Raw genomic sequence first — 230,686 nt, 5'->3', positions numbered from 1 at the left:
ATTAACCGGAGCCGGCGGATTTATAGTGCTCATTACTCTTTCAAGCTTATATATTGCCAGAAAGACAACAAAACCAATAAAATATCTTTTAGGCGCAACCGAAAAATTCTCAAAACAACAGTTTGAACCGGTTAAATTAAACCGGAAAGATGAACTGGGAATGCTTGCGGAGGGACTGAATCAGATGGGTATAAAATTAAACAGCTATATCCAGTATCAAAAACAGTTTGTCTCCAATGTATCCCATGAACTGAAAACTCCCTTAGCTGCTATCCGGGGCTTTTCCCAATATTTGAATGAAGGGGATAATGAAGACAAGGAATTAAAAAAGATATATTCCCATTTGCTGCATGAATCAGACCGTCTTACAAAGCTTATAGATGAGTTGTTAATTCTGTCAAGATTTGATAAAGCCTCCGATTTAAAAACGGAAAAGGAAGATTTATCGGAATTAACTTATAAGGTTGTTAGGTCCTTGCAGCCCAAGGCAGATATGGGAGAGCTTATAATAGAAACAGATTTAAGAAGCGGGGTAATGGCAGAGGTAAATCCTGTATTGATGACACATGCTGTTTCGAATATTTTAGATAATGCTATAAAATACTCGAATACCGGGGGACATATCCGTGTAGAGGCATATATCAAAGAAGAGATTGACCACAGTTTAAATATGGCTGTTATAAAAATAAGGGATCAAGGAATTGGAATTCATCAAGATGAACTTGCCTTGGTACAGGAGCGCTTTTACAGGGCAGGGAATTCGATTACTACGAAGGGGTCAGGTCTTGGGTTATCCCTTTGCAAAGAAATTATAGAAAAATTTAATGGCAGATTAAACCTAGAAAGCGAATTTGGAGTTGGAACTACGGTGACGATTCTGCTCCCTCTCGCATAATGTTACAAGAATGATACCAGTTTGTTATTACTCTAATAAAAGATATAGTTATAATGACATTGTAACTTAAATAAACCAAATTAAATATTAATGGAGGAATAGCAATGAAAATAGTTAAAAAGATAGTAACAGTAAGTATGCTTTTAATCGTAAGCGGAATGGTTTTAACAGGCTGTGGAAAGAACAGTGTTAAATCCCCGGATAACACAACAACCGAGACAACTGACAATAAGCCTGGTAATACATCCGACAATACATCAGACAATACGTCTGACGATACAGCTGATAATACGTCTGAGGAGACAAAGACCGATACCACGACTGATACATCAAATGATAATTCGAAAGAGGATACAGCGGAGGATTCAGAAGAGGTTATAAAAGAAGGTACAGTTGTAAAGGACGGGAATGTTGTTTTAAAACAACTGGCATTTTTGTATAAGGAAAATACCATAGCCATATCAGATATTGTGGATGATAAAAAACTCGAGAGTTTGCTTGGAAAACCAGAGAAAATAAAGACTCATACCTATTCTCCCGATGATGGATTAAATATGGATCCCTTAAATGGTAAGACAGAAAAAGAATATCAGTATAAAGGGCTTGTTATTAAAACCATTGATGGGGCAGAGGATAATCAATCTTTTATCTTTAGTATTGAAATTACAGACAAAAATTACCCTACAGTAAGAAATATAAAAGTCGGAGACAGCTATGATAAGCTGAAAGAAGCATATCCGGAAGGAAATTTAACCGGCGGTGAATTGACTAACGAAGAGGATGATTTCCGATATGAACCGGTTAATTATGTGGATGCAATGAGCTTTCATATCAAAGATAAAAAAGTCGAAAGCATTAACATATTTACATTGTTAGATTAAATTGAGTGGTTAGAGTAAATTATGTGTTACTTGAAGAATAAGTATCAGGTTATACAAAGATAAAGACTTATGTTCTTTAAAAGGATAAGAGCTGGAAGCTGCTGCAAAGTATTATTAAATGCAGCAGCTTTTTCCATGAAGTATGCAAACTATTAACATTAAGGAAGCACGGCAGTGTTAAGGCAGTAAGACAGTGTTAAGGCAGAATGACAGTGTTTAAGGCAGAATGACAGTGTTAAGGCAGCAGACAGTGTTAAGGCAGAATGACAGTGTTTAAGGCAGAATGACAGTGTTTAAGGCAGAATGACAGTGTTAAGGCAGCATGATAGTGTTAGGGCAGTATGGCGGTGCTAGGGCAGTATGGCTTATGAAAGAATAATAGTGTCGAACTATCACATGTTTAAGTAAGTACGACTTGGGTTAGGGGTATGATTATGCTATAGTAATATTCCTGCGGTGAGAATATCACTTGCTTCAATTTTACATTAGGTGTAAAAATATCAGGAATGAAGATGGAACAACTTAGAATTTATTGTAATGAATCTTCTGATATTGCAATTCACTTTCTTTATAAGGCTTTTTGTCTTCAGCAGGATAACCTATGGCTAGTATGCATTCCACGCTGTACTGCTCAGGGATTTCAAGGATTTTACTAATAAATTCTTCTGCTTTTTCCTGTTCGGTATGAAATCTTTCTCTTACCTGTATCCAGCAGGAACCAAGACCCAGATCCTGTGCTGTCAATTGGATAAAAGCGGCTGCTATGGACGCATCCTCAACCCAAACATCACTTAAAGCCCGGTCTGCTATTACTACAATTGCCAAAGGAGCATCTGCCAGAAACTTTGGTCCTGGTTCTCTGCATAATGAGAGCTGTTTCAGCAGTTCTAAATCCGTAACTGCAATAAACTGCCAGGGTCTTATTGCCCTTGAGGATGGGGATAATAGAGCGCTTTTTAAAAGTATATCCAATTTCTCTTTTTCCACTTCCTGGTTTTTAAATCTTCTGATGCTTCTTCTGGATTTTATAGTATGAAATAACATAAATATCCCTCCTGGAATTAGATTATTATTTTAATGGAATTATGTACTGAGTATATTACTGGTCAACAATCATTACATTTAATAAAGTTTCAAAAGACTGGACACTTAATAGACAACGCTTTTTTTATGTATTCCAATGACTCGATTAAATGTTATCCGATACACCAGTCTATTGCATTACAAAGCAGTTTTTGAAATGCTTCGTGTTGCCATACATCAAGGGTATGACCGGGAGTTAAAACACATAAGCGTCCCTTGCCTATATTTCTTGTGTATCCACCTATTTGTTCACCGCCGGTTTCAGAATAAGTCCTGCAAAACACATCGGCATCCGAAGCGATCACTTGAATATTATAATGTTCATCCCGTATGCTGAAATCTTCAATGCACGCTGTAATTGAATGGGCAGAGGTCATTTTGACATCAACCTTGCAGCGAGGCGGATGACCTACAAAATAATTGCCTGTAAAATTACAGTAAGGCTCCCCCTCTTTTGCTGTATTACCAGAATGCAGGGAAAGGAAACCACCGCCGTTTCTTACATAATCTTCAAACTCCTTCGGGCAGACCTCCGTAACATTTTCTTCAAACCAGGGGGCAGTGTTAGAAGCGTTTACCACATTACTCTTACTGCAGATGATGACCGGGAATTTTGCAATGCTCTCCGGGGTAAGAATATCTTTGGCGGTTTTAATAACCGTAAAGTTATAACGTGATTCCAACGGCTTTATGCCAAGCTCAATTACTTCGGCCGGGTGCCAGTGGTCGTCGCAAAGTAATAATACATCAATCATTTCAAATCTCCTTTCATCCGTATTCTTTTATAACCAGTATTTATTTAACCATTTGTATTATATTAAGTTATAGGCTCAGAACTGATAAAGGAGGACCGCCCTTTAAAAGCCGTCTTTAAAATCAATTCAGCGATTTCTTTTGCTGTTTTTTTCATTCCGTTTTTCAGCCACATCTGAATGACGCCAACCGCGCCGCTTGCCAGAAAATAAAATACATATTCGGCATCTTCTTCATTTAAAGATTCATTACCCAGTATGGGGATGAAATGCTTCCAACCGATAATTCGTATGACTTCCTGATAAAACTTGATATCTCCGTTGGAATTTAATAAAAGGTCAAAGAGCTCGGCGTTTTCTTCAATATAGATAAGGATTTTCTCCGTTATTTCAATTGGAATAATTGTCTCGTCTTTAAAATCGCAGCCTTCCAAACAATGTATTACATCGTTGATTACTTCATCTTCAATTTGCTGCAGTAAATCATACTGATCCAAATAATGAGCATAAAAAGTAGCGCGATTAATATCCGCATCGTCACAAAGTTCTTTTACTGAAATTTTAGTAATCGGTTTCTGTTTAAGAAATTTAATTAAACTGTTACGAATGACCATCTTGGTATACTTCACACGTCTGTCGACCTTCTTTGGTTCCATATCTCGTTCCCTTCTGGAATATATAAAATTTTCGTAAATTCGCAACACTTTATTAAAATCTGTTGAGAAGCTGACATTTTTTAAATATCTGTTTGTTGTATTTATTCTACATTGTCAATATAATATACCCGTGTATAATTGTCAACACAATGTTTAATAAAACTGTAAATGGCAGAATTAAACACGAATTAGAATTGCAATTAAAACAGTAATTATAGCAGTAATTATAACACGAATTAGAATTGCAATTAAAACAGCAATTAAAACAGCAATTAAAACAGCAATTAAAACAGCAATTAAAACAGCAATTAAAACAGTAATTAAAACAGTAATTAAAACAGTAATTAAGGAGTAATTAAGGAGTAATTAGAGCAGCAAGTAAAGCAGCGGTAAATTAAATTGGTATTAAACAGTAACGGAACAAGGCATAAACAAGGATTACTAAAATGGAGGCATAAGAGATGGAACAAATAGTATTTGAAAACATTAGGAAAGAATATAAAATAGGCGATGTAAAGATTACAGCGGTTGACGGCTGTTCTTTTACGATAGAGAAAGGGGAACTGGTGGTCATACTCGGTCCGTCAGGAGCTGGGAAGACTACCGTATTAAATCTTCTTGGAGGAATGGACAGTCCAACCAGTGGGAATATATTAGTAGACGGAAAAGCTGTCCATAAATACAGTAAAAAGGAACTTGTTAATTACAGGCGTAAGGATATCGGTTTCGTATTCCAGTTTTATAACCTTATGGCGAATTTATCCGCCCTGGAAAATGTGGAGCTTGCCTGCCAGATCTGTCCCGACTCGCTTGACCCAAAAGTTATCTTAAACCAGGTTGGGTTATCAGAGCGTATGGGAAACTTTCCCTCCCAGTTATCTGGTGGAGAACAGCAGCGTGTAGCGATAGCCAGAGCAATTGCTAAAAATCCCAAGCTGCTATTATGTGATGAACCAACTGGTGCTCTGGACAGTGTAACCGGACAACGCATCATTGAACTGTTACAAAAGAATTGCAGAGAAATGGGGATGACGACCATCTTAATTACACATAATGCCGTAATTGCAGATATCGCCGATAAAGTCATCAAAATCAAAAACGGCACAGTAAGCGATATTATTGTAAATGACAGTCCTAAAAAAGCAGAAGAGATTGTGTGGTGATTCCTATGTTATATAAAAATACGTTAATTAAAATAAAGAGATCCTTTGGCAGATATCTGTCCCTGTTTATTATGGTATTGGTAGGTGTCGGATTTTTTGCAGGGATACAAGAAAGTGCGCCGGATATGTCGGCGGTTGCAGATAAATATTATAAAGAACATAATTTATTGGATTTTAAAATCGTTAGTTCCATGGGTTTAACCGAGGAGGATGTTACTGCCCTTAAGGGACTTAGTAATGTAAGTGAAGTCATTCCAAGTTATTCCCTGAATGTGTTAGCCAAGGATAAAACGATCCGTGTCCATGCTTTAGAAGATAAGGTCAATACCCTTAAACTGGTGGATGGCAGGATGCCGGAAGCAGAGAATGAGTGTATTGCAGATAGTAAATCCTACAAGCCAGGGGACAAAATTACAATCACAGATGATGTAAGTGATAAACTTAAATTAAAGGAATACACCGTGGTCGGAACAGCAGAATCCGTATTATATCTGGCCGATGACTATGGCAGCACCACCAATGGAGACGGAAAACTTTCCTCCTTTATTTTTATTAATAAGAATAACTTTATTATAGATGCCTATACCGAAATCTATTTAATTGCAAAAGGAACCAAAGATACCGTAACCTATTCCTCGGCTTATGATACAGCGGCAGCAAGGCTTAAAGATGAACTGATTCCTCTAAAATCAGACAGAGAAACTGCAAGATATCAGGAAATTTACGATAAAGCGGATAAGGAAATCAGTAAAAATCAGACAAAGCTAAATGAGGAAAAGGCAAAGGGAGAGAAAAAGTTAAGCGATGCAAAAAAAGAACTGGATACCAATGCAAAGAAATTAGAAGACGGAAAAGCAGAACTTACTGAAAATGAAGAAAAATTACAGAAAAGCACGGATAAGCAAAACAAAGAATTTGACACTGCAAAAGCTCAGATAAAGGATGGATGGGATCAAATTAATTCAGCCCTGACCCAAAACGGAATAAAAAGAGCAGAACTGGACTCAAAAATAAGTGAATTGAAAGCTGCCCTGGATGGAATGAAGCTACAGCTTTTGCAGCTCCCAAAAGACAGCACAGAATACGTAAAGTTATCCGAAACCATAAAGCAATATACAGTATCTTACCAGGGACTGGTAAAACTGAAAACTTCGATAGATACTTTATCAGCCCAAGAAGCCAAATTGAACCAGGGAATTGATACCTTTCAAGCAGAAATACAAAAAGCAAAGCAGGAGATTGAAAAAGGTAAAAAGGATATAGCAAAAAATGAAAAGAAATTAAAGGACGGATATGACGAATATAATGAAAACCTGGAAAAATTCAATAAAGAGATAACAGATGGTCAGAAAAAAATTGATGATGCCAGAAAAGATCTTTCAGAAATTGAAAAACCTCAGTGGTATATTCTTGACCGGGATGCTGCCGTAGGTTACAGTTCTTTAAAATCTGATATTAATGTAGTCACTTCGGTAGCCGCAGTCTTTCCCTTCTTTTTTATACTGCTTGGAATGCTTATGACCTCTAATTCCATGACCAGGTTAATCGCAGAAGAACGTGGTGAACTAGGTACCTTAACCTCCCTGGGTTATAAAGACCATAGTATTGTAGCCACTTATTTGTTTTATATTCTGTCTGCCACGGTACTTGGAACCGCAGCCGGATTTTATCTAGGATGCCGGGTAATTCCTCCGCTTATTTATTCCACCTTCCAATATATACTGCCGCCTATAATCATCAGGTATAATCTGGTTACCTTTGCCTTAATTCTTATTGTAACTGCAGTTCTTATGATTGGATTGACGGTATTTACCTGTAATAAGGAATTAAAACAAAAGCCTGCGGTTTTAATGCGCCCGGTTCCCCTGCCAAGTGGACAAACCATATTATTGGAAAGAATCCGCCCCTTGTGGAACCACCTTTCTTTCACCTGGAAGGTTACTATAAGAAATATGTTCCGTTACAAAAAAAGAGCATTCATGACCATTGTCGGAGTGGCTGGCTGTACCGCCCTTTTGCTGGTAGGCTTTGGTTTGAGGGATAGTATGCGGGGCATTGCACAAAAGCAGTACGGTGATATACTCCGTTACAGCAATATGATTATCTTAAAAGATGAAGTGAAGACCATAGACGGCGAGTTTAAGAATGTCTTAACAAAAGAAAACATAAAAGAACCCTTATTATTAAGACAGTCTGCCTTTAAAAGCAGCGGAAGGAATAAATCCTTAGACACCTATTTAATAGTACCTGAGAATAAAGATGTATTTTATAAGTATTTTAATTTAACAAGTGATACGGATGGAGCAACTTTATCCTTAGAAGATAATGGTGTGATAGTCACCGAAAAACTTGCAGAGATCTTAAAAGCCGGAAAAGGGGATACCATTACCATAAAAGATACGGATAATAATGAATATTCTTTGACCGTAAGCAGTGTGGCTAAAAACTATACCTCTAATTATATTTACCTGAGCAATGAGCTGTACCGTAAGATTTTTAATGAGGCTCCAGCCTATAATGCCATTGCAGCAAATCATGATTCAACGGATAATAATACCCTTGCAAAGCACCTTATTGACAGCGGTTATGTGATGAATGTAATATTTACCAGTGATGTCCTTAAGAAAGTCCTTGACAGTAATGACAGCTTAAACAGTATCATTATCCTGATTGTGGTGGTGGCATCCCTTTTGGCAATTATCGTTTTATATAACCTGACCTCCATTAATATAAGCGAGCGGACCAGGGAAATTGCCACACTTAAAGTCCTGGGATTTACAGATAAAGAAGCAAACGGTTATATTTACCGGGAAGCCTTGATCCTGACTTTGATCAGCATCGGAATCGGTCTGATTTTAGGAATGATTCTTCACCGCTTTGTTTTGGGGGTTCTGGAAGGCGATGAAATGGTGCTGTCCAAAAAGATCGAAGTATTAAGCTTTATTCTGGCTTGCGGGCTGACGATGGCATTTTCGGTAATTATGCAGTTTGTTACTTATGTTAAATTAAAAACCATTGATATGATTGAATCACTTAAGTCAGTGGAATAAGATACCAAAATTTACGAAAACCAGGAAAGAAAATTAATATCTGCTTATACTTTAACTTCCTTACTGCATATATTGTTATTGCATAAGTCAAAGAGGTGAGGTTACTATGTATAAAATACTGGTGTGTGTATTTTTCCCCGACTTGTATAATGAGATGCAGCAAGGGTTCAGGGAAGCAGGATGTGAAGTAAGGGAACTATTAATAGGAGAAGAGTATATTAAAAAATATGATTTAGTTAAGTTAAAATTATTAAGTACAATTGATGAATTCAGACCGGATTTTGTGTGTTCCTTTGGTTGGTGGAAGGATCTGATTGACATAAATGATTTTATTGATGTCATAAAAAGTAAAGGCCTTTTCCACATATGGTGGTCGTCTGATGATCCTGTTTGCTGTGGTCAGGTTTCCCTTCCTGCCGCAAAGAAATCGGATTTGGTATTTACGCCGGTAGATTATCTGGTACCAGAGTATGCGAAATTCGGAGTGAAGGCATTTTTGCTGCCAAATGCCTGTTCTTCAAGGTATACGAAAGTATCTCCTAAAGCAGAGTACAAAAATGATCTGGTATTAGTGGGAAATAACTACAGTTTCAGACATGTCGACGAGGAATCAAAAAATAGTATCTTATATAAGTTTAGAGTAGACGGTACTTATCAGATGTTGCAGCCCCTGGTAGATAATCAGAAGAATCTTAAGGTATGGGGAAAATGGTGGACGGACTTTGACCGGGCATTTTTACTTCCGGTTCCTTTATACGGCGGTGAACTAAAGAAAGAAGAAATCCCATACGTATATGCTTCTTCAAAGATTGCCTTAGGTATCCAGCAGGTGGCAACCTCTAAAACATATGTATCTACCAGAACTTATGAAGTATTAGGCTGTGGAGCATTCCATCTTACCCAGTTCTCCTGCGGTATTGATTATTACTTTAAAAAAGGTGTGCATCTGGATTGGTCCAATTCAAAGGAAGAGACTCTGGAGCTTGTGGATTACTATTTGGCACACGATGATATCAGAGAGAAGATAGCTCTTAACGGTAAACGGGAAGTAGATGAAAAACACAGACTTGTACATCGGGCAAAGTCGGTACTAGATACCATTGCACAGTATATCTAGGAGAAAAAAAGCAGGTTCTAGTAGATGGTAACCCTTTGGGTTCCAATACCGAAGGTTATGTAGTGTTACGACACAATGAAGCGTTACGACACCTGAAGCTTAGCTAGGAAACGATAATAGGAGTTGTTGCATAATTAGCAGCGAGTGAAACCAGGGTAATATACTACCAGGTCATTATCTCTGCAAATATGTAACAGCTCCAAATTATGTAACAGAAAAAACTTTTTCTTCCTGCCTGCTTCGAAACGGCAGATAATCCAAAAACCGTTTGACAGCAAGGGAAGCAGATTTCTGATCTTTCATTGCAAGACCTATGTTGCGGTAAGCAGGTACATCCAGTTCTTTTACCACAATGTGGTAGGGAATACGCTGCAAAATAAGTTCCGGTAAGATGCTGATACCTAAACCACTTTCTACCATAGACATAATGGCATAATCATCCCAGGTCGTAAAACGTATTTTTGGTATAACCTTATAATCCTTAAATATCTCAGAAACTTCTGTCCTTGATCCCTTTTCTAAAAGGATAAAAGGATCCTCGCATAAGGCGTTGACAGGAAAACGGTCATAAGCAGCCAGAGGATGGTCTGTCGGAAGAATCACAAGTAATTTATCTTTCTTAAGTGAAATTGTTTCTAATTCAGGCAAGGTAGGAAGAATAAGGAAGCCACAGTCTACCCGGCCTTCTAAAATCCAGTTTTCAATCTCTGTGTAATCTCCAAGCAATAGCTCATAGTTGATACCTGGATAACTTTTCTGAAACTCTTTGATAATACCTGGTAGCCAGTGGGTTGCTACACTGGAAAAGGTACCGATTCGTATTAATCCCGATTTAAGTCCGTGCAAGTCATCAATCTGCATCTGTAAATGCTGATATTCTGCACATACATTCTTTATGACCGGCAGCAGATTAAGCCCGTCAGAAGTCAGACGTACCCCCATACGGTTTCGTTCTAAAAGAGGGATGCCCCATTCAGCCTCTAAATCACTTATCATTCTGCTGATACCTGACTGGGAATAGTTCAGGTTTTCAGCAGCTTTTGTGAAACTGCCGTACTCAACAGTCTTTAAAAAAGCCAGGTACTTTTGGATATTCATATCCATAGGAAAGTCGTCTCCTTGCATCTGAAAATGTCATGCGATTCATGATAATTATTCGCTTTTGTAATAACAAGTGTAATGATATACTAATCCTGCACAAAAATCAAGTATGCAAAAAGTCCGACAGGAGAGTTCAAAACAAATAAAATGAAAAAAGCATATATTAAGTACATAGCATCCTTGCTGCTCTTTGGTTCCAATGGGATTGTTGCCAGTTATATCCCTCTTGACAGTCAGAGCATCGTATTATTAAGGACATTAATCGGCAGTTTATTCCTGATTACAATTTTCATTCTTTCGGGGCGAAAGTTTAAATGTTATAAAAGCAAAAAAGAATTCGGATACCTGGCTGCCTCCGGTGCTGCCTTAGGTGCAGGCTGGATTTTCTTATATGAAGCTTATAACCGCATCGGTGTCAGCCTTGCAACTCTGGCCTACTATTGCGGACCGGTTATTGTAATGGTTCTTGCTCCTGTTATATTCCATGAAAAGCTTTCAAAGGTTAAATTATATGGTTTACTTTCCGTTTTGTTTGGGATGTTTTTGGTTAACAGCAGGGTACTGCTAGAAGGTGCTTTATCCTGGGGGCTGATATGTGGCATTTTAGCCGCTGTTATGTATGCTTTTATGGTGATTTTCAGTAAAAAAGCATCGGGCATTGAAGGAATGGTAAATCCAATGTGCCAGCTTACTGCCAGCTTTCTCACGGTAGGTCTTTATATTATAATAAAGCAAAAACCAGATATTGCTATAACTGACGGAAGTTTGGTGCCAATCTTGATTTTAGGGATTGTTAATACCGGAATTGGCTGCTATTTGTACTTTTCGGCAATCCAGCAGCTGCCCGCTCAGTCAGTGGTAATCTGCGGGTATTTAGAGCCGTTTTCAGCCTTGTTTTTTTCCGCTCTTTTGTTAAAGGAAAGGATGTCTGTGTTACAATTAATCGGAGCTGCATTGATTCTTTTTGGGGCAGCATTTGGTGAATGTTATAACCCCAATCTGTTCAGACAGCTGTTAAAGCATAAAAATGCGTTACTGGCTAACATCATTCATAATACACGGAACAAATTAAAGAATGGAACTGTATAACTGGATAAAGGTTATTTTATATAAAAAATAAAGCCCAGGGTAACTGAACTATTAATTTCCGTTACCCTGGGTATTTTTAAGCAAATGGTAAGCATGAATAAGACTGTTGCAAAATTCAAAGTACAATTATCATGCTAAATTAAGATTCTGTAAACTTACAATTTTGCAACAGTCCCATTGACTATGGTCCATTCTATTGATTTGGAATACTATTTTATTTTTTTCTTTGAAAAAATCTTGGTCTGCTGTGTTTTGCAACCATATACTGGTAAAAGTTCTCGCAGTTTTCATATCTTTCAGAAGTTACCCAGCTTACAGGTGCTTTTGTATTATATTTTATTAAATCTAAGTATAAATTTGTGCTGCCAATATACATAATAATCGCCTCCTTATTAATCGTTCTAATCCGTTTTCTGTTCTTTTGTTTGATTTAATTATACGTAAAATTTGACAATTTGTATATGATCTGATAATCTGAATATAAAGGTAAAATCTGTATTAAAAATACAAAACATATGTTCCTGCTAAGCTTTGATAATTTAGAGTAGGCAGTTAAAAACAATAGAATATATATGAAAATCAGTTCAAAATATAGATGGAAAACATAATCAATATTTACCTAGATGTTGAAGACAGAGCAGATACATTATAGAGAAAAGGAGATGGCAGTATGGCAGTACGTTTTTGGGAATTGTATGAAGAGACAAAAGACCAGTTCCGACTAAAAATTATTGCGGGCAAAGCCGGTATGGATACGGTGGTAAGCTGGGTACATATGCTGGAAGATGAAATGATTGTATCCAGATTCCATGGAGAAGAATTGGCGATAACCACAGGTATGAAAGCGGTTAAGCCCGGCTGGCTGCTAAAACTGGTTCAGAAAATGGCGGAAGATGATTGTGCAGGGATAATCCTTAATACCGGTATGTATTTGGAAAGCATTCCGGAGGAAGTGGTTGTCTGGTGCGAGACCCATAACTTTCCCCTTCTTGAAATGCCCTGGGAATTCTCCATCACCGAACTGATACAGGCTTATTGTATGAGGATTATTGATCAGCAGCAGTTTGAAAAAAAGATCGGAAATGCTTTTCGGGATGTGATACAAGGACGAGTCTCGGAAGAGAATATTAAGCAGGTTTTAGGAGAGCGGTATGATATAGAAGGATCCTTCAAAGTCTTTTGCATATGTGTTAAAAAGACTATGGAGGATGAACTTAACTATAACCAGGCTGTAATAAAACTTGAAAACTTATTCGGTTTATGGAAAGGAAATGACAAAATCAATGCTTCCTACGGGCTTATCCGAATGGAGGACTTTCTGGTATTGATTCTGAATAACAGAAAGGAAAAACAGTATAGGGAACTGCCAAACCAGATCGTACAAAGCTTTTCTTATTTTGCCAGGGAGAAGCGGTTTTATTTAGGCATCGGACCGGATATAAGCTATATAGAAAATCTTTCTGCCAGTTATAAAAAAGCCAGGACGGCTATGAAGATGTCTATGGGAACAGGGAGAGCAATTATTGATTTTGAGGAAATGGGTTTCTTTAAAATACTATTTTCAGTAGAAGACACGGATATTCTTACAAGTTATGCAGAGGAAATGATAGGACCTTTGGAGGCCTACGATGCAGCCCATGGTTCCAGTTATATGAATACCTTAAGGAGCTATATCAAGAATGATCGCAGTCTGATACGTGTTGCTGAGGATACCTATACCCATAGAAATACAGTGAATTACCGCATTCAAAACATTAAAAAGATATTGAACTGTGAGTTAAGTGATGTAGAGGAATTATTTCCCTTTCAGGTCGCTTTTTATATACGGGATATGTCTAAAAAGAACGTTTAGAAACCGGTTTTCTGAAAAAATACACCTAAAAACCTTAACGGATACGGCAATACCAGTAGATCTGCCATTGATTTTATGTTCTGAAGTATTTATAATAGAATTGTAGATAAAAAGCAATTGACTATCGAGTAGATAAAATTTAATATAAAAGAAAATATAAGAAAAAAGCAATTGTTAAAAAGCAGCTGTATAAGGTAAAAGCATTGTTATAAATAGTTGCCTAAGATAAAAGCATTGTTATAAAATAGCTGCATAAGATAAAACATAGTTATAAAATAAAAGCATTGTAAAAAGCAGTAGCATAAGATAAAAAGATAGTTATAAAATAGCAGCATAAAATAAAAGCAATTGCTATAAAACAGATGTAAGACAAAAGTATTCTATATGAATATATACTGCGTTAAATTAAAATATAAGTAACAACAATTGATTTATTGCCCATGATTATAATAACAGACAGGAGGATTATTATGAAAATCACTATGTATGGTACCCCCATTTGCACGGAATGTGTTGCAGCAAAAGCTAAATTGGAAACCTGTAAGGAGGTAGAACTGGATTACAGGGAAATTACGAAAAGTACGGCGATTTTAAAAGAGTTTTTGTCATATCGGGATCATGATGAAATATTTGCTCCGATAATGGAAGAAGGCAAAATTGGCATACCTTTTTTCATTCTGGAGAACAATACGAAAACATTTGATATATATGAATTCCTTAATGAGGAAAAACCGGTGCAAACTGCAGATTCCTGTTCCATAGACGGCAAGGGACAGTGCTGAGGTTAAGGCTGGTCCTGCTAAATGGTAAATACAGTGAATCTATTAAATGAGATGTGAGAGTGAAAACTTTTACATCTCATTTTTGCAAAATAATTGGAATCTATAGCTTTTTACTGAAATAAGCATGGTAATTTTGTTAAATTTGCATAAAAACTTTGAAAACCCTCTTGCTGTGGTATATAATGGAAACAGCAACCCTCAGACATAAATGTAAAGGTAATACTTTTTAGAGATGGAGATATAAGGTTGATAGAAAATTAATAAACTGAAAGGATGCCACAATACGATTCTTTCAACCTTTTATTCGTGGCAGTATTGCAAGGAATCTTGCGATAGGCAGTGAAAATAAAAGTGAAAAAAATGCCAAGAACAATTCCAGGTATCATTAAAATAATAAACGAATCGAATGATATGGATACGATTGAAACCATGGAAAATTATATTGGGTGTTATTATGGGGTACTCATTCTGCTTATAGGAGCAATCGTAAATTTTATGTTGCATCACGAACTGAAAAGTTCTGTCCTGGACAGTGTATTTATGTTACTATTATGTAGTTGTTTTGTCATTACCCCTTACTTAAAACTTAAGACCAGAATAATCACCCATTGGATATCCGTACTATTTTCCGTAGTGCTGATATTTGTTACAGTCAGAATTTATGACTATATGGGACCGGCTATATGGACGGTTGCATTTCTTAATATAATTATATCTTCAATAAGAACAACAAGGGTAATGCTAAACTATGTTACTGTTTCAATTCTCTTTGTGAGTATATATTATTCCCTGGTACTATCCCGAATACCCTTTGAATATGGGACGGAGTATTATGCTACACAGATATTTTTAATTGCCTTCATCGTTGTAATTACCCCCTTTCTTCATTTAATAAACAGAACCCACTATAACAGGGTTAACCATATGTATATGACAGAAGTAAAACAAAGAGTAGAACTGGAGAAAATGTATCATGACATTGCCGCCACCCATGCAGAACTTCGTTTAAAATATGATGAGTTAAATGAGAAAAACAAGGAACTAAAACGGAATGAAGAGAAGCTATATCACATGGCTCATTATGATCTGATTACCGAATTGCCAAACCGGAAGACTATTATGGATAGAATCCATGAGCTTATAGAAGAATCCAAAACAAAAGCTGTTTATTTCTATATGGTTTTTATCGATATTGATTCCTTTAAAAAAATAAATGATACCATGGGACATCATGTAGGGGATTTATTTATTAAACAGGCCGCGGACCGATTTAAAAAGAACATTGATAAAGAAGATCTGATTGGCAGAATTGGTGGGGATGAGTTTGCTTTAGTCATTCAGAGAAATCTAAGAAGGGAAGAGGCATTATTTTATCTTGATAGAATTCGAATGGAATTTATAAAGCCCTTTATAATAGGCGATAATAAAATCAATACCAGTGCGAGTTTTGGGGTAGCAGCTTTTCCGGCTGATGGGGTGAATCATTCGGAACTGGTGAAAAATGCTGATGCTGCAATGTATAAGGCGAAAGAACTGGGTAAAAATAATATACAGTTTTTTACGGATTCCATGGAGAAATAATGAATAAGGGTTTTACTAATACTATGTTACAAAACCTCAATGGCAGTTGAACTAAGAAATGGCGGATATAAAAGGAATAAGAATAGCGTTGGATTTTAAATACCGACGCCTTTTTTATTTTAAAGAAAAGGTTTTCTGAGCTAATCTGTAAAATAAAAGCACTCCATGCAGGACTCGCAGGACTCTTACGAGGAAGGTGTCACTGATGTGACAGTGCGTCAGTGCTGCGCTAGAGTCTGGCGAGCCAGACTCTATGTCTTAAGGAATATTTGATTTAATTGACTTTACCTCCGGTGGAGGTAGAGAAGCTCCTGGGGTTTTTAGCTGAAAAAATATATTGTGAGTTAAAATTGCCAAATACCAATATTGTTGGTATTATTAAAGATAGAATTGATTTATAAAGTATATGACGACACATTATAAAACCAGACAATCATAAAAGGATTTGATATAGATTATGAAAAAATTAGTCATCGGAATATTAGCCCATGTGGATGCAGGCAAGACCACTTTATCGGAGGGAATGCTGTATTTAAGCGGCAAAATAGGTAAGCTTGGGAGAGTAGACAAGGGTGATGCCTACCTGGATACCTTTGAACTTGAACGGGCGAGAGGAATTACCATATTCTCTAAACAAGCTGTATTTGAGATAGAGGATACCCAGATCACCTTACTGGATACCCCGGGACATGTGGATTTTTCAGCGGAGATGGAGAGGACTCTAAAGATCCTGGATTATGCTATCTTAGTGGTAAGCGGAAGCGACGGAATTCAGGGACATACGAAAACCTTATGGCGGCTGCTTACTATATACCAGATACCGGTCTTTCTATTTATTAATAAGATGGATCAGAACGGGACAAATCGGGATAAGCTGATGAGTGAATTAAAAACCCAGCTAGACGACGGATGCATTGATTTCGGACAGGCTGGGATAGAGACGTTTTTGGAACAGTTAGCTACGTGTGAGGAAGGACTGTTAGAAACTTATCTGGAAACAGGCCAGATTGATAAGGAGCAGATTAAAAAAGCGGTAAGAGAACGAAGCGTTTTTCCCTGCTTTTTTGGTGCTGCCTTAAAATTAGAGGGGATTCTTCCGTTTATGCAGAGCCTGGTTGAGTATGCTGTTATACCAGCTTATAAGGAAGAATTTGGAGCGAAAATATTTAAAATTGCAAGAGATGAACAGGGAAACCGGCTTACCTATATGAAACTTACAGGCGGGAAGCTGAAAGTAAAAGATATACTTAAGAATCATGACTGGGAAGAGAAAGTCAATCAGATCAGGGTTTATTCTGGACAGAAATTTGAAGCAGTGAATGAACTGGAAGCGGGTTCCGTATGTGCAGTAATCGGATTAAGTAATACCAAGCCAGGAGAAGGCTTAGGTACGGAGAAAGCGTCGGAAGCGCCGATATTAGAACCTGTACTATATTATCAGTTGATATTGCCCGAGGGGTGTGATGTAAGAGCAATGCTTCCTAAACTGCGGCAGATTGAAGAAGAAGAGCCGGAGCTCCACCTTGTATGGGAGGAGCAGTTACAGGAAATCCAGGCTCAGATTATGGGAGAGGTGCAAATTGAAATTCTTCAAAGTCTCATACAAAGCCGTTTTGGTGTCTGGATAGAATTTGGACCGGGAAAGATTGTATATAAAGAGACCATTGGGGACAAGGTAGAAGGGGTAGGACATTTTGAACCCCTGCGGCATTATGCGGAGGTGCATTTGTTATTAGAGCCTGGTGAACCAGGGAGCGGGCTGGTATTTGGGACAGATTGCAGTGAGGATGTACTGGGAAAAAGCTATCAAAGGCTTATTCTTACCCATCTGGAAGAAAAGGTTCATAAAGGGGTATTAACGGGTTCAGCCATCACCGATATGAGAATTACTTTAATAGCAGGCAGGGCACATATAAAACATACAGAAGGCGGAGATTTCAGGGAAGCTACCTACCGGGCCGTGCGTCAGGGGTTAAAAGAGGCTGTCTCTGTTTTATTAGAGCCATATTATGCCTTTCAACTGGAACTGCCGGAGAATATGGTAGGACGTGCTATGACTGATATTGAAAAAATGTTTGGCACTTGTGAAATTTCCCATACAGGAGGTGGATTTACTGTACTTACCGGAAGTGCTCCGGTTGTTGCTATGAGAAATTATCAAAAAGAAGTAACTGCCTATACAAAAGGACAGGGGAAACTTTTTTGCAGTCTAAAAGGATATGAACCCTGCCATAATACACAAGAAGTAATAGAAAGTATCGGATATGACTCGGAAAGAGACCTTGCTAATCCCACCGGTTCCGTATTTTGTGCCCATGGAGCCGGATTTTTGGTGGAATGGGATAAAGTAAAGGATTATATGCATTTGGAAGGGTATTATCAGAAAAAGTCAGTATCCTTAACCACCCCGCAAAACCAGTCTTCCTATACGGAAGAGAGAACGATTAGTCTGGATGAAATTGACCAGATTATTAACAGTACCTATAATGCTAACCAGGGTAAGAAAGTAATCTGGAAGAATCGCAGACCAGCCAGGGAAAGTTATCAGGAACCGGTCACATATGTAAGACAGCAGAAAGAAAGCAAAGAGGAATATCTGCTTGTAGACGGATATAATGTTATCCATGCCTGGACAGAATTAAGTGAACTTGCCGTTGATAATATGGACGGGGCCAGAATGAAACTGCTTGATATCCTGAGTAATTATCAGGGAATCAAAAAAAGCCAGATTATCGTTGTATTTGATGCTTACCGCTTAGAGGGACATCAGGAAGAAACCCTCGATTACTTTAATATCCATGTGGTATATACAAAAGAAGCACAGACAGCGGACCAGTATATTGAAAAGTTTGCTCATGACAATCAGCATAAGTATAATATAACCGTTGCGACCTCAGACGGCTTGCAGCAGATTATCATCAGAGGAGCCGGCAGTGCCATATTATCGGCAAGGGAACTAAAAGAAGAAATTGACAGGGTCAATGAAAGAACAATGGAAGAGTTTCAGGAAAAGCGGGGAAGGGACCGAAGTTATCTAATCGATGCGCTTACAGAAGGGGCAAAGCAGAAGGTGGAAGAAATAAGGAATCAGAATAAGGAATCAGAATAAGGAATCAAGAGATTGCGAAAATGAGAAACCATAATGCAGGGGGGTAACATACTGGAAGGTTTCAAATATTTTTCTATTTGCTGTGAAGCGATTTCATGATATAATAAACCTAAATATTAGATTGAAAGGTGATTCATAATGAATAGTCCCATTTAAGCATAAGCAATTAAATAAGTTACTTGTTTTACGTTTTATTTTTATGCTTAAATTTAATCAGAAAGGACTTTTTTATTATGAAGCCATATAGAAATATTTGGCTCATGTATGCTATTGCCCTTTTACAGGGAATGGTATTCTATGGGCCAATTGCTGCTTTATACCGTCAATCCGCCGGTGTAACTATTTTTCAGATCACTATAATAGAGAGTATATCCCTTGGTCTTTGTCTTCTTTTAGAACTTCCCTGGGGGGTGATAGCGGACAGAATCGGTTATAAAAAGACCATGCTTTTTTGCTGCTGTTTATATTTTCTTTCTAAAATTGTATTTTGGAAAGCGGAAGGGTTTTTGGCTTTCCTTGCGGAGAGGATTATGCTAAGTATAGTTATTTCCGGTTTATCTGGAGTGGAGAACAGTATTTTGTATTTGTCGGATAACTATAGAACAGACTATGTGAAATCAGGCGATAAAAAAACAACGGAAACCGCCTTGCCTGGTAAAGTCCATACCCAGAAAATCTTTGGAATCTATAATAATATGCAGACTCTTGGTCTTCTTATTGCCTCTTTCGTTTATGCAGTATTTGTTAAAGACAATTACAGGTTATCAGGTCTTTTGACCGTCTGGAGTTATGGCTTTTCAGCAGTATTAGCTTTTTTCCTTACAGAAGTTAAAGATAAGACAAAAGAAAAAGCAGGAGTAAAAGAATTTACAGCACTTTTAAAGCAAACGCTTCAAAATAAATACCTAATCTTTTTTTTGATTGGTGTCGCCTTACTAAATGAAACCCACCAGACCATAACGGTATTTTTAAACCAGCTTCAGTATGTAAGATGCGGTTTATCAGGCACAGCAATCGGATATATTTATATCGGTATTACTATTGTGGGTATGGCTGGTGTATTTTCAGAAAGACTAACACGGAAACTTGGTATCACCTTGTTATCAGTTATCTTGTATGGGGCTGCTTTCTTTGCTTGTATTATTCTGGGGGTTACGGTAAATGCTGTGCTTTCTGTTGGAGCAATTGTTATTCTGAGGGTAAGTTTTAGCTTATTTGGACCCTTGCAGACAGAACTGCAAAACAAACTGGTCAGGACAGAAAACCGCGCCACAGAACTTAGTATTAATGCTGTAATCATAGATTGTACCGGTATTGGAACCAATGTGATATTTGGCAGATTGGCAGATGCGAAGCTTTTATATGCCATGCTTGCGGGGGCAGTATTATGTTTTGCCGGTTTTTGGCTGTTTATGGTTGGAATAAAAAATGCTAAGAAACAGATAATCCAGCAGACAAGGAAAATAAGCGTATAACATAAAAAAGAGAGGACTTATAGTATGCGGGCAGAAAAATTAAATAGAGATGAAAAAGGAGATTTTATTACCTATTGTAAAAAACATCGAAGCGAGATAGATGATTCATTTTTGTACGATAATGACTTAGAAAAGTTTGAACCAGATGAGGACAATCCAACTTTCGTTATAAAAGAAAACGGAGTAATCGTTGCAGTGGTCTCACTTGTCATGGATGATTATCATAGAAGTGGGAAAAATGGACGTTTTCGTATCTTTCATTCGGAAAAACAGGATATTAACTTATATTCTATCTTGTTGGAAGAAATTTTAAAATATACAAAAGGGCTTAATAAAGTATTTTCCTTTGTCCCTTTTGTTAATAAAGAGCTTTCCGGTATTATGGAGAACCTTCAATTTAAAGCAGAAAGATATGTGTTTTTATTGATGAAGGAAATCAAAGAGAGACCTCAGATTACGTTTCCAGAGGGGTTTTATGTAAGAACCTTTGAGTCTGGAAAAGATGAAATAGAATGGTGCAAGATTAGAAATACAGCATTTTTAAGTTTAAAAGGCAACTCAACCCCCATTACACCTGATATGATTACGAAACAGTTATCAAAGCCAGATTATCTAGAAGGTGGTTTTATGTTTCTTATGCATGAGGACAAACCAGTCGGAATCATAAGAGGGGCAAAAGATGAATATGAGGGTGAACCAGCTATATATATCGGTCCCATTGCAATTCTGCCGGAGTATCAGGGAAAAGGTCTTGGAAGACAGCTGCTTCGTACCATGCTTGAATATGCAGATAAGCTTAAGTATAAAAAAACAGTGCTTTGTGTAAATGCCGAAAATGATAAGGCAAAGGAACTATATCTAAAAGAAGGATTTGTACAGGTTGAAGGGGTAGCCTCCTATGAGTATCACCTTATTTGATTATAAAAAAGTATAATATGTTAAAGCGAGTTTACTTCATGCCCTTGATTTGTTGATATATGGTAGGAGAACCCTACAGATCGCGCCTATCCCTGGGGTATTGATATCACAGAAACAAGATTTATTTTAATGGGATAACTGCCAAAAAATCAGGGGAACGTAAATACTTGAAGTTATTCTTTCATTTATTCCAATATTTGTTATAATAAATGTAGCGCATTAAAAGGCATAATAAGAACAGGAAATCAGGCTGTTATGCCTGAGAAAGGCAGGAATTATAATGGGTATTAAAAAATATGAGTTTACTGGTGAAAAGAAATTTGATATTAGGGATTTTGATACTTCGGATACAGGAGAATTAAGCAAAGAGGAACTTCATAGTCTGGTTAGTGATAATATGGCTCTTATGAGGGAATATCAGGACAAGCTCTATGCGGAGGGGAAAAACGGCATATTAATCATTTTTCAGGCGATGGACGCTGCCGGTAAGGACGGAGCAGTAAATCATGTATTTTCCGGACTTAATCCTCAGGGAGTAGATGTCTTAAGTTTTAAACAGCCTACCAGTGAGGAACTGGCTCATGATTATCTTTGGCGCATACATAAGCATGTGCCCCAAAGAGGAAAAATCGCTATTTTTAACCGTTCCTATTACGAAGACGTACTCGTTGCCAAAGTCCATAAATTGTATGAGGTACAGAATCTGCCGGACCGTTGCAAGGAAGAGGATGTGATTCATAAAAGATACGGCCACATCAGAGATTTTGAGGAATATCTGTGGGATAATGGAATTACGGTAGTGAAATTCTTCTTACACATCTCAAAAGATGAGCAAAAAAAGCAGTTTCTGGAACGGATTGACGACAAATCAAAGAACTGGAAGTTTTCAAAAAGTGATTTGTCAGAACGAGAATATTGGGAGGATTATCAAAAGGCTTACGAAAAAGCCATAAATAAAACTGCCACCAAACAATGTCCCTGGTACGTTATTCCTTCTGATAACAGATGGTTTGCAAGGTCATTAGTTTCCGAGGTAATTGTTAAGGTAATGAAAGAGATTGATCCGAACTATCCAAAGATTTCAAAGGAAGCCGAAGCAGACCTTCAAAAGTGCAGGCAGCTCCTTGAAAAGGAGGAGTAAAGGAGCTTTCGAGGAGAATAGAGAGGAGATAGCAATTATATGTTAGAACAGGTGTTAATAGGCAATGTTATTCTGGATTGTATCGATCCGAAATCCCTGTCCGATTTTTATATTCGGATGCTGAACTGGGAGAAGACTTATGAGGATGAAGGAGTTATTATACTTGCTTCCTCCTCCTGTAGTGTCAAAATTGGTTTTCAAAGGAATCTGGATTATATCCCGCCTGTATGGCCTGAATTACCGGGGATGCAGCAGATGCAGGTCCATATGGATTTTAAGGTAAGAGATAAAGCCCACATGGAATCCATGATAGAACATGCCATTGCCTGCGGAGCTGTCAAAGCAAAGGAGCAATATTCTGAGCTTTGGACCGTAATGATTGATCCGGCAGGTCATCCGTTTTGTTTTGATACTTTATAGGATTGTGGCACATTCTTTTATGAATTCAAGCTTTACAATCGTTATACCAGATTTACAGGGCGGGTTCTGAATTTTCTATATTCCGTAGGGCTTAAGTTGAAATTCTGATAAAAAACCCGGGAGAAAGTTTTATAGGATTTAAAACCCGCCTCAAAACAGATATCAATTACCGAGCTGTCGGTAGACAGTAACAGGTCACAGGCCTGGGCAAGCCTGATTTTTTCAAGATACCGATGGAAGTTCTCGCCCAGGAGCTGATGAAAGGAAGCACTGATATTAGAGGTACTCATATGAAACCGTTCCGAAAGGGTTTTCAGCGAAATATCCTCTTGATAATTCAGGGAAACATAGGTGATGATATCCCATACACCGCTGTTACGGCTTAACATGTGTTTTCCTTTTAAACGGCTGTCTCCATTTATCCGATTTCTGTCAAAGGTTATTAAAAGTTCGGCGAGCTTGCTTTTAAACATCAGTTCACTCCACTTTTGTCCTTTGGTCAGTTCAGACAGCATGGATTTAAGTATATTAGTCATATCGGTGGTTATTTCTTCATTAAAGTAATGATATGGTGTATTATCAAGGGCAGCATTGCTTAAGAGTTCAGCCAATGCCAAGAAAGCTCCGTTCCGGTCGTAAAAGCTCTCAATTCTTATACTCCCAACATACATACTCACAGATTCTCCCTGAATTAGTTGGATTTCATGAATATGGTGAGGAAATAAAAGAGTAAAATTGCCGGGTTTTAGAATATGTTCTTTTCCATTGATTTTCTCGGTGGCAGTCCCGTTAATCGTAAAATTAAACTCAATATAGTTATGGCAGTGGGGCAGGACATGCCCTTTTAAATTATCTATTCTTAAGGCAAAGGGAAGATCTTTACTAATCCATTCCTTATGGGAAACAAAAATTGGCATCATAGGGACTCCTTTTATATCCGGTAATCTATAATTGAAGACAGACCGCGGAAGGTGCTGCGTTCATTGGTTTTAAAGGGAAAGGAACTATTACTAATTATAATTTACCGACTTTCTGATGTCAAATAAATCATAGTGAATCTTTTCTTGTAAAAAGGATAACAATAAATTTTGAGATATAATTTGTAAATATGGCATGCATCTGAAAACCAATTTGTTTATTATAAATTATATATGGGGGCTGTAGAAAATTCAGACAGTCCTAACAAACTCAAACCTATTTACAAGGAGGTAACTATGCCATATTATTTGCAAAACATGAAAGAACGGCTGCCTGGGGTATTAGAGAGTATTAAAAGTTCTGTCTACCAAAAAGTATCCCCTCTTGATATGACAGTCTATGTAACCACAGAACCGGTTCCCTTTAAAGACAGGACCACCGGAGAAGAAAAGAAGATAAAGCTCTTTAATAGCTGGGGCGGTTTATTCGAATGCGGCTGGTTTCATTTTACAGGGACAGTTCCTGATCTGGAGGAAGTTAAAAAGAAACAGAACGCTGATACCGAGATAGTACTCCTAATTGATATTAACGGTGAGCTGTGTGTTGTAGATGAGAAAGGAAAGCCCGTCAGAGGACTCACCAATGTATCCTCAGAATTCGACTATTCACTTGGCAGACCCGGTAAGACAGTTTACCGCTTTGATATACAACCGGGAGCAGGGGATAAAATCGATCTGTGGGCAGATGCAGGCTGCAATGATTTATTTGGTAAATACCAGGACAGCGGTACGGTCAAAGAGGCACATATCGCTCTATGTAACAAAGATATGGAACAGCTTTATTACGACTTTGAGGTATTGCTTGAATTAATACAACAACTGCCGGAAGATAAGGCTAGAACTCACAGTATACTTAGGGTTTTAAATCAGGCTTCCAATCTTCTGACCAAATATGACGGGGAAGAAGCCAGGAAAGCCAGAGAGATTTTAGCACTAGAACTTAATAAAAAAGGGGGAGACCCTTCCCTTAAAATAAATGCCATCGGTCATGCCCACATTGATCTTGCCTGGCTATGGCCCATAAGGGAAACCATCCGTAAAGGAGCCAGAACTTTTTCCACTGCATTAAGGAATATGGAACGTTATCCGGACTATGTATTTGGTGCCAGCCAGGCACAGTTATATAGTTGGGTAAAAGAATATTATCCCGGTATTTATGAAGAAATCAAGCAGCGTATTAAAGAAGGACGCTGGGAAGTCCAGGGTGCGATGTGGGTAGAGTCAGACACCAACCTTGCAGGCGGTGAGGCTTTAATCCGCCAGGTGCTTCACGGCAAACGCTTCTTTAAAGAGGAATTCGGACAGGACGTCAGAAACCTTTGGCTGCCCGATGTATTCGGCTATACGGCAGCGCTGCCCCAGATACTGAAAAAATCCGGTGTAGACTACTTTATGACAATCAAACTCTCCTGGAGCAGATTCAATAAGCATCCCCATCATACCTTTTGGTGGGAAGGACTGGACGGCAGCCGGATTTTGGCCCACATGCCTCCGGAAGGGACTTATAACAGTTCCGCAGCACCAAGAGCAATTATGGCTTCGGAACGTGAATTTTTAGATAAGGGAGTTTCCGAGGAGTGTCTTTTACTATTTGGAATAGGAGACGGTGGCGGTGGTCCCGGAGAAGAACATCTGGAACGGCTGAAACGGGAAAAAGACCTTAACGGTCTGGTTCCGGTAACCCAGGGAAAAGCACAGGACTTCTTTGACAGAATTGAAAAGAATTCTTTCCTTTATAAAACCTGGCATGGTGAACTGTATCTGGAATATCACCAGGGAACTTATACCACCCAGGGCAGAAATAAGCGATTTAACAGAAAGTTAGAACTTGCCCTTCGAGAACTGGAATTTGCTTCTGTACTCGGAATGATTCAAGGTATTAACCACGAAAGTTCAGAAGAAAAATACCCCGTCCAGCTTTTAGACAAGGTATGGAAAGAAATGCTGCTATACCAGTTCCACGATATTCTCCCAGGTTCCTCCATAACCAGAGTGTATGAGGAATCTTTAGAACGGTATAAAATCATGCTTGATCAGGTGGAAGATGAAATTAGTAAGCGGTATACTACCTTAGTTAGTGGCAAAAAAGACCTGCAGACAGGTGATGAAAAAGCTTCACAAACAGGTTCAGATTTACAAACCACAGATGGTTATAAGTACCTGAAAGTATTCAATTCTCTTTCCTGGGACCGTACGGAATGGATGAAGCAGGAGGATACCTGGGTAAAGGTAAGAGTACCGGCTATGGGTTATACGGTGGTTCCGGTTAAAGCTAATAATGGGGATTTAAACTTTGATCAGGAACTTAAGTGCTCCGATAGGATACTTGAAAACGATATCTATACCATTACCTTTACCGACAATGGTTTCATTGGTTCTATTTACGATAAGAAGGAGAAACGCCAGGTGGTACCAGAAGGTTCTTTGGCCAATCTGCTGATTACTTATGAAGATAAGGGAGATGCCTGGGATTTCCCGATTTATTATGATGAAAAACCAGGTGATCCTCTTATTTTAGCAGAGTATTCTGTATATATAGATGGTCCAGCCGTAGTAAGGCAGAATAAATTCCGTACAATAACCGGGCTTTCAGAGCTTAACCAAAGAATTATCCTTACCATGGGCAGCAGACGAATTGATTTTGTTACCGATGTGGATTGGAGGGAAAAACAAAAGATGCTGCGTACCTCCTTCCCGGTAAAGGTTTCTGCCACAGAGGCAGTATGTGAGATACAATTTGGTAATATAAAACGTCCGACCCATAGAAATACCTCCTGGGATATGGCAAAATTCGAAGTATGCGCTCATAAGTGGGTGGATTTATCCCAGGGAGATTATGGCGTTGCCCTTATGAATGACTGCAAGTACGGATATAAACTTATGGACAATATATTGGACTTAAATTTATTAAGAAGCAGTAATTATCCCGGTATAGAAGCAGACCACGGAACACATGAATTTACCTATTCCCTGTTCCCTCACCTAGGGGATTATGTGGACGGAGGTGTCGTAAAAGCCGGTTACGAATTGAATGTACCGCTTAAAACCGTAATAGCAGCAGAGGGAGAGTTAACGGTAGAACCGAAATCCTTTATTAGGGTAGATGCAGACAACATTATGATTGAATCTGTGAAAAAATGTGAAGACAGTAATGACTTGATTGTAAGATTTTATGAATGCCATGGCAGAGGAGGCCGTACGAAGGTTGATTTCGGCTTTAACTATAAAGATATAAGTCTGGTAGATCTTATGGAACTTAACACCAGCCAGGAGGGCTTTGAGAAAGAATCCTGTACACTGGTATTTAAGCCATTTGAAATCCATACACTGAAAGTTTGTATCTAATGTTTTTTAATAACCTGTTATTGTTTGCAGTTGAGTTTTTGGATTTTAAAGGTTAAGGAGTAGCCGAGGCTGTTGCAAAATTGTAAGGTTTTGAACTTGGGCTTAGAATGGGGATCATGTTTTTTAGAAATTTTGTGTAAAGATTGCGCGAATAGGCGGCTGCATTCTCTTTCTTGCAGCCATTCGCGCATACTTTACACAAAATTTCTAAAAAACATGATCCTCATTCTCTCCCAAGCAATTTACTCTTTGAATTTTGCAACAACCCGAAACAGCTTGTTGTTGACAAGGAAAGCGCTAGACAATGTGTGCCGGATATTCCAACTTTTATTGGAGGGTTAAGGTACCGCTCAGATTGCCCAGCTTCAAAATAAACTAATGATTATCCCTATACCACCGTATTAGTTTACCTGCCACGCTGTCCGTTGACGGAATATCGGGTAAGCTATCGGCATTAAACCAGGCAGCATCGGTTATTTCGGTCTGATCAACGGTTATGTCGCCGCTGTCATATTCGGCTGTAAAAGCTAACATCAAGGATTCGGGAAAAGGCCAGGGCTGGCTGGTGAAATACGTTATATTCTTTACTTTAATACCTACTTCTTCCTGTATTTCTCGCTCCACGCAGTGCTCTAAGGTTTCACCCGGCTCTACAAAGCCTGCAATAAGACTGTAAAGCCCGGATTTAAAATTCTTATTATGAGCAAGTAATATTTTATCATCTTTTTTAACCAGAGTTATGGTTGCCGGAGAGATTCTGGGATATATGATATTACCGCAGTCAGGGCAGACTTTTGCCCGCTCATCATCTTTTTCATAGGTTTTATGCCCGCAGCGGCCGCAGAACTGATTCATGCTATACCAATGGAGTATGTGATTTGCAGTACCGGCTATCATAAACCATTCTGGATTACCGGTTAAATAAGTTATTTCACGTATTTCAATAAGTTCAAAATTCTCCCCGGGAACAAAGGATTCTTTTAAGCGCTCCCCATAACAGGTATGTCCTTCATACATCGTGATATACTTTAGACCAGGCTCGGTCAAAATTCCTTTTAAATCTTTGTATTTTGGTATATAAAACTTATTACCTTTCTTTTTTACCAGTAATTTAGTCGCTGCCAATGCAAGTATCCATGAATCTTCCTCAATTATTACTGATAATGGACTATTTGATATAGGTTCCGGCTCATTCGTAATACTCATGTTGTATGCCTCTTTTCATTCTAATCTAAATGTTATAAAAATTAATAAATAGTTTTAGGAATTAATATTTTATTATATTAACATGATATCAGGTGATGTGCAATCCTTAGTGGATGGGAATGTAAGGTGTTTCTTAGTGGATGGGAATGTACGGTGTTTTATGCAGGAGGGGTGAATAGGGGCGGTTGCATACCGGGATACGGCCTTGGTCTTTGAAAGTATGTTCCTTTATGTCTTTGTTAGACAGGGTGGGAAGAGTGCAGAAAAAGGATATATACACTGGAAGAACTTCTTTCTATATTATGTGAAATGCCGCTTTTACGGCATCATACCGGGAAGTGGGAACGAGTTCGGTCATTTTTAGCTTCGGAGAAACTAGGGACTAAGTATATTGTAATAATTTTCGTAAAGTGATACTATATATGAGAAATAAAAATATTTTTACAGCAAAAGAAAGACATAAGAGGATAGTATGGCAAGATATTTTAATAAAAAACAGGTGGAACTTTTAGCCCCTGCCGGAAATTTTGAAATTTTTAAGGAAGTAATTAAGCTTGGGTGTGATGCAGTATATTTTGGCGGCAAGAATCTGAATATGCGTCTGCACCGAAAGGATTATAATTTTACAGATACAGAACTTAAAGAAGCTGTTGAGATAGCTCATTCCCTTGGGAAAAAGGCTTATATAACGGTTAATAATTTATATGCTGACCAGGAAATTAGTGAGTTAAGAGAATTTCTCTTAACGTTAGAGAATATAAAACCAGATGCATTAATTGTACAGGATTTAAGTACCATTGCACTTATTCATGCTATGGGACTTAGCCTTCCGGTACATTCTTCTGTTATGATGAATGTGCACAATCTGGAAAGTATATATGCTTTACAAGAGCTTGGAGTCACAAGAGTGGTTCTTTCAAGAGAAGCCTCCCTTGCCTACAGCAGGTATTTAAATGCGAAAACGGATATGGAACTTGAATATTTTGTTCATGGGGATATGTGCATCGCCCATGGCGGACAGTGCCTTTACAGCGGCATGTTGTTTGGACAAAGTTCTAACCGGGGCAGATGTTTAAAACCTTGCCGTTGGGAGTATACCATCGAACAAGCTGGAAAGAATTATCAAACCACGTTCCCTATGGCGGTAAAAGACATGTTTATGTATGAGAATATTCCGGAATTAATAGACGGAGGCATAACCTCCTTTAAAATAGAAGGACGTATGCGGGATATCGATTACCTTACCATGATTATTAATGCTTATGGTGACAGCATAGACCGTTATATTTTAGATCCGCTGAATTATGATAGAAAAAAAGATTCCGATATGCTTAACGATAACCGTAAACGGGATACCTCCACAGCATATGCCTTTGGCAGACCGGGACTTAGCAATATTAACGAGCGCTTCGAAGGCACCGGCAAACTTTTCAGCAGCGGCAAAGTGTTCAGTACCGCTACCCAGGAAAGGGAAACCACGGAGGAGGAGATAGAGCAGGTTAATCAGTACCTCAAAGAACACAAAGCCAGTCAGACTGAAAAACCGGTTCTGAATGTTAAGGTCAATAATATGGAGCAGGCTAAAATGTGTTTTGACTTACAGGTAGATGCCATCTATTTATCCGGGGATGTATTTAAACCAGACAAGCCCTTTTCCAGAAAAGAAATGGAAGAGCTGGCAGCAAGAAAAGGCAATACAAAAGTTTACCTAGGTATGCCTCATATGACCTTTGATACTCAGTTTGAGGAATACAGCCAGCTTATGAGTTTTGGAATTCCAATTGACGGACTGGCAGTTACAAACCTTGGAGGAATCCACAGGTTTAAATCGACCCCTACCGAAGGGAATTTTTCTCATGAAGGAAAATACTCTCTTGAAGGAAGATACTCTTATGAAGGGAATTACTCTCTTATTGGGGATTACCCGCTTAATATACTGAATCAGACAACCGCTGGATTTTACATGGACAGGGGTATTAATTACTTTACCATTACTCCCGAAGCGACACTTCCTGAGACCGTTTCCCTGTTAAATGGAATGGGAGAGAGGGCAGAGCTGATCGTGCATGGCTCACCCACGGTTATGTATTTAGAGCATGATCTGTATGATAATGTAGAAGAGAAAACGGAAGAACCTTTATATCTGGTGGATGGAGAAAATTTTAAACACCCCGTATATAAGGATCAGTATGGCAGAAATCATGTACTGTTATATAAGGATATCTGCTATCTGCCCATTATTGACGGACTTTTGGCAGCTGGTCTTAAGAATTTTAGAATTGAGGCTCCTTATCTTAGTACGGAAGAGTTGAAAAATGTGATAGCAGTGTATCAAAAGGCTTTAAAAGAACCGGATAAGTGCAGGGAGATTTATGAAAATTTAAAACCTGCTCGTAAAGGATGGACGCTTGGGACCTTCGCATTGGTATAAACAATGTACCCATGTGATGTATTTCGGAAAGTAAATATAAAAAGAAAGGACTGCCAAAACGTCTTTCCAAATACCTCATAAATTCATAAAACACAAAGAAATAAAGGATATAAGGCAGTATCACAGTAAACTGTGGTAGTATATGTAACTATGTATACATCAGAAGAAGTATTAGAGCTGCGCAGGGAATATCTGATGCCCTGCCTGGGCTATTTTTATCAGGAGCCTCCTGTTTTTGTAAGAGGTGAAATGCAGTATTTGTATGACAATAACGGGAAAAAATATCTGGATTTTTTTGCAGGCGTATCCGTAATGAACTGCGGGCACAGCAATCCTGAAATCATAGACCGGATCACTGTACAGCTGAAAACCTTACAGCATGTAACCAACGTATATCTAACGGAACCGGTCGTAGAACTTGCTAAAAAACTTTCCGAAATCTTACCGGGAGATTTGAATAACTCCTTCTTTTGTATGTCCGGTTCGGAGGCCAACGAAGGGGCCATGCTCTTAGCCAGGATTTATACGGGCAAGAAGAAATTCATTGGTCTGAAAAACAGTCTTCACGGCAGGACCAATCTGACTATGGCAGCAACCAACATACCTATGTGGAGAGCCGATCCCTTCTTATCCGAGGATTTTTATTTTGTTTCCCATAAGCCCGAAGAGACCTTAGGGGAAATTGAGGAGATATTAAAGGAGGATTCTGATATTGCAGCATTTATCTGCGAGCCTATTTTAGGTAACGGAGGAATCATTACACCTCCGGATTGGTACTTTAAAGAAATCAGTACCCTATTAAAGAAATATGGTGTCCTGTTAATCTGTGATGAAGTGCAGACTGGCTTTGCACGTACCGGTAAATTATTTGCCATCGAGCATTTTGGAGTAGTTCCGGATATTATGACAATGTCAAAAGCCCTTGGCAATGGTATTCCGGTTGCGGCTTTTTCTACAACGAAAGAAATTGCAGCTAAATTTACTTCACCGTCTGCCTCAACCCTTGGAGGAAATCCAGTAGCCTGCAGTTCTGCTTTGGCAGTACTTGACTATATTAAAAATCATGATTTAGCAAAACGGGCAAAAGAGCTTGGGGAAGTTTTATATGAAAAATTGTTACGATTAAAGGAGAAATACCCTATCATAAAGGAAGTCAGAGGAAAAGGTCTTATGTTGGGAATGGAACTGGTGGATGCAGAGGATAAACCGCTCCCTGAGAAAACAGACCAGATACTTGAGTTTTTAAAAGAAGAGGGAATCATACTTGGTAAAAACGGATTGTACCGGAATGTACTCGCTTTTCAGCCGCCTTTGGTAATTAACGAAGAAGATATTGAGTTTTTAGTAGATAAATTAGATATAGCTCTGGCAAAGTGATATGGGTTGCAAGAAAGCAGACATTGAAGGAAAATAATGGCATTGCTACGGATTGAGAATGAATTTAATTTCATGATGGGTGGATAAGATTAACCTAGGGTGACAGAAGTAAGATTTCAAATTAAAACAGCTATCCTTATGAATAACAGGATAGCTGTTTTACACGCCATTTCATATATCTTTATCATTGAGCTAATAAATCTAAAAGATAATTATACATATCCTTATGTTTAATTTTATAAGGATAAAAGGTATAGCGAATCAAATTTATCCCGCCTTGGTCTGTAAGAGGGAATACTACATCAAAATTATTAGCCTCATTTTTTATGTGAAGATCTATATGATTATTATCTTGTTTCGCTATAAAAGTTCTTCTAAAAAATGGCTTGAATATTTTATAAGAACCAAATTGCTTAAGATAATTATCTATTTCACCTTTCATAAGTTCTTTGCTTTTCAATGTTTTACCATCATTATTAGTTAAAAAAATCTCCATTTGGGATATATTATGTTTAGAAAAATAGTGATTTAATGTTATTGGTCTTCCTATAAATATATTATATCCCCAACCTAATAATAGAAATCCTAACACCGCCGCAAATAAATTAAAAACTAATTTTTTGATGTACTTCATTTTCTAGCTCCTAATATCTTTGATTTTATGATTGTAAATTTGAAGAATTTCATATACTACTTCTCCAGCATTATCTGTTCTTTGATCTATAATAATATAATTGTAGAGAATACAATTAGTATCTTTTATTTGCAATTTGTGGTTTCCGTTGAATTAAATTTAACATAATTTCCAAATGTTATCAATGAGGTTTGTCTATTCTACATGTATTAATTATAAAATACTATTGCTGCAACCAACATACCCATGTGGAAAGCCGGTCCCTTCTTATCCAAGGATTTTTATTTCGTTTTCCATAAGCCCGAAGAGACCTTAGGAGAAATTGAGGAGATATTAAAGCAGGATTTCGATATCGCAACATTTATCTGCGAACCTATTTTAGATAACGGAGGATTCATTACGCCTCCGGACGGGTACTTTAAAGAAATCAGTACCCTATTAAAGAAATATGGAGTCCTGTTAATCTGTGAGAGGAAATCCAATAGCCTGCAGTTCTGCACTATGATTATAAAATTAATTAATTTTTGTTAATTTGTAATGGAAAAAATATGGTATAATCATCATACGAACAAAATTCAGGTAAGCAGCGAACCTAATGAGACTTAAAGCTGTTAAACCAATAATAATAAATACAAGAAAAGGAGTAATTATATGCCTATACATGTAGTAAACGAAGCCAAACGATGTCTGAACTGCAAAAAGCCCCAATGCCAAATCGGCTGCCCTATTGCAACACCGATTCCACATATGATTGAACTTTTCCTGAATGGAGAGATGATGGAATCCGGAAAAGAGATTTTTAAAAATAATCCGTTATCTTTAGTCTGTTCCCTCATCTGCGATCATGAAAAACAATGTGAAGGACATTGTATTCTGAATAAAAAAAGTTCACCGGTACATATCAGCAGTATAGAAAATTATATATCAGATGCTTATTTTGACCGAATGGAAATCCAGGCACCAAAGAAAAATGGAATAAGAGCTGCAATTATTGGTTCCGGCCCTGCCGGAATAACCATTGCAATTTTATTAGCTGAAAGAGGATATGACGTTACCATATTTGAAGGCAAAGATAAAATAGGAGGAGTACTTCGTTATGGTATCCCGGATTTCCGCCTGCCAAAAACCATATTAGAGCGATATCGGAATAAATTAAAAGAGATGGGGATAAAAATCCGCCCGAATACAGTAATCGGTTTAACTATTACTGTTGATGATCTGATTAACGACGGCTATAAATCAATTTTCATAGGAACGGGGGTGTGGAAACCCTATAATTTAAGAATTAAAGGGGAAACCTTAGGACATGTACATTTTGCCATTAATTATCTTACCAATCCGGATGTTTATGACCTGGGCCAAAATGTTATCATCATCGGCGCAGGCAATTCCGCCATGGATGTGGCAAGAACGGTTATTAGAAAAGGAACTGCTAATGTTACGGTATTCTCAAGAACGGAAACAGCATCTGCCAGTCCCAGAGAGGTTGAGTATGCCCAGATAGACGGTGTAAAGTTTGAATATGAAATCGCTCCGGTTGAAATTACCGGCGAAGGTGTGATTTTCCGCAAGGTAAAAGTAGATGAAAATGAAAGAGTAATCTGGGAAGATGAAGAAACATTTTTCAGAGCGGCGGATTCTGTCATCATATCCGTTAGCCAGGGTCCAAGAAACCGCATAATCTCCACGACATCCGGAATTGAAGTAAATGAGAAGGGGCTCGTGGTAACGGACCGCAAAGGCGAAACTACCAGAGCAGGCATTTTTGCTTCCGGTGATGTGGTTCAGGGAGCTAAGACGGTAGTTGAAGCAGTTAAGTATTCCAAGATGGTGGCAGATGAAATGGATATGTATATGAAAATGGTAATGGAAGAGGAAGGGCAGAGCTCTGCAGCAAAAGATTAAATATTGAGATCCTTAAAGCCTCCAACAGGCACGTTAAGTTTATAATGAGTGGAGAGTATATGGATACAATTGATAGAAAAGAATTGGTGTAGTATAAAGCTGTAACCGTCTTAATAAGAGAGTGGTCTGTACTATTTGGTATAACTCTCATTAATGCGGTTATTCTTAATTTTAAAGGCAGTTTCATTAAAAAGCAGGAAAAATTACATAAGAAATCCCTGTAATTCGCACAAGGAAATCGTTGATTTGGATATGTGATAAATAAAATATAGAAGGTATAATATGAGATGTATAATAAGCGATACATAAAAATCTGTCGTTTAAAGCTACAGGATAAGAAAGAAATAAACAGGCGGTTTATAAATTGGACAGAATGCAAGGCTAGTTCAATCAATGAATCAGGGAAAAAGGAGTGTAAATAATATGAATTACCGGGTTAATCCAAAAAATAATGATAAACTCTCAGCCTTGGGTTTTGGCTGTATGAGATTTGCCAGAGATGAAAAAGAGGCAGAAAAACAGATAATATACGCAATAGAGCAAGGAGTTAATTACTTTGATACAGCATATCTGTATCCGGGCAGTGAGGCTGCTTTAGGACGGGTTCTCAAAAAGGGATATCGGTACCGGGTTAAAATCGCAACGAAAATGCCGCCCCATACCATAAAGAAATATGAAGATTTTGATCGTATTTTCAATACGGAATTAGAAAGGCTGCAAACAGACCACATTGATTATTATCTCATACATATGCTTCCGGATATCACTACCTGGAACCGGCTATTAAAAATCGGAGTGGATAAATGGATAAAAGATAAAAAGCAAAAAGGCCAGATTATAAACATCGGCTTCTCTTACCACGGCGGCAGGGATGAATTTATCACCCTGGTAGATGCCTATGACTGGGAATTCTGTCTTCTTCAATATAATTACCTGGATGAAAATAACCAGGCCGGAGTAAGCGGCATTCAATATGCAGCAGCAAAAGGTCTTCCGGTTATGGTAATGGAACCTCTTCGGGGAGGAAAGTTAGTAACAAATCTTCCCAAGGAAGTTTATGATATCTGGGATAAAGCCTATGTTAAAAGATCACCGGCAGAATGGGCTTTCCGCTGGTTATGGAACCAGCCGGAGGTTACTGTGGTATTGTCCGGAATGAATTCAATGGAAATGATAAAAGAGAACATAAGAGTAGCTTCCGATACAGAAGTGGGTGCTTTTACGGATGCTGATTTTGAGTTGTTTAAAAAAGTAAGGCAGATACTCAGTGAAAAGATAAAAATACCCTGCACCGGCTGCAATTACTGCATGCCATGTCCAAAAGGGGTAGATATACCGACTTGCTTTTCCTGTTACAATGACCGGGAAATTGAAGGCAGGTTTATGGCTGTTGCAAAATATGTTATGCAGACCAGCATCAAGAATCAGACTCATAATGCATCACTTTGTGTAAAATGCGGTAAATGTGAAAGTCATTGCCCTCAGCATATTAAAATCAGAGAGGAACTGACGCAGGTTACAAAATCAATGGAAGGCATATACTATAAACCACTTCGTTTCTTCATAAAAAGGTTTATGAAGCTTGAGGGCTGACCTGAGTTTAAGTTCAGATAATAAAATATGATAGAGATATCTTGAATCCGATGAGACAGACTGCTTTGGACAAGATTGATGAGATCAAAGGTTGAAAGAAAATATAAATAAAAAAAGGATGCCACAAATCGATTCTTTCAGCCTGCTTATTTGTGGCAGTATCGCAAGCAGGCTTACGATATGCAATGGGTATAATTATGATAAATGTTGATTCTATTTCAATTTTACATGAACTACTGGGATGTGAAAAGCCAAAGCATCCTTTGATTTCTTTAATTGGTGCAGATAATGTAAAACCAGATATTGAATATAGCAACATGTCTTTTATGCTGAATTATTACATGATTTCCTTAAAGAATGACTTTGACTGTGACCTTATGTATGGAAGAAAGTACTTTGATTTTCATGAAGGCAGTCTGATTTTCACCGCCCCGGGACAGGTGCTTGTTCCGAGCGGAACGTATGATAAAGGAAAAGCAAGCGGTTGGATGCTTTGTTTTCATCCTGACTTAATAAGGGGAACTTCTCTTTGGAATAAAATGTCCGAATACAGCTTTTTTGAATACGATGCAATCGAAGCACTTCATCTGTCAGATACTGAAAAAGAAATCGTTGAGCAAATCGTTGCAAATATACAAGCCGAGTACAGCCAGAATCTGGATGTCTACAGTAATGACTTAATTGTATCCAATCTGGAAGTCCTTTTAAACTACTCCAGGCGCTTTTACGGCAGGCAGTTTATTACAAGAAATGTTGTATGTAAAGAAACCGTCTCCAAGTTTGAGATGCTATTGAAAGAACAATGTACGGAAGAGGCAATCGAACACTTGGGAATGCCAAGCGTAAAAGGTCTTGCCGGAGCCATGGGATATTCTCCGAATTATCTTTCCGATCTGCTAAAAAAGGAAACCGGAAAAACGGCACAGGAGTATATAAAGCTTCAGGTTTTAGAACTTGCCAGGAAATTATTGCTGACGACAAAAGAGCCAATCTATTGTATCGCCGATAAACTTGGATTTGAACAGCCATCCAGTTTTACAAAATTTTTCAAGGTACAGACTGGTGTGAGTCCTGTTGATTTTAGAAACCGCCACATCGGGTGAAATGATTTTTTTCTGGTTTCTGTCCTTATTTGAGAGTGTTTTAAAAGTGAATTTTAATACTGAAAAACAGTTATCATAACGACTGTTTACTTCCTTTCTAATATAAATATAAAGCTCTTCGGTAAACTTGTTGCCGGAGGGCTTAATTTTTTTTACTATTTTTTCTATTCTTTTTCTTTCATTTTCTATTGTTGATACAGAGTGTAGCATTAGAGAATATCTTCAAAAAATTACAAAATAAGGGTAAAAATAACAAAAAATGGTTGACATATTATGTAAATAAAAGTAAAATTGGGTAAAAAGAAAATATGCCAGTTTGATATTGGAGGGTGAATAATGATCTATGACTTATTAGATGACGCGGTAAAAAAGTGGAATAATAAGACAGCGGTTATTTGCAATGGTAACGTAAAGACGTATTCTGAACTAAGCAATATGGTTGATTACATAGCGAAAGAATTAAAAAAATACAAAGGATGCGCAGGCAATAATATACTCCTAGCAATGGACAACAGCATGGAGTTTGTGGAGAGTTTTTTTGCAATTAACAAAGCTGGGGGAACTATCATTCCAGTATATATGAATATGGGAGAAAGCAAGTTAAAAAGCATAATTGAGCATTATGAAATCACCTGCATTCTGACCTTGAAGAAGTATAAGAAAAAAATAGATGCTGCCTTAGAAGGGTCAGTAAATTATTTAGAAAAGGTACTTTATATAGAAGACAATGGCAGCACAGTTACAATAGATTCCATTGATTATAAACCTGGATTCAGACCTGCACCATATTATAAAGGGAAAAATCCCGGTATGATTCTGTTTTCTTCCGGTACTACGAATCTTCCAAAAGGTATTATGCTTTCCGACAGTAATATATTAAGTAATGTAACAGCCATTTCCGAATATTTGTCATTAACCTGTGAGGATAAGGTATTACTAATGAAAAATATCAATCACTCCTCAAGTATTACCGGAGAGATGCTGGTATCGATACATAACGGCTGTTTACTTCATATACAGGTAGGCTTTATTACCGCAGCCAGTATTATGGATACCATTTCAAGGCATAAGATAAGCGTCCTGTTTGGTGTTCCCACTATTTTAACTGCTATGATAACGCATAGTGAATTTAATAAATTCGATATGAATTCCTTACGGATCATTAATTTTTATGGCGCAAGTATGGCGATCAGTAAAATAAGGGAATTAGCTGATAAATTCCCTAAGGTAAACTTAATCTATTCCTATGGACTTACGGAAGCTTCACCAAGAGTGACTTATATTAAGAGAGAGGACTTATTATCCAAAGAGGGTTCCAGCGGCATTCCGCTAAAAGGAATAGAAGTCAAAATTATGGTTGATAAACAAGAAGCAAGGGCCTATGAACAAGGGGAGATTTATGTAAAAGGGCCCAATGTCATGATGGGATACTATAAAAACGAAGAAAAGACGAAGCAGACATTAGTGGATGGATATCTATTAACAGGGGATTTGGGATGGTTAGATTCGGATGGATATTTATATGTAAAAGGAAGAAAGGATAATATGATTATCAAGAGCGGTAAGAACATATATCCGGAAGAAATCGAAGCCGTACTAATGGGATATCCGGGAATGAAAGAAGTGCTTGTCAGAGGAGAAGCAGATGATCTTGTTGGTGAGGAGATCGTTGCATACGTTGTTTCTGATGGGGAAGAATTAAAGCTCTTTCAAGTCCTTAAGCATTGTAATAAAGCGCTGGAAGATTATAAGGTTCCGGGAAGAATATATCAGGTAAAGGAACTTGAGAAAACAGTGAGTAACAAGATTATGCGAAAACAGGTATTTGAGGGAATATAAAAATAATACAGAAAGGGTGCCGCATTGGATTCCATAAACCTATCATTGCGGCGGTATTGCAGCAGGTTTGCAATAGGAAATGGTTAAGAATGAATACAGTAGATAAAAGATTAAAATCTATTATTTTAAATACTATGAGAATTGGAATTGATCTGGAGGACATAGAAGAGGATACCGATTTAATTAATGATTTATTATTTGATTCGATTCAAGTGTTACGCTTAATCAGCAGCATTGAAGATGAGTTCGCTATTGTGATTGAAAATGAAGATTCTTTGGTTGAACTTGTGCAAAACTATGGATTACTAAGAGAATTTATTGAAAAAACGGTAGCAGTAGCAGGTGGCACTGTATGTTAATCCAAAAGGAAAAAGAAATACGTAAGTTATTAAAATTCTTGGATGAGAAGAATGACTTTTATCATGATATTATTCAAAAAAACCAGATAGACTTAGACAGTAACATCGAATCCATATTTTATAAATTACCGGTTATCACGAAACAGGACATAAGAGAACATTACAGTGAATATCTGTCAAAGATTACCTTACCCCAATTCAGCGAATTTACCAGCGGTTCAACCGGAAAACCGGTTAATTGTGTAAAAACAAGTGCCGAACGGACGACAGCCGGGATTAACGTTTGGAAAAGAAGACATCAATGGGACAAAGAAGCAGATATCAATAATTATATTTATCTTTACGATAAAAACACTTACCGTAAAGTTGGAAATCTGCTGAATTTTGAGAAAAACAATATGATTAAATGCTTTAAGCGGTTAATGGATCTAAACCCCAGATGGCTGTCTGGTCCTATCTCCAGTTTTGTAAGATATGCAAAACTGATTGAAGAGGGTGAAGTCCCGTATACCTATGGAAGCATAAAATTCCTCGAATTAGCTGGGGAATATGCAACAAAAGAGCAGAGGCAACTGGTAGAAAAAGTATTTGGAGCAAAGACAATTAATCATTATGGAATTATGGAAAGCTGGTGCATTGCCTATGAATGTACCTGCGGGAAACTTCATGTCCAGAATAATTTATTTTATGCAGAGACCAGAAGACCTAAGCAGCAATTCGAGGATAAAGACATCGGTGAAATAACAATAACAAGTTTTTATAATAAATTAATGCCCTTAGTAAGATATAATATCCAGGATTATGGAAAGGTAACCATAGAGCAGTGCGAATGTGGGGAGACCTCCCAGGTCCTAACCTTGTTAGGCGGAAGAACAGCGGATATTATTGTTGGAACAGAAGATATCTTAGGTGAGTTATTCTTTAAGAGAGGAATCTATAAACTAATTGACCGTTATGGAGACTGTGTGGATGGATTCCGTGCGGAACAGATCGCTTTAAGAGAATTTCTAATACGAATACAAAAAGGAAAAGGGTTTCGGGAAGAGATGTCGGAGATCATGACCAAACATATTAAAAGCGGCCTTGGGAATGATGTAATCGTTCATTATGAGTATGTTGATGTGATAGCCCCTTTACCATCCGGAAAAATGAAAATATTTTATTCACACGTCCAAATATGATGCCGCGTTACGGCATCCCTAATAAAAAAGGAAGAAGTTTGAAATGAGCATCCTTCGTGTTCATTTTAAGAGTTCTTCCAGTGTGAAGATTCTTTTTTCTTCACACTTCCTGGCATGGCTGCCCCGGCAGCCGCATATGACGCATGAAAATACAGAGAAATATGATAATTAAGCGCGCCCGTTTATTATCATTATTATTATTATCATTATTATTATTATTATTATTATATTTCCAAAGAAACTCCTTAGTAGTTTCATTTTCACATAAAAGAATTGGAAGGAACGATGTATGAATACTTTTATACCGAAGCATACGGATACCTATAACTGCCTTGAGGATGTACTTGAATGCTTAGCGACAAGCTATCATCGTGAACATATGTTAATGTTTGCCGATGCCTGGGATTTTTCTTATTATTCCGGTGATAAAACAGCAAAGATCGGGAATCGGGTCGAAGCAGGAGAATATAATGCCTGGAGGAATCTGGAATTCAATCATGGCATTAAGACGAAATATCATTTTACCTCTGACATGGAGAAACAGTACGCTATATTAAAAGCCAGTCTGCAAAAGGATAGTCCGGTAGTCTTATGGCTGGATGGATATTATGTACCCTGGACCAATGTATATCAGAAGCTTCATTTGAAGCATTTTGTCATTGCAATGCAGGATGAGGGTGAGGATAAAATTGGTGTGGTAGATCCCTACTGGAATCGAAAAATTAATATTTTTAATAAAGAACTTTTCTTTCTGTCAAAAGCAAAATGTATCACTTCCCACCTTGTGGAGGAACCGGTTATAGTTCCGGAAGTGCTGGTGGGTAATGCAGTACAGAAACTGATAAAAAATAAGCATCATGCCTTTAACGATATGCGCGAATTTGCAAAGGAAGTCTCTGACAGCTTAGACCTCTCAAAGGAACTTGAGAATTTTGAAGTGCTGATCTATAACTGCCCGCTCTTCATGCAATTAGCAGAGGTATTTTTCAGAAGAAAAAATTACGCAAAGCTTTTGCATTATCTTGCAGTAACCTATCATAAACCCTTTCTGGAGGATTGGTCCAGGGAAATGAACCTAATCGGAGAACAGTGGGAAATAACCCGTGAAATACTGGTTTCTATTGCCAAAGGTGAACATAATAGGGAAGCGGTGCCGGAATTTGTTACAGGTGTATTGCAGCTGGCGGACAGAGAAGAAGCACTGGCAATTGCCATGAATCAAAAACTGAATTAAAGGAGGGGTTATGGGGCTATGGTTAACCTGGAATTTAAATTTATCAGTAAGGAAAACTATAATTGTATCGAGAATGTATTAGCCACCTTGATGTTAACCTGGGAAAGAGAATACGCGTTGATGTTTTCAAGAAACTGGGGATTTACCCTGCTCCCGGAAGAACAGAAATCAAATCTTCTTGGATCCCGTATTGGTGGCGGAATTTATAATACCTGGGATTGTCTTTATGAGTATGAAAGTGTCTCTACCAAAGAGATATCCGGTGATTCCAAGGTGCAAAAAGAGGTATTGCAGACTTCCCTGGCAGAAGGTAATCCGGTCATTATTAAAATGGATGGTTATTATGCACCCTGGAAAGATGTATTTAGAAAATACCATTTACAGCACTACTGTCTGGTAGTCAGTCTGACAGAAGAAGGGTATGGATGTCTGGACCCTTATGTGAATAGTAATGTGAATGTATTTCCCTATGAATACTTTGAAATAGCAGACACACAGTGTATCTTGCTAGAAGCGGGAGAAGAGAAAAAGGAGGTTAACCTGAAGAAACTATTAAAAGAAGCAGCAGATATTATTTTGATGCAGGAGGGTACCATCAGCGGAATTCATGGTATCCGGGCATTTGCAGATACCTTCGAGGGTGAGGTGGATCTAAAGGCAGAAATGGCAGGATACGAAGATATGATCTGGCTTGCACCTATTATATATCAAATTACGGATATCGGTTCCAGAAGACTAAATTTTTCAGAAACGTTAACTGCGTTACATAACCGATATGGGTTTCAGGAATTAGAAGCGATGAGCGCCAGAATAGGGAAAATCGGATGGGAGTGGAGGCGTATCCGAAGAACAATCGTTGCGGCAATGGACAACACAGAACGCGATCAGAAAGCCAGAATCGCAGATATGATTCGAAAGGCAGCGGATGCGGAGGAAATAGTGGCAAAGGATATAGTCAGATTTCTGGAAAAAGTGAATTAATTGAGAAAAGATATGTTTGGAAAAGGTGAAATTAATTGAGAAAAGATGTTTTTTATAGAAAAATAAAACACAGATTATTTCAAATCTGTGTTAAAAAAGTTTCCTTTTTATTGATTCTTTTTGTGTTGGGAATACTATGCACGTTTGTGATAGCAAGTAATACGTACACGGGAAAATATCTAATGGCTGATGGAGTGGTAACCACGGATGCCCACAATAATTTCTTCATACATATAACGGTAGAGGCAGATCTGGTGTCTGACATAGTGAAGGAAAATAATATAAAGTGGTATGTAAATGCTGATAATGTCCATCGCACAGCGGTTATTAAAGAGATGGATTATAAGGAGGAGGGAGCCTGCAAGCTCGTATTACAGCCAAAGGATAATGACAACTATAAAATCGGACAAGGTAATAAAGTGTATGTAATCATAAGATATGGCAGGAACTATGTATTTTGAAGAGGGACTGATAATGAATTGAAAGAGGTTGTAAGTTGAATAAGAAAGCTTTGGTTAAAATTATAGTTGCATTTGCAAAAGAATTTAAAATGCCGTTTATCAATACGTTCATTTCTATGATTGTATTAAATGTTTCTTATATGGTATTTCCTTTATTGTTTTCTGTTATGGTAGACGAAGTATTTGTTTATCAGAATAAAGACTTTTATGTAATGATTATTATAGCTAATCTTGCAATCTATGTGTTCCAAATGGGAATCGTTCTGGTTCAGGTACTGGCAGTTGCCTACTTATCTAACCGTTTTTTATTTGATATCAGACGGAAGGTTTTTCAAAAAATGCAGCATATAAAAGCGGCAAACTACCAAAGCAGATTAATCGGTGATCTGGCAGCGGTAATCAACAAGGATGTAGATGATATTATGACAGTAATTAATGTGAATTATTTTAATATTGTCATTAATTATGTACAAATCATAGCCTGCATAATCTTTGTATTCCTGATTCATTATAAAATCGCGATATTAATGTTTATTATTGTGCCGGTTACCACCTTTATTGCTGTCCGGTTTGGCCGGTTAGTCAGCAAGAGGATGGAAGACTATCGAAGAGAGTATGGAACTCATATCAGCTGGGTTTATGAAATTCTTTCAGGCATAAGAGAAATCCATATGTTAAATGCAACCAAAGAAATAAATAAAGGGTTTCTGAAAGGAAGAGCCGTATTATTAAGAGAAAAGGCACAAATGAGCTGGTTAGAGCTATTATCGGAACGGGCTAATTCCGGAGTCTGCATGTTAGCGAATCTTTGTATCTATGTGTATGGCGGCTATCTGGTAACCCAGGGAGAGATTACATTAGGTAATATGATGGCCATCCTATGGTTCTTTGCCTTACTTAAGATGAGCTTAACGGCGGCTGCCCAGAAATCGGTTGCGGCACAAGGAAATCTGGTGGGTGTATCCAATGTGGTGAAGCTTTTAGCAGAAGAAGAGGAGAAGGACAGCTATAGACGAAATTCTTTGAAGCTTACAGAAGGTACGATCCGATTTGAAAATGTTTCTTTCTCTTACAATAGTGAAAAAGAAGTGCTGAGAGGCATTAATCTAACCGTATCCCGGGGACAAAAAATCGCTATAGTCGGAGCCAGCGGTTCCGGCAAGACAACACTGGTTAACCTGCTGCTTCGATTCTATGACTCTTACTCCGGTAAGATATCCTTAGATAATCAGGATATTAACGAAATATCCTTAAAATCACTAAGAAATTCCATCGGTTATGTACAGCAGGAAACACTTATCTTTGATGAAAGTATCAGGTACAACCTTAAGCTGGGCAACAAAAAGGCTACCGAGCAGCAGATGTATCGTGTTTTGGAGGAAGTGAATCTGGGGGAGGTTATTGCAATGCTTCCCAAAGGGCTGGATACGGTAATTGGTGAGGAGGGTTTTAATCTGTCAGGAGGTCAGCGTCAACGCTTGGCAATCGCAAGGATTCTGCTGAAAGACCCTAAGATATTAATTTTTGATGAAGCCACTTCTGCATTAGATACGAAGACTGAAAAGGAAGTCTTAAATACCTGGAATCAACTGAGAAGGAATCGTACTACTTTAATTATTGCACACCGATTATCCACCATATTGGATACGGATAAAGTCGCAGTCATTAAAGCTGGAAATCTGGTAGGCTTTGATCATAATTCCGTATTGCTTCATAACTGTGAGGAGTATAAGCGGTTATTTGAAAAACAATATTTTTCACGAGAGAATGGGCAAATCATATGAAATCCAATAAAAAGCTGATTGAAATAATAAGTTCCATAAAAGATTTACTGTCTGCCAGAAAGAAAGATTTTGTGTTTTTAGGAATTGGAAAGACACTGATTATTCTTTTTAGTTTAGCCGAGCCGGTTTTTAAAAAGTATCTAATCGATGATGTTATCTTGAACAGAAAGCTTGAGGTTTTATGGTTTATCTGTATCGGGATGGTGATAGTATACCTTTTAGATACCCTGACCCAGATTGCCATTAAGAAAAAAGAAAACAGTTTTTATTACAAGATAACCTATCAGGTAATCGCAAAACTATGGAACTACATAACGAGGCAGAAAACAGAATATTACGAGGAGAACGATATCGGCGAATTAAAAAACCGTGTAGATAATGATGTTATTGTCTTTGAGGATTTTATCAAGCAGCAGATTGTCGGACGCCTTGTGGAAATGGGAACAATCGCAGTCATTGTAATCATTCTTACCTTTATGAATTGGATCTTAACGTTATTTGGAATCCTGATCCTGCCCCTGGTATTTAAAATAACCGTAATCATGGGAAATAAAGTCGGAGCTGCTACGGAAGAGTACCGCCAGGCCTGGAGCGGTTATGAAAAATGGCTTGTGAATGATTTGCGCGGGTGGAAAGAAGTAAGAGCACTAAATATTCAGAAGAATGACCAAATCTATTTCGTAAAACATTGGAAAACTTTATGCAAGAGCAATTTTACAAAATGGATGTACTGGTTTGGAAACGAATGCTTTATTGCATTTAAAGATACCTTTCTGGTGAATTTAAGCATTTATTTTGTAGGAGCAATTTTTATTTTTAAGGGTTTTATGACAGTAGGAGAATTGCTGGTCTTCAAGGTTTATTACGAACAGTTGATGGTGAGCATAAACAGACTGAACAATTATAATATGATATTTTCCAGAGATTATCCCCTGTTAAAACGAGTGGTAGATATGCTTCATTGCGCACATATAAAGAAAGAGAAGAAAGAACCCTTATTATGCAGCGATTACAACATTTCTTTTCAAAATATGTCGTTTCGGTATAAAAACCAGGAGAACAATGCCCTGTCAAATATTAATTTAGAGATAAAAGGGGGAGAGCGCCTTGCGGTTATTGGGAAAAGCGGGTGTGGGAAAAGTACTTTGGTCAAATTACTATCCTGTCTCTATTACCCAAGCGAGGGCAGACTTTGTATTGACGGACAGGAGACGGAACTTGTAAATGAGAAAGAAATCCATGACCTCATCGGCGTTGTGATGCAGGATAATACGATTTTTAATTTGTCTATATTAGATAATTTAAAACTGGCAAAACCCGAGGCTGATATGGAAGAAATTGAACAAGCTTGTGAATATGCAGGCTTTAAAGAAGTAGTTGATCAGATGGAACAAGGTTTTAATATGGTTGTGGGTGAAAAAGGTTCGATTTTATCCGGAGGTCAGAGACAACGGTTAAATATAGCACGAATTATGCTAAAGAACCCTAAAATAATCATATTTGATGAAGCTACTTCTGCACTAGATTATCAATCGGAACAAATAATCAATGAAACCATTGAACGAATATCGAAAGGCAGGACGATTATTGTAATTGCACATAGATTATCCTCCATTCTGAAATTAGATCGGGGAATTGTATTAAAAGACGGAAGAATTGTCGGCGATGATACCCTGGAGGCCTTATGGGGAAACAACGAGGAATACAGGGATATTTTTCAAAGCCAATACGAAAATTAAATCTTAAAAACGAGGGGCAGTAAAAAGAGATGGAACGTAAATTGAAATGGGAAGATTATTTTAAATTAGCAGACAAGAAAACCTTAAATGAAGTGACAGAGACAAACATATTGCTAGACCATGCCAGAAACAGAGAACTGGAACCAGATATTGGAGAACGAAATATTCTATTTGACTTACCGGATCTTTGGACAGGTTTTGCGGCTTTTATGATTTTGTTGTATAAGTATACCAGAGCGGATCGTATTACCTGCGGTTTGTATATGGACCTTGTAAGTGACGTCATTCACTTTTCAATCGAGGATGGTGACTGGGCCTGGGAGGTGCAGGGATTAGCAGAGAAGCTGATTCATAATGCAGAAAAGGTTACGGCTATCCTTTATCATCCTTTTTATGGAGAGGTATGGGTGGACTTTGCTTTTATGTTTAACGGTAATAAGATAACTTTGCTGTATGATAAAAATATTATGGATGAGAGTTCCCTATTACGATTAGAAAAACACTACTGCAATATTGTCGGTTTCCTATCAGAAGAAGGCAATTGCAGGGTTATGGATATTGATTTTATTACGAGGGAAGAAAAGAATCTGATCCTGCAGGAATTTAATTCGTGTGATGCAGAGTATCCGAAGAAGAAAACCGTTGCAGAACTGTTCGAAGAACAGGTAGAAAAGACTCCGGATAATATAGCAGTTGTATATGGAAATGAGAGTATCACCTATCGGGAACTCAATAATCGGGCGAATGCTGTGGCAGAAAAATTACGGGCAATGGGTGTGGAGCCTGGTGATTTTGTGGCAATATTGGCTGAACGAAGTATTGAAATGATAGCAGGCATCTATGGAATTGTAAAATCGGGAGGAGCCTATGTTCCAATCAATACAGAATATCCCCCTGATCGAATTGATTACATAATTAAGGATTGTAAACCTAAGGCTATCTTGGTTTTTCAGGCAGAAGCTGGCAAGGTTGATGTTCCTGTGGTGAATTTGGGGGATGAAGAATTTGTAGTAGGAGAGCTTAATAATCCTATACCGGTGAATCATCCAGAGGATATTTTATATGTTATCTATACTTCCGGAACAACCGGCAATCCCAAGGGAGTTATGATTGAACATAGAAACCTGGTTCGCTTATTATTTAATAGTAAATTCCAGTTTGATTTTAACAGCTTTGACGTTTGGACCATGTTTCACTCCTTCTGTTTTGACTTCTCTGTCTGGGAAATGTACGGGGCAACGTTATATGGCGGGAAATTAATCGTAGTTCCCAAGGAAACAGCAAAGGACGGACAGCAGTTTCTTGATTTAATTATAAAGGAAAAGGTTACGGTATTGAATCAGGTTCCCTCTTCTTTCTACAATTTAATCAGTTTAAACCGATGGAATCAAAAAGACAGCATAAGGTATCTGATTTTTGGCGGAGAAGCCCTGTCACCGAAACGGCTGAAGCAATGGAAAGAAACTCACCCTGGTGTAAAGATAGTAAATATGTATGGAATAACGGAAACCACAGTACATGTAACCTATAAAGAGATTGGCGACACAGAAATTGAAAGAGGAATCAGTGATATCGGTTCTGCAATTCCTACCTTAGGTGTTTACATTATGGACCAGATGCATTTATGCGGCATTGGCGTCCCGGGAGAATTATGCGTATCAGGAGAAGGAGTGGCAAGAGGATATCTAAATCTTCCTGAAATGACAAAGGAGAAATTTATTAAAAACCCTTATGGCGAAGGCAGATTATATCGGTCCGGTGATCTTGCAAGATGGATGCCAAACGGTAATCTTGAATATTTAGGCCGTATTGACCAGCAGGTTAAAATCAGAGGTTTTCGTATTGAATTGGGAGAAATTGAAACTCAGTTATGTAAGCACGAAGATATTAGACAGGTAGCAGTTGTCTTAAAAGAATTGGACGGTAAAAATGCAATCACGGCATATATAACCGCCCGGAGAGAACTATCTATCGGGGAATTAAGAACCTTTCTGAAAGATAAGCTGCCCGATTATATGATACCTGCCTTTTATGTACAATTAGACAGTATTCCTACAAATCATAATGGAAAGCTTGATAAAAAAGCACTTCCGGATCCGGTTGGCAAAATGTCTACCGGAGCAGAATATCAGGCGCCTTCCACAAAAGAAGAGGAAACCCTGGCAGGAATATGGGAGGAGTTATTACATGTTAACCAGGTAAGCCTATATGATGATTTCTTTGAATTAGGAGGGGATTCCCTGCTGGCAGCAATTGCGTGTACTTTGGCAAAGGAGAATGGAATTGATCTGGAAGTGACGGAAATATTCCAGGGAGGAAGTATAAAAAAGATATTGGATTCCAGAGGAGAAGCTGTATATAATCAATTTGAACTGGTTGAGAATATGTACAATATGAAAGAACTGGATAATCTCAAAGAAATAAAGGGTAAGAATGTCATAACGGCATACAATACCACAGAGTATAAATCAAAAGCAGAATTACCCGCAGCAGCTCAGAATGAAATTACTACCTACCTGCACAGGAGTTTGCCTTTATGTGCAATTCTGGCTAATAATAATTATATGGGCTGGTATTATTCCAACTATATACAGATATTTTCCTATCGGGATGCGAAAGGCTTCTTAGAAATCAACTATTTAGAACCCAGGGACTCTTTTGTGGATATCGCTGACGTCATTTGCCTGGGATATCATTTACTGCGGGAGGTCGACAGTATTGTTGATTTTATTAAGGAAAAAATACAGTTAGGATATTATCTTATCATTCATTTAGATGAATATGAGTTAAGTAATAAACACGATTATAAGAAAAATCATTATGTACATGCTTCTATTGTTTATGGGTATGATGATGAGACAAGACAGGTAAAAGGTGTTGGCTTTGATAAAGACAGACTATTTACCGGCTTACTATTTGATTATGATGAACTGAATACATCCTATACAAGCAGTAAGGTGCATTATTTAAATTATGCGCCGTGGTGTGCCTGGTCAGCCGTGCAATTAATTAAATTAAAATCACCAGAGCGGCAGTTTCCATTTTCCAAACGTAAATTCATGCTGGATTTATATGACTATATACATAGCGAAGCAGACGAATACCGGTTATACAATTTTGAATATGATATGAACCGGGTAACGTTTGGTATGGAAGTCTATGATGACCTGATCAGAGAACTTAATACTATGTTACGGGGTGAATTTAATGTGGATTACCGGGCGCTGCATTTACTGGCAGAACATAAGAAAAGCTTATATGTAAGGCTGTCTTATGTGATAGAAAAATTCAAATTAAGCTCTGAATTAGAAAGCAAGAAGGACGAATTTTATCAGTTGGTTTTAAAGTTTGAGGAAATACGAAAGCAATTTCTTGGTCAGGTTTTTAAGGAGTTTAATCTGCAGGAATTAACCAAGGAACAAAAAATGGCAATTGAAAAAGTTTCAAGTGAACTATTGCTGTTAAAAGAGTTGGAATATAAACTTCTGGATGAAATTTATGAACTGCTTAATAGAGAGTTTGGAGGGTGAGGATTTGAGAAAGTATAGTTTTGTAATTCCGGTCTATCAAAATAGAAAATTGGTGATCAATACCTTAAAAGCGCTGGATTATTTAGAAACAACCGAAGCGATATCCTATGAAGTAATTATTGTTGATGATGGCTCCTTAGACGATACCTTTCAATCCGTAATATTCGTACCTAAGAAATATCCGTTCATCTATACCTATTTGCCAAGAACTGAGAATTCTTCAAGAGCAAGAGCAAGGAATTACGGGCTTAAAAATGTAACCGGTGATATTGTAGTATTTATTGATGGAGATATTATTGTCAGACCTGATTATTTGTTAAAGCTGGACCGCTTTTTCGAACAAAGCACTGATATGGCGGTAGTTGGTATGCGGCTGCTGCTGAATCAATCCATCGATGAGCAAATCGTAAGGAATAAATCCATATTTGATAAAAACATCTTAAGTTCTTTTTATACCGGAGTTGATTTTAGACATCAGATTTTTGAGAACCTTTCCTATAATGCAGGAAGTATGAATGTTCCCTTTCTATTTGCATTAACCTGTAACCTGGCAGTACCAAAGAAATGGATTGACTTAACAGACGGCTTTGATGAAGAACTTAAAAAATGGGGGATAGAGGATATAGAGTTTGTATACCGCCTGTGCCAAAAAGGTATGAAAATTGCACTCAATACCAAAGGAACCGTCATACACCAATTTCATGGCTCTAAGGAGGAAGAAACCGTTGCAAAAGGTAAAATTAAGGAAGTAGACTATAATACTTCTGTCTTAATAAAAAAATATCCTGGATTTCTTGGATTATCAGACCAAGAGATTTATGAACTATTCCGGAGTATTGCCCATAATTACAAACAGTTGGAAATGGATCATACTACGAGGTCAATAGAGATCTGCTATGATGATATTAATAAGTATGAAGATATAAAAACAGAAATCAGAAATTATGCGGAGGACGAGGCAGTCAGGTTATCTGTATTTGACTATGTTGAGGATTCAGATTTGGATATTTTTATTCAATTAATGACCAATGTAAAAGCCAAAATACTGTACTTTCCCAAAACGATTGATTTTTTTAGATAGATAAGGTTCACTTGGGTTGGTGGATAGAAATCCACTTGAGGTTGTTTTTGTATAAATAATAAGCTATTAAACAGAGAAAGTTATTTCGTAGGGCAAAAGTGATAATCACAATAAATGCATGCTAACTTAAACTAATTACAAAATAAAAATAAAGAGCATAATATGTAGTTTCTGTTAAGTCATTATTCCGTATAAGTCAAAGGACGGGGCTGTCGCACTAAGAAATTAGTGCGCAGCTCCATTTTTGTACCCCAAAATGCGAATGCCGGGCTTTAAAAAGCCCGGCAAAAGGTGATGATTTGATTAACGGTGGATATAAGTCGATTTACATTGGAACCGGAGGATGGAAACCATATAGCGTCAGAATCAAAGGAGAAACCTTAGGAAATGTTATTGCACGTACACTCCGTTACTACAAAGACCTTGGATAAACTTGTGGTAACTATTACTTTATAAAAGTAAAAATAATGATATAATAGTAATAGATTAAAATGGAAGTTGGTGCATATATGAGCAACTCAGAGACAATAATTGAAAATGTAAACGCTACTATGAGCATGGAAGATATGCCACTTTTAGATTCAGATAAAGAACATATAAGAGAATGCCTGGAGGGTAAAGTCGATTTTCAGGATGCTATTAATGCTTTGATTAATAAATATATGCATAAATAGACAGACGGTATAATGTATGGGAGAAGCGTATTACCATGAGTATAAACAGGATAGCTATTATTGCCAAAAATAATGAGATATTAAAAAATATATATTAGCGCAAATTAGTCAAGATTGGAGAGGATTTTATGGAATATTTAGCTGGGAGCAAAATTTATGAAAATATAAAGCTTACGTTGAAAGAAGCACAGCAGAAAGTATATTCTACTGTTAATTTTGTAATGGTAGAGACATATTGGAATATAGGTAAGCAGATATATGAAGCACAAGGCGAAAATGAACGTGCGGAGTATGGCAAAGGGTTATTGAAGTTTTTATCTGAAAAATTAACAGAAGAATTTGGGAAAGGATATACTGTGACGAGTTTAAAATATATGCGTCAATTTTATATGGCTTTTCCAAATCGCCACGCACTGCGTGACCAATTGAGCTGGACTCATTATAGAATGCTTTTAAAGGTTGAAAGTGATGCAGCTCGCACATTTTATTTAGATGAATGTGCAAAATCAAATTGGAGTACAAGACAGCTTGAACGACAAATAAATAGTTTTTATTATCAGAGATTGTTATCTAGTCAGGACAAAGATAGTGTACGGAATGAAATACGAACATTAGAAAAGGGTATTGATGCCAAAGACATCATTCGAGATCCATATGTACTTGAATTTCTAGGACTAGAGCAGGCACCTAATCTTTATGAAAAAGATATTGAGCAAGGATTGATTGACCATTTGCAAAAATTTTTATTGGAGCTTGGACGAGGCTTTTCATTTGTGTCAAGGCAACAACATATTACCTTTGATGGAGAGCATTATTATATTGATCTTGTATTTTACAATTATATTTTAAAATGCTTTGTTATTATTGATTTGAAAATTGGTAAGTTAACTCATCAGGATATCGGTCAAATGCAGATGTATGTAAATTATTATACAAGAGAATTAATGAATGAGGGTGATAACCTACCTATTGGTATTGTTCTCTGTGCCGACAAAAGTGACTCAGTTGTTAAATACACTTTACCTGAAGATAACAATCAAATATTTGCTTCGAAATATAAGTTATATATGCCGACGGAGGAAGAACTTAAGCGAGAACTTGCAAAAGAGCAGGAGTTTTTGGAAACAGAAAAACATCTTCAATAAGAGGAGTAAAGTGTACAAAAGAAAGGTATTAATATGAAATCATTGGAATTTGATTGCGTACATTTTTTATGTATGAATCTTAGGTACGAATAAGAGTTTTGCTAAAGCATATAGCTTAGATCAAAAGAATCACTCGATAAAGGAAGATTTTTATTTTATTATGATGAAGGTTTTATTATCAATCTTAAAAAATGTTACAAAAAAATTTGCATGACAATACTTGACAATATTTTACCTTATATTTATAATTAACAAAAAATAGAAAAATTATAAGGGGAAGCTAACAATGAATAAGGGATTTAGTAAAGCATTAATATGTACATTATTAATTTTTGTAGTATCAGTAACTTTTTTTACGACCAATACATTAGCAATGTCAGATTTTAGCACTGCAGATATACTAACGTTAGGAACAATGTATACAGGAACACTAGCTAATGAAGACGATGTAAATTACTATAAATTTACTACTACTGGAAATGATTCTTATTACAAAGTAGAACTTCGAAATACAGAAGCAACTGATTCTATTGGTCTATTCCTATATTCGGAAGCTGACTTAACAACTGAAGTTTATGATTTATATGCTAGTAAAGCAAATCTCGATCAAGATACTAGAAAATTAGAAGCTAATCATACTTACTATGTTGTAGCAAAGAATCCTGGTTATGGAAGACCAACAGGTAATTATAAATTGAGTGTTACAGAAATTAAAGATGATGTGCCAGATAATTTTAAAGGTAGTAAAACTCTATCCTTAAACAAAAAAGTAGCTTATAATCTTAATGCTGATGGGGATGTCGATTATTTTAAATTTACAACAACATCTAGGGATTCATATTATAATATAGAATTATCTAATTCGGAAGCTACAGATACAATTAGTGCGGTTCTATATTCAGAAGATGATTCAACAACAGAAATTAATTCGTTTTCAGCCTACAAAGCAGAGAAGAAAGCATATGAAGGTAAACTTAAACCAAATCATACATACTATTTGATCGTTAAAAATAACTATTATGATGAACCTATAGGTACCTATAAGTTATGTGTTAAAGAAATTAAAGATGATGCTTCTGATACGTTTAAAAATTGTGTTAAACTTTCTCTTAATAAGAAGAGTACTTATAATCTTAATGTATATAATGATATTGATTATTTTAAAATAAAAACCTCTAAAAAAGCTTCTTATACAATAACTCTTGCTAATAAAAGTTGTGACAATAGTATTGCTGCAACAATTTATAGAGAAGATGATGTTACACAGGGGGTAGGTACTATTACTGCTTATCAAGCTAAGAAAGACTCAAAAAGCATTACATTGAAAGGAAATCATACCTATTACATAGCCGTATATAGTTATTCTGATTATTTTCCTGCTAAAGGAGCATATTCATTAACTGTTCAAATGAAAAAGTAAATTTATAACAATATCTAAAATCCTTACTCCACCGTAATGTTGGTAAGGATTTTTTACTTAAAGGTATAATTAAGTAAAAAACTATAATAAAATATTACAATTTTAATTGATGTAGTTATTACACATTATTGTATAATTTAGATTTTTTTATGGAAATATTTGATATTAATCTAACATCTTTTATACTGATTATAACAAAATAGGTCAAAGTCTTATATTTGTATATTTGCTTATCATAATTTAAGCAGTGGAGAAAATATGTACGATGAGTTAATTAAAGGAGTAACAACAGCCTTTATAGATATGACAGTAAATTCAAAGCTAGTATTAGTATTAAATGATTATAAAGAAGGAAAAAGGTATTCACCTCTATAGAAGAAGAGTTAAGAAACAGTACTGAGTTTATGATAAGTGTTGCATTTATAACCAATAGTGTTTAACACCCCTTCTTCAAATGCTGAAAGACTTAGAAGTAAAGGTATCCCAGTTAGTAAGCCCAAAGGTTATATCTTTAAACAAGAGAATAATGACAAAGAAACCTTAAAAGAATTTTATAAGATTATCATTGGTGGTAGCTCTAATATGACTGGAAGCGCACTAACAGTTAATAAGGAATGGCTTGTTAAAAGAATCAATGTCGATAATATAATAAATATCTATAATGTTGCTGAAGAGAAAATTGAATTTGATGAATAAACAGTATGTCTAGTAGAAAGGATTAGTATGAGAATTGTAAACATAAGCTTAAAGTACATTAAAAAATTTGATAATGAACAAGAGTATATTTTTGATGATACGGCTTCGATAAATACTATTAGTGGAAAAAATGGTTCTGGTAAAAGCACTATTTTTGAAAGTATGGTATTGTGTCAAAAAGCATATTTTGTTAATGAAATAGAACATAAAGCGAATGCGTTAAATAGTAGATTCAGTATAGAAAACTTGAAGAAAGAAGTTAGCAAAGAACTATACAATATAGCTTTAAAAAATGGCGCATCAATCAAAATGTGCATTAGGTTTTCAAAAACTGATTTTCAGTGGAATATGAATGTAGAAAAATTTACTGCAAGTCAGAAAGAGAATGATATTGATGTTTTCGATGTTCATATATCCTTAGCTGTAACAGATATTCAGGAGGGAATTGCGGAATGGAAAATATCTATTGATGAAGGAACAAATGAGGGGTTATTAGGATGTTTTTGGAATCTTCAAAATCCTTCTAATATTATTGTATATTTAGATGCTGATAAAAATGTTTATGAAGATGATTTCACTTACCAAAAAATAAGTATGATATCCGAAGAAACAATAAGTCCAATCATTAATTTTGTTCTTGAGTCAAAGCAGATTTATCAGAATATGTATAATATTATGATGAATGCATATTTATATCAACGAATAAATCCCCAGACACCTAAAAAGGATTTATTTTTTTCAGATAGCAAAGAAATGTTTCAACAGTTGATAGATAATGTTACTATTTCAAATTTTTCTGGAAAAGAGCGGAAAGACCAATTTATACTAATTTCGAAAAATTCAGAAAAGTATGATACACGTAATATGAGTTCGGGTGAAAAGTTAACGTGGTATACATTATTGATTTTGAACTATATTAAGAAGATAGGAATATTAATAATAGATGAACCAGAAAATCATTTGCATGAACAATTAGCGTGGAAATTTATTGGGTTCTTGAAATATATTATAAGAAAATCAGTAAATAACTTAACTATTGGTCAAGTTTTTTTAGTTACACATGCAAAAAATATTATTTATAACAATTTTTCAGATGGGAAAAATTACGTTCTGGATAATGATGGAAATATGTTACTTATTGAAAAAGATAAGTGCGAAGACATATTGAGAGAATGTGGTATAAGCTATGTGGATGATAGAATATTATTTATAGAAGGAAGAACAGAGTCAGATAATTTAAAGACATTGTGTGATAATAATAATATTAGAATTCGTGAGTTAGCAAACTGTGCAGAAATCATACAAGTATATAAAAGTTTAGTGAAGGTGAAGGAACTAGTATATGCTCCCAAATTTGTTTTTATGATTGATAAAGATACCAGAGATGATGATGATATTGAAGCAATAAGAAAAATGGATAACGATTTTTTTGATAAACACTTTGTGGTTTTACCAGTGCATGAATTTGAAAACTTTTTTTTAGATGAAAAAGTAATAATTCAAAAGGTAAATGAATTTTTGGCCTTAACAAAAAAAGAAGAAAAAGAAGAGGATAGCATTTTGAAGGTTATGAAAAAATATGCTGACGATAGTCTAAATGATACAAAGAAAAAATATCTTAATAATGCAATTCGTGATGAAATGAAAGCAATGGCAGATTTAATAAAACAAAAGGATATAGTTATTAGTAGCCAAGCTGATTACAATGCATACATTAATATGATTATTGAGGGAGCAGAATACGAAAAAAGATTACAGAAGATACGGGAAAAGTATTCAACCATGACGGATCGTTACGGAGTTTTAAATTGGACTGGACAGTGGAAAATAGTTTGCGATGGAAAAAGAGTTTATAGACAGTCTATTAGTGAGATAGCAAAAGAAATCGGAATATCTGATCAAAATTTAAACAATATGGTATTTGATGCACAGCTTACAGATAACGAAAGTACTATATGTATATTCTGGAAAGAAATATGTGAAAAATTAAAATAATAAATAGAAACATAATGGAATATTTAACTACGGTTAATTATGACTATTCTGATTTTCATTTGAAATGCACTGCGAAGTGTTAGTGGTGAAATGAAACTTTTAGAACATTCTTCAGCAAAATGGCTTATTAAAAGTGAATTGAATTCGGTGAACTGGCTTCCGGCTGATTTGGATGTAGTTGATAGTTTAAAATTATTTTTAGAAAAAGAGGTATGAGTCAGTTATATTATTAATTCGATAAAAAGAAATTAATGATCTTTAGAACTATGTAAACCCAATTCTAATCTTATCGATTTAATAAGTTTAGATATACATAATTTTAAGTAAGTACTAGTAGTTAAACACAACAACTAAATAATATCTTTGTAACCATCTAGTTACAATAAAACTCCTATCAAAGTGTATAATCAACTCATATTATCACATTGAAAGGAGTTATTTTTATGCAAAATCAGTCACCCCCCAAAGAAGAAGTTATCCGTTTCCTGGAATGGATTGATGAAAACCCCATGCTATGGGAAGGTATCTTGGAACAGAGGAGCATCGAATCAATCGCGCCGTTAAAAACTCTGGAAGACTGTGACATGCTGACCTTTAGCGGTTTATACAGCGTAATGATGACCATATTATTCAGTGAGACAGGCATGATCTCAAACAGGGTATTAAAGCGGATTGCAGCCAGAGCCTTGGTGAAAAGGATTGAAGAAATAGGGGAATTAGAAACCTCCAAAGAAATCATGAGGCTTTTGAACGAGGAATGGGAAAGGATAGACAAAGAAGCTAAATTAGTGAATAAATAATGTCAAAGATACTTCCTATAAATACATATAATCTAAATAACCACTTTTAATAAGCGTACGAATTATGGTATTATATTAAAAGCAGCAGGTTAGGAAGGAACAAGGAAAGCAGGATAAGTTCAAATCAGCCATATTAGTAAAGGGAGGTATTCCATGCATTATAATTGTTTAATCGTAGATGATGAAGTCGATCTGTCAAAAATGACATGTGAATATTTTGAGATGTTTGATATCTCCTGTGCTTCTGTAGAAACAGCAGCAGAATGCGAAAAATTTTTAAAAGAGAATCAGGTTGACGTATTATTAATGGATATCAATCTTAGTGATGAGAGCGGGTTTAGTATCTGTAAGAAAATCCGCCAGGAATCGGAAATTCCCATACTATTTATCAGCGCAAGGCAGAGCGATGATGATATATTAATCGCGTTAAATATCGGCGGGGACGATTATATTAAAAAACCGTATTCGTTAAGCGTACTTCTTGCAAAAGTTAAGGTAATTATTAAGCGCATGGTAAATAAAAATACTGGAGAAATCAATAAAAAGGGCGAAAGTTTTATGGATGAAAGTACCATGCGTGTGCATATAAAAGGAAAGGAAGTCCAGTTAAAAGCCAAAGAATTCAAATTATTCCAGTATCTGTTTGAAAATAAGAATATGATTGTAACAAAAGAGCAGCTGTTTAATAAAGTCTGGGGTGATTCTTATTACAGTGACGGTACGCTGAATGTACATATAAGAAGGTTAAGAGAAAAGATTGAGGAGAATCCGAACGAACCGCAGATGATAAAAACCATTTGGGGAACCGGATATATGTTAGAGCTATGAAAATAAGATACCTTACGGTTATTTTTGCAATTTTATCCGCAGTATTTATGGGAATGACAGTAAGCATAATTCATAATGAAGCCTACAATACTGTAGATATTACCGGATTAAATGCAAGCTATAAGCAGATTGTTTCAGGACTCATGGGTGGAACAGATAAAGAGGAACTGGAAGAATCCTATCATTGTGAGATTTATCTGAAGACAGATATCGACTATGAAAGCAAGGTAATTAAGGCAGTCAATGAGAATAAAATCTTATTTGATTATGAAGCCGGTGATAAACTTCTTGGCAAAATCGTATTTTCCGGTGAAAGGGATTTGTTTGATTCCCTGCGTCACGTCCTTACATATCGTATGATACAGGCCGGTGCCTGCATGTTGTTAATTGGATATCTGATGCTTGGCGTTATATATTATTTTTATATCCGACCCTTTAAAAAGTTGCAGCAGTTTGCGGTGAATGTTGCAAAAGGCAATTTGGATGCGCCTCTGTCCATATACAAAGGGAATTATTTCGGCGCATTTACGGAAAGTTTTGATCTGATGCGGGAAGAGTTAAAGACTGCAAGAGAAAATGAGTACAAAGCCAATCGAAGCAAAAAAGAACTTGTGGCGGAATTATCTCATGATATGAAAACCCCCATCGCTACGATAAAAGCCACTTGCGAAGTAATGAAAATGAAAGCACTCATGAGAGAAAATGAATCAGAGAAAAAAGATATTCTGGAAAAGGCAGGTATTATTGAGCAAAAGGCAGATATGATTGATCAGCTCATAGGAAACATGTTTCATGCAACCCTGGAAGAATTGGAAAATCTTAAAGTGGAAGCCTTGGAAGAAGCATCTATGTTAATTCTTGATATGTTTGAAGAATTACAGTATTATGAGAAGATCAGGATAATGAATACCATGCCGGAATGCCTGATTTATATGGATAAACTACGCTTAAAACAGGTGATTGATAACATCATAAATAATTCCTATAAATATGCAGGCACGGTAATAGAGGTGTCTTTTAAGGAATTAGCAGAAGGCATTGTTGTTGAAATCAGAGATTTCGGGGACGGAGTACTGGAAGAGGAATTGCCCCTTATCACAGAAAAGTATTACCGCGGTAGCAACGGTAAGGGTAAGAGTGGGGCAGGACTTGGTTTGTTTTTGGCTAACTATTTTATGGAACATATGAAAGGTACCATTGAATTCTATAATGAGAATGGTTTGGTAGTGAATCTGTTTTTACGTAAAGTATAGCAGATTTAAGGATTGGTTAAGAATTAGACTGGATTCAGGTTAAGATTTTTTTTAGAAAGCGATTTATAATTAAGTCATGGTTGAGAAAATCATGGCTTTATTTTTTCTATATGATGACCGGAGGAGTGAAAGAAATATTCGAAAGAAAGGTAGCCACTAGTTAATTCTTTCACTCATTATATTCGTGGCAATACCGCAGTCTAATCTGTGGTTACAAGAGGTAGTATTGATGGAAAGTGTACTGATAGCAAAAGATTTATGTAAAACTTTTTCAAATGACCGTGTCCAGCAGCATGTATTAAAGAATTTGAATATTTCCATCCATCCCGGAGATTTTGCGGTTATTATGGGGAATTCCGGTTCGGGTAAAAGCACCTTACTATATGCCTTATCCGGAATGGACCGTCCGACGTTAGGAAGTGTAGGTGTGAATGGCGAGGAAATATCGAGATATTCCAATGATAAGCTGGCTGTATTCCGCAGAAAGAATTGCGGCTTCGTATTCCAGCAGAATTTCTTAAATGATACCATGAGTGTTATGGATAATATTATGGTAAACGGCTTATTAGTGAGTAAAGACAGGAGGGCAATTGCAGAAAGAGCGAAGGAGCTGTTAAATAGGTCCGGCTTGACAGAAGAAGTTTATAATAAATATCCGACCCAGCTTTCCGGCGGAGAAGCTCAAAGAGTAGCACTGGTAAGGGGCATTATAAATAATCCCACGATTCTCTTTGCTGATGAACCCACAGGAGCATTAAATTCTACCAATACGGCTAATGTTCTGGATATACTTACGGGTCTTAATGAATCAGGGCAGACCATTATTATGGTTACCCATGATATGAAAGCAGCCAGACGTGGAAACCGTGTTCTGTACTTAAAAGACGGAGTTATTCTGGATGAGGCCGACCTTGGAAACTATGTTTCAGAAGATGAAAATAGGCATGAGAAATTGCGTAGTTTCTTAATTGAAATGGGGTGGTAGAATGGGACTCTTATTAATTGCTAAGGACAATATTAAGAAGAAAAAAGGCAATGCATTTATATTATTTCTTCTGATAGCATTAGCGGTCCTTCTTTTATATACCGGAATCTCTGTACTCTCCAATCTGGGAGAGGTAATAGATAATAGGAATGCAGCTACCAATGGAGCAGATTATTTCTTATTTACAACCAGTACCTCTACAAAAGAAATAAATGACATTATTAAAGGTAAGAAAGAGACTGCTTATCTGGAAAGTGAAAAAGCCATTTATGCATCCGGTACGAAATTTTATAACGGCAGGGACTCAGAAAAGGATGCAGATCAGTTGGATTATATTTTTCTTAATAAGGATACCGATAGAAAACTTGCTACCATTGAGTTAATGGATCAAGGAAAGGAGTGGAAAGAAGATTCCATAATTCTGCCTTATTATATGAAGGTGGGAATGGGATATAAAACCGGGGATATTATAAAACTGGTATATAACAACCAGACCTATTCCTTTGAGATATACGGGTTTACGGAAGATGTCATGTTTTCCACACCAACGAATATATCAATAGAAAAATGCTTCATTTCCTCGCAATATTTTAATACATTTTCCTCAGATTTCGAAAATGCCGGTAGGTTCTATCGTGCAGACTTAAAAGAAGGCAGTGATACGGAAAAATTCGAGGAAAATTTGAATCAGGAGTTGAATGAAGCAATTCCGAATTTTCAGAATTTAATTAACTGGTCTGGAAATTATAATTCCATGAAATACGGTGCTAGTATTACTGCTAATATTTTTATGGCTGTATTGACGGTATTCGCAATCTTACTGATATTAATATCAGTGGTCATTGTTCATTTTAACATCAGCAATTCCATAGAAATGAATATGAAAAACATAGGTATACTGGAAGCCTCTGGTTATACCGGACGGCAGATGATTGGGGCAACTGTAATGGAATTCATGATTATCAGTGCATTTGGAATTTGTGCCGGTTTATTAGGTGCTAGTTGTTCGTCTAAACTCATCGGCGGAATTTTATCCTCATCCATCGGATTGCGCTGGAGTATGGGGGCTGATGTTCTAAGTGGTTTCTTAAGCATTGCAATTACAGTACTTCTGATACTTATTGCGAGTTTAGTATGCTCAAGGAAGTTTAAGAAAATTACGCCTCTTGATGCGTTACGTAATGGAGTAAATACACATAATTTCAGAAAAAACCAAATGCAGCTGGAAGCAGCGGCTATACCTATTGATTTTGCACTTGGACTTAAGAGTTTATTCTATAACAAAAAGAAAAATATAGCCGTATGTTTTATTATTATCGTGCTTACATTTTGTGCCAATGAAGCGGTCAGTATTTATCAGAACCTTGCTCTTAAGGAGAATAAACTGATAGAAATAGCAGGCTTTGAAGTACCGGATATCACGGTTGATCTGGTTAATAAAGATGCAAATACCTTAGAGGATGCAGTCAAAGAAGTAAAGCAGAAGGCTGCATCGGTAAAGGGTATAAAGCAAATCCTTCAATATACGTCAGATGACATTATCTGCAAAAAAGGTGATAAGGAGGTTACTGTAAACTTTGATGTTTATGAGAATACGGATAATCTTAGAGTTGATAATGTGGTAGAGGGAAGAAGACCAAAATATGATAATGAAATCATGCTGTCGACGGTAATGTCTAATAAACTGGGTATCTCGATCGGTGATATTGTTTATCTGGAAATGAACGGAGAACGTAAAGATTATCTATTGGTTGGCCAAAGCCAAGGGATTAGTCATTTGGGCAGGAAAGCTATGCTTACAAAAGAAGGCATACAGCGGTTAAATCCACATAGTATACTATCCAGCTTATATATTTACACGGAAAACAATGCTAATATAGATTCATTAATAACAGATTTAAAAGAAAAGTTAACCGGTGAAGAGGTTATGGTAACAAATTATCAGGATTATATATCTGCTTCAATGGACTCGATTACTGCAGTAATGAATATTCTATGTGTGGTAATGCTGACGGTTGTTATTCTGGTAATTGCTCTGGTTATGTTTTTATTAATTAAAATACAACTGGTCCGTGACAGGAAGCAGCAGGGGATATATAAAGCAATGGGATTTACAACAGGACAGTTGATAATGCAGACCGTAATGAGTTATATTCCGGTGGTATTCCTTGGGACAGTCATAGGCTGTGTAGTGGCATGGTTTGGAGTGAGTCCGTCTTTTATCCTGTGTCTTAGTGCCTTTGGCATTAAAAAATGCAGTATGAATATCAGTATCGTTTATATGGTTGGAATTATAGCCGGAATTGTTATGTGGGCTTCCCTGATCACCGTATTGTGTTCGATCAGAATTCGTAAGATTGTACCTTGGGAAATGATACAGGAAATATAAAACTAAATTTAAATTTAATGCAGATATACCGGATACGGCTGTCCTAATAGGTCGTATCCGGTGTTTTTTGTTTTGTTGAAAATCATACGAATTCCCTATGAAATAAAAAGCCATATGCAACAAGAGCACATGATTGCAAGGCTGGCGCTTACTGACATAAACTATCGAAGAATGCTGCTATTTACCTGTATGCAGGGTTATATAAATCAAAACACTGAGCTAAAAACTGGATATCTATCTATGATAAAAGAAGCTCCTGATATAGTTCGTTTTCTGTTATAAATCCCTAATTGAAGGTAGTTAAAGGACGGGGCTGCCGCACTAAAAAAATTAGCGCGCAGCTTCATTTTTGCATCAATATACATATAGCTAATTGTAGTTTTTTTCTATGGGGATAAACACAATGAGATGTCTAATAATAATCTAATTAAATACAATTTGTAATACTATCCATAAAATGGTATATTAGAATTACATATTTTAGCAATAATGCGAAGTTATTAAAGCCATTTGTAGAGGAATTGAAAACTTATGATCTTTTTTCAGTAAAAGTTTGAGATTCTATTTTAAAGGTTAACGCATTTTGCAATAGCAGATTAGCTTTTTGACTTGGTTAGCTACATTAACTGAGCAAAAAATAGTATCATGCTAGAATTATAAAAATGGAGGAAGCCTTATGAAAACGATTGGAGTTATTGGTGGAATGAGTTGGGAATCGACAGCTACTTATTATCTTGAGTTAAATAGATACACAAATAAAAAGATAGGTGAATATTTCAGTGCTAAATGTATCTTATACAATGTTCAGTACCAAGAAATTAAGGAAGTACATAAAAATGGCGACTGGGAACGTGCAGGTGATATTCTAAGTGAAGCAGCGTTAACTCTTCAAAACGCAGGTGCTGATTTTATTATTCTTGCAACTAACACAATGCACATTGTAGCGCCAAGGATACAAAAAGTAATTCATATACCATTTTTGCATATTGCCGAAGTAACTGCGGATAAGTTATTGGAGGATGATATAAAATCGGTGGCCTTATTGGGGACTCGCTTTACGATGGAGAAAGATTTCTATAAAGATGTACTTATTAAACGCGGAATCAAAGTAATAATTCCCAACGCAGAAGAGATAGATAATATTCATAAAATCATCAATAAAGAATTGATCATCGGAGAAATTAAGGATTCGTCTCGTAAATATTTTAGTAAAGTCATAACTAAACTGAAACAACAGGGAGCAGAGGGGGTCATTCTTGGATGTACAGAGATCGGATTACTCGTTAAGCAAGAAGACAGCGCCTTGCCTGTGTATGATACAGCACTTATACACGCTAGAGCTGCTGCTGAATATGCCATTAGGAATGACTGAGATATCAAAGCTGTTATAATAGCACCTCTTTTTATAGACTATGGAAAATAGATTTACAAGGTTTAAATATAAATGATGAAGTGAAATCGTTAGGAGTATATCTTACGTCTAAAAATCATGGTGGTAGTATACCCGCAACTTTTTTTGTCGTAAATAATGACAGACTTATCTTGCTATTGGAGGCAACCTGCTTTGAGTTAAAAAAAGTTAATGATGAAAAGAATGAGGACTGATATGGAAAATGGCTACACCAGAAAGGAAATCTCAAGCATATTGTTGCTGAATGAACTATAACCAAATATGGGAGGAGTAGAATTATGATAGATATTCCGATATATGATACGTTTTCTAAAATAGAGCCGATTACGAAGGGTATGTCAGGAGATAAAAAATATTATATTGAAACAACGGAAGGAAAACATCTATTATTACGTATTGCTGATTCTTCGGAGTATTTAAAGAAAAAGACTGAGTATGAAGTAATGAAAGAAATGTCTGCGTGTAATGTGCCGATGCCTTCCCCCATTGATTTTGGGATTTGTGATAATGGGAAATCTGTGTACACGCTGCTGAGCTGGATCGAGGGAGTCGAAGTAGAATCTATCTTAGGTACGTTATCTGCGAAAGAACAATATCAGATGGGTTTAGAATCAGGTAAAATTCTTAAAAAGATACATGGAGTTCAGGCAAAAGATGGTATTTCTGATTGGTCTGAGTTGGGAGGAGAAAGTAAATGAGTATAGAAAATTTTACTGGCAAGGCGGAAGACTATGCCAAAGGACGTCCGGGTTACCCCAAGGCGGCTATAGACACAATCGTCGGGCTTGCGCCAAAAGATGCGGTATTCGCAGATGTTGGAGCAGGGACAGGAAAATTAACAGTAGAACTGGCAGAACACGAATACACTGTGTTTGCCGTTGAACCCAATGAAGATATGCGTAAGCAACTTACCATTACGTTAGCACCTTTTTCAAATGTAAAGATTATTAATGGCACTGCGGAAACCACAACACTCCCTGATCATAGTATTGATATTCTCACTGTTGCTCATGCACTACACTGGTTTAATCTGAATGCGTTCCGCACAGAATGTTGCCGTGTCGTTAAACCCGGTGGATTAGTCATGGCAATTTACAATCTAACCCCCGGTGGAGAGATGATACACTTAAGTAAAAAGACTACAGATGCTTTCTTCACAAATCCGACGACTTGGGAATTTCCCAACCCTATGGAGTATACAAGGGAGAAGTGGCTTGCCTACATCGCATCACAGGAAGGATATCCACTAGCTACCGACCCCAGATATGACGCACATATTGCAGCAATAAACGCAGCATTTGACCGAGATAGTGTGGACGGGCTGCTAAGTTGTAATAGAGTAACGGAAATATATTGTGAAAGAATATAATAAAATTCTATCAAACAGTGTGAAGAGTATTTAAAAGTAATTTTAACTTGCAATCGTCTACTGCGAAATAAATATACTTCCCATTATATTTATATAGCAACCATTTTCAAAATGAAATAAACCGTATCCTTATAGCTAGTTAGGCAGGAATTTGCGGCAAAGATATTATAACTGTGTATGATGGGAGTATTAAGATGAATTATAAAAATGGTGAATTAGCCCAAAAAATTATTGATCTTCAAAATGATGATGGAACCTGGGGTCAGGTATTTCATTCATTATCTCAACCCAATAAAAGATATCCATTAACCACAGAGCAGGCTTTACGCCGATTAAAGCTCTTAGGATTTACCATAAATGATACTCCGATTCGGAAAGCTGTCGACTGTATGACATTATGTTTGGGTGGTGAAAGGAATATAGATAATTATTGGGAAAAGACACATAATTGGGAGTTGTTTACTCAACTTATGTTATCTACATGGGTGAGAATATTCGAGCCTGACAATGAACTGGCATTAAAATTCTCTAAACGGTGGTCAAATGTTATTGATAAAGCATTTGAGAATGGGATGTATAATGAGGAAGCCTATCTGGACGCATATATATACGAATTTTCTTCAAAACCAAAAGGTGCAAGAGAACTTGATTTCTCGGATTTTTATCATATTCATTTACTTCAAGATGCCTTATCGGAAAAAACAGAAAATCAGTTGTTAGATTACATAATCGCAAAAGCGAATGGAATTTATTATGTTTATAATAAACCTTTAGATAAATTACCTAATGTTTTTGCATCCAAAGAGACAAGCTGGTATTTATCAGCGATTGAAATCTTAGCTGGATATAAATTTGCAAAAGAAAAACTAAGTTTTGTTGTGGACTGGCTAGAAAACAACAAAGATGAAAACGGTCAATGGGATTTAGGAGCAAAGGCAAATGATAATGTCTACTTTCCTCTCTCGGATTCCTGGAAAAAAGCCGAATACAGAAAAGTTGATTGTACAGAAAGAATAAAGGCTATTCTGCAAAAACTATATGGGTAAATAGATGTTCGCAAAATAAGTATTAATTGTCGTGAAATATTTATTAGCACTATGTAAATAGAAAGAATGGATAACTATGGAACTCTATGAACAATTTCCGCACATTTATAATGAAAAAATTATCGTTAAAAAAATGATAGAAGATGACCTGGATAATCTTTTTGAAATTACAAACAACGATAATGTTTATAAATATATTCCGCTTTTCTTATATAAAAAGAGCAAAGGGAATCTGTTAGCAGCCATTAGGAATCTTGGCAACAGAGATTTTGATAAGAAAAAATGTATTATTGCAGGTGTTTATCTGTGTAATAATCCAGATAAACTTATAGGAATGGCTGAGATGTTTAACTATAAGAAAAGGGATGAGAAGATTACGATTGGTTATAGAATAAATGAATTGTACTGGCATCAAGGAATAGCAACTAATATAGTAGACCTGCTAACAAAATATTTATCAGACGAGATTGGAATTAAAAACATTCAAGCATTTGTTATGCCCAATAATATTTATTCTTCTAAAGCTTTATTAAGAAATGGATTTCAAAAAGAAAATTATTTTATGGAGGAGAAAAATTGGGGTGGACAAGATATTGTCGATGTCGAGGTTTACACATATCGTAAGACATTGCAAACTTAGATTGAACAAAATCGCTGCACCATAGCCTAGTTCAGCCATCGCGCAGCGATTTTGTTCAATTTGAATTTGTAAAGATAGGGGAGATTTTGCACATAAGATAGGACTAATGTTAGAATCGAGGTTGATTTGGTATAAACATTATGATTTATGGTGCGAAGAAATAATAGACCAGTATAATGAACCACCATTTTGGATAATTGAACTCGCTACCACTAAGTATATTCCTGATGCCGTTCGTATTGTAAATGAATATGCATATTCTGAGCCTTTTGAACAGTTTAGCAGAAATAATGATTTATTTGTGGCGTGCTTTTTTATAAGATACGAGAGAGATGAAATTTCATGGGCGACATTTTTAGAAAATGCAGGTAAATATACTGATGGTAATGATGCTAAGGTAGATTGTAGTTACTTTTTTTCTATGTTAAATGATTATGAAGATACAGAATTTTCAAATAAGGTGGAGAAATTACAAAGCAAGAAAGTATATAAAGAATTCATTTCTGAAATCAAAGAAATGCAACACTATTATAATCCATTTATTTCATATTTTAAAAATTATGTGGAAAATAGAGGGTAAACGCTACGCATTAGTCACCAAAGGCGAACTGCCCATTATATTTATGAAGGTTAATGAAATATAAAAGAAACGAACAAATTAAAATCATGGAGGCATAGAAACTTGAATGCAGATATTCAAGATTACATAAAAAAATATTGCAGTGAAATACAAAGTCTTTTTGTTGAATTAAGAGAGCTGATTATTCTAATTGTTCCTTATGAGATTGAAGAGAAGTTATGGGCAAAATTGCCGAGTTATTATATAGGGGAAAAATATATTCGAATTATCCCATTTAAAGACCATATAAATATTGAAGCTGAGGTTATTCTGGAATATAAACACCAATTGCAACAGTTTAAGATTACACCAAAAGGCATGTTACAAATATATCTTAATCAGGATATACCAGAGAATGTTTTGAAAGAGATTTTTTATAAAACACTGATAGGGTGACTTGTATTTATGGGAAGTAAAACCTCCCATTATATTTATGAAAAGTACAAGCATAAATTACTGAAAAATTTGAACTGTAGGGAGAAAGAATATGGATGGTCGGTTAAGAAATATGTCATCTGTTTATATTTCACAAGGCAACAAAATGCTATTGCTTTATAGGCAAGGAAGTAGAGTAGTTAATGATGTTTGGGTTGGCTCAGCAGGAGGACATTTTGAAGAATATGAACTGAATGATGCTAGAGCTTGTGTTATAAGAGAATTGCTAGAAGAAATAAATATCACTGAAAATATGTTAGATGATATGAGGTTACGATATATTACATTAAGAAGGACAAAAGGAGAAATCAGACAGAATTATTATTTTTTTGCTGAGTTGAAAGCCGATATAGACATTCAATTTACTTCTAATGAAGGAATTTTAAAATGGTTTGAAAAAGCGGAACTAAATTCTTTAGATATGCCTTTTACTTCGAAGTATGTAATCGAACATTATTTACATATTGGTGTTTATGATAGTAAAGTATATGGTGGTATAGCTGATGGAGAAAAAGTAGTATTTATAGAATTACCGGAGTTTTAGTGTTACAAGTGACATTATAAAAGGAGGAGCTATACTCCATTATATTTAAGATGAATAGGTGAAGTAAACATTATTTATGTTTGGAGGTTTAGTATGCTGAAAACAAAACGGCTTGAATTGGTTGGGTTTAATGTTAAATATGCAAACGATTTCTTTGAACTATGGAGCGATTTTGAAGTAATAAAATATACATATACCCCTTTATTGACCACCATTGATGAATGTATTAACTTAATTGAACATCAGATAAATCGGACAGACAAAGACTTCATAGACCGCTTTGTTATTCTGCTAAATAATAAAGCGATTGGTATGGTTGGTTGCATTTGTATGGATAAAGCAAATTTTGTTTATGGGCTTTATTATCAAATATCTCGAGTTCACTGGGGGTGTGGTTATGCAAGCGAAGCGGCGAGTGCAATAATGCATTATGTTTTGAATGAATACCCAAATGCCATTTTTAAAGCAGAAGCAGTATCTGAAAATCCAGCAAGTGCGGCTGTATTGATGAAAATTGGATTAAAACAAACGCATATAGAAGAAAATGGATTTAAGCGAGACAATTTTGAACTTGATTTAATACATTATTCTAATGCTTAGTCCCACAAAATGAGCATAGTCCTTAATTTATATTCTTTCAAAAAGTGAATCAAATCTAAGCAAACAATTCCAATTTGCATGGGATTCTAAACTTCCCATTGTATTTATGAAGTAATGCCTTGTACAAAAGCAAATTGCGAATTTATAAAGACAGAGTAGCTAAATTACTGAATAAATAAATGTAAAAGTAGCGATCTTAGTGATGATAGCGTGTTTAGTATCTGTAAGAAAATCCGCCAGGAATCGGTAATACCTATATTATTTATCAGCGCAAGGCAGAGCGATGATGATATATTAATCGCGTTAAATATCGGCGGAGATGATTATATTATTCGTTAAGCGTACTTCTTGCAAAAGTTAAGGTAATTATTAAGTGCATGGTAAATAAAAATACTGGGACGGTACGTTGAATGTACATATAAGAAAATTAAGAGAAAAGATTGAGGAGAATCCGAATGAACCCCAGGTGATAAAAACCATTTGGGGAACCGGATATATTTTAGAGCTATGAAAAAAAGATACCTTACGGTTTTGATAATTATATGTTGCATTATATATGTAAGCTGTACAAAAAGATCACAAATTAGTGGATCATATAAAGACGGAACTACAATATCTACTGAACCAATTACAGCGAGTGATAATATAGAAAGTAATGAAAAAAATTTGGACATTGAGTCTGCAACCCCAAGCATAGATAATATTTCAATCGAATCAAGCCAAACTTGTCTACAGGATAAAAAACACAATGTTTTCTACGGTACAATTGGTGTCGAGGAGGTTTGCTTGGATATTTATCCCTATGGTAACAACATAACTGCTTTTTATGTTAATCATAACGATAAAGATGAAATTAAGTTAGTTGGTACATTAGATGGACTTAAAATTTCTTTAACGGATGATGAGAAGAATACTTTAACAGGTACAGTTGCCTTAGCAGATGAACCAAGCGAACTAAAGGGAATATTTATGCAAAGTTATGGTGAAAAGTTGCCTGTTGCTTTAAAAATAGATCATGTCTGTGGTGATAGTTTAGATAATTTCTATGACATCATGGATTCTAATAATCAGGAAGTTGATACCTTCCTAAATAAACTGAAAAAGGATATCATATCGAAAGAGAAAGGAGCAGTCGCTCAATGCATTTATTATCCATTTACTGTATCAATTGATGGTAAGTATATTACGATAAATTCGGCACAAGAATTTACTGACAATTATAACAAAATTATAAACAACAATTTCGTTAATGCAATCTCAACTGCTCATACGAAATTTGTATTCTATAATGCAAGTGGTATAATGTTTGGTGATTATCAGCGTAATCTTAATTTTTGTATCTATAAAATGGGAAGCAAATTAAAAATTATCGGTATTAATAATGAAATTATTCCTCCTGATATAGATGCTCCCAATCCACCGTTAAATACATCGGAACCATTTAATGGTGAAATGGAGCTTGATAGTGAAACGGAAAACTTTGTATACGGTACCTGGCAGGTTGAAAAGCTTTTAGGATTCGCAAATTCCTGGAATGATGCTTCGGAATATCCAACAGGGCAGAACGTGATTGGTGATAAAATAATAATCAAAAAGAATTTATTTGATACAAAAGGTCTTGAAAACTATAATGAATATCAATATAGAACAAAAGATCCACTCTATCAGATTGAAACGATATGTTATAATAGCACCTCTTTTTATAGACTATGGAAAATAGATTTACAAGGTTTAAATATAAATGATGAAGTGAAATCGTTAGGAGTATATCTTACGTCTAAAAATCATGGTGGTAGTATACCCGCAACTTTTTTTGTCGTAAATAATGACAGACTTATCTTGCTATTGGAGGCAACCTGCTTTGAGTTAAAAAAAGTTAATGATGAAAAGAATGAGGACTGATATGGAAAATGGCTACACCAGAAAGGAATTCTAAAGCATATTGTTGCTGAATGAACTATAACCAAATATGGGAGGAGTGGAATTATGATAGATATTCCGATATATGATACGTTTTCTAAAATAGAGCCGATTACGAAGGGTATGTCAGGAGATAAAAAATATTATATTGAAACAACGGAAGGAAAACATCTATTATTACGTATTGCTGATTCTTCGGAGTATTTAAAGAAAAAGACTGAGTATGAAGTAATGAAAGAAATGTCTGCGTGTAATGTGCCGATGCCTTCCCCCATTGATTTTGGGATTTGTGATAATGGGAAATCTGTGTACACGCTGCTGAGCTGGATCGAGGGAGTCGAAGTAGAATCTATCTTAGGTACGTTATCTGCGAAAGAACAATATCAGATGGGTTTAGAATCAGGTAAAATTCTTAAAAAGATACATGGAGTTCAGGCAAAAGATGGTATTTCTGATTGGTCTGAGCGATACTTCTCAGTTATAAATCCTCGTATAGCAGCGTTCCACTCAGATGGTGTCCGTTTTCCAGGGGATACTATCATTTTGGATTATCTTGAAAGGAATAGAGAATTATTAAATAATCGTCCACAGTGCCGTCATCATGGAGATTACCATATGGGCAATATGATACAAACAGTATCTGGTAATTTATCAATTATTGATTGGCACACGGTTGATTTTGATAATTATGGAGACCCATGGTATGAGTTCAATCGTATTGGTGTAGAATGCGCAGAATTTGCTTCAGGACAGATTAATGGTTATTTCGACAATGAAGTACCAGACAAGTTTTGGATGTTATTATTGTATTACCTTTCGGCAAGCGCTATAACTTCCATCGTGTGGGCAAAATATTTTGCTCCGGATGAAATGCCATCAATTTTGAAAATGAATACAGATATCATATGTTCGTTTGATGATATGAAAAATCCTGTTCCAACATGGTATATCAACAATAAATTTTATCAAACGGAGTGAAGAGCATTCAAAAATAATTTTAACTTGCAATTGTCTACTATTGCAAATTAAATGAATTACCCATTATATTTAATAAGTTATGAGAAAGAAAGACAAATTTGAACTTATATGTTTGTGTGGCAAGGAGAAAAGACTAGATGAAATCATTGTTAAAATCAACATTAAACACACGCGCATTGCCAATTGGTGGCATGCGATACATAAGAAGTGACGTACCAGTGCATATAACAGAAGAAGAGATTCAGTGGTTATTGGATAATGATATAACCACACTTGTGGATCTACGCTCTGCGCAGGAACTAGATCGTAATCCATGTTCATTACGGAAATTAGCAGGATTTACCTATCATCATCTCCCAGTAACGGGTGGTGGAGATACGCCAAAATCCAGAGCGCATCTTCATGAAGTCTATCGTAGTATGGTGGATGAACAGATGGACATTATTCTGGATACTATACTGAATGCTCCATCAAATGTAATGTATTTTTGCTCAGCAGGGAAGGACAGGACTGGGGCGGTATCTGCGCTACTACTGAAACGTCTTGGAGTCTCTGTTGATGTCATAGTGGATGATTATATGAAGTCAAAGGAAAATTTGATAGATATGCTTACTGAATATGTGAAGGCTCACCCGGAAGTGGATATAGATATAATAATCCCACAGGAAGAGAATATATGGACCATATTAGAAAAGCGGTAGATGGAATATAAATTTGAATTTGTGTGAGGGATAATATGCTTACTTTAAGTCGTTATACAAATCTAAGGGCTGTACATATGATAAAGGATGGACAGATAGCATTTGAATTTACACGGGAAAACGAAAGTGAGGTGCAGTTATTTCCAGTTGGCTGCATATTCAAATCTTTTTTGTCTGCGCTAGTTGGTATTGCTATATATGAAGGGAAAATTGGAAGTATAGAGGATTGTGTCATTGATTATATTGAGCATAACGAAATAACAGATATTAACTGGTATAAATTAAAAATCAAACATGTATTGTCTAAAACCACTGGAATTGTATGGCCAGCCCCAAAAGATCCTATTCCACCAAATATGAACGAAGTAATGGAATTGATATTTGAAAGCGAACCTGGTGTCTCTTTTAAATATAAACCTGACCCACAGATAATAGTCAATTTATTAGAAGCGGTATATGGAATTGAGATAACGCAATTGTTTAGAATAAAGATATTATCATACTTTAAAAATAGAGATTTCGAATGGGTTAGAGATGATATTCAAGGAATGAAGGTTTCTATCAAGTTATTAGATGAATTCGGACAGTTATTGTTAAATAAAGGTGTAATAGAAGGAAAACGTTTGTTTTCTGAAGAATATTATAAACTTAGTGTGTTGGAATATTCTAGTGGAGGTTTCCCGGAAAATACTCCTTATGGCTTGGGTTGGTGGTTGGGAAGTTATTCAAGCATCCTATATTTTTGCGCGTGTGGTTTTGGAGGACAAAAATTAGTCATTATCCCTGACAAAAAGACTGTTATTAGTATATTATCGGATATGGACAGACCTCATCCAGAGAATATGGAAATAATTGAAATGGCATTACATTTATAACATTGCAAGTTTTGGGAAGTCAAGCTTCCCATTTTATCTAAACAGCCTAGCCTAGCACATAAGCAAACTTGAATTTGCAGGAGGGAATCTTAATAATGCTGACAATAATAGAAGCAGAAAACTATTTAAAAATTGGAGTTGAATTATTGGAAATATAGTTCCTAATACCATACAACATGTTGAGTATAAACTGCTGGATTCCACTAAGGTGTAGGATGTATTCGACTAGTTCCTTGGATTAATAAATGCAATCTCAAAAGATACTTCCAATGATTTTAATATAAGAATTCGGAAAGGATTGAAAGAGAGGATTAATTGCTGTAAAATAGAGTAAGCGGAGCATATTGTTTTATAAGAAAGTGCAGACATTACCTTGCTTTGAAGCTACTTCGTATTACAACTCTACAAGGAAAAATACGATCGAAAGTGAGAACGAATGAATACAAATTTAAGTCTATTCCATACATTAGAAACAGATATAATCACATTTAAACCCTTAAATATAGAGGATGCCGCCAAGATACATGAATATGCCTCTGATGAAGAGGTATCCCGTTTTATTGGCTGGAAGTTAATGAAAAGCCTGGAAGAGACAAGGGAGTTTGTTGAGACTATGATAAAGCGCGAGGAAGCCGGAACGCATATGTATGCTTCTGTCGTTTTAAAGGCTGCACAGGCAGTGATAGGAACCGTCATGCTTTTTGATTTTGACAGGGAGGCAAACCAGGCGGAGGTTGGGTATGTTTTTCATAAGTCTTACTGGGGCAGAGGCTATGGTACAAAAAGCATCGCCTTATTGACGGATTTTGCATTTGATACACTAAAGCTTCATAAACTTCATGCCAGTGTGGTAGATGCTAATATCGGTTCTGCCCGTATCCTTGAGAAAAATGGATATGTCTTGGAGGGACGGTTACAAGATCACTTTTTTATTGAAGACAACTATTATGATTCCTTACTTTATGGTAAAATAAAAAGTAAATAAACCAGGTACATATCACAGGGGTAACTATGGAGAATTGTATTTATAATGGGAAAGAAATATGTACGTATGATTTAAAGGATAAGAATCATTTATACATTAGTGAATTGGTGGAAGAGTGGAAATTAGCTGCCGGTGAAGGAAAGCTGATTTGCAGTGAGTGCGGTCAAAGAGTTTATTTGGCAGCAGGACCGATTATGGAGCCGTACTTTGCCCATTACGATAAACTTGCCTGCCCCTATGGAAACCTGACTGAATCGGAAGAACTGAAAAAAGGAAAACGCTTACTGTATTCCTTGCTTAAGAGAAGTTTTCCGGAGTGTGAGATACATGCCAGATATAAGATGAAGAACGGAATGTATAGTACCTGTTATGTTACAAGTCCAGCCGGAAATGATATAGCCATCGATTACCATCTGCAGCACAGCAGCATCGGAAAATTTCAGGAAAGAGATCAGTATTATAAAAGCAGCAGGATTACTCCGATATATGTAATGGGAATCAATAAAAGCGGTAAAGATAATCAGATTTCCTGGTATGAAAATCTGCTTCAAAAGTCAATGGGTCTGTGTGTATTTCTGGATGTCTGGAACGAAAAAATGTTATTAAAAAGAAGTTTTGATTATAAAGTAGGCAGCCTAAGAAAAGTCCGCTTTTACCAGAAGTTTTATTCTCTGGAGGATATATTGGTTGACAGTAATGGAGCGTTACTCTGTGATTTTTTAGAGGAATGTGAAAAAATTGATTTATCTATAACAGAAGAAAAAAACCAATATGAACAGATGTTAAGAGCCAGAGATGATATTATTATGAATATGAATAATATACGGCCGGATGTCTTAAGCACAGCACTGGAATGTCTAAAACGGGGGGAGGAACACCTGGTTTCTAAAAGGTATATAGATTATATAGTGGCTAATAATTTACTGTAAGGTACAAGCAGACAGGAAAGCATAGGCAGTGTGATAAATAAGCAGACGGATAAAATAAGCAGACGGATAAAATAAGCAGACTAATAAAATAAGCAGGCTGTATAATAATTACCCGTGTGGATAAAACAGGTGGGTGCCTAATATTCTTAAGTCCTTGTAGTGGACAACTTAAGGAATAGCATAAACTGATATAGTAACGATTGCGATTATGATATGAAAACCCGAAAGGCAGGTAGATATATGGAAAGCAAACAAGATTTTATAAAACATACTATGGAAAAAATTGAGTTTCCCGAAGAAGCCAGAGAGGTCTTCTTACATTTATGCAGTAAGATTGAAGGAAAAAAGGAATTCCGAGGAAAGTTTACCGAATTAGCTGACCGTTTTATGGACGGGGAATCAGAGAGTGTTTTTGAAGAATTGGATGTATTGGCTGAAACCATGGAGGTTCCTACATATACGATGTCAATGATGCTGCTCCTTTGGTGCAGTGAGCCGCTCTATGAGAAGTATAATTGGGAGGATATATCCGAAGACATCTTTTGGGATACCATCTATGATCTTCACTGCAAATTGATGGAATGTTATGAGGTTTATGGTGTTTGGGGAACTTTTGTTAGAACCTGGTATCCTGGATTTTATGAGATGACACGTTTTGCTTTAGGACGTTTGCAGTATGAGTATTCCGACTTTTTGCTGGAGGAATATAAGGCAGGCGGTAATCTGGTTAAAAAAGGCGACAGAGTCATTAATATGCATATCCCGTCCAGTGGTTCCTTTTCCCTGGAAAAACGTCTGGATTCCTATAAAAGAGCCTATGAATTTTATAAAGAAGATTTTGGTGACAGACCCATACCCATGGTCTGCGATTCCTGGCTTTTATATCCTAAACATAGGGAGTTCCTGCCGGAACATCTAAATATCAGAGGCTTTATGGAGGATTTTACTTATATTGAAGGTAGGGAAGAAGAAACGTTTAGCAATGCCTGGAGGGTATTCGGCAAAGACAGTGATAAAGCACCAAGTGAGCTGCCTCAGAATACATCCCTGCAAAAAGCCTATGCGAAGTATCTCATGGCAGGCGGTAAGACCGGCAGCGGTTATGGAGTATTCTTTTTTGACGGGGAGAAAATTATACGGTAGAAGTAAGAAATCATATGAAATCTAAGAAATAATAAATTTAATTGAATCACACAATTACCTCCCTTAATGCTGATATAGATGGCGAAGGGAGGTGTTTTTGATATAATATAAAGTTAGGAACAATTTATTCATATAATCAAATCTTTTATAGCACGGAACAGTAATATATTTTATAATTGTATATCTGAAAATAAAATTTCTTCTTTGATTTATTATCCTCAATGCCTTATAATAAGATATTAGGTTCCTTTATTATTTATAAATCATTAGGGAACATGGAGGGAAAGAAATGAACAGAAAAGAAGTATTTGAGATAAAAAGCCGTCTAAAGAAAACCGGCTGTACCTTTACTAAAATGTGTGGCTGTTATGTGAATTCTGAAAAAGAAATCCTTCTAAAATTAAATGAAACCTTTCTGAATCTGGAGGAAGAGGAATTTTATAAATATCTGGAAATTGCGAAGAAAACCCTTTCTGGAACCTTAGGAAATAACCTGTTAGAACTGGCATTTCCTTTAGAGGAAGAGAAAACCGGCGGCAAACAGCAGTTTTTAATGGGACTTAGGGAAAGTAAGTTAAAGAATGAAGAACTGTTAGAGACTTTTTATCAGCTTATCATTGATAATTATGATTATCCCGGGAATTATCTGATTCTGATTTTTCATGATGCGTATGATGTCCTTACCAAAACCTCGGACAACCGCAGGTTAGATGAATCCGAGGAAGTATATGAATATATGATTGCAGCCCTATGTCCGGTGGAACTTTCAAAGCCCGGACTTGGATATTTAGAGAATGAGAATAAAATCGGACCCCGTAAACGTGACTGGGTTGTGGGAGCACCGGAGAACGGATTTATCTTCCCCGCTTTTAACGACCGCAGTACAGATATTCATGCCGTTATGTTTTATGAAAAGAATCCAATTGAACCTCATAAAGAATTAATGGAGCAAGTTCTTGGCTGTCCGGCAAAATCCACTGCCGCAGAAAAGAAAAATATTTTCCAGAACATTATTAAAAATTCTGTAGCCGATTCAGAAAAAAGCACCCGGATCTTTAGTGATATCCAGGAAAGTCTCGGACAATTAGCAGAAGAACAGGCTGCGGCTTCCGAAACTTCGGAGGAACCTGTAATTCTGACCAATGAAACGGTTCAGGAGATTTTGGTGGAAAATGAATTACCGGAAGAAATCATCTCAAAAATAGAATCTGCCTATGCCGAGAATTTCAGTGAAGAACCACCTGCAGTGGAGCATCTGATTGATAAAAAAGTACTGGCGGAAAATGAGAAACGGAAAGTGGAAAAGGCACTTGCAGAAAAAGTCCAGGAGCTTCAGGGAAAACTGGAAGAAGTGACCAAAGGAACCGGCAGTTTTTCATCTCCTGGGGATATAGACCGGCAGTCGGAAGAGATATCCGATACCTTATTGGAGAACGATGTAAATAATATAAATATAAATGAAAACTATGATATTATTCTTCAAGTAAAACCCGTAAAAATGGATCAAATCAAATCAGAAATTATTGACGGTAAGAAATATATTATGATACCTATGGAGGAAAATGAACAAATAAATGTGAATGGTGAAAGGATTTTTTAGTTCTATAGGAGTTATATAAGTTATATAAGATAGAACCCACTTTAGTGAAAGCCTTTGCTATGGGGCTGTCGTAAAATTGTATTGTAAGGTTACTGAACTTAGGTCTGGAATATGGATTATGTTTTTCAGAAATTTTGTGGAATATATGCACGAATAAGCGGCGGCTTTTTTTACTGCCCCATATACGCATGCTTTCCGCAAAATTTCCGCAAAACATAATCCATTTTTTTTAAGTAAGTTTACTTATGATTTTACAACAGCCTTTTTTGCATAATTTCTGTCTCTTATGCCCTGTTAAGCATTTTATTCCTCTTTTTTGTTGTGGAGTAATGAAGGATAAGACGAAAAGAGAAACAATGGATTCAGAAAAATGCACAATAAACAATTAAATTATTGCAAAACAATATAATAAATTAACAATAATCAAAATATAACCTCATTTAAGATAAAAAAACATACAATTATGATTGACATTACCAAATATTTACATTATAATCTAAAAGGAAGACAAGTTCTTCCAGTTTAGCGCTAACTGTATCAGAGTGTTTCACAATTATACTATTTGTAACAAAAAAACGATGATGAGTGTATAAACAATTAAGAAAGGAGTTTTATGTATGTTTAAAAGGAGAATATTTTACAGTATAACCGCTATATGCCTGTCTGTACTATTTATTTTAAGCAGTATCTTAGTGTTAAATCAGAAGGCTTCAGCTGAGGACAAGCTTAGTGATGTTTATAATAGCAGTAATTATGAGAACCCATATGCAAAAGACCGGATTATTGTAGCTTTAAAATCAGGTGCGGATAATCAATTGAATGTGGTAGATCAGGGATTGACATATCAAAACAAATTATCGGAAGAAGATAGTAATTATGATGTAGTTCTGTATACGATCAAGGACCAGTCAGCAGAGGGAGTAATTGATGCAATCAATTCATTAAAAGAGAACCCTGCGGTAGTTTATGCAGAACCGGATTATTACCTGAAAGCTGTGGATACGGTTCCGAATGATCCTAATTACTCTAATCTTTATGGCTTAAAAAAGATCAGTGCGCCAACAGCCTGGGACACCTACACAGGAGCCAAAAATGTAGTTGTTGGGGTTATTGATTCCGGAATTCAATATACACATACTGATTTAGCAAATAATATCTGGGTTAATCCCGGAGAAATTCAGGGGAACGGAATTGATGATGATAAGAATGGCTATATCGATGATATTTATGGCTGGAACTTTGTAGATAACAATAATAAGCCTCTGGATGATAATGGTCATGGTACACATGTAGCAGGCACTATAGGTGCTGTCGGTAATAATGGCATCGGCGTTGTGGGAGTTAATTGGAATACACAGCTTGCGGCATTAAAGTTCCTTGATGCAGATGGAGGAGGTTACACTTCCGATGCAATACTGGCAATTAATTATGCGAAAAATAAAGGTTTTGCTGTTACCAACAACAGCTGGGGCGGTGGTTCCTTCAGCCAGAGCCTGAAAGACGCCATTGATTCCTATAGCGGACTCTTCGTAGCAGCAGCCGGAAATGATGGAACCAATAATGACAGCAGAGCTTCCTACCCGGCAAGTTATACTTCCGCTAATATCATTGCCGTTGCGGCAACAACCAGTACCGACGCCAAAGCCAGTTATAGTAATTACGGCAGTACCAGTGTTGATTTAGGAGCCCCGGGAGATGCAATCTTTAGTACATATCTTAATAACGGTTATGCAACTGCCAGCGGAACTTCAATGGCAGCTCCCCATGTTTCAGGGGCAGTGGCCCTTTTGAAATCCTTTAATCCTTCCCTGACTTCTGCTCAGATTAAATCTGCAATTTTATCTAATGTAGATAAGATTTCAAGCTTAAATGGCAGAACGGTAACCGGAGGAAGATTAAATGTAGCAAAAAGCCTTAATGCAATAAAATAATTCACAGAAACCTTCTGATTCTTTTATTTAGATATTGATAACGTGTATATATCAAGGAATCGGTAGTATAAAATTATTTGGCTTTCATGAAAGCTTTAATTGTGAAACACTTGTAAAATTAATAATAATTCAAGCACAATATGCCAGTGGTAGTAATACACTGGCATATTGTGATGCCGAAAAGTTAGCACGGTTAAAAGGGACTCTTACCAGCCTGGTTTCAAATTTAAAATATATAAGAATTTTTAAAATCATGGATAACATTTTATTTTTTAAGGACAAAACCATTCCAAAAAAGCCATTTTATTTTTTTCCTCCTTTATTGTGGTATATTTACTTATGAATTTATGATAACCAGATAATGACTTAAATAACTTGCATAAATCGCAATTACCGAATGATTGGATAATATAGGGGGAGAAAAAATGAGATGGTATGCACTATTTGTTAAAACAGGAAAAGAAGACGAAGTATGTGATACTTTAAAGAAATTATATGAATTTTTCAGCCCAATGGAGGCCTATGAAGTGATGGTACCAAAGAGAGGTCTTTATGAATATCACGACGGGAAGAGAAATTATGTACTTCGGACACTTTTTCCAAGTTACGTACTGATTGGAACGGAGCAAATTGTAAAACTTTATGAAATTATGAAGAACCATAAAAGTTCCAATATCATCAGGATGTTAAAAAATGAGAGCTGTTTTCAGGAAATCGATATAAGGGAAATCAGTATAATCATAGATCTGATTAATAGAGAAGGGGTTATCGGAATTTCAGATGTATTGGTGGAAGAGGAAAAAGTAAATATCATTAACGGGCCTTTGATTCATTATAAGGGGATAATCAAGAAGATAAATAAAAGAAAAGGGCGTGCTAAGATACAGGTTGATTTCCTGAATAAGCAATGCTTTGTGGATATTGCTGTCCGCTGTCTTGAGAGATATGAGGAAGAGAGTATTAAAAACCAAATTACCTTTAGTTAGCTTCGGCGGTAATTATGAAAAGCGGAGGAGTCACATGGAAAGCAGCTGCAAAGTTAATACCATCAGATGTAAATGGGCTAATTACATAAACTACACCTACATAATCAGTAAAGCCGGAACCAGGGAATGCCTTATTGTGGATCCTGCCTGGGAGATAAAAAAGATTATTTCATACTTAAGTTTAAATAATTTAACCCTGCGGGCAATTTTATTAACACATTCCCACTACGACCATACTAACTTAGTAGGAGCTTTAGTAAATGCATTTGATACGGAGGTTTATATATCAGGAATTGAAGCAAAACAGTATCGGTACAAATGTAAGAATCTGCATTATGCGGAAAATCTGGAATTGTTACCGTTATCCTTTTTTAAGGTAAGAGCTTTCCTGACTCCCGGGCATACCTTAGGAAGTATGTGCTATCTGATCTCAAATCATTTATTTACGGGTGATACTTTATTTTACGAAGGCTGCGGTATATGCGATACCAGTGAGGCTGCATCCAACATGTATGACAGTTTACAGTTTTTAAAAGATACAATCAGCGAGGATACAATTATATACCCCGGACATTGTTACGGTGTATATCCGGGGGAGCCGTTCGGGTCAATAGTTAAGGACAATATTTATTTTCATATAAATGACAGACAAAAATTTATTGATTTCCGGTTAAATGTGGCAAAAAAGAATTTATTTGATTTTAAATAAGGGGGTATTGATTTTGGTCAATACGGATCAATCCAGAATATATCTGGAAGCAATTAAACTTGCGGCAGGCAGCTTGAAATATAAAGGAATTTCGATTAACAAAACATTCTTAATGGCGATTAAACATTTACAGGAATATTACTCCTTATGCAACGATTTAAAATATCTAGAAGTAGCAGCACTGCTGATACAGGCATATTTGGAGATGGGCTTTACGTATGAATCCTATAAAGAAGAATTTGATCATATTTTAAAGGATTTGGGAACAGAACGGAGTATGATGTTTCCTAAGAGGTTTTATCACTCCAAGAAAATAAAATTAACCAGACCCCAGGTGAGAAGCATGATAGGGAAATGGTCTTCTTCTAAAAAGAATAATATGATGATTATAACGGTGGTGGATGATATTATTGAAAAGGTGAATAACAAAGAAATAGGGGTTTTTTCGTATTGTAATCATAATATTTCAGGTCAAGAATTATATGAATTAGTCATAAATAAAGATGAAGTTTATTTTCATGACATTAATAAAAGTAAATTTTACACATTTTTGATTGAAAATTAGTAAAATTTTGGTATAATACCTTGTATATTAATAAATCCGAGGGGGAGGTATTGTATGATTAAAATTGCTATTGTCGATGACATGAGGGCGAATATTGACTGTATTGCACTTGAAGTGAACAAATTTTTCAAAAATAAAAGTATTTCTTTTAACGTGAGCTCCTATGAAAATTCTAAAAATTTTATTTATGATATCGAGGAAAATCAGTATTTTGACATCTGTTTTTTAGATATTGAAATGCCGGATGTAAACGGTATCGAGCTGGCAAAAGTAATTAACCGGACACTAAAGGACAGCTATGTGGTTTTCATAACCTCCCACATGGAGTATGCAATTGAGGGGTATGAGCTCAATATCAGCCGGTATATACCGAAATCTCTGATGGATAAAAAACTGCCGGCTGCTCTAAAAGATATAACGGCAGAGATCATAAACCGGGAAAAAGAAAGTTACATCATTAAAACGAACTCGCGGTTTGAAAAAATATTTTATAAAGATATCTATTACATATTTAAAGAAGGAAAAAATTCTATCTTTGTTACTTCCTCCGGCGAAAGCAGGGAGCGAAAAAGTATATCTGACGTATATAATGACTTAAATTCTGAAGAGTTTTTAATCATTGATAGAGGGTTTATTGTGAATGCCCCTCATATCATGAAAATCCATAATAATCTTGTTATTTTGCGCAACGGTATTAATCTGTCTATTAGTAGATCCCATATGAATGAAGTGAAAAAGAAAATAATTCAATTTTGGAGGGTGAATGTTTAATGCAGATATTCCAGTTTGTTGAATTTTTGTATTGTTTTTTTCGGATTGATTTATGCCTCTGCCTGTTAAGCTGCTTGTTTGAATGTAAAGGAAATCATAGAAGGCAGATGATTTTAAGAATAAGTTTATCCCTGCCCTTGGCAGTCATCAGTTTTCTAAACAGTCAGGTCGTTACTTATTCCAATATCTTAATTGGAGTGATTATAATTTATTTAGCAATTATGACTTATTTTCTTTATCATGAAACATTTATGGTTCGTTTTTTGGTAATAAGCCTTTATATCATTTTGAGTGTGTTTGGAGAACTGTTATTTACGTTTCTTATCAGCCTGTTAGAAGACAGTCTTGATTTAGGACATAAAATATCAACACTAAATAGCTTGGAACGATTTATCTACACCTTAGTCTTATTAGTACTATGGGGTTTTCTTTATCAGGTTTTAAAGAGGGCTTTAAAGGGAAAGATTACCTATATTTACCGGTACAAAAAGTTATTGCTGGCCTTCGTAATAGGCGGAGGCAGTGCAACGGTTTATTTTCAGAGGATCTATCTGCAGAATATAACCGGAAATATAATGTTACAGTGGACATGCTTTTTGATATGGTGCATTCTGTCCGTAACAGTGGCGATTGTCTATATTATCTACCGTGATAACCTGGAACGGGCAAATATAGCAGAAGTATATAAAAAAATGACAGCCCAGAACTATACTAATTTATCTACGTTATATAAAAAGAATTCCAGCATTTATCATGATTTAAAAAATCATATGAATATACTGCACCAATACTTAAAAAATGATGATTCCAGACAGGCCCTGGCCTATATAGAATCCATCGTGGAACCAATCCGGCTGCTTGATAATACCGTTAATACAGAAAACCAGATACTGGATATCATACTGAATTACAAACTTACGGAAGCCAGTAAATATGATATTCAGGTGGAGACGGATATTGAGAAGATCGGCAAGGTACAGATTAAGGATGATGATTTATGTTCCATCGTATCCAACATATTTGACAATGCAATTGAAGCGTGTTATTTGGTAAAGAGATCACAAAAATGGATCAATGTAGTTATGAAGAAGAAAAATAATATGTTAATCGTAAAAGTAAGCAATAGTTTGGCTCAAAAACCCAAGGTCTTTAATAATCTTATTGTTACTTCCAAGGAAGATAAAAATCTGCATGGGTTAGGACTCTGGAGCATTAAAACCATAGTAAATCAATATGAAGGTTTGCTGGATTATAATTATAATGACAATCTGTTTGAAATAATTGTTACATTAAACTGCTGATTAGGGACATAATACTGCCATTCACGTACAAGATAGTGAAGAGCAGTAATGAAATGATATAATAAAAAAAACAATGAGTGGAGGTAAATGAAATGACAACAAAAGTTTCAAGAGTAAAATCAGGTAACCAATTCAATCACCCGGCCGGAAATATTCCAAGAGAAATCAAAGAAATAGTATCCTTCGAGGATAGCAGGAATGCAGAGGCTATCCTTACAATTACAGTTGGGTGCAGCGGATTTTTAACTTTAGTTTGCTGCTAATAGGATCTCAAAGAAGAGAGGAGACAAGTTTTGTCTCCTCTTATTTTGGGTTTTATGGAAAAATTTTTCGGAATTTCCTGAAAAATAAAAGTCCTTTCGGGCAGAGAGACACATTCTTTTTTATTAGGGGACAGTATATGATAAAAAATATGGAAAGAAGCACTATGATAACTGAAAGAAACTATGCGGCAAGTCAGGTGTCTGTAAGGAAAGAAAGTAAAGAATACTGGGAAAATCTAATGGGGATGACTACTATGAATAAATTGTACGAAAATCCTGGAATAGTAAACCATTTAAATAATGAGGATTTTTATATCCCTGATGATATGTTTCATCATATTGACCAGTTAGCTTCTATCTTTGAACGTAATTTATTCTCTGAGGAAACACCTGTTTATTATGAAGAACAGGATGATTTTGCATATTTTTATCTGCATTTTCTTAAGTTAACCCAGTATTACTGTAAAAAGAATTTCACAGCGGATATCTGGTTTTTGAATAATAATGTTATGCGTGACTTTTTAAAGTCCTTTTATAAAAAACTTAAGGCGATAAGTATCAGGACCTTAATTAATGAGATTCATTTTCTGAAGGCAGAGGGATTTCTGCAAGGCAGTAATGCAAAAGAGGAATATGAATATTATCAGAAAAATTATTTGACGGATATTAACTATATCTATGAATTCTGTGAAAATTATCCTGTAATGTTAAGATGTATTCTGGAAACCATTGTTTCTTTTTCTGATTTTATAACAGATGTACTTAAGCATCTGCAAAAAGATAAGAAAGAGATTATAAATAAAATCTTTAACGGTGTAGCCTTCAAGCATATTTTGGCTTTCGATGCAGATATTGCGGATACGCATCAAAATTCTAAAGCGGTAATACAGTTTACCCTTGATAATGGAAAACGTGTGATTTATAAACCTCATTCACTTGGAAATGAGATCTTTTATCAGAATTTAATAAATTGGTTATCGGAAAAATGCGGCATACCGAAATATTTCAGAAAGATTTTAGAACGAAAAAGTTACGGCTGGGAAGAAGTAATTCAGCAAAAAAGCTGCTCAAATTTACAGGAATTAAAGAATTACTATACCCGGGTTGGGGTTAACTTATTTGCGGCTTATCTTTTAAAAACCAGTGATATCCATTATGAAAATATAATAGCAAACGGTGAATTCCCAGTTATTATTGACCTTGAGACCTTAGTCGGTATAAGCACAGAGGCAGAGGACAGTGCGAGAGGACATGCAAGACAAATCTTAAGGGAATCTGTTTTATATCTGGGTTTATTACCGACGTTTCATTGGGAATCGAAGAAGAAAAGCGTAAATGTCAGCGGTATCAACGGAAGGGCAGGGCAGAAATTACCCTTTTTATTGCCCTGTATTAAAAACAATAAATCCTCTGATATATCCATAGAGTATAGATACCTCAAAACCCATGGGGCAAAGAATCTGGCGAAATTAAATGGAAGATATCTGAATGGAAACCTGTTTACAGAAGATTTGCTGAAAGGTTTTAATTTGGCGTATACCTGTTCTGCCCAGAACAAAGATAAGTTAAAAGAGTTCATAAAAAAGCTGAAACTAATGAAAAGCAGGTACTTATTAAGAGATACCCAACATTATTCCTCCCTGCTTACAGCGTCCTATCACCCGGATTTTATGATGGATGGCAGTGACAGAAATATACTTTTATATCAGCTTTATGAAAACTACAGTTATAATACCGATTATAAACATAAAATAGTTGAGGCAGAAGTCAGGGAATTAATGAAAGGAGATATCCCACAGTTTTTTATGGAGATTGACAGGAAGGATTTGATTTTCTCCGACGGAATCAGAGTAAAAGATTTTTTTAGTACCACGGCTTACAAAAAGCTATGGGAGAGGCTTAATAACTTAAGCTTTAAGGATATGGAAATGCAGGATTTATTCATTAGAATTACGATGGATACAAAAAAGGCCGGCAAGAAAGTTGAGAAAAGAATAGATTCCTTCGAAGGAATGGCGGCGGATAAAAAGCTTGTATATCAGGCGGCGGATAAAAATCAGGCAGCCGATAAAAAGCTTGTATATCAGGCAGCCGAAAAGATTGGTGACAGGCTGGCGGCACAGGCTATTTTCAATCATGATTTTACAGAAGTGAACTGGATCGGAATATTTAACAGCGGAATCAGGGAAAAGGATAAGAATTTTAAACCCCTGAATCATCAGCTTTATGATGGGATAGCTGGTGTTGCAATCTTTTTCCATACGCTAACTACAATAATATGCAAGCCCTCTTATACCAGGCTGTGCGGAATACTTGATGAAACCCTCTTTGCTTATACGGATTTATGTCTGGGTAAAGCGGATCAATTGATAGAAAAAGGAATAAAAACAATAGGAGCCTTAACAGGCGAAGCCTCCCTTGTGTATACTTATCAGGTCTTATATAAAATTACAGGTAATTTGAATTATCTAGACTATGCAAAAAGACATATTCATATTGTTTCAAACTTAATCGAAACGGATAAAGACTTTGATATTTTGAATGGAAATGCAGGGGCAATTATTGTTTTATGTAATCTCTATGAATTAACAAAAGAAGAGGAGTATATAGTAACAGCAAAGAAAGCAGCGGATATTTTAATCGGTAATGCAGTTACTATGCCTGATGGAGCGGGATTTAAACTAAATTCCTGTGAGGTTCCCTTAGGAGGATTTTCTCATGGAAACAGCGGAATCAGCCTGGCTTTCGCCATTTTGTCAAAAGCAGCCAATACAAAAGAATATAATAGCTTTATAGAGGAGCTTCTTGCATATGAAGAAAGTTTATATCATTCAGGCAAGAATAACTGGGCAGATTTGCGGGAAGGAAAAAAAACAGAAAGTTCTGTTTCCTGGTGCCATGGGTCAAGCGGGATTTTATTAAGCAGGCTTAGAATGCTTGATACACTTGGCGGGGAGTTTTCAGAAAGGCTTAACCGGGATATCCACAGGGCAGTGAAAAATATGACCGACAGCGGTTTAAGGGACAGCTATTGTTTATGTCATGGCAATTGCGGGAATAGGAACATCTTAAATTCTTATGCAAGGTATGTTGGAGATAAAAAAATCTCAGAAGATTACGCCTCATTTATAACCAACTTAGCATCAGGAATATTAAATGATGAGTCTGATATTATGTTGTCCGAGTATAACCATCCGGGTTTTATGACGGGGATATCAGGTATTGGGTACTGCTTACTGGGGGTTTTAAGTGAAGAAGTACCAGATATATTAGCGTTATCTTTGGCAGCATTTCATGAAAGGGTTATCCGTTAAACGCACAATATTTGTATTGGGTTTTGGGCAGGCATCAGGTTTTACAATTAACATTTTATGCCCATAATCTGTGTGTTTAAGGACAGAACGTTTCAGTGATTTTCATTTATGCTATTATATCAATAATTAAAACAGAAAGTATATTACCGGATATCTTTGTTAATAAAAATGAATCGGAGGTAGGAAGGAATGGAAAATGCATTTCGAAAATGCAGCAGGTGCGGATATGTTCATGAAAATTCCAAGTTTAAAAAGGAACATTATATATGCAGTAAATGCGGTACATATAATACCATGACTTTTTCAGACAGGCTTGATTCGATGATTGATACAGGAACCTTTGAAGAATTAAATGAAGAGCTGGCCTTTCAGGATCCGATTCATTTTCCGGGTTATGAAGAAAAATATGAAAAGGCGGCGGACTTAACTGGTTTAAGGGAAGCAATTGTAACCGGTTATGGGGAAATTAACGGGATAGGAACCATGATAGGTATTATGGATTCCAGATTTATAATGGCCAGTATGGGGATTACCGTCGGTACTAAAATCACATGTTTATTTGAAGAAGCGCAAAAGCGTAAGCTTCCGGTCATACTATTTTCTACTTCGGGAGGAGCCAGGATGCAGGAGGGGATCTATTCTCTTATGCAGATGGCAAAGACGGCAGCTGCGGTGCAGGAATTTGGTGAGGAGGGAGGGTATTATATCAGTGTCCTTACCAATCCGACAACAGGGGGAGTCAGCGCAAGTTTTGCTTTTCTGGGAGATACCATTTTGGCGGAGCCCAATGCGTTAATCGGCTTTGCCGGAAAGCGGGTAATTGAACAGACAATTAAAGAACAATTACCGGAAGGTTTCCAAACTTCGGAGTATTTACTGGAGCATGGATTTCTTGATGCAATTGTCCCAAGGGAAAGCTTAAAAACAACACTATACAGGCTATTAAAGTATCATATGATGCCCAAAACAGATTCCTATGCTTATAAATTTAATGATTAAGGGGGAAATGCGGTGAGTAATCCAAGTTATGACTTAAATAAGGAATTGACAGGAGAGACAGAAAAACAAGAAAACAGTACCTGGAATAATATCCTCAGTATAAGAAGTGAAAAGCGGTTTAAGAGTATGGAGATTGCGGATAAAATATTTACAGACTTTTTAGAACTCCACGGAGACAGGTATTTTGGAGATGACAGGGCGATTGTGGGGGGACTGGCGTACTTAAGTAACCTGCCGGTTACCGTTATCTGCCAGTACAAAGGAAAAGACATAGCAGACAGTAAATTACGGCAATACGGCATGCCGCTGCCGGAAGGCTACAGAAAGGCTCTCAGGCTTATGAAACAGGCGGAAAAATTCAACCGGCCTATTGTATGCTTTATCGATACACCGGGTGCCTTCCCCGGCATCAATGCGGAAGAAAGGGGACAAGCGGAAGCGATTGCACGAAATTTATACGAAATGGCAGCGTTAACGGTACCGGTGATATCCGTAGTCATCAGCGAGGGAGGAAGCGGGGGAGCCCTGGCCCTTGGAGTGGCGAATAAAGTATTTATGTTTGAAAGAGCTATTTATTCGGTAGTATCACCAGAAGGCTGTGCAAGTATTTTATGGAGAGATTCCAAAAAGGCAAGTTTGGCCTCGGACTATTTAAAACTAACTGCCAGCGATATCTGTGAGGCAGGAATAATTGACCGGGTTATCAGTGAAAAGGGAACCTTTGAGCAGCTCTGTGAAAGGCTGGGGAGCATCTTGCATAAAGAAATCGTGCAATTGCAAAAACTGCCTGGGAAGGAACTTAAGGAAGATCGCAGGCGTAAATTCCGGGAAATCGGAAATATAAAAAACCTACAGGAGGATGCCCTCAAACGGTTTGATGCATAACAGTGAAAATATATGAAGGGGAAAATAATAGTAACATATTATGTGAAAAGTATGAATGGAGAAAACCTAATAAGTATTTTGGAATTATGTGAAAAGTCAGAGCTGAATTATTTTAAGTATTGCATGAATGGGGAAGAGTTAGCTTTCCAAAAAGGTATTATAAGTGAAAACGGTACAGTCAACTATGAGTATCAAAGTGTGGCAGCAAAAGAAAGTTTTGACGGAGAAAGGGTGATAAAAGAAAGCCTTGGCAGAGATAATTCGATACAGGAAAACATAGATATCATAGATTTGAATAAAAAATCAGGCGATATAGCAGAGCCGAAATGCGTCATAGTAAAATCCAATTTTGTCGGGGCATTTTCCCTATCCGAAAGTCTGAAAGAAGGCAAGAAGACAGTCAAAAAAGGCAGTGTGTTAGCTGTTATTGAGGCAATGAAAGTTTATAATGATATATTAGCGCCAGTAGACGGTATCGTTGAAGAAATCCTAGCTGTTGACGGAAGTCTGGTTGAATGTGATCAGGAATTAATTTCTATTAGGGTGAGTGGATGATGGGAAAATATAATAAGGTTTTGGTAGCCAATAGAGGAGAAATCGCGGTAAGGATTATAAAAGCATTAAGAGAACTAGGTATAAGCACGGTTGCTGTGTATTCGAATGTAGATAAGGATTCGCCCCATTTAAGAATTGCCGATGAAAAGGTCTGTATCGGGGATGCAAAGGACTCTTATCTGAATGTATATAAAATCCTGTCCGTAGCAACGAAATACAATGTGGATGCAATCCATCCGGGAATTGGATTCATGGCTGAGTCCGGTGAGTTCGCCAGGTTGTGCGAACAGTATAATATAGGCTTTATCGGTCCTTCCAGCAGCTTAATTGATGCCATCGGGAATAAGAGCAATGCAAAAATTATTGCGAAAGAGTGCCAGGTTCCTGTTATTGAGGGAGCTACCGCACCGGTTAACAGTTATGATGAGTGCGAAGAATTAGGTGAGATTATAGGGTTTCCAGTATTGTTAAAAGCAACCCACGGAGGCGGCGGAAAAGGAATCCGTATTGTTAATGAAAAGGAAAAACTAAAAGATAATTATAATCTTTGCAGGAAAGAGGCTATAGCAGCTTTTAATAACAATGAACTTCTTATTGAGAAAGCAATACAGGGTTTTAAGCATTTTGAAGTACAGATTTTAGGGGATACCTATGGTAATGTAGTGCATTTAGGTGACAGGGAATGTACGATCCAAAGAGCAAATCAGAAAGTGATCGAAGAAGCACGGTGCCAGAATATTGCGGAAGAGGTCCGTCAAAAGATATATGAGGATGCTTTAAAAATTGCCAGGCACATTAATTATGCAGGACCCGGAACAATAGAATTCTTGGTACTTCGGAGCGGAGCTTACTATTTTCTCGAGATGAATACCAGGCTTCAGGTGGAACATACCATAACGGAACTGATTACGGGAATTGATATTGTAAAAGAGCAGATCCGGATATTTGAAGGGGAAAGACTAAGCGTAACCCAAGAGGATATAACGTATGATGGATATGCATTACAATGCAGAATACTGGCTGAAGATACAAGGAAAGGCGGAATGCCTTCCATCGGGAAAATCGCAAAATGGAATATGCCCGGCGGTTTTAATGTCAGGGTCGAAAGCGGATATGGTTGCGGAACTGTAGTTTCACCCTATTATGATTCACTGATTGCGAAAATATGCTGTAAAGCTCCGGATAAAGCCCAGGCTGTCAAAAAAATGTCCGTATGCCTGGAGGAAATGGAAATAGAAGGGATAAGTACCAATGTGGACTTTTTAAAATATCTCCTTGGTAAACACGAATTTTTGGAAGGTCATTATACGGAAGAGTTTATGAGTAAAATCCTTGAGGAATATCAATTGTATCATCTGAATTCTGCAATGTAAGCTGGATTCCTTACCAATAAAGACCATTCGCTATTTCCTGTTTTAAAAATGCTTGTTATTATGGAAAAATATAAAAAAAAGATGAAAAATATTAATCTATGTTTCGGCTAGTTAATAGTTTAATCTTGGTATAGGTATGTGACGGATACTTAAAAATATCCCTGGCGAAGCTATGCCTTTGGCCAAAAGGCGGGCAAACTGCCAGAAATCTGAATATTTAAAAACGGGAAGCAATCCTTTGAGTTAAGGGTTGTTTTTATTTTGGAACGGGGGTGAAAATAATCAATGGGATGAAAGCTAATACCCAGGTAAGGGATAAAGATGTTTTTTCTGTTAATTATCTGTACGAGGGAAAAGATAATACCCGCAGATATGATATCGTTTTGAATTTTACATATATGACCGAAGCAGTAAGTGATGAACTTATTGATTGTTTAAATCCCGAGGAGCTTAATTACTTAAAAGTTATCAAAAGTGATAAAAGACTGAAAAGTTACTTATATGGAAGATATTCGTTAAAGAAAGCAGTTTCTGTGTACAGCAATGGTATGCAGTTAAATAAAATAAATATTAAGAACGGCATTTTCGGGCAGCCGGTTATTATACTGGATTCCTATAAAGCCCCAGGGGGCAGCCTTTCTCATTGTGAAACCTGTGCGGTCTCGTTAGTTTATGATGAAACGCTTATTATGGGTATTGACATTGAAGAGGCGGATCGGAATGTAAAAAAGGTTATGGAACATAACCTTACGGGTCATGAAGCTTCGCTGATAAAAAATCAGGTGGTTCCGGAAAAAATGATGTATGTTATCTTATGGACGGCTAAAGAAGCCTTAGCAAAATGTTTAAAAACAGGGCTTACACTTCCCTTAGAACTGTATGAGGTGGACAAGATAGAGAAGCAGGATACATATTTTAAGATTTCATATACACATTTTCTGCAATACACAGCTTTCACTTATATTTTTAATAATTACGTCTGCTCCATAACATATCCAAAGTTAATTGAGTTATCGTTTGATATTACACCAATAGTACAATAAAAAACCAAAAGAAAGAAGGTAAAATATGAAGGCATATGTTTTTCCAGGTCAAGGCGCGCAGTATAAGGGAATGGGAAAAGAGTTATTTGAAGAATTTCCGGAACTAGTATCCGGTGCGGATAAAATATTAGGTTATTCCATAAAGGAACTGTGTCTTAATGATCCCCAGTCAAAATTAGGGTTTACTGAATTTACACAGCCGGCTTTGTATACGGTAAATGCTTTAACCTATCTTAAAAAATGTAAGGAAACGGAGGAAAGACCTGATTTTGTGGCAGGACATAGTTTAGGTGAATACAATGCCCTTCATGCAGCAGGTGCCTTTGATTTTGAAACCGGGTTAAAGCTTGTCAAAAAAAGAGGCGAATTAATGGGTCAGGCAAGGGGCGGCAAAATGGCGGCCGTGATAGGTTTAAAGGAAAAACAGATATCTGAAATCTTACAAAGAGAAGGTTTAAACCAGATCGATATAGCAAATTATAATGGTCCGTCACAAATCGTGATTTCAGGTCTAGAAGAACATATTACCCAGGCAAAACCTGTCTTTGAGAGCAATCCGGAGGTTAAGTTATTTTCGGTTTTAAACGTCAGCGGAGCCTTCCATTCCAGGTATATGAAAGAATCCGGTGATTTGTTTGAACAGTTTATTGCAGATTTTACCTTCGGAGAGCTAAAAATACCGGTAATATCCAATGTATCCGCCAGACCGTATAAGCAAAAGGATATTAAAAACAATTTAATAAAACAGATAACCCATTCTGTCTTATGGACAGATACGATTCGCCTGCTTCTGGGGTTAGGAGAGGTAACCTTTGAAGAAATCGGAATTGGCAATACACTTACGGGACTTTTAAGACATATAAAGTCAGAGTCAGAACCGCTTACCCTTGGAATTAATGAGTACAGGGAATACTTTACACAGAATGGGACAGGTGGTTCAGGTGACGACAAAAACAAGTTTGACACAGAGCAGGAGAGGGAAAAAGATACCAGATTGGAGGCAGCAAGGACCCAGGGAGCTGGTTCGTCTGGTACTTTGGCGGTAGATATCACCTACGATTCCCTGGGCAGTGAAGAGTTTAAGAGGGATTACAATTTACGTTTTGCATATATGACAGGTGCAATGTATCGAGGCGTTTCCTCGAAAGACTTGGTAGTCAGAATGGGAAAAGCCGGTATGTTGGGATTTTTAGGTACGGGCGGGTTATCCCTAGAAGAGGTTGAGACCTCCATAAAATATATTCAGGAACAACTAAAGGAAGGCCAGGCCTATGGTATGAACTTCCTTTATGATCCGAATAATCCAGAAAAAGAAGAAAGAATAATAAATTTGTACTTTAAATATAAGGTGAAAGTAATCGAAGCCTCAGCTTTTATGGGGGTGACCCCTTCCCTGGTAAGATACAAAGCCAAGGGATTAAGAATGAATGACAAGGGAGATATCGAAAGTTCAAATAAAATTATTGCAAAGATTTCAAGACCGGAAGTGGCCGAGGCTTTTATGAGTCCGGCACCAGCCAGAATTGTTGAAAAGTTATTAAGCGAAGGAAAGATTACAGAGTCGGAAGCGGATCTGCTTAGAAGTGTACCAGTTGCCAATGACCTGTGTGTGGAAGCGGATTCAGGCGGACATACGGACTGCGGAGTAACCTACACCCTCCTTCCTGCCATAATAAAACTCAGGGACGAAATGATGGAAAAGTTCCATTATAAAAGAAAAATCCACATCGGAGCAGCCGGAGGAATCGGAACTCCTGAGGCAGCGGGAGCATCTTTTATTCTGGGAGCAGATTTTATTGTTACCGGCTCCATTAACCAATGTACGGTAGAAGCCGGTACCAGCAATGCGGTAAAAGAGTTATTGCAGCAGATGAACGTCCAGGATACGGATTATGCCCCTGCAGGAGATATGTTTGAATTTGGTGCAAAGGTGCAGGTACTAAAAAAGGGTCTGTTTTTCCCGGCAAGAGCCAATAAGCTGTACGATTTATACCGCCAGTTTAATTCCATTGATGAAATCGATAGTAAAACCAAGACCCAGATTCAGGAAAAATATTTTAAACGCAGCTTTGACAGCGTTTACGAGGAACTGAAAAACTATTATACGGCTGAAGAAATAAGTAAAGCAGAAAAAAATCCCAAGTATAAAATGGCAATGATTTTTAAATGGTATTTTTATTACAGTACTCAAAGTGCTTTGGCCGGAGATGCCGATTCCAGAGTAGATTATCAGGTGCACTGCGGACCTGCACTGGGTGCTTTTAATCAATGGATAAAGGGTACGATATATGAGCCTTGGGAGAACCGGCATGTGGATGATATAGCTTTAATGATGTTAAGAGAAACTGCTAACTTCTTGAACAACCGTTTTCGGTTATTAAAAGCCTAAATAAAAAGGAGATTTGAATGGATAAGAATGAAATTTTTTTAATTATGAAAGAAATCATTGCAGAAATATTACCGGAGGTTTATCCGGGACAAATAACGATGGAAGACAGCTTAAAGGAGCTTGGGGCTAATTCGGTGGACCGGATGGATATTATTATTGGGCTTATGGAAAGGCTGGGGTTAAAAATTCCGTTGGTGGAATTCGGCCAGCTTAAAAATATCCAGGGGATTATAGATCTGCTATATTCAAAAAAAGTGTCATGATACCAGTAGAAAAGGTAACTTTAAACCAATCAAATAAAGACCGCATCTATGTAACCGGTATGGGAGTTATTAATGCAATCGCAGACTCCATCCCAGAATTTGAACACAGTTTAAGAAATGGGTTACAGAGGTTTCGATATCTTGAAGAAAAAAAGATCAATAACTTAAATGCCATCGGGGCCGATATTAGTTATTTTTCATTAGAGAATAAGTTGAAAAAAAAAGAGCTTATTTTTAAACATCCTGATTTGAACTTGTGCCAAGGCACACAGATGGGAGTTAGAATGGATTACTATCCGGATTCGGCCCAGGTACCAGGAGATTTGATTGATAAAGCCATAAAAACTGCCCGCAGGGCTCCCCTTACCATTAAGGCAGCGGTATCCTGTGTTCTGGAAGCCTACCTCCTGGCTGAACTTTTTAAGAATCCTATTCCAAAGGATCGGATTGCTGTTATAGTTACGGGCAGCAACCTTACCAATACTGTCAGGGAAGGTTATTCTAATAAGTTTGAACATGATCCGGAATACTTAACACCACAATATGCCCTGCAGTTTATGGACACGGATCATGTGGGTACTTTAAGTGAGATTTTTGGAATCGGCGGTGAAGGGTTTACGGTTGGCGGAGCCTCAGCCAGCGGTAATGCAGGTATTATAAAAGCCCATCAGTTAATTAAACTGGGACTGGCAGATGCCTGTGTTGTTGTGGGAGCGTTAACGGAGCTTACCAATATGGAGCTTCAAGGCTTTTACAATATAGGAGCCTTAGGCGGGAGAAAGTATTACGGCGCGCCGGATAAAACCTGCCGCCCCTTTGATGAAGGACATGAAGGCTTTGTATATGGGCAGGCATCGGGCTGTTTGATTTTAGAATCCAGGGAGTCCACAGAAAAACGGAGAATAAAACCTCTTGCCGAAATGTTTGGCGGAGTCATAAATCTTGACGGCAACAGGTCAAGTAATCCGAGCCTTGACGGTGAAGTCAAAGCAATGGCAAAGACATTGGAAGCAGCAGGAGTAAAACCCGAAGAAGTGGACTATATCAATGCCCACGGAAGTTCCTCGCCACTGGGGGATGAAACGGAATTAAAGGCGATTAAAGAGGTTTATAAAGAGAATATCTCCAAAATATGGATCAATTCAACCAAGGGATTAACCGGCCACTGTCTATTTTCCGCTGGGGTGGTGGAAGCTATCGCTGTTATTATTCAAATGAATTCGGGTTTTATTCATCCTAATGCAAATTTAGAGAATCCCATAGACTGTGAATTCTTATTTGCAGGAAAAACAGCGGTTCCTGCTGCAATAAAATTAGCCATGAGTAATTCCTTTGGGTTTGGAGGAATTAATACAAGTATCCTAATAAAAAACATAAAAGGCGAAATAAAAAGCAAGAAATAAATAGCACGAAATAAAAAAGCAGATTATATCCTGCTTTTTTTAGTAATAGGAGACTACATTCAATCGTTTTAAACGCTCCGCGAGGATCACATTATATCAGATGGAGATTTTACTTAATGAACCCACCGCAGGCAGATTAGCCCGCCTGTGGATATTATATTATTTAATTTCATTATATTAAGATACCTGGTAAGGAGGAAAATCGTGATAGAAAATCAAAAAGATAGCCTGAATCCGATTGTTACACATTCAGATATTGCAATTATAGGTATGGCTTGTCGCTTTCCGGAATCCAATCATTATAATGAGTTCTGGAGTCATTTGGAAAAAGGGGACAACTTAATCAAAGAAATTGATGAAAAGCGGTGGGACACAAAGCAGTATTATTCCCCTTATATGGAGGCTGATAAAAGTATCAGTAAATGGTGCGGAAGAGTTGACCGGATGGAGTATTTTGATAATCATTTTTTTAAAATATCACCTCGTGAAGCTCTCGTTATGGATCCTCATCAGAGACAACTATTAGAAATAGCCTGGCAAAGCATAGAAGATGCCGGTTTGAATATAAAACAGCTGCAAAGGGGAAAGACCGCAGTTTATATGAATATTTCCCATAGTGATTATGGGCTCAGGGCATATGCGGTTGACAAAGATGTTGACAGCTATACAAATCTAGGGAATTACCAGTGTATTGCTGCCAACAGAATATCCTATGCATTTGGATTGACCGGGCCAAGCCTGTCGGTAGAGGCTGCCTGCGCCGCCTCTTTAGTTGCCGTTAATGAAGCAGTAAGGGTATTAAAAACCGGTGAATGTGACTATGTATTAGTGGGAAGCGCTAATTTTATACTGCACCAGGGCCGTTATATTTCTTATTCGAAAGCAAGAATGCTAAGTACAGACGGACAATGCAAAACCTTTGATGCCAATGCGGATGGTTATGTTCCGGGAGAAGGGGCAGGGGTTCTGCTTTTACAGCGTCTGGAAGATGCGGTTGCTCAAAAAAATCATATTCATGCTGTCATCAAGGCCGCCAAAGCAAGTCATATCGGAGAGCATATTTCTATAACAGCCCCCAAGGTAAGTGAACAGACAAAATTAATCTTATCCGCATATGCGGAAGCGGGATTTACCCCGGAAACGGTAAGCTATGTGGAAGCTCATGGAACCGGTACTCCCTTGGGAGACCCCATCGAGGTGGAGGGCTTAACCAGAGCTTTCAGGGGATACACGGATGCATCCGGGTATTGTAAAATCGGATCTGTTAAAACCAACATCGGGCATCTGGAAGGAACCTCAGGGCTGGCGGGTTTGATTAAAACCGTTCTTATGATGAAGAATCATAAAATACCAAAAACTTTAAATATTAAGCAATTAAATCCTATTATAGATTTTAAGTCTTCTCCTTTTACCCCAGCGGATCACTTAAGTAACTGGGATCGATTAGCGGATAATATACCTTTACGTGGGGGGATCAGTTCTTATGGCTTCGGCGGTGCCGGTTGCCATGTTCTGCTAGAAGAATATCAGGAAAGCAGACAGGAAGAACCTGCTGATGTGAACGTATTTTTATTATCTGCAAAAAGTACAAAAAGCCTTACAATGCTTTTAGAGAGCTGGAAAAGCTTTGTAACCACCCCGGATTTTCTTGACTTAAACTTTGAGGATATTCTTGGAACTGCTATGGCAAGCCGATCCGGTTTTCACTTCCGTTTTGGTATAAAGGCAGAAAATAAAGAAGAACTTATAGATAAATTAAATGGAATTGCTAAGAATCCCTATGAAGAAAATTATGACAGGTGGTTATTGAACCTGAGTGACTTAAATTTACTGGGGTATGGTGATTTTAAAAAGTTATATGAAACACAACTGATCTTTCGCACCTGCCTGGATGGCTTTAAAAAGCTCTTAAAAGATGTAGAGTGGAACGGTCTTTATAAGATGAAATGGAAAGAGGCAAATAAAAAGTTGTATTCCTTTATGGTATCCTATTCCTTCGTGATTACTTTACAAGAGCTAGGAATTCCTGTTGATTCCCTTTCTTATAAGGACGGCGTGGGATTTTGGGCTGCACTTGCAGTAAGCGGAATTTTGGAGCGGGAAGAAATTGTTAAGTATCTCATGGGAAAGATAGATTGTAATAGCTTAAGATTTCAACGGCCCAATATGACTTTTGTTGATAATACAGGGCTTGTTGATAATACAGGGCTTGTTGACAATACAGGACTTGTTGATAATACAGGACTTGTTGATAATACAGGGCTTGTTGATAATACAGGGCTTGTTGACAATACAGGACTTGTTGATAATACAGGACTTGTTAATAATCCAAGTATTATAGATAATACAGGTCTTACTAATAATACAGATCACATTGATAATGCTGCCGGACAAAAGATTTTACAATATCAAATCTCAGGAGTTAATATTGAGAATTTATTAAACGGCATACAGATAGAATTTAACGATTTTAACGAATACCTTAAGAAAGCCAGAACCTTGTATCAGAGTGTTCCGTCTTTTCGCAAATTATTAGAAGAATGGAATATTCCTTTAACACTAATTAAAAGGAAGGTAAAAGACCTTGTGTTTTTGGAGTACTCTGAATTTGCCGGGTCAAAAGATCAATTACTGACAGTAATTATCATAAGCAGTTCCCTTAGAAGATTAAATCAAAAATGGGATTTAAGGATGGAGGAGCTAAAATGCACCCGTCAATTAACGGAACTTCTTAATTTAGCAGACCATAACCTGGTCAGTAAAGAAGAGGTTGTAAAGTTATTTGGATTAGTCCGGCCGGAATTTGATACGATTGCAAAGAATATCAGCCGGAGACTTCAAAGCACAAGAGAAACCTATGAATTGATGGAGATAACCAATCGTGAACTGACGGAGATTAAAGATTATGAAAGGTGGCTGAATCTTGGGGACACGATTAACACTGACTGTGAATACGAGTTGGCAGAGAATGTGGGAAGCCTTCAAATTATCCGTGATAGTTCCAAAGGAGAAATAAAACAACTGAGTGAGGTTTTTACGGACCTGGTGCTTAAAGCCTGGCTTATGGGAGCAGATATAAATTGGGAGAAATTTTTACCAGAGGATTCTTATTGTAAAGTTCCTTTGCCGGTATATGAATTTGATCAAAGTCCATTTTTGCTACCCTTAAATAGAAAGTATCAGAATGGTGAAAAGACGGAACCATCAAGAGTAAAATCTGCGGAATTGGCAATGCGAAATGTGAAAATTTCAGAAGTGAAAGTATCAGAAGTGAAAACATCAGAAGATGAAGAATTAAAAGCGGAAGAATTAAAAGCGGAAGAATTAAAAGCAGTAGAAATAAAACTAGAAATATCAACAGATGGAACATCAATGACTGAAACGTCAATAGCTGAAACATCATTAGCTGAAACATCAATAGGAAAAACAGCAGCAGAGACATTAACGATGGAAATATCAAAAGTAGAAACATTAAAAGAAGAAACCTCAACAATAGAATTATTGGAAGCAGAAACATCAACAAATGTGAACTTATTAAAATCGAAAATTCAGAATGCAGCTATGCAAAATAATCGAATATCAATAGAACCCAGAATATTATATGAAGAGGAAAAACAAAGAAATACTCATACATATTTAACCTTACAAGACACCATAATCAGAGATCATATTATAACCGGGAAAAATCTTATCCCCGGTGCTTTTATGATCGAACTCCTTGTAGATGCCCTTAAAGAAATAAATCCGAAATCTGTAATTACTCTAAAAGACCTGTACTTTATGAAACCGGGAATTGTTATAAATAGCAAAGAAGTACACCCTAAGTTAGAGAATAACCGGTTTCAACTTATATCAGAGGACGAAGTATTGTGCAAAGGGGAACATTCTGAGAAGGAGTATGTACCCCAGATACCGGTTAATATATCAGGTATCGATTCATATCCCCAGATAAACATCAAGGAGCTTTACAACTTTTTGTTTTCTATGGGATATCAATACGGAGCGAGTTTACAAGTTATTCATAAGATTTGGAAAATTAACAATGGCTATCTTATACAGTTAATAGAAGAGAAAAGCAGGAAAAGCAGCCAGATCAGCGCAGAACTTTTAGATGGAATAATACAATCTGTATTGGCAGTGGAATATCTGGAAGGAAATCTAACCTTAAATGATACCATCTACATTCCCTTTAAAATACCAGAGATAACTCTCATGGGTGAGTTAAAGGAAAGGTGTTATGCGGCAATTGATAAAAAGAATATCCGTAAACAAGACGGGAATATCATAGCTTCCTTAGAAGTATTTAATGGAAAAGGAATTCCTGTAATCACTATGGACGGGCTTTGCTTAAAAGCATGCCCAAATGATTTTTTACAAAAAGCATTAAAACCGAATAACAGGAAGCAAACCTCTTTGTACCATTATAAGCCCGTTTGGGTTGAGAAAGAACTGGAACTTGATGAGGAAGATACTGTTACAAATCGTAACTGTGCCATTATTTTCGCTAATGATGAAATGGTTAATAGAGTAGCAGAGGTCTTAGAGAAAAGTTATGATAAGGTGTATTTCGTCTTTAAAGGAAACTATTTTAAGGTACAGGATAATAGGTTTAACATTAATCCAAAGCTAAAAGCCGACTATGTTACCTTGTTTGAATCCATAGAAAATCATTCTTTCGGTATTTTGGATTACGATATGTACTATTTATGGGCAAACCGGACAAAAAAGGAAGGTATAACGGAAGATTTAACATCTTCCAAGGAATTAGAGGAAATAGTTGAGGGAAATGTACAAGCTATATTTAACCTGCTTCAGACCTTGTTAAAAATGAAGTCCGGGAAAAATACCAGTCTTATTATCGGGCTAACCGACAGTAAAATCATGGATGGAGGAGATAAGGGAAATAATTTTATCTACGGCGGTATGGAATCCTTGATACGTACGATAAAACAGGAAAATCCAAGGCTTCCTGTTTCTGTCGTTGATTTCTGGCCGGATAAAGAATCGGATAAAACAGAGACCGATATGATATTGGCAATGATTACGGAGATGAAAAACAAAGAAAAAGATATAATGGTGGCCTACCGGAATAAAAACAGGTATATAAAAGGCATCGTATCAGAGGACATTATAAATACCTCAAACAATCCCTTGTTAGAGGACGGAGATACTTATCTGATAATCGGCGGATTGGGGGGAATAGGCAGCAATCTGGTTAAAAAGATCAGTGACCTGGTAAAAGTCAATTTACTTATAATCGGCTCATCTCCTATGGATGCGGTTAAAAAAGAACAGTTAGAGATTTTAAATCGCAATAAATCGAACTCCTGTGTTGACTATTATTCGTGTAATATAGCAAATGCGAAAGAGTCAGAGGACCTGATTAATAAAATAAAACATCAATATAAAAATATTCAGGGTGTTATCCATTGCGGCGGCATAAATGATGACAAGCTCATGATCAGCAAAAACTGGGAAGATTTTAAGAAGGTTTTACAGCCAAAAACCATAGGCACTTATATTCTGAACCAAGTTACGGCAAGGGAGCCTTTGAAATTTTTCGCGGCTTTCTCTTCAATCGTTTCCATTACCGGAAATGTGGGACAGTCTGATTATGCGTATGCAAACGGAGTCCTTGATGCTTTTATGGATTACCGCAGGCAAAATCAATATCCCGGTAAGAGTATCAGCATGAATTGGACCTTATGGGAGAATACCGGAATGGGTAAATCCAGCGCTGCTATTCATAATTTTTCAGACAAAACTGGTTTAATCCAGCCAGAAGACGGTGTAGAGGATTTTATTCATATATTACAAAGCGAAACAAATCAAGTAATCGTAGTAGCGGATGATAAGAAATTCGAGAGATTCCTGTCAAAGAATCATATCAACTATTATGAAAAAATGAAATAATGCGGATTTGATGTCGCCAGAATAAGAGGGAGGAAATATGAAAGGGAAAGGAAATACTGATATTTCAAGGGATACTCTGCAGGAGGGCGAAAGAAAAGTAGAAAAAATACTTGTTGCCATCCTTGCAGAGTTATTAAGTATAGAAGAAAAGGAAATAGATGAGAATACAGATCTGCGTGAATTCGGACTAGATTCCGTTGCACTCAATGAATTCACCGACATGATCAATAACCGGTTGGATACAGACATTGACTCCACTTTACTTTTTGAGTATTCCAATATGAGGGAAATTGGAAAATACTTAAATGAGAAATACTTATATTCTGTTACTAAGTACGAGGAACCAACCCCTGATTTTATAGATTCCTCCTTCGAAAATCAACCTGAGCATATTGAAAGTAAAACAGGTCCTGTCAGGGAACTATCCGGATTATTTACAGAAAGTGATACTGTTCTTAAAAAGATAGATGAAAGCAGAATAGATGAAAGTAGAATAGATGAAAGTAAAATAGATGAAAGCAGAATTGATGAAAGTAGAATTGATGAAAGTAGAATAGATGAAAGTAAAATAGATGAAAGCAGAATAGATGAAAATAAAATAGATGGAAGTAGAATAGATGAAAATAAAATAGTTGAAAGTAAAATAGATGAAAATAAGAATGACGAAAAAAAGATAGGTGAAATCAAACTGGCATTTACAGAGGATGTAGCCATAATAGGGATGAGCGGACGGCTACCCCAATCGGAGAATTTAAAAGAATTTTGGGACCATTTAGTCAATCAGGAAGATCTGGTAACCGAAATTCCACAGGACCGGTGGAACAAGGACGAATATTACGGAGATCCCCATAAAGGCAATAAGGCTAACAACAAATGCGGAGGATTTCTAAAAGATATAAAAGGTTTTGATGCACAGTTTTTTAATATCTCCCCTAGAGAAGCCGAATTAATGGACCCCCAGCAGCGGATTTTATTAGAAGAAGTATGGAGGGTATTTGAGGATGCAGGGTATAAAGCTTCTTCGGTAGCAGGGTCGAATACTGGTGTGTTTATTGGTGTCGGTAATGATGACTACAATGAGTTGATTGCAGACAGCGACATTAATTTTGATATTTATGCGGCCACAGGGTCGTATTTTTGTATTACGGCAAACCGGATTTCTTATCTTTTAAACTTACACGGGCCCAGCAGTGTGGTAGATACTGCCTGCTCCAGCTCGCTGGTTGCAATCCACCAGGCAGTACAGGCTATTAAGAACGGGGAATGTGAGATGGCGGTTGCCGGGGGCGTTAATCTTCTGTGCATACCTCGTCCCTATTTATCCTTCAGTCATGCAGGAATGCTTTCCAAAGACGGCAGATGCAAGACCTTTGACGGTTCTGCCAACGGATATGTCAGGGCCGAAGGTGTTGGAGCAATACTATTAAAACCTCTTAGTAAAGCAGTTCAGGACGGCAACCAAATACACGGAGTAATTAAAGGGACTGCCGTAAACCATTGCGGCCTGACCAATTCCTTAACTGCTCCCAGCCCCCTTGCCCAGGCGGAAGCAGTCCTTACGGCATGGGATAAAGGAAATATAACACCCAATACTGTATCCTATATAGAAGCCCATGGAACCGGAACCAGTTTAGGGGACCCAATCGAAGTAAACGGATTAAAGAAAGCCTTTGAAGAAGGGGCAAAAGCAAAAGGTATTGTTTTAAAAGAAAATTATTGCGGAATCGGTTCCGTAAAATCCAATATAGGGCATCTGGAGGTTGCATCGGGGATTGCAGGTGTTTTTAAAGTGCTGTTGTCCATGAAACACAAGCTTATTCCCGGGAATCTTCATTTTCATAAAATCAATGACCTGATTCGTTTGGAGAAAAGCCCCTTTTATGTGATAGACTCAAATAAGCCCTGGGAGGTGTTAATGGATGCCCATGGAAATCCATTGCCCAGAAGAGCAGGGGTCAGTTCCTTTGGCTTTGGGGGAACCAATGCCCACATTGTAATTGAAGAATATAAGGAGAAGGAAGCACCTGTTAACAGGGCGTTTCATTTTCCACAAACTATCATAGTACTGTCTGCCAAAACGGAAGAACGGCTTAAAGTCTATGCCGGAGAGTTCCTTAAGTTTCTAAGGGACGATGAAGTAACGAATGACAAACTTACAGACATAGCCTATACCTTGCAAAGCGGACGTGAACTCATGCAGGAAAGAGCTGCTATTCTCACGGATTCTATACCAGATCTTAAAGAGAAACTGGAAGCTTACATAAAAGGAGAAGAACAAAAGGCAATCTTTCATGGAAATATAAAGGCACATAAGAAAACCATATCAATCTTTGAAAATGACCAGGAATTCGCTGAGACCTTAAATAACTGGGCGAAAAAGGGCAAATATGAGAAGATACTTGATTTGTGGGTAAAGGGATTATATTTTGACTGGAATGTTCTTTATGGGAAAGATAAACCGGGAATAATCAGCTTACCGACTTATCCCTTTAAAAAAGAAAATTTCTGGATTCCTAAAACTCAAACGGAAAAAGCCAATCAGGAAGCAGGAAAAGTTTCCTTCCTCCATCCCCTGCTCCATGAAAATATATCTGATTTTACCGAACAGAAATACCGCACCGTATTAAACGGCAATGAGTTTTTCTTAAAAGCCCATGTAATTCATGACCAGAAAATCCTACCGGGAGTTGCTTATCTGGAAATGGCAGTAGCAGCCATAAAAGCAGCCATGGATTGTAACAGGGAGGATAGCATAATCCAGTTAAACAATATCATTTGGGCCAAGCCGGTTGTAGTAAAAGAAAAGCCGGTTCCGATAAAAATCGCCTTATATCTGGAAAGCGATGAAGAGATTTCCTATCAGATCAGCGGAGAGGATGCAGGCATACATAGTGAAGGTTCCGGAAAGTTAAGACTTACCGAAGAGCCTTTTGGAATAGATATCAGTGCCAAACAGCGGGAATGTAACCATAGGGAAGTTTTAAAAGATGAGTGTTACAGGGCATTTGAACAGATCGGATTTCAATATGGAAGGGAACAAAGGGGAATTGAAAGGCTCTATATAGGAAAAGATCAAATCCTGGCGAGAATTAGACTTCCCGAAGAAGTAAAAAGCACAAGAAAGGAATATACCCTTCATCCAAGTATTCTGGATTCTGCCGTCCAGGCAACAATGGGGCTGATGATGGAAGGTGATAAAATGGGAGCCTTTGTACCCTTTGCATTACAGAAACTTACCGTAATCGATCCGAATCCAGAACCAGAATGGGCCTATATTAAATCCATTAACACAGAAAAAAACAGAAATAATCTTAAGAAATTTGATATCGATTTATGCAGTAATACCGGTAAAGTCTGTATTCAAATGAAAGGATTAACCTTAAAAAAGTTTGAAAATACGGCTGATAAACAGAAGAATCCGGGAGAGCTGCTTTTGCTGGCACCGGAGTGGAAGGAAGCACCGGTTTTAAGTGTAGATACATTCCAATATGACAACCGCCTTATTATACTATGTGAAGTTCCGGAAATCAGCGAAGGCCGGTTAAAGGAAGGTTTGATTAACAGCACTGAAAATTTCAGCTGTATGGAACTGGTGGATACCAGTAGTGACATTGGTATCAGGTATAAAAAGTATACCGGTCAAATCTTTGAAGAAATTAAGAAAGTTCTGGCAGATAAAAACAGCAAAAAGAATCTGGTACAGATCATTCTTCAAAATGGTGATGAAGAACGGTTATACGAAGCCTTAAGCGGCCTGTTAAAAACAGCAGAACAGGAAAATCCCAGAATAAGCGGTCAGATTATTGAAATCGGACCGGGAGAAACTACAGCGGAACTAATTGATAAAATTATTCAAAATGGAAAAAGTCCAGCGGATAAACAGATCGCTTATTGGAACGGAAAACGTTATGTAAAAGGGTGGAAAGAACTGCCGGAGGTTCTGACAGGGAAGAAACCCTGGAGAGATAATGGAACCTATTTGATCACCGGCGGAAGAGGTGAACTGGGCCTCATATTTGCAAGGGAAATAGCAAAGGAAGCAAAGAATCCGACGATTATCCTAACAGGCAGGGGAAACCTTGATCAGGTAAAGCAGGAAAGCCTGAAAGAGATTCAAAAGCTTGGGGCAGCGATTGTGTACAAGCAGGCAGATGTTACGGACGCTGTAAGAGTGCAGGGGCTTATCGAAGAAATAAATAAAGAGTATGGGAATCTCCATGGGATTCTATATTGTGCAGGCATTAATCGTGATAACTATATTTATAAAAAAACATCGGAAGAATTCCAGACAGTACTGGAACCTAAAGTAAGCGGTTTATTAAATCTGGATCAAGCAGCCGGGGATATTAACCTGGACTTTTTTATTTTATTTTCCTCCATAGCAGGTTCTCTTGGAAATCCTGGACAGGCGGATTATGCCGCTGCCAATGCATTTATGGATGAGTATGCTGTATATAGAAATAAACAGGTAAAAGTCGGCAGACGTTTTGGTAAAACAGTATCAATCAACTGGCCTTTATGGCAAAACGGTGGTATGCATATGACAGAAGAAGCAGAAAAACTCCATGCAGGAAAAACTGGTATGGAAGCTTTGCAGACCGATAAAGGTCTGGAAGCCTTTTATCAAATATATGGACGGGACCAGGAACAAGTTATGGTTGCAATGGGCGACGGCAGAAAGATACGTGAATTTATAAAGATATAGGCAGAAAACCAGCGGCATATTTTCAGACATAGCACAAAAGGGTAACTTATAACAATTTCATCAAAATGAAAAGGAAAATTGGATATGAAAGAAAATATAAAAGAATGGAATCAAGATGTAAAAGAGAGAGCAATGCTGTACTTTAAAGAATTGCTGTCGGCGGAACTAAAAGTTCCGGTACATAAAATAGAAGAAGATGTACCAATGGAGGAATATGGGATCGATTCCGTAATGGTTATGCAAATGACCGGGAAATTGGAAGAAACCTTTGGAACCCTGCCTAAGACTTTATTTTTTGAATATCAGACCATTGGGGAGCTGACCGAATATTTTATGTCGGAGTATCAGCTGAAATTAAATGAAATTTTAGGTGTCCAGGAAAAAACCAGCAGTAATAGCAGCTCAGAACCAGCTATTTCAAAAGAAAATGTTACTTTATATTTTAAAGAGCTGTTATCGGAAGAATTAAAGGTGCCAAAGCATAAAATAGAAGACGATGTCCCTATGGAGGAGTATGGTATAGACTCTGTTATGATCATGCAGATGACAAATAAACTGGAGGAAGCTTTTGGAGTACTTCCGAAAACCTTGTTTTTTGAATACAGGACTATTGAAGAGATTACCGGGTATTTCATGGAGGAACACCATCAGAAACTCAGAGAGATCTTGGGAACGGTAAGTAGTAGCAGTAATAAGGATCTGGATATAAATTCGGATAAAGAGAATGGTAAAGATCTTAATACAGAGTTTAATAAGGTGCTTAATACAGACTTCAATGAAAATTATAGTACAAACATGAATGGAAATTATAATACAAACATGAATGAAAATTATAATACAAACTTTAATGAAAATCTCAAGAAAAACCTTAATAAAAACCTAAATAAAAGTCTTGATAAAGAACTTATAAATGAGGAAGAATACATACCTTTTATAACACCCGGAATTGAGAAAAAGAATCAGAAAAGGCGGTTTGCTTCTTTAAAACAGGAAGAAAAAGAAGGGAAAGAAGATAAAAATAGTTTCTCCGACATTGCTATTATAGGCCTTGCTGGTAAATATCCAAAGGCAGAGGATTTGAACGAATACTGGGAAAATCTGAAGACAGGCAAAAACTGTATTACGGAAATTCCAGAGAACCGTTTTGACTATAAGGCTTATTACGACCAGGATAAAAATAAGGGAGGAAAGATAAATTCCAAGTGGGGAGGATTTTTAGACGGAGTTTATGAGTTTGATCCCTTATTTTTTAATATCTCTCCCCATGAAGCCGAAATAATTGATCCTCAGGAGAGACTTTTCCTTACCTGTGTCCACGAAACCCTGGAAGATGCAGGGTATACAAAAGAGGCTTGCAGCCGTTTCAAAGAAAATGGTATGGAAGGTAACATAGGCGTTTTTGTAGGCGCTTTATTTGAAGAATACCAGTTCTACGGTGTACAGGAGCAGGCACAGGGGAATATGATCGCGTTAAACGGAAGTTTGTCTTCCATTGCAAACAGAGTCTCTTATTTCTTTAATTTTCACGGCCCAAGCATGGCAGTGGATACGTTATGCTCTTCTTCCTTAACGGCTATACATCTGGCCTGCCAGAGTCTTCAAAAGGGTGATTGCGAGATGGCGGTTGCCGGGGGTGTCAATGTAACGCTTCATCCTAATAAATACGTGCTTTTAGGACAAAATAATTTTCTTTCCAGCAAAGGCCTTTGTGAGAGCTTTGGCGACGGGGGAGACGGTTATGTCCCGGGAGAAGGGGTAGGAGCCATATTACTAAAACCTTTAGAAAAGGCAGCGGCTGACGGGGATCATATTTATGGCGTAATTAAAAGCACTGCCATCAATCATGGCGGTAAAACCAACGGCTATACGGTACCAAATCCCAATGCCCAGGCAGTGGTTGTACGCAGAACCTATAAAAAAGCCGGTATCAATCCCAGAACAATCGGATATATAGAAGCCCACGGTACAGGAACGGCTCTTGGAGATCCCATTGAAATCAGCGGTTTAAATAAAGTATTCAGTGAATATACGGAGGAAAAACAATTCTGCAGAATCGGGTCGGTAAAATCCAATATAGGTCATTGTGAAAGTGCGGCCGGTATTGCTGGTATTACCAAGATCCTGTTACAGATGAAATATGGATATCTGGTTCCCTCTCTTCATTCACATGTATTAAATCCCAATATTGACTTTAACAGCACCGCATTTAAGGTACAGCAGGAGTTTGAGCCGTGGAAACGGTGTACGTTAAAGCTGAACGGAGAGGTAAAAGAATATCCCCTGACAGCCGGAATCTCATCCTTTGGAGCCGGCGGTTCCAATGCCCACATTGTAATAGAAGAGTATATAAAACCGGCCGTACCGGTAAGCCCTGGAAATCTATCACAGCAGATCTATGTTTTTTCAGCCAGGGACGAAAAGAAACTAAAACAGTATGCGGTAAAACACCAGCGTTTTATTGAATCACATAGTAATAACGGTGAAGGTGACACCGGCAGCCTGTTTCAGGATATGGCCTATACCCTGCAGATTGGCCGTGAATCTATGCAGGAAAGAATCGCAATTGTAGCTTCTGACCTGAAAGAAGTAAATAAGAAATTACAGGCTTATATCAATGGGGAAGAATATATACCAAATCTCTATCAGGGTAATACCAAATCCCTGACGATCAAGGATGTTTTTGAAGGAGCAGCAAGCGGGGAATTTGTAAAGGCCTTAATTAAGGGCAGAGAATATGATAAGCTTGCCGAATTGTGGATATCGGGTGTTTCTATTGACTGGAACTGGTTATACTCTGCCGATACATTACCCTGTCTTATTTCCATACCGACTTATCCGTTTGCCAGGGAAGAATATTCACTGGCGAAGCCTGTTATAGTACAGCAAAAGAATCATGACGGACAGAAGTCCGATGAATTGTCTGTAGTAAATGATGATAATAACTTTTTTTACATTCCTAAGTGGGAACGTATGAAAGAGTCTGAATTTAAAACCGGCAGTATTAGGAAGTCACAGAAAGTTCTTATAATTTTTGGTGAAGCTTCTGTTGAAATCAGTAGTTTGATGGAAAAATTATGTAAAGACCAGGAAGTAATTAAAGCCAAATTAGATACCCGGTGGGAAAAAGTTTCATCTAATGAGTATATATTAGATACTACCTCCCAATCTTCCTTTGAAAAGTTGCTGTCGGAAGCAAAGGATGTTGACACCTTTATCTTTTTCGGTGGAATTACCGCAAAAGAGCTTAATATCAATCAGTTGGAATATTTGGATTTGATTCAGGAACAGAGTGTGATGGCCTTGTACCGGCTTTTTAAGGCTATGATAAAGTACGGATACGAATCCCGCAGTATCACGTTAAAAGTGGTAACTAATAATGTACATAGAATATTACCGGATGAGAGTTGTCTGCCCTATGCGGCAGGTGCGTATGGCTTGGCAAAATCAGCAGAGAAAGAGTTCCCTGACTGGCAGATAAGCGGATTTGATATAGATTTATTCAATATAGACTTTTCCGGAAAAGATACGGTGTCCGGAAAAGATACCATGTCCGGAAAAGATACCGTATCCAGAGAAGGAGAGTTTGCAGTACAGTCTATTATCAATGGTAATCATTCAATCAGTAAGTCCGAAGTGGCGATTAGGGATAATGTCAGGTATATCCGTAAAATATATCCGGTTAATTTGTCTCAACAGGAAACTGCCGGATTGAAAGAAGGTGGAGTCTATCTCATAATCGGCGGAACCGGCGGCATAGGACTGGAACTGTCCTTGCATATTGCTAAGAAATATCACGGAAAGCTTGTTCTTACCGGACGCAGGGAAATAAATCAGGAAATAGAAGAAAAGATAAAAAAGGTAGAAGCCAGGGGAGGGGAAGCACTCTATGTTCAGGGAGATGTAACTGATCCTGAAAGTATGGCAAAGGTAATTCGGACTGCCAAATCAAAATTCGGTAAAGTAAACGGAGTAATCCACTCCGCCCTTGTTTTACAAGACCACTCCCTTCGGAATATGGAAGAGGAGACACTAAAACAGGTTCTGGCACCGAAAGTAAAGGGTAGTGTAGTTCTTCATAATGCGATAAAAGAGGAAGAACTGGACTTTTTAATGTATTTTTCATCAGGCCAGACGTTTCTCGGAAACCAGGGTCAAAGTAATTATGCAGCAGCTTGTGCTTTTACCGATTCCTTTGCTTTATATGAAAATGAGGTGTTAGCTTATCCCGTTAAATTAATTAATTGGGGATACTGGGGCGAAGTTGGAATTGTGGCAGGAGATGAATATAACAGGAGGCTTTCTGCCAGCGGAATATATCCCATTCAAACCCAGGAAGGTATTGACGGAATTGAGAGGATATTAAGGTCAGAAGCGGTACAGACACTTGCAATCAAAGCAAGTGAGGAGGTGCTTAAAAGTATAGGCACAGACTTTAATATTAATATATCTGCTTTGGAACAGGAAGATAATCCGGTAAGTATAGGTATATTATCTAAGGAAGATATGCCGGAATTAGGACATGACAGGCTTCAAACAATAGATGAATCCTTCCGGGAATTAAGAAAATTTACACTTTTAATATTATTAGATGCATTTCAAAAGAAGGGCATATTTACACAAAAAGAACAGTATTACAGTCTGGAAAATATGAAAAAGGAATTACATATTATAGAAAAGTACAACAGGCTGTTTGACAGTATGTTCTCTATTTTAGAAAAGGATGGTGTTATTGTTCCTAGGGAAGGTGATACTTATACAGCAACCGGATGGATAGAAAATGAAGTCTTAAAAAGCCGGTTATCTAGGATAGAGGAAGAAAAGGATAATTTATTAAAGCTTTATCCGATTGTTATCCCTTATATGGAGTTATTATGGACTTGCTCCAGACATTTCTGGGAAATATTAAGGGGAGAATGCCCGGCCACGGATATTGTATTTCCGGATTCTTCAATGAAACTGGTGGAGAGAATCTATAATGGAAATGAAGTGTCGGATTATATGAATGAAGTTATTACCTGGGCAGTGAACTCTTATATCGAGAGCCGCTTAAAGAGTCTTTCTGGCAATGAAACGATTAAGATATTGGAAATCGGTGCCGGTACAGGAGGAACCAGCCGCACTGTTTTTGAAGGAATCAGGAAATACGGCGAAAGACTGCAATATGATTTTACGGATATATCAGAGGCCTTTCTAAAATATGGAGAAGAATCCTTTGGAGCAGAGAATCCTTATGTCAGGTTTCAGTACTTAAATATCGAGAAAGATATTCTGTCCCAGGGATATTTACCGGGAGAGTTTGATATGATTATTGCAACAAATGTTTTACATGCCACAATCAATATCAATAATACGGTTAAAAACGCAAAAACTCTGCTTAAGAAGAACGGGTGGCTGATTTTAAATGAAAATACAAAAGTAGAAGAAGTTGCCACCTTAACCTTTGGGCTGTTGGATGGCTGGTGGTTATTTGAAGATGAAAGCAGCCGTATGAAAGGCTCACCTTTACTGAGCAATGAAATGTGGAGAAATCTTTTACTGGAAGAGGGCTACAGCAATGTAAAACAATTCGGGCAGCCTGATAAGGAGGACATTCGCTTACATCAAAATGTCATTGTTTCCGAAAGTGACGGTGAGGTCAAACTTCCCGTAAAAAAAGGTGAGAGAAAAAGCCCGGTATTAAAACAACTGAAAACTGGGGAACAGGATCAGAAAAGTTCTGACTCATCTTTAAACATTACACAAAAGGATATTAAGGACGTGGGTCAATTTATTGAAGCTGCTATACTGGACTGCTTGGCGGCAGTATTAAAGATCAACAAAGGGGAATTGGATATTAATACACCTTATAAGGAGTATGGTGTGGATTCCATCTTGTCCGGACAGATTATCAACAGAATCAGTGAAAAACTTGGAATCGAGCTTAATTCCACTGCCTTGTTTAATTATCCTACTACAATAAAATTAAAAGAATTCATATTAAAAAAATACAAAGATCAGATACATATGGATTTGGAATCAAATAAGTCAGTAGAAGTTCAAAGTAACGGAAAGGCAGAAGGCACAGACAGTGAAAAAACCATAGACAGTGAAAAATCCAGAAACAGTGAAGAAGCCAGAAACAGTAAAGAAGCCAGAGACAGTGGAGAAGCCAGAAACAGTGGAGAAGTCAGAAACATCGAAGAAGCCGGAAATAGCGGAGAAGTCAGAAACAGCGGAGAAGCCAAATATACCGATTCCGGTGTGGACAAGAGAAAATATTCATCTATAGATAATCCCTCCAGAAATAAACTGTCATCAGATGATCCGTCCATGAATATTGCCATAGTCGGCGTATCCGGTATGTTCCCGGGAGCAGCCACCTTGACTGAGTATTGGGAGAATTTATGTCGCGGAAAGAATTCAGTTGCAGAAATTGACCGGTGGGAATTAGATAGCTTTTATGATCCCGACCCTCAAGTTCCCAACAAGAGTTATATAAAAACATCAGGCATGTTAGCGGATGCCGATAAGTTTGATCCTTTATTCTTTAATATTTCACCCAGAGAAGCCGAGTTAATGGACCCACAGCAAAGGCTCTTTTTGCAGGAAGCCTGGAAGGCTTTGGAGGATGCGGGATTTTCAGATGAATATCTGGATGAAAGGAAATGCGGAGTCTATGTAGGCTGCAATGACAGCTATTATATGCAGCTGATTGAAGAGAGCGGCATCGATAAAAGCAATTATGTATTTACCGGCAATACCCTGCCCATTCTGTCTGCCAGGATATCCTATTTACTGAATTTGAGGGGACCCAGTGTGGTAGTGACGACTGCCTGCTCCTCTTCATTAGTTGCTCTGCACCAGGCCTGTGCTAGTGTTATAACGGGAGATTCGGAAATAGCAATAGCTGGCGGGGTCAATGTTTTTCCGACTCCATATTTCCATACAATCGCAAGCAGTACGGGAATGCTTTCCTATCAGGATAAATGCCGTCCTTTTGATAATAAGGCAGACGGTTTTATTCCTGCGGAAGGAGTCGGGGCAGTGGTTCTTAAAAAGCTTGATAAAGCCATAGAAGACGGTGACCAAATCTATAGCGTAATTGTTGGTACTGGAATTAATCAGGATGGAAAAAGTAACGGGATCACCGCACCCAGCGCACCTTCCCAGGCTGCACTGGAATATGAAGTTTATAGTAAATATAAGATAAACCCGGAAAATATAAGTTATATTGAGGCACACGGTACAGGGACAAAGCTGGGAGATCCCATTGAAATAGAAGCCCTCAGTGAAGCTTTTGCTAAATTTACGGATAAAAAACAATTCTGTGCAATTGGAGCCGTAAAGGCAAATATCGGTCATGCTCTGGAAGCCTCGGGAATGGCAAGTCTAATTAAAGTCCTGCTTTGTATGAAATATAAAAAACTTGTGCCAAGTATAAATTATGAAACCGGTAATGAGTTAATCTCATTTAAGGACAGCCCGGTATATGTAAATACGGAATTAAAACCATGGATGGCAACGGATGGAATACCAAGAACGGCCGCAATCAGTGCCTTTGGTATCAGCGGCACAAACAGCCATATGGTAATGAAAGAATATACGGGCGAGCCGGTTAAGAAACCAATATCTTTACCATATCATATCGTGGCTTTGTCTGCAAAAACAGAACAAGCATTAAAGTCTAAGTTAACAGATATGGTAAGTTGGCTGGAAGCAGATAAAAAGGCTCACTCCCTGGAAGATATTGCATACACCTTGATGGCTGGAAGAAGCCATTTTTCTTACCGGGCAGCCTATATTGTTAAAACCACAGATGAATTGGTTCAGGAACTGGAACTGGCAATTGGTCATTCACCGGACAGCAAAATGATTTCAGGTGATTATATCAGCAATAATTTCAGACCGGAACCAGAGGTTCAAAAGTCCGGCAATGAAGTATTAGAAGAACTTAGTGTAATACTGTCTGGGGATTCTGAATATAAGCAGAAGCTTGTATTTTTGGGAGAATTATATGTTAAGGGATATTCCTTGGAATGGGGCTTATTATATAATTCGAAAAAATATAAAAAAGTTTCACTGCCTACCTATCCTTTCGCCAGGGATAGATATTGGATAGAAAGCCAGCCGGTCGTAAAAGCAGATAAAAACAATAAGTCCCTTCGGATTCATCCATTGATTGGGCAAAATACTTCAACGCTGAAGGAACAAAAATATACAACACTGTTTTGCGGGAAGGAAGGTTTCATAAAAGACCATCAAATAAACGGTAAAAAAATTATGCCGGGTGCAGCTTATATTGAAATGGTCCGTGCAGGCGGTGAAATAGCAGCTGAATTACCGGTAATGGGTTTTAAGAATCTTATTTGGGGAACACCGATTATCATTACGGACAGCAAAGAAGTCAATCTGGGACTAAGTATTGAAGATGGTCAAGTGGCATTTGAAATCTATACAAAAGACAGCGGAGCACGATTGACACATGCCCAGGGGATACTGGATTTTGAAGAAGATATGCAGGAGGAGTTACATTTAAATAATAAGATAGAGTTAGATGTGATTAAGAAAAGATGTGACAGGGTTGTAACGGGAGATTCATGTTATGCCTCTTTTCAAGCTAGGGGTCTGAATTACGGACAAATCTTTCAGGTAATACAAGAGCTTTACAGCAATTCCGGAGAAGCACTGGCATATCTTAAACTTCCGGCTGCCCTTGCCGAAGGATTTCATGATTACGGAATCCATCCCTCCATACTTGACGGAGCTTTGCAGACAGCCATCGGATTAGCTGCTTATCTGGATATTGATTCCAAAGCTGCCTTTGTTCCCTTTTTAATTCAGGAAATAAAACTCCTGAACCCTTTAGAAACAGAGTGTTACGCCCATGTAATTAAAGTAAATGAATCCATTAAGAATAACTCTTTTACTTTTTATATTACCATTACCAATAAGAAAGGTGAAATCCTTGCTATAATTGATGGTTACAATATAAGGGAACTTAAGACAGAAAAAGATAAGGATGATACCTTAGAGCTGTTAAAACAATTGGAAAACGGAACCTTAACGGCATGGGAAGTGGAAAAAATGATGGAGGAAGCCAATGATTGAGGAGAAACTTAGTAGAAGTGAAATATTAAAGATGATAGTAGAGAAAAAAATTACTGCTAAGGAAGGCTTAAGTTTACTGAAAGAAAATAAGTCATTTAACGAAGTGAAAAACACGGACTCTCATTCGGTTACGAAAACATATGAAGGCTGGTGGGAGGAAAGTGAATTAATCCTGAATCAAAGCGTAGCGTTTCAAGAAAATGAGAATCAAAGAAATCATATGTTTAATAATATGATCCTATTCGACTACAACGGTGAAATAAGAAATGCTTTCATTGCTGATCCGGAATTGGAAGCCTCTCCTGTTATCCTTGTAACACCCGGAGAAAAATTTTATAAATTTGATGCCTATACCTATGAAATTAATCCATCGGATAAAGGAGATTATAACCGGTTATTCGAAAATTTGCTGGATGAGGATATTTTGCCGGAAAGAATCGTTCATTTATGGGCAAAAGAACAGTTTCATGCGGAAGAAACTAAAGTTAGAAATCAGCTTGAAGTAAGCTTTTATTCTTTGCTGTTTATTACCCAGACCTTATTGCAGTTAAAAATAAAAAATCAGCTTAAGGTACTCTTTATCTATAACACCAGGGGCAAAACAGAACCGTTATATGAGGCAGTAAGCGGATTTGCGAAAACAATACATTTAGAAAATCCCAATTATAAATTTAAAGTCATAGCTGTGGACATGGAATCAACTGCATTCCAGGAAGAGACTGCATTCCAGGAAGAAACTACATTCCAGGAATCAACTACACTCCTGGAAGAGACTACATACCAGAGTAAAACTGCATTCAAGGAGGAAACTGCTTCCCAGAAAGAAACTGCAACCCAGGAAGAAAATGATAATCCTATTTCTATGCTTAAAATCATAACCGGAGAGCTGCTAAGTGACCAGAGCGAGACAGAGATTAATTATAACGGGGATAGAAGATTTATTAGGAAGTTTCGTGAAATCCAATTACCCAATTTACAAGAAAGCGGGGTACCGGTAAAGAAGAAAGGAACTTATATAATCACAGGCGGTGCCGGTGGAATCGGAAGGATTATAGCCCGTTATCTGGCAGAAACTTTTCATGGAAATATTGTTCTTACGGGTCGCACCATTTTAAATGATTCCAAAAAACAGGGATTGGAAGAATTAAAAAGACTTGGAGCCGATGTTGTCTATATTCGTTCCGACTTAAGGAAAGAGGAAGATATTGATTACCTGTTGAAAGAATGTAGGGCTAAATTCGGACAAATCAATGGAATCTTTCATTGTGCCGGGGTACTTAATGATACCCTGGCACTTAATAAGAAGAAGGAAACCATTGAAGAAGTATTAGGTCCTAAAATTTATGGTTCCGTATATTTGAGCGAAAAGTTAAAGGGGTATCCCCTGGACTTTATTGTGTTCTTTTCCGGATTGGCAAGTATATTCGGTAATGTCGGCCAAATCGATTATTCTTATGCCAATGCTTTCGTAGATAATTACGCGGTATATTTGGCAAAGGAATTTCCGGACACCAGAATCAGAGCCATTAACTGGCCCTTATGGGAGAATGGCGGTATGCAGATTGAACAGCAGCAAAAAGAGTGGTTATTGGAAAACTACGGAATGCTTTCAATTAATGACGAAAAAGGAATGGAAGTTTTACTAAGAGCTCTTAACAGTCCTTATGAACAGGTAATTGTTGTAGAGGCAGAAGCAGAGAAACATAAAGTAATAAGTGGGCTTCTAAATGAAGAGAAAAAAGCGGCAGAGCCGCCTAAAGCCGATGGTGTAATAACTTCTTATGATTTGAGTAAAGCCACAGAGATCTATTTGATAAAGGTTTTGTCGGCAGAATTAAAGTTAGCCGAGGGCAGTTTTAATCCTGGGGAACCATGGGAGAAGTATGGTATTAATTCCATGTCCATAGTAAAAATGACAAATCAGATTGAAAAAGATTTTGGCCCTATCTCAAAAACATTGTTTTTTGAATATCAGAACCTCCATGAACTGGTACAATACTTTGAGGAAAATTATAAAGAAATCATCCTGGATAAATTGCTTCACAACAATCACGCAGCTTCTATAAGTAACAAAGCAACTGCTCCTATACAGGAAAAACACGTAAAAGAGGAGAAGATTCTCGGGAAAAACCGATTTTTCAATGTACCTGTAAGCAGTAATGACGCCAATAGAAATGTCGTCAGCAACAATGTAAATCGTAATAATCCAAGCCGCAATAACTCAAATATCAATGATACAGGTAGTAATACCACATTTAATAGTAATACAGACAGTAATATTACAAATAACAATATAAGAAACATTAATACGAACGGCAATGTTACGAACAGCAATATTCCGAACAGTAATAAAATAAACAGTAATAATACAAACAACAATAACACAAATAGCAATAGCACGAACAGCGATAACATAAACAGTATCCGGAATGACAATGATATTGCCGTTATCGGTATAAGCGGTAAATACCCCATGGCTGAGAACCTGGAGGAATTTTGGGAAAACCTGAAAAAGGGAATAGACTGTATTACAGAAATCCCTCCAAAACGCTGGGATTATCAAAAATATTACAACAAGGAAAAGGGTATAAAAAGCAAAACTTATAGTAAATGGGGGGGCTTCCTATCAGATTATGATATGTTTGACCCTCTGTTTTTCGGCATTACACCAAGAGATGCGGAAATGATGGATCCCCAGGAGCGTTTATTTCTTGAAGTGACCTGGGAGGCAATGGAAGACGCAGGTTATAATTTAGAAAAGCTTAAGAAGTATGAAATCGGCGTTTATGTAGGAGTTATGTATGGCCATTACCAGATGTTCGGTGCAGAAGAGACCCTTTACGGAAATCCTATGGCACTCAGTTCCTCCTATGCATCCATTGCAAACCGGGTATCTTACACCTTTGATTTAACTGGTCCCAGTATTGCCATTGATACAATGTGTTCCTCTTCTCTGACCACCATCCATTTGGCCTGTGAGAGTATACACAGAGGAGAATGCCAGATGGCGGTAGCCGGCGGAGTAAATCTTACCATACACCCGACGAAGCATCAATACTTATGTGCCAACAACTTTGCTTCCACGGACGGCAGATGCAGGAGCTTTGGAGAAGGCGGCGACGGTTATGTACCCGGTGAGGGTGTAGGGGCTTTACTATTAAAATCCTTAAGCCAGGCCGAAGCAGACGGAGATCATATCTACGCCGTAATAAGGGGAAGTTCCATCAATCATGGCGGCAGAACCAACGGATATACAGTACCAAATCCTAAGAAACAAAGTGATCTCATCGTAAAAACGTTGGAAAAGGCACATATAAATCCCCGAACAATCAGCTATCTAGAAGCCCATGGAACCGGTACCTCACTTGGAGATCCGATTGAAATAACCGGACTTACAAAGTCCTTTACAAAATACACCAAAGAAAAACAGTACTGTGCCATCGGATCGGTAAAATCCAATATCGGTCATGCCGAGGCAGCGGCCGGAATTGCCGGAATAACAAAAATAATATTGCAGATGAAACATAAGCAGCTGGTGCCTTCCTTACACAGTGAAATAACAAATCCGAATATCGACTTTGAAAATACTCCGTTTTATGTTCAAAGAAGCTGTTCTAATTGGGTGCCGCCAACAATTGAAATAGATGGAGAAGTAAAAAATTGCCCGAGAATAGCAGGCATAAGTGCTTTCGGTGCCGGCGGTTCCAATGCCCATATCATCTTGGAGGAATATGTAGAGAAGGAACAGGCAGCAGGTCAGGTCACGGCTAAACCTCAACTCATTATTTTATCTGCACGTAATAAGGACAGATTAAAACAATATGCAAAAGCTCTGTGCCTTCATCTTGAAAATGCAGGCAGTCAACCAGAGGCAGGGGATAGTGCCATACCCTGGGTACGCAGCTTTGTCTGTGAACTGATTGCGGAACTGATTCAAGTAGAAGCTTTGGAGATAGATAATGAGGGAGTATTCTCAGAGATGAATTTAGATATGGTAAAACTAAATCTGCTTGTAGAAAGAATTAATCAAAAGCTTAATGTGGATTTATCAGTCAGGGAAGTACTTCAAAACCCATCAGTAGACAGTACTGCCTCATACTTATACAGTAAGTATCCTAAGCAGCTCAAAAAATATAGTCAGTCAGGTGAAATACAAGAAACGGGTTATATCTGGTCACAACAAATCAATATGAGGGATTTGGCATACACCTTACAAACCGGCAGGGAGGAAAAAGATTACCGGCTGGCGGTTATTGCTGCAGAAGGAAAGGAACTTCATGAAAAACTAAGAGATTATATGAATGACAGGAATGAAACCTTTAGTTTTATAACCGGCAGCGCGGTGGAGAAGAAAGAATTTTTTAAGGAGGATTCTCTTGATTCCTATATTACAGAAAGCATTCAAAATGAGAATCTGATTAATTTAGCGAAACTCTGGGTAACGGGAACAAAGATTGACTGGAATTTACTTTACGGGGAGAAAAAACCAAAAGTAATGTCTCTTCCTGTCTATCCTTTTGAAAAGAAGCGTTACTGGTATAACAGTTTCCAAAAGAAACCAGAAGCAGAGGATAGAATGCTTAAGGAAAGTAGCCTTAAGGAAAGCAGCCAAGTTACAATTCCTGATACTCAAAGTGAGGCTGCTCCAAATGGCTTTGAAACCGAGCTGGATTTTAAATATGCGGAAAGCAATTATAAAGGGAACGAAGTATCCTTACAGGTAATAGATGAATCCATTGCCTTAATTACAATGCAGGATGAAAAAAACAGAAATATGTTTGCTGAAAACCTGGTCCTAGGATTAATGGCCAAATTCGCCCAGGTAAAAAAAGATCCCAGGATTAAATCAATTATTGTGACAGGCTATGGGAATATATTCAGTATGGGCGGAACCCAGGAACAGTTATTAAATATAGCCAATCAAAAGAACAGTTTTACCGATGCTCCCTTTTTATACCGAGGCTTGTTGGAAGCACCGGTTCCTGTTATTACGGCAATCCAGGGACATGCAGCCGGCGGTGGGTTACTCTTTGGCTTATTCGGAGACATTGTTATTATGGCGAAAGAAGGTATTTACAGTGCTGTCTTTGCAAAGTATGGATTTACTCCGGGTATGGGAGCAACCTATATATTAAAAGAGAAATTCGGAATTAACTTGTCCTCGGAAATGATGTACACTGCTAAATCGTACTCAGGGGAGGAACTATTTCAAAAAGGAGCAAAGGTTACCTTCACCAATAGTAAAGATGTCTTAAAAGAGGCGTTAAACATTGCAAGATCTTTATCGGAAAAGCCCTTAATCACCCTAAAGATCTTAAAGAGTAATCTGTCAGGCAGGATATTAAGGGAATTGCCGGAGTATATCAGGCAGGAAAATCTGATGCACCGGCAAACCTTTACCAACCCGGAAGTAAAGGAGAGAATCCGTCATTTCTATTTGGAAGATAAAGATTTTAATGGTGCTTTAAAACCGGGCGGAGAAAAAAAGGTAACTGTGGATAACAAAATTAAACTGGCTGCCTTTGTGGATTTACCGGAAACAGAAAATAAATATGAGGATGTATCTGCAGCAGCCCTTGATAACATGCTGGAAGCCTTGGAAGCAGGAGAGATTACACCGGAGGAGGCAGTTTTGTTCCGGCAGAGGGATGAAAGAATAATATAACCGGCAGGCAGATGTGATATGCAATGGGAATAAAAATGGATTACTAAGGGGGTATAAAATGTCTGGGAATCATTATACGGAAAAAGAAATATATCAAATGTTATTTAATCATGAGATAACAAAAAAAATGGCAATGGATTTGTTGTCGGCTGCTCCTCATAGAACGGTATCTGAGGCAGTTTCAAAGGAAAATCCTGTTCCTGCCCTGGAAGCAGACGGGAGCAGGGGTTATCAGTTAGAGGATATATTGGCTAAAATTAGTGAAATAGTAGCCGGTAATCTGCATATGTCGGAGGAAGAGTTAGAACATGAGATGAGTTTTAAAGACCTTGGTGTTGATTCCATAAACGGAATCGAAATAATCCGTGATGTGAACCGGCACTATGGTTTAAATCTTGATGCCGTAGTTATTTATGATCATGCCAACGTAACGAAGCTAAGTGCATTAGTCTTACAGGAAGTAAATAAGAATCATATCACTTTAGCCCAGACAAGCGTTAAGATCCCATATACGGAAACCGCCGGGGGAGAATACAAAGCTGAATTAATATCTGGGGAACATGGAATCGATGAAGAAGCGGTATATGCCAAAATTTCTGAGATTATTTCATCAAACTTACATCTTTCCAGGGAGGAACTTCGATATGAGATCAGTTTTAAGGAACTGGGTGTTGATTCAATCAATGGAATTGAAATTATCAGGGATGTTAATAAAAGTTTTGGATTAAATCTTGATGCAGTTACAATCTATGATTATTCCACGATCTCCAAGCTGTCTGACTATGTGGTACAGGAGAAAACCAGAGTCGCAAAAACCCTTAAGGAGATTAACCCATATTATAAAGAACCTGACGGAGATCCTCCGCTAAGAGAAAGTGGCAGTAGTGACAGGTTTAATAAAGATGAAAATGTACAAATAAAACTTGGCAGTATGGAGACGATTTATAAAAAGGTCGATGATATTAAACTTGAGGATATTATGCAGGATAGTATTAAACTTGAAAATATTAAGCTAGGTAACGTTAAGCAAGATAATATCAACCTTGAAAATGTTAAGCTAGGTAATTTTAAACAGGATAATATTAAACAAGATTATGATAAGCACGATAATATTAAATCCGAAGTTATAAGGCGTGCACCTGTGCGGCTGATTTCTACAGAACATATTACGGATACCATGAACACGAATGCGAATTCTACTGATATTAATTTCAAGGATAAGAATTTAACGGATAAGAATATGATGGATATGAATTTGACGGATATGAATTTAAAGGGTGTGAATCCCAAAGTTACTAATTCCATTGATATGAATACCAGATATATAAATACCAGATATATAAATACCAGATATATAAATACCATAGACCAGGAACCGGTACATATGGATTTACCTGCTCTTAAACTATCCAGTAAAGATGAAAACCAGAACCAGTTCCATAATTATAAGGAAGATGACATTGCTGTTATAGGAATATCCGGACGTTTCCCGGGAGCAGATAATGCAGAGGAGTTTTGGAGTAATCTGGAGCAGGGTAAAGACAGCATAATTACCATACCAAAAGATCGCTGGGATTCAGAAAAATATTATGACCCTGATCCCAAAACACCCGGTAAATCCTATAGTAAAGTCGGTGGATTTATTAATGGGATTGATAAGTTTGATCCACTGTTTTTTAATATATCCCCAGTAGAGGCAGTTTATATGGACCCCCAGCAGAGGCTTTTTCTGGAGGAGGTATGGAAAGCCCTGGAGGATGCAGGCTGTTCGGACAGAAACTTATCGGATAAGAAGTGCGGAGTATTTGTCGGAGCCTCCCAAGGGGATTATGTAAAAACACTGACCAGAAATAACGCTGAAAACAGCGGGGAAGCATTTACAGGAATGGCGGTGTCCATACTTGCCTCCAGAATATCTTACTTTTTAAATCTGATTGGTCCTTGTATTACTGTAGATACTGCGTGTTCCAGTTCTCTGGCGGCACTCCACCTCGCCTGCCAGAGTATGAAAAATAAGGAAAGCGATATGGCAATAGTAGGCGGAGTCAGACTTATGGTCACTCCGGATTTACATATAGCCACCAGTAAAGTGGAAATGCTGTCAAAATCCGGTGAATGCAGAGCCTTTGATAATTCTGCCGATGGGACAGTAATCAGTGAAGGTGTAGGGGCTGTAATTCTTATGCCCTTAAAAAAAGCACTGGAAGAAGGACATTCCATATATGGCGTTATTAAAAGTTCCGGCATAAACCAGGATGGAAAAACCAATGGGATAACGGCCCCCAGTATGCAGTCCCAAATTAGGTTAGAAACCGATGTTTATGAAAAAGCAAATATTAATCCCAGAGAAATAAGTTATATTGAAACTCACGGAACAGGTACTAAGTTGGGGGACCCAATTGAGGTAAAAGCACTAACTGGTGTTTTCGAAAAATACACTTCCGAAAAGCAATTCTGCATCATCGGTTCTGTGAAATCAAATATCGGACATACAACAACTGCTGCTGGGGTAACCAGTATTATAAAGGTCCTCCTGGCAATGAAACATAAAAAAATACCCGCCACTCTCCATTTCAAGGAGCCTAATATGCATCTATCTTTAAAGGAAACTCCTTTTTATGTGAATAATCAAACCGTGGACTGGAAGGTGCAAAATAATAAACCAAGATTAGCAGCCGTCAGTGCCTTTGGCTTTAGCGGAACCAATGCTCATGTGGTATTGCAGGAATTTAATAATGAGAATGATATCGCATCGGTCCCTAAGTTTCCCTATTATTTGATTACCTTATCCGCGAAAACAAAAGAATCCTATGACCAGAAAGTGAAAGACCTGTTAAACTGGTTGGAAAAACAGGAGGATGATAGTAACATAGGAGATATTGCATATACCTTGCAGGCTGGCAGAAGCCACTTTAATATCAGAGGTGCTTTGGTAGTAAAAAGTAATTCAGAGTTAAAAGCCAAACTTGAGGAGATAGTAGTAACTGGTCAGACAACGGACTATTTTATGGAAAGCAGCAATTCAAAACCGGTAAAAGCAGATGCAAATATGAAAGCCTTTATTAGTAAGGTTTTAGAGAATCTTAAGGATAGTGTAAATCCAGACCAAGACCAGAAGGAATACAAAGATAATCTAGCGGAACTGGCAAGGTTATATGTACAAAATAAAGTGACTGACTGTGAGACTATTTTTAAAGGACATAGTTTAAAATTAATCCATTTGCCCACCTATCCGTTTTTTGGAGAACGGTATTGGGTAGAAGATGAGGCGGAGGCAGATATAAAGGCAGATATAAATGAACAAGTAGATCATGTATTGAATAAGACAGAAAATCCTATAACTGCCATTCATCCTATGATTGACAGGAAATGTTCAACCATACAAGAGACTGCCTTTGAAAAAAAATTTCTGGGCACAGAATTTTTTCTGAAGGATCATATTGTACAGAATCAGAAAGTCTTACCGGCTGTAGCCTATCTGGAAATAGCAAGGGCTGCCGGCAGCCTCTTTACAAATAAAAAGGTTATTAAAATAAAAAATAGTTACTGGTTAAATGCGCTTAAGGTAAAAGACCTCTCCCAGAAAATAAAGATAACCCTATTCCCTGATAAAACAGACAGTAAGGTTATGGAATATGAAGTATTAAGTAAAGAGCTGAACGAACAGGAGATATTACATGGTAAAGGCTGGATTGAATATGCAGCCTTAAACCAGGAAAGTTCAAATGAATACCTGGACGTAAAGACCATAAAATCCAGGTGTTCCAGTTTGATAACCGGACAGGAGTGTTACCGGTTATTTATAAAAGGAGGATTAAATCTTTTACAAAGTTTTCAGTCCATACAGAATTTATATTATAACGAAAATGAAGTACTGGCGGCTCTTCGGTTACCGGAGCATTTAAAAGGAACCTTCCAGGAATATGTATTGCATCCGACCATAATGGATGGAGCATTAGAGGCTGTTATCGGAATGGTAAGTGCGAAAGCCAGGAATGGGGCTGTAACGCTGCCATACTATATCGGCGAAGTTGAAATACTGGGCGAATTGACAGAAAACTGTTTTTCCTATGCAAAATATACCGGGCGGAAAAAGAACGGATTGCAGGAATCGGATAGTTATGAGGTAGTTATTCTGGATGAAAAAGGTAAAGTATTAGTTAAAGTCAAGGACTTTTCCCTATGGACAATCGGGAGCAAAACCAATGAAATACAGACAGCCGATAATAAAGTCCATTACTATAAGTATATCTGGGAAAAAAGTGATAGCCTTTTACCGGTAAACAATTTGGAGGAATTAGAGCGTGACCTCCTGATTTTTGATACGGACGATAATTTATCAGCAGATTTAAGAAGTAAGCTTACAGGTAAATTTAATCTTGTTCTGGTTAAGCCTGGCAAGGATTATATAGAAGACAGAAATGAATTTTTCATTAATACAGCTCGGAAAGAGGATTATATAAGGCTTATTGAGAGATTAAAGCAAAAAGAACATTTTCCTGGTAACATCATTTATTTATGGTCAAAAGAATCAGACTATGAATTTGAATCTATTTTAATGCAGGACCCGGAATATAGTATCTATCCGCTTTTATATCTCTACCAGGCCTTAGAAAGCATTGTACCTGATGAAAAAATCAAGCTGAATTATATGTTTCAGGGGGATGGTAAAGTATTTTCACCCTTTAGTGCAGCCTATGGCGGTTTTGCGAAATCCATAAGATTAGAAAATTCAAAGTTTATAAGCAAATCCATACAGTTTAATTCTTCTGTTACTCTAAATGACCTAAGTAATCTAGTGATTTTAGAATTAATGGATGTAATGAATGGTGATATTGAAGTTTTACATTCTCAGGAAGGACGATTTGTCAGGGCATTACAGGACTATTCAATTGAAGAGAACGACATGCATAAAGAGTACACCAGAAATGAAAAGGTTAGCACGAATCAAGAGTATAGTAAAAATCAAGAGGAAAATAAAAGTCAAAAGGGCAGCATAAATCAAGAGGACAACATTAATCAAGAGGACAACATTAATCAAGAGGACGGTATAAATCAAGAGGACAGTATAAATCAAGAGGATAGTATAAATCAAAAGGATAGTATAAATCAAAGGGATAGTTTTAATCAAGGGAATAGCTTCAATGCCCAGAATAACCTGAAAGCAGATAGCAATAGGAATGGTACAGCAGGCTTTAAAACCCATGGAATATATCTTATTTCCGGCGGTTTGGGCAAACTGGGTCTGATCGTTGCACATTTTCTGGCAAAAGAGTACCAGGCAAAGTTATGTTTAACCGGCAGAAGTCCATTGGATGCAGAGAAAGTCTCACAATTAAAAGCTTTAGAAGCTTTAGGCGGTGAAGTTTTATTTGTTCAGGGTGATGTTTCAGCACTTAATGATGCTGCAGTTATAATAGAAGCGGCAAAAGAGAGATTTGGCGGGATCAATGGTGTTATCCATTGTGCCGGTATGACTAAAGATGCGTATTTGAAGAATAAAAGTAAAACAGATATGGAACAGGTAATCATCCCCAAAGTTCAGGGTACCATTAATCTTGACCTGTTAACGAAGGATGAACCTTTGGACTTTATAATCTTGTTTTCCTCAACCGCAGCAGTAACCGGAAATCTGGGGCAGGCAGATTATGCGTACGGCAACAGTTTTATGGATTATTTCTCTGTACTGCGTAACGAACTTAGCAGGAAAGGTTTGCGGTATGGCAAGGCGCTCTCTATTAACTGGCCTTTATGGAAAGAAGGCGGAATACAGGTAGAACAGTCTACGAAAGATTTATTTGACACTATGGGAATAAAAAGCCTTGAGACAACTTATGGAATTAAGGCCCTGGCCGATAGTTTAAAATCCGGTGAAGATCAGCTCGTAGTATTACAGGGAGATACACAAAAGTTACAAAGACTTTTAGGGATTAAGGAAGAGAATAGAAACAAAGAAGATAGAAAGGATTTTAAAGCAGATAGTATTCATAAGGTCGAGGTATTGGAAGAAATTCATCAGGATGTAAAAAATGCAGTAAAGGAGATTCTGCGGATCAAAGATAAAGATATATTTCTGGAAAAGGATATGAATGAGTATGGATTTAATTCCCTGACCTTTACGGAACTGGCTAATAAAATTAATAAATTGTACTCTCTTCAAATTAATCCCAGCATTTTCTTTGAATATGCAACCTTAGGTGCACTTATAGATTATCTGTATCGGGAGCACTATGACAGCATACTTGCAGTCCATAAGGAAGAAGAAATTAGCAGGAGAGAAGAAATAAATAAGAATGAAGAAATAAATAAGGATGAAGAAATAAGTAAGATTCAAGAAATAAGTAAGATTCAAGAAATAAGTAAGATTGAAGAAATAAGTAAGAATCAAGAAATAAATAGGAATGAAGAGATAAATAGGAATGAAGAGATAAATAGGAATGAAGAGATAAATAGGAATGAAGTAATAAATAGAAATGAAGAAATAAATAAGAATCAAGAGTTAAATAACAACGCAGAGTTAATTAAGAACGAATTAATTAAGAATGGGGATATAAATAGTAACGAAGAGAAATATAAGAACAAAGAGGAAAATCCGGTCTCTTATCCTCAGGAGTTTATGGAAAACAGAAAGATACCACAAAGAAATCCGGTCAATGTAACTTCATGGGAAGAGAGTCTTTCTAATACTCAGGGAGGAAAAAGGGAGCCCATAGCCATCATAGGAATGGGCGGCATTATGCCTCAATCGGAAGATATGATTTCATTCTGGAGGAACCTTGAGGAAACAAAAGATTTAATAACGGAAATACCTTCTGACAGATGGAAAAAGGAAGATCTACCTGACAAGATATCAAAATGGGGTGGATTTATGAAAGAAATTGATAAATTCGACCCTTTGTTTTTTGGTATATCTCCTATGGAAGCAGAACTTATGGATCCCCAGCAAAGAATTTTTATGCAGACAGTATGGGAAACCATTGAAGATGCCGGATATAAACCTTCTGATTTATCAGGGTCGAAAACGGGTTTATTTGTAGGAGTCTCCACCACGGATTACAGAGATGTGCTAAAGGACAGTGAAATTGAAGCGCTGACTTCCACCGGCAATTCCCATTGTATTTTAACGAACCGGATATCCTACTTATTAAATCTACATGGACCAAGTGAACCAATTGACACCGCTTGTTCTTCCTCGCTGGTAGCGATTCACCGGGGAGTGGAATCCATCTACAGCGGTGATTGTGAAATGTCAATCGTAGGAGGTGTGAATGTAATAGCAAGCCCGACCCTGCATATATCTTTCAGTAAAGCCGGTATGCTCTCACCGGACGGACGGTGCAAAACCTTTGACGAACATGCCAATGGATATGTGCGAGGGGAAGGCTCAGGCGCAATTTTGCTAAAACCTTTAAGCAAGGCACTTAAGGATGGAGATAATATTTATGCCTTAATCAAAGGAACAGCCATCAATCACGGCGGACGTGCCGCATCCCTGACTGCCCCGAATACCAATGCCCAGGCAGAGGTAATTATGAAAGCCTTTGACAAGGCTGGATTTAGCCCGGAGACAGTGAGTTACATAGAAGCCCATGGAACAGGAACACAGCTTGGAGATCCGGTGGAAGTGAATGGATTAATCAAGGCCTTTAAAGAAATGGGAAAGAAAGACATGTTTTGTGCAAAGGAAGCATACTGTGGGATCGGGGCGGTAAAGACGAATATAGGACATTTGGAAACGGCAGCAGGCATTGCGAGTGTACTAAAAGTACTGCTGGCCTTTCAGTATAAGACAATTCCCGGCATATCAAATTTTAGTGTACAAAACCCGTATATACAATTAACCGGCAGTCCGTTCTATATTGCGGAAACGACAAGGGAATGGAAAACTTTATCCGATGAGTACGGCAACGAAATACCAAGACGTGCAGGAGTCAGTTCCTTTGGTTTCGGAGGTGTGAATGCACACATAGCCCTGGAAGCCTTTGAAGGGAAAGCAATAGAAAATGACAGTATGGACAGTTCCCGCATCTTTGTATTATCAGCCAGAAACAAAGAGAGGTTATCTGCCTATGCCTTGAAAATGGTAACTTTCCTAAAAAGAGAAATTAATAATAATACTGAAACTTTAAACAGTGTGTCTCTTAATAATTTTGCATATACCTTACAGACAGGTCGGGAAGAGATGGACGAACGCCTTGCAATTGTATTTTCAGATCTTAAAGAACTTGTCCATAAACTGACGGAATACCTTCAGGATAAAAATGAGATAGAGGGCTTATATCATAACCGTGTGGGAACCGGCAAGGGTAAAGTGGTGTTAAATGAGAGTTTTACCAATACAGCCGCAATAAATACACTGATTCAAAATGATGATTTTAACAAAGTAGCAAGTCTTTGGGTTACCGGCGTTAAAATTGACTGGAAGCTACTGTATGGTGAAAAACAGTTAAAGCGTGTACCTTTACCGACTTATCCTTTTGAAAAGAGAAGAGTATGGAAATCAATTAGTAAAATTAATAAAGCAAAAGACATGCAAAAAGAAAGTGTGAGTGAAAAACATTCTCACAATCCTGTATCACTGGCAGTACCACAAGACAGCTCTCCATATGCAAGGGAACCAAGGAATACTTTAACAGAAAAAAACAAGGATTATGAAACTTCCATAGAGAATAGTTTCTATCTTCCAGTCTGGAAACCGGTGCCGATTCAATATAACGAAGAGAATGCAGGCAGCCAGGGAGGCAGTAAGGTTTTGATCCTTGTACCGGCAAAGCATTCTGAAATGTGCCGGCAGTTGATTAACTATCACCAAGGGGATGATGTTTACGAAATTTTCCTGGGTTCTGAAAACAGAAGAATAGGAGTGAATTCCTGGGAAATTAATGCTTCTAATGAAACTGGGATAAGTGATTGTTTGGCAAAAATAGATGACTTGGATTATGTTTATTTTTTGGGAGGAATTATCTCAAAGAAAGACGATTTTAATAATCCGCAAAGTTTAGAATTAACACAGGCAATGGGAGTGCTCTCGTTGTTCCGTCTGGTTAAAGCTTTCGTTAAGAAAGAGCTGGACAATAAAAGACTCCAGGTAAAAATTATAACCAATAATGTCCATACCTTAGGAGAAGCGGACGTAATACCTTGTGCCGGCAGTATTTTAGGCTTTGCGAAATCCATGGCCAAAGAATTTCAATACTGGAAAACTACCTGTATAGATATTGATCTGGATGAGTGGGAAAGAGACAAGGAATTACTGGCAGAGATAATTAGAAAGGAACCGGCCGGCAAAAACGGAGAAGAGGTTGTAATCCGGAAGGGTCAAAGATACCTGCAAAAAATAATACCCACCGATATGGATAAACCCGTCAATACTTCCTTTAAAGAAAACGGTGTATACCTGATTTTAGGCGGTGCAGGCGGTATTGGCCTGGAATTCTGCCGGTATCTGACCCTTAAGGCAGGGGCTAAGGCAGCTTTGATAGGACGTTCGGATTTAAATACCGAAAAGATAAAGAAAATTTCAGAAATGAAAGACCTTGGAGCAAAGGCGCTGTATGTGAAAGCCGATGCCACGGACTTAAACAGTATGAAAGAAGCTGTCAGACAAGTGAAGAATGAATTTGGACAGATCAACGGAGTAATTCATTCCGCAATCGTCATGAAAGACAGAGCTATCCGCAATATGTCCGAAAGGGATCTAATCGATTCTCTGGACCCAAAGGTAAAGGGAAGTGCTGTCTTATACGAAGCCGTAAAGGAGGAAAAGCTGGATTTTATTCTGTTCTTTTCATCCATTCAAAGTTTTGTCGGCAACGGAGGACAGGCCAATTATGCGGCAGCCTGCGGATTCAAAGATTCTTTTGCCGTTCATTTAATGAAGTCGGGGGAAATACCCATAAAGATCATTAACTGGGGATACTGGGGAAGCGTAGGAGTTGCATCCTCCGAGGAGCATAATAAAATAATGGCTTCCAAAGGTATGCTCTCTATTCAGCCGGAAGAAGGAATGGATGCAATTGAAAGAATCGTGTCAAATCAAAGTTCCAGCCAGGTTATAGTTCTGAAAGCCAAACCATTTCTACTGAAACAGACAGATATGATTGATATCGCAGAAAGGGAAGCCGTATTAAAGAATCAGATAGGGCAGATAAAATCTTTAGTACCTGAAAGTATACCTGCAGAGAGTGAAAAACAGTCTATTGTTAAAGAAACCGTTAATAAATCCTTTAGCAGATCCTTTAACGGATCAGTTAATGGGTCGTTTAACAAATCAGTTACTGGATCGTTCCATGGGGCTGCCAATAACAATGACAGGCTAGATAATTTAAAGACACGTATCATCCAGTGTATCGCAGAGGTATTAAAAGTAGAAGCAAGAGAAGTTGACAACAGTACATCCTTTTCCGATTATGGGGTTGATTCCATAACAGGAATGGAATTAATTAACCGCATCAATAATGAGTTTGACCTTACACTAAAAACTACCATACTGTTTGATTACAGCAATGTGGATGACTTAGCAGGATACATACAAAATGAATTTGGTCCGAAGCTAGAAAAACAGATTCAAGGTGACCCTGGGTGGATTACAGACAGTCAGGAGGATATTGATTTATATCAGACCGTTACGGAAAAATTGATGGAATGTATCACCGAAACCCTGAAAGTAGATAGGGAGGATATTGACTTTACCATGCAGTTCTCCGAGTATGGGGTAGATTCCATTACCGGTGTGGTCTTGTTAAAAAATATTAACAAAGCTTTTGGTATTACTCTTAAAAACACTGTTTTATTTGACTACAGTAATATTCAGGATTTAAGCGGGTATCTGTGCAGGGAATATGGCATGGAGATGGAGGCTGCTTTGACTTATGTGTCAGACAGTTTCGAAAATGGAATGATTTCGGAGGCAGATAAAGAGATTGACGCACTGGAGCTTTTAGCAAAGGGGGCACTTAATGTGGATGAAGTAATGGAAATGATAACCGGTATAAGTGTTAAATATACAGCTTAAGTCATGAAAGAAAGGTTACACCGAAAGACATATTTTAAGCCTATCCGAATAAGTAGGTCCCCCTTGGCGGATGTCAGGAGTTAAGAGGAATGCTGGTTTTATGCGTGGGGGGCACGCAGACGGGAGTTAAGCAGGCAATTGCGAAACATATACTTTTTTGAATATATCATACAAATAATACGAATTTCATGGCTTCAGTTGCCCTACGGGCAAGATTCAGCTCTGAAATTGTATTATTTATATGATACATAAATACAATATTTGTGTTTCGCAATTACCTGGGAGTTAAGGTGAAAAAGGAGAAAACATAAATGGATCAAGCGGATATAACAATAAGGATTAAGGATATTCTGCAAATGGTGAAAGACAATAAAATAACACCGGCAGAAGCCAGGGAAAGTATTGAAAAAATTAAAACCAACTCAGTAATTTCATCTTCCAAGAAACCATTACCAGATAGAAAGACACAGATTGCAAAATCAACCAACGATGTTGCAGTGATTGGTATGTCAGGACGTTTTCCGGGAGCATCAAATCTGGAGGAGTATTGGGCCAACCTTATGGAAGGGAAAAGTTCCGTTACACAAGTTCCGAAAGAAAGATGGAATATTGATGATTACTATGATCCGGATGTTGATAAATTGGATAAAACCAACTCACGCTGGGGCGGATTTTTAAGTGACATCGATAAGTTTGATCCGGCCTTTTTTAATATATCCGGTATGGAAGCAGAAGTAATGGACCCTCAGCAAAGATTGTTTTTAGAGGAATGCTGGAAGTCCTTAGAAGATGCAGGTTATGCAAATGATCTGGCTTCCGGTCTATCCTGCGGGGTTTATGTGGGTGCCGCACCCAGGGATTATCTTAATAACATCAGCGGGCAGGAGGAAGATATCACCGCCCAGGCCTTTTGGGGAAACACAGGCTCTGTCTTAGCCTCCAGAATATCTTACTTACTGAATTTAAAAGGACCGGCAATGGCCTTAGATACTGCCTGCTCCTCCTCCCTGGTTGCACTGCATTTAGCATGTCAAAGCATAATGTCGGAGGAAAATACTATGGCAATCGCAGGAGGCGTGTGGATATGCACCACTCCCCACTATTATATATTTACAAGTAATGCAGGAATGCTTTCTCCCGAAGGCCAGTGCAAATCCTTTGATAATGACGCCAACGGTATAGTTAACGGGGAAGGTGTCGGTGCCGTTGTCCTGAAAAATTATGACCAGGCAGTAAAAGACGGTGATTATATCTATGGTGTAATTAAAAGCTCCGGCATAAACCAGGATGGCAAAACCAACGGAATCACAGCTCCAAGTTCCCTCTCACAAACCGCATTGGAACTGGAGGTATACAAAAAGGGCAATATTAATCCGGAAACAATTACTTTTCTGGAAACCCATGGAACAGGGACAAAGCTTGGAGATCCCATAGAAATTGAAGCATTAAAAAACTCTTTTAAAGAATACACAGATAAAAAGCAGTTTTGTGCTCTGGGTTCGGTCAAGACCAACATAGGACATTCCTCTTTAGCGGCGGGAATTGCAAGTTTTATAAAAGTTATACTGGCAATCAATAATAAAAAAATACCGCCTTCCCTTAACTTCAAACAGGAGAATGAACATTTGGAGCTAAGTAACAGTCCCTTTTATGTCAACACCAGATTAAAAGATTGGGTCGGGAAGGAAGAGCCTTTAAGAGCAGGAGTCAGTTCCTTTGGGTTTGGCGGTACCAATGCACATGTTGTAATAGAAGAATACCGGGAAGCCAGGAAAACAGATTACAAGGCACCCTGCTATCTGGCGGCATTCTCAGCGAAAACCTCAGAGGAACTAAGGCAGCGGCTGAAGGACTTTTTAGCCTGGTCTGAAAAGCATTCCGGTACATACAGTATGGGCGATATCAGTTATTCTTTAGGAAACCGGCGTAAACACTTTCATAAAAGGATGGCCTTTGTAGTAAGGGAACAGTCTGAACTAAATGAAGCGATAAAGGATTATCTGATAACAGATTATCAGATAAATGAAGCACCAGGCAGTATCACAGATAAACCACTTTTAGAAGAAAATTTACATAACAACAGAAATCATGGCAGACTGTATGAAGAACTGGCTGATATAAGCCTCTCCCCTGACCAGTATAAAGAAATTCTTCTCAGTTTCTGTGAGGCTTATAAAAACCGGGAGGATTTATTATGGAGCAGGCTGTATCGGGAAGAGGAGCACCTTAAAATCCCCCTGCCTGTCTATCCTTTCGCAAGAAATAGTTATTGGGTAAAAACCAATGAAAGGAAGCTTATGAAACCGGGAAAAGACAAATTGCATCCCTTAATCGATGAGAATATCTCTAGTTTTAAGGAGCAAAAATTCCAGACTGAAATAAGTACAGAGGATATATTTATAAAAGGCTGCCTTTCTGACGGAAAAAGCTATTATCCCTATGCAAACTTCCTGGAAATAATGCGAAAAGCCGGTGAGGTTTCAAAGGAAAACAAGGTCAGATATATGGATAATGTGGTCTTTGCAGGAAGTGATATTTTTAATGGCAGGGAATATCAGTTAAACACTTACGTATATCCAAACGGGGACCAATGCCAGGCAGAAATTATGGCATTTAATGAGGAAGAAGATTTTATCAGTGCCCAGGCACAGCTGGTTTTTGAATCGGAAACAACGGAATCCACAGAGCCTGATCAAGCTGATATCGGTATTCTTAAAAATGAGTGTACCCTGGCTGTAAATAAAGAGGACTTTTATTTGTTCTTATCCGGAGAATTTAATCAAACCTACGGAACTAATTTTCAGGTAATCAATGCCTTATCTGCATCAGCCAAAAAGGACAGAGCCTTTGCTGAGCTAACTATGCCGGATCCCCTAAGCTTTTTACTGCCGGACTTAGTTATAAATACATTTTTCCTGGAGTCCGCATTTCAAATCGGTCTTTTTTTGATACAGGAAAGAAAGTTAAGTCATTATTATCCCAGAGGGTTTGACAGGCTTGAAATTCACCGGCCCTTTTCTAAGACGTGTTTGGTACACGTAGTTTTATCTGAGTATAAATCCGTAAGTGAAGAAGAAGCCTGGAGGTTTACCGTTTGTTTTATTAATACAGAGGGTGAGATTGCGGTGGAAATATCGAATTACATTATTATAGGCTATTAAGTATCTAAGTTAAGGAAAGTATACAGGAGGGGTGATATGTCAGGAAGCAATAAGAAAGAAGAAAAAGCTTTAAACAGCGTTTACTTAGCAGAGGATAACAGGGACTCTTCAACCGGACATATATTGAATTACTATGAAGAGGAATGGACCGAGAGGGTGCTTGATAAAAGCACAATAAAACAAATAGAATCCGTTTTAGTATTCGGACTAAAAGAAATTCCGGTAAGTATTGACAGTAATCTAGTAAATAAAGAAAAGATTGTCACTGTATACCAAGGCGGCAGATATCAATACCTTGGGAGAAATGAATATGAAATTAATCCCCATATCTATGAGGATTATGTAAAACTTTTGAATGTACTAAAGGAGGAAGGCTTTTCGGCAAAGCATATCGTGTATTCCTGGACATTAAGTTCCGGTAGTTTGGATCTTGAGATGATACAAAAAATCACAAATGGAGTAACTTCTATTTTAGATATGGAAGCCTCCGGTATGACGGAGGGGACAGATAATCTTTTCAATCTTTTAAAAAGCATAATTCAGGTAAGAATGACGGATTTAAACAAAATACTTGTATTTACTCAGAAAAAAGAAGAACTGCCGGATCCCTTTCATGATATAATAGCTAATTTCGGCAAATCCACCGGATTTCTTATGCCGGAGGTGGCATTTTCAACGGTTCATATCGATGAAATACAGCAAATAAATGAGTTTATAAATCAGGAATTATCCAGTTCATATTCAGAGCCGGAAATTTTTTATCATAAAAACAAGAGGCATATAAAAACATATAAAAAATTACCGGCTCCTTCCTTTGAAAAGCCATATATAAGACCAGGTTCTGTCTTTTTGATTACAGGAGGCGCAGGAAAACTGGGTATGCTATTTGCCAGATACTTAGCAGAGGAATACGAGGTAAATCTGGTTTTAGTAGGACGATCAGAATTAGATAATAAGAAAATAGAAATGATAGAAGATCTCGAAACAACAGGAAGCCAGGTCTTATATCAAAAAGTCGATGTTACCAATAAGACTCAGATGCAAAAGGTGATTGAAGAAACAAAGAAGAGATTTGGGGAACTTAACGGAGTAATCCATGCAGCAGGATTGGTAAGTGATAAATTAATCTCACAAAAAGAGTACGATGAATTTAACAGGGTAGTACAGACCAAGATGCTTGGAACTGTAATCTTAGATGAGTTAACAAAAAATGAGCCTCTGGAATATTTCATACTTTTTTCTTCCACCTCGTCAATAATCGGAGACTTTGGACAATGCGATTATTCCGTAGGGAACCGGTTCCTTGACTGCTATAAGGATTTCAGGCAGTCTTTCAGGAAAAACGGACTGCGGTCAGGCAGGACCATAACGATAAACTGGCCCTTATGGGAAAATGGCGGGATGCATCAGGAGAAAGAAACGGAAAATTTATATCTGCAAACCTCCGGTTTAAGTTATCTGCGGGATGATGACGGCCTCAGGGCATTTAATGAAATACTGGGAATGGACCGGGAACAGGTCATTGTATTTTATGGTAACCCGCAAAAAGTTGAAAAAATACTGGGGATTAGTGATAATCTTCAACCAAAAGTAACCGGACGGGAAAATAATTTAGAATCAAGGACAATCTTTGCGGCACTTCCTAAGAAAGCAGATGATGCTTCCCTGGATAATGATCTGGAATATGATATCAGATTCATAGCAGCAGATATTTTAAAGGTTAATGTTAAGGATATCGAGAGCAATCTCAACTTCGGCGATTTTGGTTTTGACTCCATCTCATTAAAGATATTGATTAAAAAGCTTGGTGAGAAATTTAATATAGAGTTATCACCAACCATCTTATTTTCCGCCAGTACTATTAAAGGCTTGGCACAGTATTTACTGGATGGTTTCTTCAATGAAATAAATCAGTACTATGACCGGTCTGGTATTAATAGGAGAAGTAAAAAAGAAATAGCTGGTAGTGGAAAAGAAATCAGTGAAACGATAAAAAATAAAGCAGTAAATAGAATGCAGAGAATTAAAGAAGAAATAATTATAAAGCAATCTATTGACAATGAGCCAGACTTGGTAACAACGAGTGAAAAAGGAACTCAAACTCGCAAGGGATATTTGGTACCGCTTAAAAATCATTTTCAGGAACCGGTTACCTGTAATAGTAAATACAACGAACAAGAGCTAACGTCCTATGAACCCGTTGCAATCATTGGAGCAGAAGGATTGTTCCCCGGTTCAAAGGACTTAAACGAATTCTGGGACAATCTAAAAGAAGGCAGGGATATGATCACAGAAATCCCTTCTGAACGGTGGGACTGGAGAGAGTACTACAGCGAGGACCGTCTGGCTAAAAATAAGTCAATGTCTAAATGTGGTGGCTTTATTAAAGATGTTGATAAATTCGACGCTTCCTTTTTTAATATTTCCCCAATGGAAGCGGAACTTATGGACCCCCAGCAGCGTCTGCTTTTGCAGACCATATGGAAAGTAACCGAAGATGCGGGGTATAAAGCGTCTGAGTTATCCGGAAAGCCTATCGGGGTCTACATCGGGGTCCAATTTAATGATTATCAGGAACTGTTACAGGAATCGGATGAAATGAAACCCCAGATCGTAACTGGCAACTCTCATGCGGTTTTAGCTAACCGGATATCCTACTATATGAATTTTAAAGGTCCCAGTGAAGCCATTGACACCGCCTGTTCCGGAAGCCTTGTTGCAATCCATCATGCGGTCAAATCCATACAAAGGGGAGAAAGTGAAATGGCCGTAGCCGGCGGTGTTAGTCTGATGCTTTCCCCAAAGACCTTTTTAAGTGCCAGTAAGTTAGGAGTTTTATCTCCCGATAATCATTGCAAAACCTTTGATGAAAGTGCAAATGGTTATGTAAGAGGGGAAGGGATAGGTGTTATCCTGCTAAAACCTTTAAAACAGGCTATAAAAGACCGTGATAACATATATGCGGTGATTAAAGGCAGTGCCCAAAATCATGGCGGAAGAGCGAACTCCTTAACTGCTCCCAATTCCGATTCTCAGGCAGCAGTCTTAGCGGCAGCCTATAAGGAAGCCGGTATGGATCCGGATTCTGTTACCTATATTGAAGCCCACGGCACCGGAACCGAGCTTGGTGACCCGGTGGAAATCGAAGGTTTAAAGAAAGCCTTTCAGGAGCTAAGTAAAGATTACCAGGTGATGGTGAGGGAACCCCGGTGCGGTCTGGGATCAGTAAAAACGAACATCGGACATTTGGAACCGGCAGCAGGAATAGCCGGAATCATAAAAGTTATCCTGGCCATGCGTAACCATACATTACCGGCAAGTATTAACTTTAATAAGCTTAATCCTTATATTAACTTTGAGAACAGCCCATTTTATATTGTGACAGAAACCAGAGAATGGAATCAATTAGAAGATATGCAGGGCAACAGGATACCCCGCCGCGCAGGAGTTAGTTCCTTTGGATTTGGCGGTGCCAATGCACATGTTGTTCTTGAAGAATATAGTATGGAAGAACTTCCGGAGGCAATAGAGGAAGACCAGATCATCGTTTTATCCGCCCGAACTGAGAAAAATTTAAAACAGTATGCAATTGATTTATTAGATGCTTTAAACTCTGACGGAAAGGATAGCTTAGCATATCCTTTGGACCAGGTTGCTGTGGCGGACTTAGAGAAATCCGTTATGGGAAATACCAGGGGTAAGACTTACTCTGATACGAAGTATAATCTTGAACATATTGCTTTTACCTTACAAGCAGGCAGGGAGGCAATGAATGAAAGGCTGGCCTTTGTAGTAAGCAGTACGGAAGAATTACGAACTTTATTAAAGCAATTTATAAACGGAGAAAAATCAAACCGCCTTATATCCAATAATATTAAAAAGACCCAGGATAGCTTAGAAATATTAGGCGGGGATGAAGATGCAGACGCAATGGTGGAACAGTGGATAAGTAAACGGAAATTAAATCAGATTGCCAAGCTATGGACAACGGGCTATGAAATAAACTGGAAACTGCTCCATAATCCAGAAACCGTACAGAGAATTTCCCTGCCTACCTACCCCTTTACGAAGGAAAGTTATTGGTTACCGGAAAGTTCTAAGAATTCAGATAACAACAAAAAAGAATTAGGTACCTTAATTCATGCAACAGAGTACCTTATGAGTTTTAACGGGGAAATGGTTTTCAGTAAAGACTTATATCCCCATGAAACCATTGTGAAAGACCATGTTATTAACGGACAGAATATATTTCCGGGAGTAGGATATATGGAAATGGCCTATCAGGCAGCGTCTGTTATCTTTAACAGCAAGGAGCTTGAGATTAGCAGGCTCTTTTGGTTAAGTCCTCTTATTATGAATAAATCCGGTTTAAAAATACTTATTTCCTTCAAAAAGGAAGGAGAAAAATTATTATTTGAAGTAAAGGAAGACGGCGCGGGTACTAATTCTCCCCTTTGTGCAAAAGGTGAAATACATAAGGCAGAGAAAACCGGACAAAATCAGATTATTTCCCTGGAGGAGTTAAAGAGTAGGTGCCCCCAGGTAATAAGCGGGGAGGATATTTATAAACACTATGAGATCAGCGGGATCAATTACGGGAAGTATTTTAAAGGAATCAAAGAAATCTATAAAAATGACCGGGAGGTACTTGGTATTATTCATATTCCCGAAAACAGCGGACCTGATTTAAAAACCTATACCCTCCCTCCTGCTTTATTGGATAGTGCCTTACAGACCATCAGCTGTATTGCAGCTGCAGACGGGAAAATAAACTTACCCTTTGCAGTGGAGAGATTTGAAATACTTAAGCCCTTAAAGCCTGTCATGTATTCCTACGTGAAAGCCTCAGGTAATAACAGCTATGAGATTTCCCTGATAAATGAAGCAGGAGAGGTCTGTGCCAGATTCCATAAATACGTATTAAAAGAAATACGCAGTAAATCACCCGATTGCTTCTATGAGCCGGTATGGCGCAAATCACCTTTACTTACCGATTCATCAAATGAAATAAGAGGTGGGAATTTATCTTTTAATCAGACGGCTATGATAATTTATACAAAGGAGGGGGAGATAATTGCAGATAGAATCGCAGATAAGCACGTGAAAACAGTACGGATACTATTAGGAGAGGAAACAATTCAAAAATCTGATGATTTCTGGGAAGCTAAGTATGATGATCCCAAGGCGTTAGGTGAAACAATTAAAAAAGTAAAAGAGAGAAATCTGATTTACTTTTTGGGAGGAATTAAACTGAAAACTTTGGAAGAGGATAATCTTTTAGCAGTAAAAGATGCCTCGGAAAAAGGGGTAATTAGCCTGTTCCGGCTGATTAAAGCCTTAGAGGGGGGCAAATCCGGTAAGCGTCCGGTAGAGTTAAAAGTGATTACCAACAATATATATCCGGTAGGTAACAGTCCTGTTGTTGTGCCTGCTGCCTCCGGTATCCACGGCTTTATCAAATCTTTGGCAAAAGAATATACCAAATACAAAATTACAACTGTTGATATTGATCTACTTAACGGCAATGACAGCCTGAGTGGGGAAAACCTCGATTCCGCCTTAATACCTGTACTTAACGAACCCCATAACCCCAACGGAGAAACCGTTGTTTACCGGGAGGGAAACCGTTATGAGCGTAAAATAGAAGCTCTTCCTATACCTTCTGTAACACAAAGTGTGTTTAAGGAAAAGGGAGTTTACGTTATTCTTGGGGGAGCAGGAGGAATCGGCCTTATACTGAGCCGGTATTTATCAAAGAAAGTAAAAGCGAGGTTGTTTTTAATCGGCAGAGGCGGGTTAAATGAAAGTAAAAAGAATATAATCAAAGAAATTGAGTCACTTGGCGGAACCGTTCATTATTATCAGGCAGATATTACGGATCCAGAGAGTATGAAGGCTGCGGTCAGTGAAGTGAAAGCTTTATATGGGGATAAGATTAACGGCGTTTTTCATTCTGCTATGGTTTCGGCGGATAAAATGATATATAAGATGACGGAAGAAGAGTTTAAAACTGCCTTTGATCCCAAAGTATACGGAAGTGTAGTATTATATTCCATATTTCAAAAGGAAGCTTTGGATTTCATGGCTTTCTTCTCCTCAACCTCCTCCCAGATAGGAATGCCGGGTCAAAGCAATTATGTCAGCGGATTAAATTTTAAAGATACTTTTGCCTGCTATATACAGGATAAAACCTCCTATCCGGTAAAAATATTTAACTGGGGGTATTGGGGAATTGGTTCCGGCGAACAGGAAGAATTCAGAGAAAGAATGAAGAAGATTGGAATACAGGCAATCGAACCCAGGGAAGGCATGGAAATTGTTGAATGGGTACTGAAGGCGAAAGAGAGCCAGGTTTTTATACTTAAGGCAGAAAACAAGGTTCTAAAGCAGATGGGAATTACGTCTGCTAGAAACAATCCGGGTGAAGATGCCGCTTTAAAGCTGCCGTTCCAATCTGAGAAACGAAACACGGTAAGTGTTATTGAAGGAAAAGATATATCTGCTGATGGTAAGAACAAATCAGGTAAACATCAAACCGTGGAAGATCAGGAGGTTACAAAGGAGAGAATCCGTGATTATCTAAAAACTATTATTGCCAAGACCCTGAAATGCGATAAGGACAGTATTGAAAACCGAACGAGCTTCCAGGAGTATGGCATTGATTCTATTTTAGGGTTTCAAATATACGGGGACCTGGAAGAGAGTTTTGGCGACATACCTACCACTCTGTTTCTGGATAATGATAATATTGATGAACTTGTTGCTTATTTCATGCAAAATTATCAAGACAGAATCAATGGATTATTTCATCAAAACATATCTGGAATTGATAAGAATACCTTGTCGATGCAAAGCAGTTTTTTTAGGCAAGGTGATGTAAGACGGGATAATGTAAACCAGAACAATGATTGGCAGGACAATATAAGGCAGGACAATATAAGGCAGGACAAAGTAAGCCAGGACAATGATTGGCAGAACAATGTTAGGCAGGGTGATGTAAGCCAGGTCAATAATTTGCAGGACAATGTAAGGAAGGGTAATGTAAGCCAGGTCAATAATTTGCAGGACAATGTAAGCAAGGATAATCCAGCAAGTATAATAGAACCTGCAAAGGGATATAAAGAAGATACTTTAAAAAGAAAACTGATCGATTTCCTGCAAGACACAATGGCTGAGATTCTTAAATGCAATAAAGACAGTATAGAGTCTCAGCTAAGTTTTGAAGAATTCGGAATTGATTCCATCCTGGGGTTTCAAATTCTGGCAGCCTTAGAAGCCAGTTTTGATGATTTACCGGCTACTTTATTTTTAGATAATACAAATTTAGAGGAGCTGGCCGAGTATTTGATTCAAAATCATTCAGAAAAAACTGTCTCCATGTTTGGGGAAGAAGTTTCAAAGGCTGAATCAGAAGCTGCGACCGGTATGAATCTTCTCACTTATGAAGAAACAAAAGAACCCCGTTTCTCAGACTTAATCAAAGAAAAATCAAAGGATATTAAACTGCCCGTTGATTTGGAAAGCTTTCTGGTAGAAGTAGAGGATAACATAAAAATTGAGGTAAGTAGGAAGGGAAGTGGAGAGCCGGTCTTAATTATTCCGGGTCTTGCTGTAACTACAGTAATCAGTTCCTATCAGTTTATAGAATTGTCCTCTAAGTATCAGGTAATAGGAATAAATCTGCCGGGACATGGCAGAAGTGACGGAACAGAAGATCTTTCTTTTAAAGGTATCAGCGAAATACTCATAAAGGTCCTTGATAAATTGGAAATCCGTCAGCCATTGCATGTCGTGGGTGGTTCTTATGGAGGAATTATAGCACAAAACATCGCCCTTACGTATCCGGACAGGGTTCGGACATTAACCCTTATCGGAAGCATTACCGCTACCAAGTTTGAAGGGGTAGCCCAGGTATTTTCCTTTACGGAAGCCGTATCAAAAGATTTTGAAGCAGTAAAAAGAAATGCAAAGTCCTACGATGTAATTCAAAATATTGATTATTATATTGAAATATATAAACACAGCCAATCCACGAATAGTCCGGTATTACTAAAGTATCTGGAATTAATGAAAGTAAGAATGACAACCAGGGATGTTTTAGAGCAAATAAAGGTACCTACTTTGGTAATCGTTGGCGCGGTGGATACGGTAGTAGAGACGGAGGAATCCAAGCTTATTCATTCAAAAGTCGAAAATTCAAAGTATATAGAAATTGCAGACGGGGGGCATTTTATACATCTTACCCATCATGAGATTGTAAGCAATGCAATTCTTGAATTTCTGGAAAATTATAAGGAGCAGTAATTTGCTGTAAGGAGGTGGATTATGTCTGTTGAAGTAATCAAGGACAGCTGGGATAAGCTATGGAAGGAGGGTTTAATACATTATTACCCAAAGGAGAACCAGGAGATTACCTTATGTAGCGGATTGTTTTCCTTAAAGCTTGGATATGCGCCGGAAAGGGCAAAGCGGTTTTATGGTGAAAGGAGAACAGAGTTACCTTTAGGCACCGAAATCTGGAACAGGAAAGATTGCCTATATGAATTTGAGAGTTTGGTACTGTTGGCAAACAACAGGCCGGTAACGAGATATCACAGTATTTTATGTTCCAGAGAGTATCACCCCCAAAATGAGTTATCTTATACAGAACTCTATGAGGTGACCAGATCAGTGGAAGAGCATGGGTTCCGGTCTTTTTTGAATCTGGCAGGAACAGCAGCAACGTTAAACCATTTTCATACCCAGGTGCTGTTTGAGCCGTTTTATATTGAAAAATTACCCTATGAGCTTTTTTGCGAAAATTTAGGAGCAATCCCCCAGTATCCGGGAGGGAACATACTTATCACAGGGAATACAGAAAAAAGGTGCAGGCTGCTGTTTGAATTAATCCAGGAGCTTACTATTTCAAAAACCTTTAAAACAATTAAAAAAGACGGAACCAGAAGCGAAACACCTTTGTTTTCGCTTCTTTTTTGGGAGGATAAAATTTTATTTATTCCCAGAAAAAAAGAAGTATCCTGCCTAATCGATTCCATGGTGGGAGGATTAGAACTAAGCGGTCATTTTTTAATCACATCGCCCGTAACCACAGACAATCCCTTTGAAGGGTTTCATCAGGAAACATTAATAAACATTATTGAAGAAGTAACTTATAACCAAAATGAAGTTAAAAGTTTTTTACAATCAATCTACCAATAAAGGAGGATATTATTATGTTAAAAGTAGCTGTATTTTCAGGCGGCAGAGGATCGAATACGTTAGTAAAGGAATTAGTAAAGGATGAAACCTTAAGATTATCGTTGATTGTTAATGCATACGATGATGGAAAATCCACAGGTGAGATCCGGGATTTTTTTAATATGCTGGGTCCGTCCGACATTAGAAAAAATCAAGAGAATCTCATGTCTCCAGGGTTTGAAAATTTTAGAATCTGGTCGGAAATATTTAAGTATCGTTTTCCGGAAGATATCAAACATGAACAATGTATTCATATCTTAAATTCCTTTGTTACAGGGGAAAGCAACCGGATCGATAATATTATAATTAACGACAGTGATCTTGAGAATCTGATCAAAAAGCTCTTAAGCCAGTTTTTGACCTCCCTTGAGATTTATGAGAAGGTACAGGGCAGGGAATTTAATTTTTCCGATTGTTCTTTATCCAACTGCCTGTATGCAGGAGCTTATGAAATTCTGGATAAGGATTTTAATAAGACCATTAATTTGTTTAACTTGCTGCTGCATGTACGGGGAGATGTCGTTCCGACCAATCTGGAAAACAAAAAGTTGGTGGGAATCAGGGAAAACGGTAGAATCTGCTATGATGAAGCTGAAATCGTCGAACTTCGCTCCAGCGACAGAATCAAAGATATATTCTTAATTGATGAATACCTGGATAAAGATCTCATTGAAAGCAAGTTTACAACCACCAGAGAAAAGACGGATTATCTTTCCCGAATACAAAGTTATGTGTACGGAACTCCAGAAGCCATTCAAACGATTTCCAATGCCGATATCATAATTTATGCCCCCGGTACCCAGCACTCCTCCCTTTTCCCAAGTTATATGACAATGGGAATACCGGAAGCCATCTATTCCAATACCAAGGCGCTAAAGGCATTTATCTGCAATATAGGGGAAGATTATGAAACTCCGAATTATACAGCTAGTGAATTCCTAACCAGTGCATACCGGTATCTGACCAGGAACGCCAAACTAAAACTGCCCCTGTCCGATTTTATCCATGTGGCATTGGTAAATACCTCCCGTTCTAAAAACAAGGAGGAAATACGCTATGTTGAAAATGATTTTCCCAAACTGGAGAAGCTGCCAATTAACATCGTGTACGGCAATTATGAATCTGCTACGGATTTAGGCAAACATGATGCCGTAAGCACAGTCGCAACTATAAAAGATATATACTATAATCGGTTTTTTAAGGAACTGACCTATGAAATTAAAGTGGGATAAAAAGAAATATGTAATTTTTGATTTCGACGGAACCATCGCTGATACAAACCGCCTGCACAGAGCCGCTTTTGAAGAGGTAATGAAATCTTTGGGAATATTTGATTTTCAATATGAGATTTATATGGGCAGAAAAACAAAAGAAGTTTTTAAAGACTTTTTCCGGTCAAAGGAAGTCTCTTATTCCGAAAAAGAAATTGAGGAATTCACGGACAGGAAACAAAGCCTGGTAAGAAAGTTAATCGCACAGAAGTTAGAAGCTTACGAAGGAGCGATACCCTTTATCAGGCTTTTAAAAGAGAAAGGAATGACACTGTCTGTTGCCACTTCATCCTCCAGGGCAGGGGTTACCTTAGCCCTGAAAAAACTGGGGTTATATGAGGATTTTCAGTTCATCATAACCGGAGATGACGTTGAAAAGGCAAAACCTTCACCGGAAATTTACCTTAAGGCTTTACAACTGGCCAATATGCAGCCCGGTGAGTCCATTGTCATAGAAGATTCCCTTAGCGGTTCCATGGCTGCAAGGCAGGCGGATTTGGATGTAATCGTTGTGAACAACAAAGAATTAGTCAATCAGTTTTATTGTACTGAATTTCCATACCTGGTTCGGGATTTTGGAGAACGAAATCCAAATGTATAATTATAGAATACTCCCTTACCGGAGTCTTTTTTTGTTGTGGTAAGTTGTATTTAAAAATTAGCGAAAATATTGCAGACTTTTCAATTTTGAGAAAAAGCAGCAGTTCATTTTTTTTTGAAACACTATGCGAAATTTTATTACTAAAAATAAGAAATAACGATGAGAAATAAAAGATAAGAAATAAAAGATAAGAAATAAAAGATAAGAAATAACGATATGAAATAACGATAAGAAATAACGATATGAAATAACGATAAGAAATAACAATATGAAATAACGATAAGAAATAAAAGATAAGAAATAAAAGATAAGAAATGAAAGATAAGAAATGAAAGATAAGAAATGAAAGATAAGAAATGAAAGATAAGAAATAAAAATCAGATATAAAAAATAGATAGAAAGAAGGAAATTTATATGGGAAAAATAGCGATCACCGTTGTAGGTACACACGGTGAAGTACGCCCCTTACTGGCACTGGCAATTGAGCTGCAGCATGCCGGTCATGAAGTAATCCTGTGCGCGCCGCCCAATGAAAAGACCTGGATCTCAACCTATGGTTTAAATTTTTGTTCCTCAGGCTGTGACATTAACGGACTTATCGGTAATCTAAACGGATATATGGGACATCCCGTCCGTATGTTAAAAGCGGTTAAAAATACCTTGCATGATATTATCGGCGGACAATTTGAATTAGAAAACAATATAAAAGATGTGGATTTAATCGTTGGCAGCGGCGAACCCTTTGCAGTGCCGTCAATTGCGGAGAAATATGGGATACCCTTTGTATTCCTTAACCTGGTGACACAGTTTATGCCGTCTTCCAACTATCCGCCCACCGTAATACCCTGGCAGAATTTACCCAAATGGGTAAATAAGATTTTATGGCACATCGTAAACTCATTTATTAATTTGTCCCTGGTCGGCATTATAAATGAGCAGCGGAAAAAGCTTGAGCTAAAACCGATTAAAGATATCTATGACCATATACTGGACAGTTTTAAAACCTGTATTATTGCGGTGAATGAAGCCCTGGATAAAGTGCCGGAATATAAGTTTAATTACATTCAAACAGGACTATGGCATGTGCCGGAAGTAAAAGAAGAGGAGATGGACCCCGGACTGATCGAATTTTTAAAAAGCGGTCCTCCGCCGGTTTATATAGGATTTGGCAGCATGAGTGACCCGAATCCCAAAGAGACCAGCAAAATAATTGAAGAAACCATAAATACCTTAGGTGTAAGGGCCATTATTTCGAAAGGCTGGGCTGACTTGTGCCCGAATGTTGATATGACGAACACTTACATGATCGGATATGTACCCCATTATAAATTGTTCCCCAAGGTAGCGGCCGTAGTCCATCACGGAGGAGCAGGAACGGTATATACGGCAGCCTGGGCCGGTGTGCCCCAGGTTTTAATCCCCCATATGTTAGACCATTATTATCAGGGAGCATTATTATATAAAAAACATTTAATACCAAAAGCAGTAAGTCGCTCCAAACTAACCAGTAAAAAATTGGCCGCCGCGATTAAAGAAGCCATAACCAGCCGGGAAATCATAGACAATAATGCCAGACTTGGCAGGGAATTAAGAAAAATTGACCGGGATGGTATCAATAAAGCAGTAGAAACCATCGAGGAGGTTTTACGTGATTCCCTGGCAGGAGGAGTATATGAATTATCAGACGCTCAGAGTGCAATGGAAAGATAAGCTCTGTTATATCCAAATTTATAGGCCCGAGGCAAAAAATGCTATTAATACCCTGATGGTGGAGGAATTCTATGAGGTGTTGACGCTGTGTGAAGAACAGATCAATATTATTGTCTTGGAAGGACTACCAGAGGTTTTTTGTTTCGGAGCGGATTTTAAGGAAATTGCTTCCGGCGGGAGCAGCAATGCAGGTATCAATAACTCAGAAGAACTATACGAGGTGTGGCTAAAGCTTACAACAGGTCCCTATATCACCATAGCTCATGTCAGGGGCAAGGTGAATGCAGGAGGAATCGGCTTTGCTGCCGCCTGTGATATTGTATTAGCGGATGATACGGCCGAATTTAGTTTGTCAGAGCTGTTATTCGGTCTTTTTCCGGCCTGTGTATTACCTTTTTTGATTCGGCGTGTCGGGTTTCAAAAGGCACATTACCTTACCATTATGACACAGCCGGTTTCTGCCTTAAAAGCTCATGAATGGGGATTAGTGGATGCCTGTGAAGAAAAGAGTGATTCTCTTTTACGCAGGCATTTACTTCGGTTAGAACGGCTGCCTAAATCAGGAATTACCAAGTATAAAAGATACATAAATCAATTATATGAAAAGCTGTCAGGAGAGAAAGAAACAGCTATAGAGGCAAATCATAGGATGTTCTCTGATTCTCAGAATATCAGCTGGATATATCAATTCGCCACACAAGGGAAATTACCTTGGGAGAGTTAATAAAATGGCAATAAGTGCACCATACAGAAAATCACATGTTCAGAGGGACGCAGGCAGTACCACATCTGAAACAGATGTGGCATGCAATGGGAGCCAGTGTGAAATAAAAGACATTTCACACCCTGATTTGAGGCAGTGCCACATCTGAAGCAGATGTGGCATGCAATGGGAGCCAGTGTGAAATAAAAGACATTTCACACCCTGATTTGAGGCAGTGCCACATCTGAAGCAGATGAGGCATGCAATGGGAGCCAGTGTGAAATAAAAGACATTTCACACCCTGATTTGAGGCAGTGCCACATCTGAAGCAGATGTGGCATGCAATGGGAGCCAGGTTGAATATAAATTTTTCAACCACAAGTTTGTGCTTGCGCACCACAAACTTGATTTGTACAATGAGCGTGCGCAAGAATAGGGGTAAAAATGACAAGTGTCGGAATAGAAGCAATGAATTTTTATAGCGGTCTTGCATATCTTAATGTAAAGGAATTAGCCGAATATCGTAATCTGGATACTACCAGATTTGAAAACCTGCTTATGGAAGAAAAAACAGTGGTATTGCCTTACGAAGATCCGATTACCTATGGGGTCAATGCGGCCAAGCCTATTATAGATGCCTTAAGTGAAGAAGAGAGAAATAAAATTGAAATGGTAATCACCTGTACGGAATCGGGGATTGATTTTGGTAAATCCATCAGTACCTATATCCACCATTATTTGGGCTTAAGCAGAAACTGCCGGTTATTTGAACTGAAAAATGCCTGTTATTCCGGAACCGCAGGTTTTCAGACGGCCATTAATTTTATATTATCCGGCAGTTCCAAAGGTGCCAAGGCGTTAGTAATTGCAACGGATATTACACGCTTTATGGCCGTGGACGGCGGTGAAGCCTTAACGGCAGACTGGTCCTTTGCCGAACCCAGTTCCGGAGCGGGGGCGGCAGCCATTTTAGTAAGCGATAAACCTCTTGTTTTTAAAATTGATATAGGCGCTAACGGTTATTATGGATATGAAGTTATGGATACCTGCCGTCCGATTCCGGACAGTGAGGCAGGAAATTCGGATTTATCCCTTTTATCCTATTTGGATTGCTGTGAGCAGTCCTTTCTGGAATATCAAAAGAGGGTGGAGGGAGTCGATTATAAGGAGACCTTTGATTATCTTGCCTATCACACACCCTTTGGAGGGATGGTGAAAGGTGCCCACCGCAGCATGCTGCGCAAATTATTTAAAGCCTCCCCAGCAGAAATTGATAATGATTTCAACAAAAGGGTAATGCCCGGAATGAATTATTGCCAGAGGGTAGGCAATGTTATGGGGGCAACCATATTTTTGTCACTCCTTGGTATCATAGATTACGGAGAATTTAATACTCCAAAACGGATCGGCTGTTTTTCCTACGGCTCGGGCTGCTGTTCCGAATTCTACAGCGGTGTGGTTACAGCCGGAGGCCAGAGGATACAGCGTAACTATGCAATTGATCGGCAATTGGATTCCAGGTACAAACTGTCAATGGATTTATATAATACTTTACTGAGGCGAAGCGACCTAGTGAAGTTTGGTACACGTAATGCAAAACTTGATTTTGAAGTAATTCCGGGTCTGCTTGATAGAAACAGAGATGAGAAGTTATTGTTTCTGGAGCAGATCAATGAATTTCATAGGGAATATATATGGATATAATGCAAACAAGGGTCTGTTGCAAAATTGTAAGGTTATAGAACTTGGGCTAAGAATAAGGATTATGTTTTCAGAAATTTTGTAGAATGATCCGCGAATAGGCGGCATAATCCTTATTCTCTCCCAAGTAATTAACACTTTGAATTTTGCAACAGTCCCTAATTATTTTTAATACATAAAATTTTATTTTATTTTATTTCCTCTTTATTTGTGCAGTCTTTAGAAGTTCTCTTTAGCCATATTCCGGTCTAATTTATTAAGCCCGCTTATGGGTATGGAAAAACGAATAAAGACTTTTCCGTTATCTATGTATTTATTCAGACAGGCATCGGCCTTCCTCACATATCTGCTCATATAGTCATCTACTTCATTTTCTTTTGAATAGCATGATTTATTTTTGCAGCAATCTACAAAACCATTTATTTCGATAGTTCCCCCGTTTTCCTCTAATTTAATAGTTCCATTCGTTAATTGAGGCTGATTTCCACGGTTCAGATATTCTACCGTATATAGTAAAGAAGTTAATACCATCTGGTGTAAGATATGATAATCCTTATCGCCGATCTCAAAGGTTAGATCTATATTATTTCTCTTGCTTATCTTATTTGAATAGTTAATCAATATATTCCAGGATATATCAATTAGCTGAATGTAATCCAGTATATGGGCTGCATCTTCGTTTTCTTTCATATGCTGTGTAATATAACTATATATGGTCTGGCTGTTTAGCTCCTCTTCCTTTGTGGTATAAATTTTATCCAATAAAAGCTTTTTTTTATTTAAAAAATTCACCAGGCTGTCTCTTTTACGTAATTTTATATAAGCTTCATATAAAAGAGCTTCAAAAATATTGAAAAACACAAAGATATCGGCGATAAATCCTTCTTTTGGTTTATACATTCCGCTGGTTGTGGACTTTACTTTCATAAGGATCAAAATTTCTATAAAAAAAGCGGCTAAAAATAAGAATTTGATCAGGGTAGATATAATCTTATTATTATCAATTATAAGTATGGATAAAAATACATATACCATAACTGCTATACTAAACAAGGGAATGTATAGCCAACCCAAATAAGAATAAAGCCAGTCAAGGGGTATTGAAATTGCGTAAATGATAGCCAGCCCTTTTAACAGTGTATAAGTAATATAGTCATTCATTGCTGTTATAATAATAAATAGTAGAAATACTAATTTTATTAACCGTGACAGATTCGTATGAAACAATAAAGGTATGGTACTTAGTAAAATAAGCACGACATAGACGGCAGCTTTAAAGGGAGGAATACTCTTTAACTCTATTTTCCCAACGTGCCTTATATATATCTGTAAAGACGCAAATAGACTTAAAAAGAGTGTAATATAATTAATTAACAGAGAATATTGATCCATCAGATTAAAAAATTCTTCCTTTCTACCGATTCTCCCCCTTGAGAACTACTTGTCAAGCATTCCTGTATCTGTCTTACTTTATTTCACACCTTTTATTTCAATTTGTCAACCTTTGGGACAAAGAAAGATTTTACAGTCAGAATTCTTAAAATTGACGTAACAATGGATATCCCTGTAATACCATATAGGAACAGCTTTGAAATAAATAATCCCTGATCTAAAAAGCAGTATTCGGCTGAAATAATAAAAGGCAGAATATACATAGCAGCCGCAATGTATTTGCCGGCCTTATCAAATTTAGGTTTAAATCTTTGATTGGTGCAGTCAGTTTCAATTTTAGAAGTAATGATAAAATTGAAAAATCTGTCTATAATCACAATCATAAACCAGGCCGGAATGATTCCATGTATCATTATAACAAGGTGCATGAATACTACGAAACAGAAGTCTGCAATTAAATCAAATACGGTACCGAATCTGGAAACAATACCATATTTGCGGGCAACTTTTCCGTCAAAGAAATCACTGAAACAAATAAGTATGTAAAGAAACGCAAAAAATTTAAAAAGTTCGGTATCCTGGTTTCGATCCAATAAAGTATTTGTAACAAATAGTGCGACCGGTGTACCTATAATCCTCAAAGCAGTAAGGGCATTGGCACCATTTTTAATAAGTAAGCCCTTCATTAGGATTTACCTAAGGAAGAGCCGAATTCATATGCCCGTTTGAGTTCAGTCTCTTGTTTATTGGAATAGAATTTTTCCTGGTAGTCTGCTTTTCTGTATAAAAGGTTACTAAGTCCATCCAGTTCCGTGGAATTATCAGTCATCATCCCGGTAGAATAAATCAGAACCTTGCCGTTGTCGATATTAGTAATACCGGAAACATAATCTCCAAGCACCGGTGAAAAATTACCGTTGTAAACAGTGGTTCCAAAGGCCACGATATCATATGCCCCTAAATCTGATGGTAAAAATTCTCCCGGATAATTTATCGTCACCTGATATCCGGAATCATTCAAGCCTTTTGCAAGATTATCAGCAATGTCTTTTGCAAATTCCGACCGGCCCGGCTGGTAGATAACTAATGCGGCCCGGTTGCTGTCCTCTGCGGGCAGAATGATTTCATTGCTTGCATGCTTAACATTACCTGCACTTGTAACATACTGGATACCGCCTAAAGTACCTAAACCTATAATTACGATACCTACAACGATTATAATAACAGCTTTTTTTAGTGTCTTCTTTTTTCTGTCACCCATAAGATTATACTCCCAATTTTCCCGCAATAGTTTTGGCAAACACCGCTGCGTTGTAAACATCCTTATCATTAGGTCGATTCTTATGCATGAAGCCTAAATTGCCTTTGCAATGAAATTCCTCGGGGGATACTTTTAATCCCTGTGCTAATAGTTCTCTTTTCATTGGAGCATAAGCGTTTCCAAAAGATCCGGAACTAAAGACAACAACTTCCTTGATATTGCGGGGATTAAGTGTCTTAATAAATGCTTTCATTTCCGGGTCAATATCAAAGCTGTATAACCCCTCCCCCAAAAATAATACATCTACATTCCCATCAAGGGGATCCGGGATTGACTTTGCAATAACCCCTAATTGCTTTGCAATTCCTTCTGCAAGTTTCTTCGTATGACCTGTTTTTGTAAAATACCTCACATCAATTTTCATTATTATACTCCTGCCTTTCTTAATTAAAAATACATGTTAAATGGTGACTTATAGTGATGAAGAAACAAATACCTTATTTTACAGCCAAATCTTCGAGAGAATTTTCAAATATGTTATTTACTAATTTATCCAGCAACTCATTTCTCGAATTGGTATCCCAAATATCATAAAATAAATAGTTGGCGTATTCGGTTGCATTTAAAAACATTACCTGCATCGGGATAATAAGCTGAAAGGCCATTAATTTTAATTCAGTATCAGTCTTTTTATCTTCGAAAATTTCTTTCAGTAAGGGGATAATGATCTGAATCGTATTAATGCTCCCATGTTTTAATTCCGAGGAAAAAGCAATTTCAGCAAAAGTATAGTTACTAAAAGCAAAGCCGGATATGGCTTTCACCAGATTTTTAACCCGGTATACAGGGTGTTTTTCATCGGTGGACTTTTTCAATATGGTTTCGGCAATATCCTCCATACAGTATCCCACGGCAATATTAATAAGATTTTCTTTGGATTGGTAATAATAATTGATTAACGCACTGTTTACTCCTGCCATTTCCGCAATCTGCCTGTTTGTTATTTTGTCTATGTCTTTTTGTTCCTGTAAAAGCTTTACGGCTACTTCCATAATCCGTTCTTTTGCACCTGCATTTTCATTCATTTTTACGTGTCCTTCTTTCCACTAAGTATTTTTATTTAAGGTATCGAATTATGTCAGAGTTCTTTTAGACTGCCAGATACTTTTTCTATTGATATCATAAGTATCTGCGGTTAATAAGATTAGGCACTCTTCTAAGGAGGAGAGGAGGGGGATAACAGCAAGGAAATATGGGACAACCCCCAAATATACCCAAAGAGGAAATGCCAGGAACAGAACCAAACCGGTAAGCTTATTCCCCAGAGTATGCATCATTCCCCACTGTTTAAATTTATTTCTCGTAATTATAAAATTAATTAATCTGACGGATGCTACAAGGATTGAAATAGTTAAGATAAAACTATCAATCTCAAAATTAATACGAACGATTAATATATAAAAAACAATTAACCAAAAAATAAAATCAGCCAGACTATCTAGTTTGGCACCTAAATTGGTTTCAACATGGTAATGACGGGCAATATATCCATCTGCAATATCGCTTAAACCGCAGAAAAGATAGATAATTAAAAATAAACCGGATGATACGGTTAGCAGTAACATTAGTATAGATAAAGCAATTCTGGCAAAGGACAGCAAGTTTGGCAATAGCTTCAAAAGTATACCTCCAAGATTTAACCGTGATTTAATCGTGATTAAATTATAGCATTACCCAATTACACTGTCAATATAGTTTTTACAGTTTTTGTAAGGGTAGAGTATAAGGAATATGAGTTGAGGTAAATAAATTTTAATTATAGGGAGGTGGAAGCTTTAAAATAAAATTTTGACACCTTTTCTAAAATTTAACAACTTCTTTCCTCGCATTCTGGTTTGTAAAATAAAGATAGCATCCTATGTAAAGAAATGGGGCGGCTTAAGTTTATCGCCTGCTTCTTTTCCGACAAAACGTAACTATAAACTATATTATGATAAGGAGGTTATTTATGAAGCGGTTTTTAGAGAAGGGAAAATGCTTCAATCACAGGACAAGCAGACTTGTCCTGTCAGTAGTCCTGGTTCTGGGGTTACTATTATCGCCTGTGGCAGGGGTGAGCCAGACAGCCCAGGCAGCGGCAACCATTACTTCCATGACTTATTTTTCGCCGTCGGACGGTCCTGTTATTTCACACTCCGGTGTGGGACAGGCCAGCTATGGATTCGTCATGCCAATTTTTAACGGCGGAGCTGCCACCTATGCGGATGTAGCCGGTGATCTGGCAGTCAAGGTCAAGGTCAATGGTAATTGGGTAAATATTGATGACAATACCGGATTTACCTATAATGTAAACTGGGGAAATTGGACAGACAGTGGTTTTAACGGTTATTGGTTTACGGTTTCACAGACTACCTATATCAGGTTAGCCTCTAAAACAAGTGGAGTGACTCTTGACTATACCTTAGAATTTACCAATATAGGAAAAGCGACTATCACTTCCATGACAGCGACCCAGGGACCGACTATTACGGCAGGAGTTACAGGGGGTGCAGGCTTTACCTACCCGGTATTTAATGGCAATGCTTCCCTGCCATATGCCGCAGTTGCAGAGGATTTAATTGTCTATGTAAAAGCAGCCAATGATACACAGTGGATTGAATTATTCGATAATCCGTCCAGTGGTTGGATTTATGACAATAATTTCGGTCAGTTTACAGACGGCGGAGGCGGTTATTGGTTTAATGTGGATAAAACGATTCAGGTTAAACTACAATCAAAAACATCAGGGGTTTCTTTGATTTATACCATACTATATGATGCACCGGTGAGAAATTCCTATACGGTTACCCCTTATGATGGAACTACAACGTTTACAGCAGACCAATCGGGCTCCATTGGTGTTCCGCTTCCAAAGATTGACGGCAGTGCGGCAGTGAAGTCAGAACTTGGCAACTTTATCTATGAAATAAAAGTAAATGGGACATGGGTAGATTTGGGAGATTTTAGTAAGAGCAGTTTCCGCTATTCGGATAAAGGCTATGATAACCTGTCCTCTGCCAACCAATGGGGTTACTGGTCAGATTATATCTATGGACTCTGGTTCCGTCCCATTCAGCAAAACCTTGAGCTTCGTATTGGATATCCCCTTAACGGACAAAAAGGCGGTAGTGTTGGCAATAACTATGTTACCTATACCTTCATTGGTAATCCAAACGCTCCAAGACCGGATGATTCAGACCTTGGCAATATTTTACTTGGTACACCGGATAACCCGAATATCTCCGGTATGAACCTAATCTGGCAGGATGAATTCAGCGGTACTGCTTTAAATATAAACAATTGGAATTATAATACCGGATACTATATTAATGATGACCCAGGTACTTGGGGCTGGGGTAATAGTGAAATGGAATATTATACGGACCGGGAAAAGAATGTTTTTGTAAGAGACGGTAAATTAAATTTAGTAGCGTATGAAGAACCCAAGTCCTTCCCTCAGGATCCGAACCGCTATGCGCAGTATTCCTCCGGTAAGATTACTACAAAAGATAAGTTTACCTTTACCTATGGCAGAATTGATTTCAGAGCAAAACTTCCCAGGGGAAATGGAATGTGGCCGGCTTTGTGGATGCTTCCCAATGATGATACTTACGGAACCTGGGCAGCCTCCGGGGAAATTGATGTTATGGAAGCAAGAGGCCGTTTGCCGGGAGCCAGCAGCGGAGCAATCCATTATGGTGGTCAGTGGCCTGCCAATACCTATATTGGGGGTGACTATGCATTCCCAGATGGCCAGACAATTGACTCGGATTACCATGTGTACAGTGTAGTATGGGAAGCAGATACGATTAAATGGTATGTAGATGGCAAGTGTTTTTATAAGGCAACCAGTGAACAATGGTATTCAAATGGTGCACCAAATGATGAGAATGCTCCTTTTGATCAACGGTTCTATATTATCATGAATCTTGCCATTGGCGGCATGTTTGATGGCGGAATAACACCAAGCCCAAGTGATATTCCTGCTTCTATGCTGGTGGACTATGTACGTGTATACAAACCTGAGGGCAGTGTTGACCCGGAACCGCCGGTAACTAATACAGATGTTGCAGCCGGTAAGAACGTCGACTGTTCCGGTGTTGAAAATGAGGTATTTCCGGCTTCTAATCTTACAGACTCCAATAATGGTACCAGGTTCGCATCAAATTTTGCAGATGATGCATGGTTTACCATTGACCTTGGCAGCACGTACCGGATTAATCAGTTAATCCTTAACTGGGAAGCTGCTTACGGAAAGCAATATGATATCCTCGTATCCACCGATGGACAGACATATCAAAAAGTCTATAATCAGTCCAATGGCAGCGGGAATATAGAAACCATTGACATTAATACAGTAAATGCGAGATATGTAAAGTTCCAGGGAATACAACGGGCACTGCCTTATGGATATTCCTTATGGGATGTTAAAGTAATGGGAACACCTCTAAATGAATGATATAGCTAAGAAATTGATATCAGTTTAGATACTTAAGGGCTGTCGTAAAGTTCAAAGAATATCTTTATCTGAGAGAGAATACTTAATATGTCCTGTATTCTATTCCTGGTTTGATATTCTGCAATTTGCGGCGGCTCTTTATGATACACGAATTCCTAATTCCTTAAAGGGGATAGTTTCTATTCTTACTGGTCGGAGGGATACAGCAGGTCATATTGATGGTTGACCCGTTTTTTTATCTGCTCAAGCATTCGTATTGGTCCGGTTACCTTAAGAACTGGTCCAAATCCAAGAAGCCTAATTAAAAGTTCGGTTTCGTCTTTAAGATTGTACCAGAGGGAGGCAGTACAGATACCACTTTCCTCGTCTAAGACAGTTTGTTTTTCATATCCTGCAAACTCCATCATAAAGCGGTCCAGCCCGTTACGTTCTGTTCTGATTTCAAGGGTGACCGGTTCTTTACACCGGTTCGATTTAAATATCTGTTCCATATCAATGGAAACCGGATAGATTAGGTCCGTGTTTTTGATATGCCTGATTCGGGATAAATTGATGGTACAAAAAGCCACTATAGTTAATCCCTTCATCTTAACTGCATATAACCGGAATTTATCATTCTTTTGGGAGTACTCCAGTCGGCAGGGCAGGTAATCTCCGGTTATGAATTTCCCTTTGCCGGATTTGAATACTATGGTGATGATATTTCTTAAGGGGATTGCTTTATGTATCAGTTTAAAGTTATTAACATAGGTAGGACTCTTATAATCATCGCCGTCAGCAAAGATGTCAAACCAATTAAAATGTTTGTCCTGATAAAGTGGTTTGATATCCGACAGGCGATCTGAGAGTTCCTTATATGTAGTATCCTCAAGGAATAATCGAACACGGGAGTCTTGTAAAAGGGATTTAAGCCAGCGCTTTTCAAGAAGGGTAACGGGGAGTTCAGGTATCGTTTTAAGACGGGAAGAATAATTGGCATTATCTTTCGCAAGAAGACCCCATCCCTCTTCCTTACAAAGCTTAGGCATAAGATAGACCGCCGATTCTGAGAAAGCATTGTTTAGAATTAATTCCTGCATCTGCTTTTCCGTCAGAGGTGAAGTTTCTAATATCTTTGCGATAACGGAATAATAACAGTTATAGATTTCAGAGAATAGTTCCATTGTTACTCCTCCTTGTACATGTTTTTCATACGTTTGATATCCCGGTAGAAATTGTTGATAGCCTGCTGGTTTGAGCCTTCAAGGGTTATAATTCTGCCAATAAAAGTTTTAACCCAGTTCATCATCTCATTGGTATCAAATACTTTTATAGAAAAGGAATAAGTATTCTCACAAACCCGGGTAATCGTTCCAGTTCTGCCTTCACGCTTCAAACGATCTATAATATACTGCTCCCGCTGTTCTTCTATACGCAGAACCATCTTAAACTCTTCCGTATGTACAGGCGGTTTTGTATTTCCGAAGGAAACGCCCCAAACCAGTTCCTTGTTTTCATCAAAGAGAGCTTTATAAGAATCATACTCTTCACAGACTTTTTGCAGTTTAACGGATTTAATGTAGTCCAAACGGTAGGCGTTGAACCGGTTTATGGAGGGATTATATAATATGATATATTGCCGTCCTGTCTGGGTTGAGACGAATAGTTTCATAGGAACTCCAAGGAGATGGGTCTCACGTTTTTTCTTACCGAAATTAACAATAGCTACACTGCGTTTTTCCTCCATGGCGGTTATGAAAGTAAAGAGTATATAATCGTCTAGGGTATGGACAATAAAATGATGCTTAAACAGGAAGGTTTCATTTTTTACCTCCATCTTGTCAAGCAGATAACTGCCCACAACGCCAAAAGGAAGGGCTTCATAGAAGAAGGTGAGTGCGTCAGCAAGTTCCCTGGTATTAGAGGTGAGGGTCTCCGGATACTCCTGTAATAAGCTGTATCGAAGGGTTTTACCGTATTTTTTCTGTATTAAGATACCTTCATCTACATATTCTTTCAGTTTTAAGCGAACGGTCTGGGATTCAAAAAGTTTGCCATAACAATCGCATAATCTGTCCGTAATTTCTTCTACAGATAACTCTGCTTCTACCTTTAATATATCCAGAATAAAAAAATGCAGGGTAACATCATTATCCGTAAAACTTTTGGATTTATGTGACTTGTAAAGAGGATTTGCAGATAGCTGTCCGCTGTCTAAAGAGATGGCGATCTGTTTACCTTTTCTTTTATTATCAAATCGAATCAGGTCACCCAGCCAGCTTTCAATCCGCCGTTTTTCATTATCATAGGTCCGCAGGCTTTTATAGTTAAAATCAGAACGTGTTTTAAAACCATAGATATAAAAGTCCCTCATGTAATCTCTGACCTTATCGAAGTTTTTAATCAGTTCAGAAAAATCACTCATTGGTTATACCTCCTGCATAACACAGACTTGTCTGCATTATTGCTTTAATAAGTAGTTTGAAAGAAACCTTCAATCTTCACACACCTTATTTGTCTTATTATAGCAGATAGAACCGAGTGGTTACAAGACGGATGTGGGGGAGTTAGGGTATATGTTTTAAGAATAAATGGCGTGGAGTTTCGGCAGTATCCTGGCAGGCTTGTAATTTTTTTGTAGGGAAAGAACCCTCCTGTCACTAAAACTTGGTGAACTGCTTAAAGCAGGAGGAAATGAGCAAAACTCACTTCGTTCAAACAGTTGCTCTTTTCCTCCTTGGCGCAGTTCACCAAGTTTAAGTTCCAGGGGGACCTTTCCGATACAAAAAAATTACAAGCCTGCCAGGATACTGCCTTGGTCTTTGGTACTTTTTTGCTTATGAGTTTGCAGGTTTTGACAAGGTATGATTTAGCAGAATGAAAAATTCTTTTTTTGTTTTCGCAACTTTTTTTATATGATATGGTAAATTCTCTCTGCTATAATCATGTCATACAGTCAAGAAGCGATACATACAGCAATCAAGGTAACCAATCGTCTATTAACGAAAAGAATGCGGTTCAAACCCGCAATGTATCGAGGGACTGAAAAAGACACAAACTGCAATGAACAATCCACCTTCCAAGTGAGAATCTGTGTCTTGTAGATAAAGTAAAACGGCATTTACAGCAAATAAAATGGTGTCGCTGGTTCGAATCCAGCCGGATACTCTATCCGTAGCTCAGATAGGTAGAGCATTTAATATGCCGTGTACAAAGAACGATACGGTCAGCAGACAACTCTCCAGATTATTCGGGATAAGAGGACCCCGAACGTATCGTGAAAATGAAAAGAAAGTATCAGCCGTTAATGCGGCAGAGGGAGATTATTATGTTAAAATTTTTAAAAAGGGAAGCTAATATTACATATACGGAGAATGGTGCGGTGACTTACCGTTCTACCTATAATTATTGTCTTGATTTCTTTTTTCAGGCTGGTGCACTAAGAAATGCAGAAGAGGACAGAGTTATTACAGCATTTTCTCAGGCATATACAGAGAATCCAAAGCTTGCTATGAAAATACTCTTTTTTGCAAGAGATATCCGTGGGGGTCTTGGAGAGCGGAAGATTTTCCGCATTTGTCTGAACTGGCTTGCGCAAAACGCTCCGGATACGGTTCTTAGGAACTTGGAGCAGGTATCAGAGTATGGCAGATATGATGATCTTTTTGCTTTGTTTGGCACCTCGTTAGAAGGGGCTGTCATGAAACTGATAGCCAACCAGCTTAAGCGTGATATGAATGGAATGGAGACAGGAGATAATAGCATTTCCCTACTTGCTAAGTGGCTGCCTTCGGTTAATACCTCTAATGAGCAGACCGTAAAAAATGGTAAGAAAATTGCCCGTGCCTTAAAACTTTCGGATAGGGAATATCGTAAGACACTGGCTAAGCTTCGTAAGCACATCGATATAATTGAAAATCATTTGCGGGAAACAGATTATTCCTTTTCTTATGAAAAACAGCCCTCAAAGGCAATGTTTAAATATAGAAAGGCATTTATCCGAGGTGACAAGGAGCGTTATGTGGATTTTATAACTAAAGTCCAGTTAGGTACTGCAGTTTTAAAAACAGGTTCCCTTTACCCCTATGAGGTTATCCGGGAAGCGTTAAGAGGCAATTTGACGGGAGATGAAAGAAAGGTCTTAGATACCACCTGGAAAAATCTCACTGCCTATGGAACTGGCGAAAATGCCATAGCAGTTGTGGATGGCTCCGGTTCTATGTACTGCGGCGGCGGTACTCCAAAGCCTTACGAAGCGGCATTATCCCTGGGTATTTATTTTGCCGAGCATAATACGGGTACTTTCGCAAACCACTTTATTACCTTCTCAGAAACTCCTCAGCTTATTGAAGTAAAGGGCATGGATATCACAGAAAAGGTACGATATGCGGCAAGCTTTAATGAAGTAGCCAATACAAACCTGGAAGCAGTATTTCAATTAATCTTAAAAACTGCTGTGAAATATAAGCTGCCCCAGTCTGAAATGCCTGCTAAAATCTTTATTATTTCAGATATGGAATTTGATACCTGCACAAACAATGCAAACCGTTCAAACTTCGAACAGGCAAAGCGTTTATTCAAATCAAAAGGCTATCAATTGCCAGACGTAATATTTTGGAATGTACAAAGCCGTAACACACAGGTTCCGGTAACCATCCATGACAGCGGTACAGCACTGGTATCCGGTTCCTCACCAAAAATATTCGATATGGTAAAATCAAAGAACCTCGACCCAATGAATTTAATGCTTGAAATCCTTGAAAGTGAACGATATCAAGTAATTACCGCGTAAGGTGTAATAAAGTAATATGAACAGCAAGTAATTTTCTAGAATGAAACTTAGTAACGGAATGAAACTATGTGCTGAAAATCAAATAAATAAGAGGTCCTTGCTCTCTTTTAGTCGGTCAAGCGAAAAAGTAAAACTTACCAGATTGAAAGAGAGCATTTTCTTTGTTCTGAAATAATAAGTATAATTCTGTTAATATGAGATCAAAGTATCTACGAAATAAGTATAAAAATCGCACTGCAAAAAAATAACACAAAGAGCTAAGGTTTTACAAAAACCGACTGGATATTCCCTAAGTATTGTAGTATAATTGGAAAAAATTGATATCATGAGGTAATGGGGAATGAAGCAGTTAAGTCCGGATAAAAGTAATGACAAAGTTGAAAGTAATGACAAAGTTAAAAGTAATAAGGATATACCCTTAAAGTCATTAATTGCCATTGAAAAAGTAAAAAGCGGTGATTACAGGATTTTAAAAAAGGAGAAATGGCTTTTGTTTCTTGCGCTGACCTCAGAATGGAATGTGAATCTGGAGCGGGTCAGTTCTTTGGAAGAGAAGAATAGCAACTATGTATTAAGCTATGTAGAAAAAACCCTAAACCTGCTTTTGGGACGAAAGCTAAGCCGCTCTTCCAGGTATCTCCTGGAAGAAACCCTAAAATGGTCTGAGGTTGCAAAGTCAGGTCTTTCACATCAGAGAGAACAGTGGTTGAAAGAACATATTAATTTATCGGTTCATAATATTGGTTCTGCTGAAATCTATCTGAAAGAATCCACAGAATCGAATCCGGACACCAAACAGATTATATATACTCTCATATTGACCCATGGTCTTATCGGTCAATACATAAGGGGAGAGGTTCCCCTGACCGACAACCGTCCCCTTTATGAATTGGTAAAAAGCCATAAGATGTCAGCCGCTGAATTAAAAGAATTGCTGATAGCCCTTAACTACTGCATCATATCTGCTGTAGACGAGAAGATATGGAATAGAATCGGTAAGCAGGCAGAGGAGATAATAGAGGTAGTACTGACAGGACAATTTAAACTGCAATACCAGCTTAAAGACCGAATAAGATTGCTGCGATCCGTATCCATAAAAAATGGTGAGGATTTTGAAGCAGAGTATAGCCGGTTCTTCTTAAATCCAAGGGTTGCAGATCCGATAACAAAGCTTCTGGCAGCCGCCGATTTATGGTATGTGGAAGCGGCACTGTTTGACTTTACTTTTGAAGAGTTTATAAAAATATTACTGCTTACCTTCCAAACCGCCAATTCTGGACAAATCAAACACATCAGTTTTGAATGGCTGATGAAGAATATTTATTACCAGCATGAAGGCAGAAAGCGGGTAAATATTTATAAAAAAAGGATTATTGAGAAGTATCTTTCAGAACTCACCATAGATAATATAGTGAAAGGCTGTTATAAAGAGAATCCCCACACAACCCATGAAGTTTCTTTTCAGAACGATTTGGATGATACGGTGTTTTTTAATTTTCGGTTTTCTGAAGCCGGCAGTAAGCTCATTGACTTTTGTATTGAAGCAGAAAAATCCGACGTGCTTTATGAGAGGGCTATTATTCTGTTATTTGACCTGTTTGGACTTAGAAAGGATAAATATGACCGTTTTTATGAAGAGGAATCCTATCTTAATACCATGAACCAGACCATTGATTACAAAAAAGCTATACTGGACTATATAACTGGTAATAGTGTCGTGGATATTGGTCCGGGAGGCGGAGCTTTAATGGATCTGATTGAAGACAAATATCCAGAGAAAAAGGTTTTGGGTGTCGACATTGCGCAAAATGTGTTAGACAGTCTCAAAAAGAAGAAACAGCTGGAAAACAGAAAATGGGATGTTCTATACGGAGATGCCCTAAATCTAGGGGAATATATTGAAAAGGGAAGGGTGGATACCATTATCTTTTGTTCCATACTCCACGAATTATTTTCCTATATCGAATTTGAAGATAAAAAATTCAATCTGGCTACTTTGGCGGCAGCTTTTAAAAGTGTATTTCAGGTTTTACCAAAAGGCGGCAGAATCATAATCCGTGATGGTATTATGACAGAACCGGCAAACCAAAAGAGAATTATCAGGTTCTTATCTGAGGAAGGCATGCAGTTTTTAGAGCGATATGCAAAAGATTTTAAAGGAAGAGAAATTCAATACACTGTAGTGGGGCAGAATGAAGTACTGATGCCGGTAAATGATGCCATGGAATTTCTCTACACCTATACCTGGGGAGAAAAGTCTTATGTCCATGAAGTAAATGAACAATTCGGGTACTTTACTCCAAGTGGATTCAAAGATTTTATTAGGACAGTATTCGGTGAGGAGGCTAAACTCATAGAGTTTAAGCATTTTCTTCAGGAAGGCTACACCATAGCCCTGTCACAAAAAATTGTTTTTTATGATGAGGACAGAAATACAGTCAGATTGCCGGATAGTACCTATATTGCAGTAATAGAGAAAACAGTGGAGTAAGATTATTTACGACTGTCCAGGCAGCTTTACTGATTTAACCAGGTTTAGCGGATTAGTTTAGACCCTTGGATCTGTATAATGTAAGGACACCAGCCCTGGCATAGAATAAGGATTATATTTTATGTAAATTTGTTCTGGTTTAAGCGAATAAAATTCTCAAAAATATAATCCTTATTTATATTCAGGTAATGGATTTACTGAATTCTTACCATTCCCTCCATAAAGTTTTTTATACCCACTTGGTGTCATGCCCGTAAGCTTTTTAAACACCTCATTAAAATACTTAATATCCTTATAACCCACCAGTTCAGCTATGACTATGATTTTATGGTCGGATGATTTGAGCAGGTTACAGGCTTCTTCAATCCGAAGCTTTTGTACATATTCGGATATGGTCATACCTGCATAATCCTTAAAGAGCCTGCAAAAATAAGTGGGGCTTAAAAAGGACTGGGAGGCAAGCTCTGAAAGCCTGGTATTAACGGCATAATTCTGTTTTAAATACTGTATGGACTGTTCCATTAGTCTGGCATGCTGAGACATTATTCCTGTAGTGCCGGTATCGGAGTTCTTTAATAAGCGAAAAATCTTTATAAGCAGTTCGATTAAATATACCCGCAGCAGTTCAAGATAACCTTCCTCCATACGGTTATATTCCTCCAGCATTTTCTGATAGATTGCCTCTAAATTACTGTTCTCGCCACCTAAAATCCTAATGTCCTCAGCTGTATCCGTTTCCAGAGAAAAGATGGAACGATAAGATAAGTACTGGATTACATCTGTAAACTCAGTATAATCAATCAGATTAACATCTATAAAATCCGGCTTGAATACGCAGTTATATACCATAACCGGAGCAGCCGGTGCCGGAAAAGACCTGAATTCATGTGGAATGTTGTAATTAATGAGAAACAAATCCCCCTTACTAACACGGTATTCCTTATCGCCAAGAATATGGATGCCTGTGCCGGAGGCTACGTACGATATCTCTATAAAATCGTGAACGTGGAGATGAGGCATTACAAGCTCATCGACATAGTTAATAAATATGGAATTTCCATTCTTAAAAAAGTATTCTCCGGTCTCACGGTAAATACGATTGTCATTCATAAAATTCACCCCCTACAATTATAATACACCCCCGAGAAAATGAAAATATAAAAATGTATAATTGTATTAAGATAGCTGCCTTTCTCTTAAATACCATATTTTCCAAGCCTCAGACTTCTAAAAACCAAACCTCCCGGAGTGATTTTGGACAGAGTTTTGACAAAATATAAGCAGTATTTACTGACAGTGGGCGGACATTGAATCTATATACATTGATATCCATAAACGATATGTTAAGTGACTTTTGATGCCAGAATCAAATTTTTTAATTTAAAGTAACAAAATAAAAATACATCTATAGGAGGATATTATTTTGAAAATTACATCCATGAAATGCAACCGCATCGTAAATCCCTTAGGGTTTGAACTGACAAACCCGGTTTTAAGCTGGATAATGGAGGGGGAAGAAGCAAAGGATCAGTTAGCAGCACAGGTCGAAGTCGCTTTTGATGAATCTTTTAATAACCTGATGTACGACAGCGGGAAAGATAAAGATATCGATAGTATCGGCTATATGCTTGAGCTTAACCTGACTCCCCGCACCAGATATTATTGGAGAGTCCGTGTATGGACAGACTGTGGTGAGGTAAGCAGTCCCATTGCCTGGTTTGAAACGGCAAAACTTAATGAACCCTGGTCAGGGAAGTGGATTACACCCGGCGAAGATACTTTAAAATCAAGCACCACCCCTCATCCATTAATAAGAAAGGGCTTTCAGATACAAAAGGAGATTTTAAAAGCCCGTCTTTACCTTTGTGGTCTTGGGTTATATGAAGCAGAACTTAACGGCAGGAGAATCGGAGAGGAGTATCTGACTCCGTATTGTAATAGTTATAATAATTGGATACAGTATCAGACCTTTGATGTAACGGAGCTTTTAGAGGAAGGCAATAATGTATTGGGTGTCCTGTTGGGTAACGGCTGGTATAAAGGACGCTTTGGCTTTCAGGAAAAGATAAAGGGTTGTTATGGAAGCCAATTTGCTCTCCTTAGTGAACTGGTTATCACTTACTCGGATGGTACGGAGGAGACTATTAGTACAGACGAAAGCTGGAAAACTACCCCGTCACATATCCTTGACAGCTCAATTTATGACGGAGAAGTTCAGGATGCCAGGAGGTATATTAAGGATTGGGCCACAGTCTGGGTGTCCGATGAAACATGGAACAGCGTGCAGTATATTGATTTAGATTACCGTTTATTATCCGCCCGAAGAAGCCTTCCAGTACGAATCAGAGAAAGACGCAAGCCGGTTAAGGTCCTTCATACACCAAAAGGGGAGACCGTCCTTGACCTGGGTCAGAATATGGTTGGCTGGTTAAGCTTTAAGGTGAAAGCACCAGCAGGGACCGAAATTACACTCGGGTATGGTGAGGAACTACAAGATGGCTGTTTTTACAGAGAGAATCTAAGGTCTGCAAAGGCCGAATTTAAGTATATTTCCAATGGAGAGATGTCCATTGTGCAGCCGCACTTTACTTTTTATGGCTTTCGGTATGTAAAAGTTGAGGGCTGGCCTTATGAGATAAATGAAGAGGATTTCACTGGCTGTGTGGTATATTCCGATATCGAGAGGACTGGATATATTGAGACTTCAAATCCTTTTGTCAACCGTTTGTTTTTAAATGCCTTATGGGGTCAAAAGGGTAACTTTCTGGATGTTCCTACAGACTGCCCTCAGCGTGACGAAAGAATGGGCTGGACAGGAGATGCCCAGATGTTTTCCGGTACTGCCTGCATGAATATGGACTGCGATGCCTTTTTTACTAAATATCTTTATGACCTGGCAAGAGAACAGGAATCCCTTGGGGGAATTGTTCCCCATACGGTTCCAAGCTTTGATTTAAGCCATGAAGGTGAGAACAGCTTTTTATCCGGTGGTTCCTCGGCCTGGTCTGAGGCAGCTACGGTAATCCCCTGGAATCTGTACCTGCACTATGGAGATAAAGCCATCTTAAGGCAGCAGCTTAACAGTATGAAGACCTATGTGGATTATATAAAAGGACAGGATGATGGCAGCAGATTGTGGAATACAGGCTTTCATTTCGGGGATTGGCTTGCCCTGGATGGACAGGGGGAATATAATCCCTTTGGAGGAACCCCTACGGATTTCATTGCAACTGCTTACTATGCTTATTCCTCTGAACTGCTTTCTAAAGCTGCAGCGGTGCTTGGTCTTTCTGATATGGCAGAAGAATATGGCAGGTTATCGTCGGAGGTAAAGGAAGCTTTTTGCGAAGAATTTCTGACAAAAAGAGGACGATTATCGGCTGGAACCCAGACTGCTTATATTCTGGCACTTTTTATGAAGCTGGTCCCGGATAACTATAAGGAGAGAATCACAAAAGACTTATTAAAGAATCTGGAAGACAACAAGTATTACCTTAAGACCGGCTTTGTAGGAACACCATATTTTTGCAGAGTATTATCGGAAAATGGTCACAACGACGTGGCTTATACCCTGCTGTTAAATGAAGAATTTCCAAGCTGGCTATACGAAGTTAAACTTGGTGCCACCACCATCTGGGAGAGATGGAATTCCCTTTTACCTGACGGGAAATTCGGTGAACTAGGTATGAATTCTTTAAACCATTATACTTATGGTTCCATTGTAGAATGGATGTATCGTAATATGTGCGGAATTAATCCGACCGAAGAGAATCCAGGCTACCGTAAAATAAAGCTGGCACCAAAGCCTGACAATCGGCTGCAATATGCAAAAGCCACCTTACATACGGCGGCAGGAATTTATGAAAGCGGCTGGTGTTATAAAGAAAACCAACTGCATTACCAGTTTACCATACCTTTTCATAGCCAGGCAGAATTAATTCTTGCCAATACAGAGAGAAAGCACATAACAATAAATGGTATAAGTCTTGAGAATTGGGAATCTTCTTCACAGCAGGGCACTGACGTAACCGTTCTGTTAAAGACTGGTAAATATGAAGTGATTCAAACGATACAGCCGACGGATGCTAAATAAAGAGGGGAATAAAGAATATGCCCGAATAAGGGATTTCTTAGAAGGTGTCTATATTTGTGACTATATGATTCAGTCAATAAAGCACGAATTTAAAAACATGGGGCTCTATTTAATGAGCTCCATGCACTATGTTCTTAACAATTTTATAGGAGTGTTCTGTAATTACTAATTATCCAGGGATAAGCAGGCTGCCGAAATTTACATAATAATATTCTAAGTAAAACATAAAGATAGCACAAAAGTTGCGAGAAATCGTAATTTGACCCGGACTGCCCGCTGGAAATTTTACAAAAGGCGGGAAGTTATAATCTTCCTACAGAAAACATATATTTTATAAGCATTTCTATATAACAGGGATTAGGCATGAAGGAACTTTTGCAAATAATATTAATAAATCTGGTGGTATCCTGTGATAACGTCGGTGTGATTGCTTTATCTACCTGCAATCTGCCCCATGAAAAAGCAGTACTGGCACGCCGAATAGGGATAGGATTGTCCGTTGCTTTAAAGGTCCTGTTTATTATTGCTGTGGGATTTTTACTATCTGTCTCCTGGCTCCATATACGTATCCTAGGAGGGGTACTCCTAATATATGTTACCTTTAATATGTTAAAACAACAATCAAGGGGCACAGTAAAACAGGGGAAAAAGAGTGGTCGTATCGAGGATAGCTTTTTGCTGGCTATCATATCCATTGTTGCCGCAGATGTAAGCATGAGCCTTGACAATGTGGTTGCTGTACTGGGAGTGGTAACCTCAGATGGGCAGGGCTTGGGGTTTTATGAATTTATGTTGGTTTTTCTGGGACTGCTGCTATGCGTTCCGGTATTACTATTCTTTAGCGAAACCGTATCCTATTTAATGGAAAAGTATAAAGTACTTTCCAGCGTTTGTGCAGGATATTTGATATATACGGCCGTAAATATGATTTTTGAAGATGAAATGATAAAATTATTCTTTGAAGAAATTCATTTTACCTTTGCAATGCCGGCGGCTATTTTATGCGGTGTATTAATGGGGGTTTATGGAATTTTGTCCGAATACGGTATACTGGAAGAAAGACAGGAAAAACGGTATGTACTTCTTCCGGTGTATTGTGTCATTGTTATATATTCTCTGGTTACAATAGGCGTTATCTCTTATCTGAGTACAGATCCCTTTATGGACGGTTTTATGCTTAATGTGGAATTAGCATATGGCTTTTCACCCACCGGTGTCAATGCTGTGTATACAATAGGGACCTCTTCCAGCTTATTTACCATCTGCGCGGTTATTCTTTCTGCTATTATTGCAAAAGAGTGCAAAAGTAAATCTTACAAAGCTATGTTTTGGGCGAATGTAAGAGGAATGGCGGTATTTGTGCTGTTGGAACTGACGGTCTGTACAGCCGGGCTTGCCTTTACCTTTGGACCTGGGTCAATGAGTCCAGTGAGGTATCTTGGCTTAATCCTGATACAATTGCTGCTGCTTTTAACCTATTCAGCAACCTTTTGTATGCTGTCAGTATATATAACGGGCAGAACCATGCTTATAACCATAGGAATGCTGTATGTATACCTGGAATCTTCGGGAGCAGCTCTTTTTGCAGAACATGGAAACTGGGCTTTTATAGCAGAATTTTTTCCAAGTTATCATATCGCTACTATTTCCGGTCATATGTCAGAGAAAGACTCCTTGCTTTATGTCTTCATAATGGCAGTATTATATATTGTATTAGTTACGGTAATAGGAATGAGAGGTTATCGATCCCGGTCAGGATTAATGCAGACAGAATCAATTAAGGTATTAACTTAAGGATAAAAATGTACTTTATTTCCATAAGGGTCAATGATATAATATAGTAACAACTAAAATACCTGTACCACAGGAGAGATTGAAAACCTGTGGTACAGGTGTTTTTGTAAGGCATTTTAAAGAATCTGAATAAGAAAAGCAGGACTCTGAGGAGGTATGCTAAGGGTTTGAAAAATAGCATGTTCCACCCTGACTAATTGTCCGGGCGTTATATCCCATAAAGAAATCTGGTTGCCATTTTGATCCAGAAAGACTGTGTCATCAGATACATTAAACCTTATCTGGTCATTCATGTCATAGGGATTTCCGGTAATTAAGTAGTTGTTTGGGGCATCTACAGTTGCTACCCGATCGATTGTAACATTGATTTCCGTAGGAATTGAACCGTTTATATAATCCATAATATCCTCGTAGTTATTGTATTCTGACTCTATTATATGCCGCAGCAGTAATGAGTGCCGCATTTTATATTGACTTAAGAAAGATAAAAAAATATTTTATTAAATATGGAGGTTATATGTTGAAGTATTCTAAAACAAAACTAGCAGTGGATTTTTATTGTATTGACCAGGAGTATGTCAGGTGCTTTTTAGTTCTGGGAGAAAAGGAAGGGCTATTGGTGGACACCGGTGTAGGCGGAGACTTAAGAGCCTATGTTGAGGAAATTACAGGGCTGCCAATAAAGGTAATTTTCACACACGCAGACGGTGACCATGTAGGTGCGGCTGAACAGTTTGAGAAACGTTTAATGCATCCAAGTGAATTCGACTATTATAGGAGGAAGAATACTGACCCGGTGCCAATGGAACCGGTTTGGGAAGGGGACATCCTCGATCTGGGAAGTTACCGGTTCGAAGTAATCCTGATACCTGGACATACCCCCGGAAGTATTGCATTACTAGAGCGGGAGAAACGATTTTTAATTGGCGGGGACAGTATTCAGACCGGAGGTAATATCTTTATGTTTGGAGAAGGCCGCAATTTTGAAGCCTTTCGCGCCAGCATGCGAAAGCTTGAAGGTTTAATTGGTGATTTTGACAAGATTTATTCCTCCCATCATGACCTTATCGTGAAACCAGAAGCGATTAAAAAGCTGTATACCGGAGCCGGCAAGGTGATGGAAAAGTTGGTGAAAAGCACACCGGAAAGCCTTCATAACCGTGAAATTAACAGCTATGAGACAGACGGAGTAGCTTTCTATGCAGATTAGAAACGAACTGGCCACTTTATGAAAGCCAGTGCAGTATTAAAGATCCTTTTAAACCTTTCATTGAATTGTGGAAAAATCAGATTGAATTAGCATATGACAAGGAAAAAAATATATTACAGGTTTATATGAAGTAACGAACAAATCAACCGTTGCAGCATACTTTATGCAAAAAGGAACCTGTGTCCATTTATAAAATCGAATCGAATTTAGCATATAGGCAATATACACCTTACAACATGATATTAATGGTGTATATTTGGCCAATATGCCTAAAATTGATTAATCAATCTAATTAAAATTGAATATTTTTTATCGAAAAAGGACATATGACCTTTTTTAGTTTCTCGAAAAGTAATAGAATGACTACGGTGTATTAAACGGATGGAACCTAAGCGTCTACAAATGGGAACGGCTTGATTTCAGGGTTCCTGGGATTGCTTGTGAAAGGAGGAAGAAGAATGGTAGATTACACAGAAGGATCCGGTATGCAGTATCACGTCCAGTTAAAACCCGGGGACGTTGGTAAATATGTTATATTACCAGGGGATCCAAAGCGCTGTGAAAAGATTGCAAAACATTTTGAAGATGCAAAACTCATGGCAGACAGCAGGGAATTTGTTACCTATACCGGTTATCTTAATGGAGTTAAGGTCAGTGTAACTTCTACCGGAATCGGAGGACCATCAGCATCCATCGCAATGGAAGAATTAGTGCGGTGCGGTGCGGATACTTTTATCCGTGTGGGTACCTGCGGAGGTATGCAGGAGGAGGTTTTAGGAGGCGACCTTGTTATTGCAAACGGTGCAATCCGTATGGAAGGCACCAGCAAGGAATATGCACCTATGGAATTTCCTGCAGTTCCGGATATTCATGTATTAAATGCTTTGATAAAAGCAGCAGAAGAAGACGGGGAAGCCTATCATGTAGGAGTTGTACAATGCAAGGATGCTTTTTATGGTCAGCATGAACCCGAAACGAAACCAGTCAGTTATGAACTGACGGATAAGTGGCAGGCTTGGCTGCGTCTTGGCTGCCTGGCTTCTGAGATGGAATCCGCTGCATTATTCGTAGTCGGAAGCTACTTAAGAGTCAGAGTAGGCTCTGTTTTTCTGGTTGTTGCGAACCAGGAGAGGGAGAAAAAAGGACTTAGTAACACACAGGTACACGATACGGAGGCTGCTATCAAGGTTTCGGTTAATGCAATCCGCAATCTGATTCAAGAAGATAGCAAACGGTCAAAGAAGTAACCCTTCCGGTATTCTATGTAACCTGGCAGTCTGACTATCAGCCGGAGAGGTTACAGGTATCATTTGTCATGAGGTATTAGCAGAGGTATGGGGAGCAAGCTATCAGAAAGAACAACAAAGGAGATTATTATGAAAAAGAAAATTATCGCTTTATTTTTATCAGCAGCTATGGTTTTATCAATGACAGCATGCGGCAGCAAAACTGCTTCAACAGACACAACAGGCAGCAATAACAATACGGTAAGTACATCAGATACTGCAAGTACAACAGATACAAACAGCACTGCAGATACTTCCAAAGATGATACATCATCTGGCAAAACAATCCGTATTGGTATGGTTACCGATGTAGGCGGTGTTAATGATGGTTCCTTTAACCAATCTTCCTGGGAAGGTTTACAAAAAGCTTCCACAGATTTAGGCGTTGAAGTGAAATATCTTGAATCTGAAACCGATGCAGATTATGCTCCTAATATTGAAACTTTCGTGGATGATGATTATGATTTAATTATTTGCGTAGGTTATATGCTTGCTGATGCCATGAGAGCTTCCGCTGAAGCAAATCCAGATCAGAAATATGCGATTATTGATGATGCCAGCATGACAGATCTTCCTAATGTAACCAGCTTAATGTTTGAACAGTCCCAGGCTTCTTATTTAGCAGGTGTTGTAGCTGCTATGTCAACGAAGAGCAACAAAGTAGGTCTTGTTCTTGGTATGTCCAATGAAACCATGAATCAATTTGGCTATGGATACCTTGCAGGTGTACTTGATACAAATCCTGCTGTAACAGTTTCCCAGTATGATGCCAATGCCTTTGGTGATACAGCGGTAGGTAAGAGTGCAGCAGTTTCCATGATTACAGACGGCGTTGACGTAATCTTCCATGCAGCAGGCGGTACAGGACTTGGTGTAATCGAAGGCTGTAAAGAAAATAATATCTGGGCGATCGGTGTTGATACGGACCAAAGTCCTCTTGCTCCTAAAAACATGCTTACTTCAGCTATGAAGAGAGTAGATACTGCATGCTATAAAATTGCAGAAGCCTGCAAAGAAGGTAATATCACAAGCGGCGTTATTACTTATGATCTTTCCTCTGACGGTGTTGACCTTGCACCTACTACAGACAATCTTACCGATGATATCATTGCTAAAGTAAAAGATGTGAAAGCTAAGATTATCAGCGGAGAAATCTCTGTTCCTAAAACAAAAGATGAATTTGAAGCAAAATACGGAGATGTATATAAATTAGACGATCAAAAATAATACTGATTTATAGGTAATTGCGAAACCATAATTTATAGAAGATACCGTGCAATTAATGCAGATTTCTGGCTTATTTGCCCTCTGGGTAAGATAGTGCTTTACAATTGTATTAATTGCAGGGTATTACAGGAAAGTTAGGTTTCGCATTTACTTCATGCTGATTTATATTAGGAGGTAATGAGTTTGAGAGATATTTCAATGGAACGTGTGAATGCAACCAGAAATGAAATACTGGATGTAATTAAGAGTGCTACACTGACTCATGAACAAAAAATAGCAAACATGGCAGCGAAGGCAGATTCTTTACTGGAAGTGCTTAAACCAACCGAAGGTCTTGAGGAGCTTATGAATGTACCGGCAGATCAAAAGTGTATCTGTGACCTGAGTGAAGGACATGCCCCGGTACGTCCCCGCTATATTGTGGCTGATTTTGAAAAGTTCATGAAGGAAGGCAGTAAGTTCCTGCAATTAGATCCGCCCAAAGATTTATATGAGGCATTAAATTCTCTTATGATTTTTTATAAACATATACCAAGTGTTACGAATTTTCCGGTATATGTCGGGCAGCTTGACCTTCTTTTAGAGCCTTTTATTGGTGATGTGGAAGAAGCACAGGCGAAAAAGCTGTTAAAACTCTTTCTGACTCATATAGACCGGACGGTACTGGATTCCTTTTCCCATGCCAATATAGGACCAAAGGCTACTAAGACCGGGCGGTTACTCTTAGAAGCGGAAGCAGAACTTAAACAAGCAGTTCCAAATCTGACCCTAAAGTATGAAGAAGGTGTAACACCGGATGATTTTGCATTACTAGCAATCCGAACAGCCCTTGTCAGTGCAAAACCAAGTTTTGCAAACCATAAGATGTTTTCCGGCGAATTAACAGAGGATTACGTAATTGCCAGCTGTTATAACGGACTTCCTTACGGCGGCGGTGCTTATACCCTTTGCAGGCTGATTCTTGGTAATATTGCAAAACGTGCAAAAGGCATCAATGATTTTATGGAGAAAGAACTTCCCTATGTCCTTGAGGTTATGGCGGATTACATGGATGCAAGAGTGCGGTTTGAAGTAGAGGAAAGTGGATTTTTTGAACATAACTTTTTAGCTAAAGAAGGGTTTATCCATAGAGAACGTTTTACCGGTATGTATGGAATGGTAGGTCTTGCAGATTGTGTCAATCTGTTAATGGAAAAAGAAGGCCTAAAGGCGCGTTTTGGAAAAGATGAAAAGGCCAATGACCTTGGGGTTGCTATTATGGAAAAAATAACAGAATTTAATCATAACCATAAGAGTCCTTATTGTGAAATCTCAGGCGGACACTATCTGCTTCATGCCCAGGTAGGTCTTGCAGAGGATGAAAACATAACACCAGGCAGCCGTATTCCCATTGGAGAAGAACCCGAGGAATTAATCGACCATTTACTGGTCCTTGAGAAATTCCACAAGTATTTTCCTTCCGGAACAGGGGATATCTTCCCTATTGATACTACGGTTCATAAAAATACAGATTTCCTGTTGGATATTATTAAAGGTGCTTTTAAAAAGGACCTGCGGTATTTATCCTTCTATGAGAAAGACAGTGATTTAATCCGTGTTACCGGTTATTTGGTGAAGCGTTCCGAAATGGATAAGTTAGACCAGGGTCAGAATGTACTTCAGGATACAACCGCTTTGGGGCTTGGTGCGGCAAAGAACGGGCATATCCTCTCTAGAAAGGTTCGTTAATATGCAGGCAGTTGTGAATAAAATCATACCCTTTAGCGCAGTGGACGGACCTGGTAACCGGAGTGTGGTTTTTTTACAGGGGTGTAACCTGGACTGCAAATACTGCCACAATCCGGAGACCAGGGCAGTCTGTATCCACTGCGGCAACTGCGTAAAAGCCTGTCAGAGCGGGGCACTAAAGACGGAACAGGGAAAAGTATTCTATGACGAAGAAAAGTGCATCCGGTGCGATGCCTGTATCCGCGTCTGTCCTCATGACAGTACGCCAAAGACGAAGGTAATGTCGCCCCTTGAAGTGTTTCACCTTATTCAGAAACAAATTCCTTTTATTAGTGGTATAACCGTATCCGGAGGGGAATGTACTTTATACCAGGCATTTATTGAGGAATTGTTTATTCTCTGCCAGTCAGCAGGTTTAACCACCATGATTGACAGCAATGGTATGTTTGATTTTTCAGGTAGTGGGGAGCTGTTAAAGGTAACCGACGGAGTTATGCTGGATATAAAAGCATTTGATGAAAAGCAGCATATAGAAGTTACCGGTGCAGAAAATAAACAAATCCTTCATAATGCAGTACTACTTGCAGAATGCGGGAAATTATATGAAGTACGTACGGTAGTGGTACCTGGATTATTTGATGCGAAAGAAACCATTCAAAGAACCGGTAAACTTTTAAAACCTTACTTAACCCTTAAGGATATCCGTTATAAGATTATAGCCTACCGCCCTATGGGAGTACGAAAGGCTTACGCACACTATGAAGTCCCGGATCAAAAATATCTAAAAAGCCTGGAACTTTTATTAAGAGAAGAAGGCTTTCAGAATATTATTATTATTTAAATTATGAGCATGCAGCAAAGCGGAATGAAATTGTTCCGCTTTCATTAATCAAGGAGGAACAAGCTTGGAAAAGATAAGTCATTTGGACGAAAAAACAGTCGTTATAGCCATGAAAAATATCGTTAAAAAATTCGGCGATTTTACGGCTAACGACGGTATTAATCTAACTGTCCATAAAGGTGAAGTACATGCCATTCTTGGTGAAAACGGGGCTGGAAAAAGCACGTTAATGAACATTCTGTACGGATTATATACGCCTACTTCCGGTGAAATAAGCATAGGCGGAAAACCGGTGCATATTGATAATCCCAAACATGCAATCGGATTGGGTATCGGTATGGTACATCAGCACTTTATGCTGGTACAGCCCTTTACGGTAACGGAAAATATTATTTTAGGCAATGAAATGGTAAAGGGACTTTCCGTTGATTTAAAATCTGCCAAAAAGAAAGTAATCGAACTCTCTGAAAAATACGGCATGCAGGTAGATCCGGATGCTAAGATTGAAGATATTTCGGTTGGTATGCAGCAAAGGGTTGAAATCCTTAAGGTTTTATACCGTGGAGTTAATACCCTCATTTTAGACGAGCCTACTGCATCTTTGACACCACAGGAAATCAATGAGTTAATCGAAATTATTGACCACCTGGTAAAGGATGGGAAATCCGTTATCTTAATTACTCATAAATTAAAAGAAATCAAGGCAATCGCAGACTACTGCACCATTATCCGCCAGGGAAAATATATTAAGACTGTAAAAGTAGCAGGTGTCAGCGAAAAAGAACTGGCAGCCATGATGGTAGGTCGGGATTTAGAATTTAAAGTCGATAAAAAGCCTCTTGAACCAGGTGAAACCGTAATCGATGTAAAGGACCTAAAGGCGAAGGACTACAGAGGTGTTCCGATTCTTAAGGGCTTAAACCTTAAGGTAAGACGAGGTGAAATTGTAGGACTGGCCGGAGTTGACGGCAATGGACAAACAGAACTGGTGGAAATTTTGACCGGACTGAAAAAAGGAGATTCCGGTGAAGTTCTGATGATGGGTGAAAATGTCTTTAATGCCTCTCCCAAAACTGTTTTTGACAAGGGAATTTCAAGTATTCCGGCAGACCGTCAAAAACACGGTTTGGTGCTGGAATATTCTGTGGAGGATAACTTAGTCTTACAAAACTTTGAAAAAGAACCTTTTTCCAAAAAAGGAATATTAAAAAGAAATCCCATCCATGAGCAGGCCAAAGAACTTATAGAAAAATTCGATATCCGTCCGGGAGACAGTGCCAATAAACCGGCAGGCACCTTATCCGGCGGTAACCAGCAAAAAGTTATTATTGCCAGAGAAGTAACCAATAATAAGGATCTGCTTATTGCAGTAAATCCCACCAGAGGACTTGATGTAGGTGCCATCGAATTCGTCCATAAATATATCGTGGAACAAAGAAATAAGAATAAAGCTGTGCTGTTAGTTTCTTTTGAACTGGATGAAATCATGAGTCTTTCCGACCGGATCGAAGTAATTTTTGACGGAAAAATAGCAGGTAGTGTAGCCGGAAATGAAGCAGATGAAAATACATTAGGATTAATGATGGCCGGAGGTATCACCAATGAGTAAGAGAAAAAGCATATTAGACAGTAATGCATTTTATACCCTGATTGCCATTGTGATTGGCTTCCTGGTAGGAGCCCTGCTGTTAGGGTTGGCAGGAATTAATCCTGGTACTGCCTATGGCAAGCTGCTAAGCTCTGTATTTAGTAAACCCAAGTCCATAGCCTGGTCAGTTATTTATGCAAGTCCCTTGATTTTAACCGGTCTAAGTGTTGCCTTTTCCTATCGGATGGGAGTATTTAATATCGGTGCGGAAGGTCAGTTTGTAGTAGGTTCCCTGGCTGCCTGCGTGGTAGGTATCTTAGTGGATGTACCGGCTATTATCCATGTCCCCTTATGTATCCTTGCAGCTATGATGGCAGGTGCATTATGGAGCCTTCTTGTAGGTTTATTAAAAGTGAAAAAAGGAATTAATGAAGTTTTATCCTTCATTATGTTTAACTGGATCGCCTTTTATCTGTCCAATTACATAGTGAATCTGAAAATAGTCCATAAAGAAAGTGGCGGTGAAGCAACTAAGGACGTCCTGAAATCTGCACTTATTTTCCTGCCAAAGAGTATCCGTACTGCACTGGGCTGTACCAATGCCAATTATGGTATTCTCTTAGCGGTTGCTGCAGCAATTATTATGTGGTTTATCCTTAAGAAAACAACCTTGGGATACCGTATCTGTGCAGTTGGTTTTAACCCAAATGCCGCCAAATACAGCGGTATCAATTCTGGCAGGACCGTAATGATAGCAATGGGAATCTCAGGAGCTTTAGCAGGTCTTGGAGGAGCAGTACAGGTACTTGGTATGTCTACCAGAATCAGTCAGTTTGCCTCACAGGAAGGTTTTGGCTTCCAGGGTATTACCGTTGCACTGATTGGCGGAGGTAATCCCATTGGCTGTATATTCTCCGGACTTTTCTATGGAGCTATGAAATACGGTGGTTCGAAATTGAGTCTAATCAATGCCCCATCTGAAATTGTAGACATCATTATGGGTACTATTATATTCTTTATTGCTATCTCTTTACTGTTTAAAAATATATTAATCTCGAAAAGACATAAGAAAAAGGAGGCTAAATAAATGGATTTCATAATTAAAAATTTAGGTTTAATCATAAATGCAACCCTGATTGCGACCCCTCCTTTACTGTATGCAGCACTTGGCTCCTGTTTCTCGGAACGCAGCGGTGTCGTTAATATCGGTATTGAAGGAATGATGACAATGGGAGCTTTCACCGGGTCCGTAGTTGCCCTATATACTGGAAATCCATGGTTTGCCTTTTTCTGCGGTGGACTGGCTGGGGCATTGTTTGGTCTTTTACACGCCATTGCCTGTATCTCCTTTGGCGCAGATCAGACCATCTCTGGTACGGCTATTAACTTTTTAGCTCCCGGACTTGCAGTTTTCCTTTGCAAGGCGATGTTTGATAATTCCTCCAATACACCGCCCCTTGATACAACTGATAAATTACCAAAGTTATTGGATGGGGTTTTCCCGGTAGGCTCATTTTTAAACAATACGTTCAATACTTATATTGCGGCTTATCTCTGTTTTGCAGCCGTTGGAATTGTCTGGTTCGTGTTTTATAAAACCAGTTTCGGTTTAAGACTCCGTGCGGTTGGAGAACATCCAAAGGCTTGTGATACACAGGGTATCAATGTTTATAGAATCCGTTATATCTGCGTTACCCTTTCCGGTTTCTTAGCAGGTCTTGGCGGGGCTTATGTAACCTTAGCTACAGTAAATCAGTTCCGTCCAATTGTTATTGTCGGACAGGGTTTTATCGCCATTGCCGCAGTAATATTCGGAAAATTCACTCCCCAGGGAGCAATGAAGGCCTGCCTGATCTTTGGTCTTTGCAGCGGTCTTAAAGTCCTTGCAAGTTCCGGCAACCAGGTATCCCCCAATATCATCTCCATGATTCCTTATGTGGTAACAATTATTACTCTTATCGTATTCGTAGGTAAAGCAAGAGTACCTGCCGCTAACGGTAAGCCGTATCTGAAATCAAAATAAATAATTGGTAATTGCGAAACTATTTAGTATTCTGAATATACCCTGCAATTAATACGAATTTCATAGCTTCAGTTGCCCTTTGGGCAAGATTCAGCTCTGAAATTGTATTAATTGCATGGTATATAGATACAATATTAAAGTTTCGCAATTATCAAAAAATAAATAATAAAAAGAGGTGCCACAGCTATGGATAAAGCAACATTGGTAAAAATGGCTCTTAAAGCAAGAGAATATTCTTATAGCCCCTACTCGAATTTCTGTGTAGGGGCTGCGCTTCTTACAAAGTCAGGTAAAGTATACAGCGGTTGCAATATAGAAAATGCCGCCCATACCCCAAGTAATTGTGCGGAGCGTACAGCATTTTTCAAAGCAGTCAGCGAAGGTGAAACAGAGTTTGAGGCCATTGCCATAGTTGGCGGCCCTTCGGCTGGAATTGTAGATTTTTGCGCACCCTGTGGTGTATGCAGACAGGTTATGATGGAATTTTGTGACTATGAAAGCTTTGAAATTATATTGGGTAAATCGGAAGCGGAATATAAGAGTTTTCAATTAAAGGAATTGCTGCCGCTTGGATTCGGACCCAATAATCTGAGTGCCAGATAGCAAGAAAATAAATAGGAAAGCAGAAGATATCTTAAGAGGAGTGAATCATACCCGGTTTTTACAAACAAGCAGAAAGACTTCTGCCTTTCTTATTTTAGGTGCTGTTTTTGAGGCACCGGTGAGGTTGAAAGAAAATAAGTGATAGAAAGGATGCCACAATATGCTTCTTAGAAAGTTATTTTGCGGCAGTATCGCAAGTGAAATTGCGATATGCAAAGGGTGATTATGTACAAATATAAACGAGTTTTTACCATTGTGATAGATTCCCTTGGTATTGGTGCCATGGAGGATTCCAAGGCTTACGGTGACATTGGTGTGGATACGCTGGGACATATTTCAGAAGCAGTGGATCAGTTTCATATCCCGAATCTGCAAAGACTGGGACTTGCCAATCTCCATCCACTAAAGCAGGTAACACCGGCGGAGAATCCAACAGGGTATTATACCTCTATGTCAGAAGCCAGTGTGGGCAAAGATACCATGACCGGTCACTGGGAGATGATGGGATTGAAAATTGAAAAGCCCTTTCAGACCTTTACAGACACAGGTTTTCCAGAAGAACTGTTAGAAGAACTGAAAAAACGTACAGGAAGAAGAATTATCGGCAATAAAAGTGCCAGCGGAACCGAAATCCTTGATGAACTGGCCGAAGAAGAAATAAGTACCGGAGCTATGATCGTTTATACCTCCGCCGATTCTGTCCTTCAAATCTGCGGAAATGAAGAGACCTTTGGGTTGGAAGAATTATACCGCTGTTGTGAAATTGCCAGGGAACTGACCATGAAGGATGAATGGAAAGTAGGTCGTGTCATTGCAAGACCTTATGTGGGGAAAAAGCCCGGTGAGTTTAAGCGTACCAGCAACCGGCATGATTATGCTTTAAAGCCTTATGGAAGAACCGCATTAAATGTACTTAAGGAAAGTGGGTTTGATGTTATATCCGTAGGAAAAATTAATGATATATTTGTAGGGGAGGGTATCACCGAAGCCTACAAATCAAAGAGTTCTGTACATGGTATGGAGCAGACGTTAGAAATCGTTCAGAAAGACTTTACGGGTCTGTGTTTTGTTAATCTGGTGGATTTTGATGCTCTGTGGGGACATAGAAGAGATCCCCTTGGATATGCAAAAGAACTGGAACAGTTTGATTTAAACTTAGGAGTATTATTAAGTAAGCTAAAGCAGGACGATCTTCTCATCATTACAGCAGATCACGGTAATGATCCAACTTACAAAGGAACCGACCATACCAGAGAAAAAGTTCCTTTTATCGCTTATTCTCCTTCCATGAAAGGCAGTGGTGCACTAAAACCCATAAGTGCATTTGCGGCGATTGGTGCAACCATCACAGATAATTTTAATATAAATATGCCAGAGGGTACAATTGGTACTTCTGTGTTAAATCAATTACAATAGGAAAAGATACTGCAAGTAACTGAAAAGATGTGCAAAGGCGCACAAAATGTAAATTCTTATTTTTGTGCGTCTTAACACAAAATAGGAGTAAAAGTGAAAGATACAAAAATTAATATAAAAAAAATGCTTTTGGCCCTTTCTGGTATTTTCCTGATTGGGATTGGTGTTGCGCTTAACAGCTGTGCCCAATTGGGAAATGATCCGATTGGCATAGTGTATGACGGAGTAAGAAATATAGCGAAGCTTAACAGCGAACAGTTAGGCACAGCTTCTAATTTGGTAAATTATGGTCTGATTATGCTTCTGATATTTACCGGAAGAAGATATGTTAATATCGGGACCCTTATTTATATACTTCCCTATGGATTTTTTGTCAACCTGGGGGCAAGACTTTATCATAGTATATTTACGGTTAGCAGTATACCGCTGCAATGGATGACGGTAGTGACCGGCTGTCTGCTTTTATATACCGGAGTAGCAATCTTCATCGCAGTCGATATAGGACTTGATCCCTTTACCGGTGTTGTTATGGTAATACGGGATAAAATAAAGTGGGATTATAAAAAGACGAAAGTCATATTTGATGTTATAATGGTGGTAATTGGGACAGCCCTCGGAGGAAAATTAGGTATTATAACCTTTGCAACCGCCTTGACCGCCGGACCAATGATTCAGTTTATATCAAACCGGTTTAAAGTGTTGATTGCAGAAAGGAATGGGTAGGTTACATGGAGCAGGATTGGATACGGCAGCTGCCAAAGACAGATTTACATTGCCATCTGGATGGTTCAATGGATCCTAATACGGTTTTTACTCTTTTAAAAGAAACAGGCTTCACGATCGATGGGGACCAATTAGAAAAGGAACTAATGGTTTCTGAGGATTGTGAAAGCCTGGAAGAATACCTTAAGCGGTTTGATTTACCACTGCGGTGCTTACAGACAGAAGCTGGCTTAAAGCAAGCAGCCTTTGACCTGTTAAAGAATGCTGCGACTGAGAATGTAAAGTACCTGGAAGTTCGGTTTGCACCTATGTCCTCTGCATTAAAGGGACTTGGCTGTAAGCAGATTATTGAAAGTGTATTAAGGGGCATTCAGGCGGCAGAACAGCAATGGGATATCAAAGCTTCTGTAATTGTCTGCGCCATGAGGCATTATTCCAAAGCACAGAATGAACAGATGTTATATTGCGCCAGGGAATATCTTGGCGAAGGTGTATGTGCACTGGATTTAGCCGGTGATGAAGGAGCTTTTCCCACGAAAGATTTTAGAGAGTTATTCCAACTGGCTAAGAGGCTCGATATGCCCTTTACAATACATTCCGGTGAATGCGGCAGCATTTTGAATGTGGAAGAGGCTATTAACCTGGGTGCAAAACGGCTTGGGCATGGCATTGCATTAAGTAAGGATAGTAACCTGATGAAACAATGCAGGGATAAGAGGATTGGAATCGAACTTTGTCCAACCAGTAATTTTCAGACAAAAGCTGTAACTGCCTGGGAGGAATATCCGCTGCGACAGTTCTTAAAAGAAGGATTACTGGCAACGGTGAATACCGATAACCGTACCGTCAGCAATACTACGATTACAAAGGAACTGACAAAGCTGAAGGAAAACATGGGAATTACAGAAGATGAAATACGGAGACTTCTTATTAATTCCATAGAAATATCCTTTGCTGCTGATGATATAAAACATAGTCTAATAGGTGAAATGGGGAGTTAGGTGTGGCCGGAGAAGATAATGTTAAAAAGATTATAGAATTACAGAATAACCTAAGCGGAGAAAAAAGGGAATATTTAAACCGGTATTTAAGCAGTTCTCCCCTTTGGTTTTTAGAATCCATGCAGATTATCCGTAAAGAAAAAAACAGTATATTTATTGAAGAGAATGCAGAAGTAGATAAAGTATATATATTGGTAGATGGAATCGTAAGAGCAATTGATTACCGGATCTGCGGTATTGTTTATGATTACATGTGGTTTTATGCCGTTAAGGTATTTGGAGCAATGGAAATCCTGCTGAATATGAAAAAATATAAAACCACCCTTAAGACGGTTACGGAATGTACCATGATCATGATTTCAAAGAGTACCTTTGAAAAGTGGATGCTGAATGACATAAATGCACTCCACATGGAAATCGAGTCCATGGGGAGTTATCTCTTAGAACAGGCCAGAAAAGAACGTGTATTTTTATTCCTGCAGGGTATTGACCGGGTTGTTTATCTTTTTATCCAGATTTATGAACAGTCCAATGAAAATCAGTGCGTCTTAAATCTAACCAGGATTCAATTGTCAGAGCGTTCCGGATTAAGCATTAAGACCATTAACCGTGCGATTAAAAAAATGGAAGAAGATGAATTCATCAATAGATCAGGCAATAAAATCATTATAACCAATAAACAGTATCACGCAATGAAGGAGTACTTAGCGCCCATAATGGACCAGCCGTGATATCATAATAATCGACAATTATAGCGTAGTAGTAAAAGGCATCGGGAAATAGTATGCCCCTGTATAGGACTTTTTATTGTCCCCCCAACAGGAGCATACCAAATTAATCCCGATGCCGTTTTTATTTGCAAAAAAATAATGATCGATCTTAAGACACATTGTTTGCAAAGCATAAAAATGAATTGACAAATAAGATAATCTGATCTAAAATTGAACATGTTCAATAAATGTTCAATTTTAAAAGAAGGTGAATAAATGAGTAACAAAAAGGAAGAAACGAAAAAAAAAATATTGGAAGTGACAGTTGATTTGCTTGACACCATAGAGAATCCGGATAACATCACTATCCGAAAGATAGCCCAGGCTGCAGAGGTAGGAGTTGGGCTGATAAACTACTATTTTGAGTCAAGAGATGACTTGATTAAAGCAGCAGTAGCTCAGAAGATGGTTTCAATGGCTGAAATAATGGAAAGTTTAAAGGAAGATAACGGTAATCCGAAAGAGTACTTAAAAAATATGCTGACAGCCATGGCCGATACAGCCATGAAAGACCCCAGGCTGAATAAAATATCAGCAGAATATGACTTGGTAAAAGGCGATTTTAAAATTTGTCTATATTTACAACCGGTTCTTAGGAAAATTTATCAAGACAGTAAGTCAGAAGCAGATTTAAGGCTGATAGCCTTTCAGCTTATCGTAACCCTGCAAAGCGTTTATTTGCGTCAGGATGCCTTTCATTTATTAACTGGTATCGATGCTGGGATTAAACAGGAACGAGATAATCTGATAAATTCGATTGTGGATAATTTAGTAGGTTAATTTAATAGATAATTTAGTTAGCTAATTTAATAGTTTAAATTGAATGGGTTAAATCTATTAAGCTTAAATATAATAGGCGAATGAACAGAATAGGCTGAATGAATAGACGACTCGAAGAAGCTAATTTAGTAATGATTTAATGATGTTCAGGTCATAAATTATTTTATTGTTTTTTACTGAAAGAGAGGTAGAAGAATTGAAAATACTTGCAATAATCGGAAGTCCAAGGATAAACGGCAATACTTATAAAGCAGTTCACGAGATTGAAAAAGAACTGGAAGCCAGAGATAGCAATATCAAGTTTGAATATGTGCAGTTAAGCAGAATTGATCTTAAGCCCTGCCGGGGCTGTTTTGTATGTATCGAAAAAGGTGAAGAACGATGTCCCTTAAAAGATGACAGAGAAAGCCTGGAACTGAAAATGAAACAGGCAGATGCAGTGATATTCGCCTCCCCGGTATATACCTATAATGTATCCTGGATTATGAAAAACTTTCAGGACCGTTTTGCCTACCGGTGCCATAGACCGGATTTTCATGGGAAGAAAGCAATGGTAGTTGTAACTACGGGAGCAGTCGGTCTTAAATTTGTTTCCTTTCTTTTAGCCTCAACGATGGGCTCCATGGGCTTTATTACCTGCGCAGAAGTAGGAGTAACCTTTGCACCGGCTCATGAATCAGATGAGAAAAGGCAGAAAAGGGAGCAGAATAAGCTTATTAGGCAGGCGGAAGTGTTTTATAATAAACTGATAGATACAAAACCTGTAAAACCCTCCCTGATAAAGCTATTGACCTTTAAAAAGCAGCGTAAAGCATTCATTCAGGCCCCTAAAGATCTGGTGGATTATAAATTTTGGAAGGAAAAAGGCTGGTTTGAAAAAAAGACTGCTTATTATTATGAAACCAAAATTGGATTAATAAGCAAAATGATTTCTAAGATCTTATAGGAAAATATAAGGTCAAATAAACGTGATTTCCCTGCACCGGAAATAAGCTGGTAACATATGATACTAAGAATATTAATTTTAAAGGAGGATAATCAGAATGTCAGATAAAGCAGATTCGAAAGAAAATCAAAGTCCTAATAAATTAAAGAAAACCTTAGTATCAACCTTAGCTAATCAGATTGATAATGATTTTGAGCGGTTGTTAGTGTTTATAAAAGAAAGGGACCTTAACCAGATTACTGAGGCAGTAAAACAAAATTTAAGACATTTTGCTGCAACAAATTACCAGACCTACAAAGGTTCTATTGATTATTTTAATAAATATAAACTATGGGGATCGTACTATCCGGAAAATGAGGATTATGAGCTTGCAGAGAACAGGGCCGATGCCCTTGTAAATCACAGAGAAGATTTTGAATGGATCTATAAAAAATTAAAAGACAACCGTTCAAAAAGAATTATGGTTAATATTTTGTATTACTGGCTTATGTCGGATACCAAACGAATTGAACAGATCTCGGACAGAACCTTTGAACAATATTTTGACCTTGATATTGTAAAGTGCAGCAAGAAGGAGGTATTTGTTGATATCGGGGGATATATTGGAGATACCATTGTAAGTTACTCCAGGGTATATGGGAAAGACTGTTACAAAAAGATATACAGTTATGAAATTGTACCTTCCGGTATGGAGTATATTGAGAAGAATATAAAACTATTCGGCCTTAATAATGTAGAAGTCAGACAAAAAGGTGCCAGTAGTAAGAATGGCAGCATGTATCTTGCTTCGGATGATTTGTCCTCTGTAAGCCAGCTTTCAGAAAATGGCATACTGGAAGTTCCTACTGTTAAAATAGATGATGATATTGAAGGCGAAGTCACCTTTATTAAAATGGACATAGAAGGAGGAGAAGAAGACGCCCTTCTTGGCTGTCTGGAAAAAATCAGGCAATACCATCCCAAATTAGCCTTAAGTATATATCATAATCATAAGGATATCTGGAAACTTGCCCGTATTATTGATGAAGTGGATTCTTCCTATAAATTCTATATCCGTTATTACGGGTCAGCCACCCTGCCGGCTGAGTATGTTCTTTATGCTATATAACAACAATTACTGCTAATGTTTAACAGAAATGGCTGCATTCTCATTCTTGCAGCCTTTCGTGTTTATATCCCACATGAATGATTTTATTAATCAGTTGAAAAATAATTACTGTCAATTAGATACCAATAAAACACCAGTAAAGAACTTTTTTCATTATAAAATATTATTTAAAAATCGGACGATTTACTTGACTTCGTACAAAGCATATTATAACATTAATTTATCTGATAATGGGAGAAAATAGAAAAATGAGATGATATTTACCATATAATGAGGATCGCAGGGGGAGCTGTTTATGATCGAATTTTTAGAAGGGATTCATGAAATTGTGGACTACCATGGGGATTTCAAAATACGTATTTATCCGAATAAAGAGTATGAGGATTACCCTCAGCATTGGCATACCGATCCGGAGATCATAATGCCGGTGGAAAATGATTATAAGATTGTAATTAATGAAACTACCTATAATCTGGAGGCGGAAGATATCATTATTATACCACCGGGAGAATTGCATCAATTATATGCGCCACCTGTTGGATACCGCATCATTCTTCAATTTGATTCTACTCTGCTTTACAGTCTCAGCGGTTTCAATTCAGCCTTTCATATGTTTCGCCCCTGTGTTACGGTTACCCCGTCCTCAATGCCTGACATACATAAAGAGCTATCCACTCTTATCTTTAATATAACCTCTGAATATTTTTCGACTCTGCCCTTTAGAGAGGCCTCCGCGTATTCCATGCTAATCCGTTTTTTTACTACCTTAGGGCGCAAATGCATTAATCTTAATGATAATCTTTCAACAATGAAAAACCAGAAACGGCATGAGTATTTAGAGCTGTTTTTTAATGTGTGCAACTATATCAACGAACATTGCACCGAGGATATCAAAATGGATAACCTTGCCGATATTGCAGGCTTTAGTAAATATCATTTTACTCGTCTCTTTAAAGAGGTTATGAATATATCCTGCTATGATTATTTAATTAACAGGAGAATTATGTGCGCTGAGAAACTGCTGATTAATCCGGCTTTAACCATAACCCAGGTTGCCATGAAGTCCGGTTTTAGCAGCCTTGCAACCTTTAACAGGGTATTTAAAGCTAAAAACCGCTGTACGCCTACGGAATATAAATCTTTTTATGAAGTTAATTAGAAGGTCTGAATTTTTAAGCTCCAAGTATCAAAAGAGAATTTAAATTTTATTTCTATTATCAAATATACTTAGCTGGGTTAGCTTTCGGCGGTGTGAATGAATAACCGGGTGGAACCTTGTCAATAGTTTAAGGGATGATGGAAGTTATTATATAAATTTAACTCCCCTTGGACCTTTCGCTAAGAGCGATACGTTAAGGGGAGTTAAATATTTTGTAGCCATTAAGTAAAAAGTAAAGTATTTTTAGCAGTTCTCCATCCTTAAAAAATCAATAATATTCCGGTGCACTGATACAAGAGTCCATGTATTCCAGTAACTGGTTTATTCCAAAGACAGGAACACCGGAAAGGTTCTGGATTAAATTAGTAAAGGGTGCAAAATTTGTGCATTCCAGAATGATTGCACCGGTATCAGGATTCTGCTCCATATGCCTTAGGGTAAGTTCTTTGATACATTCCTCAAGTACTTCCAAATCCTCCTCCAGATTATCCTGAATAAATAATCTTGAGAAAGGAGAATTCTCTGGCATTCCGCTGATACTGACGGGAATATCTTTCGATGACCAGCCAAGCTGGTTAAAGGTATCATCATGAATAAGGTCTGCCTTTTCTGTTAAAATTCCGATCTTTAATCTGCCATTTAACATGGTGCGGATAAATGGAGCAAGAATCAGTGTATTCGTAAAAACAGGAATCGTAACAGCATCAGCAAGCTGTTTTTGAAATCCGGTCAGAAAACTGCAGCTGGTGGTGATTGCCTTGCAGCCTTCTTTTTCTAATTCTTTCGCAGCCTCGATAAATGGTTTTAGTAATAATTGTTCAGCGTTAGAGGCATTTAATTTATCTGTCTGCAGGTTTCGAACCGTATAATATTTTACAGGAATCTTAAAGGTTCTCGCATTCCCGATATCTCCAATAAGCCGTGGAAATACTGTATCCATCATTAATATCCCAATATATTGTCCATAACTTGTGTAACCGCCTTTTATTCTCATATACCGGTCCCCTTTCCTGATTTGAATTTCTGATTTTAAAATAGCATATAGGTTATGGGGCTGTAAAGTACTTTAGTAAGGAAAGAAATAAGAGTAGTCACATTTCTATAAAATGTATACAACTTGTCCATATAGTAAGTCAGGAAGAACTACAGATTAATCCTCAGCAGTTAAAAGGCAAAGTAATCATGAAAAAGAAGTGAAATGGACATATATAGTCTGGCGTAATAATCGTCCGGATTTATTCCACACAAATCATTAATTTTTTCAAGGCGTTTTTGCAGAGTGTGTCTGTGGATAAAAAGCCTTGAGGCAGTTTTGGAGGCATTACAGCTGTCGGCTAAATAAAACCGCAGGGTCTGTACATAATTGGTTTGGTTAATCCGGTCATAATTTAAAAGTATCTGCAGTGCCTGATTATCAGATACGAAAGAGTGTTCATTCTGATGGAGAATTCCAAACATTTTCATAAAAGTCATGTTGTCATAGGAACACACACCCCTCTTGGCATGAATGAACTGTAACAGCTCCGTACATTCGGTCACATGTTCAAAAGCCAGATATAAGGATTCCATTGATTTAATACGGTCCACACCTACATAATAATTAATACCCTGCTGCTCTGATAAGAAGGTAAGTTCAATACTGAAGTCATAGATCATGGACAGGTATTTCGCTTCACTTTCAAATAGGATAAGAAAGGACGAAATCCCGTTTTTAGACATATGATATTCGCAGGAGTCCGCCCGATCGGTTAAGTAGGATTTTATCCGGTTCATACTGGCTGCAGCAATTGTTTCACTAACCGCATACAGATTGATGGGTTTAAGGTAAAAAAGATGAGCAACTTTACCGGAATCTTCCTCAAACAAGACGGAAGTATATTGTTTCAGATTTTCCTGCATAGATTGGAACATGATTTTGGCTGCTTCGTCAGATATTATATTTTCTGACTTTTCTGTATTTATTTTTTGAATCAGAATCCGAAGAATATCGGAAAAGGTCAGCGTTTTAGGAATTTCAAGCACAGGAAAACCAAGCTGGTCAGATTCCTTTAGAATATAATCCGGTATTTCATCAATGTAGTAACCGGGCTGTATTGCAATACCGCTTACTCCATTATTTTTAAGCGTGGATATCAGGTTTTTGTATAAATCCTCCTGCTGGAGGTTATAGCCGGTTGTTACCAGCAGTTCTCCGCGTTGTATGGACTGAGGTGAATCCAGAATCTCCATAACATTGACCCAGGATATTATATTTGAATCACCGGTTTGGCCTGCTGCAAGTCTTACTCCCCTAAGTAATTGATTTTCAACAATTTGTCTGATCATTAAGCCCATAAAATCACCATACTTTCCTGTTTTTATTAGGATACAGCCAAAATTAAGCATTCGTCAATCATATTTTTTAAAATAATTTTCTTAAAATGGACATATTGTCCACCGATATAAATCAAATCAGTACATTGTGATTATTGTAAGATAATAAACATACTTTTATACTTTCTAATATTAAAACATCAACTATGAAACATCAACTATTAAAACATCAATTACGGAGGTGCTGCATGGAATATAAGATTTTAATCACGGAACCAATTAATAATAAAGGCATTGATTATCTGAAAGAGCAGGGCTATGAGATTAAGATGGGTTCTGGAATATCGGAAGATATCTTAATCAAAGAAGGTGCCGACTGTGACGGCATACTGACCCGAAACGGCAATATTACGGAAAAGGTCCTTACCGCCTGCAACAAACTAAAAGTGGTATCCATGCATGGGGTAGGAGTGGATTGCATTGATGTGGAGGCTGCCACCAGGCTGGGAATTCAGGTAACCAATGCAGCAGAGTCCAATCAGAGGTCCGTAGCGGAATATGCCATCGGGCTGATACTGATGCTTGCAAAAAGATCCATCCATTATAACAATGGGTTGAAAAGCGGAGACCTGGAGGTAAGAAAACTCTATGGCAGCGATGTATCCGGCAAAACTCTTGGTATCATAGGAATGGGCAATATCGGGACTCAAGTAGCCCATATTGCTTCCTATGGGCTTACAATGAACGTAATCGGGTATAACAGACGGATAGGCGGGAAGAAGCAGACCGAATATGCATTGTTAAGTGATAATCTGGAGGAGGTAATTTCATCAGCTGATTTCTTATCACTGCATTTGCCTGCAAACCCTTCTACGAGACATATCATTGGGGAGAGAGAACTATCTTTAATGAAACAGACTGCCTTTCTAATCAATACCGGGAGAGGGGAAATAATTGATGAAGCCGCACTAATTAAAGTTTTGAGCGAACATAAGATAATGGGTGCCGCACTGGATGTTTTTGAGGGGAATCTGCCAAAACCTGATAATCCGCTGCTGCATATGGAACATGTAATTGTTACTCCTCACACTGCCGCTTTTACTACGGAAGCCTTGGAGAGAATGGCATACCAGGCGGCACTTGGTATATCGGAGGTCCTTGAAAAAAGACCGGTTTCCTATCCGGTTAATAAATTAAGTGACAGCTTTGTGGAAAATACAGGCATTGCTGCAATCATGAATTATTACCGCTATGAATTCGGCAATAAGTACTAATTGGAGATGATAATATGAAATCGATGCTTACTATGCAGGGGATGCTATTTCTCTTAATACTTGCAGGGATTTATGCTCAGAAAAAAGGAATCATAACGGGAAATAACAGAAAGAAATTTACGGATCTGATCATAGAAATCATACTTCCCTGTAATATTGTAAATTCCTTTTTGATTGAATGGTCTTATAACGTATTGATTAACTGTGTTGCGGTTTTAATTGCAGCGGTTATAACCCAGATTTTCTATGTGGTATTAAGTAAACTGCTTTTTAAGAACAGTACGAAAGACCGGCAGGCGGTACTAAGATATGCGGTAATCTGTTCCAATGCTGGTTTTTTAGGAAACCCTATCGTGGAATCCGTTTTTGGAAGCCAGGGACTTTTATTTGCATCGGTGGCCCTGATTCCTTTAAGATTCGCCATGTGGTCGTCAGGATTGAAACTCTTTACAAAAACAGATGGAAAGTCTACAGCGAAGAAGCTGTTGACCCATCCCTGTATTATTGCGGTATTTGTTGGATTCTTTTTCATGTTTACACAGATTAAGCTGCCAGGTTTTGTGTTAAAAACCCTTTCAGGAATTGGAGGCAGTAATACGGCACTCTCGATGATAATTATCGGTTCGATTCTGGCAGAGATTCATATAAAGGAAATTCTGGATAAGGAATTATTCTATTTTTCTGTCATAAGACTAATCGCTATTCCGGCAGTTGTGTTATTCATCCTAAAACTGGCGGGGACAGACAGTCTGGTAACTGGTGTAATAGTACTACTAGCTGCAATGCCTGCAGGGAGCACTGCGGTCATGCTGGCGGATAAATATGGAGGGAATTCCAGGTTCGCTTCCTCCTGCGTATTCTTAAGCACCGTTTTGTCACTGATTACCATACCAATAGTAAGCATGTTGCTGATCTAAAAGTGAACTTAATAAGGAGGTATTATGAAAGTTTTATTATTTCATGCAAACCAGGATGAAATCGGATATATTAAAGCCTGTAACGAGAAATTCCGTTTTGACCTGGCATTTGCTGATTTTGATTTTAATGGTGCAGGACCAGACAGTTTTACAGGGTTTGATGCAGTTTGGATTACGACAAACTGTAAGGTGACAAAAGAGAAAGCAGAAATTCTTAAAAAAGCCGGCGTTCCCTATATTGTTTCAAGGGCAGCCGGAATAGACCATTTAGACCTTGCAGCTATGAAAGATAATAATATAAAAGGAGCCAATGTACCCAGATATTCTCCTGGTGCCATAGCGGAGCATACGGTCTGCCTGGTTTTAATGTGTCTGAGAAAAATGAAGCGGGACTCATTATGGTCAGTCAGTTTGATTTTACTTTAAACGGCTTAAAGGGAAGAGAACTCCGTAATATGACAGTGGGAGTTATTGGTACCGGCAGAATTGGAGCCGAGACTATAAAAAACTTAACCGGTTTTGGCTGTAATATCCTTGCATATGACTTATATGAAAATAAAGCGGTGGCAGGACAGGTTACGTATTCAGGACTGGATCAAGTCCTGACAGAAAGTGATATCCTGATTCTCCATTGCCCTTTAACAAAGGAAAATGAGAAATTGATTAATTCGGATACCCTTGCCCGTATGAAAGACGGAACTGTATTAATCAACACGGCAAGAGGCGGTCTGATGGATTATGAAGCGGTACTTGGGGCTATTGAAAACGGTAAACTAAGTGCGGCAGCCTTTGATGTGTATGACAGTGAGACGAATTATATCAGAAAGAAAGTAAATCCGGACAGTTTTGAAAGTGAAACGCTTAAAAAGCTTATGGAGAAAGAAAATGTTATCTATACGGCTCATATGAGCTTCTATACGGATACGGCTATCGAAAATATGATACTGACCACCTTTGATAACCTGATGGAATATGAAACAAAAGGTGTTTGTTCCAATGAAATAACCGGTATATAAAGAAACCTTTTAATGAATTATATTTGAAGTATGCATAAGAAAAGCTATATAAAAAACGTATAAAAGAAAATTGGTAAATTGAATTTCAACATCCTGATTTGCAGGTGTGTTACGAGGCACAGAAGGGAGCTGCTATGTATAAAGATTATGATTTAACTCAGGAATCCAAACGGGTTCAAAAAGTGGAACCCTCCCTGATAAGAACGGTTCTTAACCGGGTGGATGAATTACGTAAGAACGGTCATGAAATAATTGCATTAAGTGCCGGCGAACCGGATTTTAATACGCCGTCTGATATTAAAGCGGCGGCAATCAATGCAATTAATGAGAATTATACCCATTACAGTTCTAATCGGGGCTACGAAGCCTTAAGAAAGAAGATAGCGGAAAAGATACGAAAGGAGACAGGAGTGTCCTATGACTACCGGACTGAGGTATTAGTAACCAGCAGCGGCGCGGAAGCTATTAATAATACGATTCTTTCAATAATTGATGAAGGAGATGAAGCCATCCTGTTTTCTCCTGCTTTCGTTAATTATGAAAACATGATAAAAATCAGCGGCGGGGTGCCGGTTATTATTGATCTGAAGCGGGAAAACGGCTTTGAAATCGAGCCTTTTGAGGTAGAAAAGCATATCACGGATAAAACGAAACTGGTAGTGATCAATAACCCCAATAACCCTTCCGGAGCGGTTTATAAAAGTTCGGTACTGGAACAATTATGTGAGCTGGCAGTGAAATATAACTTTATTATTGTTTCGGATGAGATGTACAGCAGTCTTACGTTTGGGGATACTAAATTTAAGTCTGTCGCATCGTTTCCTGGTATGAAGGAGCGTTCTGTGATTATTAACGGGTTTTCAAAAACCTATGCAATGACCGGTTGGAGACTTGGTTATATTACGGCCGGTGAAATAAGAATCAACACAATTCTTAAGATACACCAGTATTCAACCACCTGTTCCCCAACTTTTATTCAGATTGGTGCGGCAAATGGAATGGATACCGAGGGTACCAGGCAAGAGACCGCCCTAATGATTGAGGAGTTTGCAAGGAGAAGAATGCTTCTTATGAAAGGACTTGATAGGATTTTAGAACTTTCCTATGTAATCCCGAATGGAGCATTTTATATCATGGTGGATGTGTCAAAAACCGGGCTTACTGGTATGGAGTTTGCCAAAAGATTATTGGAAGAAAAGCATGTTGCCGTAATTCCGGGGGTGGGCCTTGGCAGAAAGTGTACGGATTTTATTAGGATATCCTTTGCGGCATCTGCTAAAAATATAGAAAAAGCCCTTTTTAGAATTGCTGAGTTTATAAAGGAATTATAAAAAGAACATATTTTTATGTATAATTATACATAATGTCCACCGTATTTGTCGAATTAGGTACAATATGGTGATTGTAAAATAAGTAAACATTATGTATACTCTTTAAATAATAATTATATAACAGGTTTTTATCAAAAAGCAAAGAAGCGATGGTTTTACCGCTCCTTTGCTTTTTTATTTATTACGACATAAAGAAAGGCGGAGAGGAACAAATGAACATAGTTATAACTGGAGGCGGATGGGCTGGATGTTCCGCAGCTTATGCGGCAAGAAAACAGGGAGCAAATGTAGTTTTATTAGAACGGACAGATTTACTGCTTGGAACCGGACTGGTAGGCGGTATCATGAGAAATAATGGCAGATTTACCGCTACTGAGGAAATGATTGCAATGGGCGGAGGCGATATCTTTCAGGTTATTGATGAAAACTGTCGTCACACCAATATCAGTTTTCCGGGACATGAACATGCAAGTCTTTATGATATAGCCAAAACACCGGCGGCCATTACGAATTTCTTAAAGGGAATGGGAGTGGAGATAAGACTGCAGGAAAGGGTGGTAAAAGCCCAGGTTACAGAGGGAGTTATTGAAAGTATTGAAACGGCAGGCGGTGAGGTTTTTAAAGGAGATGCTTTTATTGATACAACTGGTACTGCCGGACCGATGAATAACTGTTCCAAATACGGCAATGGCTGCGCCATGTGTGTTCTTAGATGTCCAAGTTTCGGCGGCAGGGTAAGTCTGGCAGGACTATGCGGTATACCCGAAAAAACCGGCAGGAAAGAAAATGGGTCAGTTGGTGCCATGAGCGGTTCCTGTAAGCTTTATAAAGAATCACTGGCTCCCGAAATTGTAGAATTACTGAACCAGAAAGGCGTTGCGGTCATACCCCTTCCTAAGGAGCTAATTGAGAATCACTTAAGTGTCAAGGCCTGCCAGCAGTATGCACTTAAGGAATTCGCTGAGAATATCATTCTTTTAGATACCGGTCATGCCAAACTGATGACACCGTTTTATACCCTTAAGAAACTTCATAAAATACCAGGTTTTGAAAATGCCCGGTACGAAGACCCCTATGCCGGAGGAAAAGGTAATTCCATGAGATATTTTGATATGTCACCAAGAAGTAATACCTTAAAGGTTGAAGGAGCCGTGAATCTGTTCTGTGCCGGAGAGAAAGCCGGTCTGTTAGTGGGACATACGGAAGCTATTGTAACAGGTGTCCTGGCAGGATATAACAGTGTACGGCATCTGCAGAATAAACCGTTGCTGGAACTGTCCAGAAAGACGGCAATCGGTGAGGCTATTGCTTATGTTAATGAGGAAATGCAGAAAACGGAAGGAATGGGAAAGAAGTATACATTTTCAGGTTCCGTATTATTTGATCGAATGAAGGAACTTGGGTTATATGAAACGGATGTGGCTAAGATTCAGAGTACTATTAAAGATGAAGGACTAATGAATATTTTTGCATCATAAATTTGCGTTGATACAACACATTGATGGGTTGACCCAACAGAAGAAAGAGAGGAAATCATATGGCACTAACATCATTGCACATTGCTTACATTATTATTACCCTGGTTGTATTAATAGCATTATTATGCAAAAAGGAAATCGTAATTCCCTGTGTGGCAGGAATCCTTGTTATTGGATTCGTTTATTCCGGTAGTGTAGTTAAGTCAATACAGATACTAAACAATGCATTGATTCATTCATTTATTGAGTTATTAAGTATTATTATTGTAATTGCTCTGGTAGTTTCCATGTCAAAGGCAATGATAGCCCTGGGTGCAGATGAGGTAATGATGCATCCGGTACGAAAGATTATTAGAAATAATAAAGCCGCCTTCTGGATTATCGGTTTTACAATGTTAATCGTTTCCTGGCTCATATGGCCCTCACCGGCAGTAGCACTTATTGGAGCACTCTTATTACCGGTTGCCGGAGAAGTAGGCCTTCCGGTTATATGGGCAGCAGTTGCGATGAATATATTTGGACATGGTATCGGACTTTCTTCCGACTTTGTAATTCAGGGAGCGCCATCCATTACCGGTACTGCAGCAGGACTTGATGCAAATCAGATCATGAAAGCCAGTATTCCTTTGTGGTTAACCATGTCGGTGGTAACAGCGGGTGTTGCTTTCTTTATGATGCTTCGTGATTTAATGTTGAATAAAGGTTCACAGACCGCTGTGAAAAAAGAAATGGTGTTAAAAGAAATAAAGAAGCCGAAACTGGCCAGATTTATTGCAATTGCAATGCCACTGGCATTTATTGCAGATATTGTAGTTATGATTTCCTTTAAAATTAACGGCGGAGATGCTACCGCTCTTGTAGCCGGTACGGCGCTGATACTTACCTGTGTTATTACTATACTCGACAAAGGTCTCGGAGAGGCACTGGAAACAGCAACAGACCATATAAAAGAAGGATTTAAATTTGCAATAAAAATATTTGCACCGGTTGTAGTGATTGCCGCTTTCTTTTTTATGGGCAGTGAAGGTTTTGCACAGAAAGTTCTTGGTCCGGATGCAACTGGTCTTTTAAATGATATAGGTCTTTGGCTTTCCTCTCATATACCCTTATCCAAATTAACAATGGTACTCTCTGAAACTTCCGTTGGTGTTATAACCGGGCTGGATGGTTCCGGATTCTCTGGGCTTCCCTTAGTTGGTTCTATTGCACAGACTTTCTCTTCTGTTGGTAATATACACGTTGCAACCCTTGCTGCCTTGGGTCAGATCGTTACTGTCTGGGTCGGCGGCGGTACCATTATTCCCTGGGGAGTAATTCCTGTGGCAGCCATATGCGGTATTGAAGCAACAGAACTTGCAAGAAAGAACCTGATCCCCGTATTATGCGGTTTTGGTGCTACGATAATTGTTGCAATGTTTCTCATATAAGGTTTCCAATTGAGTTACATCATTATAAATAATTTGAGTCTAGTAAATACGATCCTGACCTTATGAGGAGATGCCAGTCAAAGACTAGTTTATCGTTGGAGAATAACCATTAAGCAACATATTACCAAGGTCAACACCTATGACAATAAGCTGGTGTTGACCTTTTCTTATCGATTAGTAAAGTACTCCTATTCGATAAAAAACCCTCCGGGAGGATGCACATGACGCGCCAAGGAAATTTGTCACTATCGTGATAGTGCGTCAGCGCTAGAGTCTGGCGAGCCAGACTCTTTATTCTGAAGACTATAGTAGGTTTATGAGGTATATCATGAAATGTTAGTATGTGAATTTTGATAGATTTATTGTTACCTAGCCGGAGAAATTGCACATTAATATAAAGTCTCTAAGAATTTCCGCCATTTCCTCCGGAGATTTCTGCGCATCGTCATTCAGCCAGCGAATCAGGATATGCATAAAACCTCCGGAGCTAAAGGATAACGCATAATCAATGCTTTCCTTTGGTAACGCTAATTTATCGCCTTTTACTTCATAAAAAGCCAGGGGTAGAAGCTCATCAGCCTTAGTAAGAAAGAAGGGGAGCAAATGCTGGCGGTTGACCAATGTAAGAAAATCCCTGTGTTTTACCATTTCAGTAAAAAATATTTTAGCAATACCAGGTAAGGATAAGTCGGCCCCCTTATGGATTTGGGCTCTGTATTCCAGCCAGATTTTATAAAAACTGCCTTCCAGAATTTCATCTTTTGAAGAATAATTCCGGTAAAAGGATCTTCGGGATAAACCTGCATGATCCGTTATCTCCTGTATGGTTATATCATAATAATTTTCTGTGGCCATTAATTTTAACAGAGCTTCTTCCATCCATAATTTCGACTGGTCTGATTTTGGATTTCCTTTATTTTTACCTGACATGAATATACCTCCTGTATCGTCACATATCTTTCAATCTGTAGCGTTTGAGTCAAAAGGATTGACTCTGCTTACCCATTTATTATAATAGGTATTGTTAATCGACACAAGTGTGACTATTATAAAGGAGGAATATTTATGAACACTATGAATTTTATCGTTTGGATGCTTCCTGTCATATTTATGATTCATGATTTTGAGGAAATCATAATGTCAGAAGTGTGGGGCAAACGCTACAGTAAGGAAATTAATACGGTTTGGCCTAAAAATAAGCCCTTTGGTCTGAATTATATTAAGAACTGCCATACTCCTACGTTTGCTATCGGAGTAGAGGTGGAATTTTTGTTATTCACCGTTATCTGTTTGTTTTCCGTAATCTTTGATAATTATTTTATCTGGTATGGTGCTTTTCTTGGAGTAATCATTCATATGGTTCTGATCCATATAGTAATCTGCTTTCGGTTTAAAAACTATGTTCCGGGAGTTGTCACATCAGTCATCTTTCTACTGCCTGGAATCTGGTTTTTATATAAAGCCTGCGGGATACTTCATTATGGCATGAGGACAGTATTATTAGCTTCTTTGTTAGGAATTGTATTGATGGCAGTGCTAATACCGGTACTTCATAAATTTATGGGTACCTGGTCGGAGTGGCTGTATCAATATTCGAATAAACAGCCTTAAGCATAATCGTACCCATAACTTGGTATATGTTATACAGGTTGTTATAACGCAGTGTAAAAAGCAGGTTATATCTTGCAGACAATCAGTAAAGGCAGCAAATGTAATTAGTAATTTAGCATGGGAAAAGGGGCATTTTCATTTGCTGGAAGCTTAAAAAAAATATAACCTGCATTTTAGTTTTTAGATATGATTCATTAATTATAAAAAGTCTTAAGGTACCTTTTAACAAAAAATAATTATTAACCCAAAAATAAAATCTATATTACTAATCCTTAATACTGAATAAACCGTAACATTGAAAAAGCTTTAACTATGAAAAGCTTTAACTATGAAAAAGCTCTAACAATGAAAAAGCTCTAACAATGAAAAAGCTTTAACCTTGAAAAGCTTTAACCTTAAAAAATCCTTTCACTTTGAAAAACCTTAACCTTGAAAAATCCTTTCTTTAAGCAATCTTTATTTTGACCAATCCTTCTTTTCTTTTATTTTATGTCTATATATCTATAACTCTCAAGATATTTACTTTCTGCAATATAACCATATAATCATAATAAGAAATCTTTTTAACGGAGAATAAAAATTATTTGATAAAAAACCATCCTTTCTATATAATAAATGAAAGAATAATAAATAAAAATAAGTACAAAGAAATAAGCAAAAAAGTGAAAAGAAATAAGTACAAAAAGTACATAGAAATATATTTTCTTGTCCGTATGAAAGGAACATTAATTTGGAGAAGGAAACTACCAACCTTGAATTACATATACAATATATCTTAAAAGAAGATGAAATCACTATAATTTCCTGTAAGGGCTATGGAACGGAGGTATTTTTACCTGGGTGGATTAACGGGTATCCGGTTAGAAGAATCGGGGCATATGCTTTCTCAGATCCTGTAAGAAGTTTAAGTAAATATTCCGATAATACAGAAGTATTACAAGAGGTGATACCCGGTATAAAAGTCCCCGGAGGTAAGCCAGGGTTTCTATATGGTCAAAGATTACAGGAGATATCGTTGCCTAAAGACCTTAGGGTCATAGATGAATATGCTTTTTATAATTGTAAGGAACTTACAACAGTGAATTTGGCTGTCAGTAGAATTCAAATTGAAAACGGCGCATTTATGAACTGCGATAAACTGTATTATATTAATATTGATGCAGCACCTGAGGATCTAACCAGTGCAAGAAATATCTTAATCGAACTGATTAGTGAATTATGCATTACTTTTTCCCCTGAGGGAGAAAAGGTCGTTTTCCTTTTCCCGGAGTACTATGAGTATTCCGTTGAGAATACGCCGGCCCGTATCCTTCAGGAGGAACTGTACGGGGCCGGTTATCGTTATCGGTTGTGCTTTAATCAGGGAAGAATGGATGTGATGGGATACGATACCCTGTTTCAAACTGCGGAAATCCAAAGAATTCCGGAGACGGCTCTCCGCATTGCTTTTTTAAGACTGCTATATCCGTATAAATTAGAGGAAGCTGCAAAGAAACAGTATTTGGATTTGATTATCCGGCAGATGGAACAGGCTTTAAAACTTATGATTTCACAGAATAATATAATAGGTCTTAACTTATTGACAAACCTTGGAATCATGACAGAGAAAAACTTTGTAGACGCCCAGGAAATGGCGGTCCGAACAGGGCATAAGGAATGCGCCGGGATCGTATTAAAAGCGCGGCTTCACTATTTTCCTCCAAAGGAAAAAGAATATGATTTATAAATAGATTAAGTGATAGGAAGAGATTATTATGGCAGAAGACAGAGAATTACAACTGCAGAAAATAGGACAGACGATTCTTTCCGGGGCAAGGACGGAACTATGCCTTTATATGCGGTATTTTAATCTTCCACTTAGCAGCCTGCATTATGAGAACAGGCAGGGAACAAAATTTTTAGGTACAGATGGACTGGGATTATATTATGATCCGGAAGTTTTAATAGAAGCTTTTAAAGCAGGTCCTGTTTTTGTTAACCGGATGTATCTCCATGTGGTTCTCCACTGCATATTCAGGCATCTGTTTAAGCCCCACAGAGAGAATAAAACCATATGGGATCTAGCCTGTGATATTGCGGTTGAATATATTATTGATGGAATTAAATACCGCTGTGTCAGGTATCCTGCTTCCAGATACCGTCTGGTATTTTATGAGAACCTTAAAAGTAAATTCAAAGTACCTACTGCCGAGAAAATATTCGGACTGCTACTGGACCTTGATATGACACAGGAGGAACAGGAACAGTTAGAATATGAGTTCAGAAAGGATGACCATACGCTATGGCCTCAGGAAGATCAGAAACAAAATCAGGGTATGGAATCTCCGGAACAAAAATGGAAAGAAATCAGTGAAAAGATGCAGACTGATATGGAGACATTTTCAAAGGAAGAAGCACAGGAAACTCAAACCCTCAAAGAAGAAGTAAGGATTGAAAACCGGAAGCGTTATGATTATAAGAGTTTTCTAAGAAAATTTGCAATTCTTAAGGAAGAACCGGTAGTTGATCTGGATTCTTATGATACGATTTTATATACTTATGGGTTGCAGCTCTATGGCAATATGCCCTTAATTGAACCCCAGGAAACAAAAGAAATGAAAAAAATCGAAGAAATTGTTATTGCGGTTGATACCTCCCTTTCCTGTTCCGGTGATTTGATTCGGGAATTTTTAAGGCAGACCTATACTATTTTAAAGGAAAGTGAAAGCTATTTTCGAAAAATTAACATACACCTCATTCAATGCGATGATGAGGTGCGTTTGGATCAGGTCATTACCAGTCAGGAAGAATTAAAAGAATATATGGAGCATTTTGAAATAGTCGGCAATGGAGGGACAGATTTCAGACCTGTTTTTGATTATGTAAATCAGTTGATAAAACAGAAAGTCTTAAAGAATTTAAGGGGGCTGATCTATTTTACCGACGGACAGGGAGAATTCCCTAAGGCGAAACCACCCTATGATACCGCTTTTGCCTTTTTACGGGATAATTACGAGGAGGTCGGGGTTCCGCCCTGGGCTATGAAGCTACTTATTGAGTCGGAGGCTTTAAGACAGAAAACAGAACGTGATTTCAATCTATTCCCTCTTAAGGAGGATTCATTCTGAATCCATCAACCAGAACCACAAATTTAAATGGAAAGAGTGATCGAAAGGACAAGAACCGTTATGAATATTAAACGAGCAAAAGAAGAGATCGTTAACACCGTGAAAGCTTACCTTGCCAGGGATGGATTTGGTAATTACCGGATACCCTATTTAAGACAACGTCCGATTCTGTTGATTGGACCGCCCGGTATTGGTAAAACCCAGATTATGGAACAGGTGACGGCAGAATGTAAGGTAGCCCTGGTATCTTATACGATTACCCACCATACCAGGCAAAGTGCGGTTGGACTTCCCTTTATTAAAAATAAAGAATATGAAGGGAAGGAATACCCGGTAACAGAATATACCATGAGCGAAATCATTGCCTCCGTATATGAAAAAATGGAACATACCGGTATAAAAGAAGGCATCTTATTTATTGATGAAATCAACTGCGTTTCGGAGACCTTAGCACCTACCATGCTTCAGTTTCTACAGTATAAATCCTTTGGTAACAGAAGAATTCCAGAAGGCTGGGTCATAATAACTGCCGGGAATCCGCCGGAATATAATCGTTCTGTAAGGGAATTTGATACGGTAACTCTTGACAGGGTAAGAAAAATAACCTTGGAACCGGATTACAATGCCTGGAAAGAGTATGCTTATAAACAAGGAATCCATGGTGCAATCATATCCTATCTGGATATCAGAAAAGAGAATTTTTACCGGGTGGAAACTACACCGGATGGCATATTTTTCGCAACCGCCAGAGGCTGGGAGGATTTATCAGAGATGCTGTTAACCTGTGAGGAACTAAAGCTTTCTGTTACCGAAGACCTGGTAATTCAATATCTCCAGTATAATACCATAGCCAGGGATTTTGCTAATTATTATGAACTATTTAATAAGTATAAAGAAATTTATTCCATTGAGGAAATCTTAAAGGGGAATATCACAGGAGAAGCTATCTATAAAATCGGCAGAGCTCCCTTTGATGAGAAATTAAATGTAATCGGACTGCTGCTTGGACGGTTAAACGGTATATTTAAAGATGTTTTCCTTATGGATTTATATATAGACAGATTATTTGCCTGTCTGAAAGAATTTAAGCAGCAGATTATAGATAAGGGTTCAAAGTCTCCCATAGAGCTGCTTTTGGACCTGCAAAAAAACGAAGAAGAAAAGTATTTAAGTAAACAGGAAAGTGGACAGGCAGACAAAACCGAAACTACGGTATCTGCGGCTGTCAGTAATAGTCTTAACGGCTACCTAGTCAAGTTAAAGGAGAATGAGGCAACTGATGCTTTGAAAGCCTTTGAACTGGTAAAACAGTCATTTGACCAGGAAGGCGTAAAACGTAAGGAGCAGATAGAAGCTGCGAGAGCAGCTCTTAACTATGTATTTGAATTTATGGAGACTGCCTTCGGGGAGAGCCAGGAGATGGTAGTGTTTGTTACAGAACTTACCGTTAATTTTTATAGTTCAAAATTTATCGGTGAATATGGCAGCGAGATGTATATGAAATATAACCGAAGTCTGCTGTTTGAAGAAAGGCATAAGGAGATTATTCATGAAATAGATAAGTTATAAAAACTAAAAAGGGACTAAAGAGGGAGTAAAAATATGTTAAAACATGAGGTGTCTGAATTATTTAAAGAACATGAAACGTTAATTAAACCAACAATCCGTAAATGCAATGAAATTACGTTTAGGGCCGAGAAAGCAAAGCCCTGGGAAAGTAAATTAGGAGGCTGCCCATACCTTGAGGGCATCAGTGACTATCCTGCCGACAAGGAAGGGAGACCCATGATGTTCCTGGCGCAGATTAATTGTTCCGAATTAGTGGGATTGAATCACATGCCAGTAAGCGGGCTACTGCAATTCTTTATTCGGGATGATGAGTTATATGGATTGAATGCCCCTTGTGTTGTCCGCTATATTGAACAATATATAACGGAGGAAGACAAACTGGTATCAGAAAATCCTTATGAAAAAGCTTATAAAGGCTACCTGCCCTTTAGCAAGGCCGGCAGAATGTACTTTGAGGCAGGAGAAATGCCCTTACCGGCTTCCTGCGAAGAATCTTTTAATAAGCTTTTTGCTGGTATCACTTTTAACGAAGCACAAGAGGACAAGTTATTTGATGAATTTGACAGCGCTGGCAGCAGGGTAGGAGGATACCCGTACTTTCTTCAATCAGAACCGCCATTTTTTGAAACCTGTAACCAGGTCTTGCTGCAGCTCGATTTGGATGATGAATGCGGCATTATGTTTGGTGATGCAGGAAATTGCAATTTCTTTATAACGGAGGAAGATTTAAAGAATAAAGATTTTTCAAATGTGGAATATGAGTGGCAGTGTGCATAATACGTGACTGTTTATACATTAAAAGTGTCTGTTATTCAGGCAGTCGTACCGTTTCCATTCGTGTAATATAAACAGACTGGGGATAGGAAAAGGTTTTGTTCGGAGGTGAATAATGAAAAAAGAAGATTCAAATTTTTTCGAAAAAGTATATGAAATCGTTGCAATTATACCGGAAGGTAAAGTCGCAACCTACGGCCAGATTTCCCTTATGTTAGGGAACCCTTATGCATCTCGTGCGGTAGGTTATGCAATGCACGGTGCTCCCCCGGAACGAAACCTTCCCTGTCACAGAGTAGTGAATAAAGAAGGTCGACTGGCACCCGGGAATATTTTCGGAGGAGAGAACATACAACGGGAAGAACTTGAAAAAGAAGGGATTACATTCTTAGAAAACGGCTGTATTGATATGGAGAAACATCTATGGAGATTTCATACGCCATAAGATTAGGAAATAAGAATAACAAGTTCTGTACAATGTGGTAAGACAGGATTATAATGTTAATAATTATTTATATATTAGAGATATAGAACAAAAATGAGGCTAATTTTCGTTATAACTGTAAACAATTCAAAGGAGGACAACCTATGAAGGAATTACAGCCCCATATTAGATTATCCAAAGAGGATAGTGCTAAATATGCTATTTTGCCGGGAGATCCAGGCAGGATTGACCATATTAAAATGTTTTTAACGGATGCAAAAGAAATAGCTTATAACAGAGAAATCAGAAGTATCAGCGGATACTATAAAGGGATAAAAGTGCTTGCAGTTTCTACTGGAATGGGAGGTGCGTCTACCGGAATTGTTGTTGAGGAACTTCATAACATTGGCGTTTCCAATATGATACGAATTGGCAGCTGCGGAGCTTTGGTGCCGAAAATGAAGCTTGGAGATTTGCTTCTTGTTAATGGTGCTGTCAGGGATGAAGGGACTTCCAAAGCCTATATTGAGAATAGTTTCCCGGCCATACCGGATACCGATTTATTGTTAAAAATAATCCAGGTGGCTAAAACCGGTAAAATTCCATATTATATCGGAATGGCTAGAAGTCATGACAGCTTTTACACAGACAGAGAGGAGGAGATAGACAGCTATTGGTCCAAGAAGGGAGTTATGGGAGCAGATATGGAAACAGCAGCCTTGTTTGTCATAGGGTCCCTAAGAGGAATCAAAACAGCGTCTATACTAAATACGGTTGTTGAGTATAAGGGAAATCTGACAGAGGATATCAACAGTTATGTTGACGGTGAACTTTCCGTAAAACAGGGAGAAAAGAATGAAATACAAGTGGCCTTGGAGGCTTTTGTATCAGAAGAGTTAAGTGAAAAGGAGAGACTGAATGAATAGTAAATTATGGTCATTGAAATTTAACACGGTAACTTTAGTATTAATACCAGCTGCCATCGGCATCAATTATTTGGGCAAATTATTTGCTGGGGTTTTAAAGCTTCCTCTATGGCTGGATTCAATCGGCACCTGTCTGGCGGCAATTCTTGCTGGACCTATTGTAGGAGCAATCTGCGGTGCTGCCAACAATATCATCTATGGATTGACCATGGATCCTATATCAACGATTTATGCCTTAACCAATATAGGTATCGGGATAGCCGTTGGTATTCTGGCTTATAAGGGTTTCATGAAAAATTTTAAAGGTGCAATTGTAACTGCAATCGTAGTAGGCTTGGTATCTGTTGTTATATCTACCCCCCTTAATGTTATTTTCTGGGGTGGTCAAACCGGTAATGTATGGGGTGATGCCTTATATGCAGGAGCAGTAGCGGGTAATATCCCGGTTTGGATTGCCTCGTTCTTAGATGAGCTGGTAGTAGATCTGCCGGATAAAATCGCAGTAATTATTATTGTATTTTTAATCTGCAAGAGCCTGCCAAAGAGCCTGTTATCCTTGTACCAAAGGAATGATGATATCGAAAGTCTTGATTAAGTAAACATAATCCAGCAAAGTCCAAGAAAGTTAATTTAAGTGATATAAATATTTGGAGAAAATCCTGATATGGATTTTCTCCATCTTAACTATATGTGCCGGTAATGCGCGGAAGGGAGCTGACAATTGAAAAGTATCAGTTTATATGAGGATAAAAAAACCTTACTGAATAAGATTGCACCGGAAAGCAAGCTCCTGTATATTGTAACAGCAATTCTTGTGCCTGCCCTGCTTCACAGCAGATGGGCAGGTATCGGTTTTATCGGAGCCAGCATAATCTTACTTGCCGTTGGAAAGGTACTTAGAAAGACGTTACCGTTACTGGGAGTCTCTGGCTTTGTACTTTTAACGGTTCTTATAATTCAGGGAATATTTAGAGCGGGCAATACCGTGCCGCTTTTTCAAGTAGGACCGGTTACTTTTTATAAAGAAGGGGTATACTTTGCCCTTGGTATTTTAACCAATGTCATTAATATACTATTGTCCTTCTGTGTATTGATTCTAACCACAAAGCCCTCGGATCTGATAGAGAATTTTATCAGAAGAGGGTTTTCTCCCCGTTTTGGTTATGTGTTCCTGTCGGTATTTCAGATTATACCCCAGATGACAGAAACCATGAGTACGATTACTGACGCACAACGAAGCAGGGGGATGGAAACAGAAGGAAACCTCTTTGTGAGAATGAAAGCTTTTATCCCCCTTATTTCCCCAGTGATTATGAGCTCCTTGATTAATACCAAGGAAAGAGCACTGGCTTTGGAAGTAAGAGGATTTAATTCAAAGCATAAGAAAACTTATTTAAATGAAGAAAGGAAAACCGGAGCAGACATATATATACAGATTGGTTTACTCCTAGGTATTCTGGCTGCCTTTGTTGGGAGGATCATGATATGGCTCAGATAGTAATCGAACATTTAAAATATAAATATCCTGGAAGTAATGCCTTAGCCCTTGATGATATATCCTTAACCATAAAATCCGGAGAATTCCTTGGAATTATCGGCAGTAATGAATCGGGAAAAAGCAGTCTGTGTCAGGCCGTGGCCGGTTTAATACCAAACTTTTATAAGGGGGCTTACGGTGGTAAGGTTTTTATCGATGATCTGGAAGTGAAGACCGTTGATGTAGACGAGTTATGCCAGAAGGTGGGCATTATCTTTCAGAACCCGTTTAATCAGGTGACTGGTTCAAAACTTACCGTATATGAAGAGATTTCCTTCGGTCTTGAAAACCTGGGAATTCCCAGAGATGAAATGAAGAAACGTATTGATGAAGCCATGGAACTTTTAGATATCAGCAGATTGAAAGACCGTTACCCTTTTGATTTATCCGGCGGACAGATGCAGAGAATGGCCATTGCCAGCATTATTGCTATGAAACCGGAGGTAATCATTTTAGATGAACCTACCTCCCAGCTGGACCCTCAGGGCAGGGAGGAGGTATTTCAGGCAGTACAAAAACTTAGCCGGCAGGGAATCACCATACTGTTAGCCGAACACAATATGGAAAAGCTTGCACAGTATAGTGACAGGGTAGTCCTTTTGGATGGGGGAAAGCTCATTGCCATCGATTCACCACAGAATATATTTTCCAGAGAGGACCTTTATGAATATGGCGTGGAACCGCCGGTATATACCCAGATCTGCAAGAAGCTGGGTATAAAAAAGGAAAGTACCGGCTGTTATCCTGTAACACTTACAGAGGCTTTCGAATTATTCGAAAAGAAAAGGGGGAACTAAGGCATGAGTATCATAGATATTAAAGACCTTCATTTCTCCTACGGTTCGGGAGAAGAAATCTTAAAAGGTATGAATCTTACCCTGGATGAACGTTCTACTGCTATAATCGGTCAGAATGGTGCCGGTAAAACTACCTTTGTTAAATTGTTAAAGGGGATATTAAAGCCAACAGCAGGTGAAATCTTATTAAATGGAAAGTCTACGAAGGATTTAACGGTAGCCACCCTTGCGAAACAGATTGGAATGGTTTTTCAGAATCCAAATGACCAGATTTTTAAGAATGTAGTATTGGATGAAGTAATGTTTGGTCCCCTTCAGATTGGTATGGATAAAGGTACCGCTAAGGATAAAGCTCTTAAAGCACTTGAGATGGTAGGACTTCTGGACCAAAAAGGAGCCAATCCCTATGATCTTGGGCTTTCCAGAAGAAAACTGGTTGCCATTGCCTCCATCCTTGCAATGGATACGGAGGTTATCATATTTGATGAGCCTACCATTGCCCAGGATTATGCGGGGAAAGAACGGATTAAGGAGATTATTCATATGCTGCGCGCCGAGGGTAAAACAGTCATCACAATTATACATGATATGAATTTTGTTGCGGAGGTATTTGAAAGAGCTATTGTTTTTGCGAAAGGGAAAGCGGTATTAGACGATACCGTCAAAGGGGTATTTTTAGAAAAGGAAGTACTTGACGGGGCTTATTTAGAACAGCCGGATGTCATGAAGCTGGGGCTTAAACTGGAGTTAGGAGAATATTTAAATGTTGAGGAATTTGTCAGGTTATACCAAAACACTGTCCGTTAACTTATAAAAACAGGAAAGAAGAGTAGGAGCAAAGTAAAAGCCAGGTAAAAGATAGGTAAAAGCTAAGGAAATAGGTTGTTTATAATAGCACTAAATTTGATGTTTGCCGAATATATTAGAAAAAACGGCACAGGCAGTCAGTTAATGAAACGGAATTATTTTAATATTATTTTCTTGGGTTTGGTTCTGATACTCTGTAACCTTTTTTCAGAAAAAGGTATTCAAATCATAAAAGGTATGTCGCAAGTGAAACCGGAACAGGTTACAATAGTGCTTGATGCAGGCCATGGTGGATTTGATCCGGGTAAGATCGGTGTCAATGAGGTCCTTGAGAAAGATATAAACTTAAGCATTACTTATAAATTGAAAGGCTTTCTGGAACAAGAAGGCATTAAAGTTATCCTGACCAGAGAGGATGATAATGGATTGTATAAGCCTGGAGACTGGGATAAAAAAAGGGTGGACATGAGTAAGAGAGTAGCTATCATTAATTCCAGTGATGCACTCTTTGCAGTGAGTATCCACCAGAATAGTTTTTCCCAGGAAAGTTCAAGAGGTGCACAGGTATTTTACCATCAGAACTCTGTACAGGGGAAAATTCTTGCGGAGACCATTCAGGAGCGGGTAAAGCAGACCATGAACGACGGCAATCACAGACTTGCGAAAGCAAACGGGAGTTATTATATGCTTCGGTATACCAGATGCCCCTTAGTTATTGTGGAATGCGGTTTTTTATCAAACTGGAGAGAAGCCGGTCTTTTAAGTGAGGATTCCTATCAGGAAAAGATAGCCCAGGCAATTCATCTTGGGATTATGGATTATATTAATAATCTTGGTATCAAATAAAAAGGTATACAAACATATTTAAGATCGGCTAAACTCAGCATGCTACTGGTGGAACTTGATGTATTTACAGCAGCGGTGCCTCTTAAAAAGGCTTGAGTAACCCCTTTTTACTTAATATTTTGTATTTACATAGCTGTCTTTAATTGATATACTAGCTTAGATAATTAGACAGAAAAGGTATAACTAGTACCATAATATATATAAAAAAATAAAATTTAATTGCAGACGATTCATTAAACAAAGAATTATCTTTGAATTTAAAGCCGATACTTATTATTTAAGTTATAAGCTAAAATAACAATATTGAAAAGATTTATCCGGAGGATAATAATGACTAAAAAATTATTTATCAGCGGAATATGTATACTACTTATGATAGCCCTATCCGCATGTTCCAATGAGAATAAAGAAGTACAAAAACACGCCTTTAAAATGGATACCATTATGAATATAAAAGCCTATGGTCCTAAAGCAGAGAAAGCCATAGACGCCGCCTTTTTAAGAATTGATGAAATTGAACAGATGGCAAGTGCGTCTATTGAAACCAGTGATGTAAGCAAAATTAACCTTGCTGCCGGTAAAGATGCTGTTAAGGTTCATCCTGAAGTTTTAGAAATGATTAAAACTGCGGTAACTTATTCCGATTTAAGCAATGGTGCCTTTGATATAACAGTGGGTCCATTAATAAAGCTTTGGGGTATCGGTACGGAAAGTGAGAGAGTTCCGTCAGATTCTGAAATCAAGGAGACCTTACCGTTGATTGGATATAAGAATATCAGTATTAACGAAACAGACAACACGATTAAGCTGTTAAAGGAAGGAATGTCCATTGATCTTGGAGGGATAGCAAAAGGCTATGCTGCGGATGAAACTGCCAAAATTCTAAAAGAATATGGTGTTAAAAGTGCAGTCATAAGCCTTGGCGGCAGTAGCGTCTATACGCTTGGAGAAAAAGCGGACAAATCCCTGTGGGCAGTGGCAGTACAACATCCAAGGAAGGCTGAGGATAATAAGTATGCCTGTGTTATAAGAATGCCAGAGCAGGCACTTTCTACTTCTGGGGATTATGAACGTTACTTTATGAAAGATGGTAAGCGGTATCATCATATTTTAGACCCCTTTACCGGTTATCCGGCAGATGCCGGGGTTATGAGTGATACCATAATAATAAGTAAGGATACACCTAATTGCAACATGCTGGCAGATATCCTTACAAAGGTAACCTTTGTATCCGGTACCCGTAAAGGCTTTCAGATTATAGACAGTTTACCCGGAGTTGAATGCCTGGCAATAACAACGGACAATAAGATATATAAATCTTCTGGCTGGAAAGACGAAGTGGAAAACATAAGTCCAGATTTTAAAGTCCAGAATTAAATGATATTAGATGCATTTTATAATTTTGTGAGTTGAACAAAGATTAGTTAGTAACAAAGATTATGCAGTAACTTATATTGAAAAGTAACTTTATACTAGACAGTAATTTAATTTTAGAATAACTTAGCTAAGAGAATAACTTAATGTTTTTATATAATAACTTACTTAAAAATTTATTACATAATCTGGATTAAATTTACTATCTGTGCTATACTGGGAATCGCAAATAAAATTTAAAGGAGGTGGCTTACATGAAAAGCTTTGTTTGTAAAAATCAAGGCAACATGATAGTTTGGGAGGGAATGCTATTTGAATTACAAGAAAGGTGCAGATGTATTGCCAGACCGCCTGTTAAAAGAGATTCAGGAATATGTGGAAGGATGTCTTGTCTATATTCCGAAAAGTACCAATAAGGCAGGCTGGGGTATTTTAAGCGGTACCCGTCAATTTATTGACAAAAGGAATAAAAACATCAAGCTATTATTTGAACAGGGAGAATCTATCCGAAATTTATCGGAGCAGTTCCATCTGGGAGAAGACACGATCCGGAAAATTGTATATAAGAAAAAATAGGTATAACTATTCTTTCCCTATTATTCTTTTATGACGTGTGAGATAATACATTTGACCGGTTAATTTATATTGAAAGGGGTTGGTTATTTTGATCAAAAATTTAGAGGTGTTTGATTTATAATACTCTAAAAAAGGCAGTGGGTACTCATGGCAATGGGAATCCATTGCCTTTGTTTATGTAATATATCAAACTTCGCAGTTATTTTTGCCCTGGTATACTTGATAAAATCAGCAAGGAAGGTGATTAAGAAAGCATTGATTATCCTATGTTTCATAAGCTTAGGATTCTGAGCCTGGAATTCACTAATGATTTTTTCAGGTAGTAAAGCAAGACCCAAAAGGCACAAACTCCTCGCTAGGCTCGTGAAACAGTGTGCATTTTGAGTCTGAACCACCTGAAAAAGTCATAAGTGAATGATCAGACTCAGAATAAAGCGCTTATGAAACATAGCATAATGATGCTTTAAATATAGCTTTAGGGCTTATTTTATCAAGTGTTTTAAGTTTATTAACTGCGAAGTTTGAGTATTATACTGAAAAATCTTCTAAGGTAAAATGACATAAGGTTGCAAGAAAATATATGAATGGAAAGGATGCCACAATATGATTTTTTTTCTGTGATACTGATACACATTTTATTTAGTGGCAGTATTGCAAGGAATCTGCGGTATACAAAGGGGACAAATATGGATTTATCTAATATACATAGTGAGCGTTTACTGTTAGTACCAGTAACACTTCAAATAACCAGGACTTTACTGGATAATAATAAATCAGAACTAGAAAAGCTTTCACTTAATTCCGATGACCAATGGCCGACGGTAGATACGTGGGATATTCTACCAATCATAAATGATACACTGAAAAGAGATAAGGAACCAAGTGGCTTTGAATTCTGGATGATAGTAAAAAAAGAAACAAGGCAGGTAATTGGTGATATTGGTTTTCATGGAAAACCCAATGAGAAAGGCGAGGTTACAGTCGGATATGGAATCATTGGAACAGAAAGGGGAAAAGGTTACGGATATGAAGCTTTGAATGCTATTATGAAGTGGCTTAAAACAAAGGATATCGTAAAAATAGTAAAAGCGGATTGTCTGATTACGAATGTACCTTCAGCCCAGATACTTAAAAAGGCCGGTATGAAAGAAACAGGCAGGGATTTAGAGAATATCTACTGGGAATATGTTAAGGAAGAAAAGTAAAGAGTTAAATCACTAAAAGATTTATCAAAGATTAAACACTATATGAAAAACACTATTTTTTATCCAAGGGGGATATCACATAGGCACATAATATGGTATAATAAGGTTAATTAAAACGGTCACTCTCATACAATTATTTTCTGGTCTGACCGTCTGATTCAAAAAAACTATGACTACGAATATAGGAGAATATTACAATGCTAGGGAAAACAGAAATCGGTCAGATTGAAAAAACCTTAAGAAACAGTATTGACAAAAAGGATATTGCCGGCGGTAATTTATTGGTAATAAAAGGCGGCGAAGAAATACTTTATAAAGAAGATGGCTATGCTGACTTAGAACATGCGCAACCGATTAAAAGAGATTCGATCTTCCGGTTATATTCCATGAGTAAACCTGTTACGGCAGCAGCCGTCATGATTTTAGTGGAACGGGGGGAGATAGACCTCTACGAACCGGTAAGCAAATATCTTCCAGGGTTTAAAAACCAATTGGTAGAAGAGGACGGCAGACTGGTGGCAGCGAAGCGCGAAATGATAATAAAAGACCTTCTGTCTATGACCTCCGGCTTGGTATACGGAGGCTGGAATAAAGCCGGACAGGATACGGAAAACTTATTCCGAGAGCTTGATAGCAGACTATTTGGTGATGCGCCGATGAGTACAGTTGAGGCTATGAATAAACTGGGGCAATGCACACTTTGCTTTCATCCGGGTGATTCCTGGCAGTATGGAACTTCCGCCGATGTGCTTGGAGCACTTGTAGAAGTGGTAAGTGGAATACGCTTTGGGGAATTTTTAAAGAAGGAGATTTTTACTCCTTTAGGTATGGAGGATACCGGATTTTTTGTACCGGTTGAGAAAAGAGAGCGCCTGGTTAAGACTTATGCAGAGGATGGCAATGGAGGTCTTAAGTTATATACCGGTAATCATCTTGGGATAATCCAGAATATGGACAGAGACCCAGCCTTTGAATCCGGCGGGGCAGGACTGGTATCTACTATAGATGATTATGCCAAATTTGCTCAAATGTTAATAAAAAGAGGTACTTTAAACGGAGTTCAGATCTTACGTCCAAGAACCGTTAACTATCTGACTACAGGAACCTTAAACGCCAATCAACAGAAAAGCTTTGATAATTGGCTCACGTTATGCGGTCATAGTTATGGGAATTTAATGCGTGTCATGACGGAAGAATCACAAGCAGGTGATTTAGGCTGTCTAGGTGAGTACGGCTGGGATGGATGGCTGGGTGCTTATTTCTGCAATTGCCCCAAGGAGGACATTACGATACTTTTTATGATGCAGAAAACCGATGCCGGAACAACTTCACTTACCAGAAAGCTTCGGAATATTATTTTAAGTTCGATTTAAATTAATTGTTGCTAAGGTCATGTTGGGATAGCACGATTGGAGATTCAGACCAATGGTAGATTATTTTTTAACACACATAAGGGCAGTAAATTTTCAGACACTAAGAATTACCAGGTAGATGCTATTAAGATACCAGGAAGAATATCTATGAACTGTGAAACCAGGAGAATACATGATAATTATATCAAAAGATTTTAATAGTGAGGGTTTTTCCTATTGTATCCGTTCAGCAAAGGAATCGGATGCAAGGGAGTTATCAGAACTTCGTGTACAGATAGACGGAGAGACAGAAAATCTGGACAGAGAAAGCGGAGAAGGGTTTATTGATGAAGCGGGTTTTGGACAATTAATTGTGGAGGATAGTAACAGCCTTAAGAATCTGTTTTTGGTAGCCGAGACTCAGGGGAAGATAGTAGGATTTTCAAGGTGTGAGGGGAGTGTCCTAAAACGCCTTTCCCATAAGGTAGAGTTTGGTATATGTATCTTGCTGGCTTACCAGGGATATGGAATCGGCAAACATCTTTTATCCGAAACGGTATCCTGGGCAGATTCCAATGACATCGAAAAAATATCTTTGCTTGTACTAGAAACCAATGAAAGAGCTATCAGACTATATCAGAAGCATGGATTTGAGATTGAAGGAATCCTAAGGAAAGATAAGCGGCTTTCTGACGGTAATTTCTATAATACCATTGTCATGGGCAGATTAAAAGAACAGACAAAGATTTAAAATTTAAAAATTTTAATAAATAGTTATAATATGACACGCTATTGTCAGTTGATTCTGTTAATATTATTATAATCCTTAAGGAAAAGGCGGGGATTAATAAAAATTAGTGAGGTATCATGCATGGTTAATGTAAAAGAATATTTAGAACTTTTTATTACACAAAGCAAATTAACTGACAAACTAAATAATCTGCAGCTCCCGGATATTTACTTAGAACAGGATAAAATTAAAGTGTTAATGATAAATGAAGTCACACCTTTAAATCCTGAGGACTTTTTTTATAGCAGCATGGACAAGCCTGATTACATGAAGACCACTTTGCCGCTATTTCATAATGCTGGAATACATGTTGACAGTATCCAGGATATTATTAACAAAGGTATCTATATAACCACCGCTGTAAAATGTCCTAAGACCGGATATTCTGTTGAACGTAACGTGATAGAAACACATGCGGTTATTTTAGAAGAAGAAATACACCTTTTCCCGAACTTAAAAGTCATTATGCTGATGGGGGATGTAGCAAAAAAAGCCTTTAACATGATAGCAAAAAAGAATATAAAAAAGAATGTAATCCCCTCAGAAGCGACCTATAAAATAAGGAAGAATCAATACTTTTACGGTGATATCAGAGTTTTTCCTTCCTATATCATGACTGGTGGAAATATTTTGATTGAAAAATCCAAAGTCAGCATGATAACAGAAGATATCAGGGAGATGGCAGATGTAACGGGAATAGCTTTGGAATAATAACTGGATTATCGTTTGAATGGTCGATCTTGCAATAGGCATGATTGTCAATATTGTATTTATCCATTAGTGACAGGATAAAGATACAAATAAGAAAAAGATACAAATAAGAAAAAGATACAAATAAGAAAAAGATACAAATTAGAAAACGATAAGAATAAGAAAAATGATACGAATAAGAAAACGATACGAGCAGGAAAACGATACGAATAGAAAAGGATATATCGGTTTTCTACTCGTATCGTTTAATTTTACTATAAATATTGCAAGCATTATCTAACACTCTTCTTCTAAGATTTTCGCCATTTCAATAATAAAGAGGAGTTAATAATAACAGCCACAGACCCTGCATTATGTACCAAAGCACCAAGTATAGGATTTAAGATTCCGGTGATTGCCAGTATAATAGCGATAAAATTAAGTAACATAGAGGCAGCCAGATTTATGTGGATGGTTCCCATGGTTTTCTTTGATAATCTTAGTAAGTGTGGGATTTCTTTAATATCATCGCTGGTCAGAGCAATATCTGCTGCATCAATTGCAATATCACTGCCGATTCCCCCCATTGCAATACCTACCTGGGCAGCTTTTAAGGCTGGTGCATCATTAATTCCATCACCTACCATACAAACAGGTTCCCCATTTTTTTGATACTCTAAAATAGCAGTTAATTTGTCTTCCGGCAGACAGTCTGCCTTTCGCTCATTGATTCCTGCTATTTGGGACATATGATTGGCTGCCTCTAGTGCATCACCGGTTAATAAAACAGACTGGACTCCAACTTTATGGATTGCGGTTATGGTAGTTTTTGCATCCTGACGCAAAGTATCTGATAATGCTATAAAACCAAGGGCTTTTCCCTCTGCTGCCAGATAAATTATAGTACAACCCTCTGCTTTGGTTTTTAAAGCGGCTTCTTTAAGGCTATTTAGAATAGGAACCTTTTGGTTAAAAAAGAGTGTATCATTTCCGGCTAAAACTGTTTTCCCTCCTACAGCAGCAATAATCCCTTGTCCGGGGAGAAGCTCAAAGAAATCCGCATCGAGGGGTGAATGTCCCGTCTTATGTCTGTAACCAGATACAATGGCTTTGCCCAAGGGGTGTTCGGATTGAAGTTCCGCTGTAGCTGCTAATTCTAAAAGTTTATTTTCATCATAATCCTCAGAAAAACTTACTATTTGAACCACAGAAGGTTTTCCAAGAGTCAGAGTACCGGTTTTATCAAAAGCGATTCGTTTTACTTTAGACAGCCGTTCCAATGCATCTCCTTCTTTAATCAGAATACCATGTTTCGTCGCATTGCCGATTCCAGCCATTATAGCAGTTGGAGTCGCAAGAACTAAAGCACAGGGACAAAAAACTACTAAAATGGTAACTGCACGTAGGATTTCTCCGGTTATCAACCAGGTACCAAGAGCTGCTGCCAGTGCTATTACTACAATCCAGGTTGCCCATCGGTCAGCAAGACCAACAATTTTAGCTTTACCTGCATCAGCAGATTCTACAAGACGAATCATCCGCTGGAGAGAGCTGTCTTCTCCAACTTTTCGTGCCGACATCAGAAAAGTACCAAATTGGTTAACAGTACCGCTGTACACTTCATCACCTTCACCCTTATCTACCGGTAGTGATTCGCCGGTCATGACAGACTGATTAATGGAAGTCTGTCCTTTTATGATTATCCCATCCACAGCGATAGTTTCGCCAGCCAGTACTCGTATGGTATCTGCAATCTTTACTTGTTCTGCCGGTACAATAATTTCTTCGCCATCTCTTACAATCCGTGCAGTGGCTGGTGTCAAATGCACCAGTTTTTCAATGCCTGCCCGGGCTTTCGAAACAGTCCGTTCCTCCAGATAAGCACCAACAGCCATAATAAAAGCTACTTCGCCTGCGGCAAAGATTTCCCCAATGATTACGGATGCCACCAAAGCAATGGACACTAATACATCTGCTTTTATATCGAATTCCGTTACTAGTCCTGTGACTGCTCCTTTTATAATGGGGATACCGCATAACAATATGGCAATCCAGGCTATGTCAAAGGGAAGAGAAATGATATGAAAAAAACTCATTATTAATGCTGCCAAAGATACGCTTAAGAAAAACTGGGTATATTTTTTTTCATTCTCAAAAAATTGAAACAAGATACGGATTCACTCCTTTCGCGTTAAAACTATACTAATATGAAATAAATTTTTACAGACTGGGGTCATGGTTCTCATTAATTCATATGAATTAAATTTAAACCATACATAAGGGGGTATGGGTATAAAATATGATCATATTATACCCTGGGGGGTATGCCTTGTCAATAGAGAGAAGTGAGATTCCTGATATAGAAAGAATTGATTTCTGATACAGAAAGAGCTATGTGATATTTATATATTAGCCGTTGCTAATATTGTATAGAGACTAGTTTAGTACATAGTTACCCGCAAAAAAGATTTGGTATCTAAGCACATATTGGCGGTTACGAACCAGTTATAACTTAAACTGCTGCGATGCAAACAGGTATAGGTTAAGCCAATATGTGGTAAAAGATACCAAATCTTGGTACAGCTAAATTCTTGTCTTGTGTTTTAGTTATTGATTATGTCATTCTCGAAAAATGTTCTACTGCTTTTGTAAAATCTGCAATGGTTTTATCTGCATCTCCGTGTTCAATACCTTCACGGACGCAGTGGTTTATATGTCCTTCCAGAATAACTTGTCCTGCTTTATGCAAAGCGCTTTTGGCTGCATTGATCTGAATCAGAACATCTTCACAGGGAATATCTTCATCTACCATTTTATCAATTGCTTTAATTTGTCCAATAATTTTATTAAGCCGTCGGTGTAAATTATCCGAGTCCATGCACTGACGCATACTGACACCTCCTTTTATACCGGTAGGGGTATATGTTAAAGTATAACATCAGGTTTAGATTACGTCAACTAAGCAAGTCTTCTGTAATTTTAATTTACTTATAAGTTTACTTATATGTTATTAACTTTAACTTATTTCTGCAGGATATATAAGGTTGTAACTTCTTAAAAAAGGTGGTAATCTACAGCCAGAAATAAATTTTATGCAAGGAAAATAAAAAAAGGAGGGGTAAGTAACAATGAAAAAATTAATTATAATAAATGGAACCATGGGTGTTGGCAAGACTACTGTAAGCAAGCTACTTCTTGAAAAGCTAAAGCCCGGAGTATGGCTGGATGGTGACTGGTGCTGGTATATGAATCCTTTTATTGTGTCGGAAGAGAACAAGGAAATGGTACTAGATAATATCTGCTATTTACTAAGGGCTTATTTAAGAAATTCAGGATATGAATATATTTACTTTTGCTGGGTAATCCATGAGGAAGGTATTTTTGACCAGTTGCTTAAAAGACTAAAGGATTTGGAGTTTGAACTGCATAAGTTTACTTTAATTTGTTCGGAAGAAGCACTGATTGCCCGAATACAGAAGGATATCGAAAATCAAATACGTAATAGCGGGGATATTAGTAGAAGTACTGCCCGCCTTAAACTTTATGACAATATGGACACACTGAAAATAGATGTAAGTGACTTAACAGCGGAACAGACTGCTGAGAAGATAAAAAACGTATTACTGGATAAAGCTAGTCTAAAAAAATATTAAACCAATAAAAGGAACTTCCTTACCCGATATGCTCCCCAGATTAAAATCAGGGCAACTACCGGATAAGGCAGTTCCTTTCTCTATGTAAGGGTACTACTATGATTTAAAAGTTAATTTTATTACCTTCTTCGGACAACTATCGGCACATTCTCCGCATAAGATACATTCGGAGTGAGACATTGTATCACCTAGTACCATGGAGGAGACCTCCAGGCTCATAGGACAGTTCCTGGTACATAGGTTGCAATTCACACAATTTGAAGAATTTGATTTCAGATGCAGAGAAGGGATATGTAAAGCAGTACTTAGTTTTGTTCCAATTACCATAAAAGGCGCCATCCAGCAGATGGAATGGCACATACCTCGTCTGCCAAGGAGCAGAGCTAGCAGTGTGATCAATATAATAATTCCAAAGTAAGTAATCAAACCCGGTAAACTGGCTGCAGAAATTCCGTGGAAGGTCATATAGAAGAAGTTTACAGAGTGAACTCCTCCGGCAGTAATAAAAGCAAGTGCTATACCCGCTAACCAGGGAATCCAGATTATATACTTAATCAGATTGACTTTTCTGCCGTTTACTTTTTTATCAACTGCCAGCATACAGCACTCTTGCAGTCCCCCTGCCGGACACAGCCAGCCGCAGAAGGCTCTTCCGAAAAATAATGAGATAAGAAATAAAGCAGCAAACATAATAAAGCTGCCGGTAATAATTCCCTCCAGACCGCCCATAATGATAAGATAAGGCGAAAAATAAAATAAGGTGACCGGGAACAGTAAAAAGGAGATAAGAAGTAATAATTTACGGATTCGTTGTCGTTTCATGGCATTAATTCCTTTCAAGTGCATTAAGTTAGGTATTGTTACTTTCTAAATAGACTATATCATGTTGATATAGATGATGTCAAGCGGAATTACCTGATAACAGTATATTTATTAAAACTAATAATCAGGGTTAATTTAAAACATGCTTGAACTCGTAGAATATCACTGAATTTAATCACGCATGAGCCAAATAATTCTTGTAAATAATATAGTAATAATTTCATTTTGATTAAAAGTAATTTACATTATAGATAGTAGTATTGTACAATATAGATAGAGACAATCAAGCAAATATTATTTTGGTAGTGCAAAACAACAAAAGTGATTGTGAAAAATGAGTAAGAATATTGATTTTTAACTAAAACTACGGAGGGGAACGTATGCATAATATAATAAAGTTAAGATGTAACGTGTTATGGGTAACGATGGCTGTTATCATGCTGCTGTGCACTGCCTGCTCCAATGAAAGTAAAACAAAGACAGAGACGGCTCCAAATAATAAGCTTGTTCTAAAGGGAACGAACTTTGAAAATCTGGATTTGCCAGAAGAGTACGATATCAGGCAGTTTGAAGGGACAACCCTTAATTTCATTGTTGAAAATAACCTTTATGCCAATATACTGACCCATGAAAGCGAAGAATTTTCTGAAGTGACAGGGATTAATATTAATATCCGAGCAGTTGATTTTGACACTCTGATTCAAAAAATCAATCTGGATTTTATAACTCAGGCTGGTAAATTTCAGTTGGTCTATGTAGATCCATATCAAACCCTGAACCGATTTTATAATTATCTCGAAGTGTTAAATCCCTATAACCTGGCACCAGAAGAACCACATATAAAGGGTTTTATGAAGGATTTCATAGATTTTCAAACAGAAGTCTGTTCCTACTTTCTGAATAAGGAGCAGGTTTATACCATTCCCTTTGATAGTACTACGATGATTCTTTTTTACAGAAAGGATATTTTTGAGCAGTACAAGGAACAGATGACCAAAGATCTGGGATATACACCGATGCCGGGGACAAAGGATTTTACCTGGGAGCGGTATTGCGAAGTTGCAAAATGGATTGATGAATCAGTACCGGACAAGGAAGTTAAATACGGAAGCGGACTGATGGCGCAGGAACATAATTCAATTTTCTGTGAATTTTCTAATATATTGGCGGCTTACGGGGGAGATTATTTTCTGGATAAGAATATTAATACCATAGGGACCAGCCGGTATAAACAGATCAATACCCTTACTGATAACTTTGGGCAGGCACTTGATATGTATAAGAAAGTTGCAAAAGCTTCTGCTCCGGAAAGTGTGAACTGGAACTGGGCGGATACTGCCAATGCCTTCCGTAACGGAGAAATTGCCATGATGGCTAACTGGGATGAAAATTATACTTATGTGGAGGACACCCAGTTATCTAAAGTTGCGGGGAAAGTAGGCTATTCTATATTACCTTACGGAGATGTAAAAAGCAGTAATATCTACGGCGGTTCCGGCATCGGTATAAATAAGTATGCTACGGAGACAGAGAAGAAAGCCGCCTGGTTGTTTATCGTATGGGCAACTTCCAAGGATATGCAGTTAAAGGTTTTCATGCATCCGGAGGGTGGCAGTCTGCCGACAAGAAAGTCTGCTTATGAAGAGCTTAAAACTAAAGAACCCATAAATGTATTAAACACCAAAATTAATAAAGCATCCCTGGATGAATATATGAAGGCAGTTCTGGATGCCTGGAAACCGGAAAATATTTATTTAAGACCTAAAACCTCGGATTTTTATGATGCTGAGACAATACTAATTGATAATATACATCAAATGCTGGTGGACAACCTGGACAGCCAGGAGGTAAGTATGAAAATATTTACAGATTTATCTCATTGATGGAGGATTACGTAAGAAGGAGAGACTAACTTTGAAAAAAATCAAGATTTATAATGCGCTGAGAGTGAAGCTTGGTGTAATTGCAGCCATTTTGATTGCCCTGCCTTTAATCACGATCTCCTTTTCTTATTCCAGGACAGTAAAAAAGATTATACAAAATAAATACACAGAATCCGAGACCCAGTCGGTATATGAAACCGGTGAAAAAATCAATTTTTTACTGGATGATCTGGAAGAGTTCTCCACCCTGATTATCTCAAACAATACCATTCTTAAGATGGTGGAACATCACGCCCAATATTCACAAGATGAATTCAACAAAATACTTCGGACATTTATTACCTCCCGGGATGATATTGAGTCAATTGATCTTGTAGTCGGTAAAAATTATTATTATGCCGGTGTGAATAAAATCGGTACTGGAGTTCAGATTAACACAGAACTGGTCAGGTCCTCCGGTCAGCCTATCTGGCTGCCCACCACCCATAAGATGATTGAAATCCTATCAGGTAAGTTTGAAAAACTCTATTTTACGCGAGGAAGAAAAGTCATAGATTTTAATACGCTAAGGGACTATGGCTATCTGCGGTTTGATTTGGAGGAAACCACTCTTTGGAATGAATATTCCGGATTACTGGAGGATGGACCGGAAAATTATTCAGAAGTATTCATCTGTGATAAAAAAGGCCGGATAATCAGCCATCCAAGTAAGATAAAAATCGGACAATCTATTAAGGGCGAACCCTATGCAGATAAAATCCTGAAAGATGATGGTGGACATAACTATGTTTTATATAAAACCGACACGGATCAGATCGCTATTTATTCCACGATTCAAAGTAATGGCTGGAAATTAATTAAAATCCTGTCCACTAGGTATCTGTATCAGGAAATCAACCAGATTCAGACTTATCTGATTTTGGGAGGAATTATTTATGTGGGAGTAATTCTTATGTTCATGCTGATATTTTCCATCCGGTATACGGAACCTATGATGAAGATGATGACGGTTATCAAAAAGGTCGAACAGGGAGATTTAAGTGCCCGCACAGAGATACAGTCTAAGGATGAACTGGGACAGCTGGGAGTAAGTTTAAACAATATGATAGGGGAAATGCAGGTACTGATTGATAAATTAGTAAAAGAAGAACATGAGAAAAAGGAAGTGGAATTAGAAGCCCTTCATGCCCAGATTAATCCGCATTTTCTGTATAATACCCTTAATACGATAAAATGGATGGCTAAAATCCAGGGTAATACCAGTGTCAGTAAATCCATTACCGCCCTCGTTAAACTGCTCCGGATTAGTACCAACCTGGGCAGAGATATGATTACCTTAAGGGAAGAACTTGATTATGTGGAGAATTATATCATAATTCAAAAGCTTCGTTTTAACCAGGCAATCAACCTGACCCAGTCCATTGATGAAACCTGTTTTGATTTATTAGTTCCAAAACTGATTTTGCAGCCTATTGTAGAAAATTCCATTATATATGGGCTGGCAGATGAACGTCATGAAATCAATATTGTTATAACCGGTTTTATAATAGACCACCGTCTTATCATAGAGATACAGGACGACGGACCGGGTATAGAAGATGAAGTATTGAATACTATTTTCTCAGATTCTACCGATAAAAATAAATTCAGTAAAGTCGGAATTAATAATGTTAACCATAGAATCCGGCTTTATTGCGGTAATGAGTTTGGCATCAAAATAAAAACAGAGCTGGGTAAGGGTACCACAGTTTCAGTCAGTTTATCTGTTAATTCAGAAATGAGTAAGGATAAGGGTTTGAAAGGCGGAGAGTAATGTATAAAGTGATGATTGTGGACGATGAAGTTCTAGTTAGAGTGGGTCTTAAGACTACAATAGATTGGGAAGCGATTGGGTTTACCATAGTTTCTGAAGCCGCCAATGGAGAACAGGCTTATGAGAACTATTTAAAAAGCCGCCCTGAGGTAATCATAACGGATATCAAAATGCCAAAACAAGATGGGCTCTGGCTGGTAGAACAGATACGAAAAGAAGATTCTGACGCCCAAATCCTGGTCTTAACCTGTTATGATGAGTTTTCCTATGTAAGGAAAGCAATTAGAACCGGAGCCAATGATTATATACTAAAATCAGAGATCGAAGATGAAGAACTGATAAAACTCATGCTTTCCCTAAAAGAAAAGCTGGATACGCAAAGTAAAACAGATATGGAGCAAGAGAACAAACCTACTACCGAGGAACATAAACTTGCAGTAGCTGCTGAACTCTTAAAGAAAGGGTTTCATCTGGAGGAGAAACAGTTAAAAGCACTAAAAACCCTTAATTTTCCCGTCACTGACACGTCCTATGCATTTATTAGTTTATCGGTTAACTATAACGGAGATACGAAAACAGATATTTCCCAGGTGGATTATGCGGTTTTAAATATTCTTTTTGAGCAGTTCAATCTTAACGGTATTGCACATATTGATATTGTCCATACGGATATTGCCCAGTCCCATAGATATCTTATTTTTATATCCTCGAAAGATTTAAAAGCAGCAGAGATAAAGAGGACTTTTTCTGCCGCCGCAAGCGGAGCTCTCCAGTATTTTAATGTTTCATTAAATGGTATCTATTCTCAGGTGTTTTATGAGGCAGAACAGGCGGGCAGGATATACAATACATTTTCGGATAAAACCCAGGCTCTGTTTTATACCATGAAAGACAATCACCTTATTATTCCGGCAGATACTATAAATTTCGAAGAACCCAGTGTCTCAGAATTAAAAAACCTGTATAACAAAAATTTTATTGAAGCAATTGGACTTGAAAATCTTGACCGGGTAAAGGAGTTGCTTGAGGAAAAAGAGCGTTATTTTAAAAGTACTACAGTTTCTCCCATGATTGTTAAAATCTTTTATTCCAACCTGTTGGGTGATATTTTTGGCAGTTATGGGCTTTACCTGGCAGAGAGCCCAGAGTTTGAAACCCATAAGTCCTATCACTACAAAATTGAACAGGCAGACAGGCTTTCTGATATTAATAAGTTGTTTCTGGATTTCTCAGAAAAACTGATACGGCAGATTCAGGAGATTCGGTATAATAATTCCAGATTTTTAATTAATCAAGCTCTTAATTTTATTAATTACCATTATACGGAAAAGATTTCACTGGATGATGTGGCGATGGAGTTAAGTGTATCCAAACATTATTTAAGCAGTGTATTTAAAAAAGAGACTGGAGAAAATATGTCAATCTATATAAATAAATTAAGGATTGAAAAGGCGAAGCGGCTGCTCTTAGAATCGGATATTAAAATTAAGGAGATATTCGAAAAGGTCGGCTACAGTGATCAACAGTATTTCAGCAAGGTCTTTAAGAAAATTACCGGGAAAACAGTTGTTGAGTATAAAGAGGGTGTGGGGAATAAATAGTGATAGGAATTATGTAGTAGGGGAGAGCGCCAATCGGATAGAATACCTGCTGGTAATAGCTTGCTTATGCTCTTTCTAGGAAGCATTGGATACAGTCTTTTTTAAGAACCTCAGAACGTAAGTGTATTGAGAGTCAGTTCAATCTGACCCAATACAAATACATTCTGAGGTTCTTTTTTTTGTGTTGAAGAGTTTTAACTTGAGTAGAAGAGTTTTAACTTGAGTAGAAGAGTTTTAACCTGAGTAGAAGAGTTTTATCTTGAGTAGAAGAGTTCCACCTTGAGTAGAAGAGTTCCACCTAGAGTGTGGAGTTCCACCTAGAGTTGTGGAGTTCCACCTAGAGTTGTGGAATTCTACCTTGAGTTGTAGAGTTTCACCTTAATATTGTACAAAAAAATCGTAATATAGTATGAAATTTTATCTTAACCATAAAAACAATCAATTAATATAAGTAAAAATGTACACAAGTAACTTAATATTGTTCATATAATTGTGCAATATTTTATTGTATTATTTATTTACAGAAAGTAACGAAGCAAAATGCCTAAAATATTTAGTAGAAAGGAGAAGTGGTTTATGATTCATACAGACATTAAGTTAAGAGTATCGAATATTGATAAATCCTTTCCGGGGGTAAAGGCATTAAATCAAGTGAATTTTGCAGTTAGAAAAGGAACAGTTCATGTCCTGTGCGGAGAAAACGGTGCGGGGAAATCTACTTTAATGAAAGTGATTAATGGG

166 protein-coding genes (2 of these 166 cut by a window edge) are annotated in these 230,686 nt (G+C 37.9%); 141 read left to right on the top strand and 25 right to left on the bottom strand.

Annotated elements, in window-relative coordinates; genetic code table 11:
* Together QA584_RS18965 and QA584_RS18960 are read left to right on the top strand one after the other, a co-directional pair.
* Positions 1-895: the 3' portion of a sensor histidine kinase gene (locus QA584_RS18965; protein ID WP_278270671.1), read on the top strand. 518 nt of this gene lie to the left of the window's left edge; the window shows 895 of its 1,413 coding nt (coding positions 519-1,413); its start codon lies off the left edge, out of view; the stop codon is at positions 893-895.
* Between the two features lie 104 nt (positions 896-999).
* Entirely contained in the window at positions 1,000-1,776 is a 777-nt protein-coding gene (locus QA584_RS18960; RefSeq protein ID WP_278270670.1) for a hypothetical protein, read from the top strand.
* A gap of 522 nt (positions 1,777-2,298) precedes the next feature.
* Here QA584_RS18960 and QA584_RS18955 read toward each other — a convergent pair.
* From QA584_RS18955 to QA584_RS18945, 3 genes are all read right to left on the bottom strand, one after another.
* Positions 2,299-2,820, bottom strand: a complete 522-nt coding sequence (locus QA584_RS18955; protein ID WP_278270669.1) for a nitroreductase family protein — start codon at positions 2,818-2,820, stop codon at positions 2,299-2,301.
* A 152-nt stretch (positions 2,821-2,972) separates the two neighbouring features.
* Positions 2,973-3,614 (bottom strand): ThuA domain-containing protein, encoded by a 642-nt coding sequence (locus QA584_RS18950; RefSeq protein WP_278270668.1) that lies wholly within the window; start codon positions 3,612-3,614, stop codon positions 2,973-2,975.
* A 62-nt stretch (positions 3,615-3,676) separates the two neighbouring features.
* Positions 3,677-4,267: a TetR/AcrR family transcriptional regulator gene (locus tag QA584_RS18945; protein WP_278270667.1), complete on the bottom strand. Its 591-nt coding sequence runs from the start codon at positions 4,265-4,267 to the stop codon at positions 3,677-3,679.
* A gap of 461 nt (positions 4,268-4,728) precedes the next feature.
* Between QA584_RS18945 and QA584_RS18940 the strand changes: the two genes are divergently transcribed.
* From QA584_RS18940 to QA584_RS18930, 3 genes are all read left to right on the top strand, one after another.
* A complete protein-coding gene (locus QA584_RS18940; protein WP_278270666.1) occupies positions 4,729-5,430 on the top strand; it encodes an ABC transporter ATP-binding protein in 702 nt (233 codons plus the stop codon).
* Positions 5,431-5,435: 5 nt separating this feature from the next.
* Positions 5,436-8,480, top strand: a complete 3,045-nt coding sequence (locus QA584_RS18935) for an FtsX-like permease family protein (RefSeq protein WP_278270665.1) — start codon at positions 5,436-5,438, stop codon at positions 8,478-8,480.
* A gap of 106 nt (positions 8,481-8,586) precedes the next feature.
* Positions 8,587-9,597, top strand: coding sequence for a CgeB family protein (locus QA584_RS18930; RefSeq protein ID WP_278270664.1), 1,011 nt, complete (start codon positions 8,587-8,589; stop codon positions 9,595-9,597).
* 204 nt (positions 9,598-9,801) lie between these two features.
* Here the strand turns inward: QA584_RS18930 and QA584_RS18925 are convergent, their stop codons facing one another.
* The gene (locus QA584_RS18925; protein ID WP_278270663.1) at positions 9,802-10,701 is read right to left on the bottom strand and encodes a LysR family transcriptional regulator; all 900 of its coding nucleotides are present in this window, start codon (positions 10,699-10,701) and stop codon (positions 9,802-9,804) included.
* 144 nt (positions 10,702-10,845) lie between these two features.
* On the opposite strand from QA584_RS18925, the gene QA584_RS18920 reads away from it, so the two are divergent.
* On the top strand, positions 10,846-11,787 hold the full coding sequence (locus QA584_RS18920) for a DMT family transporter (RefSeq protein WP_278270662.1): 942 nt from the start codon (positions 10,846-10,848) through the stop codon (positions 11,785-11,787).
* A gap of 214 nt (positions 11,788-12,001) precedes the next feature.
* On the opposite strand, the gene QA584_RS18915 is transcribed toward QA584_RS18920, so the two are convergent.
* Positions 12,002-12,163 (bottom strand): hypothetical protein, encoded by a 162-nt coding sequence (locus QA584_RS18915; RefSeq protein WP_278270661.1) that lies wholly within the window; start codon positions 12,161-12,163, stop codon positions 12,002-12,004.
* Positions 12,164-12,457: 294 nt separating this feature from the next.
* Here QA584_RS18915 and QA584_RS18910 point away from each other — a divergent pair, with 294 nt between their 5' ends.
* The 8 genes from QA584_RS18910 (at position 12,458) to QA584_RS18875 (ending at position 23,065) form a co-directional block, all read left to right on the top strand.
* Positions 12,458-13,639: a PucR family transcriptional regulator gene (locus QA584_RS18910; protein ID WP_278270660.1), complete on the top strand. Its 1,182-nt coding sequence runs from the start codon at positions 12,458-12,460 to the stop codon at positions 13,637-13,639.
* Between the two features lie 470 nt (positions 13,640-14,109).
* On the top strand, positions 14,110-14,421 hold the full coding sequence (locus tag QA584_RS18905) for a glutaredoxin domain-containing protein (protein ID WP_278270659.1): 312 nt from the start codon (positions 14,110-14,112) through the stop codon (positions 14,419-14,421).
* A 360-nt stretch (positions 14,422-14,781) separates the two neighbouring features.
* Positions 14,782-16,002, top strand: a complete 1,221-nt coding sequence (locus QA584_RS18900; RefSeq protein WP_278270658.1) for a GGDEF domain-containing protein — start codon at positions 14,782-14,784, stop codon at positions 16,000-16,002.
* A 457-nt stretch (positions 16,003-16,459) separates the two neighbouring features.
* Positions 16,460-19,111, top strand: a complete 2,652-nt coding sequence (locus tag QA584_RS18895; RefSeq protein ID WP_278270657.1) for a translation factor GTPase family protein — start codon at positions 16,460-16,462, stop codon at positions 19,109-19,111.
* 233 nt (positions 19,112-19,344) lie between these two features.
* Positions 19,345-20,586 (top strand): MFS transporter, encoded by a 1,242-nt coding sequence (locus QA584_RS18890; protein WP_278270656.1) that lies wholly within the window; start codon positions 19,345-19,347, stop codon positions 20,584-20,586.
* A 24-nt stretch (positions 20,587-20,610) separates the two neighbouring features.
* Entirely contained in the window at positions 20,611-21,504 is an 894-nt protein-coding gene (locus QA584_RS18885) for a GNAT family N-acetyltransferase (RefSeq protein WP_278270655.1), read from the top strand.
* Positions 21,505-21,784: 280 nt separating this feature from the next.
* A complete protein-coding gene (locus tag QA584_RS18880) occupies positions 21,785-22,645 on the top strand; it encodes a polyphosphate kinase 2 family protein (RefSeq protein ID WP_278270654.1) in 861 nt (286 codons plus the stop codon).
* Positions 22,646-22,684: 39 nt separating this feature from the next.
* A complete protein-coding gene (locus tag QA584_RS18875) occupies positions 22,685-23,065 on the top strand; it encodes a VOC family protein (protein ID WP_278270653.1) in 381 nt (126 codons plus the stop codon).
* 41 nt (positions 23,066-23,106) lie between these two features.
* Here QA584_RS18875 and QA584_RS18870 read toward each other — a convergent pair whose 3' ends face one another.
* Positions 23,107-23,985 (bottom strand): helix-turn-helix domain-containing protein, encoded by an 879-nt coding sequence (locus tag QA584_RS18870; RefSeq protein ID WP_278270652.1) that lies wholly within the window; start codon positions 23,983-23,985, stop codon positions 23,107-23,109.
* Between the two features lie 294 nt (positions 23,986-24,279).
* Between QA584_RS18870 and QA584_RS18865 the strand changes: the two genes are divergently transcribed.
* A complete protein-coding gene (locus QA584_RS18865; protein ID WP_278270651.1) occupies positions 24,280-27,387 on the top strand; it encodes an alpha-mannosidase in 3,108 nt (1,035 codons plus the stop codon).
* A 375-nt stretch (positions 27,388-27,762) separates the two neighbouring features.
* On the opposite strand, the gene nudC is transcribed toward QA584_RS18865, so the two are convergent.
* Positions 27,763-28,593, bottom strand: coding sequence for an NAD(+) diphosphatase (gene nudC, locus QA584_RS18860; protein WP_278270650.1), 831 nt, complete (start codon positions 28,591-28,593; stop codon positions 27,763-27,765).
* Between the two features lie 472 nt (positions 28,594-29,065).
* On the opposite strand from nudC, the gene QA584_RS18855 reads away from it, so the two are divergent.
* On the top strand, positions 29,066-31,024 hold the full coding sequence (locus tag QA584_RS18855) for a U32 family peptidase (protein WP_278270649.1): 1,959 nt from the start codon (positions 29,066-29,068) through the stop codon (positions 31,022-31,024).
* A 150-nt stretch (positions 31,025-31,174) separates the two neighbouring features.
* Positions 31,175-32,401: an aspartate aminotransferase family protein gene (locus QA584_RS18850; protein ID WP_278270648.1), complete on the top strand. Its 1,227-nt coding sequence runs from the start codon at positions 31,175-31,177 to the stop codon at positions 32,399-32,401.
* Between the two features lie 184 nt (positions 32,402-32,585).
* Here the strand turns inward: QA584_RS18850 and QA584_RS18845 are convergent, their stop codons facing one another.
* Positions 32,586-33,035, bottom strand: coding sequence for a hypothetical protein (locus QA584_RS18845; protein WP_278270647.1), 450 nt, complete (start codon positions 33,033-33,035; stop codon positions 32,586-32,588).
* A 246-nt stretch (positions 33,036-33,281) separates the two neighbouring features.
* Here QA584_RS18845 and QA584_RS28865 point away from each other — a divergent pair, with 246 nt between their 5' ends.
* The 71 genes from QA584_RS28865 to QA584_RS18495 all read left to right on the top strand — a co-directional run bounded on the left by QA584_RS28865 (position 33,282) and on the right by QA584_RS18495 (position 153,326).
* A complete protein-coding gene (locus tag QA584_RS28865) occupies positions 33,282-33,566 on the top strand; it encodes an aminotransferase class III-fold pyridoxal phosphate-dependent enzyme (RefSeq protein ID WP_442870338.1) in 285 nt (94 codons plus the stop codon).
* Between the two features lie 120 nt (positions 33,567-33,686).
* Positions 33,687-34,940, top strand: coding sequence for an NAD(P)-dependent oxidoreductase (locus QA584_RS18840; RefSeq protein WP_278270646.1), 1,254 nt, complete (start codon positions 33,687-33,689; stop codon positions 34,938-34,940).
* 423 nt (positions 34,941-35,363) lie between these two features.
* Positions 35,364-36,533 (top strand): aldo/keto reductase, encoded by a 1,170-nt coding sequence (locus tag QA584_RS18835; RefSeq protein WP_278270645.1) that lies wholly within the window; start codon positions 35,364-35,366, stop codon positions 36,531-36,533.
* 197 nt (positions 36,534-36,730) lie between these two features.
* Positions 36,731-37,636, top strand: coding sequence for a helix-turn-helix domain-containing protein (locus QA584_RS18830; RefSeq protein ID WP_278270644.1), 906 nt, complete (start codon positions 36,731-36,733; stop codon positions 37,634-37,636).
* Positions 37,637-37,972: 336 nt separating this feature from the next.
* The gene (locus tag QA584_RS18825) at positions 37,973-39,475 is read left to right on the top strand and encodes a class I adenylate-forming enzyme family protein (RefSeq protein WP_278270643.1); all 1,503 of its coding nucleotides are present in this window, start codon (positions 37,973-37,975) and stop codon (positions 39,473-39,475) included.
* A gap of 89 nt (positions 39,476-39,564) precedes the next feature.
* Positions 39,565-39,834, top strand: coding sequence for an acyl carrier protein (locus QA584_RS18820; protein WP_278270641.1), 270 nt, complete (start codon positions 39,565-39,567; stop codon positions 39,832-39,834).
* A complete protein-coding gene (locus QA584_RS18815; RefSeq protein WP_278270640.1) occupies positions 39,828-41,015 on the top strand; it encodes a phenylacetate--CoA ligase family protein in 1,188 nt (395 codons plus the stop codon). Before QA584_RS18820 ends, QA584_RS18815 begins: the two co-directional genes overlap by 7 nt.
* Before the next feature lie 289 nt (positions 41,016-41,304).
* Positions 41,305-42,249: a BtrH N-terminal domain-containing protein gene (locus QA584_RS18810; RefSeq protein ID WP_278270638.1), complete on the top strand. Its 945-nt coding sequence runs from the start codon at positions 41,305-41,307 to the stop codon at positions 42,247-42,249.
* Positions 42,250-42,267: 18 nt separating this feature from the next.
* Positions 42,268-43,230 (top strand): hypothetical protein, encoded by a 963-nt coding sequence (locus tag QA584_RS18805; protein ID WP_278270637.1) that lies wholly within the window; start codon positions 42,268-42,270, stop codon positions 43,228-43,230.
* A gap of 182 nt (positions 43,231-43,412) precedes the next feature.
* Positions 43,413-43,691, top strand: a complete 279-nt coding sequence (locus QA584_RS18800; RefSeq protein WP_278270636.1) for a hypothetical protein — start codon at positions 43,413-43,415, stop codon at positions 43,689-43,691.
* 35 nt (positions 43,692-43,726) lie between these two features.
* Positions 43,727-45,475, top strand: coding sequence for an ABC transporter ATP-binding protein (locus tag QA584_RS18795; protein ID WP_278270635.1), 1,749 nt, complete (start codon positions 43,727-43,729; stop codon positions 45,473-45,475).
* Positions 45,472-47,214 carry an ABC transporter ATP-binding protein gene (locus QA584_RS18790; protein ID WP_278270634.1) on the top strand — a complete coding sequence of 581 codons (1,743 nt, stop codon included), beginning with the start codon at positions 45,472-45,474 and terminating at the stop codon, positions 47,212-47,214. Before QA584_RS18795 ends, QA584_RS18790 begins: the two co-directional genes overlap by 4 nt.
* A 29-nt stretch (positions 47,215-47,243) precedes the next feature.
* On the top strand, positions 47,244-50,744 hold the full coding sequence (locus QA584_RS18785; protein ID WP_278270633.1) for a non-ribosomal peptide synthetase: 3,501 nt from the start codon (positions 47,244-47,246) through the stop codon (positions 50,742-50,744).
* Positions 50,713-51,825 (top strand): glycosyltransferase family 2 protein, encoded by a 1,113-nt coding sequence (locus QA584_RS18780; RefSeq protein WP_278270632.1) that lies wholly within the window; start codon positions 50,713-50,715, stop codon positions 51,823-51,825. The genes QA584_RS18785 and QA584_RS18780 overlap by 32 nt, the downstream gene beginning before the upstream one ends.
* A 509-nt stretch (positions 51,826-52,334) precedes the next feature.
* A complete protein-coding gene (locus QA584_RS18775) occupies positions 52,335-52,499 on the top strand; it encodes a hypothetical protein (RefSeq protein ID WP_278270631.1) in 165 nt (54 codons plus the stop codon).
* Positions 52,500-52,627: 128 nt separating this feature from the next.
* Entirely contained in the window at positions 52,628-53,644 is a 1,017-nt protein-coding gene (locus QA584_RS18770; protein ID WP_278270630.1) for a PDDEXK nuclease domain-containing protein, read from the top strand.
* A 286-nt stretch (positions 53,645-53,930) separates the two neighbouring features.
* Complete coding sequence (locus tag QA584_RS18765; protein ID WP_278270629.1) at positions 53,931-55,064, top strand: hypothetical protein; 1,134 nt, start codon at positions 53,931-53,933, stop codon at positions 55,062-55,064.
* Positions 55,065-55,496: 432 nt separating this feature from the next.
* Positions 55,497-55,760: a hypothetical protein gene (locus QA584_RS18760; protein WP_278270628.1), complete on the top strand. Its 264-nt coding sequence runs from the start codon at positions 55,497-55,499 to the stop codon at positions 55,758-55,760.
* 27 nt (positions 55,761-55,787) lie between these two features.
* Positions 55,788-57,755, top strand: a complete 1,968-nt coding sequence (locus QA584_RS18755; RefSeq protein ID WP_278270627.1) for an AAA family ATPase — start codon at positions 55,788-55,790, stop codon at positions 57,753-57,755.
* Positions 57,756-58,198: 443 nt separating this feature from the next.
* Positions 58,199-58,555, top strand: coding sequence for a hypothetical protein (locus QA584_RS18750; RefSeq protein ID WP_278270626.1), 357 nt, complete (start codon positions 58,199-58,201; stop codon positions 58,553-58,555).
* Between the two features lie 153 nt (positions 58,556-58,708).
* Complete coding sequence (locus QA584_RS18745) at positions 58,709-59,383, top strand: response regulator transcription factor (RefSeq protein WP_278270625.1); 675 nt, start codon at positions 58,709-58,711, stop codon at positions 59,381-59,383.
* On the top strand, positions 59,380-60,636 hold the full coding sequence (locus QA584_RS18740) for a HAMP domain-containing sensor histidine kinase (RefSeq protein WP_278270624.1): 1,257 nt from the start codon (positions 59,380-59,382) through the stop codon (positions 60,634-60,636). Before QA584_RS18745 ends, QA584_RS18740 begins: the two co-directional genes overlap by 4 nt.
* 229 nt (positions 60,637-60,865) lie before the next feature.
* On the top strand, positions 60,866-61,621 hold the full coding sequence (locus QA584_RS18735; RefSeq protein WP_278270623.1) for an ABC transporter ATP-binding protein: 756 nt from the start codon (positions 60,866-60,868) through the stop codon (positions 61,619-61,621).
* Between the two features lies 1 nt (position 61,622).
* Entirely contained in the window at positions 61,623-64,010 is a 2,388-nt protein-coding gene (locus QA584_RS18730; RefSeq protein WP_278270622.1) for an ABC transporter permease, read from the top strand.
* Positions 64,011-64,686: 676 nt separating this feature from the next.
* Entirely contained in the window at positions 64,687-65,382 is a 696-nt protein-coding gene (locus QA584_RS18725; protein ID WP_278270621.1) for an aspartate/glutamate racemase family protein, read from the top strand.
* Positions 65,383-65,699: 317 nt separating this feature from the next.
* Positions 65,700-66,119, top strand: a complete 420-nt coding sequence (locus tag QA584_RS18720) for a phosphotransferase family protein (protein ID WP_278270620.1) — start codon at positions 65,700-65,702, stop codon at positions 66,117-66,119.
* Positions 66,116-66,790, top strand: a complete 675-nt coding sequence (locus QA584_RS18715; RefSeq protein ID WP_278270619.1) for a class I SAM-dependent methyltransferase — start codon at positions 66,116-66,118, stop codon at positions 66,788-66,790. The genes QA584_RS18720 and QA584_RS18715 overlap by 4 nt, the downstream gene beginning before the upstream one ends.
* A 194-nt stretch (positions 66,791-66,984) precedes the next feature.
* Positions 66,985-67,836 carry a hypothetical protein gene (locus QA584_RS18710; protein ID WP_278270618.1) on the top strand — a complete coding sequence of 284 codons (852 nt, stop codon included), beginning with the start codon at positions 66,985-66,987 and terminating at the stop codon, positions 67,834-67,836.
* Positions 67,837-67,912: 76 nt separating this feature from the next.
* Positions 67,913-68,476 carry a GNAT family N-acetyltransferase gene (locus QA584_RS18705; RefSeq protein WP_278270617.1) on the top strand — a complete coding sequence of 188 codons (564 nt, stop codon included), beginning with the start codon at positions 67,913-67,915 and terminating at the stop codon, positions 68,474-68,476.
* Positions 68,477-68,582: 106 nt separating this feature from the next.
* On the top strand, positions 68,583-69,056 hold the full coding sequence (locus QA584_RS18700) for a hypothetical protein (RefSeq protein WP_278270616.1): 474 nt from the start codon (positions 68,583-68,585) through the stop codon (positions 69,054-69,056).
* A 102-nt stretch (positions 69,057-69,158) separates the two neighbouring features.
* Positions 69,159-69,491: a DUF1801 domain-containing protein gene (locus QA584_RS18695; protein ID WP_278270615.1), complete on the top strand. Its 333-nt coding sequence runs from the start codon at positions 69,159-69,161 to the stop codon at positions 69,489-69,491.
* A gap of 91 nt (positions 69,492-69,582) precedes the next feature.
* Positions 69,583-70,074 (top strand): NUDIX domain-containing protein, encoded by a 492-nt coding sequence (locus tag QA584_RS18690; protein WP_278270614.1) that lies wholly within the window; start codon positions 69,583-69,585, stop codon positions 70,072-70,074.
* Between the two features lie 93 nt (positions 70,075-70,167).
* Complete coding sequence (locus QA584_RS18685) at positions 70,168-70,674, top strand: GNAT family N-acetyltransferase (RefSeq protein ID WP_278270613.1); 507 nt, start codon at positions 70,168-70,170, stop codon at positions 70,672-70,674.
* Between the two features lie 406 nt (positions 70,675-71,080).
* The gene (locus QA584_RS28630; protein ID WP_331487679.1) at positions 71,081-71,185 is read left to right on the top strand and encodes a winged helix-turn-helix domain-containing protein; all 105 of its coding nucleotides are present in this window, start codon (positions 71,081-71,083) and stop codon (positions 71,183-71,185) included.
* The gene (locus tag QA584_RS18675; protein WP_278270612.1) at positions 71,182-72,576 is read left to right on the top strand and encodes a hypothetical protein; all 1,395 of its coding nucleotides are present in this window, start codon (positions 71,182-71,184) and stop codon (positions 72,574-72,576) included. The genes QA584_RS28630 and QA584_RS18675 overlap by 4 nt, the downstream gene beginning before the upstream one ends.
* 84 nt (positions 72,577-72,660) lie before the next feature.
* Entirely contained in the window at positions 72,661-73,572 is a 912-nt protein-coding gene (locus QA584_RS18670; protein WP_278270611.1) for an aminoglycoside phosphotransferase family protein, read from the top strand.
* A 191-nt stretch (positions 73,573-73,763) separates the two neighbouring features.
* On the top strand, positions 73,764-74,273 hold the full coding sequence (locus tag QA584_RS18665; RefSeq protein WP_278270610.1) for a tyrosine-protein phosphatase: 510 nt from the start codon (positions 73,764-73,766) through the stop codon (positions 74,271-74,273).
* Positions 74,274-74,350: 77 nt separating this feature from the next.
* Positions 74,351-75,148, top strand: coding sequence for a serine hydrolase domain-containing protein (locus tag QA584_RS18660; protein WP_278270609.1), 798 nt, complete (start codon positions 74,351-74,353; stop codon positions 75,146-75,148).
* 436 nt (positions 75,149-75,584) lie between these two features.
* Entirely contained in the window at positions 75,585-76,133 is a 549-nt protein-coding gene (locus tag QA584_RS18655) for a GNAT family N-acetyltransferase (protein ID WP_278270608.1), read from the top strand.
* Between the two features lie 26 nt (positions 76,134-76,159).
* Entirely contained in the window at positions 76,160-77,062 is a 903-nt protein-coding gene (locus QA584_RS18650; protein ID WP_278270607.1) for a competence protein CoiA family protein, read from the top strand.
* 240 nt (positions 77,063-77,302) lie between these two features.
* Positions 77,303-78,205 carry an acyltransferase domain-containing protein gene (locus QA584_RS18645; protein WP_278270606.1) on the top strand — a complete coding sequence of 301 codons (903 nt, stop codon included), beginning with the start codon at positions 77,303-77,305 and terminating at the stop codon, positions 78,203-78,205.
* A 289-nt stretch (positions 78,206-78,494) separates the two neighbouring features.
* Complete coding sequence (locus QA584_RS18640; RefSeq protein WP_278270605.1) at positions 78,495-79,805, top strand: DUF4317 domain-containing protein; 1,311 nt, start codon at positions 78,495-78,497, stop codon at positions 79,803-79,805.
* A gap of 617 nt (positions 79,806-80,422) precedes the next feature.
* The gene (locus tag QA584_RS18635) at positions 80,423-81,736 is read left to right on the top strand and encodes a S8 family peptidase (protein ID WP_278270604.1); all 1,314 of its coding nucleotides are present in this window, start codon (positions 80,423-80,425) and stop codon (positions 81,734-81,736) included.
* Between the two features lie 425 nt (positions 81,737-82,161).
* Positions 82,162-82,722 (top strand): antiterminator LoaP, encoded by a 561-nt coding sequence (loaP, locus tag QA584_RS18630; protein WP_278270603.1) that lies wholly within the window; start codon positions 82,162-82,164, stop codon positions 82,720-82,722.
* A 34-nt stretch (positions 82,723-82,756) separates the two neighbouring features.
* On the top strand, positions 82,757-83,431 hold the full coding sequence (locus QA584_RS18625; protein ID WP_278270602.1) for an MBL fold metallo-hydrolase: 675 nt from the start codon (positions 82,757-82,759) through the stop codon (positions 83,429-83,431).
* A 13-nt stretch (positions 83,432-83,444) separates the two neighbouring features.
* Positions 83,445-83,996, top strand: a complete 552-nt coding sequence (locus QA584_RS18620) for a hypothetical protein (protein WP_278270601.1) — start codon at positions 83,445-83,447, stop codon at positions 83,994-83,996.
* Between the two features lie 54 nt (positions 83,997-84,050).
* Positions 84,051-84,767, top strand: a complete 717-nt coding sequence (locus QA584_RS18615; RefSeq protein ID WP_278270600.1) for a LytR/AlgR family response regulator transcription factor — start codon at positions 84,051-84,053, stop codon at positions 84,765-84,767.
* 107 nt (positions 84,768-84,874) lie between these two features.
* Complete coding sequence (locus QA584_RS18610) at positions 84,875-86,068, top strand: sensor histidine kinase (protein WP_278270599.1); 1,194 nt, start codon at positions 84,875-84,877, stop codon at positions 86,066-86,068.
* A gap of 92 nt (positions 86,069-86,160) precedes the next feature.
* On the top strand, positions 86,161-86,331 hold the full coding sequence (locus QA584_RS18605) for a hypothetical protein (RefSeq protein ID WP_278270598.1): 171 nt from the start codon (positions 86,161-86,163) through the stop codon (positions 86,329-86,331).
* A gap of 137 nt (positions 86,332-86,468) precedes the next feature.
* Positions 86,469-89,645 carry a type 2 lanthipeptide synthetase LanM family protein gene (locus QA584_RS18600; protein WP_278270597.1) on the top strand — a complete coding sequence of 1,059 codons (3,177 nt, stop codon included), beginning with the start codon at positions 86,469-86,471 and terminating at the stop codon, positions 89,643-89,645.
* 189 nt (positions 89,646-89,834) lie between these two features.
* Positions 89,835-90,644 (top strand): acetyl-CoA carboxylase, carboxyltransferase subunit beta, encoded by an 810-nt coding sequence (gene accD, locus QA584_RS18595; protein WP_278270596.1) that lies wholly within the window; start codon positions 89,835-89,837, stop codon positions 90,642-90,644.
* Positions 90,645-90,656: 12 nt separating this feature from the next.
* Positions 90,657-91,529: an acetyl-CoA carboxylase carboxyl transferase subunit alpha gene (gene accA / locus QA584_RS18590; protein WP_278270595.1), complete on the top strand. Its 873-nt coding sequence runs from the start codon at positions 90,657-90,659 to the stop codon at positions 91,527-91,529.
* Positions 91,530-91,580: 51 nt separating this feature from the next.
* Positions 91,581-92,084 (top strand): acetyl-CoA carboxylase biotin carboxyl carrier protein, encoded by a 504-nt coding sequence (locus QA584_RS18585; protein WP_278270593.1) that lies wholly within the window; start codon positions 91,581-91,583, stop codon positions 92,082-92,084.
* Positions 92,081-93,457, top strand: a complete 1,377-nt coding sequence (locus tag QA584_RS18580) for an acetyl-CoA carboxylase biotin carboxylase subunit (protein ID WP_278270592.1) — start codon at positions 92,081-92,083, stop codon at positions 93,455-93,457. Before QA584_RS18585 ends, QA584_RS18580 begins: the two co-directional genes overlap by 4 nt.
* A 272-nt stretch (positions 93,458-93,729) precedes the next feature.
* Positions 93,730-94,500, top strand: a complete 771-nt coding sequence (locus QA584_RS18575) for a 4'-phosphopantetheinyl transferase family protein (RefSeq protein ID WP_278270590.1) — start codon at positions 93,730-93,732, stop codon at positions 94,498-94,500.
* A gap of 25 nt (positions 94,501-94,525) precedes the next feature.
* Positions 94,526-96,889, top strand: a complete 2,364-nt coding sequence (fabD, locus tag QA584_RS18570) for an ACP S-malonyltransferase (protein WP_278270589.1) — start codon at positions 94,526-94,528, stop codon at positions 96,887-96,889.
* Positions 96,890-96,906: 17 nt separating this feature from the next.
* A complete protein-coding gene (locus QA584_RS18565; RefSeq protein WP_278270588.1) occupies positions 96,907-97,152 on the top strand; it encodes an acyl carrier protein in 246 nt (81 codons plus the stop codon).
* Positions 97,149-98,555, top strand: coding sequence for a beta-ketoacyl synthase N-terminal-like domain-containing protein (locus QA584_RS18560; RefSeq protein WP_278270587.1), 1,407 nt, complete (start codon positions 97,149-97,151; stop codon positions 98,553-98,555). Before QA584_RS18565 ends, QA584_RS18560 begins: the two co-directional genes overlap by 4 nt.
* Before the next feature lie 204 nt (positions 98,556-98,759).
* Positions 98,760-104,468: an SDR family NAD(P)-dependent oxidoreductase gene (locus QA584_RS18555; RefSeq protein ID WP_278270586.1), complete on the top strand. Its 5,709-nt coding sequence runs from the start codon at positions 98,760-98,762 to the stop codon at positions 104,466-104,468.
* 37 nt (positions 104,469-104,505) lie between these two features.
* Positions 104,506-109,173: a type I polyketide synthase gene (locus QA584_RS18550; protein WP_278270585.1), complete on the top strand. Its 4,668-nt coding sequence runs from the start codon at positions 104,506-104,508 to the stop codon at positions 109,171-109,173.
* Positions 109,174-109,257: 84 nt separating this feature from the next.
* Complete coding sequence (locus QA584_RS18545) at positions 109,258-118,260, top strand: SDR family NAD(P)-dependent oxidoreductase (protein WP_278270584.1); 9,003 nt, start codon at positions 109,258-109,260, stop codon at positions 118,258-118,260.
* On the top strand, positions 118,253-123,925 hold the full coding sequence (locus QA584_RS18540) for an SDR family NAD(P)-dependent oxidoreductase (protein ID WP_278270583.1): 5,673 nt from the start codon (positions 118,253-118,255) through the stop codon (positions 123,923-123,925). Before QA584_RS18545 ends, QA584_RS18540 begins: the two co-directional genes overlap by 8 nt.
* A gap of 58 nt (positions 123,926-123,983) precedes the next feature.
* On the top strand, positions 123,984-134,939 hold the full coding sequence (locus QA584_RS18535; protein WP_278270582.1) for an SDR family NAD(P)-dependent oxidoreductase: 10,956 nt from the start codon (positions 123,984-123,986) through the stop codon (positions 134,937-134,939).
* 311 nt (positions 134,940-135,250) lie between these two features.
* Positions 135,251-138,100 carry a type I polyketide synthase gene (locus QA584_RS18530; protein WP_278270581.1) on the top strand — a complete coding sequence of 950 codons (2,850 nt, stop codon included), beginning with the start codon at positions 135,251-135,253 and terminating at the stop codon, positions 138,098-138,100.
* Positions 138,101-138,136: 36 nt separating this feature from the next.
* Entirely contained in the window at positions 138,137-146,404 is an 8,268-nt protein-coding gene (locus QA584_RS18525) for an SDR family NAD(P)-dependent oxidoreductase (protein ID WP_278270580.1), read from the top strand.
* 21 nt (positions 146,405-146,425) lie between these two features.
* Positions 146,426-147,298: a hypothetical protein gene (locus QA584_RS18520; protein WP_278270579.1), complete on the top strand. Its 873-nt coding sequence runs from the start codon at positions 146,426-146,428 to the stop codon at positions 147,296-147,298.
* Between the two features lie 14 nt (positions 147,299-147,312).
* Positions 147,313-148,569 carry a 2-phospho-L-lactate transferase CofD family protein gene (locus tag QA584_RS18515; RefSeq protein WP_278270578.1) on the top strand — a complete coding sequence of 419 codons (1,257 nt, stop codon included), beginning with the start codon at positions 147,313-147,315 and terminating at the stop codon, positions 148,567-148,569.
* Positions 148,550-149,209 (top strand): HAD family hydrolase, encoded by a 660-nt coding sequence (locus QA584_RS18510; RefSeq protein ID WP_278270577.1) that lies wholly within the window; start codon positions 148,550-148,552, stop codon positions 149,207-149,209. The genes QA584_RS18515 and QA584_RS18510 overlap by 20 nt, the downstream gene beginning before the upstream one ends.
* Before the next feature lie 414 nt (positions 149,210-149,623).
* Complete coding sequence (locus tag QA584_RS18505; RefSeq protein WP_278270576.1) at positions 149,624-150,919, top strand: glycosyltransferase; 1,296 nt, start codon at positions 149,624-149,626, stop codon at positions 150,917-150,919.
* Positions 150,882-151,643, top strand: coding sequence for an enoyl-CoA hydratase/isomerase (locus tag QA584_RS18500; protein WP_278270575.1), 762 nt, complete (start codon positions 150,882-150,884; stop codon positions 151,641-151,643). Before QA584_RS18505 ends, QA584_RS18500 begins: the two co-directional genes overlap by 38 nt.
* A gap of 423 nt (positions 151,644-152,066) precedes the next feature.
* Positions 152,067-153,326 (top strand): hydroxymethylglutaryl-CoA synthase family protein, encoded by a 1,260-nt coding sequence (locus tag QA584_RS18495; protein ID WP_278270574.1) that lies wholly within the window; start codon positions 152,067-152,069, stop codon positions 153,324-153,326.
* A 216-nt stretch (positions 153,327-153,542) separates the two neighbouring features.
* Here the strand turns inward: QA584_RS18495 and QA584_RS18490 are convergent, their stop codons facing one another.
* The 6 genes from QA584_RS18490 to QA584_RS18465 all read right to left on the bottom strand — a co-directional run bounded on the left by QA584_RS18490 (position 153,543) and on the right by QA584_RS18465 (position 157,655).
* Positions 153,543-154,715: a hypothetical protein gene (locus QA584_RS18490; RefSeq protein WP_278270573.1), complete on the bottom strand. Its 1,173-nt coding sequence runs from the start codon at positions 154,713-154,715 to the stop codon at positions 153,543-153,545.
* Between the two features lie 92 nt (positions 154,716-154,807).
* Positions 154,808-155,401 (bottom strand): CDP-alcohol phosphatidyltransferase family protein, encoded by a 594-nt coding sequence (locus QA584_RS18485; protein ID WP_278270572.1) that lies wholly within the window; start codon positions 155,399-155,401, stop codon positions 154,808-154,810.
* The gene (locus QA584_RS18480; protein ID WP_278270571.1) at positions 155,401-155,976 is read right to left on the bottom strand and encodes a flavodoxin family protein; all 576 of its coding nucleotides are present in this window, start codon (positions 155,974-155,976) and stop codon (positions 155,401-155,403) included. The genes QA584_RS18485 and QA584_RS18480 overlap by 1 nt, the downstream gene beginning before the upstream one ends.
* Positions 155,977-155,980: 4 nt before the next feature.
* Positions 155,981-156,400 carry a flavodoxin family protein gene (locus QA584_RS18475; RefSeq protein WP_278270570.1) on the bottom strand — a complete coding sequence of 140 codons (420 nt, stop codon included), beginning with the start codon at positions 156,398-156,400 and terminating at the stop codon, positions 155,981-155,983.
* A gap of 73 nt (positions 156,401-156,473) precedes the next feature.
* A complete protein-coding gene (locus QA584_RS18470; protein ID WP_278270569.1) occupies positions 156,474-157,061 on the bottom strand; it encodes a TetR/AcrR family transcriptional regulator in 588 nt (195 codons plus the stop codon).
* Between the two features lie 48 nt (positions 157,062-157,109).
* A complete protein-coding gene (locus QA584_RS18465) occupies positions 157,110-157,655 on the bottom strand; it encodes a CDP-alcohol phosphatidyltransferase family protein (RefSeq protein ID WP_278270568.1) in 546 nt (181 codons plus the stop codon).
* Positions 157,656-157,984: 329 nt separating this feature from the next.
* On the opposite strand from QA584_RS18465, the gene QA584_RS18460 reads away from it, so the two are divergent.
* Positions 157,985-160,474, top strand: a complete 2,490-nt coding sequence (locus tag QA584_RS18460; protein ID WP_278270567.1) for a family 16 glycosylhydrolase — start codon at positions 157,985-157,987, stop codon at positions 160,472-160,474.
* Between the two features lie 185 nt (positions 160,475-160,659).
* Here the strand turns inward: QA584_RS18460 and QA584_RS18455 are convergent, their stop codons facing one another.
* Both QA584_RS18455 and QA584_RS18450 read right to left on the bottom strand, forming a co-directional pair.
* Positions 160,660-161,637: a WYL domain-containing protein gene (locus tag QA584_RS18455; RefSeq protein ID WP_278270565.1), complete on the bottom strand. Its 978-nt coding sequence runs from the start codon at positions 161,635-161,637 to the stop codon at positions 160,660-160,662.
* A gap of 2 nt (positions 161,638-161,639) precedes the next feature.
* Complete coding sequence (locus QA584_RS18450; protein WP_278270564.1) at positions 161,640-162,878, bottom strand: WYL domain-containing protein; 1,239 nt, start codon at positions 162,876-162,878, stop codon at positions 161,640-161,642.
* Between the two features lie 776 nt (positions 162,879-163,654).
* On the opposite strand from QA584_RS18450, the gene QA584_RS18445 reads away from it, so the two are divergent.
* The 3 genes from QA584_RS18445 to QA584_RS18435 all read left to right on the top strand — a co-directional run bounded on the left by QA584_RS18445 (position 163,655) and on the right by QA584_RS18435 (position 167,736).
* Entirely contained in the window at positions 163,655-163,810 is a 156-nt protein-coding gene (locus QA584_RS18445; RefSeq protein WP_278270563.1) for a hypothetical protein, read from the top strand.
* The gene (locus tag QA584_RS18440) at positions 163,782-165,245 is read left to right on the top strand and encodes a DUF2828 family protein (RefSeq protein WP_278270562.1); all 1,464 of its coding nucleotides are present in this window, start codon (positions 163,782-163,784) and stop codon (positions 165,243-165,245) included. The genes QA584_RS18445 and QA584_RS18440 overlap by 29 nt, the downstream gene beginning before the upstream one ends.
* Before the next feature lie 340 nt (positions 165,246-165,585).
* Positions 165,586-167,736, top strand: coding sequence for a class I SAM-dependent methyltransferase (locus QA584_RS18435; protein WP_278270561.1), 2,151 nt, complete (start codon positions 165,586-165,588; stop codon positions 167,734-167,736).
* Positions 167,737-167,907: 171 nt separating this feature from the next.
* Here the strand turns inward: QA584_RS18435 and QA584_RS18430 are convergent, their stop codons facing one another.
* Positions 167,908-168,846, bottom strand: a complete 939-nt coding sequence (locus QA584_RS18430) for an AraC family transcriptional regulator (RefSeq protein ID WP_278270560.1) — start codon at positions 168,844-168,846, stop codon at positions 167,908-167,910.
* A gap of 313 nt (positions 168,847-169,159) precedes the next feature.
* Between QA584_RS18430 and QA584_RS18425 the strand changes: the two genes are divergently transcribed.
* A complete protein-coding gene (locus tag QA584_RS18425; protein ID WP_278270559.1) occupies positions 169,160-171,829 on the top strand; it encodes an alpha-L-rhamnosidase in 2,670 nt (889 codons plus the stop codon).
* Between the two features lie 375 nt (positions 171,830-172,204).
* The gene (locus QA584_RS18420) at positions 172,205-173,623 is read left to right on the top strand and encodes a YjbE family putative metal transport protein (protein ID WP_278270558.1); all 1,419 of its coding nucleotides are present in this window, start codon (positions 172,205-172,207) and stop codon (positions 173,621-173,623) included.
* A 116-nt stretch (positions 173,624-173,739) separates the two neighbouring features.
* Here QA584_RS18420 and QA584_RS18415 read toward each other — a convergent pair whose 3' ends face one another.
* A complete protein-coding gene (locus tag QA584_RS18415; protein WP_278270557.1) occupies positions 173,740-174,024 on the bottom strand; it encodes a hypothetical protein in 285 nt (94 codons plus the stop codon).
* A gap of 116 nt (positions 174,025-174,140) precedes the next feature.
* Here QA584_RS18415 and QA584_RS18410 point away from each other — a divergent pair, with 116 nt between their 5' ends.
* From QA584_RS18410 to QA584_RS18330, 17 genes are all read left to right on the top strand, one after another.
* Positions 174,141-174,833, top strand: a complete 693-nt coding sequence (locus QA584_RS18410) for an MBL fold metallo-hydrolase (protein WP_278270555.1) — start codon at positions 174,141-174,143, stop codon at positions 174,831-174,833.
* A 458-nt stretch (positions 174,834-175,291) separates the two neighbouring features.
* On the top strand, positions 175,292-176,080 hold the full coding sequence (gene udp, locus QA584_RS18405) for a uridine phosphorylase (protein WP_278270554.1): 789 nt from the start codon (positions 175,292-175,294) through the stop codon (positions 176,078-176,080).
* Between the two features lie 129 nt (positions 176,081-176,209).
* On the top strand, positions 176,210-177,346 hold the full coding sequence (locus QA584_RS18400) for a BMP family lipoprotein (protein ID WP_278270553.1): 1,137 nt from the start codon (positions 176,210-176,212) through the stop codon (positions 177,344-177,346).
* 183 nt (positions 177,347-177,529) lie between these two features.
* Entirely contained in the window at positions 177,530-179,074 is a 1,545-nt protein-coding gene (locus tag QA584_RS18395; RefSeq protein ID WP_331487678.1) for a YjjI family glycine radical enzyme, read from the top strand.
* 13 nt (positions 179,075-179,087) lie between these two features.
* Positions 179,088-179,915, top strand: a complete 828-nt coding sequence (locus QA584_RS18390) for a YjjW family glycine radical enzyme activase (protein ID WP_331487677.1) — start codon at positions 179,088-179,090, stop codon at positions 179,913-179,915.
* A gap of 109 nt (positions 179,916-180,024) precedes the next feature.
* Complete coding sequence (locus QA584_RS18385; protein WP_278275206.1) at positions 180,025-181,524, top strand: ABC transporter ATP-binding protein; 1,500 nt, start codon at positions 180,025-180,027, stop codon at positions 181,522-181,524.
* Entirely contained in the window at positions 181,517-182,590 is a 1,074-nt protein-coding gene (locus QA584_RS18380) for an ABC transporter permease (RefSeq protein WP_278270551.1), read from the top strand. The genes QA584_RS18385 and QA584_RS18380 overlap by 8 nt, the downstream gene beginning before the upstream one ends.
* Positions 182,591-183,526 (top strand): ABC transporter permease, encoded by a 936-nt coding sequence (locus QA584_RS18375; protein WP_278270550.1) that lies wholly within the window; start codon positions 182,591-182,593, stop codon positions 183,524-183,526.
* A gap of 186 nt (positions 183,527-183,712) precedes the next feature.
* Positions 183,713-184,129 carry a cytidine deaminase gene (cdd, locus tag QA584_RS18370; protein ID WP_278270548.1) on the top strand — a complete coding sequence of 139 codons (417 nt, stop codon included), beginning with the start codon at positions 183,713-183,715 and terminating at the stop codon, positions 184,127-184,129.
* 225 nt (positions 184,130-184,354) lie between these two features.
* Complete coding sequence (locus QA584_RS18365; protein ID WP_278270547.1) at positions 184,355-185,545, top strand: phosphopentomutase; 1,191 nt, start codon at positions 184,355-184,357, stop codon at positions 185,543-185,545.
* A gap of 93 nt (positions 185,546-185,638) precedes the next feature.
* Positions 185,639-186,268: a YczE/YyaS/YitT family protein gene (locus tag QA584_RS18360; RefSeq protein ID WP_278270546.1), complete on the top strand. Its 630-nt coding sequence runs from the start codon at positions 185,639-185,641 to the stop codon at positions 186,266-186,268.
* 5 nt (positions 186,269-186,273) lie between these two features.
* The gene (gene add, locus QA584_RS18355; RefSeq protein ID WP_278270545.1) at positions 186,274-187,269 is read left to right on the top strand and encodes an adenosine deaminase; all 996 of its coding nucleotides are present in this window, start codon (positions 186,274-186,276) and stop codon (positions 187,267-187,269) included.
* A 2-nt stretch (positions 187,270-187,271) separates the two neighbouring features.
* Positions 187,272-188,000 (top strand): Crp/Fnr family transcriptional regulator, encoded by a 729-nt coding sequence (locus QA584_RS18350; protein ID WP_278270544.1) that lies wholly within the window; start codon positions 187,272-187,274, stop codon positions 187,998-188,000.
* A 255-nt stretch (positions 188,001-188,255) separates the two neighbouring features.
* A complete protein-coding gene (locus QA584_RS18345; protein WP_278270543.1) occupies positions 188,256-188,819 on the top strand; it encodes a TetR/AcrR family transcriptional regulator in 564 nt (187 codons plus the stop codon).
* A 196-nt stretch (positions 188,820-189,015) separates the two neighbouring features.
* Positions 189,016-189,765 (top strand): flavodoxin family protein, encoded by a 750-nt coding sequence (locus tag QA584_RS18340; RefSeq protein WP_278270542.1) that lies wholly within the window; start codon positions 189,016-189,018, stop codon positions 189,763-189,765.
* 97 nt (positions 189,766-189,862) lie between these two features.
* Complete coding sequence (locus QA584_RS18335; RefSeq protein ID WP_278270541.1) at positions 189,863-190,873, top strand: FkbM family methyltransferase; 1,011 nt, start codon at positions 189,863-189,865, stop codon at positions 190,871-190,873.
* Between the two features lie 295 nt (positions 190,874-191,168).
* Positions 191,169-192,032, top strand: a complete 864-nt coding sequence (locus QA584_RS18330; protein ID WP_278270540.1) for an AraC family transcriptional regulator — start codon at positions 191,169-191,171, stop codon at positions 192,030-192,032.
* Between the two features lie 268 nt (positions 192,033-192,300).
* On the opposite strand, the gene QA584_RS18325 is transcribed toward QA584_RS18330, so the two are convergent.
* Together QA584_RS18325 and QA584_RS18320 are read right to left on the bottom strand one after the other, a co-directional pair.
* The gene (locus QA584_RS18325; protein ID WP_278270538.1) at positions 192,301-193,026 is read right to left on the bottom strand and encodes a hypothetical protein; all 726 of its coding nucleotides are present in this window, start codon (positions 193,024-193,026) and stop codon (positions 192,301-192,303) included.
* Positions 193,027-193,196: 170 nt separating this feature from the next.
* On the bottom strand, positions 193,197-194,366 hold the full coding sequence (locus QA584_RS18320) for a PucR family transcriptional regulator (protein ID WP_278270537.1): 1,170 nt from the start codon (positions 194,364-194,366) through the stop codon (positions 193,197-193,199).
* Between the two features lie 227 nt (positions 194,367-194,593).
* On the opposite strand from QA584_RS18320, the gene QA584_RS18315 reads away from it, so the two are divergent.
* The 7 genes from QA584_RS18315 to QA584_RS18285 all read left to right on the top strand — a co-directional run bounded on the left by QA584_RS18315 (position 194,594) and on the right by QA584_RS18285 (position 201,788).
* On the top strand, positions 194,594-195,619 hold the full coding sequence (locus QA584_RS18315; RefSeq protein ID WP_278270536.1) for a hydroxyacid dehydrogenase: 1,026 nt from the start codon (positions 194,594-194,596) through the stop codon (positions 195,617-195,619).
* Positions 195,620-195,633: 14 nt separating this feature from the next.
* A complete protein-coding gene (locus QA584_RS18310) occupies positions 195,634-196,536 on the top strand; it encodes an AEC family transporter (RefSeq protein WP_278270535.1) in 903 nt (300 codons plus the stop codon).
* A 24-nt stretch (positions 196,537-196,560) separates the two neighbouring features.
* Positions 196,561-196,962, top strand: coding sequence for a hypothetical protein (locus QA584_RS18305; protein ID WP_278270534.1), 402 nt, complete (start codon positions 196,561-196,563; stop codon positions 196,960-196,962).
* Positions 196,935-197,552 carry an NAD(P)-dependent oxidoreductase gene (locus QA584_RS18300; RefSeq protein WP_278270533.1) on the top strand — a complete coding sequence of 206 codons (618 nt, stop codon included), beginning with the start codon at positions 196,935-196,937 and terminating at the stop codon, positions 197,550-197,552. The genes QA584_RS18305 and QA584_RS18300 overlap by 28 nt, the downstream gene beginning before the upstream one ends.
* Positions 197,553-197,686: 134 nt before the next feature.
* Complete coding sequence (locus QA584_RS18295; protein ID WP_278270532.1) at positions 197,687-198,883, top strand: pyridoxal phosphate-dependent aminotransferase; 1,197 nt, start codon at positions 197,687-197,689, stop codon at positions 198,881-198,883.
* 212 nt (positions 198,884-199,095) lie between these two features.
* Positions 199,096-200,361 (top strand): FAD-dependent oxidoreductase, encoded by a 1,266-nt coding sequence (locus QA584_RS18290; protein WP_278270531.1) that lies wholly within the window; start codon positions 199,096-199,098, stop codon positions 200,359-200,361.
* Positions 200,362-200,420: 59 nt separating this feature from the next.
* Complete coding sequence (locus QA584_RS18285) at positions 200,421-201,788, top strand: hypothetical protein (RefSeq protein ID WP_278270530.1); 1,368 nt, start codon at positions 200,421-200,423, stop codon at positions 201,786-201,788.
* Between the two features lie 369 nt (positions 201,789-202,157).
* On the opposite strand, the gene QA584_RS18280 is transcribed toward QA584_RS18285, so the two are convergent.
* Positions 202,158-202,718 (bottom strand): TetR/AcrR family transcriptional regulator, encoded by a 561-nt coding sequence (locus QA584_RS18280; RefSeq protein ID WP_278270529.1) that lies wholly within the window; start codon positions 202,716-202,718, stop codon positions 202,158-202,160.
* Between the two features lie 135 nt (positions 202,719-202,853).
* Here QA584_RS18280 and QA584_RS18275 point away from each other — a divergent pair, with 135 nt between their 5' ends.
* The 14 genes from QA584_RS18275 (at position 202,854) to QA584_RS18210 (ending at position 216,136) form a co-directional block, all read left to right on the top strand.
* Positions 202,854-203,399, top strand: a complete 546-nt coding sequence (locus tag QA584_RS18275; protein ID WP_278270528.1) for an HXXEE domain-containing protein — start codon at positions 202,854-202,856, stop codon at positions 203,397-203,399.
* Between the two features lie 730 nt (positions 203,400-204,129).
* Positions 204,130-205,125: a leucine-rich repeat protein gene (locus QA584_RS18270; protein WP_278270527.1), complete on the top strand. Its 996-nt coding sequence runs from the start codon at positions 204,130-204,132 to the stop codon at positions 205,123-205,125.
* A 28-nt stretch (positions 205,126-205,153) separates the two neighbouring features.
* Complete coding sequence (locus QA584_RS18265; RefSeq protein WP_278270526.1) at positions 205,154-206,506, top strand: vWA domain-containing protein; 1,353 nt, start codon at positions 205,154-205,156, stop codon at positions 206,504-206,506.
* 60 nt (positions 206,507-206,566) lie between these two features.
* Entirely contained in the window at positions 206,567-208,075 is a 1,509-nt protein-coding gene (locus QA584_RS18260; protein ID WP_278270525.1) for an ATP-binding protein, read from the top strand.
* A gap of 33 nt (positions 208,076-208,108) precedes the next feature.
* The gene (locus QA584_RS18255) at positions 208,109-208,852 is read left to right on the top strand and encodes a YwqG family protein (protein WP_278270524.1); all 744 of its coding nucleotides are present in this window, start codon (positions 208,109-208,111) and stop codon (positions 208,850-208,852) included.
* 112 nt (positions 208,853-208,964) lie between these two features.
* Positions 208,965-209,294 carry an MGMT family protein gene (locus tag QA584_RS18250; RefSeq protein ID WP_278270523.1) on the top strand — a complete coding sequence of 110 codons (330 nt, stop codon included), beginning with the start codon at positions 208,965-208,967 and terminating at the stop codon, positions 209,292-209,294.
* A 143-nt stretch (positions 209,295-209,437) separates the two neighbouring features.
* Positions 209,438-210,199, top strand: coding sequence for a nucleoside phosphorylase (locus tag QA584_RS18245; protein WP_278270522.1), 762 nt, complete (start codon positions 209,438-209,440; stop codon positions 210,197-210,199).
* Positions 210,192-210,794 carry an ECF transporter S component gene (locus tag QA584_RS18240; protein ID WP_278270521.1) on the top strand — a complete coding sequence of 201 codons (603 nt, stop codon included), beginning with the start codon at positions 210,192-210,194 and terminating at the stop codon, positions 210,792-210,794. The genes QA584_RS18245 and QA584_RS18240 overlap by 8 nt, the downstream gene beginning before the upstream one ends.
* Positions 210,795-210,920: 126 nt before the next feature.
* Positions 210,921-211,697: an energy-coupling factor transporter transmembrane component T family protein gene (locus QA584_RS18235; protein ID WP_278270520.1), complete on the top strand. Its 777-nt coding sequence runs from the start codon at positions 210,921-210,923 to the stop codon at positions 211,695-211,697.
* Positions 211,685-212,533, top strand: a complete 849-nt coding sequence (locus QA584_RS18230; RefSeq protein ID WP_278270519.1) for an energy-coupling factor ABC transporter ATP-binding protein — start codon at positions 211,685-211,687, stop codon at positions 212,531-212,533. Before QA584_RS18235 ends, QA584_RS18230 begins: the two co-directional genes overlap by 13 nt.
* A gap of 3 nt (positions 212,534-212,536) precedes the next feature.
* Entirely contained in the window at positions 212,537-213,340 is an 804-nt protein-coding gene (locus QA584_RS18225) for an energy-coupling factor ABC transporter ATP-binding protein (RefSeq protein ID WP_278270518.1), read from the top strand.
* Between the two features lie 75 nt (positions 213,341-213,415).
* Complete coding sequence (locus QA584_RS18220) at positions 213,416-214,186, top strand: N-acetylmuramoyl-L-alanine amidase (protein WP_278270517.1); 771 nt, start codon at positions 213,416-213,418, stop codon at positions 214,184-214,186.
* 330 nt (positions 214,187-214,516) lie between these two features.
* Complete coding sequence (locus QA584_RS18215; RefSeq protein WP_278270516.1) at positions 214,517-215,563, top strand: FAD:protein FMN transferase; 1,047 nt, start codon at positions 214,517-214,519, stop codon at positions 215,561-215,563.
* Between the two features lie 309 nt (positions 215,564-215,872).
* Complete coding sequence (locus tag QA584_RS18210; protein WP_278270515.1) at positions 215,873-216,136, top strand: CD3324 family protein; 264 nt, start codon at positions 215,873-215,875, stop codon at positions 216,134-216,136.
* 125 nt (positions 216,137-216,261) lie between these two features.
* Here QA584_RS18210 and QA584_RS18205 read toward each other — a convergent pair whose 3' ends face one another.
* Positions 216,262-216,474: a hypothetical protein gene (locus QA584_RS18205; RefSeq protein WP_278270514.1), complete on the bottom strand. Its 213-nt coding sequence runs from the start codon at positions 216,472-216,474 to the stop codon at positions 216,262-216,264.
* A gap of 348 nt (positions 216,475-216,822) precedes the next feature.
* On the opposite strand from QA584_RS18205, the gene QA584_RS18200 reads away from it, so the two are divergent.
* The 4 genes from QA584_RS18200 (at position 216,823) to QA584_RS18185 (ending at position 220,194) form a co-directional block, all read left to right on the top strand.
* A complete protein-coding gene (locus tag QA584_RS18200; RefSeq protein WP_278270513.1) occupies positions 216,823-217,341 on the top strand; it encodes a GNAT family N-acetyltransferase in 519 nt (172 codons plus the stop codon).
* A gap of 197 nt (positions 217,342-217,538) precedes the next feature.
* Positions 217,539-218,714: a serine hydrolase domain-containing protein gene (locus QA584_RS18195; RefSeq protein WP_278270512.1), complete on the top strand. Its 1,176-nt coding sequence runs from the start codon at positions 217,539-217,541 to the stop codon at positions 218,712-218,714.
* 172 nt (positions 218,715-218,886) lie between these two features.
* The gene (locus QA584_RS18190; RefSeq protein ID WP_278270511.1) at positions 218,887-219,444 is read left to right on the top strand and encodes a GNAT family N-acetyltransferase; all 558 of its coding nucleotides are present in this window, start codon (positions 218,887-218,889) and stop codon (positions 219,442-219,444) included.
* A gap of 120 nt (positions 219,445-219,564) precedes the next feature.
* Entirely contained in the window at positions 219,565-220,194 is a 630-nt protein-coding gene (locus tag QA584_RS18185; RefSeq protein WP_278270510.1) for a hypothetical protein, read from the top strand.
* Positions 220,195-220,484: 290 nt separating this feature from the next.
* Here QA584_RS18185 and QA584_RS18180 read toward each other — a convergent pair whose 3' ends face one another.
* Positions 220,485-222,341: a heavy metal translocating P-type ATPase gene (locus QA584_RS18180; protein ID WP_278270509.1), complete on the bottom strand. Its 1,857-nt coding sequence runs from the start codon at positions 222,339-222,341 to the stop codon at positions 220,485-220,487.
* Between the two features lie 446 nt (positions 222,342-222,787).
* Positions 222,788-223,063, bottom strand: a complete 276-nt coding sequence (locus QA584_RS18175) for a metal-sensing transcriptional repressor (protein ID WP_278270508.1) — start codon at positions 223,061-223,063, stop codon at positions 222,788-222,790.
* A 238-nt stretch (positions 223,064-223,301) separates the two neighbouring features.
* Between QA584_RS18175 and QA584_RS18170 the strand changes: the two genes are divergently transcribed.
* The gene (locus tag QA584_RS18170) at positions 223,302-223,826 is read left to right on the top strand and encodes an AAA family ATPase (protein WP_278270507.1); all 525 of its coding nucleotides are present in this window, start codon (positions 223,302-223,304) and stop codon (positions 223,824-223,826) included.
* Positions 223,827-223,922: 96 nt separating this feature from the next.
* On the opposite strand, the gene QA584_RS18165 is transcribed toward QA584_RS18170, so the two are convergent.
* On the bottom strand, positions 223,923-224,648 hold the full coding sequence (locus QA584_RS18165; RefSeq protein WP_278270506.1) for a 4Fe-4S binding protein: 726 nt from the start codon (positions 224,646-224,648) through the stop codon (positions 223,923-223,925).
* A gap of 380 nt (positions 224,649-225,028) precedes the next feature.
* Between QA584_RS18165 and QA584_RS18160 the strand changes: the two genes are divergently transcribed.
* From QA584_RS18160 to QA584_RS18145, 4 genes are all read left to right on the top strand, one after another.
* Entirely contained in the window at positions 225,029-226,531 is a 1,503-nt protein-coding gene (locus QA584_RS18160) for an extracellular solute-binding protein (RefSeq protein ID WP_278270505.1), read from the top strand.
* Between the two features lie 31 nt (positions 226,532-226,562).
* Complete coding sequence (locus QA584_RS18155; RefSeq protein WP_278270504.1) at positions 226,563-228,344, top strand: sensor histidine kinase; 1,782 nt, start codon at positions 226,563-226,565, stop codon at positions 228,342-228,344.
* Positions 228,344-229,945: a response regulator transcription factor gene (locus QA584_RS18150; protein WP_278270503.1), complete on the top strand. Its 1,602-nt coding sequence runs from the start codon at positions 228,344-228,346 to the stop codon at positions 229,943-229,945. The genes QA584_RS18155 and QA584_RS18150 overlap by 1 nt, the downstream gene beginning before the upstream one ends.
* Positions 229,946-230,521: 576 nt before the next feature.
* Positions 230,522-230,686, top strand: partial view of a sugar ABC transporter ATP-binding protein gene (locus QA584_RS18145; RefSeq protein WP_331487675.1) — the 5' end (the start) only. It continues 1,350 nt past the right edge of the window; the window shows 165 of its 1,515 coding nt (coding positions 1-165); its start codon is at positions 230,522-230,524; the stop codon falls past the right edge of the window.

This window comes from Anaerocolumna sp. AGMB13025 (assembly GCF_029689925.1).
Lineage (GTDB): Bacteria > Bacillota > Clostridia > Lachnospirales > Lachnospiraceae > Anaerocolumna.
Note: the sequence above shows the minus strand (reverse complement) of the source record. Positions and strands in the feature narration are given on the sequence as shown.

Coding starts and splice junctions, on each gene's coding strand:
- QA584_RS18960 (WP_278270670.1), top strand. CDS start 1,000: ATGAAAATAGTTAAAAAGATAGTAACAGTAAGTATGCTTTTAATCGTA.
- QA584_RS18955 (WP_278270669.1), bottom strand. CDS start 2,820: ATGTTATTTCATACTATAAAATCCAGAAGAAGCATCAGAAGATTTAAA.
- QA584_RS18950 (WP_278270668.1), bottom strand. CDS start 3,614: ATGATTGATGTATTATTACTTTGCGACGACCACTGGCACCCGGCCGAA.
- QA584_RS18945 (WP_278270667.1), bottom strand. CDS start 4,267: ATGGAACCAAAGAAGGTCGACAGACGTGTGAAGTATACCAAGATGGTC.
- QA584_RS18940 (WP_278270666.1), top strand. CDS start 4,729: ATGGAACAAATAGTATTTGAAAACATTAGGAAAGAATATAAAATAGGC.
- QA584_RS18935 (WP_278270665.1), top strand. CDS start 5,436: ATGTTATATAAAAATACGTTAATTAAAATAAAGAGATCCTTTGGCAGA.
- QA584_RS18930 (WP_278270664.1), top strand. CDS start 8,587: ATGTATAAAATACTGGTGTGTGTATTTTTCCCCGACTTGTATAATGAG.
- QA584_RS18925 (WP_278270663.1), bottom strand. CDS start 10,701: ATGGATATGAATATCCAAAAGTACCTGGCTTTTTTAAAGACTGTTGAG.
- QA584_RS18920 (WP_278270662.1), top strand. CDS start 10,846: ATGAAAAAAGCATATATTAAGTACATAGCATCCTTGCTGCTCTTTGGT.
- QA584_RS18915 (WP_278270661.1), bottom strand. CDS start 12,163: ATGTATATTGGCAGCACAAATTTATACTTAGATTTAATAAAATATAAT.
- QA584_RS18910 (WP_278270660.1), top strand. CDS start 12,458: ATGGCAGTACGTTTTTGGGAATTGTATGAAGAGACAAAAGACCAGTTC.
- QA584_RS18905 (WP_278270659.1), top strand. CDS start 14,110: ATGAAAATCACTATGTATGGTACCCCCATTTGCACGGAATGTGTTGCA.
- QA584_RS18900 (WP_278270658.1), top strand. CDS start 14,782: ATGCCAAGAACAATTCCAGGTATCATTAAAATAATAAACGAATCGAAT.
- QA584_RS18895 (WP_278270657.1), top strand. CDS start 16,460: ATGAAAAAATTAGTCATCGGAATATTAGCCCATGTGGATGCAGGCAAG.
- QA584_RS18890 (WP_278270656.1), top strand. CDS start 19,345: ATGAAGCCATATAGAAATATTTGGCTCATGTATGCTATTGCCCTTTTA.
- QA584_RS18885 (WP_278270655.1), top strand. CDS start 20,611: ATGCGGGCAGAAAAATTAAATAGAGATGAAAAAGGAGATTTTATTACC.
- QA584_RS18880 (WP_278270654.1), top strand. CDS start 21,785: ATGGGTATTAAAAAATATGAGTTTACTGGTGAAAAGAAATTTGATATT.
- QA584_RS18875 (WP_278270653.1), top strand. CDS start 22,685: ATGTTAGAACAGGTGTTAATAGGCAATGTTATTCTGGATTGTATCGAT.
- QA584_RS18870 (WP_278270652.1), bottom strand. CDS start 23,985: ATGATGCCAATTTTTGTTTCCCATAAGGAATGGATTAGTAAAGATCTT.
- QA584_RS18865 (WP_278270651.1), top strand. CDS start 24,280: ATGCCATATTATTTGCAAAACATGAAAGAACGGCTGCCTGGGGTATTA.
- nudC (WP_278270650.1), bottom strand. CDS start 28,593: ATGAGTATTACGAATGAGCCGGAACCTATATCAAATAGTCCATTATCA.
- QA584_RS18855 (WP_278270649.1), top strand. CDS start 29,066: ATGGCAAGATATTTTAATAAAAAACAGGTGGAACTTTTAGCCCCTGCC.
- QA584_RS18850 (WP_278270648.1), top strand. CDS start 31,175: ATGTATACATCAGAAGAAGTATTAGAGCTGCGCAGGGAATATCTGATG.
- QA584_RS18845 (WP_278270647.1), bottom strand. CDS start 33,035: ATGAAGTACATCAAAAAATTAGTTTTTAATTTATTTGCGGCGGTGTTA.
- QA584_RS28865 (WP_442870338.1), top strand. CDS start 33,282: ATGTGGAAAGCCGGTCCCTTCTTATCCAAGGATTTTTATTTCGTTTTC.
- QA584_RS18840 (WP_278270646.1), top strand. CDS start 33,687: ATGCCTATACATGTAGTAAACGAAGCCAAACGATGTCTGAACTGCAAA.
- QA584_RS18835 (WP_278270645.1), top strand. CDS start 35,364: ATGAATTACCGGGTTAATCCAAAAAATAATGATAAACTCTCAGCCTTG.
- QA584_RS18830 (WP_278270644.1), top strand. CDS start 36,731: ATGATAAATGTTGATTCTATTTCAATTTTACATGAACTACTGGGATGT.
- QA584_RS18825 (WP_278270643.1), top strand. CDS start 37,973: ATGATCTATGACTTATTAGATGACGCGGTAAAAAAGTGGAATAATAAG.
- QA584_RS18820 (WP_278270641.1), top strand. CDS start 39,565: ATGAATACAGTAGATAAAAGATTAAAATCTATTATTTTAAATACTATG.
- QA584_RS18815 (WP_278270640.1), top strand. CDS start 39,828: ATGTTAATCCAAAAGGAAAAAGAAATACGTAAGTTATTAAAATTCTTG.
- QA584_RS18810 (WP_278270638.1), top strand. CDS start 41,305: ATGAATACTTTTATACCGAAGCATACGGATACCTATAACTGCCTTGAG.
- QA584_RS18805 (WP_278270637.1), top strand. CDS start 42,268: ATGGTTAACCTGGAATTTAAATTTATCAGTAAGGAAAACTATAATTGT.
- QA584_RS18800 (WP_278270636.1), top strand. CDS start 43,413: ATGGCTGATGGAGTGGTAACCACGGATGCCCACAATAATTTCTTCATA.
- QA584_RS18790 (WP_278270634.1), top strand. CDS start 45,472: ATGAAATCCAATAAAAAGCTGATTGAAATAATAAGTTCCATAAAAGAT.
- QA584_RS18785 (WP_278270633.1), top strand. CDS start 47,244: ATGGAACGTAAATTGAAATGGGAAGATTATTTTAAATTAGCAGACAAG.
- QA584_RS18780 (WP_278270632.1), top strand. CDS start 50,713: ATGAACTGCTTAATAGAGAGTTTGGAGGGTGAGGATTTGAGAAAGTAT.
- QA584_RS18775 (WP_278270631.1), top strand. CDS start 52,335: ATGAGCAACTCAGAGACAATAATTGAAAATGTAAACGCTACTATGAGC.
- QA584_RS18770 (WP_278270630.1), top strand. CDS start 52,628: ATGGAATATTTAGCTGGGAGCAAAATTTATGAAAATATAAAGCTTACG.
- QA584_RS18765 (WP_278270629.1), top strand. CDS start 53,931: ATGAATAAGGGATTTAGTAAAGCATTAATATGTACATTATTAATTTTT.
- QA584_RS18755 (WP_278270627.1), top strand. CDS start 55,788: ATGAGAATTGTAAACATAAGCTTAAAGTACATTAAAAAATTTGATAAT.
- QA584_RS18750 (WP_278270626.1), top strand. CDS start 58,199: ATGCAAAATCAGTCACCCCCCAAAGAAGAAGTTATCCGTTTCCTGGAA.
- QA584_RS18745 (WP_278270625.1), top strand. CDS start 58,709: ATGCATTATAATTGTTTAATCGTAGATGATGAAGTCGATCTGTCAAAA.
- QA584_RS18740 (WP_278270624.1), top strand. CDS start 59,380: ATGAAAATAAGATACCTTACGGTTATTTTTGCAATTTTATCCGCAGTA.
- QA584_RS18735 (WP_278270623.1), top strand. CDS start 60,866: ATGGAAAGTGTACTGATAGCAAAAGATTTATGTAAAACTTTTTCAAAT.
- QA584_RS18730 (WP_278270622.1), top strand. CDS start 61,623: ATGGGACTCTTATTAATTGCTAAGGACAATATTAAGAAGAAAAAAGGC.
- QA584_RS18725 (WP_278270621.1), top strand. CDS start 64,687: ATGAAAACGATTGGAGTTATTGGTGGAATGAGTTGGGAATCGACAGCT.
- QA584_RS18720 (WP_278270620.1), top strand. CDS start 65,700: ATGATAGATATTCCGATATATGATACGTTTTCTAAAATAGAGCCGATT.
- QA584_RS18715 (WP_278270619.1), top strand. CDS start 66,116: ATGAGTATAGAAAATTTTACTGGCAAGGCGGAAGACTATGCCAAAGGA.
- QA584_RS18710 (WP_278270618.1), top strand. CDS start 66,985: ATGAATTATAAAAATGGTGAATTAGCCCAAAAAATTATTGATCTTCAA.
- QA584_RS18705 (WP_278270617.1), top strand. CDS start 67,913: ATGGAACTCTATGAACAATTTCCGCACATTTATAATGAAAAAATTATC.
- QA584_RS18700 (WP_278270616.1), top strand. CDS start 68,583: ATGTTAGAATCGAGGTTGATTTGGTATAAACATTATGATTTATGGTGC.
- QA584_RS18690 (WP_278270614.1), top strand. CDS start 69,583: ATGGATGGTCGGTTAAGAAATATGTCATCTGTTTATATTTCACAAGGC.
- QA584_RS18685 (WP_278270613.1), top strand. CDS start 70,168: ATGCTGAAAACAAAACGGCTTGAATTGGTTGGGTTTAATGTTAAATAT.
- QA584_RS18675 (WP_278270612.1), top strand. CDS start 71,182: ATGAAAAAAAGATACCTTACGGTTTTGATAATTATATGTTGCATTATA.
- QA584_RS18670 (WP_278270611.1), top strand. CDS start 72,661: ATGATAGATATTCCGATATATGATACGTTTTCTAAAATAGAGCCGATT.
- QA584_RS18665 (WP_278270610.1), top strand. CDS start 73,764: ATGCGATACATAAGAAGTGACGTACCAGTGCATATAACAGAAGAAGAG.
- QA584_RS18660 (WP_278270609.1), top strand. CDS start 74,351: ATGATAAAGGATGGACAGATAGCATTTGAATTTACACGGGAAAACGAA.
- QA584_RS18655 (WP_278270608.1), top strand. CDS start 75,585: ATGAATACAAATTTAAGTCTATTCCATACATTAGAAACAGATATAATC.
- QA584_RS18650 (WP_278270607.1), top strand. CDS start 76,160: ATGGAGAATTGTATTTATAATGGGAAAGAAATATGTACGTATGATTTA.
- QA584_RS18645 (WP_278270606.1), top strand. CDS start 77,303: ATGGAAAGCAAACAAGATTTTATAAAACATACTATGGAAAAAATTGAG.
- QA584_RS18640 (WP_278270605.1), top strand. CDS start 78,495: ATGAACAGAAAAGAAGTATTTGAGATAAAAAGCCGTCTAAAGAAAACC.
- QA584_RS18635 (WP_278270604.1), top strand. CDS start 80,423: ATGTTTAAAAGGAGAATATTTTACAGTATAACCGCTATATGCCTGTCT.
- loaP (WP_278270603.1), top strand. CDS start 82,162: ATGAGATGGTATGCACTATTTGTTAAAACAGGAAAAGAAGACGAAGTA.
- QA584_RS18625 (WP_278270602.1), top strand. CDS start 82,757: ATGGAAAGCAGCTGCAAAGTTAATACCATCAGATGTAAATGGGCTAAT.
- QA584_RS18615 (WP_278270600.1), top strand. CDS start 84,051: ATGATTAAAATTGCTATTGTCGATGACATGAGGGCGAATATTGACTGT.
- QA584_RS18610 (WP_278270599.1), top strand. CDS start 84,875: ATGATTTTAAGAATAAGTTTATCCCTGCCCTTGGCAGTCATCAGTTTT.
- QA584_RS18605 (WP_278270598.1), top strand. CDS start 86,161: ATGACAACAAAAGTTTCAAGAGTAAAATCAGGTAACCAATTCAATCAC.
- QA584_RS18600 (WP_278270597.1), top strand. CDS start 86,469: ATGATAAAAAATATGGAAAGAAGCACTATGATAACTGAAAGAAACTAT.
- accD (WP_278270596.1), top strand. CDS start 89,835: ATGGAAAATGCATTTCGAAAATGCAGCAGGTGCGGATATGTTCATGAA.
- QA584_RS18585 (WP_278270593.1), top strand. CDS start 91,581: ATGAATGGAGAAAACCTAATAAGTATTTTGGAATTATGTGAAAAGTCA.
- QA584_RS18580 (WP_278270592.1), top strand. CDS start 92,081: ATGATGGGAAAATATAATAAGGTTTTGGTAGCCAATAGAGGAGAAATC.
- fabD (WP_278270589.1), top strand. CDS start 94,526: ATGAAGGCATATGTTTTTCCAGGTCAAGGCGCGCAGTATAAGGGAATG.
- QA584_RS18565 (WP_278270588.1), top strand. CDS start 96,907: ATGGATAAGAATGAAATTTTTTTAATTATGAAAGAAATCATTGCAGAA.
- QA584_RS18560 (WP_278270587.1), top strand. CDS start 97,149: ATGATACCAGTAGAAAAGGTAACTTTAAACCAATCAAATAAAGACCGC.
- QA584_RS18550 (WP_278270585.1), top strand. CDS start 104,506: ATGAAAGGGAAAGGAAATACTGATATTTCAAGGGATACTCTGCAGGAG.
- QA584_RS18545 (WP_278270584.1), top strand. CDS start 109,258: ATGAAAGAAAATATAAAAGAATGGAATCAAGATGTAAAAGAGAGAGCA.
- QA584_RS18540 (WP_278270583.1), top strand. CDS start 118,253: ATGATTGAGGAGAAACTTAGTAGAAGTGAAATATTAAAGATGATAGTA.
- QA584_RS18535 (WP_278270582.1), top strand. CDS start 123,984: ATGTCTGGGAATCATTATACGGAAAAAGAAATATATCAAATGTTATTT.
- QA584_RS18530 (WP_278270581.1), top strand. CDS start 135,251: ATGGATCAAGCGGATATAACAATAAGGATTAAGGATATTCTGCAAATG.
- QA584_RS18525 (WP_278270580.1), top strand. CDS start 138,137: ATGTCAGGAAGCAATAAGAAAGAAGAAAAAGCTTTAAACAGCGTTTAC.
- QA584_RS18520 (WP_278270579.1), top strand. CDS start 146,426: ATGTCTGTTGAAGTAATCAAGGACAGCTGGGATAAGCTATGGAAGGAG.
- QA584_RS18515 (WP_278270578.1), top strand. CDS start 147,313: ATGTTAAAAGTAGCTGTATTTTCAGGCGGCAGAGGATCGAATACGTTA.
- QA584_RS18510 (WP_278270577.1), top strand. CDS start 148,550: ATGAAATTAAAGTGGGATAAAAAGAAATATGTAATTTTTGATTTCGAC.
- QA584_RS18505 (WP_278270576.1), top strand. CDS start 149,624: ATGGGAAAAATAGCGATCACCGTTGTAGGTACACACGGTGAAGTACGC.
- QA584_RS18500 (WP_278270575.1), top strand. CDS start 150,882: ATGAATTATCAGACGCTCAGAGTGCAATGGAAAGATAAGCTCTGTTAT.
- QA584_RS18495 (WP_278270574.1), top strand. CDS start 152,067: ATGACAAGTGTCGGAATAGAAGCAATGAATTTTTATAGCGGTCTTGCA.
- QA584_RS18490 (WP_278270573.1), bottom strand. CDS start 154,715: ATGGATCAATATTCTCTGTTAATTAATTATATTACACTCTTTTTAAGT.
- QA584_RS18485 (WP_278270572.1), bottom strand. CDS start 155,401: ATGAAGGGCTTACTTATTAAAAATGGTGCCAATGCCCTTACTGCTTTG.
- QA584_RS18480 (WP_278270571.1), bottom strand. CDS start 155,976: ATGGGTGACAGAAAAAAGAAGACACTAAAAAAAGCTGTTATTATAATC.
- QA584_RS18475 (WP_278270570.1), bottom strand. CDS start 156,400: ATGAAAATTGATGTGAGGTATTTTACAAAAACAGGTCATACGAAGAAA.
- QA584_RS18470 (WP_278270569.1), bottom strand. CDS start 157,061: ATGAATGAAAATGCAGGTGCAAAAGAACGGATTATGGAAGTAGCCGTA.
- QA584_RS18460 (WP_278270567.1), top strand. CDS start 157,985: ATGAAGCGGTTTTTAGAGAAGGGAAAATGCTTCAATCACAGGACAAGC.
- QA584_RS18455 (WP_278270565.1), bottom strand. CDS start 161,637: ATGGAACTATTCTCTGAAATCTATAACTGTTATTATTCCGTTATCGCA.
- QA584_RS18450 (WP_278270564.1), bottom strand. CDS start 162,878: ATGAGTGATTTTTCTGAACTGATTAAAAACTTCGATAAGGTCAGAGAT.
- QA584_RS18445 (WP_278270563.1), top strand. CDS start 163,655: ATGCCGTGTACAAAGAACGATACGGTCAGCAGACAACTCTCCAGATTA.
- QA584_RS18440 (WP_278270562.1), top strand. CDS start 163,782: ATGTTAAAATTTTTAAAAAGGGAAGCTAATATTACATATACGGAGAAT.
- QA584_RS18435 (WP_278270561.1), top strand. CDS start 165,586: ATGAAGCAGTTAAGTCCGGATAAAAGTAATGACAAAGTTGAAAGTAAT.
- QA584_RS18430 (WP_278270560.1), bottom strand. CDS start 168,846: ATGAATGACAATCGTATTTACCGTGAGACCGGAGAATACTTTTTTAAG.
- QA584_RS18415 (WP_278270557.1), bottom strand. CDS start 174,024: ATGGATTATATAAACGGTTCAATTCCTACGGAAATCAATGTTACAATC.
- QA584_RS18410 (WP_278270555.1), top strand. CDS start 174,141: ATGTTGAAGTATTCTAAAACAAAACTAGCAGTGGATTTTTATTGTATT.
- udp (WP_278270554.1), top strand. CDS start 175,292: ATGGTAGATTACACAGAAGGATCCGGTATGCAGTATCACGTCCAGTTA.
- QA584_RS18400 (WP_278270553.1), top strand. CDS start 176,210: ATGAAAAAGAAAATTATCGCTTTATTTTTATCAGCAGCTATGGTTTTA.
- QA584_RS18385 (WP_278275206.1), top strand. CDS start 180,025: ATGAAAAATATCGTTAAAAAATTCGGCGATTTTACGGCTAACGACGGT.
- QA584_RS18380 (WP_278270551.1), top strand. CDS start 181,517: ATGAGTAAGAGAAAAAGCATATTAGACAGTAATGCATTTTATACCCTG.
- QA584_RS18375 (WP_278270550.1), top strand. CDS start 182,591: ATGGATTTCATAATTAAAAATTTAGGTTTAATCATAAATGCAACCCTG.
- cdd (WP_278270548.1), top strand. CDS start 183,713: ATGGATAAAGCAACATTGGTAAAAATGGCTCTTAAAGCAAGAGAATAT.
- QA584_RS18365 (WP_278270547.1), top strand. CDS start 184,355: ATGTACAAATATAAACGAGTTTTTACCATTGTGATAGATTCCCTTGGT.
- add (WP_278270545.1), top strand. CDS start 186,274: ATGGAGCAGGATTGGATACGGCAGCTGCCAAAGACAGATTTACATTGC.
- QA584_RS18345 (WP_278270543.1), top strand. CDS start 188,256: ATGAGTAACAAAAAGGAAGAAACGAAAAAAAAAATATTGGAAGTGACA.
- QA584_RS18335 (WP_278270541.1), top strand. CDS start 189,863: ATGTCAGATAAAGCAGATTCGAAAGAAAATCAAAGTCCTAATAAATTA.
- QA584_RS18330 (WP_278270540.1), top strand. CDS start 191,169: ATGATCGAATTTTTAGAAGGGATTCATGAAATTGTGGACTACCATGGG.
- QA584_RS18325 (WP_278270538.1), bottom strand. CDS start 193,026: ATGAGAATAAAAGGCGGTTACACAAGTTATGGACAATATATTGGGATA.
- QA584_RS18320 (WP_278270537.1), bottom strand. CDS start 194,366: ATGGGCTTAATGATCAGACAAATTGTTGAAAATCAATTACTTAGGGGA.
- QA584_RS18315 (WP_278270536.1), top strand. CDS start 194,594: ATGGAATATAAGATTTTAATCACGGAACCAATTAATAATAAAGGCATT.
- QA584_RS18310 (WP_278270535.1), top strand. CDS start 195,634: ATGAAATCGATGCTTACTATGCAGGGGATGCTATTTCTCTTAATACTT.
- QA584_RS18305 (WP_278270534.1), top strand. CDS start 196,561: ATGAAAGTTTTATTATTTCATGCAAACCAGGATGAAATCGGATATATT.
- QA584_RS18300 (WP_278270533.1), top strand. CDS start 196,935: ATGGTCAGTCAGTTTGATTTTACTTTAAACGGCTTAAAGGGAAGAGAA.
- QA584_RS18295 (WP_278270532.1), top strand. CDS start 197,687: ATGTATAAAGATTATGATTTAACTCAGGAATCCAAACGGGTTCAAAAA.
- QA584_RS18290 (WP_278270531.1), top strand. CDS start 199,096: ATGAACATAGTTATAACTGGAGGCGGATGGGCTGGATGTTCCGCAGCT.
- QA584_RS18285 (WP_278270530.1), top strand. CDS start 200,421: ATGGCACTAACATCATTGCACATTGCTTACATTATTATTACCCTGGTT.
- QA584_RS18280 (WP_278270529.1), bottom strand. CDS start 202,718: ATGTCAGGTAAAAATAAAGGAAATCCAAAATCAGACCAGTCGAAATTA.
- QA584_RS18275 (WP_278270528.1), top strand. CDS start 202,854: ATGAACACTATGAATTTTATCGTTTGGATGCTTCCTGTCATATTTATG.
- QA584_RS18265 (WP_278270526.1), top strand. CDS start 205,154: ATGGCAGAAGACAGAGAATTACAACTGCAGAAAATAGGACAGACGATT.
- QA584_RS18260 (WP_278270525.1), top strand. CDS start 206,567: ATGAATATTAAACGAGCAAAAGAAGAGATCGTTAACACCGTGAAAGCT.
- QA584_RS18255 (WP_278270524.1), top strand. CDS start 208,109: ATGTTAAAACATGAGGTGTCTGAATTATTTAAAGAACATGAAACGTTA.
- QA584_RS18250 (WP_278270523.1), top strand. CDS start 208,965: ATGAAAAAAGAAGATTCAAATTTTTTCGAAAAAGTATATGAAATCGTT.
- QA584_RS18245 (WP_278270522.1), top strand. CDS start 209,438: ATGAAGGAATTACAGCCCCATATTAGATTATCCAAAGAGGATAGTGCT.
- QA584_RS18240 (WP_278270521.1), top strand. CDS start 210,192: ATGAATAGTAAATTATGGTCATTGAAATTTAACACGGTAACTTTAGTA.
- QA584_RS18230 (WP_278270519.1), top strand. CDS start 211,685: ATGGCTCAGATAGTAATCGAACATTTAAAATATAAATATCCTGGAAGT.
- QA584_RS18225 (WP_278270518.1), top strand. CDS start 212,537: ATGAGTATCATAGATATTAAAGACCTTCATTTCTCCTACGGTTCGGGA.
- QA584_RS18215 (WP_278270516.1), top strand. CDS start 214,517: ATGACTAAAAAATTATTTATCAGCGGAATATGTATACTACTTATGATA.
- QA584_RS18200 (WP_278270513.1), top strand. CDS start 216,823: ATGGATTTATCTAATATACATAGTGAGCGTTTACTGTTAGTACCAGTA.
- QA584_RS18195 (WP_278270512.1), top strand. CDS start 217,539: ATGCTAGGGAAAACAGAAATCGGTCAGATTGAAAAAACCTTAAGAAAC.
- QA584_RS18190 (WP_278270511.1), top strand. CDS start 218,887: ATGATAATTATATCAAAAGATTTTAATAGTGAGGGTTTTTCCTATTGT.
- QA584_RS18185 (WP_278270510.1), top strand. CDS start 219,565: ATGGTTAATGTAAAAGAATATTTAGAACTTTTTATTACACAAAGCAAA.
- QA584_RS18175 (WP_278270508.1), bottom strand. CDS start 223,063: ATGCGTCAGTGCATGGACTCGGATAATTTACACCGACGGCTTAATAAA.
- QA584_RS18170 (WP_278270507.1), top strand. CDS start 223,302: ATGAAAAAATTAATTATAATAAATGGAACCATGGGTGTTGGCAAGACT.
- QA584_RS18165 (WP_278270506.1), bottom strand. CDS start 224,648: ATGAAACGACAACGAATCCGTAAATTATTACTTCTTATCTCCTTTTTA.
- QA584_RS18160 (WP_278270505.1), top strand. CDS start 225,029: ATGCATAATATAATAAAGTTAAGATGTAACGTGTTATGGGTAACGATG.
- QA584_RS18150 (WP_278270503.1), top strand. CDS start 228,344: ATGTATAAAGTGATGATTGTGGACGATGAAGTTCTAGTTAGAGTGGGT.